This is a genomic window from Idiomarina aquatica, from assembly GCF_003987185.1.
Lineage (GTDB): Bacteria > Pseudomonadota > Gammaproteobacteria > Enterobacterales > Alteromonadaceae > Idiomarina > Idiomarina aquatica.
On sequence record NZ_PIPS01000001.1, the window covers coordinates 285,834 to 516,519 of the forward strand.

Below are 230,686 nucleotides of genomic sequence, written 5' to 3' on the forward strand. Positions count from 1 at the left end.
CGGCTTTGGTAAAACTGAGATGACGCGCAGCAACTTCGAAGGATTTAAGCGCATTCAGAGGGGGCAGTTTGCGCATGGTTAATCCTTATCGTCATTGTTCTTACCGCCAAAGGTACCGGCAAACTGTTCGATCGCGTGCTGGTATTTGTCGCGCGGTAACTGCTCGGATAACAATTGCAGAAAGGAGCGCAGATTATCCATCATTAATGACACTTTTACCCGCTTACCGTCTCGGAAAACCAATTCAAACGCCTGCCACCAGCCGACAAAGTTGACCGCTTCGACGTCTTGCCAGCGATAGCTGCGCGGTTTACCCCAGGCTTGGGTATACTCAATACGTTGTTTGTTCAGCCGAATGACTTTAAAAAAGATTTCCGCGCTCAGCCGGAAGGCAAGTGCAACAACCGCCACACAAATTAGGCTGTTAATCACCACAGAAACGGGTTCGGCGGGGGTCTCAATCAATGCCAGCGCAAGCACAGCAATGGCCAGCCAAATGGCACAGACAGGAACCATTTTAATGATGCCGCGATACCGCATTTGCATAAAAAAAGCGCCTCTGTTAGTCGGTGGTTAAGGACCACACTATAACAGAGACGCCCGCTGTTGGCATCGCTAACCGCAGTTACAGACGCACACCGCCGTCGATCTCGACCACACGGCCACTGAAGAAGTCGTTTTCAATGATATAACGCGCACTGTGGGCGATTTCATTCGGCTGTCCCCAACGCTTCAGCGGCACCATAGACAGCGCCCGCTCTACCGCTTCGGGTTTCATTTGTGCGGTCATCGGGGTTTCGATAAAGCCCGGAGCGATGGCACCACAACGGATACCATAACGACCCAGTTCACGCGCCCAGGTGACGGTCATGGCAACAACGCCCGCTTTGGTCGCGGCGTAGTTGGTCTGGCCGATATTACCGGCACGAGCGACACTGGAGATATTAATGATAACGCCTTTTTTACCGGCTTTTACCATCTGCGCTGCCGCTTCACGACCACACAAGAAAGTGCCGGTCAGGTTTACGTCCAGTACCGACTGGAATTGCTGCAACGGCATTTTTTGCTTCAGTTCACCGTCTTTGAATTTGATCAACAGGCCATCACGCAACAAACCGGCGTTGTTGACCAGCACATCAATGCCGTCAAACTCCTGCTGGATTTGTTCAAAGACGGTTTCTACGGATTCTTCGTCGGTAATATCGACTTCGTAGCCAACCACTTTCGCCGCACCTAAGGTTTCACACCGTTCTTGTGCGTCACCAAGCACGTCGCCGTTGATGTCAATTAAGGCCAGTTTCGCGCCCTGCTGAGCGAAATCTTCTGCCATTGCCAAGCCGAGGCCTTGCGCACCACCGGTAATGACAATCACACTGTCTTTTATCTGCATGTAATTCCCCTAATTCAATATGCGTTATTTATTTTTTCGCAGCGGGCTGCACGTAATTAAAGATGCTGGAAAAGTCCTGTCGCCCGTGTCCTTGCTGTGACCAACTGTGATACAAGTTGCGGGTTAACGATCCCATCGGCGTTGCCGCGCCCGCTTTTAAGGCGGTCTGCTGCGCCAGCCCCAGATCTTTAGCCATCAGATCGACCATAAAGCCGCCCTGGTAATCGTTGCTGGAAGGCACATTGTCCATTACCCCGGGGCACGGATTATAAACTTCCAGGGTCCAGTTACGGCCAGAGCTCTGCAGCATGATTTCTGACAATACTTTCGGGTCCAGACCGTTGGCTTTACCCAACTGCAACGCCTCTGACGTCCCCACCATTAATACCGACAACAGCATATTATTGCAGATTTTGGCGATTTGGCCGGCACCGACATCACCGGCGCGGAAGACGTTTTTGCCCATATCGTTAAGTACGCTACGGGCGCGATCAACATTGCTCTCGGTACCGCCGCAAATGAAGGTCAAAGTACCGGCTTTGGCACCGCCAACACCACCGGATACCGGCGCATCAATAAAGGCGATTCCGGCTTTTTCCAGTTCACCGCCAACGTAGATAGCGGCTTCTGATGAAATGGTGCTGCAATCGATGACCAGCTGCGATGACTGCAGGTGGTTGATTAACCCATCATCACCCAGGTAAACGCCTTCAACATGATGATCCGCCGGCAGCATCGATACCACAAATTCGACGTCCTGAATCACCTCTTTAGCGCTGTTACAGGGCGTTGCTCCTGCTTCCTGAACCGCTTTAAGTGCAGCGTCTGACAGGTCAAACGCTTTTACCGCATGGCCTGCTTTCGCTAAGTTGGCGGCCATCGGGCCACCCATATTACCTAAACCAATAAAACCTACCGTAGCCATAGTTGGCACTCCTTCTAACGTATTCTTAGTTTGCCTCTAACACGTGCTCGAGGTCGGCCAATGGGTGCGTACGTTCGCCCCATGGCGGCATAAAGAAAGCATCCACGTCTTCCGCCGCGACATCGGCGACTGACGCATGCTGCCATTTCGGTGTTTTATCTTTATCGATCAATAAGGCACGTATGCCTTCCGCAAAGTCACCGCGAACGGCGCAATTGCAGGACAGTGTCAGCTCCAACCGGAAGCAATCCGGTAACGACAGATCACGCCCCTGCTGCAACTGGTTCCAGACAATATGTGCGGTCATTGGACAACCGTTGGCGAGGTTTTTGCGCGCCCGGCTTAGCCATTTGTCTTCCGTCTCATCATTCAGGATCGCCTCAACCACATCGGTAACATCGTCGCCGGCGGTTAAGCGTTTAATGTGATCGTGCATCGGTTCAACCTGTGGTGCCGGCATCTCGGTCATATCGTCTGCCGCCATATCGGCCAGCAAATCGGTGACTTTTTGCTTATTCAACGCTCCGGTCTCGCCCCACGACAACTGTTGCAGTTTTTCTAGTAACGTCGCTTTATGGCTATGGCCAAGGTAATGATCGGCAAGGTTAAGGAATAACGCATCCTTAGCGTTCATGGTGGCGCCGGTCATGCCGAGAAACAGCCCACAACCCTGCGGCATACGGTTTAAAAAGTAGGTCGCACCGACGTCAGGGTATAACCCAATGGTCACTTCCGGCATCGCCAGCAATGAACGATCGGTCACGATGCGATGGCTGGCGCCGTTCATAAGCCCCATGCCGCCGCCCATAACAATACCGTCTGCCCAACAAATCAGTGGCTTCGGGAAGGTCTGGATAGCGTAGTCCAAGCGGTATTCCTGAGTGAAGAAGTTTTCCACTTCACTGACCAGTTTGCCCGGCTCGGCTTGCATCGCTTTGTACATGGCCACAATGTCACCGCCGGCACAGAACGCTTTTTCACCGGCGCCTTGCAACCATACGCACACCACGCGATCATCAGCGGCCCACTGTTGCAATTGCGGCAGTAACTTTTCTGCCATCGGCAGGCTCAATGCGTTCAATGATTTTTCTGAATTTAAAGTAGCAACGCCGATGACTTTGTCACCGGCGCTGATTTCTTCAATAAGTACCACGTCTTGCATGGAGTCTCCTTACAAAATTTCGCGGTCAATATCCGACAATAACCGACGCCCGATAATCAGACGCATGACTTCGTTGGTACCTTCCAGAATCTGGTGTACCCGCACGTCACGCACGTGGCGCTCTAATGGGTATTCCTTGATGTAACCGTAACCGCCATGCAACTGCAGCGCCTCATTACACACTTTAAAACCAACATCGGTAGCGAACTGCTTCGCCATCGCACAATAGGTGGTTTTGTCGGCGTCATTGTTATCCACTTTGGAGGCTGCCAAACGCACCATTTGACGCGCTGCCACCAGTTCCGTCGCCATATCCGCGAGCTTAAACTGCAACGCCTGAAAAGCGGCTAACGGTTTACCAAACTGGGTACGTTCTTGCATATAGGCTTTGGCCGTATTTAATGCGGCCTGCGCGGTACCGACTGAACACACGGCGATGTTAATACGACCGCCATCCAGCCCCATCATCGCAAACTTAAAACCTTCGCCTTCGCTACCCAGCAAATTCTTCGCCGGAATGCGCACATCTTCGAAGGTGACTAAACGAGTCGGCTGTGCGTTCCAGCCCATTTTGGCTTCTTTTTTGCCGTAGCTGATGCCCGCCGCATCGGCCGGTACGACGAACGCCGAGATGCCTTTCGGCCCCTCTTCGCCGGTACGAGCCATAACCACCAGCACGTCCGTTGCGCCGGCTCCGGAGATAAACATCTTGGAACCGTTGATGACGTATTCATCGCCCTCTTTTTTGGCGCTGGTGCGCAAGCTGGCGGCATCGGAGCCGGAACCCGGCTCGGTCAGGCAGTATGAGCCCAGTTTTTCACCGGTGACCAATTGTGGAACCCACTCATCGATCACCTCTTGCTGACCGAACGAGCCGATCATCCAACTGACCATGTTATGGATGGTCATCATCGCCGTTGTCGCCGTGCAACCACCGGCCAGTTGTTCAAAAATCAGTGCCGAATCAAGCCGGCTCATACCAAAGCCGCCCGCTTCTTCTGGCGTATACATGCCCATAAAGCCCATTTCGCCGGCTTTTTTGAACACTTCCAGCGGGAAGTACGATTCTTCGTCCCACTGCGCTGCGTTTGGCGCCAGTTCCTTGTCAGCAAAGGCCTTTGCCGTATCGACAAAGGCTTGTTGATCTTCGGTCAATTCAAAATTCATCGGGCAGCCCCTATTACTTCAGGTGGATCGACATGTTCGGACCGGTTGCTTCGATATCGCTCTCGAACCAACGTGCAGTAACGGTCTTGGTTTCGGTGTAAAAACGCACGGCCTGTTTACCGTAGGCATGCAGATCACCGAAGAACGAACGCTTCCAACCGGTGAATGAGAAGAACGGCAGTGGTACTGGGATTGGAATATTGATACCAACCTGACCCACTTCGACTTCGTGCTGATATTTACGCGCTGCCGCGCCGCTGGCGGTAAAGATCGAGGTGCCGTTACCGTATGGGTTGTTATTCACCATTTCCAGCGCATCATCCAGCGTTTCCACTTCGCTGATGCTCAGTACCGGACCAAAAATCTCGGTTTTATACAGGTTCATGTCCGGAGTGACGCCAGAGAATACGGTTGGCCCTACCCAGTTACCGTTTGGTAGCCCTTCGACGGTGTAATTACGACCGTCAACCAACAACTTGGCACCTTCCTGTTCGCCTTCGGTAATGACTTTTTCAATGCGCTCTTTGGCCTGCGGGCTGATCACCGGACCGTATGCGGCATTTTCATCGTTCCACGCGCCCGGACGGACTTTGGCAATCGCTTCTGCCACTTCCGGAATCCACTCTTTCGCGGCGCCAACGAATACCGCTACCGAGATCGCCATACAACGCTGACCGGCGGCACCGACCGAGGAGCCCACCAGGTTATTAATCACCTGCTGTTTATTGGCATCAGGCATGATCACACAGTGGTTCTTCGCTCCGGCAAAGGCTTGTACCCGTTTGCCGTTTTCGGTACCGCGACGGTAAATGTACTCAGCCACTGGCACCGAACCGACAAATGACAAGGCACGAATTTCCGGGTGATCCAGAATGAAGTCGACCTGATCTTTGCCACCGTGCAGGACCTGCAGTACGCCTTTGGGCGCACCGGCCTGTTCAAACAGTTCGACCAGGCGGGTCGGTGTTAACGGGTCTTGCTCCGACGGCTTCAGGATAAAGGTGTTACCCGCGGCAATCGCCACCGGGAACATCCATAATGGGATCATCGCCGGGAAGTTAAAGGGCGTGATGCCGGCACAAATTCCCAACGGTTGGGTATAACTGTAAGAATCGATTGAGCGGGCAACGTTTTCAACGGTCTCGCCCATCAACAATGAAGGAATATTGGCGGCGTGCTCAACCACTTCGATACCACGCCAAACATCGCCTTTTGCGTCTTCAAACGTTTTGCCGGTTTCCTGTGCAAGGATTTCCGCGATTTCATCGTGATGTTCTTTTAACAGCGCTTGGTAACGCATCATCACACGAGCGCGCTCAGACACTGGCACTTCTTTCCAGGTTTTGAAGGCTTCGCGGGCACTGGCAACGGCCGCTTCCATTTCACTTTGCGTCGCACAAGGCGCTTCGGCAATCACTTCCTGAGTTGCCGGGTTGGTGACCGGAATCCACTGTTCTGACTTCGAGGCGACAAATTCGCCATCTATATACAGAGGCACTTTCTTAGACATAATTCACCTTCTTGTTGTGTTATCTTATCGCCCATTGACGCGTCGTCGGACGATGTAAATTTAATCTCGAGAGCCTGATATGACTCTGTTAATTCTTATCACTATACTCTGGGCCGCCAGCTTTTCCTTGATTGGCGTCTATCTTGCCGGCCAAGTTGACGGCTATTTGGTTGTCTTTATCCGCATGGCGCTCGCGCTGCTGACCGTATTACCACTGTTTCGCTGGCAGAGCTTGCGCAGCGACCGTCGCCAGTTACTCAAGCTGGCTGGCATCGGCGCGGTGCAAATCGGTTTAATGTATCTGTTTCTATACCATGCGTTTATCTATTTGAGTGTCGCCGAGGTGTTGTTGTTCACTATCTTCACCCCACTTTACATCACACTCATCGACGAACTGATTTTAAATCGTCGTCATTTGCCACTGATCTGGTGGCTGGCGGCAGCCATTTCCGTAGCCGGCGCAGCCGTCATTCGTTATCAGCCGCTGTCGGCTGATTTTGTCACCGGCTTTTTCCTGATTCAGGCCGCCAATGCCTGTTTTGCCCTCGGTCAGGTCGCTTATAAGCGTCTGCCTACCGGAGCCAAGCTGGCGCAAAGCCAACAGTTTGCAGCGTTCTTCTTCGGTGCTACCGTGGTTGCCGCGATCGGCGTTGTAGCCTTCGCCGACTTCGCCAAATTGCCAACCACCACGCTTCAGTGGGGCATCCTAATTTGGCTTGGCGTCGTGGCCTCCGGGCTTGGTTACCTTGGTTGGAACCTTGCCACCAAGCAGGTTAACACCGGTCAGTTAGCCACCATGAATAACGCCCTTATTCCCGCCGGTATTCTGGTCAACGTGCTGTTTTGGCAACAGCAGACCGACTACAGCCGGCTTGCCATCGGCGCACTTATTATTGTTTTTGCCGTATGGCTTGCCGGTCGCGCACAACGCTTACGACCGGCGCGGCAGTAGCCGTTTAGATCATCTCCACAGCCAGTGCGACCGCTTCTCCGCCACCGATGCAGAGCGAGGTAATGCCGCGCTTCTGCTCGGTTTGCTTAAGGGCATGCAGCAGCGTCACCAACAGGCGAGCGCCGCTGGCACCGATGGGGTGACCCAACGCACAGGCACCACCGTGAACGTTGACTTTGGCTGCATCCAGTTTCATCTCCTGGATCGCCAGCATGGTCACCATCGCAAAGGCTTCATTAATTTCCCACAAATCGACGTCGTCTTTGCTCCAGCCCAGCTTATTCAGCAGACTGTTCATCGCACCGATTGGCGCAACGGTAAATTCGGCCGGCGCCTGTGAATGGGTAGCATGCCCCATAACACGAGCCAATGGGGTCAGACCTTTCGCTTTAGCTTCACTCTCACGCATCAGGATCAACGCCGCAGCACCGTCTGAAATAGAGCTGGAGTTCGCGGCCGTGATGGTGCCGTCCTTTTTAAACGCCGGACGCAATTGCGGAATCTTGTCCAACCGTGCTTTACCCGGTTGTTCATCGGTATCAACGGTGATATCGCCTTTGCGGGTACTGTAAGTGACCGGGGTGACTTCCGCGTCAAACAACCCTTCTTTAATGGCTTTTTGTGCTTTGGTCAGTGACTGGATGGCAAACTCATCCATCGCCTCCCGATCAAGACCATAGTCATCGGCCGTTGACTGTGCATAGCAACCCATGGCCTGATGCTCATAGGCGTCTTCCAGCCCGTCCAGCATCATGTGGTCAAGCACCTGGCCGTGGCCCATACGGTAACCGCTGCGGCCTTTCGCCAACATATACGGCGCATTTGACATGCTTTCCATACCACCGGCTACCACGACATCGGCCGACCCGGCTTTGATCAGATCGTGTGCCAGCATCGCGGCTTTTAAGCCCGAACCACAGACTTTATTAATGGTGGTGGCACCGGCTGCCCGCGGTAAGCCTGCGTATAACATGGCCTGACGTGCCGGCGCCTGGCCTAAGCCAGCCGGCAGCACATTACCCATAATCACTTCCGACACATCATCGGCTGACAGCCCGCTGTTAGCGAGTGCCGCTTTGATCGCAGCCGCCCCCAAATTGGGGGCACTGACTTCACTTAAACTGCCCTGAAAACCGCCCATAGGCGTACGGTTAGCGGCTACGATTACAATGGCATCGCTCGACATCTTTCCTCCAATTGCACTTTACGTTAACGTAAACTTCCTCTAAGCTTAGATCCTAGGACAACCAAAAAGCAAGTCTGATGAGCAACAAAATCACTTATACGATCGGCGAATTGGCAAAACAATTTGACATTACCACCCGCAGCATTCGTTTTTATGAAGACGAAGGCCTGCTGTCACCTAAGCGTCAGGGTCAACACCGCATCTACACCAATAAGGACCGTGTACGGTTGAAATTGGTGCTGCGCGGCAAACGACTGGGTTTCTCGCTCGCCGAAACCCGCCGCCTGTTCGAACTTTACGACGCGGACAACAGTTCAGCGGCGCAGTTAGAAAAAGTGTTGGAACTCATCGCAGAGAAAAAAATGTCTCTGCGACAACAGATGGAAGATATCAACGTATTACTGACGGAGCTCACCGGTCTCGAACAACGATGCCGCGATGAGTTAAATGCCATTAAACCGTCAGCTAAAGCAGTTCAATCTCAGGAGTCACTATGATCAGTCAGTACACCACGTTTAATTTTGGCCTTGGCGAAACCGCCGATATGTTGCGTGAGCAGGTCAATGCATTTGCTCGTGATGAAATTGCGCCGCGTGCCGCAGAAATTGATGAAAAGAATGAGTTTCCAAGCGACTTATGGCGCAAGTTTGGTGACATGGGGCTACTGGGCTTAACGGTTGAAGAACAGTACGGCGGCTCTGGTATGGGCTATCTCGAGCACGTCATCGCAATGGAAGAAATCAGCCGTGCGTCGGCGTCCGTGGGCTTAAGCTATGGTGCGCACTCAAACCTGTGTGTAAACCAGATTGCCCGTAACGGTAATGAACAACAAAAACAAAAATATTTACCAAAGCTGTGCACCGGCGAGCACGTTGGTGCATTGGCGATGAGCGAACCGAATGCCGGTTCGGACGTGGTCAGCATGAAACTGCGGGCCGAGAAAAAGGGTGACAAATTCATCCTTAACGGCAACAAAATGTGGATCACCAACGGTCCCGATGCCGACGTATTTGTCATCTACGCGAAAACCGATCCAGAGAAAAACTCTCGTGGCATCACGGCCTTTATTGTCGAGAAAAACACCCCGGGATTCTCACAGGCACAAAAGCTCGACAAACTCGGTATGCGCGGTTCAAACACCTGTGAACTGGTGTTTGAGGACGCTGAAGTCCCGGCCGAAAACATTCTGGGTGAATTCAATGGCGGCGTTGAAGTGTTAATGAGCGGCCTCGATTACGAACGTGCGGTTCTGGCGGCCGGCCCGCTGGGTATCATGCAGGCGTGCCTTGATACGGTCGTACCTTATATCCATGACCGTACCCAATTTGGTAAAGCAATTGGCGAATTCCAGTTGGTGCAGGGCAAAGTCGCAGATATGTACACCCGTACCAATGCGGCACGCGCTTATGTGTATGCGGTCGCCCAATCGTGCGACCGTGGTGAAACCACGCGTAAGGACGCTGCCGGCGCCATTCTTTACTCAGCCGAACTGGCAACACAACTGGCGCTGGACGCGATTCAGCTACTTGGTGGTAACGGTTACATTAATGAATACCCAACCGGGCGTTTACTGCGCGATGCCAAACTGTATGAAATCGGTGCCGGTACCTCAGAAATCCGTCGCATGCTGATTGGCCGTGAGCTATTCAGCGAATCCAAATAAGGAGTCACCGTGGCGATTTTAACCAGCAAAGTTAATACCCGCGACGAGCAGTTCAAAGCCAACGAAAAAGCCATGCAAAGCGTGGTCGACGATCTGCAGCAAAAGGTCGCGCAAATCAAACAAGGTGGTGGTCCCAAGTATCAGGAACGCCATTTATCACGGGGCAAGCTACTGCCCCGTGATCGCATCAACAAACTGCTTGATGCCGGCTCACCCTTTTTGGAAGTCGGCCAGTTTGCGGCCTGGGATTGCTACGACGATTACGTACCAGCGGCCGGCGTGGTAGCCGGTATAGGCACCGTTGAAGGCGTCGAGTGCATGATCATTGCCAATGATGCGACGGTAAAAGGCGGTACCTATTACCCGCTGACGGTTAAGAAGCACTTACGCGCGCAGGAAATCGCCGAACGTTGTCACCTGCCCTGCATTTACCTGGTCGATTCCGGTGGTGCGAACCTGCCGCGTCAGGACGAGGTTTTCCCTGACAAAGAGCACTTTGGCCGGATCTTTTTTAATCAGGCCAATATGTCCGCGAAAGGCATTCCGCAAATCGCCGTGGTGATGGGCTTATGTACCGCAGGTGGGGCTTATGTTCCGGCGATGGCCGACGAAAGCGTGATCGTAAAAGAACAAGGCACCATCTTTCTGGCCGGCCCACCGCTGGTAAAGGCGGCCACCGGTGAAGAAGTCAGCGCCGAGGAACTTGGCGGTGCCGACGTGCATACGCGGATATCCGGTGTTGCTGATCATTTTGCCCACAACGATGAGCATGCCTTGGCATTGGCCCGTCGTTCGGTCGCCCGTTTAAACCGACCGCGCCCAACCGAGCTTGATCGTCGCGAGGTAAAACCACCACGCTACGACAGCAAAGAGTTGTACGGTATCGTCGGCACGGATTTGCGCAAACCTTATGACGTTCATGAAGTCATCGCCCGCATCGTTGACGACTCGGACTTTGACGAGTTTAAAGCTAACTACGGTAATACCCTGGTGACCGGCTTTGCCCGCATCCACGGCTATCCGGTAGGTATTGTCGCCAACAACGGCATTTTGTTCTCAGAGTCAGCACAAAAAGGCGCCCACTTCATTGAGCTCTGCGCGCAACGCAAAATTCCACTGGTGTTTTTACAAAACATCACCGGCTTTATGGTCGGTAAAAAGTATGAAGCAGAAGGCATTGCCAAGCACGGCGCGAAAATGGTGATGGCCGTATCCTGTGCACAGGTGCCTAAGTTTACCGTACTGATTGGCGGCAGTTATGGCGCCGGTAACTATGGCATGTGCGGTCGTGCCTATGACCCAACCATGATGTTCATGTGGCCAAACGCGCGTATTTCGGTAATGGGTGGCGAACAGGCCGCCGGCGTTATGGCGCAGGTCACCAAGGATAATCTGGCTCGTAAAGGCGAATCGATGAGCGCTGAGCAGGAGCAACAACTGAAGCAGCCAATCATCGACCAGTATGAACAACAGGGTCACCCTTACTACGCGTCAGCCAGACTCTGGGATGACGGCATCATCGATCCGGCACAAACCCGTGATGTGCTGGGGCTGAGTATTGCCGCATCACTTAATGCTCCTATCAATGACAGCCGCTTCGGCGTCTTCCGCATGTAATCGGAGGTAACCATGACTCAATACACCGATTATCAGGTCGATGAGCGCGGCGTAGCGCGCTTAACCCTTAACCGGCCGGACGTGCATAACGCCTTTGACGACGTCATGATTGGCGAACTCATTGCGGCTTTGACACAAGCCGCGGATGACGACAACGTACGGGTGCTGGTTCTGCAGTCAGAAGGGAAAAACTTTTCCGCCGGTGCTGATCTCAACTGGATGCGTTCGATGGCTGATAAAGATTATCAGCAAAACATCGACGACGCCGGTGAGCTGAGCCTGCTGATGCAGCGTCTGGATGAGTTGCCAAAACCAACCATCGCGCTGGTGCAAGGTGCAGCCTTTGGCGGTGCCGTCGGCCTCGCCGCCTGCTGTGACATGGTGCTGGCCCAGCCGAAAACCAGTTTTTGCCTGAGTGAAGTGAAAATTGGTTTGATCCCAGCGGTCATCAGTCCTTATGTTGTGAAAGCCATTGGTGAGCGCCAGGCACGCCGTTATATGCTTACCGCAGAGCGCTTTTTTGCCGATGACGCTTTGCAACTTGGCTTAGTTCATCGCATTGTCGATGACTTTGAGGGAGCCCTTGATGAGTGGCTGGAAGCCCTGCTGAATAACAGTCCGCAAGCACTGGGGGCCTGTAAACAGCTGATTGCCAATGTCGGTTCGCGTCCGGTTGACGACCGCGTTCGTCGTCACACCATTGAGGCCATTGCTGAAATTCGCGTTTCGGCAGAAGGTCAGGAAGGTCTCAGTGCCTTTTTGCAAAAACGCCCCGCCGCCTGGCGCAACGACAGCTAATTAGGAAAGGGTATGATTACATCTCTATTGATTGCCAACCGTGGTGAGATTGCATGTCGTGTTATCGCCACGGCTCAGAAAATGGGCATCCGCACCATTGCTGTGTATTCCGATGCGGATGCTAACGCCCGCCATGTGCAACTGGCAGATGAAGCCGTACATATTGGCCCGGCAGCCAGCAGCGACAGTTATCTGCGTGGCGATAAAATTATCGAAGCGGCACGACAAACCGGTGCCGAAGCGATCCACCCCGGCTACGGCTTTCTTTCAGAAAACGAAGATTTTGCAGACCTTTGTCAGCAGCACAACATCATTTTTGTTGGCCCACCGGTCGCATCCATTGCCTCGATGGGCTCGAAAAGTGCCGCTAAAGCCATCATGCAAGAAGCCGGTGTACCACTGGTGCCTGGCTATCATGGCAGTGAACAGGACGCCGCTACTCTGAAGCAAAAAGCCGAAGAAGTCGGCTTCCCGCTGTTGCTAAAAGCCGCCTATGGTGGCGGTGGTAAAGGGATGCGCGTGGTGGAAAGCGCCGCTGAATTCGATGAAGCACTGGCCTCCGCCAAACGTGAAGCCAAGTCATCGTTTGGTAACGATAAAGTGCTGTTCGAGCGCTTTATTCGTAACCCGCGCCATGTCGAAATTCAGGTATTCTGCGATGAACACGGCAACGCCGTTTATTTAGCTGAACGCGATTGTTCGGTGCAGCGCCGCCATCAAAAAGTGCTTGAAGAAGCACCGGCCCCAGCGCTCACGGAACGCACCCGCAAAGCCATGGGCGAAGCCGCTGTTAAAGCCGCGCAAGCGATTGATTACGTCGGTGCCGGCACGGTCGAGTTTCTCTACGATCAGAGCGGTGAATTCTTCTTTATGGAAATGAACACCCGCCTGCAGGTGGAACACCCGGTGACCGAAATGATCACTGGCCAGGATTTGGTCGAATGGCAATTACTGGTCGCTTCCGGGCAACCGCTGCCACTGGCTCAGGATGACATCCAGATTAACGGTCACGCTTTCGAAGCAAGGATTTACGCGGAAGACCCCGACAACGACTTTTTGCCCTGTACCGGCACCATCCGCCATTTACGGACGCCGGAGGCTGAAGCCGGGGTGCGTATCGACACCGGTATTACCGAAGGTGATGAGATTTCGTCGTTTTATGACCCAATGATCGCAAAACTGATCGTCTGGGACGTTGATCGCGAACGCGCACTGCTAAAATTACAACGCGCCCTGCGCCAGTATCGTCTGACCGGGTTGACCACCAACATCGACTTCCTGCATCGGCTCGCCAGTCATCCACAATTCGTGCAAATGAACCTCACGACCGAGTTTATTCAACAGCACGAGCAAACCCTGTTACCGGCACAGGATATCGATTTGGCGCGGATAACCACGGAAGCTGCGCTGTATGACATTGTCTCCCGTCAGCGCCGCTTAGATGCAACAGCAACGCCCTGGCAACAGGCTAATGCCCTGCGTCTGAACGAAGCCGCACTGCACAACATCGAACTGCAGTATCAGGGTGAGCTGCATAACGTCCGCTTGCAACAGACAGCAACGGGCTTTGTCACGCACCATGATGACCGCACAACGCACTGGCAAGCCTGGGTTAATGATGACCAACTGACGGTGGTTTGTGACGGTAAACGTTATCAACGTTACGTCAGCGCCGACGATCAGGAACTGACCGTATTTACCGAACAGGGACCGGTTACCCTGCACCGCCACAAAGTGACCGATACCCTGGTAGATGAAGCCGCGCACGGTGGTTTGGTCGCTCCGATGAACGGTACTATTATGGAAGTACTGGTCAACAAAGGTGATGTGGTTGAAAAAGATCAGCCTTTGGTGGTGATGGAAGCGATGAAAATGGAATACACCATCCGTGCCGGTCATGCCGGTGAAATCACTGATATCTTTTATGCGGCCGGCGACCTGGTCAGCGACGGTGACGAGTTGCTGGCAATGAGTGAGGAAGAATAATATGGCAGACGCAGTGGCAACTCAGGTGAAAATTGTTGAAGTCGGCCCTCGCGACGGCCTGCAGAATGAAACCGCAGTGCCAACCCAGGCCAAAATTGACTTGATTAACCAACTGGCTGCCGCCGGTCTGCGCTATATTGAAAGTGCCAGTTTTGTCAGCCCCAAATGGGTGCCGCAAATGGCCGATAGCGCCGACGTGATGCGCGGCATTGACCGTGTTGCCGGCGTTACCTACGCCGGGTTAACGCCGAACCTAAAAGGCTTCGATAATGCGGTCGCTGTGGCGACCGATGAAGTGGCGGTATTCGGTGCCGCCTCGGAAGCGTTCAGCCAAAAAAACATCAACTGCAGTATCGATGAGTCACTGGCCCGTTTTCAGCCGGTTATTGACGCCGCCCGCGAACGTGGCATTAAGGTGCGCGGCTATGTTTCCTGTGTGTTAGGCTGCCCCTATCAGGGCGATGTCCCACTCAGCGATGTGGTGCGGGTTGCCAAAACTCTGTTCGACATGGGTTGCTACGAGATTTCACTTGGCGACACCATTGGCGTAGGCACGCCATGGCAGGCGCGTGATATGCTTGCGGCGGTCGCCGAACAGGTGCCCATGCAGCATCTGGCACTGCACTTCCATAATACCTATGGCCAGGCGCTGGCAAACATCGCCGCCTGTCTTCCCCTCGGCGTCGCGACCATTGATACCGCCGTTGCCGGCCTTGGCGGCTGCCCGTATGCACAAGGTGCCAGCGGTAATCTGGCCACTGAAGACGCGGTGTATATGCTGCACGGCATGGGCATTGAAACCGGCATTGATTTACAAAAACTGATTGCCGCCGGTGCCACGATTTGCCAACATTTAAATCATGGCCCACGCTCTCAGGTTGCGCTGGCAGAACTGGCGAAACAAGGGAAATAACAATGACAACAGAACAACTTTGGCAACCGTCAGCCGATACCATTGCTGACGCGAACATGACGCATTTTCTACAGCAGGTAAACAGCGATCACGATCAGGCATTGGCCAATTATCATGATCTTTATCAGTGGTCACTGGATAACACTGAAACCTTTTGGTCGATGATCTGGGATTACTTCCATGTCATCGGCGACAAAGGCGACACCCTTGTTAAGGACAAGGATAAGTTGCCCGGCGCCCAGTGGTTTCCTGAGGCACGGCTTAATTTTGCCGAGAACCTGTTGCGTCATCGTGATGACAAAGTTGCGCTGGTGTTTCGGGGTGAGAACGGCGCTCGCCGACAGCTCAGTTACAGCGATCTTTATCTGCAGGTCTCGCGTTTTGCCGAAGCATTGAAACAACGCGGTGTCAGCAAAGGCGACCGGGTCGCGGCAATGATGCCGAATACCATCGAAACCATCGTCGCGATGCTGGCCACCGCCAGCCTTGGTGCCATCTGGTCCTCCTGTTCACCGGATTTTGGTGTGCAAGGCGTACTGGATCGCTTCGGTCAGGTTGAGCCGAAGGTGCTGCTCACCGTTGATGGTTACTTCTACAACGGCAAAAACCTCAACATTAAAGACAAAACAGCAGACATCCTGGCGCAATTACCGAGTGTGGAACAACTGGTGCTGGTCAATTTCAGTGATCAGTCCGATCGGCTTGACGACCCCAAAGTCATTGCCTACGAACGATTTATCGATAACGACGCCGGTGACGTGGATTTCGTCGTTAGCGAGTTTAATCACCCGCTTTACATCATGTTTTCTTCCGGCACCACCGGCGTGCCTAAATGCATCGTTCACGGCGCCGGCGGTACCTTACTGCAACATCTTAAAGAACATTGCCTGCATACCGACTTAGCTGCCGAAGACACGCTGTTTTACTTCACCACCTGTGGCTGGATGATGTGGAACTGGCTGGTCAGTGGTTTGGCGCACGGCGCCACCCTGGTGCTGTTTGACGGCTCACCGTTTGCGCCCCAGCCTGAATTTCTCTGGGACGTCGCCGATGAAGAGAACATCAGTGTGTTCGGTACCAGCGCCAAATATTTAGCGGCATTGGAAAAAGCGGGCGTGAAGCCCCGCGAATCGCATCAACTGGAGTCATTGCGTAGCATTTTGACCACGGGTTCGGTGCTACCGCCGGAAAGTTTTGATTATGTCTACCGCGATATTAAGAAAGATGTCTGTCTGTCCTCGATTTCCGGGGGGACTGACATCATTTCCTGTTTCGCCTTAGGCTGCCCTATTCTGCCGGTTTATCGCGGTGAGCTACAGTGTCGGGGGCTGGGGCTGGCAGTTAATGTCTACAACGAAGACGGGCAGCCGGTCAGCGGTGAAAAAGGTGAACTGGTTTGTGAAAACTCGTTCCCTTGTATGCCGGTCGGCTTTTGGAATGACGACGACGGCAAACGCTACTTTAACGCTTATTTTGCTCGTTTTAATAACACCTGGGCGCACGGCGACTTTGCCGAGCTGACCGAGCACGACGGAGTGATCATTTACGGCCGTTCCGATGCGGTGTTAAACCCCGGTGGGGTTCGTATTGGTACCGCAGAAATCTATCGTCAGGTTGAAAAAGTCGACGCCGTGCTGGAAAGCATTGCCGTTGGCCAACAATACGAAGACGACGAGCGCGTAGTTCTGTTTGTAAAACTGCGCGACGGCATCACCCTTGACGACGAACTGCGCCAACAGATTAAAAAAACCATCCGCGCTAATGCGACACCACGCCATGTTCCCGCTATTATTTTGCAAGTGCGTGACATACCGCGCACTATCAGTGGTAAGATTGTCGAATTAGCGGTTCGCAATGTCATTCACGGCGAGCCGGTTAAGAATACCGATGCTCTGGCCAACCCGGAGGCACTCGATGAATTTCGTGACCGCCCCGAGTTGTCATGAAGCGCTGTAGTAACTAGCCCAGAAAGGCCGTTATGACATTATTTCCAGGCGCAAAACAAGTTCTGCTGACAGCCTGTGCAGGCGTGATTCTGTCACTCGCTGCATTTGGCTATTTACGCCACGAAGAAAACCTGACCGCAAGGGAGGCGTTACAAACCGAGGCCTTTAATATTCAGCGCGAGATTCGCCAGAATATGACCGCCCATTTGTTCGCCACCGAGTTACTGGCTCGCGAATGGGAGCAGAGCCCGCAATCGATAGCACAGAGCTGGCAGCGCGACGCGGAATTGATCTCATTGTATTATCAAAGCGTGCACGGGTTAGTCTGGCTTAGCCCCGATTTAACCATTCAACGTTTTTACCCGCCCAGTCGGCAGCCCCAGTTACTGGGCACCAAATTCCGCGAGTCGGATCTGCTGACGACGTTACAGTCCTCCTCCGGTAACCGTCATGCAATGGTCGGCGAAGCCGGCAATCTGGGCCGCCTGAGCAGCGATGTGGCGATGTTCGCACGGCTGGAAAGCGATAATAAGCGTGGCTTCCTGGGGTTGATCATCAGCATGCAGGATCTGCTCAATAATGTCATTCGCGGCAACATTTCGGAAGGCTTCCAACTGTCCCTCAGTCACGACGACCAAACCCTCTATCAGTTTGCCGGTGACATCAGTCTGCAGCAAAGCTGGAGCGAACAGCGCGATCTGCAGTTACTGGGTAACAGCTGGCAACTGACCATCTGGCTGACTGCGGAAAAACTGGCGAAATTACGGGGTGGCGTGTCGGTAGCGATTTTACTGGCCGGGTTGTTGATTACCGCGATGCTGACGTTTGTGATTTTTATCCTCGCACAAAGCCGCTACAAAGCCCAGCAACTGGCCGATGCCAACATCGAACTTTATACCGAGATTGACGAGCGCGAGCGCATCGAAAAACAGATGGCGTATCTGGCCGAGCACGACTCGCTGACCAATCTGATTAACCGTAACGCGCTGATGCGGATACTCTCGGAACACCTACAGGATAACGAAAAAAGCGCCAATACCGCGATCCTCTTTATCGATTTGGATCGCTTTAAAGAAGTCAATGACGCGCTCGGCCACACCGTTGGTGACGAGCTACTGCGACGGGTGGCACGGCGTATCAGTAAGCTGGCGCCGAACAACAGCCGCCTGGCGCGCTCCGGTGGGGATGAGTTCCTGCTGGCGCTGATGCAACCGGATAATCGTCAACAGGTACTGGATCTGACCGCGCAGTTGCTGAAAGCGCTCGATTCGCATTTCTTTGTCGATGACTACGAATTGTTCATCAGTGCATCCATCGGCATCGCCTTTGCCGAGGACGCCGATTTTAATGCGGAATATTTAATCCGTAATGCCGACACCGCCCTTTATCAGGCGAAAGATAACGGCCGCAATACCTATCACTTATACAATAAGGCCGTACACCGTGATTTGGCGAAGAAACTCGAGCTGGTAAAACAACTCCGCTACGCGGTAGAAAATGAAGAATTGGTGGTCTATTACCAGCCCAAAGTGGAGCTGCTCAGCCACCGTATCGTCGGTATGGAAGCGCTGGTTCGCTGGATCCAGGAAGATGGCACCGTTGTCGGACCGGACAAATTCATCCCCATTGCCGAAGACACCGGGCTGATCATTCCACTGTCAGAATTCGTGCTTAAAGAAGCCTGTAAACAGTTGCATCATTGGCACAAGCTCGGTTTTGATGACCTTACCATGGCGATTAATATCTCCGGCAAACAGTTGCACTTGCCGCACTTAGTCGACGACATCATGAATACGGTTCATGCCGCGCAGGTGCCGGCCGATCGCATCGAGCTGGAGCTGACAGAACAGGTCTTTATCGAAAACATCCAATCGCATACGCACTTTATGCACGCGATACGCGAAAACGGCATCAGTCTGGCGATCGACGATTTTGGTGTCGGTTATTCGTCATTGTCCTACCTGAAAAACTTTCCGGTCACGTCGCTGAAAATTGATCGTTCGTTTATCAACGATTTACCGGATAACGAAGACGATGCCGTTATCGTCCAGACCATCATTAATTTAGCGAAAAACTTAAACATCCAACTGGTCGCTGAAGGTATTGAAACAGCGGATCAGGTGGATTTCTTAATGAGCCGGGAATGCGGCATTGGCCAGGGCTACCTGTTTAGCCGCCCTCTGTCGGCAGAAAACATTACCGAATTACTGGAAAATTATCACGGGCTGATCCCTATACAGATTGCCTAGTGAACGGGAGGTTATTGTGGAACGCGAAAGCATGGACTTTGATGTCGTGATTGTGGGCGCCGGCCCATCAGGCCTGGCGACAGCTTGCCGTCTTGGCCAGTTAGCGCAGGACAACGACCAGGAACTGATGATCTGCGTGGTTGAGAAAGGCGCCGATATCGGCGCGCACATCCTGTCTGGCGCGGTGTTCGAACCCCGCGCCATGAACGAGCTGTTTCCGGACTGGAAAGAAAAAGGAGCGCCGCTCAATACGCCGGTCACAGGCGATGAGATTTTATTGCTGAAAGATGAGCAAACCGCCTCTCAAATCCCTGGTTTTGCGGTTCCTAAAACCTTTCATAACCAAGGCAATTATATCGTCAGTATGGGCAATATCTGCCGCTGGCTGGCCGAGCAGGCCGAGCAGTTAGGTGTTGAAATCTTCCCTGGCTTTGCCGCCAGCGAGATCCTTTACAACGACGATGGCAGTGTTGCCGGTATTCAAACCGGTGATATGGGTGTGGCCGCCGACGGTTCAGAGAAAGACGGTTACATGCCGGGCATGGAACTGCGGGCAAAATACACCATTTTTGCCGAAGGCTGCCGTGGTCACTTGGGCAAACAACTGATTCAAAAATTTGAGCTGGATAAAGACTCGACACCACAACATTACGGTATTGGTTTTAAAGAAATTTGGGACGTTCCTGCGGACGTTCATGAAGCCGGTAAAGTTGTGCATACCGCCGGTTGGCCATTGGCTGACAACGGCTCTGGCGGCGGCTACCTGTACCACGCGGAAGATGGCCAGGTCTACGTCGGTTTAATCATCGATTTAAATTATAAAAACCCCTATTTAAATCCGTTCCAGGAATTTCAGCGCTTTAAAACTCACCCAGCCATTAAAGCGGTATTGGAAAAGGGTAAGCGCGTGAGCTATGGCGCACGAGCTATTGCTAAAGGCGGTTATTATTCCTTGCCGAAAATGACCTTCCCGGGCGGATTAATGGTTGGCTGTAATGCCGGAACCCTGAATTTCGCCAAAATTAAAGGCAACCACACGGCCATGAAATCGGGCATGATTGCCGCTGAAACCATTTTTGACGCGCTGCAAAATGACCAACAGCACACCGATTTAACCAACTATGCCAGTGCTTTCGAACAATCCTGGGCGTTTGATGAGTTGTATCGCTCGCGCAACTTCGGTGGCGCCATTCATAAGTTCGGTACCACCTTAGGTGGCGCTTATAATGTCCTCGACCAAAATATTTTCGGTGGTAAATTACCCTTTAAATTTAAAGAATGGACGCCCGATTACAAATGCACCGGTAAAGCGGCGAACTATTCACCCATTGATTATCCTAAACCGGATAACAAATTAACGTTTGATCGTTTGTCATCGGTATTTTTATCAAATACTAACCATGCGGAAGATCAACCCTGTCATTTGCAGTTGAAAGACGCCGATATTCCTCTTACGGTTAATTTAGCCGAATACGCTGAACCCGCACAGCGCTACTGCCCTGCCGGCGTTTACGAGGTTGTCGAAGAGGACGGCAAAGAGGTATTTAAAATTAATGCCCAAAACTGTATTCACTGTAAAACCTGTGACATCAAAGATCCGTCGCAGAATATCACCTGGGTTACCCCTGAAGGAGGCGGTGGCCCGACTTACCCTAATATGTAAAGAGCCACAAATGAAAAAGGCGAGTCCATCAGGACTCGCCTTTTTTGATCATTCTATTCATATTTTTACTATCCATTTGTAATATATATCGTATTTTTAAAGTTTCTGTAGAATGTCGCTTAGTTTTTGTAATATAAAATATGACGCTATATTTTAGCTACAATATAGATTGAACCTTCATTAAAGGAAAAACCATGAGCGACTTTATTAACATTATTAATCACGAACGCCGTTTAAATGCCGCACTTAAAGAATTAAGCATCAGTGAGTTAAAGGATATTCAGACCAAACTGGATAATGTTGTTAAGAAACGCGAACAAGAAGAAGCGGAATTGGAACAAGAGCGGCAAAAGAAAAAAGAAAAAATTGCTGAGTTAAAACGCACTATGCAAGAAGCCGGTATTGATATCTCGGATATTCTGGAAGAGGAAATCGGCGGCGAAGTATTAAAAAAGACAAAGCAGAAACGTGCACCAAAGCCACCGAAGTATGAATTTACTGACGAAAATGGTGAGCGTAAGACTTGGACGGGTCAAGGCCGGATGCCGAAAGCGTTACAAAAAGCCGTTGACAATGGTCGTCCATTGCAAGACTTTCTGATACGCTAATACGACCTTCCCTGGACAGGACTGATAGCGCTAAGCGATGAATAAGCGAATAACAACAATAAGCCTGTGTGGATTGTTCACGTTGCTCACCAGCGGCTGCGCCGAATTAACCTGGCAAAGTCCCTTTGACGTCGGTGGTGCAGCCGTTACAGGTCAGCATCCACAAGCACGGGTTAGCAACCCTGACGACATCGAGTTGCTGCAACCGTCACAACGAAGTGGTATTAAAGTGCTCAGTGTGGTCACCGGTGACAGTTGCCAAACGCGCATGGATCAACCCGCGGCATCCAATCAGCAGGCGTTACAGTTTTTACGAGAAGACGCTGCCCGCTTCGGCGCTCAGGCGATTATTGACCATCAGTGCTATCAGTTACCAAAAACAGCGGACTCGCAGTGTTATACGCAAGTCAGCTGTTTTGGCAAAGCGGTATTATTAACCGATTGATGCGCGGCTTACTTTAAGCCGCGTACTCGGAAACTGGCTTCACCGACTCCAACATCAGCACTGACCCGATAGCGTCCCTGACCGCGCGCGTCAGATTCAGAGCTGACAATGGCGCGGGTGGTACTGCTCTCGCCGTTGGCAAACCCCTTAATCGAAGTTTCACCAATACCGGCATCGGCACTGATGCGGGCAATATCATCACCATACAGGGTTAAATCCAGTTCCCCGACACCGAGGTCAAAGCGACTGTCCGTGGTGTAAATTTCACCATGAATTTCACCGACGCCCATATCCACTTCCAGACTCGCCACCTGTGGCAAGGTAATGCGCCAGTTAACCTGAACATCTTCGTTCGGCTCAATAGACAGGTTCAAGTCATCGCCGGAACGATCACTCACCAGTTCAACCGAGTAAATATCGCCACCGCCGTAAAAGAAGCCATCGTCGGTTTCTCTAATGGTTAACTCAACCAGTAACTGATCACTGTCGCCACGGACAAACTCAATTTCACCAACCGCATTATCAATAGACAGCTCGGTTACTGAACTGACACTGAACTGGTGCTCATGAGTGACTTCATCTTTGGCACAAGCGGCTGAACTCAATGTCACTAAGCCAACCAAACCAATTGCGATAGGCCATACTTTTTGCTTAAACATAGTCTGTATTCCTTTTGTTTTTTTTAATTAGTCGCTGTTACTCACAAAAAGGTTTGAGCAAAGCCCGTGCCATTTTTATTTATTCAATATAATCAATGCCTTATGGAAACATCTTTTTATTCTGCCATTACAGGATTAGCCATTTAGGTTAAAATATGGCGAATTTACTCACTTACTGTGCAGGTGATCCCTTGCAACCGATTGCGCTCATTCGTACGCCGTTCCCTGATAAATTCAGTATTCCCCGACAACCGGGCTTGGCACCGTCGGTGACGGCCCGCATTGAATTTACCGGTGACTTTGATCACCTTGCCAGCATCCAGGGTATCGAGCAGCACTCTCACCTATGGCTGCTGTTTGAATTCAATCAACACCGTGATCACGGCTGGCGTGAGCGAGTACGGCCACCGCGGCTGGGCGGCAACAAAAGCATCGGCGTGTTTGCCACCCGCTCGCCGTTCCGTCCCAATAACATTGGTTTATCTGTGGTGAAGTTGGTTGAGGTGGTGCGCGAGCCAGAGGTCGCCTTAGTGGTGGCCGGAGCCGACCTACTGGACCAGACACCGATCATGGACATCAAACCTTACGTTCCTTATGTCGACTGTCTACCCGACGCCCGCAGTGAATTCGCCCAGGCAAAACCAGCGCCGCTGTCAGTGCATTTTACCGACCAGGCTCGTCTACAACTGAGCGAGCATCAACAGTTACGCCCGGAACTTGGCGCCGTGTTGGTTGAAGTGCTCAGTCAGGATCCGCGCCCTGCCTATCATGCCAGCAAAAACCCCGATAAGCGTTATGCCAGCCGTTTATACGATCTTGATGTCCACTGGCATGTCCGTGATCAACAACTGTGGGTAACCGCCATCACAGGCGACCACGATTGAGCAGCAGGACAAACGACTGTTTTTTAAAAGTACTTTTGACATTGGGCAGACACTGTTAAACTTCGCCCTGATTTTTCGGGTTAATTAACATGAGATTGTGACATCATGCGCAGCAGCCAATATTTACTGTCGACTTTAAAGGAAACCCCGTCTGACGCAGAAATCGTCAGCCACCAACTGATGCTACGTGCGGGTATGATCCGCAAGGTGGCAGCCGGTTTGTATACCTGGACGCCCAGTGGTTTACGCGTGCTGCGTAAAGTAGAGAAAGTTGTGCGTGAAGAAATGGAAGCCATCAACGCATTGGAAATTTTGATGCCGATGGTACAGCCAGCCGACTTATGGCAGGAATCCGGTCGCTGGGACGATTATGGCCCGGAACTGTTGCGCCTTAAGGACCGTAACCAGCGTGACTTTCTGCTGGGCCCTACTCACGAAGAAATTATCAGTGAGCTGGTGCGTAAGGAAATCAGCAGTTACAAACAACTGCCGTTGACCTTATTCCAAATTCAAACCAAGTTCCGCGACGAAATTCGCCCGCGTTTCGGGGTCATGCGGGCGCGTGAATTTTTAATGAAAGACGCCTATTCCTTCCATCTGTCACAAGAATCCTTACAACAAGCTTATGACCAGATGTATCAGGCCTATTGCCGCATCTTTGAACGCTTAGGTCTGGATTATCGCCCAGTGATCGCCGATACCGGCTCCATTGGTGGCCACTCGTCACACGAATTCCATGTACTGGCCAGCTCCGGCGAAGACGCCATCGCGTTCTCCGACGGTTCGGATTATGCCGCTAACGTTGAAATGGCGGAAGCGCTGCCACCAACCGGCGAGCGTGCCAAAGCCAGCATGGAGATGCAACGCCACGAGGTCAAAGGGGACGATTTAGCGGCACTGCTGCAACCTTTGTCGGTAGAAACCCAACAGGCCGTAAAGTGCTATATTGCCGAAGCCAGTGACGACATCGACGCCGAGTATGTGCTGTTGGTGGTGCGAGCCGATCATGAACTGAACACCATCAAGGCCGAGAAACACCCGGCGGTTGCCAGTCCGTTGGTGTTGGTTGACAGCCACAAAGCCCACGGCATTCATCCGGCATTTCTGGGGCCGGTTAACTTTGACGGCGCGGTATTGGTCGATCACAGCGCCGCTCATTTGGCCGATTTTGCCTGTGGTAGCAGCGAAAACGGTGTCTGGTTGACCGGTGTTAACTGGGATCGTGATGCCAGCATCACCGCAACCGTGGATATCCGTAACGTGGTAGAAGGTGACCCAAGCCCTTGCGGTAACGGTCAGTTAAAAATTGCCCGTGGTATCGAAGTTGGTCACATCTTCCAGTTGGGTAAAAAATACAGTGACGCAATGAAAGTTGGCGTGCTGTCCGAAACCGGCAAGCACGAAACCCTGACCATGGGTTGTTACGGCATTGGCGTATCACGGATTGTTGCCGCCGCTATCGAGCAGCATCACGACGAACGAGGCATCAAATGGCCGAACAACCTGGCACCGTTCCAGGTGGTGTTGATCCCGATGAACATGCACAAGTCTGCACGGGTACAGGAAACGGCTGAAAAACTCTATCAAAGCCTGCTTGATGCCGGTGTTGATGTGCTGTTTGATGATCGCAAAGAACGCCCCGGCGTGATGTTTACCGACATGGAGTTAATTGGCATACCGCATCAGGTGGTCATTGGCGAGCGTAACCTCGATGACGGCATGGTCGAGTACCAGGCGCGTAAAGACGGTAACAAGATCAAGCTAAGCATTGACGACGTGGTAAGCCACCTGCAGCAGCAGTTGGCTTAATCGCCGGGCGCTGCTGTCGAGCTAAAAAAACGGAGCCATAATAGGCTCCGTTTTTTGTTGTTTGAACGTTGATTATCTAAGCAAGGGTTACCTAAACACGGGTTACCCAAACACTGACGAAAGTGCAGATTAACTTTCTTGGCCGGCCAACGGCTCAACGTAGTGCAAATGCATATCCCACGGAAAGTGAATCCAGGTATCCTGCTCCAAATCAGCAACGTAATCGTCAACCAGTTCCATGCCTGCCGGCTTAGCATAAACCGTAATAAACTTGGCTTTCGGCAGACGTTGACGCAAAAACTTAAGGGTATTACCGGTATCGACCAGATCGTCAACCACCAGGAAACCTTCACCGTCTTCCGTAGCGGTTACGTCTTTCAGCAGGTTCAAATCATCTCGTTGTTCGTTATGGTCGTATGAACTGACCGACACACAATCGACCGTCCGTAAATTCAGTTCACGGGCAATAATGGCTGCAGGCACCAAACCACCGCGGCTGACGGCGATAACGCCTTGATACTGCTCGGCTGGTAACTGACGACGTGCCAGTTCTTTCGTTGCGCGGTGCAGTTCTTCCCAGGAAACAAAGAATTCTTTATTCGAGTGCCATCCCATAATGTTTCTATCCTAACCAAATGAATTTAGCGATAAACAGTAAGCCCAGAATCACCACGCTGGGATTTAAATCCTGGTAGCGACCGGCCAACAATTTTACCACGACGTAACTGATAAACCCTAACGCGATGCCGTCGGCAATGGAGTACGTCAACGGCGTCATTAATAACACCACGGCCACCGGTGCGGCCTCGGTAATGTCCTCCCAGGCGACGTCCTTAAGCGTGAACAGCATCAATACGGCGACATAAATGATGGCACCGGCCGTCGCATACGGAGGAATCATGCCGGCCAGCGGTGCAAAAAACATCGCCAGCAAAAACAGCACCGCCACCGTTACCGCCGCTAGCCCGGTTTTGCCACCGGAAGCAACACCCGCCGCCGACTCAATGTAGCTGGTCGTGGTTGACGTGCCCATGATCGAGCCTGCCACCGTCGCCGTGCTGTCCGCCATCAACGCTTTTTCTAAGCGCGGCATCTCGCCCCCCGGCTTGGCGATGCCGGCGCGTTGAGCAACGGCCAATAAGGTACCAGAGGTGTCAAATAAGTCGACGAATAGAAAGGCAAAAATCACCGACAACATACCCAGATCAAACGCCGCTGCGATATCCATCTGCATAAAGGTCGGTGCCAGCGACGGAGGCATGGAAACCAGACCGTTGTAATCCACCAGCCCCAGCGTGACCGCAATCACCGAAATCAGCAAAATACTGATCAGTGCGGCGCCCTGCACTTGGCGCGCTACCAAGCCAATGATGAGGAAAAACCCGGCTGCGGCTAACAACACCGAGGTATCCCCTAAATCCCCCAGTGCCACCATGGTCGCGTCACTGGCGACAATGATGTTGGCATTTTTCAGGCCAATCAGCGCCAGGAATGCGCCAATGCCTGCAGCAATGGCCAACCGCAATGTGGTCGGGATGGATTTGATGATCCATTCACGGATACGAAACGCCGACAGCATGAAAAAGATGATGCCGGAGAAAAAGACCGCGCCTAACGCCGTTTGCCAGGTATAACCCATGCCAAACACCACGGTGTACGTAAAAAATGCGTTTAATCCCATGCCCGGCGCCAGCGCCACCGGATAATTTGCCCACAGCCCCATCACCAGACAGCCAATGGCGGCCGCCAGACAGGTCGCGACAAAGACCGCACCATAATCCATCCCGGTCTCGCTTAAAATCGAGGGGTTGACGAAAATGATGTAGGCCATGGTTAGAAAGGTGGTGATACCACCAATGATTTCTGATTTGACCGAACTGCCCTGTGCGTTAATTTTAAATAGACGCTCAAGCAATCCCGTCGAAGAAGAGGAAGTTTGCGCTTGCTTCATGAACGATTCCCGGAAAATGGCGTTGTCATAAGAAGCGGCGTATTCTATCCTATTCGGCCCAAAGTTTGAACGAAAGAGAGAGCTATGCCGACTGTTTATTTTATCGATGCTGATGGCAATCAGTTTGAAGCAGAAGCCGAAGCCGGCACCAACGTCATGGAAGTCGCTGTCGACAATTTTATTGATGGTATCGTCGGCGAGTGCGGTGGCGTGCTGTCCTGCGCCACCTGCCACTGTTATGTCGATGAAAAATGGCTCGACAAACTTGAGCCGGCGTCTGAGCAGGAAGAAGATATGCTCGATATGGCAATAGAACCAAAAGACAACAGCCGTCTAAGCTGCCAGATCGAGCTTACCGAAGCGTTGGACGGGCTGGTCGTGCACTTGCCAAAGTCACAGTTCTAAGCGACGCCCTGCAACCGCACTAAGACTTCATCATGATAACCGGTGATGACCGCAATCAGTCCCGACCATTCCTGGTCGAGCGTTTCATCACCGCTATCCAATAACAGTGGCCGCCCCTGTAGCGATTCCAGCTTACTTTTGGTTGCTACCAACCAGACGTTTTCACGCCCAATATGTCGCAGGATCCGAGGGCTGAGCTGTTGGTTACCACGACCCAGAACATGCCCCTGGCCACCGATGACGGTGATCACCAGTTTCACCTTACCGGGTTCGATGTTAGCCACTTGCTGATACAACTGTTGCTCAGTTAAGTCACTGCCAAGCAGTTGCTGATCATGCACCAAATCAACGCCGAGTAACGTGTTCTCAAGCCCCATTTCTTCCATCACCGCGGCCACGGTTGAGCCTGAACCCATCACTAAGTACTCGTCATCGACGCGCTCGATCACTTCGGCGGCGATATCGGCGAGCACCAGCTCATCGCTTTCAATACCGCCCATTTTTACCGCCTGCACGTATTCCAGTTCGGCCGGTATCAGCATATCGCCATAGCGTCTGGCCTTTACCGTGCCCTGCCGAAACAGTGCTTCGTCAATGTCCATCACATCGGCGCGCTTAAGGCTTGAGAGCTCGCCGCGAACAATACGTTCAACCACTCGCCCGGCCGCTTTAGGGCTGACCGCATAAACGCCCGAATGAATTTTCACCCCCGCGGGAATGCCAAGCACCAACTGTTCGTCGTCGATCACTTCGTAGACATCCCGCGCGGTGCCATCGCCACCGGCAAACAACAGCAGGTCAACGCCCTCCGCCTGGATCGCAGCCACCGCTTGTTGGGTGTCTTGTGCGCTGGTTTCAGTATCCGCCGGAGTAAATACCGTACGATATGAAAAACCCAACTGGCGCAGTACATCGGCGCCCATAGCGCCACTGCAAGTGACAAATTCGAGCGCCTCCTGCTGTGGCTGCAATAGCGTCAACGCCTGCGTCACACGCTGCTGTGCCTTCGGCGTTGCGCCAAGTTTCAGTGCCTGTTCGCGGGTGGCTTTACCGTCGCTGCCCTTAAGAGCGACGGAGCCGCCAACACCCGCAAAGGGATTGATGATTAAACCGACAACTAAACGGCTTGTGCTCATTACTCGTTATTTTCCTCAGCTTCTTCCTGAATGGCTTCACCGGCGGCTTCAAGATCCTCGCCGGCCCCCTCAATGGTTGCACAGCCGGCTACACTCAGCGCTAACAACAACATCATGGTTCGACGTAACATCGCATCACTCCTTCAGTTTTGATTAACGGTCGGTAACCGCGTTAGCTCGGTTAACGACGGCCACGGGTTACCGTAGTAACGACACAAGGCCTGCGCAAATTGTTGAGCGCGTGTCGGTATATGACTACGGTAATAGGTGATTAATTGATCTTTTACCGCGGCCGTGAACGCGGCACGGTCAACCTCGATACCACTGAGGTTGTCGACACTCACCTGAAACGGGACTCCGGCACACAATGAGAATAGCCATTCCAGTGCCTGCGGCTTTCGCTCCACACGTTCAAACTGCCGCTGCTGTTGTTCGTTGCGGCCATCCGGTTCATACCAGTAACCGTAATCGAAAATATGCCGGCGTACTTTGCCGGCGATGCACCAATGGCTGATTTCATGCAATGCCGACGCATAAAAGCCATGCGCGAACACCACCCGATGATAGCGCTGCTGCTGACCGGCAGGACAATAATAAGGCTCGTCGTCACCGGCCACCAGTATGGTTTTCTCGGTGTCCTTAAAGCAGCGGTTAAAGACCTCAATCAACTGCTGATAATGATGCGGTTGCTGCATATCAGATAACAGGAGTATCCACGCTGACATCGGCATTCTGAGCGCGATGCCTTAACCAATGATCAACCAGAACCAAAGCCGTCATAGCCTCCACGATCGGTACCGCGCGGATACCCACACAGGGATCGTGCCGGCCTTTGGTGATGATCGCCTGCGGCTGGCCAAAACGATCGATGGTTTTACCGGACACACTGATGCTGGATGTCGGTTTAAAGGCGACGTCCGCGGTCAGTGTCTGTCCGGTACTGATACCACCAAGCACACCCCCGGCATGGTTGGAGCAAAAACCCTCAGGGGTCATCTCATCACGATGTTCACTGCCACGCTGAGCGACCACCGCAAAACCGTCACCGATGGCAACCGCTTTGGCCGCGTTGATGCTCATCAGCGCTTTGGCCAAATCCGCATCCAGCCGATCGAATACCGGTTCACCCCAGCCCGGTGGTAGTCCGGTCGCCTGCAGGTGTATTTTTGCGCCAATCGAGTCGCCTTCTTTGCGCAACCTGCGTATCAGTTGCTCAAAGTCACTGACAACCGTCGCATCGGGACAAAAGAAATCATTGTCGTTGACCGTCGTCCAGTCCAGCTGCTGTGCCTTTATATCGCCCATCTGCGTTAGCCCGGCACGGATTTCGATACCCTGCTGAGCCAACAATTTAGCGGCAATCGCACCGGCTGCCACACGCATTGCGGTCTCGCGCGCGGACGAACGACCGCCGCCACGATAGTCACGAAAACCGTATTTATGCTGGTAGGTATAGTCGGCGTGCCCTGGTCGAAAAGCGTCTTTTATCTGCGAGTAATCCTGGCTGCGCTGATCGGTATTGCGGATCAGCAGGCCAATCGGCGTTCCGGTGGTTTTACCCTCGAATACGCCAGAGAGAATTTCCACCTGATCCGGCTCACGCCGTGCCGTCGTGTAACGGTTATTGCCGGGCCGGCGCCGATCCAGCGCTTGCTGAATATCAGCCTCGCACAGCGCCAGCCCCGGTGGACAGCCATCAACCACGGCACCGAGCGCCGCTCCATGACTTTCACCAAAGGTGCTGACGCGAAATAATTCGCCAAAGCTGCTACCCGCCATAACGACTCCGATGCGCTTCCAGTTGTTGTTTTGACAGCACAAAGACGCCGTCGCCGCCGCGTTCAAACTCAACCCAGACAAACGGCGTTTCCGGATACTTTTCGTTTAACGCCGGCATCGAGTTTCCGACTTCACAAAAGAATAAGCCGTGCTCGGTCAGGTGATCGGCGGCCTGCAACAGCATTTTATCAACCAGCTCCAGACCATCATCGCCGGCCGCCAGACCCAGTTCTGGTTCGTGGTGGTACTCATCCGGCAGATCAGCCATATCATCGGCGTCCACGTACGGCGGATTGCTGACGATAAGGTCATAGCGCTCGCCCTGGATGCCATCAAACACATCCGATGCCAATGGGATGACTTGTTGTTCAAGGCCATGTTCTGCAATATTTTGCTCTGCCACCAACAGCGCATCGGTGGACACATCAGTGGCATCCACCTGTGCTTCCGGGAACGCATACGCACAGGCGATGGCAATGCAGCCACTGCCGGTACAGAGATCAAGAATCCGTTGCGGCTGGTGTTGCAACCAGGGTTGGAAGCCCTGTTCAATCAGCTCGGCCATCGGTGAACGCGGCACCAGCACCCGTTCATCGACATAAAACGGTAAGCCGGCAAACCATGCCTGATGAATGAGATAAGCGGCGGGTTTACGCAATTCGATGCGCTGCTTTAACAACTCCAGATAGGCAGACTTTTCGTCACGGGTTAAGCGACAATGGCGCGCATCGAGCAACTCGTCAGGCGTTAGCTGAGTAACATGACCAAGCAACACACGAGCTTCTTCTACTGCGTTGGCATTGCCATGGCCAAAATAAAGTTGTTGCGCGATCATTTGGCTGACGCTCCAGCGTAACAGATCGTCGATGCTGTGCAGGTCTTGCAGGGCATGGTCTAATATCGTTGGGTTCAACGGCGTCTCCGGTTAACAGATTATCTGAGTTTCTATGTTAGACTGATAGAGTAACCGAAAAAGGCATCAGAATCATCCATCATGAGTTCGTTTAAAAAAGCATTAACAGCATCTACGCCCAAGCTGGACGAGGACGACAGCGATTTGTTCAGGGCTGCGGTTAAAGGTACCCGGACACTGACCAATGACACCGTCGAGCCGTTACCGGCGCGACAAAAAGTGCGCCAGAAGCAACGTCGTCAGCAGCAATTTCCGGAAGCCGAAGTCAGTCGCGCCAGCAGCGATTTCTTTTCCGATCAGTTTCAGGGCTACGTGGCCGAAGGTACCGTGAAATACGTCGTCGAGGGCGAATCACATTATCTGCTGAAACAGTTGCGGCGCGGTGATTTTGCACCGGAAATGTTACTCGACTTGCATGGTTTAACGTTGGCAGCCGCAAAGCAGGAATTGGCGGCTATGTTTAAGGCCTGCGAAAAACAGCTGATTGAATGTTGCTCAATCATGCACGGCCATGGCAGCGGGAAATTGAAACAACAAATACCGCACTGGCTGATCCAGTATCCGGGGCTGCGTGCATTTCATCAGGCACCCAAAGAATGGGGTGGCGACGCCGCCATTCTGGTGTTAATCCAGCGGCGCGACTAACGTCCGTTTAGCCGGCGCAGCGCTCGGCCGCCATCAACTGTTCAAAGTGACCGCGTTGGGTGACCGGATCAAACTCCATCACGGCAATCGCGGCAGTGGGGAAGATCGGCGGTTGCTTGGCGCGATCAATTTCGTGAACCAGATAACTGACCAACGGCATATGTGAGACCACCAGCACCTGTTGGTAATCGTGCGTTTCAATTTCAGCAGCCAACGCGGCCAACGCCTGTTTTGGGTTAGTATCCGGTATCAGTTCATACAAGTCTTGTCGCTGACGACAGTTTACCCGCCCCATGGCCACCGTTGCCGTCTGCTGAGCGCGAATATAAGGACTGATTAAACAGGCATCCAGTTGCCCGGCCTGTTCGGCCAACCACTGTGCCGTGGTCGCAACTTCCCGCTCACCCTCAGGTGTTAAGCGACGTTCTTCATCGGCTTGTGCGGACAACGGCAATACCGCATGACCGTGACGCATGATGTACAAACGCATGGCTACTCCTTACTTCGTTGGCGACGCTGAGTATCAGGCCGACCACCGGTCACTTTATCGGCACGGCCTTCTTCTTTTGCACGCTCAGCCCGGCGTTTACGAACCGCTTTGGGGTCGGCGATCAAGGGCCGGTAAATCTCGATACGATCACCGTCTCTGGGGGTCGCATCGAGTTTCGCGGCTTTGTTCCAGATGCCGACTTTCTGCTGACTCAGATCGATTTCCGCAAAATGCTCAACAATCCCCGATTGCTCGATGCATTGTTGTACCGTGGTGCCTTCAGGCACCTGCACCGTCAGAATCAATTGTTTTTCCGGTGTTGCATAAGCCACTTCTATCGTCAGCATGTTCATGATTATCCGTACACCTGTTTGGCTCGCTCAGCAAAGGCATCGACCATACGCGCGGTTACTTCACCAAAAATTTTACCAAACGCCATTCCCAGCAAGCGGCTGGAGAATTCAAAATCCAGCTCAAACTGAATTTTACAAGCGTCTTCTGCTAACGGCACAAAACGCCAGCCACCACCGAGTTGCTTAAACGGCCCATCAACCAACTGCATTTCAATCCGCTCCGGCGGACGCAGTTGATTGCGCGTGGTAAAACTTTTGCGAATACCGGCTTTACTGATGTCCAGGCTGGCCACTTTATAATCGTCGCCCTGCTCAAGTACTCGTGCACCGACACAACCGGGCACAAATTGTGGGTACGCATCAATGTCATTAACTAAGTCAAACATCTGTTGTGCACTGTATGAAACCAGCGCACTTTTTTCGATTCTGGGCATGATCTTCCTACTGCCAAATTCGGTTTGCGCAATAATAACGCAATCTGCCAGCCTTTCTAGTCCTGAAAGCAATTTTCTTTTACTGAATCATGGGTATAATAGCGCTCATGAGCAAAAAGAAACCACAACAATCAAGCAGCACCATTGCGCTTAATAAAAAAGCGCGGCACGAGTATTTCCTTGAGGAAAAATTCGAGGCGGGTATCAGTTTGCAGGGATGGGAAGTTAAAAGCATTCGTGCAGGCAAGGCCAACATCAGGGACAGTTACGTCATTATTAAAGATGGCGAAGCGTACCTACTTGGCGCTGAAATTCAGCCACTGAATCAAGCCTCAAGTCACGTTTACTGTGAACCGGACCGCAGCCGCAAATTATTATTGAAGCGTAAAGAGCTGGATAAACTGATCGGAGCCGCCGAGCGTGAAGGCTACTCTATTGTAGCCACGGCGATGTATTGGCGTGGCCCTTGGGTCAAGGTCGAATGCTGGCTGGCTAAAGGTAAGAAGTCTCACGACAAACGAGACACCATTAAAGAGCGTGACTGGCAGCGGCAGAAGTCGCGCATCATGAAACACTCCGTTCGTTAAGCTAATCTGCCGTTACGATGGGCGCCTGCAATTCGCCATACCAGTGCCCGTCGACGACGGTTCCTGCCACCTTTGCCAGCAGCCGTTGCTGCCATTGAGGTTGCGCTAGCGGCAAACGGTAGACCACCCGCTCGGCACTGTACTCTGTTATCTCAAACGGCCAGATGATCGCGCTGCTGTGCTGTGTCGCGCTGAGTTCCGCCGCCGTTGGCATCCGCCCCAGTCGACGTTGTTCAGCAACAATCAGGTGATTTCGGTTGATGATGGCATTGGCAACCACGTCGACATACACGGCCTGAGTTCTGACACGGAGCAGCAGCGCGCTGGATACAGCACTGCTCAGCAATAATCCAAACAGTGCCAGACTCAGCATGATCATGCCGCGCACACGTCGACCGTCAGGGCAGCGCAACACGTTGCAGTTTTAGCAATTGATCCAACAATACCGCATCGCCAGCACTCAACTCACCCAGTTCGGCGCGCGCCTGCATCAATGTCGCCGTGGTTTGCCGCAAACGGACCAACGCCAGGTTATGCCAACTGAGGCGATCATTAGCATCATAGCGCAACGCCTGCTGATACGCCTGTTCGGCAGCCGCCAGCCGCTGTTGCCGAAACTGAATATTACCAAGCAAGCGCCAACTTTGTGGTGTATCCAACTGACGCAAATGCAAACGGTTCAATTGCTGCTCGGCGGTCAATAAATCACCTTGTAAATACCACTGCTTAGCCTGTTCATAAACCTGTTGCTGCTCCTGCGTCTCGGCCACGGTCGACTGGCAGCCCTGCGCCAGCAATAGCGATGGCAATAGCAAAATAATTCGGATCAGTAGCTTCAAATTGAGCATGTTCTGGCACTCCTTGCCGGTTAAAAATAAGTTGCTGACCAAGCCAGTGTTGCAGCGGCCAGGGACTGAACGAAGCCAGCTCAAGAACACTGTCACAGCCTTTAAAATAACGTACCTGCCCAGGGCAGACGTGACGCTCAACCTGACGAATACGCTGTTCCTGATCCAGTCCCAGCACGTCGATCGGCGCTTTCATGCCAAAGGTATGAATACTGCGGCAGCGCGGAAACCAAAAAGCCTGATACGCGGCCGGTTCGGGAACCTTAATCAACCCCCACAAACGTTCACCAAAGCCACTCATTTTGCGCCCCATTGGCCAAATAACCGGATAATCTGTCATTACAGTCCACCTTCGCTAAGCTGCAATACAATGGGACCCAAAATGACCAGAAAATTAACCGGGAAGAAGCAGGTCATCAGCGGAAAAAGTAACTTTACCGGCGCTTCCTGCGCCCGTTTCTCGGCCTCATTCAGCAATTGCTGGCGCATTTGTAACGAGTGAAAACGCAACGTCGTGACCAGACTACTGCCCTGCTGATGGCCCTGAATTAACAGTCCGGTCCATTCATTTAACAACGGTAGCCGGTAGCGTCCGGCGAGACGATGTAACGCCTCGGCAAACGGAACCCCCTGCCGCAGTTGTTGATTGACTCGAGCAATTTCAGCGGCCAGCCGCCCTCCTTCACAAGCACTGGCAACCCTCGCCATCGCCGGTATCAGCGGAATACCGGCAGCAATCATCATCGCCAACATATCGCAAAAATCCGGCAGCTCTTTAACCACCGCGCGTTGTTTTACTTTAAACCGGTTCTGGTTTTTACTGATTTGCAGTAACGGTAACAGGCTGACGGCCATCAACAGCAGAGGTTCGCCGTAATGGGCACTGAGCACCGCCATCAGCATTAGCAGCGCAGACCAGCCAATAATCACTCGATGGATGTACGGATTTTTCTGTTCACTGTCGAACCATTGCTGCAGCCGTCGACTTAATCGCGCCGGCAGGCGTTGCCAAAGATACTGACTGCACTGGTCCAGGCGTTCCGGTAGCCGCACCCAGCGCCACAGCCGCCACAATAAATAGAACATCAAAACCATACAGATAAAGGTCATGGGAAACAGCAATAACAGCATTAAAAGTCATCCGTATTGAGAATTTTCTTCATCATCCAACCACCAATGCACATTAATACCGCCGCAGCCACTAACATCAACTGCCCCACCACTGTATCGGTGAGCATAGCGATGTGGTCGGGTTTCATACTGCGCAGTAACAAAAACAACGCAACCGGCATCAGCACCAATATCCGCGCCTGCATTTTAGCCTGCGACGACAAGGTCGCCTGGCGTTCCCGAATGTGTTCCTGCTGTTGTAGGTTATCGGCCAGCCGCATCAATAAATCCGACTGCTGGCCGCCACTGCGAAACCCCAATATCAATGACTGCACGACCATTTTTACCGAGAATATGGGGACCCGTTGTTGCCAGCCCAGCAGCGCTTGTTCCAAGTCCTGGCCCAGCTTTACCTGACGCAGTACTTCATTGATTTCTTGTCCCAGTGGCGCCGCGATTTCACCTTTCAGGCCGTTAATGGCATTCGCCATACTGATACCGCTGCGTAATTGATTACTGAGCGTGACCAGCATCGGTGCCAGTTGTTTTTGCAAAGCCCGGTAGCGGCGCTTTAATAGCCATTTGTAGCCCATCGGCGGCGCCACCAAGACAACCCCGAAACACACCAACGCGCTGAACCAGTCGCCGACCAGCCAACCTAATAACGGTGACATCACACACAGCGAAAGATACAGGCGCACCAGTATTTTTACCGGCAGGAACAGGAAAAATTCCTGTAGTGAACGCTGTGCGTTGCTTTCCAACGCGCCTTCTAAGGTTTTTAAGCGCTGTCGGTTAAACTGAAGCAACAGTGAACACCAAAAGACCGTGCTCAATAACAGACAAAACGCCACCAATACTTGCATCAGCATGTCAGTTCACCAGACAGTCCATTAATTGCGCCTGAACCTGATCATCCTGCTGCTGCGCGAACTGACACAGGGTCTGACAACTTTCTAACTGCCCGGACTGGCGGGTTCGCTCAAACAAACTGGCCACCTGTAACGTATCACCGTCAAGTCCGGTCACTTCGTTAATGCTCATCACCACCCGTCGGCCATTCGACAAGCGGGCTATCTGTACAATAATATCCACCGCACTGGCTACCTGCTGCCGAATGGCGATAACGGGTAACTCTATGCCACCCATCAACACCATCACTTCCAGCCGCCGCAGGGCATCTCGCGCGGTATTGGCGTGGACGGTACTCAATGATCCGGCGTGCCCGGTATTCATCGCCTGCAACATATCCAATGCTTCCGCACCGCGACACTCACCCACCACCAACCGATCCGGGCGCATCCGCAGCGCGTTGATGACCAATTCACGAATGCCCACCGCTCCTTGTCCTTCCTGGTTTTTCGGACGCGCCTCCAGACTGATTAAATTTTCGTGACCCAATTGCAACTCGGCCGCATCTTCGATGGTGATTACCCGTTCGCCCGCCGGAATGTTACTGGATAACGTGTTGAGTAACGTCGTTTTACCGGTTCCGGTACCACCGGAAACAATGATGTTTTGCCGACATTGCACCGCCAGTATCAAAAATTTTGCCGCCGCTGCAGACAGTGATCCGGATGCAATCAGATCATCCAGCGTCAGCGGTTTGGCCGCAAATTTACGAATCGTAAGACAGCTTCCTTTCAGCGCCAACGGCGGTATCACGGCATTGACCCGGGAACCATCTTTGAGTCGCGCATCAACCATCGGCGAGGCATCATCAACATGTCGCCCCAGTGGCAGTACAATCCTGTCAATGGCGCGTCGCAGTGCCTGTTCAGAGCTGAATTGGATCGGTGCTTGTTGTAGCCTGCCGGACTGCTCAATAAAAATTTGATCAAACCGATTTACCATAATTTCTGACACCGATTCATCGCCTAACAGCGGTTCCAACGGCCCTAAGCCAATTGCCTCATCCACCACCTCTCTGATTAAATGATGATGCTGTTCACTCGCCGCTGCCTGGGCACTGAGGTAACGTGTCGCGTGGTCTCGCAAGTCCTCATCACTGAGTTCGTCCATCAATGCATCCCGTTGATCCAAATGCTGACGCAGTTGTTGCTGCAATTGTTGCTTCAGCTCATTCATCGTTCACCTCCTGTAAACCGACACACCCCGCCTGTTCAAGCCAGTGTTGTTGTTGCTGCTGTCGTTGCCATTGCTGTTGGTGGCGTTGTTCTGCCGCATCCAGCCGCTCGGTCGTCACCATGATCACGAGTTCGGTCTGTTGCTGCCGCTGTTCCTGCGCCTGAAAGAGTTTGCCCAGTAACGGCACGTCATTGAGCCCCGGTATTGCCGACTCATTCAAGCTGTGTTCATGGCTCAGTAATCCAGACAGCACTAACGTGGTTCCCTCCGCGGCCAGAAACACAGAGTCGGTACGGCGGGTCAGAATGCCGGGAACACCGTTAACGGAAACCGCCGGATCCAAATTACTGACTTCGGCACTCAACACGGTTTTAATTTTATCGGTCGCGGTCACTTCCGGCGCGATATTCAACTTGATGCCGTACTCACGAAATTCGACGTCCTGCATACCTTGCGCCACCACCTGCGGGATCGGAATTTCGCCGCCGGCCAGAAAGGCAGCACTTTCTCCGCTTTGTGCCGAAAGTGTGGGGCTGGCCAACAGCTTTGCGTGGCCCTGCTGCTGCAATAGATTCAGCGTCGATTCCATTTGCGCTGACCAGGCAAACATCCCCTTGATCGCTGTCGCCGCTGTTGGACCGCTGGTTGCACTTTGCCATTCAATACCTAACTGGCGTAATTGTTGGCGTTTTATTTCGAGAATTTTTACGCTCAATCGCAACATCGGCGGATCGGTCAGCGTCACCTCGGTCTGTACCAACAACTGTTGATACTGGCTCGCCAGTACACTGAGCTTTTCCTCACTCACGGCGGATACCATGCCATCGGCAATGACGAAATTACGGTGTCGGGTGATGCGCAAGTCCGGCTCAACCTGCTGCAACGCCGATAGTTCGAGCTCAAGCCTTTCATCCAGCGGCCGCTCAATGGTTACCCGCAGTCGTTGGGGCGTATCGTTGATCAACCAAACATCGGTGTAGCCCGGCGCGAGTCCTTTCATCAGCAGCTGCGTCGGAGTTACCAATCGCACCGCCAATTTGGACTCGTCGCCAACCATTACCTGAGTATTGTCCGGCAGGGTTACTGTTTCAGAACCATTCACCAGCAGCGTGATCGTCGATTTGTCGGCGGCCAACGCGGGGGTAGCCGACAGCACGAGCAGAATGAGAACAAACAACTTCAGTTGCAGACGCATATCAGTGCTCTCCCTGCCAGCTAAGAATGCGCGCCGATGGCGCCACCGGTTGCCAGATAGATAACGATGAGTTCATTTGCTTAGCCCGCACCGATAATGCGTAATTGTCATTCTGGTAGCGCGTAAATGCTGCGATTTCAGCGGCCGGCACTAACACCGTGATACCGGCAAACGCATGACCGTAGTCACCGTCCGTTGCGCCCAAATCAAAGATCGATAAGTTGCTGAAGGTGTGCTGTCGAACATCACCCTGCTGGCTGTCTTCGGCGAAGGTGATATCCACTCGGTCACCGACCGCCAGTAAGCCATTGTGGCGAGCAACGTCGGTTGCCGGTAACGTAACCGCAAAATGGTCAGCCGGGAGCTGCCGGCTTAAACCGGCAAAGTTGTTGCTGATGAGCATGGCTTCAGTCATCGGCTCACCCTGTTGAACATCGTACTTGAGCCGTTGCCCCAGCAGTCCGGCAACCTGTTGTTGTGACAACCATTGCGAGCTGATTAGGTGTTCAGGAAATTCACGTAGCGCCAACGCATCGGCAAATACCTGTTCATCGGCCTGCATCGCGCGTGCAAATACCACCACCGCAATCCCTTCGGGCTCGGCCTCGGCGAGCCGCCGCTGCGTTTCTTCGGACAGGTACTTTTGTAAAAATAACAAGGTCAGTGCCGTCATCACCAAACTGATGATCAATATCGCCGCCCATTTTAACTTTCCGGTCACAACCCACTCCCTGGCGCTAAACCAATGTAGTTAAAAATAAAATGATAATGCTCGATAACCCGCACGCCCCACTCACGCAACTGCTCGATGAGGTTGAGCTGGCGTTCGCTCAACCATAAAATCGTGCTCAGTGCCAGTCCTACCAGCAACCACTCAACCGTGGCCTGCCCTGTCTGATACCTCATCGCAATAGCGTCACAAAGGTCCAGTCACCGTGCTGACTAAACACCAGCCGACCATCGTTGTCTTTTAATAGCCATAGGTCATCCTCCTGCTCAAGGGTCTTAATCTCTGCAATCCGCTGCGCCAGCCGGAACCTTAATTGACGCTGCAAACGCGGCATCGGTTTGTTGGAAAAATACAGGTAAACTTCGCTGCCGTTACTCTCACTCACACTGAGTAAATCCAGCCCCAAGGGCAGCGGTGAGTCGCGCTCGACAACCGGGTTAACGACCGGCATTAACACCCACTGGCCGCTGCTGTATTCAAGAAAGGTCCAGCGCCTGCCAGCAATTTCGCAAAGCCAAAAGTTACTCAGTTTCTGTTCAGTGCATTGGGGATACCAGCGCTGCAGTAACGTCCAGTCCGGTTGCTGCGGCTCAATTAAGCGATACGCCGTGGTTGCCGCGAAAACCCGCACTTCAAGCGGTTGCCACTGCCACTGTTCAAAGCCCGCAGGAATGTCCATTCTCATACCTCATGTTATTCAGCCTAACGATACGGAATTTGTGTGAGTGCCCGTTCCGGCACCACATCAGCATCAACGTGCCCGAAGATTAACGAGTCAGAAGCAAGTTCCTTAGCGATTGGTAGCCAGCCCAAACCGTCTTGCACAACGGTAACCACCCGGTTCGATAACAGTGAATTCAACACAAACAAAGCCGGCCTTGATTGCAGTTGCTCAGCTCGAGTGGGTGACCAGGCATCGGTAATGCGAGCCATCGGGTAATCAGCCGCCTCGGTTTGCTCGTCAGCGGCGACAGACGTGCGCAGATTATTGGTGTCAAAGTCCAGCTCAACCAAATTACTGAGTGAACTGAGTACGCGTCCGCTGGCACGGGCAGAAGGATAGTCATCCGTCGTCTGTGTCACTTCCGGATCCGCCGTTCGAGCCCAAATGGCGTGCCGTTGCGCCGTTAACGCCGCTTCATTATTGTGCGCCGCTGGCATCAGTTGTTGCTGCAGCATCAACACGACCAGCAGCATCAGCGTTAGGCCGATAACGGCTTCGATCAGGACCTGTCCCTTAGCCATTGCGAGCCCACTCCTTGGCGGCAATCGCCGCTTTATCGACGTTGCTCAACGGCACCAGGTTCGGTTCCCACAGGGCGTTAAATAAATTGTCGCTTTCGAATTGTCGATCGCCCCGCGGAAACAAGGATAACGGGCGCGAAAAGCGGACTTCGGCCCGCGCGTGAGCAACCTGCCCCGTTGCCTTATCGCGGATACCGACCACTAACGCATTGGCACCATATTTTTTATGATTTCGCAAGGTTAAATAGTGAAACGATGGTATCGCCACTCGATAGCTTTTCATGGATGCCCAGGCCAGGTCGGTCACCTGCTTGTTGAGACTGAACGCATCACCATAGACGGTATGATGGCCGCGGCTCGCCCAATAACGGCGATAACTCGCCCTGGCACCCCAGCCAATTGGCGCAACAATGTAATCGCGATGAAAAACCTTTAAATGGACCGCAACCGAGTCAATGGCATTCCAATTCCAGATGCCATTTGCGAGGGTTTCCAGTTCATTGCCGCCGGCCTTGACGACTTTGGTATTCATTATTTCTAACCAGCGATAGCTGCGTGACGTGGTAAAAGGGTCACGACTGCGCAGAACCAGTTGCTTAAAAAAATTGGAGTCGCTGCGTTTACGAGTAGAACGGGTATTGGTCATACTGACCCACAGCGCCGGAAAAGGCACCATGCTTCCGCCCTGGAACGCATCCCAGTCCAGCTCGGGGTCATGCTTTTCGATCACCGCCCGAATCGACAGCCAGGTTTCCGCTATCATAGCCGCTTCCAGTGCCACTAAGGCCAGCGAAATTGCTTTAATAACCGCCGCATGAAACAGCAACAACTTTTCGATGATCGGATCAACGACGTCGTCAACCCGTGACATCGCCCGCATCAACGCCATCATGAACCCCTGAACTCCCGGAATCCACATCATTAACAGCGCGGTATTGAAGACCGCTTGTTTTGCCATCATTAACCAGCTCGCTAAACCAACCCATTGCGCAACCGCCACTTGATTGGCGATTAATGCCCGGTTCAGCACCGCCGATACATTGAACTGACGTGCCATCAGCGTTGCACCGCTGTATGCCGCGTTATCGGCAACGGTTTGTAAATACCACTGCCGGCGCGCATGCTCGCCCATCCGTGATGTCGCCATCAGCATCAACACCATTAAAAACACAGCGGCGGCCATCACCGTCAGTGTCTGACCGCGCTGCTGTTGTTGCCGGGCTCTAAAGCGGAACAACTACTGGTTTCCTTGTTCGGTTGCTTCGTCGTAATTGCCCAGATTAATGTCCTGGTTAGCATTAGTGGCAGCGGAACGCGACGACTGGCGCGCCCGATTTAACTGCTGACTGGAGGACTGACCGGTCATTTCCTGAGCCAGACCGGCAACCTGGTTACGGATTGATTTACCAAACAACGAGTAGACACCAATTGCAGCAACCGCAATCAATGCAACAATAATGATGTATTCGGTCATGCCCTGACCGGCAATACGACGAAGAGAGATAGGTTGAGTAAGCATAAGCGGCCTCCTGATAGGCTACGTTGAGAAAACGCAGAGTATAGGAGGCCGTTTTAGGGAGCGTGATCGATGTCGTCGATCACTTACTCGATATTCAGATATTTATGCATCTGCACGGACAGGCGCCAGTTACGCTCAATACAGGTTCGCATCGCAAGCTCGGTTGCCCGCGGCCGCTGACTGATGGGCTGAAGGCAGATTTGTACGTCATCACGCAGCGAATTTTGCGCCAATAGCCTATCCAACGCGTCAATATGTTTCTGCATCGCAATGGGGTGTTTGATTTCATTAGCCCGCGCCATACAATCGGGCCGAACCAAATAACCGCCGGGCATATCGAGCTTCGGCGATACCGTTACCCAGGTCGCTGCTGTGACCTGTAGGGTAAAGGTACCGCTGGTCTCGATCTGCAACCGCATGCCCTGCGCCTCTAACGTTTCGCCCAGCGGCTGTAGATCGAACATGGCCGGTTCACCGCCGGTAATCACAACATGACGGGCATGGTAACCCTGCTGTTGTATCAGCGCCAGAATGTCGTCCGGCGTCATCGCCGCCCATTGTGGCGAAGCCGAGGTTTTCGCCATCATGGTGGCAATACTAACCTCATCCTCCGCTCGCGTTTCCCAGGTATGTTGCGTATCACACCAGGGGCAACCGACCGGGCAACCCTGCAGACGGATGAAAATAGAAGGCACACCGGTAAAGGTTCCCTCGCCTTGTAACGTTTCAAAAATTTCGTTGATGCGGTATGTCATAGCTTTGGTTAGAATGAATGGCTGCGCAATTATAACTGAGAGGTAGGAAATGTCGCAAAAAGTCGTAGTTATTTATTCTGGGGGCATGGATTCTTACACCGTACTGAATAAGGCCATTGAACAGGGTCATGAGGTCTTAGCACTGTCCTTTAACTACGGACAGAGACACGTGAAAGAGCTTGATGTTGCTGCCAACGTCTGTAAAAACCTCGGCATAACGCACAAAGTTGTCGACATTACTGCCATCAATGGCCTGCTCGCGGGCAGCTCGCTAACCGACGATATCGACATTCCCGAGGGTCACTACGAGGAAGCGTCGATGAAGTCAACGGTAGTCCCCAACCGCAACATGATTCTGCTGTCACTGGCGATTGGTTACGCGGTATCCGTTGAGGCGACCGCGGTCTACTATGGCGCACATTCGGGCGACCACGCCATTTACCCCGACTGTCGGCCGGAGTTTGTGCGCCAGATGAATGTCGTCAGTAAACTGGCAAACTACGAACCGGTAGAGGTTGTCGCGCCTTACCTGGACCAGGATAAAAACGACATTCTGGCTGACGGCTTGCGCATGGGACTGGACTACAGCAACACCTGGACCTGTTATAACGGCCGCGATAAAGCCTGTGGTAAGTGTGGAGCTTGTATTGAACGACTGCAGGCATTCGCAGCGAATCAACAACGCGATCCGCTGCCTTACGAGGTATCAGTCAGCTAAATACTGTTGCGCACGCTGCCAGCGTGGCGTGCGTTGCAGTTCCTCCAAATTAGGCCGAGTACCACTCATCAACATCCGTTGAAAGCGCGTCGCACTGTGTGCCCCGGTCGCAGCCAGCGGTTCACTCAGCAATGCGCTCGCGGCGGCTCTGTCGTTACACACCAAAATCATGTCGCAACCGGCGTTGAGCGCGGCATCCGCCCGTGCTTTCATGGTGCCCGCTACCGTTGCCCCCTGCATGGACAGATCGTCACTGAAAATCATGCCGTCAAAGCCCAATTGGGTGCGCAATACCTGCTGTAACCAATAGCTGGAAAAACCCGCGGGCTTATCATCGAGTTCAGGGTAAATAACGTGTGCCGGCATGACGCCTTGCAGTTTTTTTGCCAGCACCCGAAACGGTGGAATGTCCGTTGCGAAAATGGTGGCTTTATCCCGTTCATCAACCGGGATAGCGATATGCGAGTCCGCCTGCACCGAGCCATGGCCGGGAAAATGCTTACCGGTTGCCGCCATGCCTGCTTCATGCATGCCGGCAATAAACTCAGCCGCCAGCCGTGTTACGTCCTGCGGATTATCGGCAAAAGCGCGATCACCAATCACATCACTGCAGGCGTTAATGTCCAGCACCGGCGCAAAACTGATGTCAATGCCCACCGCCTGAACTTCCATTGCCATTAGCCAACCTAGCTCGCGCCCCGCCTGTGCCTGCTCTGCCGGATCGGTAAACCGTTGCGCTATCGATGCCATCGGTGGAATCGCACTAAAGCCGTCGCGAAACCGTTGTACCCGCCCGCCTTCATGATCGACGGCGATCAACAGCGGCTTTTGCGCCACCTGTCGAGCCTCATGACAAAGACTCTGCAACTGTTCAGGTGACTGAAAGTTGCGGGTAAACAAAATTAACCCATTCACATCCGAATGAGCTAATAAGGCACGATCGTCGGCACTCAACTCAGTGCCCGCCACATCGATCATTACTTGCGCCATGATGAAGTCCTGTTGTTTTTGTTGATGCCGCTAGTGTGCCAGACAACGTAAATTTGGCCAGTACACTGTTGAATTTTTTTCAGTTGGTTTACTCTAACCCTTAATTGACAAAAAAATAACATTTGGGTGCCCTATGAACATAACACGCTCAACACTTGCCGTTGCGTTAGCAACCACGCTGGCCGCCTGCGGCGGTTCATCTGACGCCGGTACGACCGGTAGCAACAATAACGATGACGGCTTTGCAAGCTGTTCAATTCCGGATCAAAACCAACGTTTTTTCGAGTACATGAAAGACGATTATTTTTGGGCCGATCAGTTACCGCAGCAGTTGGATCCTGAAGCTTTCGATGACGTTTATGCGGTGTTGGAAGAGCTGCGTGTTCCTGAAGACACTTACAGCTACATATTGACCGAGGAAGAGTACGAGTCGCTGTTTGTTAATGCCGAATACGCCGGCTTTGGCTTCTCGCAGCAACAGGTCAGTGCCACAGAGATCAAATTGCGGTTGGTCTACCGTGATTCGCCGGCGTGGGAGGCCGGTATGCGGCGGGCCGACAGCATCATCGCGATTGATGGAGTACCGACCAGCGAGCTATTGGCCAATGGTACCTACAATGAGGCACTGGGCGAGCCGGAAGTCGGTGTCACCCGTGATATCAGCTGGCGCAATCCGGCGGGCGAGGAATTTACCGCAACCATCAGCAAAGATCAGGTGGCAACCAATACCGTCATGGGCGCTCAGGTATGGGACATAAACCAACAACCGGTCGGCTATTTTACCCTCGACAGCTTTATTAACCGCACCGGCGATGATTTAAATGAGGCTTTCAATGATTTCGCGACAGCGGGCGTGCGCGAACTGGTCATCGATGTTCGCTATAACGGCGGCGGCCTCATTCGCTATGCCAACCAGACGGCTACGCAAACCGCCGGTACCCATGTGCAAGGTAAAACCTTTGTTGAATACCGTTTTAACGAGCAAAACCGTAATCAAAATGAAGCCGTCCCCTTCAGTCTGGTCGATGGTATCGAACAGCTCGATCTGGACAGTGTCATTGTCTTAACCACCGGTGCCAGTTGCTCATCATCAGAGCTGATCATTAATTCGCTAAAACCTCATATCGATGTCACCGTCATTGGCAACCGCACCTGTGGTAAACCGGTTGGTCAGGTGCCCGAACAACTGTGTGACAAAGTCACCTTTGCGATTAACTTTGAAACCGTTAACTCTGAGGGCGATGGGCGCTACTTTGACGGCATTGCGCCGACCTGTCCGGTGCAGGATCGCATCGTTGCCGATTGGGGTAGCTTTGACGACCCACTGACGGCAGCGGCGCGGAATTATCTGGAAACCGGGAACTGTCCGGTCAGCTCGTCTGCTCAAGCCTTGCTGCAACCATCGGCGGATGATTTTGTGCCGCAACAGCCGGTGTTTTATAACCTCAAACAAAAACGCGCCTCGTTACAATAACGAAGCGCGTTGATACTGCCGTAGTTCGGCGTTCATTAATCGCGAACTGCGGCTTTTCTCAGTTCACCCTTGGTGGTGTAAAACTGGTTGTGCTCAAGAATGCCCGGCGCAAAGCTGTCGACACCGATAGCGGTTAACCGCAGTCGTTCCGTTTTCGCAAGCTCGGCGGCGGTATCTTTATCCACTAAACCTTTTTCCAGGGCTGTATCCGCCAGTTCCTGACCGTTCAGGTTTGCCGACAATTCACCGCGTTTTTGTGCTTTACGCAGGGTTTTATAGACATCCTTCATTTTCAACATGGCAAGGAACGCCATTTCCATGTGGCCGGTTGGATCACTTTCTTCTTCTTTCCAGAAACACAGGAAGGTATGACGGTCACGGGTAACGCCCGGCTTCATCATATCGGTACTGATGTTCTGTAGTAATTCATCCGACGGCTCGCCAAAATGATTACCCAGCGGGAATACCAACGCCCGCATCGCCACGGCAACCACGCGGTTAGGGAAGTTACGCAGGAAGCCATCAAAGGCATAGCCGATTTTATGCAGATGCTGCTGTACCGCATAATGCACGTACGGCAAATCAGCCGCCTGACGGCCTTCGTCTTCAAACCGTTTTAATACGGCCGAGGCCATATACAGGTGGCTGAGGATGTCTCCCAAACGCGCCGAGATCATTTCTTTGCGCTTCAAGTCGCCACCGAGCATTAACATCGACACATCCGAAACCATCGCCAGAGCTCGGCTCATGCGTGTCAGATGCTGATAGTAGCGAGCAGTTTCGCCACTCACCGGTGTCTCATTAAAGCGCGAACCGGTTAAGCCCATCCAGAGGCTGCCAAAAACGTTGCTGACGGCAAATTTAATGTGCTTCACCAACAACTTATCGAAATCACGCATACCCTGTTCTTCATCGGGGTTAGCCGCGGCTTTCATTTCTTCCAGCACATAGGGGTGACAACGGGTTGCGCCCTGGCCGAAGATCATCAGATTACGGGTAAGGATGTTGGCACCTTCTACCGTAATCGATACCGGCGTCGCCATGTAGCTGTGCCCAAGGTAGTTGTGTGGCCCCAGTTGAATGCCTTTACCGGCATGGATATCCATCGCATGTTCCATCACCTCACGACCCATCTCGGTCATATGGTACTTGGTCATTGCGGTGACCACCGACGGGCTTTTACCCTGACACAGGGCATTGATGGTAAGCCGGCGCATGGACTCAAGGGTGTAATTGGTACCGCCGATTTTACCCATCGACGCCTGTACCCCTTCAAACACCCCGATTGGCAAGCCAAACTGCTGACGCACATAAGCGTAGGCGCCGGTCATTCGCTGCGTCACGTGACCAGAAGCCGCTGCCAGAGCCGGTAATGAGATACCGCGGCCCGCTGACAAACATTCCACCAGCATGCGCCAGCCTTTGCCGGCGTAATCAACACCACCGATGATCCAGTCAAGTGGAATAAAAACATCTTTGCCATAGGTCGTGCCGTTCAAAAACGCTTGGTTCAGCGGGAAGTGACGATCACCAATTTCAACCCCATCGTGGTCGGTCGGGATCAGCGCACAGGTAATACCCAGCTCTTTTTTATCGCCCAGTAACGCTTCCGGGTCGTACAGTTTAAACGCCAGCCCAAGTACCGTCGCAGCGGGTGCCAGGGTGATATAACGCTTGGACCAGTTAAGCCGTATACCGACCACTTCTTCGCCATTATGCTGGCCCTTACAAATGATCCCTTCATCAGGAATAGCACCGGCATCAGAACCGGCTTCCGGTCCGGTCAGCGCGAAGCAAGGAATATCGGTGCCATCAGCAAGACGCGGCAACCAATACTGCTGTTGTTCTTTCGTACCATAATGGGTCAGTAGCTCACCCGGCCCCAACGAGTTGGGTACCATAACCGTGACCGCCGCGCTGATTGAGCGCGTCGCAATGCGCGAGACGATATACGAGTTGGCGGCCGGTGAAAACTCCAGACCACCGAACTCTTTGCCAATGATCATCGCAAAAAACCGTTCCTTGCGCAGGTAATCCCACACCGCTTTCGGCAAATCGCGGTCTTGCTGGACGATTTTAAAGTCGTCCAGCATATCCAGTAACGTCGCTAGCTGATTATCGACAAAATCCTGCTCAGCCTGAGTCAGCTTCGGTTCTGGCATATCCAGCAATTTCTGCCAATCCGGACGGCCACTGAATAAGTCACCGTCCCACCAGACATCACCGGCTTCCATCGCTTCGCGTTCGGTGTCCGAAAGTGGTGGTAAAATCCTTTTAAACAAACCAAATACTGGTTTGGTAATAAGGCTGCGTCGGATTTCTCCAACCGCCAGTACAATCACCAGCAATACAATCAATAAAATGATAATTTCCATGGTTTTCTCCAGCTAACCATCCATAAACAGAGTGTAGAACAGCAACCCCGGCTTTGCTTAGCCATCAAGTTGACTGTCCAGGCCTCCGGCAATAAAAACAATTAAGTGATCAATAACGGTCTGAATGTCGGCGTCCTCGTCGAACTCCGCTTGTGCAATTTCAATCAGTGCTTGTCCAGACACCTGAGCAAACACGGTTGCACCCAGCACAAAGTGAAGGCGCCAGAACATATCTTGTTCGGTCAGTTTGGGGTTGGCTCGATGCAACAGCGCCAGCAAGTGCTGCAGTACATCGCCGAAGGCCGATTGGGTGTAACGACGAAGGTGACCCTGAGTCTCAGAATACGCAAATCCGAGCAGGCGCAGAAAGTGCTCAGTACCACGCTTGTGCACCTGGGTTAAGCTTACCAGTGGCGCTTTAAAGCTCTCAAACACCGCCAGGCTGTCGATCGATGGCCGCTCATCCAACTGTTTCAGCTCCGCCTCCAGCGCCGGCATAAACACGTTCATGTAACGTGCCACCACCGCTTGAATCAAAGCCTTTTTTGAGCCAAAGTGATAGTTGACCGAGGCCAGGTTAACGTTCGCTTCCTGGGTAATCTGGCGTAATGAGGTTTGTTCGAAACCTTCCCGCGCGAACAACGTTTCCGCCGCATCAAGAATACGTTTCTGGGTAGAGGTTTTTGATTTTCGGGTTCGGGTGACCGTTTCAGACATAGGTATAAACGCATATTTTAAACATGCGTTTAATTTAATTCAGTTCGTTTCAGCGATCAAGTGTTCGCTGAAACTATTTATCCGCGTTTTGACTTAACCCAGCCATACATCAAGAAACAGCATCACCACCAACCCCAGCATTAACCCAAAGCTGGCACGGGAATGGTGACCCTCGCGGTGCGTTTCGGGAATGATTTCATGGCTGATGACAAAAATCATCGCACCGGCAGACACCAATAATCCCCACGGCAGAAACCATTCGGCAATGCCGACAAACCAGCCGCCGATGACACCGCCGAGGGGTTCTACGGCACCGGTTAATCCTGCCACCACAAACGCCTGCCAACGGCTGTAACCCAGTGCCAGTAACGCTAACGCGACCGCCAGACCCTCCGGCACGTTTTGTAGACCAATCCCCGAAGCAATCGCAACGGTGGCATCACGATCGCCGCCAGCGGCGGTAATCCCCACGGCCAACCCTTCCGGTATGTTATGAATGGTAATGGCAATAATGAACAGCCATAGCCGACTTAAACGCCGCGCCACCGGGCCTTCTGCACCTTTGACAAAATGTTCATGCGGGACACTGCGATCAATCGCGCCAATCAGTAACGCGCCGATAATAATACCGGCAACCGCAATGGACGGCGGTACCAGGCCACTGCCATATTGTTGTTCGGCAATATCCAGTGCCGGTACAATCAGCGAAAAGAATGAGGCCGCCAGCATCACGCCGGCCGCGAACCCTAACAGGGCGTTGGTGTTGCGTTCATCGGGACGCCAGCCGATCAGCACCGGTGCCGCGCCAACCGCCGTCATCGCGCCGCTCAACCCACTGACCAGTAATGCCGCCAGCCAACCGTCCATGAGCACTCCCGTTAATTAGTGACGCCAGTAATGGCGATGGAATAAAATCAATACTGTCATGATTTCCAGACGTCCGGCAAGCATCGCAAAAATCAGCAGAAATTTCGCGCCATCGGGTAACGGGAGAAAGTTGCCGCTGGGGCCGATGATGTCACCCAACGCCGGTCCCACGTTACTGACCGCTGATGCCGCGCCGGAAATGGCCGTCAGAAAGTCCAGGTCAAACAGTGACAAACCTAAAGCAATGGCTGCCACCAATAAAAAATAGGTGAAACAAAAAGCCACCATCGAACCCAACAACGAATCATTAACTCGCCGTTCCTGATACGTTTGTACCTGTACCAGGTTCGGATGGATCAATTGACTGAACTGACGCCGCAGCAGCAACTGTGATAACTGGAACCGAAAGATTTTCATGCCGCCGGCGGTCGAGCCGGTACAGCCACCGACAAACATCAGGTAAAAGAACAGCATCAGCGACCAACTGCCCCATTGACCGTAGTCTTCCGTTGCATAACCGGTGGTGGTGACCACCGATACCACATTAAACGCAGTATGCAGGAAAGCGTCCCCCGCCTCACGGCCTTTGGCAATTTGAATCAGAGCGATGGCGACAATCGCCAGCGTCAGGAAGATCAGAAACGCGCGCACCTGAGTGTCCTTGACCAGCGGCTCGTAGTCTTGCTTAAGTGCGCGGATATAAAGCACAAAAGGCAACGCCCCGGCCACCATAAACAGGGTACCGACCACAACCAGAAAGGCGTTATCGGCAAAATGCCCGAATGACGCATCGTAGTTAGAGAATCCAGCGGTACCAATGGTGGTCATGCCGTGCACGAACGCATCAAAAACGTTCATGCCACCGATTACGTAGAGCGCGATAACCAGCGCGGTCAGGAGCAGGTAAACCTTACCAATGGCCATCACCATCAGGCTTGAACGTGGCAGGAATTTACCCGACATATCCGAAGATTCCGCCTGGAACAGACGCATACCACCAACCTGCAGGAATGGTAGAATGGCCATTGCCATAACGATAATACCGATGCCACCAAGCCATTGCAGCATGCCCCGCCACAACAGCACCGACTTCGGCAGTGTATCCAGACCAACAATGACCGTGGCACCCGTGGTGGTGATGGCCGACATCGCTTCAAACCAAGCGTTGGTAAAATCCAGATAAGGCTGGGCGAAGATAAATGGCAGGGTGGCAAACAAACTGGCGCAAACCCAACACAGCGTGGTCAGCAAAAATACCTGCCGCGCGCGGAGCTTAGCATCACCGGTCTTCTGCGAATAGAGTACCAGCCCCAACACCAGGCCGATGATCGACAGCGTTAAATAGGTCCACTGATCTTTCTCGCCATGAAACACCGCCAGCACAAAAGGCGCCAGTAACGCCAATGACAATATGGCGATGAGCGCTCCAATGGCTTTTGCCAATAATTTAACCGCCTGCTGTGGGCGCAAGCGGTTGTCAGCAACGGTGGAGGCTTGTTGCATCATGGCCTGTTACGCTGAGGTATCAAGTTCGGTAAAGCTCTTGACCAGATCGTCAACCGCTTTCATTTGCTCCAGATACGGCTGTAAAGCATCCAGCGGCAACGCACAAGGTCCGTCACACTTCGCTTCGTTTGGGTTCGGATGCGCTTCAATAAACAACCCAGCGATACCAAGTGCCATCCCTGAACGCGCCAGTTGCGCGGCCTGAGCACGGCGACCATCGGCCGAATCACTGCGGCCGCCCGGACGCTGGAGTGCGTGGGTGGCGTCAAAAATGACCGGCGCCATCGACTTCATTTCATCCATGCCCAGCATATCAACCACCAAGTTGTTGTAGCCGAAGCAAGAACCGCGCTCGCACAACATCACTTGCTCGTTATTGGCTTCGCGGAACTTTTTCAAAATGTGCTTCATTTCGTGCGGCGCTAAAAACTGCGGCTTTTTCACGTTAATCATATTGCCGGTTTCTGCCATTGCCACCACAAGGTCCGTTTGCCGCGCCAAAAACGCCGGCAACTGCAGAATATCCACCACTTCAGCAACCGGCTTGGCCTGATGGGGTTCATGCACATCGGTGATCAACGGTACCCCAAATTCGCGTTTGATCTCTTCAAAAATACGCAACCCCTGCTCCAGGCCGGGGCCACGAAACGAATGAATGGAGGAACGGTTGGCTTTATCAAAGGATGCCTTAAACACGTAAGGAATGCCCAGTTTTTCAGTTACCTGAACGTAATGCTCCGCGATGCGCATCGCCAGATCACGAGATTCAAGCACGTTCATGCCACCAAACAAGACAAAAGGTTTGTCGTTTGCAATCTCGATGTTATTGAGCGTCAGTGATGTGATCATAGTTTTGGTCATTCCTTAATTTAGCTACCAACAACACGCAGTATTTGACCTGCAAGGTAGGCCATGTAAGTGCCTAAAGCATAGCCCATTACCGCCAGCAACACGCCGACCGGGGCCAGCGATGGATGAAACGCCGATGCCACAACCGGCGCAGAAGCTGCCCCTCCGACATTGGCCTGACTTCCCACCGCCATATAAAACACTGGTGCCTTCAGTAATTTTGCAACAAACAGCATCAGCCCGGCATGCACCAGCATCCAGATAGCACCTATCAGGAAGTACTTGGGCGCGTCGACGATGGCAGTGACGTCCATATGCAGACCAATACTGGCCACCAGGATATAGACAAACACCGAACCAATTTTTGACGCGCCGGCGGCTTCCAGGCTGCGCGCTCGGGTAAACGACAAGGCGATACCACCGGCCGTGGCCAGCACAATCACCCAGAAGAACAGACTATCGAGACTAAACCGGCGCAGGTACGGCAAATGCGTACCAATGGCCGGCGCGATCCAGTCAGCCAACAAATGCGCGGCTCCGGCCACGCCGAAGCCGACCGCCAGTATCAACATTAAGTCACGTAATGACGGGTTGCGGACGTGTTCCGCCTGATAGGCTTCAACTTTGGCCTTGATGGCGTCAATGGCTGAGGTATCGGCACCGGTGCGCGCATCAATTTGTTTGGCGTTAGCGGCCATATACAACAGCACTGCCATCCATAAGTTAGCCACGATAATGTCAACAGTGACCATCGCGGAAAAGATATCACCACCGACTTCATACACTTCTTTCATCGCCGCCTGGTTAGCTCCACCGCCAATCCAGCTACCGGCAATGGTCGTCATCCCGCGCCATACCGCGTCAGGACCAGCTTCCCCCAATAATTCAGGGAACAGTAACGACACCAATAACAGGGCAATGGGTCCACCAATAACGATACCGACGGTACCGGTCAGGAACAGGATCAACGCCTTCGATCCCAGTCCGAACACAGCCTTCAGGTCAAGGCTAAGCGTCAGTAACACCATACAGGCCGGCAACAGGTAGTCCATGGTGATGTCGGTAACGGCGGTGGCGTTGCCATCAACAATGTTGAAGGTATTTAACAGTGACGGCAGGAAGTAACACAGCAACAGCGCCGGCACAAATTTATAAAATTTCTCAAACGCCGGATGTTTACTCGAATGGGTATAAAACACCAGACCAAGAATCGCAAGCAATAAGCCCGTGATGACACCATCATTGGTAATTAACGCAGTCGTCTCAGCAGCGGCAGGTGCAGCAGCTAGCATAAACTCTCTCCTTTAGTGAAACACATCGTGAGGGCCTGAGTAACTCTCAAGTTGTAATTTTAATAGTTCGGCACTCGGATCATCGGGGCACTTATCAACAAAGTATTGGTAGTCATCTACGGCCACATGCTGGCAGCCGAGTTCTTCGTACAAATAACCACGGTCACGGATCTCATACGGATCGTCCGGTAGCAAGGTCAACAGCATTTGCACACAGCGCAGGGCTTTTTCAAACCGCGCTTCTGCCATTAGACAATGCTTTAATTCGGTCAGGTAAGCTTCGACCAACGCCTTTTGCGGGGTCGGTTCGGCCCATTCCCAACAAAACTCAGCATCGCCTTCCATCACGTCTTCGAAGCGTTCCATGACCTCCTGGTAGCACACCATCTGGCCATTCTGCGGATCGATAAAATGGGTCTTATTGTCGTCATCGTTGAGCTTTAACAGCGGGTACCCGGGAAAATCCACCACCTGCAGATCGAGCCCATACTGCAACGCACATTCCCGCAACAACACCGCCAATACCAGCGGGATTCCGGTACGGAACGCGGCGACCTGATCAATGGCAATACGGTTGGATTTAATCCAGGTTTCCGGCGCGTCACTGTAGCCTAACTGACGATAAAAATAGGCACTGATCTGACTGACTTTCTGAACCCCGTCAGCGTCTTCACTAAAACCGCTAAAGTCGTTCAGTTGCTGTCTAAAATCGGTTAAAGAACAGCCGTCATTGAAGTCAAGCTGACGGCTGATTTCCCAGAGTATTTCACTGGTTGGCAGAACTTCCTGTTCGCATTGCTGAAGAAACGAATACTGCATGTTTACCTTTTGTCTTAACTTAGGAGCAACGGCATTTTACTGACCGCGACATGAAACAATGCCGCCAGCCAGGCACAGGCACCAATAAAGCCAATCCAACTTACGGCTTTGCTTGAGCCTTTAAGTGCCAGCAGGCCAAACAGAATGTAACCAATAACCCCTAACACTTTCTCGGTCACCCACGGGTCGGCAAAGGGCGCACGGTGGGTCAACACCAGCATCACAATGGCACTGGCCAGTAGCAAGGTGTCGTTAATGTGCGGGACGATTTTGACCCAGCGTTTTTGTAATAGATCGGAGTCCAGTTGTTTCCAGATAAAACGCAATAAAAACAGCGTCACCGAAATGACCACGAACAAAACGTGCATATGTTTAAACGCAACGTACACAATGCTCTCCTTAAAATGAGTGTTTAATTAACTGCGCCAGTTCCGGCACCACGGCGTCGAGAAACTGCGGCGAGTAGTAGCGTCCTTTCTCGGCCTGCAAACGGGTTTTGATGTCGTTTTCGGACAGGCCCTGTTGTTGCCAGTCGAGCAATTGTTCCGTCAGCAGCAATACCTGCGTACTGGTGCCGATGGCGGTGCCCTGCTTACCGTCCGGCAGCCCCATACCATCCCAACGTTCGAGGCGTTCGATTAACGCCCGGTGCGCAACCTGTGTTGCTACATGCTGACCATGCGCCAAAGCCCGCAGTGAACGCGCTACCCGCTGTTGACAGGTGGTTTCGTTGGCGGCAACGGATTCCGGCGCGCATTGCAATAACGGCCCGGCCGGTTCATAAAGGAACCAGGCCAGCGCGGTATTTTTTGCCTCATTATCGGGGCTGACCAGTCCGGCGACCTGATAACTCAATGCCGCCGCCGGCGGTAATTCGTCGACCGCAAAACGGGCACTGCGCAACTCCATCAATTGATCACCCAAGCGCGCTAAGAACTGATCCGAATCTTCCAGGCAAACCACATTGTCCTGCGCCAACTGCACATTTTCCGAAAACAGTTGTAAAACATGATGGTCGTCTTCGGTCAATTGCCGTGAAATGCCTCCGATAAACAGCACCGAGCCATAAGGCCGACAGTGGCTGCGGCAATACAATAAGACGAAGTCATCGCCGTAATAACTGCCGTGATTCGCGACCACGTCATCCAATTCTGCCAGTGCTTCGGCCGGTAATACCGACCGCAAGGTCTGCCCTACGGCAACGTTAGCATCCTCGCCATAGGCGGCAACCACTTTATAGGTGCGCCCCTGCGCATCGGCGGTGGCGTACAGAGTTTGGCGGGCGCCGCCGATCACCCAGCTTAATTGCTGCACCAGGCCATCGACAAAACTATTCATCGGCTGCAGCGCATAAAGGTTCGACGACGCTGCGATGATTTTTTCCAGTCCGTGGCGGCTTTGGTCAATCGACATAATATCGCGATAAGAGCGCAGCGATGACATCACCGCTGTGAACAGTTTCTGCGCCGTTAATTCGGTCTTCGACTTATAGTCGTTAATATCGTAATTGACGATGACGGTGCGTTCCGGTGCCTGGCCGGGCTGACCGGTGCGCAGAATAATACGGGTGTAATGATTTTGTGCCTGCTCACGAATATAGCGGGCAACCTTAAGCCCGGCATCGTCCGTTTCCATCACCACGTCCAGCAGCAAAATGGCCGCGTCGGGATGTTGCTCGATAAGTTCGCAGGCTTCCTGCCCGGAAAATGCACTGTGAAATTCCAGCCCACGGCCAAGAAAGTTAAAGTCGCTTAAGGCAAGCTTAGTCACTGCGTGAACTTCCGGCTCGTCGTCGACAATAAGAATCTTCCAATTCTCCGTCGGAATATTGGGTGTCTGCTGCCCAGGTTCATCCGCAAACATAAACTGATTGCTCATAATATTCCCTCTCTAGCTTGCCTTCTGTCCGCCCGTGACTCGCTCTACGTTACCATAATCTGTCCAGCGGTTAATATGTTTATAACCCTTTTCCGTCAGTAGCTCAACGACAGCCGGCGCCTGTTGCCAGCCTTGTTCGAGCAGTAACCAGCCGTGCTCACGTAAATAGTAGCGTCCCTGCTCAATGATATGCGCAATATCCGCCAGCCCCTGCTGCTCAGCGATCAGCGCACTGTGTGGCTCAAATCGCACGTCGCCCTGCTGTAAGTGCGGATCGTGGGCATCGATATAAGGTGGATTAGAGACAATCAAATCAAACCCGGCTGTGTTCGGCAAGGCATCAAACCAATGGCTTTGCAGCACCTGAATCGGCAGCGCTAAGCGCGCTGCATTGTGTTGCGCCAGCGCCACCGCCGCCGGCTGTTTATCCAGCGCGGTAATTTGCCAGGCGGGCCGTTCCGATTTCAGCGCCAGCGCAATAGCGCCGGTGCCGGTACCCACATCAAGAACCCGCGCGTCGTCGGGTAACTCCAATGACAACGCAGCCTCTACTAAGGTTTCGGTATCCGGCCGCGGAATCAGGGTGCTGTCATTCACGGCCAGCGGCAGCGACCAAAATTCCCGTTCACCGGTAAGGTGAGCCACCGGATGACCCTGCTGACGCCTCGCCACCAACTGCTGCAGTTTCTGCCATTGTTGCTCGGTTAGCCGTCGCTCCGGCCAGGTCATCAGGTAAGTGCGATTTTTCTGTAACACAAAACACAGCAAAGCCCGGCTGTCTGCAGCTGGGCTTTCGCTGTCGGCTAGTTGTTGTTGGCACCACGCCTGCGCATCAGCAAGGCTTTTCATCGGTTAGTGCTGATCCTGTGCTAACGCCGCCAATTGATCCGCCTGGTGCTCCGTAATAATCGGATCGAGAATCAAATCGAGGCTACCGGCCAGTACTTCATCCAAGCGGTATAAGGTCAGATTGATGCGGTGATCGGTGACCCGGCTTTGTGGATAGTTGTAAGTTCGAATACGCTCCGAACGATCACCACTGCCGACCAGGTTACGACGAGTGCTGGCTTCTTCCTGTTGGCGCTTTTCGTCTTCCATTTTCTGCAGTCGCGACTGCAGTACCGACATCGCTTTGGCGCGGTTTTTGTGCTGCGAGCGCTCTTCCTGACATTCAACCACCACGCCGGACGGCAAGTGGGTTATACGAATGGCAGAATCGGTTCGGTTAACGTGCTGACCACCGGCGCCCGAAGCTCGGAAGGTGTCGACACGCAAATCCGCCGGGTTAATTTCAATGGCTTCCGCTTCGGGAATTTCCGGCAATACCGCTACCGTACAAGCCGAGGTGTGCACACGCCCCTGTGACTCGGTTTCCGGAACTCGTTGCACGCGGTGACCACCGGATTCAAACTTCATTTTGCCATAAACGCCATCACCGCTCATGTGGGCAATGACTTCTTTGTAGCCGCCGTGCTCGCCTTCGTTAGCGGACACAACACTGATTTTCCAGCCACTGGCTTCGGCGAAACGGCTGTACATACGGAACAGGTCGCCGGCAAAAATCGCCGCCTCATCACCACCGGCACCGGCACGGATCTCCAGGTAGCAAGCCCGATCGTCGTTAGGGTCCTTCGGCAACAACAGCACTTGTAGCTGTTGCTCCAATTGCTCAACCTGCGCTGCGCCAGTTTTGATTTCTTCCGCCGCCATTTCGCGCATCTCGGCGTCATCATCGTTGGCCATCTCATGCGCTGCAGCAAGGTCGGCCTGTGCCTGTTTGTATTGCTCGAAACTGTCAACCAGCTCCTCCAACTGCGAATACTCTTTCGACAACGCCCGGAACCGATTCTGATCGGCTATCACATCAGCTTCGCCCAGTAACGCCTGCACTTCTTGATAACGCTCGAGTAAGCCCTCAAGCTTACGTTCAATGGATGGATTCATTAACGGTTTTTAATCCTTGTTTTCACTGTGTTCTGTGGTATCCGGCACCAGCTGTTGCAATAACGCCAGTGCCTTCTGATCATTCTGTTCACCGGCTAATTTTAGCAACTGCGTCGGCTGGTGCGTCAATTGTTGCGTTAAGCGATGGGTCAGCAATTGTATCACCTGCTCCGGTGCTTTGCCCTGCGCCAGCAATTGCAGGGCGCGTTCGGTCTGTTGTTCGGCAATGGCCTGGGCATGTTGACGGTAGCCACGGATCAGTTCAACACTGTTCAGTGACTTCAGCCATTCACCAAATTCCCGGCTTTGCTGCTGAATGATCACCTGCGCCTGACGCGCCGCTTGCTCACGGTTCTTGATGTTCTCACTGATGATGTTCTGCAGGTCATCAACCGTGTATAAATAGGCGTCATCCAGTTCGTTGACCTGCTCTTCGATATCACGCGGTACGGCCAGATCAATCAATAACATCGGTTTGTGGCGACGCTTTTTCAACGCCTGTTCAATACTGCCTTTGCCGACAATTGGCAGCGTACTGGCGGTCGAACTGACGACAATATCGGCGCTCGGCAATAACTCGCCCAGTTCGGATAAGCTGTGCGCGCGACCGCCGACCTTTTCTGCCAACTCACTGGCGCGCTGTAACGTCCGGTTGGCCACGGTGATATCCACCACACCTTGCTGTTTCAGGTGCTGTGCCACCAGTTCGGAGGTATCACCGGCACCAATCAACAGCACACTGGACTTATCCAGCTTAGCAAAAATGTGTTTAGCCAGACTGACCGCGGCATAAGCCACCGATACCGCGTTCTGCCCCACCTCGGTTTCGTTACGCACGGTTTTGGCTACCCGAAAGGTGTGCTGAAACAGGCGTTCGAGAATTCCGCCCACCGCGGCCTGACGTTTGGCCAGTTGATACGACTGCTTGACCTGGCCAAGAATCTGCGGCTCGCCCAGCACCAGCGAATCCAGCCCACTGGCTACCGACATCAAATGGCTGATGGCCTGCTCGTCTTCATAGGCATAATGGTGCTGCGCCAGCGCATCCGGCGCCAGTCCATGAAAGCCGGACAGCCAACCGAGCAACAGATCGGCCGATACATCACCCTGACAGTAGAGTTCGGTGCGGTTACAGGTCGATACAATGACGGCCTCTTCCACGCCCTGCAATTGGCGGATGGCCTGCAACGCCGAATCGAGCTGCTCGGTCGTAAAAGCAACTCGCTCGCGCAGATCGACTGGCGCCGTTTTGTGATTGATACCCAGAGCTGAAATGGTCATCCGCTGCAGAAACTCGTTATCTCAACGTGGTCAGTTATAAGTGCGCCGATTGTACGTGAAAGCCTTTATCATTGAAAGTGGCGCCGCTTTCTGTTCCACTGAATAGGAGATTAACTGGTCAGGAATTAGCTCGAGTGTTAACCGCTTTCTACCGCCGTTCGCTTTACACCGTTACAAGCTTTTGGGCACTAATGCTGGCGGGCTGTTCGATGCCCACACCGGCGCCACAGACGATTCTTGAAAATACCGATTATGCCGCCGTGACAGAACACCAGCAGCGGTTGGATTCAATTTTTCGATGGCGCTTATCGGCGCGGCTTGCGATCGTGCAAAAAGCCAACGATGAACGCGACGGTTTGTATCTTAACTGGGATTGGCAGCGGCAACCCGACCAACACCAAAACCTGCGCTTTTCACACCCGTTAAAAGGTCAATTGGCCAGCCTGACCATCACACCGCAGGGCGCGCAACTTAACGCCGACGGCGAACAGTATCAGGATCGTTCAGCCGAGCGCCTGCTGCATCGGGTGCTCGGCCTTAAACTGCCGGTTAATGCCCTGAGCCAATGGGTATTGGGTAAAGTCACCCCATCGTTGCAACAGCGCGCCTTTATTGCCGGCGGCCGCATCGCCAAGGCCGACGTGCACACCGCCGCCGGACAAGTTTGGTCACTGCAATGGTTTTACGGCGAGCAATTACTGCCGCAACAAATTCATTTAGAATCCAACCAGTTACGCATTAAACTGCAGTTAAATGATTGGCAAATCAGCCCGGAATTAGCACCTAATGACGCCGTACAAGACTGACACCATGACGTTGCCGGCACCGGCAAAACTCAACTTGTTTTTACACATCGTCGGCCGTCGCCACGACGGTTACCATAACCTGCAAACGGTTTTTCAGTTTTTAGACTACGGTGATCAACTGCAGTTTTCCCGGCGCACGGATCAGCGCATCCAGTTGCAGGATAGCCACAGTGGCGTTGCCTACGCCGATAACCTCGTGGTTCGGGCCGCCAACGCCTTGCAACAGGCCGCCGCGGCGAAAGGCCTCGCCACTACTGGGGCTGACATCACGCTGAGTAAGCGCTTACCGCAGGGCGCCGGCCTCGGCGGTGGTTCGTCCGATGCTGCCACCACCCTGGTTGGCCTAAATCACTTATGGCAGCAGCCGCTGTCGCAGGCCGAGTTATTGCAGCTGGGGCTGACTCTGGGTGCTGATGTGCCCATTTTTATTCATGGCCACGCGGCTTTTGCTGAAGGGGTCGGCGAACGGTTCATTAACGTCGAACCGGCAACCCCCTGGTACCTGGTGGTAAAACCGAAGGTGTCGATTGCGACCGCCGCGCTGTTCCAGCATCCGCACCTACAGCGCGACTGTGTCCAACTGAGCGTCGACGACTGGTCACTGGACAACACCGCCAACGTGTTTGAACCGGTGGTCTGTGCTCTATACCCCGAAGTTGCCAAATTGCGCGAGCGGTTGCTACAATACGCACCGACTCGGCTCACTGGCAGCGGCGCGTGTTTATTTGCACGCTTTGACACGCAAGATGCTGCACTCAGCGCGCAACAGCAGTTTAGCGACCTGCAAAGTTTTGTTGCGCAAGGCCAGAACCGTTCATCGCTTATCCGGACATTAACCCAATATTAGTCGAGGTTTGTTGTGCCTGACATGAAACTCTTTGCTGGTAACGCCACACCAGAACTTGCCCAGAAGATCGCCGATCGCCTGTATATTAAGCTGGGCGAAGCCTCCGTCGGCCGCTTTAGCGACGGTGAAATCAGTGTCTCTATCAATGAAAACGTCCGTGGCTCGGACGTTTTTTTATTGCAGTCAACCTGTGCTCCCACTAACGATAACCTGATGGAGCTTATCGTTATGGTTGACGCTCTGCGCCGCGCGTCGGCCGGACGCATCACCGCGGTCATGCCGTACTTTGGTTATGCCCGTCAGGATCGTCGTGTGCGCTCAGCACGTGTTCCAATCACCGCGAAAGTCGTCGCTGACTTCCTGTCCAGCGTCGGTGTTGACCGCGTGCTTACCGTTGACCTACACGCCGAGCAGATTCAAGGCTTCTTTGACGTACCGGTTGATAATGTGTTTGGTACACCGGTACTGCTGGAACACATGCGCAAGCAACAGTTTGAGAATCCTGCCGTAGTATCACCGGACATCGGCGGTGTGGTGCGCGCCCGCGCATTCGCCAAACTGATGGACGACACCGATTTAGCCATCATTGATAAACGCCGCCCATCCGCTAACGTTTCTCAGGTCATGCACATTATCGGTGACGTTAAAGGTCGTGACTGCATCATCGTCGACGACATGATTGATACCGGCGGTACGCTGTGTAAAGCCGCGGAAGCGCTCAAGCAACACGGTGCCAAGCGCGTGTTTGCCTACGCCACTCACCCGGTATTTTCCGGCAATGCGGTTAAAAACATCATGGAATCGGACATCGATGAATTCATCGTTACCGACAGCATCCCGCTCAGTGAAGAAATGAAAGCAACCGGTAAAGTCACCCAGTTGACGCTATCCGGCATGCTGTCAGAAGCACTGCGTCGGGTCAGTAATGAAGAATCCATTTCGGCGATGTTTGATTACTGAGTGAAACCGCTCAGTAAGACCGCATAAGCCATTGCAATGGTACCGCTGCGGTGGTACTATTGCGCGCCTTCGGAAACCGGCTCAAGAGTCGGTTTTGAAGTATCTGGGTCGCCACTTGGTCGCGAGTGACGACAAATTAACACATTAACAATGAGAGCCCACTATCATGGCTAAATTAGACTTTACAATCAAAGCTACCGTTCGTGCGGACAAGGGGAAAGGTGCGAGCCGCCGCCTACGTCACGCGGACAAAGTGCCAGCTATCCTTTACGGTGGTAAAGGCGAACCTGTCGCACTGGAACTTGACCACAACAAAGTGAATAACATGGCCGACTACGAAGCCTTTTATTCACACATCCTGACGTTAGACATCGATGGCAAAAAAGAACAAGCCATCCTGAAAGACATGCAACGTCACCCGTACAAGCCTAAGTTGACTCACTTAGACTTCCAACGTGTTGAAAAAGGTCACAAGTTGCACACTAACCTGCCTCTGCACTTCTTGAACGAAACCACGGCGAAAGGCGTTAAAGAAGAAGGCGGTGTTGTTGTTCACCACGTTAACGATGTAGAAATCATGGTATTGCCAAAAGACTTACCAGAGTACCTGGAAGTTGACGTAGCAGACATGAGCATCGGCGACACACTGCACCTGTCTGACCTGAAACTGCCAACGGGCGTTGAACTGGTTGAGCTGACGAAAGGCGAAGACCACGACCAGGCGGTTGTTTCTATCACTGCGCCACGCGTAGAGAAAGAAACAAGCGAAGAAGACAGCGTAGCCGCTGACGCCGTCCCAGCCGAGAAAAGCAAAGACGACGCTGACAAAGAGTAAGCTGACGTCCTGCTATGGGAACGAGCATTAAGCTATTAGTGGGCCTGGGAAATCCAGGCCCCGAATACGAAAAAACCCGCCATAACGCGGGTTTTTGGTTAGTTGAAGCGTTTTGTCGTCGACACGGCATTAGCCTCTCTCCCGATAACAAATCCAAAGCCTGGGTTGGCCGTTATCAGCAAAGTGCGCACGATCTGCGTATCGTGCTACCACAAACGTTCATGAATCGCAGTGGCTTTTCAGTGGCACACATTGCCAACTTTTACAAAATTCCTGCCGATGCGATTTTAGTGGCTTATGACGAGCTCGACTTACCGCCTGGTGTTGCCAAATTCAAGAAAGGCGGCGGTGCAGGTGGTCATAACGGCATTAAAGACATCATAGCGCAGATCGGCAGTGCCGATTTTATGCGGCTACGCATTGGTATCGGGCATCCCGGTCATAAGTCGCAAGTTACCGGATTTGTGCTCGGCAAAGCGCCCGCGACAGAACAGCGACTGATCGACGATTGCATCGATGAGGCCAGTCGCAGTATCGATACATTAATGGAACAAGGCTGGACCGAGGCATTACAGCGCCTGCACAGCTACCGTCCACAACAGAAAGGTTAACAGATCATGGGATTTCGCTGTGGTATTGTTGGCTTACCTAACGTAGGTAAATCGACACTTTTTAACGCATTAACCAAAGCCGGTATCGAAGCCGCTAACTTTCCGTTTTGTACCATCGAACCCAACACCGGTGTGGTGCCTGTGCCTGATCCGCGGCTGGATAAATTGGCCGAAATCGTCAATCCGCAACGGCTTTTACCCACCACCATGGAGTTTGTTGACATCGCAGGTTTGGTTAAGGGTGCATCACAGGGCGAAGGTCTGGGTAACCAGTTTTTAGCCAATATTCGTGAAACCGATGCCATCGGTCACGTGGTACGCTGCTTCGAAGACGATAACATCGTGCACGTCAGCGGTGGCGTTAACCCGGCCGACGACATCGACACCATTAACACCGAATTGGCATTGGCCGACTTAGACTCGGTCGAAAAGTCGTTGCATCGTTTGGGTAAAAAAGCCAAGGGCGGTGACGCTCAAGCCAAAGCCGAAATCGCCGTACTGGAAAAATTAAAGCCAGCACTGGACGAAGGTGAAATGGCACGTTCGGTGAGCTTAACGAAAGATGAGTTAGCGACCATTCGTTCGTATAACCTGCTGACGCTCAAGCCCACCATGTACATTGCCAACGTCAATGAAGATGGCTTTGAGAACAACCCGCACCTGGATAAAGTGCGCGAAATCGCCAGCAAAGAAAACGCGGTCGTGGTGCCGGTTTGTGCCGCCATCGAATCAGAAATTGCGGAACTGGATGACGCCGACAAAGAAGAGTTTCTGTCTGAGATCGGGCAGGACGAACCAGGACTTAACCGTGTTATCCGTGCCGGTTACGAGTTGTTGAACCTGCAAACCTATTTCACCGCCGGTCCAAAAGAAGTTCGTGCCTGGACGGTCAAAGTGGGCGCGACCGCACCACAAGCGGCAGGCCGCATCCACACTGACTTCGAGAAAGGCTTTATCCGTGCCGAAGTGGTTGGCTATGAGGACTTTGTTGCGCATAATGGCGAACAAGGTGCGAAAGATGCCGGTAAATGGCGTCTCGAAGGTAAAGAATACATCGTTAAAGACGGCGATGTGATTCACTTCCGCTTTAACGTTTAAGTACCAAGGTTATCGAACAAGCCGCTCCATCATCGAGCGGCTTTTTTATGCTCATTCAACAATGTCGTCATACATCGGTGCCAGCTTTGCCAGCAATTGATTCTGGGCAGCCACCGGTACCTCGTGCTTTTCCATCGCCACGATCAGGTGTTCCACCAACGCATTGAAGTCGGCGTGGGTAACGCCCATACCTTCATGAGACACACGCATGCTTTCGCCGCTGTACTCACAGGGGCCGCCAACCACGTTGCAGACCTGCTCGGTGATCAGTTGATGCACCCGCATAATGTCTACCCCATCAAAGTGATGCACAATGCGTTCGTCACCGCCAACGCGGTACAGCATCTCTTCAACGATAGCCGAAATGCCTTGTTTTTGCCCCAGTTGGTCGTACAAACTCTGTGCCGATGCCAGTGGTGTCAGCAATAACGCGGCAGTTAACATCAGTGCTTTCATAGCGTCTCCTTAAAATGCGGCCTGCAGTGACAGATACCAACCGGTTTGATCATCGAGCCCGGCAATCGAGCCCAAATCGGTGTAGGCACCAACGATCGATACTCGCTTTGATGGAAAATAGGCGACAAACACATCACGCCAGTCCTGCTCGTCGGCAAAGGATAAGTTGTCCGGCTTCTGTCGGTATTCAACGCCGACGGCCCAGTAGCGGTTGATAAAAGCCGCTACCGAAGCCTCGGCCACCCACTCTGCTGAATCGTCAACATCGCCGCCAAAGCCAAGCAAGCCGATTTGGTTAGCACGCGTTCGCCGCGCCGTGACATTGGCTACCCAGGTTCGGTGAAAAGGCCCGTCCAGCCAGGCCTTGGCGGCGCTCAGGTAATAATCGGTATCGCTGTCTTCGGTGGCCCCCACCGCGGATGGCAGCGCAAAGCTCTGGTTGCTTTTGTGTTGTAACCCGACACTCACCTGCGGCAAGTTACCGTAGAGTAAATCGCCGAACAGCCGCGCTTTGACACCCAAAATATTCTGTTCTAATTCGCCGCCGATGGTCGACAGATCAAAGGTTTGTCTCGCATAGGACACTTCAACACGGTTGTTCCAGGATAAGCTCGCACCCTGTACGCTCAAGCGAAAGTCATCAACCGCCACTTCGCTGACATTAACCGTTGCCCCCCACTCGCCGACATCCGCGTAACTGCTTAACGTCGCCCAGGGCACAATGCCTCCACCGCCGGCACCTTCGATGGTGCTGGCACCGCCGGTGGCGAGTAACTTTGAACCGCTGTCAGCAAAGCTGACACCGGGCACCAGTGTAAACGCCACCAATACCATGCCCGCCCGCCATTTATGCATGAGCCTCTCCTTGTAAACGTTGCGCAAAATCAATTGCTGATATTGGTTTGCTGAAATAAAAACCTTGTAATTCATCGCAGCCCTGCTGTTGCAGCCAGCGCCAGCTTGGTTCATCCTCGACCCCTTCGGCCACCACGTACAAACCCAGTTCGTGAGCCAATTGAATGGTCGAGCGGACAATGGATTGATCCACCGCACTGTCGGCTAACGGTTGGACAAAGGCACGGTCAATTTTAAGTTCGGTCACCGGCAACTGACGCATCTGCGCCAGCGATGAATAGCCCGTGCCGTAGTCGTCTATGGATACGCCGTAGCCTTTATTGCGTAACCAGTTAAGACGGGCGATGGCGTTGTCTGGATCACTGACAATGGCACTCTCGGTCACTTCCAGTACCAGATTGCGATTCAGTTGCGGGCGCTGCACCTCAAGATCGGCAATCAGCGCCAGAATCTCATCGCTGAGCAGGTCAACCGCCGACAAGTTCACACTGAGACTAAAGTGTTCACTGTCTACCGGCAGTTGCTCCAGCAGCTCAACCGCCCGTTCACAGACCCAGCGCGTCAATCGTTTTATCAACCCTGACTGCTCAGCCAACGGAATGAACTCATCCGGCCCGACAAAACCCAATTGTTGGTTATGCCAGCGCAACAGCAGTTCAGCGCCTATCGTACGGCCACTGCGACAGTCAATTTTGGGCTGCAACAGCAGCGTCAGTTCATCGCGCGCCACTGCCTGCTGCAGTTGCTCAAGAATATGCAATTGACGCAAATGCTGTTCATCCAGGCCACTGCTGTAGCAATACAGAAAGGTTTGCTCGTGTTTAGCCTGCTGTGCGCTCACTTGAACCCGCCGCAGCAAGGTATCAAACTCGTCTCCCTGCTGCGGAAAGCGCACCACCCCACAGTGAAAACTGACCGGGTAGTCGCTTTCACCAACTTTTACCGGCGCTTGCAACTGCTCCAGCAAATCCTCGACAAAGGCATCCTGTGCCGACTCGATGGGCTGCTTCAACACCAATGCAAACTCGTCGCCGCCGACCCTCGCCAGCAAACTGACGCCGTTAACGGAGCCGAGCCGGTTGGCAATCTGCCGCAGCACCTGATCACCCACCTGCTGCCCCAGGGTGTCATTTAAGCGTCGAAATTGATGGATATTAAGCAACAACAGACTTCCGGATTCCCCGGCCTGCAATTTCGCCTGTAACTGCTTCGCAAAATAGCGTCGGTTCGGCAGCGCGGTCAGTTGATCATGAGTGGCCTGGAAGGAAATTCGTTGCTCACGCTGCGAAATCGCATCCCGCATTGAATCAAAGGTCGTCGCCAGTTCACCGAATTCATCGCCGCGTTGCTCCAACCGTAATTTACTGTAGTCGCCGCGCTGCAATTGCTTGGCCGCTCGGGTCAGTTTGTCCAGCGGCCGCGATACACTGCGCGCCATCACCAGCGCCACCAAGGTTGCCAGCAACAATGCCAGTAGCGCAATGACGACCATTTGTAACTGCAGCCGCTCGAATTCCGCCATCGCCTCCGCCAGCGAGGCCGACAACAGAACATGCACGGTTTCATTATCGGCAGTAACCAATAGCGCTTCCTGCCCCACCAGTGACTGCTGTTGTAACCAATGTTCCACCGCGGTTGAAGTGGCCAGATTCTGTTGCAATTGCTGTTGCTGCTCTTCATTCAGGCTGGAAGCCAGTATGCCCTGCGTCGATTCCAGCCACAGACTGATGTCGGCGTTTGCCAGGCTCTGTAATTGCTGCGCTAACGCAGAATCAACGGCAAACCCCAGAGTTGCCCGCGCAATCAGTTGCGGCGCGTTCACCGGAACAGTAATCAGCTGGAACAATTGGCCTTCGATCAAGGCGAGCTGCTGACGGCTGTCGTTTTGCGTGTTCTCAATCGTCGCCGCCGACAACGAATGGGTTGCGGCGATTTCACGCCCATCGGGCGCCCGTAACACCATTAACTCGGTATCGATGCGTTCACCATGATTAACCAGCGCCGACACAATGGTGTCGCGATCACCGGTAGCCACCGCCCGTTTGAAGCCAAAATCGTCCGTTAATACTTCGGCCGCCTGTTTTAACAACGCACTGCGGTTGTCCAACAATTCACGAAACACCCGGTCACTGACGCTCAGCTCCTGCTGAATAGAACGCTGCACTTGTTGCTTTACCGCAATGCCGATGGCCGTCAGTGACACCGTAATGGCACCGGCAACCAACAGCAGCAGAATAACGATCAGACGCGTACGAAAGCTGTTAATCATTGATTACCCGTGCGGTTAAAGCGTTGCTGTAAACGCGATTTTGGCGGCTCCGGCGGTGCCGGCGCCGTTACCTCAAGTTGTAATGTCTGCTGCTCAGTGGGATTAAGTTGCACCGACCGTGCGTGACTGAGATCAGCACCCTGCCACGGATGCCAGAGCGTCGCCGACACCGACGATGCCGCGGACTGAGCCAGACTCAGCCTGATCTTGCCGCGCGGATCACTGACAAAGGCGGTGCGGCGGTCACTGATAACAATGTGGGCAATCATTTGGTCGTGAATATTGCAGCCCAGAGTGACCAGCCCCGGTTGCTCAAACCGCAGCGACGGACGCTCACCGTCCGCGTACAGTTTTAATTCAAACGGCTTTGGCTGTGAAAAGGAGTACACATGGTGGCGAATATTATCGCTGTTCGGAAAGGTAATGGTACTGCCCGTCTTTACCGCCGTCATGAACGGCGTAAACTGACGATCAACCTGGTCAATGATGTGCGCCGATGCTTCACTGCGAGCCGCTTCTGTTAACAGCCCATCATCAATCATCAACACTGCATTGGCGAGCGGTTGGCCCGTTTTATCGACAATATTAACGGTCATTTCGTTGGCAGCCGTCGCTGCCGCAACGGCGATACCGGAACAGGCCGTCAACACAATGAAAAAGTGGCGTAAGGTCAAAAGCTCATCCTTATTTTTTATCTATCGTTCTAGATTACCCGTTGCGGCCGAATGTGCAAGCGCCGCAAGCGGTGATCTTCACTCCATGAGCGGCGTAGTGTGTTATACCTATAGCGAAACTTTTGCCGTTTACCTTAAAGGAGGTGCACGCCATGACGGAAGGATATCGTACTGAACGCGACAGCATGGGCGACGTACAGGTGCCGGAACATGCCCTGTATGCGGCTCAGACTCAACGGGCGGTGGACAATTTTAACATCAGTCGGCTTACCCTGCCGAGTGAAATGATAACCGCCATCGCCTACGTTAAGGCCGCCGCCGCTAAAGCCAACGTCGAGGTCGGCAGTTTAAGCCAGGCGCAGGCCGATGCCATCGTTGCCGCCGCCCAACAACTGATCGACGGACAGCACCGGGAACATTTTCCGATCGACGTTTTTCAGACCGGCTCCGGCACCAGTTCCAATATGAACGTCAACGAGGTGATTGCCAACCTCTGCAAACAGCAAGGTGTCGACGTACACCCGAATGACCATGTCAATCAGAGCCAGTCCAGCAATGATGTCATCCCGACCGCCATTCAGCTGGCCAGTGTGTTGAATACCGAGCAGCAGTTGCAACCGGCGCTCAAGCATCTTATTGAAAGCATCCGGGCTAAAGCGGTATCGCTGCGTGAGGTGGTCAAAACCGGCCGCACCCACTTAATGGATGCGATGCCGATGACACTGGCACAGGAGCTGGACAGTTGGGCCGGGCAATTGGATCATAGCGCGCAACAACTGCCACAACTGCTGCAACACAGCCGGGTATTACCGCAGGGCGGTACCGCCATCGGCACCGGTATCAATGCACCGCAGGGGTTTGCCCAAGCTTTTGCCCGACATCTGAGTGAGTTAACCGGCAGCGAGTTCAGGCACTCGCCAAATCCATTTACCGGTATTGCCGGTCAGGAACTGAATTTACAGTTGCATGGGCAGCTCAATACGCTGGCCACCACCTTGCTAAAAATCAGCAACGATTTGCGCTGGATGAACAGCGGTCCGTTGGCCGGGTTGGGCGAAATTCAGTTGACCGCTTTGCAACCGGGTAGCAGCATCATGCCGGGCAAAGTCAATCCGGTGATTCCGGAAGCCGTAGCGATGGTGGCAGCACAGGTGAACGGTAATCACACCACCATCACCACCGCCGCGCAGCAAGGCAACTTCCAACTGAATGTGATGTTACCGGTGATTGCCTACAACCTGCTGCAGTCGATTGACGTGCTCAGCAACAGTTGTCGGGCGTTGGCCGATAAAGCCATCGCGGACTTTAGCGTTAACCAGGACCGGCTAAATGAAGCACTGGCGAAAAACCCCATTTTAGTGACCGCACTGAACCCGGTTATCGGTTACAACAAGGCTGCCGAAATCGCCAAAAAGGCCTATCAAGAAGGCCGTGCCATCATTGACGTAGCCGAACAAATGACGGACATCGACCGCGCCAGACTCGAGCGTCTGTTAGATCCGAAAAAGCTCACTGAGGGCGGAGTTAATCAAGGAGAGTAGTATGAAACATGTGGTCATCACCGGCGCCAACCGCGGCATCGGTTTTCAATTTGCCAAACAGTATTGCGACGCCGGCTATAACGTAACGGCGGTATGCCGCAATAACTCAAAGCAATTGACCGAGCTGGATGTCACCATCATCGAAGGTATTGATGTCACCAAAGCTGCGGACTTGTTGCGCATGCAGGAAAGCATCGGCGACACCACCGTCGACATTCTTATCAATAACGCCGGTTTACTGAATAAAGACGAACTGGGTGAGATCGACGCAGGCAGCCTGCGCGCGCAGTACGAAGTGAATGCCATCGCGCCGCTGCGGGTGACCGAAGCGTTACTCGATAACCTGCACGACGGCAGTAAGGTCGCATTGATCACCAGCCGCATGGGGTCGATAGCCGATAACGGTTCTGGCAGTCGCTACGGCTACCGCATGTCAAAAGCCGCGCTCAATGCGGCCGGCAAATCACTGGCGCTGGACTTAAAAGACCAGGGCATTGCGGTCGTATTGCTTCACCCGGGTTATGTACAGACCGATATGGTCGGCCATCGCGGTGATATTTCCGCCAGTGAAGCTGCGCAACGGCTGATCCAGCGGATTGATGAACTGGATATGGAAAAAAGTGGTCGTTTTTTCCACAGTAACGGTGAAGAATTGCCTTGGTAAATGGCTCGGCGCTGCGGATTCGTTCGTTTATTCATCGTTTTTGCGTTTTTTTGAGCAGTCGCGCCGAAAACCCTCTTTTTTTCATAAAAAGAGGTTGACGGTAGGCAAAGCGATTTGCATAATACGCGCCGCACTCACAGAGAGATGCACAACAAAGTTTAGGCTACGTAGCTCAGCTGGTTAGAGCACAGCACTCATAATGCTGGGGTCGCAGGTTCGAATCCCGCCGTAGCCACCAAACTTTTGTCACTTGTTGTGCGGACGTGGTGGAATTGGTAGACACGCTGGATTTAGGTTCCAGTGCCTCACGGCGTGAGAGTTCAAGTCTCTCCGTCCGCACCAATCTCTCTTGAATAGCTGACAATTGGGGCATAGCCAAGCGGTAAGGCAGCGGGTTTTGATCCCGCGATTCCCAGGTTCGATCCCTGGTGCCCCAGCCATCAGCTGTTCGTTGTAGACCTACAATGTGAGTCGGTATTAAGTTGGATGGGGCATAGCCAAGCGGTAAGGCAGCGGGTTTTGATCCCGCGATTCCCAGGTTCGATCCCTGGTGCCCCAGCCAAGCTTAACTTAATCTGCGGTGGTGGCGGAATTGGTAGACGCGCTAGCTTCAGGTGCTAGTGTCCGAAAGGACGTGAGGGTTCAAGTCCCTCCCTCCGCACCATTAGGTTATGTTGATAAAACAAAACCCGTGGTGCTCACGCAGAACGACAAATAACCACCTTTTAGGTGGTTTTTTTGTGCCTGTCTTTTGCCCTTCCCGTTATTCCACCTTTTGCATCGCAAAATCAATCACTTGCTGTTTCAGCCAGGTGGACGATAAGCCACGAAAAGCCGCCTTTAGGCCAAGCTGACAGAGTGGGTTTTGCGAGCGAAAACCCCAGTGAATCAGGTCCATTGCGCGCATTGTGCGTTGCACATCACGGGCTCGCTCACGCTGGTAACGCCCAACATCGCCGTCACAGGCCAGGTAACAGCGAACGTCGGCAAAGCCCAGGTTAACGCCCTGCCCTGCCAGCGGATGAATGGTATGCGCCGCATCCCCCATCAACACCAGCGTTTCGCCGCGGTGATAACGCAACGCATGTTTACGTTGCAGCGCAAAACTGGCGTAGCGCAACAGTTCGAAGTCGCCAATATGCGCGGCAAAGGTTTCCTGCAATGCCCGTTGCAACGTATCGGCATTCTGGCTGAGCGCTTTGATGTCACTGTTACTGCGATAATCGATCAGGCAAGCTTCGCTATCACCTAAGGGCAACAGCGCATAAGGCCCCTGGGGGCGGAACACTTCCCAGGTGGTCGCGGCAATCGGGCGCTGCAGCTTAACGTTGGCGAGCAGACAGCGCTGACCATAGTCCCAACCGCGATAACCGATCGCCGCTGCGCGTGCAACCGCGGATTGGGCGCCATCGGCACCGATCAGCACGTCGTAATCGAGCGTTTCGCCACCACTCAGTTGCAGCCGTTGCTGTGTCAGGTGAAATTGCTCTATCCGGGTGGCCGCTGTTAAGCGAATCCGGCTGTCGGCCTCAGCGCACTGCCATAACGCCGCCTGCAGGCTGTTGTTCTCAACCATCACCCCCAGTTGCTCAAGATCAGCATCCGCCGCGCTAAAACTCAGTTCGTCGCCCGTTTGGGTAGTCACCGACAGTTGTTGATAAGGTTGCACCTTGTGCCAATCAATGGTTTCACCGACCCCCAGTTCAAGCAGCCATTGCCAGTGGTTCTGATTAACCGACGAGATGCGCAAGTCCCAGTGCTCGCCCGGTGCAGGCTGCGCCTGTGCGTCCACCACAGTAACCCGGTTGCCGGCACGACTCAGCGCCAATGCCGCTGCTGCACCGACCATGCCACCGCCGTTAATTACATAATGTTTCATCTGGCTCTCCCCGGTTACTCTGTTACTGCGCATGAACGCCCGTATAAATACCACAAATTGACTCGAATTTCCGTTATCATAGTGACTCATTTCTTAAATCAGGCCCGCTTGAACCTTGATGAACAGCGAAGCATCCAGTAAATCGGTACTCATCGGCTCACTGCTTTTGTTGTCAGCGGAGGCCAGTTTTGCCGGTGTCAGTGCGCTGGTAAAACACCTGTCGGCAACACAAAACTTCGAGCAATTAGTGTTCTTTCGTAATGTGCTGGCATTCTTGGTATTACTGCCCTGGTTGTGGCGTAAAGGCCCGGCGGCATTAACGACAAAACGCTGGAAGCTGCATGTGGTGCGTGGCATTGCCGGCATCACCGCGATGTACCTATTTTTCTACGCCATCGCCACCATTCCACTGGCACAGGCAACGCTGGTCCTGCTGCTGTCGCCGTTTTTAATTCCGGTGATCGGCTGGCTGTGGTTGCGCGATTATGTTTCGCGCCAGACCTGGCTGGCGATCGCATTAGGCTTTGTCGGGGTGTTTATTTTCCTCGACCCGATGGGCAGTGACATTTCGCCGGTGGTCGCCGTAGCGTTCATCGCCGCCGCCTTAGCGGCTTTTACCAAAACCGTGATTCGACGTATGTCAGATACCGAATCAACCAGCAAAATTGTGTTCTATTTTTCCGGCTTTGCCACCATCGCCTCGGCCATTCCCTTATTCTGGTTATGGCAACCTATCCCGCCACAAAACTGGCTCGGACTGGCGCTGATGGGCGGTTTGGCGGTTTACGGTCAATTGGCCATGACGAAGGCGTTTTCCATCGCGCCGGCGGCAAAAATCGGTGTGTTTACCTACAGTTCTGTGATATTTGCCGCTATGCTTGGCTACTGGTTCTTTGATGAGGCTGTCTACTGGCATATGTTGTGGGGAACCCTGATCATTATGACCGCAGGTTATTTTGCCATTCGCAGCCGGCGTAAAAGTTGACCGATATCGGTTGGCTTTCCACCCTTATACGCGGTAAAATATGCGCCCTTTTTAAGGCCACACGTCAGAGAAAGAATTGAGAGACCATGAGTAAAAAACTGTATGTAAAAACCTGGGGTTGTCAGATGAACGAGTACGATTCAGCCAAAATGGCGGATCTACTGAATGCAACCCATGGCTATGAACTCACGGATGAAGCGGAGCAAGCGGACTTAATCCTGTTGAATACCTGTTCTATCCGCGAAAAAGCTCAGGAAAAGGTCTTTCATCAACTGGGCCGTTGGAAAAACCTTAAACAAGACAATCCCGATTTGCTGATCGGTGTCGGCGGCTGTGTTGCCTCTCAGGAAGGCGACGCCATTCGCACCCGCGCGCCCTTCGTTGATCTGGTGTTTGGTCCGCAAACCTTGCATCGACTCCCGGAGATGATCAAACAAGTTGGCGAGCATCATCAGCCCATGGTGGACATCTCCTTCCCGGAAATTGAAAAGTTTGACCGCTTACCGGAGCCTAAAGCCGATGGCGCCAGTGCCTTTGTGTCGATCATGGAAGGTTGCTCTAAATACTGCTCGTTCTGTGTTGTTCCTTATACCCGTGGCGAAGAAGTCAGCCGACCGGTGGACGATGTTATTTACGAAATTGCGCAACTCGCCGAACAAGGCGTGCGTGAAGTCAACTTGTTGGGACAAAACGTCAACGCCTACCGTGGCGAAAACTTTGATGGGTCAGTATGCCGTTTCGCCGAATTACTGCATCTGGTTGCCGCCATTGACGGTATCGACCGCATTCGCTACACCACCTCGCACCCGGTGGAATTTACCGATGACATCGTCGAGGCTTACAAAACCATTCCGGAATTAGTAAGCCACCTGCACTTACCGGTGCAAAGCGGTTCCGATCGCATTTTGACGATGATGAAACGCGGCCATACAGCGCTGGAGTACAAATCGAAAATCCGCGCACTGAAAAAGGCGCGTCCGGATCTGGCCATGTCGTCTGACTTTATTATTGGTTTCCCGGGTGAAACCGACGCCGATTTTGAAGCCACCATGGATCTGATCCAGGCGGTTGATTTTGATATGAGCTTTAGCTTTATCTACAGTGCACGTCCGGGTACACCCGCCGCGGATTTGCCGGATGACGTCAGCGAAGAGACCAAAAAGCAACGCTTGCAGTTATTGCAACAACGTCTTAATCAGCAGTCGATGGCGCACGCACGCCGCATGCTGAACACAGAGCAGCGTATTTTGGTGACCGGCCCATCGAAAAAGAACCCAATGGAGCTTTCCGGACGTACTGAAAACAACCGGGTTGTAAACTTCGTTGGTCAGCCCCATATGATTGGGCAGTTCGTTGATGTAAAAATTACTGAAGTATTACCGAACTCACTGCGCGGCGAATTGCTGCGTGAAGAAGCTGACATGGGTCTGCGCGTCGATACGGCACCAGAAACCATCTTACAGCGCGGTCGGGCCAACGAACCGGATGAACTTGGCGTTGCCCGGGTAACCCCGAAAGCGTCATAGCTTATGCACACAATGAAACGAGGATAGATTGAGTCCACGAACTGAAACACTCGAGTTTGAATTAGAGCCGGCGGATTTGCGTCGGCTTTCCGATCTCTGCGGTCCCTTTGACGACAACCTCAAACACATTGAGCGTCGTCTTGGTGTCGAAATCACCCACCGGGGGCACCATTTTCGCCTCATCGGCTCCAGCCTGACGGTGTCTGCGGTGCAGAACATTCTGCGCGATCTTTACGTCGAAACAGCCACCGTTAAAGGCCAGGCCGGCAGCATCGAACCGCAACAGGTTCACCTCGCTATTCAGCAGGCCAAAGTGCTGGAGCAGGACAGCGGTGACCCGGCATCGGAAAAGATGACCCACATTAAAACCAAGCGCGGGCTGATCAAGCCGCGTAACCACAGCCAGGCCGATTACGTCCGTGCGATTTTGGCGCACGATGTCAACTTTGGTATTGGTCCCGCCGGGACCGGTAAAACCTATCTTGCCGTTGCCTGTGCTGTCGATGCGCTGGAACGCCAGGAGGTGCGGCGAATACTGCTGACACGCCCGGCAGTCGAAGCCGGCGAAAAACTGGGTTTTTTACCCGGTGACCTGGCACAAAAAGTCGACCCTTACCTGCGCCCACTGTACGATGCGCTGTTTGAGATGCTTGGCTTTGAGAAAGTCGAGAAGCTGATCGAACGCAACGTCATCGAAGTAGCCCCCCTTGCCTATATGCGCGGTCGCACCTTAAATGATGCGTTTATTATTCTTGACGAAAGTCAGAATACCACCATGGAACAAATGAAAATGTTCCTGACCCGTATTGGATTTAACTCGCGCGCGGTGATCACCGGCGACATTACCCAAATCGACTTGCCCCGCGGCCAACGCTCCGGCTTACGTCACGCCATCGAAGTGCTGAGTAAGGTGGAAGACATCAGCTTTACCTTCTTCCAGGCCGGTGACGTAGTGCGGCATCCGGTCGTGCAGCGTATTGTCCAGGCTTACGACGATTTTGACAGTCAGAGAACCCATGACGATAACGCTTGATTACCAGATAAACGTAACGACGACCACCGAACTGCCCAGTGCCGAGCAAATGCAGCACTGGGTCAGCGCCGCTGTCAGCGCCGCCTCTACTGAGCTCGACGCGGCCGAACTGACCATTCGTATTGTCGATAGAGACGAAGGTCTGCAACTCAATAAGGCCTATCGTGGCCGTGACTATGCCACCAACGTGTTATCGTTTCCCTTTGACGCACCGGTGCAATTACCTATCCCGTTACTGGGTGATTTGGTTATTTGCGCCGATGTAGTTGCTGAAGAAGCGCAGCAACAACACAAAGCACTGTTGGATCACTGGACGCATATGGTGATCCACGGTACGCTTCACCTACTGGGGTATGATCATATACAAGACGATGAAGCTGAGCAGATGGAACAATTGGAAAGAGACATTCTTGCTTCGCTGAACATCGCTGATCCATACCAAGTATCAACTAACACGGAGCAAAACGCTTGATGAGCGACGACAACCCCCACTCAGCCAACGGCTCTTCTCAAAAGTCTTGGGCGGCGCGGCTGCTACAGGTCTTCACCGGGGAGCCGAAAAGCAGAGAAGAACTTGTCGATTTAATTCAGGACGCAGAGGAACGCGACCTGATCGATAACGATACCAAGGAAATGATTGAGGGCGTCCTTGATGTCGCCGAACTGAAAGTTCGCGATATTATGATTCCACGCTCGCAAATGGTCACCATCGACATCAATCAAACCGTTGAAGACTTTCTCCCTATTGTGATCGAGTCACAGCACAGCCGCTACCCGGTTGTTACCGACAATAAAGATCACGTTGAAGGCATTTTACTGGCGAAAGATCTGCTCAGTTATGGCTTTAATTTTAATGAAGAGAGCTTTTCACTCCCCGAAGTTATGCGCCCTGCGGTGATTGTACCGGAGAGCAAACGGGTTGATGTGTTGCTCAAAGAGTTTCGCTCGAACCGCTACCATATGGCGATCGTCGTCGATGAATACGGCGGCGTCTCGGGGTTGGTCACCATTGAGGACATTCTCGAAGAAATTGTCGGTGAAATCGAAGATGAAACCGACCACAATGAAGACGAGAAAGCCAACATCAAACGCCTCAGCGCCAGCCGCTATTCGATTAAGGCGCTGACTCCTATCGAAGACTTTAATGACTACTTCGGCAGCGACTTCAGTGACGAAGAAAACGACACCGTCGGTGGCTTGGTCGCACACGGGTTTGGGCACTTGCCACAGCCGGGTGAAGAAATCACCTTAGCAGGCTTTGTGTTCCGGGTGACCAGTGCCGACAAACGACGTATCCAGCAACTGCAAGTTACCCTGCCGGAAACGCAAAAGCACGACGAGGATAAAGCTGAGTGATCCGCTCGTTGCCCGGTAAACTGCAGCAAACGGCGTGGCTGCGCCATTTGCTGCTACTGATACTGGGCGCATCCTTGTGCTTTGCCTATGCCCCGTTCAAGCTCGCGATATTACCGTTCTGGATACTGCCGCTAACGCTGGCATTACTCTGGAACCTATCCCCCAAGCAGGCGTTTGCCGGAGGCTTTGCGTTTGGCTTTGGTTGGTTTGCTGCCGGTCTCAGCTGGATCTACGTCAGTATTGACCAGTACGGTGGCATGCCTGACATTGCCAATGTCCTGGTACTGGCGTTGCTGGTTGCCTATCTGGCACTGTACCCGGCGCTGGCATTTTCGGTCTGGCGCAAACTCTGTCAGCGCTCTGAATTATGGCGTTTTAGCCTGCCGCTGATTTGGCTTCTCTGTGAAGCGCTGCGCGGCTGGTTATTTACCGGTTTCCCCTGGCTTGGACTTGGTTACACCCAAACCGATGCCTTACTGGGCGGGCTGGCTCCGTCAGTGGGTCAATATGGCATTACCGTGGCGCTGTGGTTTATCGCGCTGGCGATAGTCACCGGGCTGCGCTACCGACGTGCCCACAATGCCCTACTGGTGGTCGTGTTGATTGTGTTAGCCTGGCTGTCGCCGCTACTGCAACCGTTGCAGCGTGCGGCTGACAGCACCTCGGTGTTGTTGGTACAGGGTAATGTCCAGCAATCGTTAAAATGGCGAGCCGACCAACAATGGCCGAATATTTTACGCTACCTTGATTTAACCCGCCCGCAATATCAGCATGACATCATCGTCTGGCCGGAATCGGCCATCACCGCCCTCGAACCTTATGCCGATGATGTGCTGTACAATATTGATCAGGCAGCCAGTGTCAACGGCGCAGCGCTGGTCACCGGCATCATCGACTATCAACAATTGAACGATGATTTTTACAACAGTGTCATTGTACTCGGTCAGGAACACGCCGAGCAGGCGCTGGAACAGCCTTATCAATATGGTCACAGTAACCGCTATCAAAAGCATCAGTTGCTGCCGATTGGCGAGTATGTACCGTTTGAATCTCTACTGCGACCACTGGCGCCGTTGTTTAACCTGCCGATGTCGTCGTTCAGTCGCGGCGCTTACCAACAGCCGAATCTGATGGCTAACGGCCACCAGTTAAATACCGCCATTTGCTACGAAATTGCCTTTAGCGAACAGGTGCGCGATAACACGCATGCCGGTACCGACTACCTGTTAACCATCAGTAATGACACCTGGTTTGGTGATTCACACGGCCCCTGGCAGCACATGCAAATCGCGCAAATGCGGGCCAAGGAACTGGGTCGGCCACTGTTACGGGCGACCAATAACGGTGTTTCGGCGCTAACCGATGAATTCGGCCGCATTCTCGCTATGGCACCGCAGTTCTCCGCCACCACAGTATCGGCTGAAGTACCGCAAGTCAGTGGGCAAACGCTGTTTGCACGTTTAGGTCACAGCGGCAGTTTGCTGTTTGCCCTCATCGGACTTTTGCCTTTGCTCAATCGTGCGCGCAACAGGCGTGGTCAGCACGGGCAAAAATCAGTACAATAAACACGGTTTTTATTTTTACAGGAATGTACCTCATGGAAAACATCTTAGATGCGTTATTGTTTGCTGTATTAGTAGCTGCCGGCGGCTTAGGTTTAAGCAGTTGGCTTATGTTTTTCATCCCCGCGGATGTGAACGATCGTGAAGCCGTTCAACGTCAGCGTTTCGAAAACATTTTCTTCGGCCTGGCCGGCATCGTCATTATGCTGGTGATGTGGTACGCCATCAGTTAACGCCCTGCTCCACTTTTGCTAACCGGATGTAACAAACACTATGCAAGAACAATACAATCCCTCGGCGATTGAAAAAGCCATTCAGCAACGTTGGCAACAAGACCATGTCTTCGACGTCAAAGAACAACCTGGCAAAGAAAAGTTCTATTGCCTGTCAATGTTCCCTTATCCGAGCGGTAAGCTGCACATGGGTCATGTGCGCAATTACACCCTCGGCGACGTGATTTCACGTCATCAACGCATGCTGGGTAAAAATGTGCTGCAACCGATGGGTTGGGATGCGTTTGGACTGCCGGCCGAGAACGCCGCGATTCAGAATAAAACGGCACCGGCAAAGTGGACCTATCAAAACATTGATTACATGCGCGAGCAGCTTAAAAGCCTCGGCTTTGGTTACGACTGGACCCGCGAAATCGCAACCTGCTCGCCCGATTACTACCGCTGGGAACAGTGGTTTTTCACTAAGCTGTACGAAAAAGGCCTGGTCTATAAAAAGAACGCCACCGTTAACTGGGATCCAGTTGACCAAACGGTACTGGCGAACGAACAGGTTATTGACGGTCGCGGTTGGCGTAGTGGCGCCAAAGTGGAACAAAAAGAAATCCCGCAGTGGTTTATTAAAATCACCGACTACGCTGACGAGTTGCTGAGTGACCTTGACCAACTGGACGGTTGGCCAGAACAGGTTAAGGCCATGCAACGTAACTGGATTGGTCGCTCCGAAGGGTTACAGATTGAATTTGATGTTGCTAACCACAGCGACACATTGAGTGTTTACACGACCCGCCCGGATACTCTGTTTGGCGTGACCTACATGGGTCTGGCCGCGCAACACCCGCTGGCCCGTCAGGCCGCCGAGAACAACCCGCAGCTGGCCGAATTTATTGAACAGTGCAAAAACAGCAAAGTTGCTGAAGCCGACCTCGCGACCATGGAAAAACTGGGTATGGACACCGGCTTGCGTGCCATTCACCCGCTAACCGGCAAAGAGATCCCAATCTGGGTCGCTAACTTCGTACTGATGGACTATGGCTCAGGTGCGGTTATGGCGGTTCCGGCGCATGACCAGCGCGACTGGGAGTTTGCCACTAAGTATCAACTGCCCATCACGGCTGTGATCGAACCGTTCAGCGGTGAAGGCGATATCGCACAAGCTGCCATCACCGAAAAAGGTAAGGTCATTAATTCCGGTGAGTACGACGGTATGAGCTCGCAGGAAGCTTTTGATGCCATCGCCAAAGTGATTGAAGAACGTGGTATTGGTGAACGTACCGTCAACTACCGTCTGCGTGACTGGGGTGTTTCGCGCCAGCGTTACTGGGGCACGCCGATTCCGATGCTGAACCTGGAAAACGGTGAATCCGTTGCGGTACCGGAACACGAGTTACCGGTACGCTTGCCGGAAGACGTGGTTATGGACGGTGTGACGTCGCCGATCAAAGCCGATCCGGAATGGCGCAAGACCGAGTACAACGGCCAACCGGCAGAGCACGAAACCGATACCTTTGATACCTTTATGGAGTCGTCCTGGTACTACGCCCGCTATTGCAGCGCGCAAACCGACGACGCCATGCTGGATCCGGAAAAAGCCAACTACTGGCTGCCGGTCGACCAATACATTGGTGGCATCGAACACGCGATTTTGCACCTGTTGTACGCACGCTTCTTCCATAAGCTGCTGCGCGATACCGGCTTAGTTGAATCCGACGAGCCGTTCAAGCGCCTGTTATGCCAGGGCATGGTACTGGCCGACAGCTATTACCGTGAAGACGAGAAAGGCGGTAAGCAGTGGATTTCGCCGCTTGACGTTGAGCTAGAGCGTGACGACAAAGGCGCCGTCGTTGCCGCCCGTCACAAAGACGACGGGCAGCCGGTACAAATTGCCGGTATGAGCAAGATGTCGAAGTCGAAAAATAACGGCATCGATCCGCAGACCATGGTTGAACGCTACGGTGCCGACACGGTGCGCTTGTTTATGATGTTTGCGGCGCCGCCGGAAATGACGCTGGAATGGTCGGACTCGGGTGTAGAAGGCGCGCAACGTTTCCTGCGCCGGGTTTGGAAGCTGACTTACGACTTTATTCAGGCCGGTGGTTACGCACAGTCAGACGAGCTGACCAAAGCGCACAAAGATTTACGTCGTGAGTTGCATAAAACCATTGCCAAAGTTTCTGATGACATGGGCCGTCGTCAGCACTTCAATACCGCCATTGCGGCGATCATGGAGTTGCTGAATCACCTGCAGAAAGCGCCGCTGGAAAGCGAAGCCGATCGCGCCGTTATGGGCGAAGCGCTGGATGCCATGATTAAAATGCTGGCACCGATTACGCCGCATATCACCGAGCAATTATGGCGTGAATTAGGTCACCAGGACGATCTGAACTTTGCGCCGTGGCCAGATGTCGACAACAGCGCCTTAATTGAAGACGAAAAGCTGATCGTCGTGCAGGTAAACGGTAAGGTACGGGCGAAGCTAACCGTGCCGGCAGATGCCTCGGCCGAAGCGGTGGAAGAACAGGCACTGAATGATGAAGCGGTGAAGAAATACACCGACGGCAAAACCGTACGTAAGAAAATTTACGTACCGGGCAAAATCTTTAACATTGTTGTCGGTTAAGATGATGTCATTGCGAGGTATGAAAACCGCGTTGCTTAGCCTGACCGTCATGGTCGGGCTAAGCGCGTGCGGCTTTCAATTACGTGACCACTATCAGGTGCCACAGACACTGCAGCAAATGCATCTGCAGGCCGTCAGTTCGATGGGACTGGAGGAAAGCCTTAAGCAGCGTTTGCTGACAGCGGGTATTCAGTTGGTCGATCACAATCAAGCGGGGGTGGCGCAGTTGCGGATCGTCTCTGACCGTCTGGATCGCCGCACACTGAGCCTGTTTGAAAGCGGCCAGGTGGCGGAATATGAACTGCTTTACCGCGTAGACTATCAGGTCATTCGCGACGGCGAAGTGGTCATCGAGGACAATGTTGAAGTCGCCCGCGACTATCAGGATGACCCCAACTTCGCGTTGGCAAAGACCCGTGAACGGGAATTATTGGTCGCCGAAATGCGCGACGATGCAGCGCGTCGTCTGGTGCGTAAAATGATCACTGCTTTCGCTGATAACGAGCAATGAAAACCCTCTTTCCTGAACAGCTGCAACAACACCTCAACGGGCAGCCACTGCCTGCGATAATACTGCTGTTTGGAGAAGAACTGCTGTTACGGCAGGATGCCCTCAGTGAGCTACGCCAGTACCTAAAACAACGCTTTGGCGATGAACTGGAACGGCAGCGACTGATACAACAACATGACTTTGACTGGCAACAGTTGCAAGACAGCGGTCAGTCGTTAAGTCTGTTCAGCCAGTTTCGCGTATTGGAACTGGAACTGCATGATAACAAGCCCGGCCGGGAAGGATCAGACGCGCTGACCCAATACGCCCAGCAGCCCCCTGCCGAACAACTGCTGGTGGTTATCGGCGACCGGCTAAAAAAAGAACAGCAAAACAGCCGCTGGTTTAAAGCACTGAGTCAACATGCCTGGCTGGTGCGCACACCAACCCCGGATCGCGCCCGCCTACCACGCTTCATTCATCAGCGCGCGCAGCGCTACGGGCTGCAACTGAGCAGTGATGCACTGGATCTATTGGCGCACTGGTTTGAAGGCAGTTTAGCAAGCCTTGATCAGGAATTGCAGAAATGGTCCTTGCTGCATACCCAAGAAACGCTGGATGTTGCGGCGGTAAAACAGTTTATGCAGGACGTCAGTCATTTTGACGCGTTTTCGCTGCAGGACAGTTTACTGCAAAACGACTGGCAGCAGGCCGCACACCGACTGGCGCGATTGTTAGAAGAAGACGTCGACCGGCATCAGCTGTTGTGGGTCATGCAACGCGAAGTACAGGCACTGTCACAAGTAAAAACCGCGCAACAGAGCCAACTCGACAGCGCCACCATTTTTCGCCAGCAGATGATCTGGCCATCGCAACAACCGGCCTATCAACAACGCGCGCAGCGATTACCCTGGACGGCACTGCAACAGGCTCAACGGTTGATTCAGCGGCTTGAACTGGCACTGAAAAATGACACTGGCGAGCCGGTCGACACCCTGTTTATGCATTGCCTGGGACTCCTCTGTGAGGGGCCCCATCAACCACGTCTTATCGAACAACTGGCGGTCATGGCACAATGATCCGGGCACTGTTTGGCGGTACTTTCGATCCGATCCACTGCGGTCACATCAATACCGCTTTAGCCCTGCTCAGGGAGCTGAACATTGACCGTCTGCACTTGATGCCTAATGCGGTACCGCCGCACCGGCCGCAGCCGCAGGCAAGTTCAGCGCAGCGGCTGGCGATGGTTGAGCTGGCCTGCCAAGCGCATCCGCAGTTATGTGCCGAAGCCTTCGAATTAAATGCCGAGCCGCCATCCTATACGGTAAAAACATTGCAGGGCTTTAAACAGCGCTACCCGGATGACATCTTGTTATTTGTGATGGGGATGGACTCGCTGGTCTCACTGGATCAGTGGTATCAGTGGCAACAGCTCACTGAGCTGGCTCATCTGGTGGTTATGCCACGTCCCGGTTACCAACTGCAGCAAGCATCACCGTCGCTGTTAGCCTTTATTAATGAACGCCTGTGTCAGCAGCCGCAAGCTCTGCGAGATAAGCCACAGGGCGCCATTTACCTGGCCAATACTCCTCGCTACGACGTTTCTGCCACCGCCATTCGTGAGCACCCACAACGCGCCGCCGAACGCGGCGATTTGCCGGCTGCGGTTGCTGACTACATTGAACAACACCAACTGTATCGTTAACGCTTAGCAACGAAGACCAGCGGCCGCGCCAGTTACTTGGTACAACGGCGCGCTTTTCTGTTAAACTGAGCGTTACGTTAAACCTAAGGAGACAGCAAGATTGCAAGCCGAACAACTGCGCCAATTTGTGATCGATAAAGCGGAAGATATGAAAGCCCGCGATATCGAAGTATTAGATGTAAAAGGTAAAACCGATGTAGCGGACTTTATGGTGATCTGCTCGGGGAACTCGAAAACGCACGTGCGCAGTATTGCCGAGCACGTTGCAACCGAAGCCAAACATGCCGGATTACCGCCATTAGGCATCGAAGGTGGCGAACAGTCCGAGTGGGTACTGGTCGATCTCGGTGATGTGGTTTTACACGTAATGCAAGAATCGATTCGGGACTTTTACCAACTGGAAAAACTCTGGAGCCAGTAAGTGCAGATTCAATTGCTGGCGGTAGGTAACAAGATGCCGGCCTGGGTGACCGAAGGCTATAAAGAGTATGAGCGCCGTTTTCCCAACGAGTGCTCACTGAGCTTACAGGAAATCACCCCGCAGAAACGCGGCAAAAAGGCCGACACCAAGCGTTTGACCGATATCGAAGGCGAGGCACTGTTAAACGCGGTGCCGCGCGGCAACCGTATTGTTACGCTGGAAGTTAAGGGCAAAGCCTGGACCACCCAACATTTGGCTCAACAATTACAGGCTTGGCAAATGGATGGTCGCGATGTATCGTTGCTGATAGGTGGCCCGGAAGGGTTATCGGATGCTTGTTTGCAGGCCGCTGATCAACGTTGGTCATTATCGGCGTTGACATTACCTCATCCGCTGGTGAGAGTCATCGTCGCTGAAAGCTTGTACCGGGCCTGGAGCTTAAATACTAACCATCCCTACCATCGGGAATAATCGGAACAGCAAGCCCTAATGCGAACGCGCACACCGATTCGAGATACAGAAGGTGAATCTAATCTCTTTGCCCGCCGGGTGTTCGTGGCTATCGCGATCATTACGGCGGTGTTTATGTTGTTGATCGGTAACCTCTATCACCTGCAGGTAGAGGAACACACCGAACTGCAAACGCGCTCGAACGATAATCGCATTAAACTGCTGCCACTGGCGCCCAACCGGGGTCTAATTTATGACCGTAACGGCGTTCTGCTGGCGGAAAACATCCCCATTTTCAGTCTCGATGTTATCCCCGAAGAAATTGACGACCTTGACCAGACCATTGCCGAGTTACAACAGATATTGACCATCGATGATGATGACCTCGAGCAGTTTCGGCGCAATTTAAAAGGTCAGCGCCGGTTCAATAACGTCACCCTGCTGGACAATCTCAATGAGCAACAGGTTGCCACCTTCGCCACTCATCAGCACCGTTTTCCCGGTGTCAGCATCGAAGCGCGACTGGTACGACACTACCCTTACGATGATTTGTTGACGCACGTGGTTGGCTACGTCGCGAAGATTAACCGTCGTGACGTTGAACGCCTGAAGCAAGACGGTGAACTGGCCAATTATGCGGCCAGCCGCACCATTGGTAAGCTCGGTATCGAGAAGTATTATGAAAGCGAACTGCACGGCGAAGTTGGCTACCAACGCGTTGAAGTCAACAACCGTGGACGGGCGGTGCGCACACTCAGCACCGAGGCACCGACGCCCGGTCAGGATGTGGTGCTGGAACTGGATATTGAACTGCAAAAAAAGGCGACTGAAATTCTCGGAGATCGACGCGGTTCCATCATCCTGATGGATGCCAAAACCGGCGGCCTGTTAGCCATGGCCAGTACCCCAAGTTACAACGCCAACTGGTTTGTGAATGGCATCAGTGTAAAACGTTATCAGTCGCTGTTGCGCTCCAAAGACAGTCCGCTACTGAATCGTGCAACTCAGGGTGGTTATCCGCCAGCCTCGACGATTAAGCCACACATCGGTCTGCTGGGCCTCGAAGAAGGCACCATTACCCCGACCAGCCGTATCTGGGATCCGGGTTGGTTCGAGATTAAAGGCGTCGACCGCCGCTACCGAGACTGGCTGTCGTGGGGACACGGCTGGGTCAATATCAACAGCGCCATCGCCGAGAGTTGCGATACGTTTTATTATGATCTGGCGTTAAAACTTGGCGTCGACAAGATTTCCGGCTTTATGACCCAATTTGGCTTTGGTGAAAAAACCGGCATCGATATCCATGAAGAAATTCCGGCTCTGATGCCGTCCCGCGGTTGGAAAAGAGCTCGTTACAATCAACCCTGGTACGCCGGTGAAACACTGTCTGTCGGTATCGGCCAAAGTTACTGGACGGCAACACCGATGCAATTGATCGCGGCAACCGCCGCTATTGCCAACGAGGGTGAACAAGTGATACCCCGCCTATTACGCGGCTTTGGCAATATTACCGATTTGGACCCGGCTGAACCCGGCTATAAACGCCCGGTGGTGATTTCTGACAACAACCACTGGCAGGTCATTAAAGACGCGATGCAGGACGTTAATATGGGGGCCAAGGGCTCGGCACGACGAGCGTTTGAAGACGCTCCCTACAGTTCGGCCGGCAAAACCGGAACCGCGCAGGTCGTTAACCTGGGCGAAGACGAAGAATACGTGGCTGAAGAGATCGCCGAACAATACCGGGATAACGCCATGTACGTAGGCTATGCCCCGGCAGATGATCCGCAGGTGGTGATTGCCGTGGCGATGGAAAACGTGATTGGCGGTGGTGGCAGTGTTGCCGCACCGGCGGCACGGGAAATGCTGGATAGCTGGTACCAACGCTATCAGTTGGTAACCGATGAGGGGCTGGCCAATGCTGACGACTGAAGAACGCCAACGTAACCCGTTGCTGAAAAAGCTCCATATCGACGGTCCGCTGTTGCTGGGCCTATTGGCTCTGGCCGTCATCAGTTTGTTTGTGATTTACAGTGCCGGTGGCGAAAACGAGGATCTGGTGATGCGTCAGGTCATTCGTATTGGTGCCGCCTTTGTCGGTATGTTTATCCTGGCGCAATTACCGCCGCGGTTCTTCGAAAAATTCTCTCCCATTCTGTATGGCATTGGTCTGTTATTGCTGGTGGCCGTGTTATTGGTCGGCGAAGTCGGCAAAGGCGCACAGCGCTGGTTGGACATTGGTCCGGTTACCATTCAGCCGTCCGAGCTGATGAAACTGGCGGTGCCGATGATGCTGGCGTGGTTTATTAATCGCCGCGCTATTCCGCCACGGCTGGGGCGCCTGTTGCTGGCCGTAGGGCTGGTACTGGCACCGGTATTACTGATCGCCAAACAGCCGGATCTCGGCACCTCACTGCTGGTCGCTAGCGCTGGGATTTTTGTGATTTTCCTGGCCGGTTTGAGTTGGCGTCTGATTGCCGTGGCAGCGGCGTTAGTCGGCGCTTTCGCACCGGTATTATGGCTCTACCTGATGCATGACTATCAGCGTCAGCGAGTACTAACCTTTCTCAACCCGGAGCGCGACCCGCTCGGTGCCGGCTACCACATTATCCAGTCGAAAATAGCGATCGGCTCCGGAGGCATTGACGGTAAAGGCTGGCTCCAGGGCACGCAATCGCAACTGGAGTTTTTGCCCGAACGCCACACCGATTTTATTTTTTCCGTGTTCAGCGAAGAGTTCGGTCTGACCGGCGTGGTATTATTACTGGCGCTGTATGGCTTTGTTATCATGCGCGGCTTAATCATTTCTCTGCGTGCACAAGATATCTTCAGCAAGTTGCTGGGGGGCGCACTAACGCTGACCTTTTTCGTGTATGTTTTTGTAAATATTGGCATGGTCTCTGGATTACTGCCGGTGGTCGGGGTACCTTTACCGTTAATCAGTTATGGTGGTACATCGATGGTGACGATTTTAGCCGGATTTGGCATCCTGATGTCGATAGCCACTCATCACCGACTGATCATCAACCAATAATAACAACGGAAAAGATTATGTGCGCACTGCAATGGTTTAAGAACACCGCGCTGGCGACCGCCCTGCTGTCGGTCAGCAGTTTAAGCCTGGCTCAACAAACAGATGCTAACGTCGAAGCCTTTATTCAGGAACAGGTTGAACAACATCAGCTGGACGAACAGCAAGTTCGCCGCTGGCTGGCTCAGGCCGAGAAAAACGAACAAGTGCTGGAAGCCATTCAGCGTCCATGGGAAGCCAAACCCTGGTATCAGTATTATCCTATTTTCCTCACCGACAAGCGGCTTAACGCCGGACTGTCGTTTTGGCAACAGCACCAGCAAACACTGCAACGTGCTGAGCAGGAGTTTGGTGTACCGGCGCAGATTATTGTCGCCATTATTGGCATCGAAACCTTTTACGGCAGCTACCTGGGCAAGTATCCGGTGCTCGACTCACTTTACACCCTGGCCTTCCACTACCCGCCACGGGCAAAATTTTTTCGCTCTGAGCTGAGTGAGTACCTGCGGCTGGCGAAGGCCGAACAATGGCCGGTGAAAGAACAATTAGGCTCTTATGCAGGCGCTATGGGCCTTGGTCAATTTATTTCATCGAGCTACCGCCATTACGCGGTTGATTTTGACAACGACGGCAAGCGTAACATCATCAGCAACCCGGTCGATGCCATCGGTAGCGTCGCCAATTATTTTGCCCGACACCGCTGGCAGGCTGGCGAGCCTATTGCTCACAAACCCAATCAGCAGCAAGATTGGGCTGCCGTAGCCAGCAGCGGCATGAAACCTGATACGACAGTTGCGGAACTGCGTAAGGCCGGGTTAGAGATCGACGCCAGCTATGACGGCGAGCAGGCCGTTAAAGTGTTGCAGTTTGAAACCGAAGACGGTTACGAATATTGGCTTGGTTTTGATAATTTCTACGCCATTACCCGTTATAACCACAGCCCGCTCTACGCCATGGTCGCCTATCAGCTGAGCGAGCAGTTACGCCAACAGCACCGTAAGGACTGATGATGCGTACCCTTGCCCTGGTTAGTCTGTTATCGTGTTTGTTGCTGGCTGGCTGTAGCCAGACCCAAAGCCGTTACAGCCAACGCCATGACAGCGCGCCGACGCGCTTACCGACGCCGGCGGAACTGCAGGACGCAATTCCGGTTCCAGAACCACCGAGTCCACAGGGCAACGCCGATTATCAGGTGTTAGGGCAGCAGTATCAGGTATTGGACAGCGCGGCCGGCTTTACCGAAACCGGCATCGCGTCCTGGTACGGCAATAAGTTTCATGGCCATTTAACTTCAAATGGCGAATATTATGATATGTACAGCATGACCGCTGCCCACAAGCATCTGCCGCTGCCCAGCTACGTGCGCGTAACACACTTAGAAAACGGCAAATCCGTGGTGGTGCGGGTAAATGATCGCGGCCCTTTCCATCCGCAACGGGTCATCGATCTGTCTTTTGCTGCCGCCTATAAGCTCGATATGCTCGATACCGGCACGGCGCCGGTACGGGTCGAGGCCATCGAATTTAAGTCCCCTTTACAAGGGCACGAATACTATATCCAACTGGTTGCTTCCTCCAATCCCGATAAGCTGCAGAAAATCAGCGCTGAGTTACCGCAAGACTGGCAAAAGCTTGCAACTACTGAGCAAAAAAATGGTCTATACAAACTGTTGCTTGGGCCTTATCCACAGGCACAGGCAAACCGAACCTTACAACGCGTAAGATCGCAGGGGTTTCCACGGGCCTTTCGTGTTAAAAGCACGCAAATTAGCCCATAGCAAACTGACGCCAAGGCGCAGAAGTGGTATACTCCGCGGTCAAAATTATTTCGTGCTCTTAACCGATAAATAAAGATGATAAAGCCCATGCATAAATTAGTTTCTGCTTTTGTCTCCACCGTTGTTTTGGCGGTTTCCACGGTCACTTACGCGCAATCGTTTGTACCCGATCCTCCGGCGGTTAACGCAAAGGCCTACATCTTGATCGATCACACCACCGGCAAAGTACTGGCGCAGGGAAACGCGGACGAGTCGTTGCCGCCGGCCAGCCTGACCAAAATGATGACCAGCTACATCATCGGTAAAGAAATTCAGGAAGGCCGTATCAGCCCGGCGGATCAAGTGACCATCAGTGAAAACGCCTGGGCGAAAAATTTCCCGGAATCATCAAAAATGTTTATCGAAGTGGGTAAACAGGTTTCTGTTGCGGATCTGAATAAAGGCATCATCATCTCGTCCGGTAACGACGCCTGCGTGGCCATGGCAGAACACATCGCCGGCAGCGAAGATGCCTTTGCGTCATTGATGAATACCTACGCGCAGGAACTGGGTATGACCAACAGTCACTTTGCCAACAGCCACGGCTTGCCTGATCCAGAGCAATACGTGTCTGCCCGTGATATGGCAACATTGGCCAGCGCGCTGATTGAGGATACTCCGGAAGAGTATGCGCTCTACGCCGAAAAGTCTTTTACCTATAACAACATTAAACAATACAACCGTAACTCATTGTTGTGGGATCGTAGCCTTAACGTCGATGGCATCAAAACCGGCCATACCAATGAAGCCGGCTACAGCCTGGTGACTTCCGCCGTTGAAGGTGACACGCGCCTGATTTCTGTGGTTATGGGCACCAGCAGCGAACAGGCACGTAAGGTAGAAAGCAAAAAACTGCTCAACTACGGGTTCCGTTACTTTGAAACCATCACCGCCTATGAAGCCGGTGAAAGTTTTGTATCACACCGCATCTGGGGTGGCGATATCGATCAGGTCGAACTCGGAATCAGCGAAGACGTTGTCATTACCCTGCCTAAGGGTCAGCGTGATCAACTGGACGCCAACTTTGAGTTAAACCAAGAGTTACAGGCGCCGCTGGCACAGGGCGAAAACGTTGGTACGGTTTATCTACAACTGGGTGGCGAAGACGTTGCATCGTTCCCGTTAGTCACCCTGCAAGCGGTCGAGGAAGGCGGTTTGTTTAAGCAGGCAATGGACTATATTAAGCGTAAGTTTTCGGAAGAATGAGGTCGTTAACAGATGCAAAAGACACGCTTTGACGAATTGGTCGACTTCCCCTGCCACTTTACCTTTAAAGTGATGGGGGTGGCGACACCAAGCCTTCCCGATCAAGTCGTGGAAGTACTTCAGCAACATGCTCCGGGCGATTACAGCCCCTCGGTAAAACCGAGCAGTAAGGGTAATTATCACTCGGTCTCGGTCTCGGTAAAGGTTGAGAGTCAACAACATATCGAGATTCTCTACCGTTCCCTGGCCGACATCGAAGATGTCCGCTATGTCTTATAACGCTAGAGCCTAATAAGGCTCTAGCCGTGCCCCGTCCAACTGCGATATACTAACACCATGCCCGAACAATTAATCATTCGCCAACTCGGTCGTCAAGCTTACGAACCGGTCTGGCATGCCATGCAAGAATTTACCGATCAGCGTGATGCCGATACGGTCGATGAACTGTGGATTGTTGAACATGACCCGGTATTTACCCAGGGGCAGGCAGGCAAAGCGGAGCATGTCTTAGCTCCCGGCGATATTCCGGTGGTGCAGGTTGATCGTGGCGGTCAGGTGACCTATCACGGCCCCGGCCAGCTGGTCATATACTTCCTGCTCGACATCCGTCGCCTGAGTATGGGCGTTCGACAACTGGTCAACAGCATCGAAAATACCATCATTGACGGACTTGCGGATTATGACATCAACGCGAATGCCCGCCGTGATGCGCCGGGCGTATACGTCGACGGTGATAAAGTCTGTTCATTAGGCCTTCGCATTCGCCGTGGCTGTTCCTTCCACGGCCTGGCTCTGAACGTCAATATGGACATGGAGCCGTTTTCACGCATTAACCCCTGTGGTCTGACTGGAATAAAAATGGTTCAGACCCGCGACCTTGGCGGACCTAATAGCTTCGACGAGGCGGCAGAGGTGGTAGTCAATCATTTTATCAAACGGATTGGCTACCAAAATACTCAACACCAAACAGGACTCGCAAAAGATTATGTCAAAGCCAGTTAGAGTAGAACCCGGCGTCAAAATGCGCGATGCCGACAAAATGGCACTGATCCCAGTACAAATCGTACCAACTGAGCGCGATCAAATGTTGCGCAAGCCGTCCTGGCTGAAGGTGAAACTGCCTTCGAATACCCAACGCATTGATGAAATTAAGCAGGCGATGCGTAGCCACGGCTTGCATTCTGTCTGTGAGGAAGCCTCCTGCCCTAACCTGCCGGAATGTTTTAATCACGGCACAGCCAGCTTTATGATCCTCGGCGATATTTGTACGCGCCGTTGTCCATTCTGTGACGTGGCTCACGGCCGGCCATTAGCGCCGGATCCGGAAGAGCCGGTAAAACTGGGCAAAACCATTCGCGACATGAAGGTTAAGTACGTGGTGATCACGTCCGTTGACCGTGATGATTTGCGTGACGGCGGTGCTCAGCACTTCGCCGACTGTGTGCGCGAAATTCGCCGTCACAGTGACGGTATTCAGGTCGAAATTCTGGTGCCGGACTTCCGCGGCCGGATGCAAGTGGCGCTGGATATTCTGAGCAAAGAAGCGCCAGATGTGTTTAACCATAACCTGGAAACGGTGCCACGTCTGTATAAAGCGGCGCGCCCTGGTGCCAACTATCAATGGTCACTGGACCTGTTGAAAAATTACAAAGCCGCGCGTCCGGACGTTCGTACCAAATCCGGTTTAATGGTCGGTCTGGGTGAAACCAAAGAAGAAATTCTGGAAGTGATGCGCGATCTGCGTGAACACGACTGCGATATGCTCACCATTGGTCAGTATTTGCAGCCAAGCCGTCACCATATTCCGGTAGACCGCTATGTCCACCCGGATGAGTTCGAAGAGCTTCGTGTTGCCGGCGTTGAGATGGGCTTTAGCCACATCGCCAGCGGACCACTGGTACGTTCGTCTTATCACGCGGATTTGCAGGCCGCCGGCGAAACGGTACGTTAAACCATGAACGTGTTGCTCTGGTGCTTGTTGATAGCGGGGTTACTGCCCATTTTAGCGAAAGCCCCGGTGGTTTATTTTCAAAACCGCGACCGGGGTTACGACAATAAGCACCCGCGTGCTCAGCAACAACGTCTGACCGGTATCGGCGCCCGTGCCGTTGCCGGTCATTACAATGCCTATGAAGCCTTCCCCCTCTACGCGGCAGCGGTATTGGCTACCATCGCCACCGACCAGGTCAGTGAGCGCGCTATACAGCTCGCCGTTGCCTTCATTGTGTTACGGGTAGCCTACCACGTGCTGTATTTGCTCAACGCCGATAAACTGCGCTCATTGGTGTGGTTTTTCGCGTTACTGTGTCCGGTACTGATGCTGGCTCAATTAGCCATTAAAGCCTGAGTTGCAAGGCGCTGATACAGCGCCGGCCACTGTTGCAATTGATGCCGCTCCATCGGCGTTTGCTGAGCCAGCGGCTTCCACGCGTAAACGCCATCGACGGCATCGCAAGTGGCTGCCGGGTGTAAACCAATAACCTCTGAATCACTGCCCAGTTGCCAGCGTCCGTCCGCACCTCGCTGGGCCAATTGCCGCCAATCAGCGACCGCACTGCGCCAGGGCAATGTCTGCCAAAGCCGTTTCAGTTCAGCGGTGGTCAGGGTTCGCGCTGTGGTCGTTACCAGATTTAGCGGCCGAAAGTCATAGCGGCCCTGACAAAAATGCTCCGCCAGAGGTTTTGACATCGGGTATTCGTCGGCAAAACCAAGCCAGTGCGCCAGTTCGTGCGCCAGAACCGCACGATCACTGTGTTCACTCAGGGTAAGACGGTTGGCGTGTGCGGAAGATTTGCCCGCCGCCGCAAACACAATATAGCGTTGTTCCGCCACTTGCGGCGTCGAGGTCGCGCACTGCGCGCGCTGCGAAGCGTCGTCCACTGTGCACTGCAGCGAAGCATCCAGTTGCCATTCAAAACACCACTGCGCGGTGGGTAGTTCGATTGCCTGTACGTCGCGCAGCAATTGCACATAGCGTGCTTTTTGCCGGTTAGAGCCGGCCACCACCGTGACCTGCTGTTGACAGTCGGCGCTGCGGTTGCGCAGATGCTCATACTCCTGCAAAAACTCATAGCGCGGCTGTAACCAACGCGCCTGCCACTTGGACCAACTTATCCCCGGCTGACGCAATTGCCGCGCTGCCAGCGCTCTTACCGCGGCCGGCTCGCCCTGCTCTGCCGCCAACACCAGCCATTTGCGACGTTGCTGTGGAAAGTGCTTGGTTAAGGACTGCAAGGCACCCTGTGAGCCGCGCTGAGCCGCGCGCTGCCACCAATACAAGGCGTCACTCTTTTGCCCTTGCTGCCAAAACGTTAGCGCGGTTTGATGCTGCGCCGCAGGATCATTGGCAAAATTGGCAAACCACTGTTGTTGCTGCCGTGTTGGCTGGCTGTCAGCCGTTAACAACAACAGGCAGAAAACCATCAACAGTGGCCGCCAGCCCTTCTTCATGGCGTCTTCAGTTGCTCCCGGCTGCGCTCGAGTTCAATTCTGGCATAGCGATGTTCAACAAATTCATACACATTGGTGGTTAGCGCCAGTTTAAAATAGTTCATCGAACGCGCCCAGTTACCCTGCATCTGCTGATACTTACCCAGGTAAAAATAAGCTTCACACAGCCGCTCGGTCAATGTTTCATCGTCGCGGAGATTATCGGTCATGCGCGCAAGAAAGGCTTTTTCGTTGAGCTCGCCAAGGTACAGCCGCACCAAGTCCATGGCCCAATCATCGCTGTCGATAGCCGCGGCATTGCTGCTAAGATTCATCAACGCCTGCTCGGGATCGGCGCGATGCTCGGCCAGGAACAACCACAATACCCGATAGGGATCAGCGGGTTCCATCGCCAAATGCTGTTGTAAGTCATCAATTGCATACTTATTGCGGCGGTCATAGTATTCCGCGATGCCACGGTTTAAATACGCATAAGGATGCTCAGGTTCGAGTTCAATGGCCGAATCCAGTGCCTCATAGGCGTAATCAAATTCCTCCAACTCGGTATATTGAATGCCGAGAAAGTTGTACGCATCGGCTAAGCGCGGCTGGTAATCAATGGCACGGGTGAAATCCATACGCGCCAGGGTGCGCAATCCCAGAGCATCGTACAGTGCACCACGCCGGTAATAGGCAAAACCCAGTTGCTCTGCATCCAGTTCCTGTTGCAGCATCTGATTTAACTTCGCCAGTTCGATCTCATAACGAAACTCGGCGCGTTCAGGCTCCGCAATCACCAAATGCGTCATCGCATCGGAACTGCCGCCGGGAGACATCGCACACCCTGTCAGAAGTACACTGAATAAACCTGTAACCGCCAAACAACGCCGTAATTGCATATCGAATCCTTATCTCTGTGAATGGCTATTACAACACAAAAAAACCCCGCTGAGCTAGCACTCAGCGGGGTTTGTTTTTCCTTCAACAACAATTATTCGTCGTTGTTGTCGCCATTCGATGCGGTCGCTTCCGCTTCTGCAGGCGCTTCTTCTTTCTTCTCAACCGCTTCTTTCATGCTCAGACGAACACGTCCTTGACGGTCAATTTCCAATACTTTAACCGGCACGACATCACCGACTTTCAAGTATTCGTTAACGTCGTTAACACGCTCTTCGGCGATTTGCGAGATGTGAACCAAGCCATCTTTACCCGGTAATACCGTAACAAACGCACCGAAATCAACGATACGAGCCACTTTACCCTGGTAAATTTTGCCCACTTCAACGTTGGCAGTCAGTTGCTTAATGCGCTCAATCGCGGCATCGGCATCGGCCTGATCACTGGCGGCAATTTTAATGGTACCGTCGTCACCGATCTCGATGTTGGTGTTGGTGGATTCCGTCAATTCACGGATTACCGCGCCGCCTTTACCGATCACGTCTTTGATCTTGTCCTGATCAATCTTGATGGTGCTGAAACGCGGTGCGTAGCTGGACAGTTCTTCGCGATGGCTACCAATCGCTTCATCCATTACTTTAAGGATGTGCAAGCGAGCGGCTTTTGCCTGAGCCAAAGCGCTTTCCATGATTTCACGGGTGATGCCGTCAATCTTGATGTCCATCTGCAAGGCCGTAATACCATCGGTGTTACCGGCAACTTTAAAGTCCATGTCACCCAAGTGATCTTCATCACCTAAGATGTCAGACAGTACCACGTGCTTGTCGCCTTCTTTCACCAGACCCATGGCAATACCTGCAACCGAAGATTTAATCGGCACGCCGGCATCCATTAACGCCAGTGATGAACCACAGACAGACGCCATCGAGCTGGAACCATTCGATTCGGTGATTTCTGATACCACACGGATGGTGTATGGGAATTCTTCGTGGCTTGGCATAACGGCCTGAATACCACGTTTCGCCAAGCGGCCATGACCAATCTCACGACGCTTCGGCGCGCCGACCATGCCGGTCTCACCCACACAGTATGGAGGGAAGTTGTAATGCAACATAAAGCGGCTGGTATTGGTACCCGTCAGCTCATCGATCATCTGTGCGTCACGTTCTGTACCCAGAGTCGCGGTAACCAATGCCTGAGTTTCACCACGGGTAAACAAGGCCGAACCGTGGGTGCGAGGTAGCACGCCAGTGGCAACGCTGATGGCACGAACCATGTCCGGGTCACGGCCGTCGATACGTTTTTCGCCGGCAATAATACGGCTACGAACGATTTCACTCTCGAGGTCGTGGAAGATTTCACCGGCCGCTTCAAGATCAACGTTCTCGTCATCTGCCAGCAACTGCTCGGTCATCGCCTGCTTAACTTCGTCAAGCTTACCTTTACGCTCGGCTTTGTCGGTGATGCGATAAGCTTCGCCAATGCCCTGCTCGGCCAATTCACGGATTTTAGCCTGCAACGCTTCGTCTTTTGCAGGTGCCTGCCAATCCCATTTTTCTTTACCGGCTTCAGCGGCAAATTCGTTAATGGCAGAAACAACGGTTTGCATTTGTTCGTGACCGTAAACAACCGCACCCAACATTTGGTCTTCAGACAGCAACTGAGCTTCTGACTCAACCATCAGTACGGCTTGTTCGGTACCGGCAACCACGAGATCCAGCTTGGATTTTTCCAGCTCGTCCATGGTTGGGTTTAAGACGTATTCGTTATCAATAACGCCAACGCGAGCCGCACCGATAGGACCGTCAAACGGCACACCAGAAATAGCTAATGCCGCGGAGGTACCGATCAGCGCAACGATGTCCGGATTAATCTGTGGGTTCACAGAAACCACAGTAGCGACAACCTGTACTTCGTTCATGAAGCCTTCAGGGAACAGCGGACGGATTGGGCGGTCGATAAGACGTGATGTCAGGGTCTCGTTTTCACTTGGGCGCCCTTCACGTTTGAAAAAGCCACCCGGAATTTTACCGGCGGCGTAAGTTTTTTCCTGATAATTTACGGTGAGCGGGAAGAAGTTCTGGCCTTCTTTGGCTTCTTTCTTCGCCACTACGGTCACCAACACAGTGGTGTCATCCATGCTTGCCATTACGGCAGCAGTCGCTTGACGTGCAACCACGCCGGTTTCTAGAGTGACTGTGTGCTGACCGTATTGAAATTGTTTAGTTATCGGATTCACGATTTGCTTTCCTTTACCTTACTGAATGTGAGCACCCGGATTGGTACTCGTCTTCTCTCTTTTTTTACTCGAGCCATAGTATAAGGCATCAATGACAAAATTAAGACCCTTTGATTAAAAAAACGGTAAAAAAGCATGGTCTTGAGCGCTATTTCAGGCAATAAAAAAGGGCCTGACGGCCCTTTCTTAGAAATCTGCTTAACTTCTGTCTTAACGACGGATGCCGAGCTTTTCTACGATCGCAACATAACGCGACTGATCTTTCTTCTTCAGGTAGTCCAGCAATTTACGACGCTGGCTAACCATACGCAACAAGCCACGACGTGAGTGGTGGTCTTTTTTGTGCGCTTTGAAGTGATCTTGTAGCTCAGCCAGGTTCTTGGTCAGCAGTGCGATTTGCACTTCTGGAGAACCGGTGTCATTTTCGCTACGACCAAACTCTTTAAGGATTTCTGCTTTTTGTTCCACAGTTAGTGACATAATGTACTCCTGGTTTTAGAAATATCTTGCCTCCGATCACTAATTCAGCGGCAAGCCGAGCGCGTATTATATAGCGCTTAACGGTAAAATCAATAACAGCAGCGCGGATTTACTGCAAATCATCCAGCTGTAAATCGCAAAATGCCAACGCCAGTACCCGCTTTGGCCAAAACTGTCCGTCTTTCCGTAACGCCGCCACACCAATGAAGGCATCACCACCGTCAATCCGTTGCGCCACCATTCGGCATTCATCACCCACTTCAGCTAAGTCGGTGTGATTGGCAACCGGCTGGCCGTGCAGTAATGCCCGTGCTTGTTGCCGATCAATGCGTTGTTGCGGCAACGCCGACAACAGGCAATCCACCGGCTGCAACAAGGCATCGAGTTCAGCGTCGCTGTCTCGCTGTTCCAACTGTTCCAGCGTCAGCATCTGTTCTGCGTCAAGTTCGGCCACACCATTACGGTGCAACAGCGCGACATGAGCACCGCACCCCAATACCTGACCCAGATCGTCAATCAGGGTTCGAATATAGGTCCCTTTCGAACAACTCACCTGCAACTCCAGTTCATCGCCTTTGAGGGCGATAAAGTCAATCTGGTGGATGTGAATAGTGCGGGTTTTACGGGGGACGTCAATGCCACGGCGGGCATAATAATACAGCGGTCGCCCTTCGTACTTTAGCGCCGAATAAATCGACGGTGTTTGTTGTTGCTCACCGATAAACGTCGGTAACACGTCACGTACCTGCGCTTCGGTAACCGTCACCTCAGCTGTCGCTACTACGTCACCTTCAGCGTCACTGGTGGTGGTTCTGATGCCTAATTTGGCGACCACCCGATACGCTTTATCGGCGTCCAACAAATACTGCGAAAATTTGGTGGCCTCGCCCAAACAGACCGGCAATAAGCCGGTTGCCAGCGGGTCCAATGCGCCGGTGTGACCGGCTTTCTGTGCGTTGTACAGGCGCTTAACACGCTGAAGGGCATGATTTGAACTCATGCCCTTCGCTTTATTTAACAGCACCACACCGCTAACAGGACGCCCTTTACGGGGTCTTGCTTTGCCCATGTGCTAGTCCTCTGATGGCTCGTTACGATCGCGCTTGCGGGCTTCGGCAACTAACTTGCTCATGCGGATACCTTCGTTTAACGAGGTATCGTGATGAAACTTAAGCTCCGGCACCACCCGCGCCTTAATCCGTTTACCCAACAACGAGCGGATAAAACCCGCTGCTTCGTTCAGTATTTTAACGGCTTGTTTGACTTGATCGCTGTCATCATTAAAAAAGGTTACAAACACTTTGGCGTACGCAAGGTCGCGTGACACCTCTACATCCGACACCGTGACCATACTCACGCGAGGGTCTTTCACCTCGCGTTGCAGTATCATCGCAATCTCGCGTTGCAGTTGATGTCTTACTCGCTCTGTACGGCTAAAATCTTGCGGCATAACTATCCTATGGCGAATCGCCTAATTACAACGTACGTTCGATTTGAACGGTTTCGAAGACCTCAATCTGGTCACCTTCTTTAACGTCATTGTAGTTCTTAACACCGATACCACATTCCATACCGTTGCGAACTTCCTGAACGTCATCTTTAAAGCGACGCAGTGACTCCAGCTCACCTTCGTAAATCACCACGTTATCACGCAGGACACGAATCGGTGCTGAACGTTTCACCACACCCTCGGTTACCATACAACCCGCGATGGCACCCAGTTTCGGTGACTTGAACACATCACGGACTTCGGCCAGACCAATGATTTGCTGCTTGAATTCAGGCTGCAGCATACCGCTCATGGCCGCCTTAACTTCGTCAATCAGGTCATAAATGACGCTGTAATAACGTAAGTCGACGTTTTCCTGTTCGACCAGTTTCTTCGCAGCGGCTTCGGCACGGACGTTAAAACCAACAATGATCGCATTCGATGCGCTGGCCAGTGAAACGTCGGTTTCGGTGATACCACCGACACCGGAACCAATGATGTTGACCTTAACTTCATCGGTTGACAGCTTGGTTAAGGCATCAGAAATGGCTTCCAGCGAGCCCTGAACATCCGACTTAAGCACGATGTTCAATTCAGAAACGTCGCCTTCTTCCATGTTGGCAAACATGTTTTCCAGTTTCGCTTTCTGCTGTTTCGCCAGTTTCACATCACGGTATTTACCCTGACGATAGTTAGCAACTTCACGGGCTTTACGTTCGTCTTTAACCACAGTGGCTTCGTCGCCGGCCTGCGGCACACCGGAAAGACCCAGAATTTCAACCGGAATCGATGGACCGGCTTCTTTAATGTCCTTACCGTTTTCGTCACGCATCGCACGGATACGACCGTATTCCAGACCACAAAGCACCACGTCGCCCTGCTTAAGCAGTCCGCGCTGTACCAGAATGGTGGCTACCGGACCGCGGCCACGGTCAAGTCGTGATTCGACCACGATGCCCGATGCCATACCGGTGTTTTCGGCTTTAAGGTCAAGGACTTCGGATTGCAGCAGAACCGCTTCCAACAAGTCATCGATACCCATCCCTGAATGCGCTGATACCGGCACAAACATCACATCACCACCCCAGTCTTCCGGGATAACGTCAAGCTGCGCCAATTCGTTTTTAACACGATCCGGGTCGGCTTCTTCTTTGTCCATTTTGTTGATCGCAACAATAATGGGAACGCCGGCCGCTTTGGCGTGCTGTACCGCTTCTTTGGTTTGTGGCATGACGCCGTCATCAGCGGCTACCACCAGGATAACCACGTCAGTGGCACCGGCACCACGTGCCCGCATCGAGGTGAAGGCGGCGTGACCCGGGGTATCCAGGAAGGTGATCATGCCATGATCGGTTTCGACGTGGTAAGCACCAATGTGCTGAGTAATACCACCGGCTTCGCCGGACGCCACTTTGGCTTTACGAATATAGTCAAGCAGCGAGGTTTTACCGTGGTCAACGTGACCCATAACAGTAACCACCGGCGCACGCGGTGCTTCTTCACCACCTTCTGAACGGTCTGACAACACTTCTTCTTCAAGTGCGTTGTCTTTCACCAGAATCGCTTTATGGCCCAGCTCTTCAACCACCAACGATGCGGTTTCCTGATCAAGAATCTGGTTGATGGTTACCATCTCACCCATCTTCATCATGGTTTTGATCAGCTCGCTGGCTTTCACAGCCATGCGGTTCGCCAATTCACCGACACTGATGGTTTCACCGATACGGACTTCGCGTTCAACCGGCTGTGCAGGTTTGTTAAAGCCTTGCTGTAAGGTCGACGGACGACGGCCACCCTTGCGACGTTTTTCACGACGCGGTGAACGTTCTTCCGCTTCTTCCTCTTTACGACGGCTTTTCTTACTGCGACGACGGCTCTTACGCTCTTCATCAAAGTCCTGCGCGTCTTCCGCTTCCTGGGCTGTTGATGAGGTGGTAAAGTGCACGTCCTGCTGTTCCTGCTCTTTACGTTTTTTCTCTTCTTCTTCCCAGCGCTTAGCGTTTTCTTCAGCCAGCTTACGGGCTTCTTCAGCCTGACGCTCTGCTTCTTTTTCCGCTTTTTTACGAGCTTCTTCTTCCTGTTGACGTTTCAGCTTCTCCGCTTCGGCTTTCGCTTTATCGGCGGCTTCACGTTCTTCAGGGGTCATCGCGGCACGTTTTTCAGCTTCAGCTTTTTGACGCGCTTTCTCTTTTTCCTTGCGCGCTTTTTCTTTCTCAGCTTTTTCTTTTTCCGCTTTTTCACGTGCTGCTTTGGCTTTTTCTTCCGCTTCTTTACGCGCTTGCTCTTCACGAGCCTGCTCTTCTTCGCGGCGTTTTGCTTCAGCGGCTTCTTTCTCGGCTTGCAGGCGTTCTTCTTCCAGGCGTTGTTCTTCTTCCGCCGCAGAACGTTTTACGTAAGTCCGTTTTTTACGTACTTCGACCTGTACCGATTTGTTACCGCTGCCACCGACGTTCAAGGTGCTTTTGGTCTTGCGCTTCAATGTCATTTTGCTTGGCGCAGAACCGCCGCCACCATGTTGCTTGTTCAAATGTACCAGCAGTTTCTGTTTTTCGTCCTCGGTGACCGTGTCACCCGGCGTTTTTTTCATGCCCGCTTCAGCAAATTGCTGAATCAGACGATCAACTGTTGTACCGACATCTTTGGCCAGCTTATCGAGCGTTACTTCTTCCATAGTCTGTTGTACCTCCGCTGATCGTTACTGTTCTTCGCTGAACCAGCAAATATTGCGGGCTTTCATGATCAATTCGCCAGCTTGCTGTTCATCCAGTTCTTCTATATCGGCTAAATCGTCAATGCCCTGCTCAGCCAGGTCTTCCAGCGTTGCAACGCCTTTACTGGCGAGTACATAGGCCAGGTGACGATCCATACCCTCTAAATTCAATAGTGACTCATCCGGCTCTGCTGATTCGAGCGACTCTTCATCAGCCAGCGCTTTGGTTGTCAAATAGGCACGGGCACGGCCACGTAATTCTTCAACAATGTCTTCGTCCATGCCTTCGATCTCAAGGAACTCGGCAACAGGAACGTAAGCCACTTCTTCCATCGACGAGAAACCTTCATCAACCAGTACGCTGGCGAAGTCTTCATCGATACCCAGGTTATTCATGAATAGGTCGAGCAAACGCTGTGCTTCAGCTTCGTTCTTTTCATTGAACTCTGCTTCGGTCATGACGTTTAACGTCCAGCCGGTCAACTGACTGGCCAGGCGGACATTTTGACCACTTTTACCGATGGCCTGTGCCAGATTATCGGCCGCCACGGCGATGTCCATAGTATGAGCGTCTTCGTCAACCACGATGGATGCGACTTCAGCCGGAGCCATGGCGTTAATGACGTATTGCGCCGGATTATCATCCCACAATACGATATCAACACGTTCGCCACCCAGTTCACCGGAGACCGCCTGCACACGCGCGCCACGCATACCAACACAAGCGCCCACCGGGTCAATGCGGCGATCGTTACTCTTAACCGCAATTTTAGCACGTGATCCGGGATCACGAGCCGCACCTTTCAGTTCGATCATTTCTTCGCCGATTTCCGGCACTTCAATACGGAACAGTTCCATCAGGAAGTCCGGGTGGGTACGGCTGACAAACAACTGTGCGCCACGCGCTTCCGGGCGAACGTCATACAGTAGGCCACGGACACGGTCGCCTGGGCGAACCGACTCACGCGGTAGCATTTCATCACGGTAAATGATGGCTTCGGCGTTGTTGCCTAAATCCAGGATAACGTGTTCGCGGTTAGCGCGTTTAACGATACCACTGACCATTTCGCCGACCTGATCGCGATACTCGTCAACAACTTGAGCACGTTCAGCTTCGCGGACTTTTTGTACGATAACCTGTTTCGCCGTCTGCGTGGTAATACGGTCAAATTGAATCGATTCAATTTGCTCTTCCACATAATCGCCGACTTTCATTTCCGGGTTTTCGTATTGTGCTGCCGACAGGCTGATCTCACGATACGGATGTTCCAACCCTTCGTCGCTGTCTTCAACCACTAACCAACGGCGGAACGTATCAAACTCACCGGTCTGGCGGTTAATGTCGATACGAACGTCAATGTCACCTTCATATTTTTTCTTTGTTGCATGCGCAAGAGCCGACTCCAACGCTTCAAAAATTTTCTCGCGCGGTACTGCTTTTTCGTTCGATACCGCTTCTGCGACTAACAGTATTTCTTTACTCATGAGTGCTGCCTCGCCACCGCAATCCTTTAATCAAATGTTGGAACCAAGTGAGCTTTCTTTACATCGCGCATGCTCACCTGAAGCGTTTCGTTATCTACTAACAACGTCAGTTGGTCGCCTTCAACGGCTTCCAACTGCGCTTTGAATTTACGTTTGTTTTGTTGCGCCACGTTCAGTTCAACCGCAATGGTCTCGCCGACGTAAGGTTGCATTTGCTCGGCGCTGAAAAACGGTCGTTCCATCCCCGGAGAAGACACTTCCAGGTTGTATTCCGCATTAATCGGATCTTCGACATCCAGTAGCGCACTGACCTGATAACTGACATCAGCACAATCATCAACACCGATACCGTCAGGGCTGTCGATGTATACCCGTAATGTTGAAAACTTGCCCGCACGGACGAACTCTACACCCCACAATTCATAATCCAACGCTTCTACCGCGGGACGAATCATATCGGTTAACCGTTCTTGTAAACTTGCCAAACTGCCTCCTGAAACAAAAAAAGGGCGCAAGCGCCCAGTGTTCTGGCTATCCGGAGATAGCTAAGGCCACATAGCAAAAAGCCCCGAGCTGCTGCGGGGCTTTTTAAACACTGGACCCTTTGTCAGTTATTTTAACAAAAGCGGAGCCACCTTTCTAATCCTGGCTCTTATCGGCTGGGCACTTAACCGCAGCGATACGCACTTCTTTGTTAAAATTGGTTGCGGGGGCAGGATTTGAACCTACGACCTTCGGGTTATGAGCCCGACGAGCTACCAGACTGCTCCACCCCGCGTCCGAAACTTGCTACATATTATAGGGATTTTCTTATTTATTTCAAGTGCTAAAGCACTTAATTTGGTGCGGATGGCGGGACTTGAACCCGCACGCCCGAAAGCACTACCCCCTCAAGATAGCGTGTCTACCAATTCCACCACATCCGCGTAAACTGTTGCCGATTAATTGGTCGGCGGTACGTCTGAACCAGAGTCTTTTTCGGTTGGCGTTTGAGCCTGCTCTTCCATCGGTACTGACAAGTCAGAGAAGTCTTCACCCGCATCTGAACTGTCGGTCGATAAATTACCCAACACCAGACTCAGAATAAAAAAGACAACCGCCAGAGCTGCCGTCGTACGAGTTAAAAAGTTACCCGAACCGGACGAACCAAATACCGTATTGGAAGCGCCTGAACCAAACGATGCACCCATGTCAGCACCTTTGCCTTGCTGGATCATAATGAAACCAATCAGGACAATGGCAACCACCAAAAAGGCGACTAATAACACTTCATACATAATAACTTACCCTCGTGCTGCTTGAACGATGGCGACAAACTGGTCTTCTTTCAGACTCGCGCCTCCGATCAAACCACCATCGATATGTTGTTGCGCAAATAATTCGGCGGCATTATCCGCTTTTACAGACCCGCCGTAAAGTATTTCTATCTTTTCACCGACCGCGGCAAATCGCTCGGTCAGCCACGCACGAATCTGTGCATGAATTTGTTCTGCCTGCGCGGGAGTTGCCGTTTCACCGGTACCAATGGCCCAAATCGGCTCATAAGCCACCACCAGCTTGGTCGCCTGCTCAGCGCTCAGTTGCTCGCAGGCAGCCTGCAGTTGCTGTTCAACAACGTGCCAGGTCTTGTCATCGTCGCGTTGCTGTTTGTCTTCGCCAACACACAACACGGCTTGCAAACCCGCGGCGGTTGCCGCTGCTGTCTTCGCCGCGACAACGTCATTACTGTCGCCGTACATGGCACGACGTTCAGAATGACCGATAATCACATACTCCACACCCAGTTCTTTCAGCATCTCAATCGACACTTCGCCGGTGTGCGCGCCATTTTCGTTGGCGTTTACATTTTGCGCGCCAACCGCGATGTTATCGTAGTAGCAATGACGCGTCAGTTCGCCTAACAGCGTAAACGGAGGGCAAACAACCACTTTAACCGAATCAGTCGGCTGCTGCGCAGAGCGCAATGCATCGGTCATTGAGCGTGTCAATGCCGCGTTACCGTTCATCTTCCAGTTTCCAATCACTAAGGATGCGTTGGCCATTAAAACTCCCTTCGTTAGAGCGGCGGGAATAGTAGCCGAAGCCGCGTGAAGATACAAGCGGCATTTCGGCTGCAACCGCTCAAGTGTTTAATTTGTAGCCGCTTCCACTTCGTTCGCAATTTGCTGCGCAAACGTCCGCACGGTTTTCTCATCTTCTCCTTCGACCATGACCCGGATCAGAGGTTCAGTACCCGACTTACGCAACAACACCCGGCCTTTACCGGCCAGCGCGGTTTCGACTTCATTGACGACGGCCTGTACGGTGTCAGATTCCAGCGGCTGCTCACCAGCGTTAAAGCGCACATTAATCAGCACCTGCGGCAGCTTTTTAAAATCACGGCTCAGCTCATGTAACGATTTGCCTTCAAACTGCATCGCCGCCAGCACCTGTAAGCCGGCAATAATGCCATCACCGGTGGTGTGATATTGACGATTAATGACATGACCGGAATTTTCGCCACCCAAATACCAATCGCGTTTGACCAGTTCTTCAATCACATAACGGTCGCCCACTTTGGCACGAACAAACGGAATGTTCCGCCGCTCGCACTCTTTTTCCAACGCAAAGTTCGTCATCAGAGTGCCAACTACGCCGCCTTGCAGTTGCCCCTGCTGCTGCGCCGTCACCGCCAGAATATAAAGAATCTCATCACCGTCGATAACACGTCCTTTGTCCGTCACCATCATGATGCGATCACCGTCACCATCGAGTGCCAGACCGACATTCGCTTTGTTATCCAATACCGCCTGTTGAAGCGCGTCCAACGACGTCGCGCCACAGTCTTTATTGATGTTCATGCCATCGGGTTTGGTGCCAATCTCGGTAACCTGTGCGCCCAGTTCACGCAACACGTTTGGCGCAATGTGATAGGTCGCACCATGAGCACAATCCACCACAATGTGTAACCCTTGTAACGACAACTCAGACGGGAACACACTCTTACAGAATTCAATGTAACGACCCGCCGCATCGGCAATCCGGTTTGCACGACCTAAATGCTCCGAACTGACACATTCCATCGGCTGATCCAATAATCGTTCGATTTCCAGCTCAGTCGCATCCGGCAGTTTGTGCCCGTTATCGGCAAAGAATTTAATGCCATTGTCGTAATAAGGGTTGTGCGATGCACTGATAACAATACCGGCAGCAGCACGGAACGTACGGGTTAAATAGGCAATACCCGGCGTCGGCATCGGCCCGAGAAAGTCAACATTGACCCCGGCCGCCGCAAGTCCCGCCTCCAGCGCCGACTCAAGCATGTAACCACTGACACGGGTATCCTTACCAACCAATACCTTGCGTGTACCCTTTGCCGCCAACACTCGCCCGGCTGCCCAGCCGAGTTTTACCGCAAATTCCGGGGTAATTGGAAATTCTCCAACGCGTCCGCGCACACCGTCGGTGCCAAAATACTTCCGTTCGCTCACAAATAGTCTCCCTCGAGTGTGGCTGCCACGACTTTCATCGCATCAACCGTTTCCTTAACATCGTGAACACGGATTATACGTGCTCCTTTGAGGGCTGCAATAGTTGCCGCCGCGATACTCCCCGCTAAGCGCTCATCAACCGCCCGTCCGGTCACATGGCCAATCATCGACTTACGCGACATACCAATCAGTAGCGGCAGTTGCAGTTCGTGAAACGCCTGCAAACGTTGCAACATTTGATAGTTATGGCGCATCGATTTACCAAACCCAAAACCAGGGTCCAGCCACAGCCGCTGACGCTCAATGCCCGCTTCCTCACAGGCCGCAATCCGCCGTTGCAAAAACGCCTTCACGTCACAGACCACGTCATCGTAACGCGGCTCATGCTGCATCGTGCGCGGTTCGCCCTGCATGTGCATTAAGCACAGCTCAACCTCACTATCCGCAACCGCCTGCAAAGCCCCCGGCTGCTGCAACGCACAAACGTCATTGATCATGTCCGCACCCACCGCAATGCTCTCGCGCATCACCGCCGCTTTGGTGGTATCAACGGAAACAAAGGCATCAAAACGTTGCTTAATCGCCTCCACCACCGGAATCACCCGCGCCAGCTCTTCCTCCGTTGCCACTGCCTCAGCCCCCGGCCGCGTCGATTCACCGCCAACATCCAGAATGTCCGCGCCCTCATCCAGCAACCGCGCCGCATGATCGACCGCCTTAGCCACCGTATGATGACGCCCGCCATCACTGAATGAATCCGGCGTCACATTCAAAATTCCCATCACCCTCAAATGTTTAGTTTGTTTGCTCATCGAAGCTTCCTTATCGTTCTCAGGCTTGCGGTTGGTCGGGTAAGCAGCGGGCTGTTAGTGTTGGTCGCGGCGCCATTCAGGGGGACGCTGCAAGTACGTCCATGTACGCTTGTTTCCGGCCATCCATGGCCTCCAACACCCCCTGAATGGCGCCGCAACCAACACCGCGCCCGCTACTCACCCGACCAACCGTAGACTAACTATCCGTTACCGCCGTATTGACCCCGGGGGAGGAGCGGCAGGAATATGGCAATAAGGTAATTGACCCACCCCCTAAGACAAGGGTGTCTGGCGCCATGGATGGCGCCAGTCAAGCCCTACAGGGACGTACTTGTGGGCGTCCCTTGGCTTAGGGGTGGGTCAATTGCCTGCCATAATCCTGCCACTCCTTCCCCCGGGTCGTCAGCCAAAAGTCCTCAACCACAAAAAACCCGCCAGCGGCGGGTTTTTATTAACGATACCAGTTTATGACGTTGCGTCGCCTGGCTTTTCAACATTGATGGGGCGCTCCGGGCGCTCTTCGGTGTTGTCAGCCTTGGCGGAGCCGCCGCCGGTGTCGCCACCGTCATCGCGTGAGTCGTCCCAGCCTTTTGGTGGGCGAACGTCGCGACGGTTCATCAGGTCGTCGATCTGATCGGCGTCGATGGTTTCGTACTTCATTAAGGCGTCTTTCATGGCGTGTAAGATATCCATGTTTTCTTCCAGGATCTTCTTCGCCCGTTGATAGTTCGTATCAATAACAGCCTTAACTTCTTCATCAATCGCACGTGCAGTATCGTCTGACATGTGCTTGTGCTGAGTGACTGAACGGCCGAGGAACACTTCATTTTCGTCCTCTGCGTACAATAACGGCCCCATTTTCTCCGACAGACCCCATTGCGTCACCATCTTACGGGCGATTTCTGTCGCACGTTCGATGTCGTTGGAAGCGCCGGTGGTGACTTTATCAGCACCGTAAATCAATTGCTCCGCCAAACGGCCACCAAACAGACTGGAGATCATGCTTTCCAGATGTTGCTTGGTGTGGCTGACACGATCTTGTTCCGGCAGGTACATGGTAACACCCAGAGCCCGACCACGCGGAATGATCGACACCTTGTAGACCGGATCGTGTTCCGGCACCAGACGGCCAACAATGGCGTGACCGGCTTCGTGATAGGCTGTCATCGCCTTTTCATCATCGGTCATAACCATTGAGCGACGTTCTGCGCCCATCATGATCTTGTCTTTCGCTTTGTCGAATTCTTCCATGCTAACCACACGTTTGTTGCCACGAGCAGCAAACAGGGCAGCCTCATTCACCAGGTTGGCAAGGTCGGCACCGGAGAAGCCCGGGGTACCCCGTGCAATCAGTTCCGGCTTAACGTCGTCACCCAGCGGCACTTTACGCATGTGCACTTTCAGGATCTGCTCACGTCCACGCACGTCTGGTAAACCAACCACCACCTGGCGGTCAAAACGACCGGGACGCAGTAACGCAGGGTCGAGAACGTCAGGACGGTTCGTCGCGGCAATCACGATAATACCTTCGTTACCTTCAAAGCCGTCCATTTCGACCAGCATTTGGTTCAGGGTTTGTTCACGTTCATCGTGCCCACCCCCAAGACCGGCACCACGTTGGCGACCGACCGCGTCGATCTCATCGATGAAGATGATGCACGGCGCTGATTTTTTCGCCTGTTCGAACATGTCGCGCACACGAGATGCACCGACACCGACGAACATTTCGACGAAGTCCGAACCTGAGATGCTGAAGAAAGGCACCTTGGCTTCACCGGAAATGGCTTTCGCCAATAAGGTTTTACCCGTACCCGGAGGGCCTACCATCAGCACGCCTTTCGGAATCTTACCGCCTAAACGCTGGAACTTGGACGGATCTTTCAGATAGTCGACCAGTTCCACCACTTCTTCTTTTGCTTCGTCACAGCCAGCAACGTCTTTGAACGTCGTTTTCATTTGCTCTTCGTTCATCAACCGCGCTTTGCTCTTACCGAACGACATGGCACCACGGCCGCCACCGCCTTGCATTTGACGCATGAAGAAAATCCATACACCAATCAACAGCAGCATCGGGAACCACGAAATAAAGATAGAGGTCAGGATACTCGGCTCTTCCGGCGGAGTACCTTGCGTTTGCACGTTATTCGCCAGCAAATCGTCCAGAATTTTCGGATCGTATTGTGTTGGAACCACGGTTTTAAATGTCTGACCATTATTGGTCATACCCGTAATGGTGCGCCCATCTTCGCCAAAGTCTGCACGGCGGATATTTCCGTCATTCACTTGGCTGACAAATTCACTGTAAGCCATTTGTGAACCGGAGGTTTCACCCGGACTGAAGCTCTGAAAAACGCTCATCAACACAACGGCTATTACCAGCCACAAGATGAGATTTTTTGCCATATCGCTCAAAGCCTATTACCTCTAGTGTAAATTGAAATCTTTATACCTTTTGACAGGGTACTATAGTTTGTAATCCGTCGCTACCAGATACACCTCACGGGAGCGTGCACGGGATGACTCGGGCTTGCGTGTTTTTACTGTTTTAAAGGCGGCACGAACATCTTTTAAGAACTCCTCAAATCCTTGTCCCTGAAATACTTTGACCGCAAAAGAGCCGCCGGGTTTCAAAACCTGATGACACATATCCAACGCCAACTCCACTAAATACATGGCGCGTGGCTGATCGACATTGTCGTTACCACTCATATTAGGTGCCATATCCGACAATACTACATCTACGTTTTTACCGTCGATTCGGGTCAGTAGTGCCTGCAAAACCGCTTCATCGCGAAAGTCGCCCTGCAAGAAATCGACGCCGGCGATTGGGTCCATCGGTAAAATATCACAGGCGATAATTTGACCATCACCATTAAAATAATCGGCCACGTACTGTGACCAGCCGCCCGGTGCGGCGCCCAGGTCAACCACCGTCTGACCTTTCTTTATCAAGCGGTCGCGTTGTTGAATTTCTTCAAGTTTAAAGACGGCACGCGAACGCAGACCTTTCTTCTGCGCTTTTTGCACGAAGTGATCATTGAAGTGTTCGTCAAGCCAGCGGCGACTGCTGGAGCTGCGTTTTTTTGCCATACAACTGGATATCCTTTGTTTTTCTGGCCTGCTAACGGTAGATGGCGTTACAATAGGCAAAATTCAAGTCAAAAGAACGGTATTATCTAATGTCATTAAGCAATAAGCAAAAACAGTTCCTAAAAAGTAAAGCACATCCGTTAAAACCGGTGGTGTTACTCGGTGCTAACGGATTAACCGAAGGCGTACTGGCTGAAATCGATCAGGCATTGAACGATCATGAGTTAATTAAAGTGAAAGTGCCAGAAGAAGAGCGTGAATTGCGCCAGCAAATCATCGCAACGATTGTTGCTGAGTCCGGCGCAGAGCAAGTTCAGGTTATTGGTAAAACGCTGGTGTTGTACCGCGCGGCAGAAGAACCCAAAATCCATCTGCCGAAAGCATAACTCCGAGTTTAGCCAACTGACAATGGCAGCGGCGCGGGTACAGGCTCGATCGCCGTTGCTCTTGCAATAAACGACAACGAGCTGTCCAGGCTCATCCATCCTTCGTAGGAATGCAGATACGCGCTCAATAATTCCGTGCGGTTGTGTTCAATGTTCTTTAACCGATTGCGTTTAAGCAACGGTTCAATTTTCTGCATCGCTTTAGTATAACGGCGATACTCAATTTGCTGCTCAATCACCTGCGCTGGCCTGTCGCTTAAACTCAATAATGGCTTCGGGTAAAACAGCTTAACGCCGGGAGCGAACAACCAATCAACGGAATAACCCACCTGCAACAGTTTTGGCACGATCAGGCTGTACGGGATAATCCGTCGATGTTTCCAGTTTTTATAGTGCGAGTAATCTACGCCTAACCAGGCCACTACCTCTTTGATGGTCGATGCATTGATCACTTGCTTTAATCGGTGCATGCAGTCTGTCACCGTCAGATTTTCGGCAAGCGCGTTGTAAGGATAAAATGCCGTTTCCATAAATGGACTCCTTTCCATACCTCATTTAGGGCGAATAAAACGAAAAACGGGATTAGTTATACAAAAAACATTTTTAGGAAACAATGCGCAAAAATCTGATTTTGCTGTAAACATAAAAAAACCAGCGCAGAAGCGCTGGTTTTTAACTAAATTATTGATAAATATCATTAAATGTATTTAACTTCGACCACTTCGTATTCAACTTCGCCGTTTGGCGTGGTCACCGTCGCAACATCATCAATCTCTTTACCAATCAGTGCGCGTGCAATCGGTGAATTAACGCTGATCAAGTTAGACTTGATGTCTGCTTCATCGTCACCAACGATTTTATAGGTCACTTCTTCGTCGGTTTTGGTGTTATAAACCGTGACCGTCGCACCAAAAATCACTTTACCGTTATTCGGTACTTTGGTGACATCGATGATCTGAGCATTGGACAGCTTCGATTCAATTTCCTGAATCCGCCCTTCACAAAACCCTTGCTGTTCACGTGCTGCGTGGTACTCAGCGTTTTCTTTCAAGTCGCCGTGCTCGCGTGCGTCAGCAATCGCCTCAACAATGCGCGGCCGGTCGACCGTTTTCAAGCGCTTGAGTTCATCACGCAATAACTGCGCACCGCGTTCCGTCATTGGAATCTGGTTCATACTAGCTCTACCCTTTTATGGAGTTCCTGCACCGAGCTCACCCGCGCCCGGTCATCTGCTGTGTTCGCTTTAACGGTAGCAAACGCAGCATTTAACGTGGTGGTATAAATCACTTTATTCAACAGCGCCTCGCGACGAATGTAGACAGAGTCTTCAATCGCCTGACGTCCTTCAACCGTGTTGATGATGTAACTGTACTCACCATTTTTGATGGCATCAACAATATTAGGCCGGCCTTCCTGCAACTTGTTCACTATCGAACAGTCAATGCCCTCTTCCGCTAACATTTTAGCGGTGCCGCGCGTTGCTTCCAGTTTAAAGCCCAGCGCCAGTAAACCGCGGGCCAAATCCATCAGCCGTCGCTTGTCGCTGTCTTTAACCGAAATCAGTGCTTTACCCTTTTTAGCCAGTGCTTCACCGGCGGCCAGATTCGCTTTCGCGTAGGCCTCCTCAAAGCTCTCACCAACACCCATCACTTCGCCGGTTGAACGCATTTCCGGGCCGCGGATAGGATCCACACCCTGGAATTTTGCAAATGGGATCACCACTTCTTTGACCGAGTAATACGGCGGGATGATTTCCTTTACATAGCCCTGCTGCTTCAGGCTTTGACCGACCATCACACGAGCGGCAACTTTTGCCAGCGGCACACCTGTGGCTTTCGACACAAACGGCACTGTACGGGCTGCACGCGGGTTAACTTCGATCAGATAAATTTCATCGTCTTTAACCGCAAACTGGGCATTCATCAGGCCTTTTACATTAAGCTCGAACGCCAGTTTACGAATCTGCTCACGCAGTTGCGCCTGAATAATATCGCTGAGTGAATACGGCGGCAATGAACAGGCCGAGTCACCGGAGTGAACGCCGGCTTCTTCAATGTGCTGCATGATGCCACCAATAAGCACGTCTTCGCCATCACAAATGGCGTCAACATCCACTTCAATCGCGTTGTCGAGGAAGCGGTCCAGCAATACCGGCGCTTCATTGGATACCTTAACCGCTTCGGTCAGATAACGGTTTAGATCCTGCTCGTCGTAAACGATTTCCATTGCCCGGCCACCGAGCACGTACGACGGTCGAACCACCAGCGGATAACCAATGCGTTTCGCTTCCGTCAGCGCCTGAGTGATACCGGTCACGGTTGCGTTTTCCGGCTGTTTCAGATTCAGTCGACGAACCGCCGCCTGGAAGCGTTCGCGGTCTTCTGAACGGTCAATAGCATCCGGTGAGGTACCGATGATCGGCACCCCATTCGCTTCCAGTTCACGCGCCAGTTTCAGTGGCGTCTGACCACCGTACTGAACAATCACACCCTTCGGCTTCTCAATACGGACGATTTCCAGCACGTCTTCCAGCGTAATCGGTTCAAAATACAGTCGATCTGAGGTGTCGTAGTCGGTTGAAACGGTTTCCGGGTTACAGTTCACCATAATGGTTTCGTAACCGTCTTCGCGCATCGCCAGGGCCGCATGGACACAGCAGTAATCGAACTCGATACCCTGGCCGATGCGGTTAGGACCACCGCCGATGACCATGATTTTTTCACGATCCGACACGTGCGCTTCGCACTCTTCATCATAACTTGAGTACATATAGGCGGTACCGGAGGCAAATTCTGCGGCGCAGGTATCAACCCGTTTGTAAACCGGATGAATGGCAAACTCATAACGTTTTTTACGCACTTCCGATTCACTCACATGCAGTACATCGGCAATGCGCTTATCTGAAAAACCGCGGCGTTTGAGTGCGGTCATTACGTCCGGGGTTAATCCGGCCAGACCTAATTCGTCCATTTCACGTTCCAGCAGGATCAATTCTTCCAGCTGGATCAGGAACCACTCATCAATGCGGGTCAGCTCAAACACTTCACGCACGCTCATGCCCATACGGAAAGCATCGGCAATGTACCAAATGCGCTCGGCACCCGGTTCTTTTAACTCGCGTATCACTTTGCCGCGGGCATCGTCGGCGGTGATATCAATGATCGGATCGAGGCCGTTAGCCCCCAATTCCAACCCGCGCAGGGCTTTCTGCATGGATTCCTGGAAGTTACGGCCTATCGCCATCACTTCACCGACCGATTTCATTTGTGTGGTCAGACGATCGTTACAGTTGGCGAATTTCTCAAAGTTAAAGCGTGGGATCTTAGTCACCACGTAGTCGAGTGCCGGTTCAAAGGACGCTGGTGTAATGCCGCCGGTAATTTCGTTGTCGAGCTCATCGAGGGTATAGCCCACCGCCAACTTGGCCGCCACTTTAGCGATCGGGAAGCCGGTCGCTTTCGAGGCCAGCGCAGACGAGCGTGATACCCGAGGGTTCATCTCGATAATCACCATACGGCCGGTATCCGGGTTAACGCCAAACTGTACGTTCGAACCACCGGTTTCCACGCCAATTTCGCGTAACACCGCCATCGCCGCATCACGCATCACCTGAAATTCTTTGTCGGTCAGCGTTTGTGCCGGTGCCACGGTTATCGAGTCGCCGGTATGGATACCCATAGGGTCAAAGTTTTCAATGGTACAGACGATGATGCAGTTGTCGTTCTTATCACGAACCACTTCCATCTCGTATTCTTTCCAACCCAGCAGCGACTCATCAATCAACAATTCGTTGGTCGGTGACAAATCCAGCCCGCGGCGGCAGATTTCTTCAAACTCTTCGCGGTTATAGGCGATACCGCCGCCACTTCCGCCCATGGTAAAAGATGGCCGAATAATGCACGGGAAACCGAGTCGGTCGAGCACATCAAAAGCTTCTTCCATGCTGTGCGCCATTTCCGCATTGGGCGTTTCCAGACCAATCGCCTTCATTGCTTTATCAAAGCGATCGCGGTTTTCTGCTTTATCAATGGCGTCTGCGTTGGCACCAATCATTTCCACGTTGTACTTTTGCAGTACCCCGTGGCGGTCCAAATCCAGGGCGCAGTTCAGTGCCGTTTGTCCACCCATGGTCGGCAAAATGGCATCCGGTTTTTCCCGCTCGATGATTTTTTCCACCACTTCCCAGTGGATCGGCTCAATGTAGGTGGCATCGGCCATTTCCGGGTCGGTCATAATGGTGGCCGGGTTGGAGTTAACCAGAATGACCCGATAGCCTTCTTCGCGTAATGCTTTACAAGCCTGAGCGCCGGAGTAATCAAACTCACACGCCTGACCGATAACGATCGGACCGGCACCAAGAATCAGGATACTGTTAATGTCTGTACGTTTTGGCATAAATTCGCTCTATCCTTTTCCTGTACTCAATCAGGCTGTCGCCTGCACTCGCTGTTGCATGAGCTCGATGAATTGATCGAACAGTTCGGCCGCATCGTGCGGTCCCGGGCTGGCTTCCGGGTGTCCCTGAAAACTGAACGCCGGTTTATCTTTGCGCTTAATGCCCTGTAAGGTGCCGTCAAACAACGACACATGGGTCACTTCCAGGGTATCCGGCAGGGTGTCGATATCGATCGCGAAACCGTGGTTCTGACTGGTGATCATCACCCGCTTAGTACCGCTGTCCTGCACCGGGTGGTTAGCACCGTGGTGACCGAGTTTCATCTTCACCGACTTGGCACCGCTGGCCAGGCCTAACAATTGGTGGCCTAAACAGATACCGAAGATAGGGATGTTGTTGTCCAATAACTCCTGGATGGCTTTAATCGCATAGTCACAAGGCTCCGGGTCGCCCGGACCGTTGGACAGGAATACACCATCCGGATTCATCGCCAACACCTCACTGGCCGGCGTCTGTGCGGGTACCAGCGTGATTTTGCAGTTGCGGTCAGCAAGCAGGCGCAGGATATTGTGCTTTACGCCGTAATCGTATGCCACCACATGGTATTTTGACTGCTCCGGTTGGGTGTGCCCTTCGCCGAGTTTCCAACTGCCACCAACCCAGGGTTGAACCTCTTTACAACAGACTTCTTTGGCCAAATCCATGCCTTTTAGCCCCGGGAACTGCTGGGCTAATTCGAGCGCTTTGGCGTCATCCAGTTCGCCAGCCATGATACAACCGTTTTGAGCGCCTTTTTCGCGCAAAATACGGGTTAACTTACGAGTATCGATATCGGCTATTCCAACCACATTGTGGCGGCGAAGGTATTCGTTGAGTGTTTCTTGTTTACGGAAATTACTGGCTTTTAATGCGTTATCACGAATGATTAAGCCTTTTGCCCAGACGGCATCTGACTCTTCGTCTTCGTCGTTGGTACCGGTATTTCCAATGTGGGGATAAGTCAGGGTAACGAGTTGTTCAGTATAAGATGGGTCGGTGAGAATTTCCTGGTAGCCGGTCATGGCCGTGTTGAAAACAACTTCGCCGACCGCGGAGCCTTCGGCTCCAATGGCGGTACCGCGAAAAATGGTACCATCAGCTAGAACCAGTATTGCTCGGTTAGCGGATTGACTCGCTAAAATACTCAAGGGCAACCTCCGTACATAAAAAAACGGGTGAATCAATACAATGTTGACTTCCCCGTTTAAGGTCTTGAACCGCGCAGTCTCTGCCTAGAAACTTCCGCTAGGCAAATTGCACTTATTGTACGAATTTTTTCACTTTTCGTCCAGCGCTTTATTCGCCGGACTCACTGTCAAGCAACCGCTGCAAGGTTTCCTGTAAGTTCAGGATATCCTGCATTTTATACAGCCCCGGAGCCTGTCCGACCAGCCAGGCGCCCGCCCGTAGCGCCCCCTGGGCAAATATGCTGCGATCGCTAACGCGGTGATTCAGCTCGATTCGCTCGCCGGTTTGCGCCAGCATCACTTGATGTTCACCGACAATATCGGCGGCCCGCAGCACCGAAAAGCCAATACTGCCATCTCGGCGTTCACCGTTACCGCGAACGCCGGCATTGATGTCGTCAAAATGCTGGCGGCGTCCACGAGCTGCGGCTTCGCCCAGCGCCAGTGCAGTGCCTGACGGACCGTCCTTTTTGTGCTTGTGATGTGCCTCGAAGACTTCAATGTCCGCATCCGGCAGCGCTGCTGCACTTAGCGCCACCAATTGCTCTAGCAAGGCAACGCCAACACTGGTGTTGCGCGCATACAAGATCGGAATCTGTTGCGCCGCCGCCGCAAGTTGCTGTTGTTGCGACGCATCCAGTCCGGTGGTGCAGACCACCAGCGGTAACTGGTGCTGTAGCGCATAGTCAAGGTTATCGGTAAGTGCCTGCGGCAGGCTAAAATCGATCAACACATCCGGCTGCTGTTGCACTTCTGCCAGCGTTTGATAATGCGTTGTCGCTACCGCTTGGCCACGCCGGGCGCTATTGTCGCTGACAATGGCTGCGCTCAGGGAATGCTGTGATGACGTCTGCAGCGCGGCAATCACCGCTTGTCCCATGCGTCCCGATGCACCAATAACCCCTACCTTCATGCTTTCTCCTCGGTTAATAAGTTTTCACTGCGTGCCACCACCCGGGCGACCATCATATCGCCGGTAACATTGGTCAGCGTTCTGACCATATCAATAATCCGGTCAATCGCAGCGATAAAGGCGATCCCTTCCAGCGGCAGGCCAACCACATTCAGTGTTACCGTTAACATCACCAGTGCCGTGCCCGGAACACCGGCGGTACCAACGGAGGCCAGCGTGGCGGTCATCATAATCAGTGCGTAATCAAACCACTCTAACGGAATGCCGTAAAGGTTGGCAATAAAAATGGCCGCTACGGCCGGGTAAATCCCGCCGCAGCCGTCCATGTTAATGGTGGCGCCCAGTGGCAACACAAATGAGGCGTAATCTTTCGACACCCGTAAACGTTCGGTCACCGCTCGATGCGCGGCCGGTAACGAGCCAAATGAACTGCAGGTGGTGAAAGCCACAACCTGAGCATCAAACACCGACTTAAAGAATTCGCGCGGACTTAACTTGCCAAACCAGCGTACCAGACTACCGTACACAACAATGATATGAACCGCCGCGGCAAGATAAATCACGCCAACAAATTTCGCCAACGGCAACAGGCTGGCAAAGCCGTATTCACCAATCACCCAGGCCATCAGACCGAACACGCCGATCGGCGTTAACTGCAGCACCATACGGGTAATTTCATACATCACTTCCGCGCCCGATTTGATGGTCTGACGCAGAGGTTCCGCTTTACCGCTGAGTTTCTGAATGGCGATACCTACCACCGCAGCAAACACCACAATTTGCAGTACATTGCCCTCGGTCAGAGCCGCAAACGGATTCGTCGGCACAAAGTTGAGAAAGACCTGTGCCACCGATGGTATCTGTCGTTCCGTGGTTTCGGTAGCGGTCAGCGTGGTTGCCGGGCTCATATCAATCAGCGATGCCAGCGTCAGGCCAATGGCACTGGCGATCACCGCTGTCAGCATAAACAAGCCAATGGTCTTGACCCCTAGTCGGCCGAGTTTCTGGCCATCGTTCAGATCGGTAATGGCACTGACAATGGCACAGAAAATTAATGGCGCAACCAACATCTTGATGGCTCGAATAAAGAGATCACCGAGCGGCTTTAGCGCAACCCCTACTTCGGGCGCCAGCGCACCGATTAACATGCCCAGGGCAAAGGCGCCCAAAACCCGCTGCCAAAAAGGAATCGCGAACCACGCTTTAAGCATACAACCCCGCAAAATCAATAAAAGGGCATAGTTTACGCCGCTTTATGGAACGCGAAAGATGATTTGGCTATATGATATGCCCCGAATTACCGACGGCAATTCGGGCTTTTATTCGCGACAGTTAACTGTGGAATGTAGTTGTTGATCGCTTCAATGCGAGACGATGGTGCCGGGTGCGTTGACAGCAACTCGGGTGGATTAGCACCGCCCTCAGCGGCCATGTTACGCCAGAGCTGAGCGGCTTCTTCCAGGCGGAAACCAGCCGCAGCCATATAGTCCAGTCCCAGTCGGTCTGACTCAGACTCATGGGTGCGCGAATAAGGCAACAGGATGCCCACTTGCGCACCAATACCCAGTGCCGCCATAACCAGCGCTGCGTTTTCTGAGTCCAGTTGCGTGTCCGCGATAATGGCGCCGACCTGAAGTCCCAGACCGACCATCATGTTACTGGACACCCGCTCATTGCTGTGTTCAGCAATGACATGGCCAATTTCGTGGCCAATAACCGCGGCCAGTTGATGCTGATTGGTTGCAACCTTTAACAGACCGTCGTAGACGCCAATATTGTAGCCCGGTAAGGCAAACGCATTGGCTGCGTCGTCCGCAAACACCGTGACTTCCCAATCGGCATTGCGATAAGGCTGCGGCAGGGTTTCGATCAGCGCATCCGCCACGCAACGCACATAGGCATTGGTCGCGGCATCGGTGTTAATCGCTAACTCTTGCTTCATCTGCTGATAGGACTGGTCGCCCATCTGCTCCAGTTGTTGCGTCGGCATCAGAGTCAGCTGTGAGCGACCCGTCGGTGATTTCGAGCAACTGACCAAAGCCAGTGTCGCAAGCAGCGAAGCTGCAACGGTGCGTAAGCGCATACGTGATCTCCTGATTGTGACCTACTCTACAGTAAAGCCAATTTATCCGCGTAAGTCATCAAAAAATTGCTTTACGCCGTCGAAAAAGCCTTTTTCTTTCGGGCGAAACTTGGCTGCTTCATCACCTTCGCCCATCGACTTTTCCAGTTCTTCCAGCATTTCGCGCTGCTTACTGGATAAATTAACCGGGGTTTCGATAACCACTTTGCAAATCAGGTCTCCCACCGCACCGGTGCGCACCGATTTCACGCCTTTACCGCGTAACCGGAAATGTTTACCGGTTTGAGTTTCCTTAGGTACTTTCAGTTTGACTTTACCATCCAGCGTCGGCACTTCGATGTCGCCACCCAGCGCCGCTTTGGTAAAGCTGACCGGTACTTCACAGTAGAGGTTATTACCGTCACGAGCAAAGATTGGGTGCTCGCGAACATGTACTTGCACGTACAGGTCACCGGCTGGTGCGCCGTGTTCGCCCGCCTCACCTTCACTGGCCAAACGGATACGGTCACCAGTATCAACGCCGGCCGGGATCTTAACATTAAGGGTTTTGGTCTTCTCAACCCGACCCTGACCATGACAGCTGCGGCACGGATCTTTAATCACCGTCCCCTTGCCACGACAGTGCGGACAGGCCTGCTGCACTGCAAAGAAGCCCTGTCGCATCTGAATTTGTCCGGCACCGTGACAATGACTACAGGTTTCTGGTTTGGTGCCTTTTTTGGCACCGCTGCCGTCACAGTCCTCACATTCGACTAGGGTCGGTATCTTCAGTTCTACGTTCTTACCGCGTACCGCTTCTTCCAGCGACAGTTCCAGGTTATAGCGCAGGTCGGCACCGCGTTGCGCCCGAGCCTGACCACGGCGGCCGCCACCGCCACCGAAAATGTCACCAAACACATCGCCAAAGATATCAGCAAAATCGGCACCGCCACCGAATCCACCGGCGCCCGGGCCACCACCGCCCTGACGAGCCTGCTCAAACGCGTCGTGCCCATATTGATCATACATCTGGCGCTTCTGCGGGTCGGTCAGAACCTCATAGGCTTGTTTGATCTCTTTAAATTTTAACTCGAGGTCTTTGTCGCCTTTGGTGCGATCCGGATGGTATTTCATCGCCATGCGTTTATACGCTTTTTTGATGTCCCGTTCGCTGGCGTCTTTTGAGACCCCAAGAATTTGGTAAAAATCTTGTGTCGCCATAGTGTTACGTCTTCTGTCCTACTCTGATACGAATACACGGGCATTACCTTGCGGCAACACCCGTGTTGATTAGTGAAGTTGCCTTAGTGCTTACTTCTTGTCGTCGTCTTTGACTTCTTCAAATTCAGCGTCGACAACGTCATCATCCGCTTTTGACGAAGACTTCTCGCCACCGGCAGCGCCTTCAGCTCCTTGCTGAGCTTGCTGTTGCTGAGCCGCTTCCATCAGCTTCTGAGACACTTCCATCAGCGCCTGAGTTTTGCTTTCGATGGCTTCTTTGTCGCCGTCTTTAGCCGCTTGTTCAAGCTCTTCACAGGCTTTCTCAATCGCGTCTTTGTCGTCCTGAGCTAAGGCATCACCGACTTCTTTAAGCTGGTTACGGGTCGCGTGCACCAAACCATCCGCTTGGTTACGTGCCTGTACCATTTCCTCGAACTTCTTATCTTCTTCGGCGTGTGCCTCAGCGTCCTTAACCATTTTTTCGACTTCAGACTCGTCCAGACCAGAAGACGCCTTGATGGTGATCTTCTGTTCTTTACCGGTATCTTTGTCCTTCGCCGATACGTGCAGGATACCATCCGCATCGATGTCAAAGGTGACTTCGATTTGCGGGACACCGCGCGCCGCCGGACGGATACCTTCGAGGTTAAACTGACCCAGCGATTTGTTGTCGGCAGAACGTTTACGCTCACCCTGCAGCACGTGAATGGTTACCGCAGACTGGTTGTCTTCTGCTGTCGAGAACGTTTGCGATTCTTTGGTCGGAATCGTGGTGTTTTTCTCAATCAGCTTAGTCATGACGCCGCCCATGGTTTCGATACCCAGCGACAGCGGGCACACGTCCAGCAACAGTACGTCTTTAACGTCACCTGATAACACGCCGCCCTGTACCGCAGCACCCATAGCAACCGCTTCATCCGGGTTAACGTCACGACGTGGCTCTTTGCCAAAGAAATCGGTTACCGCCGCCTGAACTTTAGGCATACGTGTCTGACCACCGACCATGATGATGTCGTTGATGTCGCTTACCGACAGATCAGCGTCTGCTAATGCTTGTTTAACCGGCTCCAGTGACTTCTTGATCAGGTCTTCAACCAGTGATTCTAACTTCGCACGGGTTACTTTAATCGCTAAGTGCTTAGGACCGGTGTTGTCTGCCGTAATGTAAGGCAGGTTAACTTCGGTTTGCTGAGCTGAAGACAGCTCAATCTTAGCTTTTTCAGCCGCTTCTTTCAGACGTTGCATCGCCAGCGGATCTTTGCGCAGGTCGATACCTTGATCTTTCTGGAACTGCTCAACCAGGTAGTTGATCAGGCGGTTATCGAAATCTTCACCACCTAAGTGCGTGTCACCGTTGGTCGCCAATACTTCGAACGTGTGCTCGCCTTCAACTTCATCAATCTCGATGATAGAAATATCGAAGGTACCACCACCTAAGTCGTAAACGGCGATGACGTTATCACCGGACTTCTTGTCCATGCCGTAAGCCAGAGCCGCAGCGGTAGGCTCGTTGATGATACGCTTAACGTCTAAGCCCGCGATCTTACCGGCGTCTTTGGTTGCCTGGCGCTGAGCATCGTTAAAGTAGGCAGGTACTGTGATAACCGCGTCGGTGACTTTTTCACCCAAGAACTCTTCGGCGGTTTTCTTCATTTTCTTCAATACTTCTGCAGAAATTTGTGGCGGCGCTTTCTTCTCACCATCAATTTCTACCCACGCATCACCGTTATCGGCCTTGACAATTTTGTAAGGCATGATGCCGATGTCGCGCTGAACTTCCTCGTCCTGGAAGCGACGACCGATCAAACGTTTGATCGCAAATAAGGTTTTGTTCGGGTTCGTTACCGCCTGGCGTTTTGCCGGTGAACCGACCAAAATTTCGCCGTCGTCGGTAAATGCTACTACCGAGGGTGTGGTGCGGTCGCCTTCGCCGTTTTCAATCACGCGTGCTTTACCGCCATCCAGTACAGCCACACAAGAGTTGGTTGTACCTAAGTCAATACCAATAGTCTTGCCCATAATTCATCTCCACTAAAAATTTCTGATGTTTATCGGATACCTGAGAGTTGGGGGCAGCGATTAAGCTTTTCAACTCTGAACAAAAATTTTTCTGTTGCCGATAGTTTGCGTTGCTACCGTAGATGGGGATAAATTTTGCGAACACAAGGCCGAAGCATAAGAAATTATACCCAGCCTGGTGGTCGATGAGCGGTTGCGTAGTTTGCCATACCCACTTTTTGCTGCAGCCAGTAGGCGTGCGGAGGCAACATCTGCCGTGCCATCTGCAATCGTTGAATAATGGCTTTGGGTACCCGCGGCGGTTGATCGCCCTTACTGAACGAGCCGTCATAATGCATACCGTATAAAATGCACTGATAGCTTTCGTGATTCCAAAGACCCGCCGTATCGATCGGCGCGCGATCATCACCGCTGAGCGTGGTGGCGGCTGCGGTAGGGCTACCGAAACACTGATCCTGAAAATCGTGGAATGTCGGCGGTTTGTGCTGCCATAACGCCAGCTTTTGCTGCAGACGGGGATTGATGCGTTGTGGTTTACGCACTTCACGCCAAAATTCGGTATCGTCCCTCTGAGTCAGGCAGTAATGCATATTAATAAAATCCAGGATTTCATAATAACGATTCTGCAATACCCGGTTGTAACGCTCACTCATCGCTTGCATCGACGACGCTTGCCAAGGGAAATATTCCGCCAGCGCTACTACGCCCAGTTCGCTCAAGTACAAGCCGGTCGACTCCAACGGCTCAATAAAGCCGCCGGATAAACCGACCGCTACCACATTATTGACCCAATTCTGGCGCCGTCGGCCGACTTTGAAATCAATAAAACGCACGTCTTGGCTGCTGCTGTCGCCCCCTTGGTAGGCTCTTAACTCGGCTTCTGCGTCTTGCTTAGAAATATAGGCACTGCTGTGTACATACCCGACTGACCGACGTGACTGCATGGGAATGTCCCACACCCAGCCGTTGGATAATGCCGTAGCCGTGGTATAAGGTCTTACTTCACCGGGGTAAAAGCGATCATAGGGCAGATGCATGGTAACCGCTCGGTCACACAACAGCCATTGCGAGCAGTCATCCCATCCGACCTGTAACTGTTCTTCAATGAGTTTGGCCCGGAAACCGGTGCAGTCAATAAACAGATCACCCTCAATTTCGCCGGCGCAATCAGTATTTACCGAGCTCACCGAGCCCTCTGCGGTCAATGACACGTCGGTCATATTGGCCGCAATATGGCGTACTCCACGAGCTTTAGAAAAGTCCCGTAAATAGTCGGCAAATTTTTGCGCATCCATATGGTAGGCATAGGTCAGCGGCGGCCCCATCCGCCATTCACCCATCATCTTAGGCGCCAACCCCCACTCGCAAATGATTGGCTGCGCTGAGCACGTTTCCATAAACGGAATACTGCGATCACTGGCAAGCCAGCGCTGCGCCGCAAAATCAAGCGGCTGTACGCGCATACTGGAAAAGGGGTGATGATAGAAGGTGTTATCCTTCTTGACCCAGTTGCAATACTTAATCGACTGCTTGAAGGTGGCGTCGGTTTGCTGCAAAAATTCAGCTTCGTTCAGACCGATAACCGACAGCACATGCTGAATCGCGGGGATGGTTGCTTCACCGACCGAAATACGAGGAATATCGGGCGACTCGATAACGGTGATATCAACCCGTGGTTTTTCACCGCGCTGATTCAGGGCGCCGTTGAGGTAGGCGGCGGCGATCCAACCCGAGGAACCACCACCAACAATAACCACACGTTGCGTTTTTTTATTATTATTATTCTGCATAGTACGTTTTACTCTATGTAGGCGTTCAGGTGTTACTCGTAGCCGAGCAGACGTCGTAGTCCTGGTACGGCAAAATCCACCATGGCTTTTTGTCGTTGCGGCAGCTCATCCGGAATCTCCAGTGCGACGTTTTGCAGGTTTTCCCGTGCCGTGCCACTTTGTTTCCGATCCGCGCCTAACTGTACGCGTTCACGCCAGTCTGCGGGTAGCGATTTCCAGCCGGTTACCGTTAATAAGTCGGTAAAATACGCTTCAGCTTCGTCCGTATCCAGTTGCTTTAAGTGCTTAACCAACTCTTCGTAACGCACCAGTTTTATGTCTTCAGCCAGCCACGACACCGCATTATGGGTATAAATCTCGCTGAGCGTCGGTACTTTTTGGTGAATCCCAAAAATCATCATATTGAGTAGCTGGTCTGTTGTGATGTCACCGGTTTTTAAATGTTCCAGGTTGGCATCAAAATTATCGGACAAGAAAAACCGTGCCCGCGCCAGCACCCAATCGTAGGGATCCCGCACGATGATCAGTTTCACAGCATCGGCGGTGGCAATGGCGGAATTGTCCGAAAACAGTAAGTGGCCCCAGCTCAAGCGCGGCGTAATTGCCTGAAAGGCTTTTAAATGCTGGCCAAGGTTAGGGTATTGAATAAAGGTGTCGTGATATTGCTGTTCAACCATCACGAACATACGAAAAATATTGCGAATTAAGTGGGTACCGCACTTGGGTACCGAATTTAAAAACACGGGGTGTGTCAGCGGCTTTTGCTCAAAGCGTTTGTTGATTTCATTCAGAGTGTCGGGTTTGGCTTTTACCGTTGGCATGATGTTTCTCTCACTGTCAAAAATACGAGAAAAAATGCCGACAAAGTGTCGGCATTTTATTCTCTATTGACGCGGTCTATCGATTAAAAGTCGTAACTTAAATTCAAGAACACACGACGTCCAAGCCAATCATACTGGCTGTAGAAAGCTGAGTTACCACGACGAGTGGTGATACCAGAGATACCAGTAATTAATGGTGGCTCTCTATCAAAGGCGTTAGCCACACCGACGGTTGTGCTAAAGCCGTTGTCGAAGTCGTAGTTAGCTGAGAACGCATGGTAGAACACCGATGGTACATCTAGCTTAACAATCGACTCTTCACCTCGATAGCTTGCCGTGTTGTCGAACTCACCATTACCAAAACGCTCATAGTTGTCACCGTCACCGATGTAACGAGCGGTCCAGTTAAAGGTCCAGTCGCTGTAACGCAACTCAGTGGTTAACACGCCCACGTGCTTAGGATTACCAATTTCACCCGTGTAATCAACCGGGTCACTGGTTGGTAACAATTTACGTGAAGCTTCGATCTGTACCGTGTGCTCGTAACGGAACGACAGGTCACCAATTGGCGTTGCCGTGCGATAGTTGACGTTAAAGTCGATACCACGGTTGATCTGTTCAGAAATGTTCAGATAACCACCGAAGATTTCGTCAATACGGTTATCGGTATCATCGCGAGTGAACTGCTCACACAGCGGCTCAGAGGCAAAGTTTTCTGAGTTGTAACAACCGTAAACGATATTCGCAGGACTCAGACTGGTTACTTCGTCATCGATTTCGATGTTGAAATAGTCAGCTGAGAAGGCAAAATCGACGCTTTCGGGAATCCAGACAAAACCGATAACTTCAGATACTGACGTTTCCGCTTTGATGCCATTCTCAGCACCGCCACTTTCAAAGAACGTCGCACTGATTGAACCGGCAACGTGATCGCCCGGCAGGCCATCAGCCTCACAGTTTGCGGCCAGCGTCGGGCTGATATTACCCTGCTCAAGCTGGTTAGCCCAATCAACACAAGGGTCGATCGAACGCTGTGACGGGAATGACGTCCGTGAGTTTAGGAACAACTCGTACAATGCCGGTGAACGGAACGAAGAACCACGAGTTGCACGAATACGGAAACCTTCACCAATTAACCAGTTCAGGCCCATTTTGTAAGTCGTATCGCTACCGTAGGTTGAAACGTCAGTCCAACGCGCAGAACCCGTGAAGTCCAATCGCTCGGCAAACGGTAAGTCCGCCAACACAGGGACTTGAATTTCACCAAATACCGCACGCGAGTTTGATTTACCCTGAGTAATACCGGCGCTTGATGAACCCCAGGCGTTACCGATACGGGTAACTTCTGCCGGTGTATCGACAATTTCGTCGGTCTGATACTGTGCACCGATGGCTGCGCCAACAATACCCGCAGGCAGTTCCATCAAGTCACCAGAGAAGTAACCTTCAGCGGTACGCTGCTTATAAACGGTATTACCGGTTTCACGACCGAACATGAAATCTCTCACGTTCTGTGGGATGTCGCCGGCCAGGAAGTCCGGATCCAGCCATGGTACGTCCACACAGTCGACGCCGCGTACCGGAGTGACCGTGCCTTCACATGAGCCTGAAGCAAAGTTATACGGGCTGATTGCGTCATCATAAATGACGTCGCTGGTGTAATCACCGTCGCTGTGACTATCCTGAATCGAGAAGTCCCAGAACCATTCACCCAGATAGCCATTAGCGCCCACCACAAAGCGGCGATAATCAACCACGATTTCATCGTCGGCATGGTCAGTGATTGGCGTTGGGCTCAGCCATTGTGCGCCCGTCCAACCTTCGCTGAGCGGATCACCGGCATAGAAGTTCTCGTTGTATTTGTATGACCAGAATTGACGGTAGCCGTTAATTTCGGTCGTACGACGGTTTAACAACGCCTCTGCGTACAGGGTAACGTCGTCAGTCAACAGGTAGTCACCCTGACCGTACAAGGTAATTTTTTCCTGACGCGGAATCAGTGATTCGCGATCCTGGAACGGGTGATCCTGGTTATCGACCGCATCTGAAGCATTGTCATAACCAACCTGATACCAGCCTTCAGGCCAGCCTGGTTCTGTCGCCATGTAATCAGGGCTGTTTGGATCCTGGTTAAAGCGCGGAATGTAGTTACCAAGGTCGCCGTCGTAGTCATACTGCGCACGGGTCGTTACCAAACCGCCGGTTGAGTAATCGTAAATCCAGACGTGACCCCAAGGCAGGTCAGAACAGTGATAGTCACCGGTGCGTGGGTCAACGTTATCAGTACGCTCGCCGGTTTCCGGATCAAACGCATAACGCTGGCCGCACTGGAAGAAGTCACGGTCACCGTTGGCCAATTCTTTTTGTAGGTTGTAGTCCGCAACCACACGGAACGAACCTTTATCGTAGGTACGACCTAACGTTGCACTGAGACGCATGGTCTCACCGCCGTCGTCCATTGGCTGGCTCATGTTGATGTCAACAGAACTTGCATCACCTTTTTTGGTGATGATGTTAACCACACCGGCAACCGCATCAGAACCGTACAGTGACGACGCACCGTCTTTAAGAATTTCGATTCGTTCGATAGCCGCCAACGGCATAACGTTCAAGTCAAATGCAGAAACCGCACCTTGCGTACCTGCAGGACCGGCACGACGGCCGTTCAGCAAGACCAGTGTACGGTTTGCGCCCAGACCACGCAGTGATAAGGTGTTAACACCTGAACCACCGTCGGCCACGAACGCCGAAGAAATCGCTGATGTTACCTGACCCGAGCCCGCTGCGATGGTGCTCGACTGCAGTAAATCACCCAGGTTAGTAAAACCTTGAGTGATGGCATCCTCAGCCTGAATAACTTGTACTGGCGTCGCCTCATCCATACCGTCGGTACGGATACGCGAACCAGTAACCTGAATGCGTTCAACTTCTTGCTGTTGCTCAGCTTGTTGCTCGGTTTGTTGTTGCTCTTCTTGTTGAGCCAACACCGGCGCTGATGCAAACACACACGCAATCGCTATAGCCAATTGGCTTTTCGCCATTTTTGGCATCCGATTCTTTGTCATGGTTCTCTCCCCAGAGTTATTATTTTTGTTATCGCCGACAACGCGATAACTCATTAAGTTAGCACAAAACTCTGGAGAGATACCTTATTTTTTTAGCCCATGACCTATTTTTTTATGCTTTGGTATCGACGTTACCCTGCTGGTTACGAGCTACCATGACCATCGCTGGTCGCAACAAGCGCCCATTAAGCTCGTAACCTTTCTGCATCACCGCGATAATGGTGTTATTGTCATGTTGCTTCGATTCCTGCATTGACATTGCCTGGTGCAGATCCGGGTTAAAGCTTTCGCCCTCTTCACCGACGGCTTTTACCCCAAATTTATCCAGCGTCGTGGTCAGACTTTTATAGGTCAGTTCGATGCCTTCCAGAAAGTTTTTATCCAAATCTTCTTTGCCATCCGCCGCTTGCAGTGCACGTTCGAGATTATCAACGGTGGTCAGAAGTTCATTGGCAAATTTTTCCAGCGCGAATTTGTGCGCCTTTTCGACGTCTTGACTGGCGCGGCGACGAACGTTTTCCATTTCCGCCTGCGTGCGTAATACCGACTCTTTTTGCTCATTGACTTTAGCTTCGGCTTTACTCAACGCCAGTTCCAGTTCAGCGATGCGGTCCATTTCGGCATCAGCCGTTGCTGCAGTCTGATCCTGAGTTTCCGCCTGCCCCTCATCGGCCAGGGTCTGCTCAGCCTGCTCCTGCGCTTGCTCTTCAGCAGCTTGCTGTTTTGCTGCCTGTTCCGCTTGTTGCTGATACTGCTCGGCGTTTGCCTGTGCTTTTTTATCCGTCATAGTGCCACTCTCTATAAGCTAAACATGTATTCATCAATGCACAGAGAGATGGGGACGCTGAATTCAACATTCAAGTCATGTTTTGCTCTTGATTAAAAAATTAAAGCAACGTAGCGTTAGCAGCAGTAACAGTTGGGCTTTGGTAGACATTACAGCATGACAAAACAGCCATTTAAAAAGATTGGATTACTGGGCAAAATCGATGACCGGGGTGCCCGTCAAACTCTGGAGACCCTGTTAAGCGCACTGACGCACCGTGACTATGATGTCGCCGTCGAAAACCGTTGCGCCGAGCAGATCGGCAGTGGTCATAAAGTACAAACCATGACCATCAGCGAGATGGGCGAATGGGCCGATCTTGCCGTTGTGGTCGGCGGCGATGGTAATATGCTGGGCGCCGCGCGGGTGCTGTGCGAATACGATGTGGGTGTGATCGGCGTTAACCGCGGTAATCTGGGCTTTCTTACCGACCTCGACCCCGATGAGGTAATGACCCCCTTGTTGGCAGTACTCGCCGGCGACTACTCCATCGAAGAGCGCTTTTTACTCAATACCGAGGTGCTCAGTAACGGTCATGTTGCCGGCCAGGGCTCAGCCATTAATGAGGCGGTTCTGCACTCGGACAAAGTCGCCCACATGATTGAATTTGAAGTGTATGTCGATGACCACTTCGTCTTCAGCCAGCGCTCTGATGGTTTGATCATCGCGACGCCGACCGGTTCGACCGCCTATTCACTGTCCGGCGGCGGCCCCATCTTACACCCCAACCTTGATGCCATTACGCTGGTGCCGATGTTCCCGCACACCCTCAGTAGCCGTCCGATTGTCATAGACGCCAATTCCGAAGTGCGTTTACGCGCCGCCTACGACAATGACTTACTGCAGATAAGCTGTGACGGCCATGTGCGCATGGCGGTACACCCCGGCGACGACATCGTCATCAGTAAACATAAGAAAACCCTGACGCTGATTCACCCCGTCGAACACAACTACTACCATGTGTTGCGTAACAAACTGGGCTGGGGTAGCCGTTTATTTTAACAAGTCGCACAAAAAATCAGCGCAGGGTCATTGCATTTCCTGAGAACTACTGTATAACTACTGTATAAACTGTATAAATCATCAGTGGTTCTGGAGGTTTGCAATGCTAACCGAGCTACACATCCGCCATTTTGCGATCGTAAAATCACTCGATATCGAGTTTCGCCGCGGCATGACCGCCATTACCGGGGAAACCGGTGCCGGTAAATCCATTGCCTTGGACGCCTTGAGTCTGTGCCTCGGCAGTCGCGCAGAGGCCAGTTTAGTGCGTCCGGGCTGCGACAAAGCCGAAATCAGTGCCTGTTTTGTGGTGGCCGACGACAGCCCCGCGGCCGAATGGTTAAAGGACAACGAACTGGATGCCGACGGCGAATGTTTGTTACGCCGCGTGATCAACAAAGACGGCCGCTCAAAAGCCTGGATAAATGGCTCTCCGGTGCCGCTGTCGATGCAAAAAGCCTTGGCGCCGTTGTTGGTGAATATTCATGGCCAGCACGAGCATCAGTTACTCAGCAAGGATGAGCATCAACTACAGGTTTTGGATCAGTATGCCCGTCATCAGTCACTGCTTCTGCAAACCCGTGACCTTTATAAACAATGGGCGCAGGTCGAAAAAAACTACCGCCAGCAACAGCAGGCCAAAGCGGATCAACAGGCACAGCGCCAGTTGCTTGAGTATCAGGTACAGGAGCTGAACGAGTTTGCCCTGGCGGAGGGTGAATTTGAACAACTGGAAGCCGACCATAAGCGTTTGTCTAACCACCGCACGTTAAAAGAAGCCAGTCTGTTCGCCCTTAACGCACTCTACGAAGGTGAGCACAATAACGCCAACGGTCTGGTACAAAGTGCTGCATCACGACTGCAGGAAGCGGCCGACATGGATGCTCAGCTCGGTGATATTGATAAGTTACTGCAGCAAGCCATGGTGCATATCGAAGAAGCCGCGCTGGAGCTGCGTCATTACCAAGATCAAATGACCCTCGACGGTGGTGAACTGGAACAACTTGAAGCGCGCATGACACAGGCACTCAAGTTGGCCAAGAAGCATCAGTGTGCACCGGCTGAGCTGTATCAGCTACACCAGCGCTTAGCGCAAGAACTGGCGCAGTTAAAAGCCAATGATGAAGCTGGCGAGCAACTGGCGGAACAACGTCAGCAACTGCGCCAGCAATATCGTCAGCAGGCAAAACAATTATCCGACAGCCGCGTACGTGCAGCGCGTCAGTTAAGCGAAAAAATCACGCAGGCGATGCAGCAGTTGAACATGCCTCATGGCCGCTTCGAGATTATGTTGGAACACCAGGAGAGTGCACCGGCCACCGCGCAAGGAACCGATAAGGTGCAGTTCCAGGTCACCGCAAACCCCGGCCAGCCACTGCAGCCGTTGAGCAAAGTGGCTTCCGGTGGTGAACTTTCCCGTATCAGCCTTGCCATACAGGTGATGAGCGCTACCCAGCAAACCGTTCCGACCATGATGTTTGACGAAGTTGACGTCGGTGTCAGCGGGCCAACCGCGGCGGTTGTGGGGTCGATGCTGCGAGAACTGGGGCTGCAGTGCCAGATCATTTGTGTCACTCACTTACCGCAAGTTGCAGCAAAAGCGCATCAACAGTTGCAGGTGGCGAAACAAACCAATGGTCAGGAAACCGAAACTCAGGTTACGGCATTGGACAGCGACCAGCGCGTTATCGAATTAGCACGTTTATTAGGCGGTGATAAAGTGACCGATTTAGCCAAAGCCAACGCAAAAGAAATGCTTGCCTGTTGAGGTGGCGCGTCGGATACGCTGGTAACTGAGGTTATGATTGTTTATCATCGACGCGTAAGCATTCACATAAACACATTTATACAAAACCACGTGGGTCGTTAATGAAAAGCACGTTATCAAAATTATCTGTCGCTACAGCACTTGTCATTGGCTTAAGTAGCTGCTCAACACTCAATGAGATGGTTTACCGCATTGACATTCCACAGGGTAACTACCTGGAACAACGGGATGTTGACAAGTTACGTGTCGGTATGACCCAAGAGCAGGTTGCCTATGTATTAGGCCGCCCTGTTGCACAAAATGCCTTCGATAGTGATCGTTGGGTCTATCTGTACGAAATGAATCCAAACAGTGGCAAAATCTTTCGAAAGGAATTGATTCTTGACTTTAATGCAGGTTTACTGGTGCAGATGTCAGGGGATTTTGAAGAACCTGAAGAATTTGATACTCCGTTAGACGAATAAGGAACCCCCGTCGATGGCGAGCTCTTCTATCGATGACGAGGTCGTCCACATTGTCCGCAGTCCCAGGGACAAAAGGGACTACCGCGCCGTCCGCTTAGAGAATAATTTACAGGCGTTGCTGGTGCATTGCCCCGGCAGTCATAAAGCTGCCGCGGCCTTGGCGGTAAATGCCGGTCACTTTGACGACCCTGAACACACTCAGGGTCTCGCTCACTTCCTTGAGCATATGCTGTTTCTCGGCAACTCAAGCTTTCCTTCGCCGTCGGCCTTCAGCGACTTCTTAAATGCTTATGGTGGGCAACAAAACGCCTGGACAGGAACCGAATACTCCAACTTTTATTTCGACTGCCAGGCCAGTGCGCTGGAACGCGCGCTGGAGTACTTTGCCGCCATGTTTCAACAGCCCCTGCTGGCACAGGAATGGATAGATAAAGAACGCCAGTCCATTGAATCCGAGTTTCGCCTTAAGCAACAAGACGAATTGCGACGACTTTATCAGGTGCACAAGTCAACCTGTAACCCAAAACACCCTTTCAGTCAGTTTTCGGTGGGCAACTTAAATACCCTCAAAGACGATAAGCACGGTACACTGCAGGACAAACTTCGGCGTTTTTTCACGCAGCATTATGTCAGTGACAATCTGCGCCTTGTCATTGCCGGGCCACAATCGCTCGAGCGGTTAGCGGAACTGGCTGAAACCCATTTCTCGGCACTGCCGTCGAGCGCTCAGATGACAACCGCAAAAAAAGGGTTAGCGCCGTTGTACCGACCTGATCAGCTCGGTGTAAAACTGGAGGTTAAACCGGTTAAGCCCGCTCGTCGTCTGATCATCACCCTGCCGCTACCGGCTATCGACGATGATTATGCCCATAAAACCACCAGTTTTATCGCACACATTCTCGGCTACGAGGGGCCGCAAAGTTTGTTTTCCTGCCTACGTAATCGCGGCTGGATCAACAGTCTGTCAGCCGGCGGCGGTATCAGTGGCAGTAATTTTAAAGATTTTAATATCAACATACAGCTGACCGAACGTGGTGAGAAGCATGCCCTTAGCGTCGCCCAGTGGGTGTTTAATTACATCCGGCTGATACAGGACCAAGGTATTGAAGACTGGCGCTACGAAGAACGCCGCCTGAGTACCGAGCTGAGCTTTAAATTTCAGGAACCGATACCGGTCGGCGAACTGGTCTCGCAACTTGCAGTGAACGCGCACCACTACCCTGAGCGGGACATCATTTACGGCGATTACCGCATGGACTGCCTCAATAATATGCGCGCCAATGAACTGCTCAACCTGATGGTACCGGAACGCGCCCGGATCACTCTGATCAGTGCCCAGGCTAACACCAATAAGCTGACGTTGTTATACGATACGCCCTACAGCATGCGTCCGTTGCAAGCCGACGAGGTGGCTCAATTGAAGGCGCCCGCCGACGGCTTCTGCGCCCAACTGCCGCGGCAGAACCGTTTCCTTAACGAGCACTTTCAGCCTTACCCGCTGGAAGCCGAGCAGACACGCCCGAGCGCCCTTATTGATAATGACCAGCTCACTCTGTGGCACCTTCAGGATCAAGAATTCAGGGTTCCAAAAGGCCACATTTACCTTAATTTAGAGGCACCTCAGGTCACCGCTTCAGCGCTCAATTTTGCCTGTTCAAGAATATGGGCGGAACTGATGATTGATGCCCTCAATGAAGACTTGTACGACGCCGAAGTTGCCGGCCTGCATTTTAATATTTATCCGACCCAGACCGGTATCACCATTCATACCACCGGGCTGTCGGCAGGCCAGTTGCCGTTGCTGAGTTATTTAATGCGTCAGGCGCAAACCGTAAAGTTCGATCGCAGCCGCTGGCAAGCGGTAACCCAGCAATTGGTCAACAACTGGCATTCGGCCCATCAGAATCAGCCGCTAAACCTGTTGTTCTCAGAACTGAACCTACTGTTGCAGCAAGGCCTGTACCGGCTCAGCGACATGGCGGCTGCCTGCGAAAGTTTAAGTTATACGCATTTTTCACACATCGTTGCCAACTTGTTTAAACCCATGCGAGTCACCGGTTTTATGCACGGCGACTGGCAACAACAGCACGCCGGGCAACTGGCTCAGTTGATTCAGGCCAACACCGGCAGCAACGGCCTTAATAAAGCCCCAATTCAGCAACGCATAAAACGACTGCAGGACATCGAGCGGGCAGCCAACCCGATTGCAGTGCCAATGCAACACAACGACAAAGCGGCTTTGCAATATGTTCAGGGCGCGTCCGACTCGCCGCGCGAGCAGGTCGCCTTGATGTTGTTGCAACAACTTATCCATCAGTTTGTGTTTGATGAGCTGCGCACCCGACGTCAACTGGGCTACATGGCCGGCAGCCAGTATTTTGCGCTGCAGCGTTTGCCCGGCATCATTATTTTCGTGCAATCACCCAACGTCAGTGAAGACGATTTGCAACACCAGATCAGCGAAGCTCTTGAGCTGTGTTTCGAACACCTGAACGAAATGAGCTTAAAAGCCTGGGCACACAGTAAATCGGTGTTAAGACAGCAGTTATCAGTGACCGATCGCAGTCTGAGGGTTCGCAGTCAACGGCTATGGGGTGCCATTCAATTAGGCGATACGCAGTTCGATCGTGCCGATCAACTTATCCGCGCACTTGACGACTGGCAGCTCGACGACTGGCTCGCGTATAGCCAGCGGTTATTGTTTGAGCAACCGGTTCGGCTTTATATTCAAACCAAGGCCGATAGCGGCTAGAATCGCTTTACATTATTTTTGCTTTTGGTTAGCTTAACCTTAAATTAACAAATTATAAGAGCCGCAAGCCAGCGGCCTCCCATCAGGACATTATCTTTACCGTGAAAGTTACCTATTGGTTCGCTCTCTTAGCCGGCCTCACTATGATATTGAACAGTGCCAGTGCTGCGCCGCCCGGGGCGCTGGCGCAATCACGGCATTGGGCCATCAGCCAGGGCATGACCAGCCATACCGTAACCGACCTGTTGCAGGACACTCGCGGCTTTTTGTGGATAGCCACTCGCAATGGCCTGCAACGCTTTGACGGTGTCTCGTTCGAACATTTTATGACCGGCCGGCAACCGCACCAACTGCCGAGCAACAACATTCTCGATCTGTGGTTTAACGACAAGCAATTATGGGTTTCTACGGCACGGGGTGTGGCTTATTTTGACTATCAGCAGAACCGCTTCTACCGCCACCCTAAATTTGACAACGTTAACGGCCCACAACCACCGATCGTTAGCAAAATCATCGCTGACTTTAATGACAACTTGCTGTTTTTATCGGAAAGTCGTTTATGGCGGGTGGATACCAAAACAGCCACGCCCGTCACACTGTCCTACAACGGAGATACGCTGACCAATATCACCAATATCCACATGGGCAAACGCTGGATCTGGTTGAGTGAGCAGGATGGCAGCCTGTATGTCTGGGACGGCAACAGCTTTGATGTGTTCAAAGTCAGTCAGCAAAACCCGATCACTGACCCGTTGCCGGCCACGGGCTTCAATCACATCTTACAGCGTGCTGATCGGATTTATTTCGCTCATGATCGGGGACTGTTCATTCTTGACGACGATTTTCGACTGTTGCAACAACTGGACAATGCCACCGATCTTGATAACAGCACGCCCATCAGCAGTTTAGCCTATGTCGATAACGGCCATCTGTTACTGGGTACCAGTCAGGGCATAAAAATACTGGAAACGTTCTCGCGCCAGCCGGCCTATCTCAGCCGTCAGCATTCGTTATCTCTGCCCCCTTTACTACAGGTTAATGCTTTTACGGTTGATCACCTGCAACGGCTCTGGGTCGGTGCCGGCAACGGGGGCTTGTACCAATTTTCGAAACCGCGGTCGGCACTCAACTTCGAAAAGCTACTGGATATTCGTTTGAGCAATGAGCTGAATACCCTGTCGTTGCCGTCGACACTGAACGACTATACCAGCGCGACCAAGGACTATGAGGGATTCTGGTGGTTTACCAATGAACTGGGATTGCTGAAGTACGAGCCTGAACAACAGCAGATTAAAGAAGTACATCCCCTTCCTCTGACACAGCCACCCAATGTGATGCAAACGGAACTGTTCGCCGAACATCTGTTTGTGGTCGACCAGAAGCATGGTTTGCTGATCTTTGATATCGCTGAAAAGCGCTGGCGGCGGATGCCCGATAATCAAGCTTTCTTCGAACAGGAAAACCTACGTATCTCCGTACACGACAGTAAAATTTGGATAGCCGATAAGCATAATGCCGTTGCGGTGGATGAGTTCTTCCGCGTCGTTGAGCAGGTGCCACTGTCCCGGGGCGTCAGCAATAACGAACTCAAACCGCTGTTTGTTACCACCGAGTTTGAGCAACAAACATTGTACCTGGACTTTGTCAGTCCATTGGCTCCGGAACCGGAGCGTATGCAGTACCGGTTTCGCTTATTCGACTTAATGGATGAGTGGCAACACACATCGCGCCCGTTACAGCCAATTTCATTTAACCATTTACCGGCCGGTTCATACACGCTTCAGATTCAGGCATCCGTTGACGGTAAAGATTGGGCCATTCGCCACCAACAAGATATCAGTGTCAGCGGCCCCTGGTGGCAAAGCAGTTGGGCTTACGGCGTTTATGCATTATTGGTGGCCGGATTACTGCTGTTAAGCGGACGCTGGTTTGTGCATTTATGCCGGCAACGTGACCAACTGTCAGCCAGCCACCAACACCTGGCACAAGCGGTAGAAAGCTCCGGTGCGCAACTGTGGGAATGGCATCTTAGCGAGGGCGAGTTAATCCGTCACAACATTTGGCGCCACTGCCCAGCCTTCCCTATCGATGGCATTCGCTGTGGTTATGCGGGTTCCGCTGCCAATATCCATCCGCAGGATCTCAAGCGCGTCAAAGAAGAATTCAGTGCCATCGTCGACGGCAGTAAAGACATGTTTGAGTGCAGCTACCGGCTGGACAACCAGGGTCAGTGGCTGTGGATTATGGATCGCGGCAAAGTTACCGAGCGCGATGAACAGGGTAAACCTCGCCGGGTTCAAGGCGCCATCACTGACATCAGCGGCATGATAAGCAGTGAAGAACGCCTGAATATGCTGGCTTTGTCACTCACGAACATTTCCGACGGCATTTGTATTTTTGACCGCTTTTTCCGCAAACGTGAGATCAATAAAGCCTTTGAAACCATCACCGGCTACAGTCGCGAACAGATACTAGAGCAACCTTTTACGCTGCAGGCTTATGAGCAAAACTTTATCGATCAAATTAAACGTGACGTGTTTAAAGAAGGCAGTTGGCGTGGCGAAGTGACCGATATTCGTGCCGACGGCAGCGAGTTTCAGATGGAACTGACGTTGGATACCGTCAACAACGACAATGGCGATATCGAACTTATCGTCGCCAGTTTCTCGGACGTTACCGAACGCCGCAACACCGAAAACGAATTGCGCCGGCTGTCCAATACCGACAGTCTCACGGGGCTGCCCAACCGTTCCTACTTTCAGGTCAGTCACTCAAACCTGGTGCGCAAGAAAGTACCGCATGCGCTACTCATTTTTGACCTCGACGACTTTAAAAAGATTAATGACTCGCTCGGCCATGAAGTCGGTGATGAGCTGTTGTGCCGGGTGGCCGAACGATTAACCGACATTGGCCGGCGTCAGGACACCCTCTACCGGCTTGGCGGCGATGAGTTTGGCTTGCTGGTTGAAGACACCACAGAAATCAACGCCATCAGTGTGCTGGCCTCGAAAATTAATACCGAAATCGCAGTACCCTTTAACATCCAGCAGCACGAAGTGGTGATCGGCAGTTCCATCGGTATTGTGCTCTACCCTCACGACGGTCACACCTCTCAGGAACTGTTACAAAAGGCTGATACCGCGATGTATCATGCCAAACAACGCGGCGGCAACTGCTACCAGTTTTTCAGCCAATCCATGAACGAAAATGCGATTCGTCGCCTGCAAATCGAAAACGAGTTGCGCAGCGCCATACGTGAGCAGCGCGTGGAAGTGTTCTATCAGCCGAAAATCGAACTGGCCAGTCAGCATATTGCCGGCATTGAGGCGCTGGCACGAATACGCCGTGAAGATGGCACCGTAATCAGCCCGGCCGACTTTATTCCGCTGGCTGAGGAAACCGGTTTGATCGTGCCGTTGAGCGAGCAGGTGTTGCGGCAGTCCTGCCGCGACATGAAAACCTTTCTGAAGCTGGCCGGCGCACCGCGTCACGTAGCGATCAACCTGTCGGCACGCCAGTTCTCTACCTCCAGCCTGGCGTTTCAGGTCGAGTCGATACTTGCAGAAGAAAATATGCACCCACGCCATATCGAGTTCGAAATCACTGAAGGGATGGTTATGGCTGATCCGGAACGAGCCATTACCATGCTGGAAAACCTTGCGGATATGGGCGTGCAACTGGCGCTGGACGATTTTGGTACCGGTTATTCATCGCTGGCTTATTTAAAGCGCTTCCCGCTGCACACCCTGAAAATTGATAAAGCCTTTGTCGATGACATCACCACCGATGACAAGGATCGCAACATGGTTGCATCGATTGTCGGAATGGCACATAACCTGGGCTTAAAAGTGGTTGCTGAAGGGGTTGAGTCGCGCACCCAACTGGAGATCTTAAAAACTCTGAGGTGTGAGTATATTCAGGGCTTTTACTATGCCGAACCGATGCAAGCGGATGCGTTCATCCGCTACATCGGGCAACATCAGGAGCAACCGTCGCTTTAGTAAAAGCGACGTTGCTGTTCGGCCATTTCCACCAGCAGTGGTGCCGGTTGATAACGATCACCGCGCTGTTCTGCCAGGGTCTTCAGTTTGGTAACCAGCGCACCAATGCCAATCTCATCCATATAACGGAATGGGCCGCCACGGAACGGCGGGAAGCCGATACCAAACACTGAGCCGATATCGCCGTCGCGGGCACTGCGAATAATGCCTTCCTGCAAACAGTAGGCCGCCTCATTCAACATCGGCAACACACAGAGTTCCGCCACGGCTTCGCGGTCAAGGTTTTGTTTCGGCTCAATGCCTAACAACGAATACACCGAACTGTCGACCGGCTTACCTTTTACCCCTTTACCGTATTGATAAAAACCTTTCTGGTTCTTTTTGCCTTTGCGCTCATCGTCAATCAGCTTGTCAAAAGCCGCCGGAGGTTCAAAACGCTCACCCAGCTCTTTGCGCAAAATTGCCGCCACTTTCGCACCGACATCAATACCCACTTCATCCAGCAGCGTAATCGGCCCGACCGGGAAGCCAAACTTCACCAGCGCTTTGTCGACGTGCTCGATAGGCTCACCGGCAAGCACCAGTCGTGCAGCTTCGTTCATGTAAGGAGCCAGAATCCGGTTAACAAAGAAACCGGCGCCGTCCTTAACCACAATCGGCGTTTTGCCTTGTTTCTTGGCAAGCGCGACGGTCGTCGCGATGGTTTCCGGTGAGGTCCCCTCATGGGTAATAATTTCTGCCAACGGCATTTTATCCACCGGTGAGAAGTAATGCAGACCAATCACATTTTGTGGACGCTGCGCTTTCGCCGCAATCTGGGTAATCGGCAACGAACTGGTATTGGTCGCAAAAATGGTTTCCGGCTTGGCGTGCTGCTCAATGTCAGCCACCATTTTTTGCTTCAATTCCAGATCCTCAAACACCGCTTCAATCACCACATCCACCCGTTCGAAACCGGAATAATCCAGGGTGCCGCTTAATGACAACATGGTTTTTTCCAGTTCCGCACGGCGCATGTGTTTGCGTTTTACTTTTTTGTTCAAACGCTCATAACTGTAGTGCAGTGCATGAGTGATGCCTTCGTGGGAGATGTCTTTAATGCGTGCCGGCAAACCCGCTTTAGCCGCCGTCACGTAAGCAATACCGCCGCCCATCAGACCGCCGCCAAGCACACCGACGCGATGAATGTCCGCCGGCTTAACACCGTCAGCACCGGTTTCTTTTTTCATCTCGGTGGTGGCAAAAAAGATTTGTCGCAACTGGTACGACTGCGGTGTCATCGCCAGTTCACCAAAGCTGCGTGCTTCTTTGTCCAGTCCAGCTTCACGGCCTTTTTCAACACCAATACGCACGGTATCGATGATCTTATCGATTGCCGGATAATTCCCCTGCGCTTTCTTCTGTGCCTGTTCAGCCGCTTTCTTGTAAATAATATTACGCCCATAAGCGGTAGCTTCCAGCACTTTACTGATGCCTTTCAGGGGCGCTTTTTTCTTTTTCGGCTTAGCCGACAACGCGTGTTTCATCGCCGCGTCGAGCAAAATCGACTGAGGCACGACTTCATCCACCAACCCGGCTTTCAGCGCCTGTTTCGCCCGTAATTGCTTACCGGTCAGCATCATGGTGATGCCCTGCTGAACACCGACTAATTGCGGCAACCGTTGCGTTCCGCCGGAACCGGGCAGTAAACCCAGTTGCACTTCCGGTAAACCCAGTTGTGTTTTCGGATTATCCGAACAAACCCGGACATGACAGGCCATCGCCAGTTCCAGACCGCCACCCAGGCAGGCACCATTGATGGCCGCGACGACCGGTACTTCCAGCTGCTCGATGCGATCAAACATGGCCTGCCCCTTGCGGGCCAGACTTTCGGCATCGGCAGCGGTTTCACAATCGTTGATCATGTTGATGTCAGCGCCGGCAATAAAGGAACCCGGCTTACCACTGATAAACACCACGCCCTTGATGTCCGAATCGCCCTCCAGCCGGTTCATGAGTCGCCCGACTTCATCCGCGAAGGTATCCTTGAGGGTGTTCATTGACTCGCCCGGCACATCAATGGTGATCACCGCAACGCCGTTGTCCTTTATGTCCAGTGAGAAGGCTTTCTGTTCGCTCATTATTCACTCTCCAAAATCATCGCTGCGCCCAGTCCACCGGCGGCACAGGCTGTCGTCAGTGCGGTGCCGCCGCCACGGCGACGTAATTCGTAAATCATTTGCGTGATCATCCGCGCGCCGGTAGCAGCAAAGGGGTGACCATAGGCAATCGAGCCGCCTAACACATTAAACTTGGCCGGGTCGATTTCGCCAATGGCCTCGCTGCGGTTCAGTTTGTCCTGCGCAAACTGCTTGCTGGCAAACATTTTCATGTTGGTCAGTGTTTGTGCGGCAAAGGCTTCGTGCATATCAATCAGGTCCAGGTCGCTGAGTTTCATGCCGGCACGATCTAACGCGATGGGGGTCGCATAAGAAGGCCCCATCAGCATGTCCTGCTCAACCCCAATGGCGCTGAAGGCGTAGCTGCGAATATAGCCCAAGGGCTCGTAGCCCAGCTCTTTGGCGCGGCTTTCCGTCATCAGCATGACAGCCGATGCCCCGTCAGTCAGCGGTGTACTGTTGGCGGCGGTTACGGTACCGTGTTTGCGATCAAAGACCGGCTTCAATTTCGCCAACTTGTCGATTTGGCTGTCACCACGAATATTGTTATCGCGGCTGATGTGTTTCTTATAAGGTTCCGGATAGGCGGTCATCACTTCTTGATCAAGCCAGCCAGCTTCCCACGCTTGGTGCGCCTTTTGATGCGACTCCACCGTCAGTTGATCCTGCGCTTCGCGGGAAATACCATGCGACTTCGCCATTTGTTCAGCGGTCTGCCCCATGCTCAAACCGGTGCTGTATTCCGCCACCGCAGGGGGCACCGGTAACAGGTCCTTAAGACCCAGACGGCGCAAAATACTGAAGCGTTGTCCAAGGCTCTTGGCCTTATTCAGATCGACCAGCGCTCGGGCTAAACGTTTACTCACACCAATCGGCAGCACCGAAGAGGAATCCGCGCCGCCGGCGATGCCGACACTGATGTTGCCGGCCATCATGGTTTCCAGCACATTAACGGTGGTCTGGAAGCTGGTTGCACAAGCGCGGCTGACGCTGTACGCATCAACTTCGACCGGCAACTGTGTGCCAAGGACGATTTCGCGGGCAATATTAGGTGCTTCCGGCATTTGCACCACCTGGCCAAACACCAGTTGCTCTACCAGTCCGGGTTCGATTCCGGTGCGATTAATCAGCTCCTGCACTACCATTTTACCCAGATCGAGTGCCGGTATGCCGTGATAGTCAGTGGCTTGACGGGCAAAAGGTGTACGCAACCCTGCCACAATGGCAATTCGGTCACCGCTGGGGGTGCGCAACGATTGTGTTGCTGCCATATGCTTTCTCCATTATATGAATGACGGCCAATACTGGTCTGACCACAATAGATTTTGTTACAAATTCTAGCCGTTTATCGTGCAGATTAAAACCATCGTTTTGTTTAAAGTGTTACTATCTATGACTTTAAAACTCAAAAGACTACCCTCAAAATAGCACAGGTAGGCATTGATAACAGGTACAACAGGAGTCCCATGGCTGCGTCACAATTTAAAGCATTGCATGAGTTTCTCGATCGGCAGGTGCTCGGTCAGCCCGAATTTACCCGCAATTTGCTGCTGGCGGTATTGGCCGATGGCCATCTGCTGGTAGAGGGACCTCCCGGTTTGGCCAAGACCCGTGCCGTACAGGCTTTGGCAAAAGGCATTGAAGGTGACTTCCATCGCGTACAGTTTACACCGGATTTGTTGCCGGCCGACCTGACCGGTACGGACATTTACCGTCCGGAAAATGGCACCTTTGAGTTTCAACAGGGCCCGTTGTTCCATAACCTGATTCTGGCTGACGAAATTAACCGCGCCCCGGCCAAAGTGCAGTCGGCATTGCTTGAGGCCATGGCGGAGCGACAAATCACCGTTGGCCAACGCAGCTACCCGTTGCCACCGCTGTTTATGGTACTGGCGACGCAAAACCCATTGGAACAGGAAGGTACTTACCCGTTGCCCGAAGCGCAGTTGGATCGGTTTTTAATGCATCTGCGGTTGGACTACCCGGATGCCGAAACCGAGCAGCAAATTTTGCGCCTCAACCGCGGCGAAGTCATTGAGGGCGAAGAGGCCATGCCGACGCCGCTCACTCAGCAGCAGTTGTTCGACGCACGCCAACAGGTGATGCAGATATACCTCGACGAGGCGGTGGAACACTATTTGGTGCAACTGATTATTGCCACCCGTCAGCCGGCCAATTACGACGCTGAGCTGGCCAGTTGGATAGCCTACGGCGCCAGCCCGCGAGCCACCATATCACTGGAGCGCTGCGCACGCGCCAGCGCCTGGCTTGACGGTCGCGACTTTGTCACGCCGGACGACATCAACAGCGTGTTGCACAACTGTCTGCGCCACCGCATCATCATCAGCTACCAGGCCGAAGCCGACGGCATCACTCAGGATCAGGTCATCGATAAAATCGTCTCACTGGTACCGGCTCCTTAGTATGTTGTCGCAAGAGCAGTCACGTTATTGGTTAGAGAAACTGCGCAGTGACGGCCTGCAGCCGACCATGCAGGAGCTGCTGTATTACCGTACCCGGCTGCCGGCCATCGCCCGTCACAAACGTAACCTGCCGGCGATTAGCCAAAGCGGACCCTTATTAAGCAAAACCCGGGGCCGTGGGATGGAATTTGATGAAGTGCGCCATTATCAGGCGGGCGATGACATTCGCGCCATCGATTGGCGGGTAACTGCCCGTACCGGAAAACCGCACACCAAGTTGTACCGCGAAGAAAAAGAGCGACCGGTGTTTTTGGTGACCGATTTGGCTCTGACGCAGTTATTCGGCAGTCAATTGCTGTTTAAATCGGTGCAGGCCTGCCATTTGACCGCAGCGCTGGCGTGGCAGGCACAGCAGCGTGGTGACCGGGTCGGCGGTATCATCAGTAACGGCTGGTTGCATCGCGAACATAAGCCGGCGGCACGTCAGGCGGGAGTATTGCACTTTTTGCACAGTCTGCTGGACGTGCACCAGGACAGTTTTAACCGCTGGCAACAGCATCAGCGCCCGCACCCTGCACCACTGGCCGACACCATTAACCGTTTACAGAAACTCGTTAAACCGGGCAGCCTGATTAACATCATCAGTGATTTCCAGCATTTCGACGATGAACTTCTGGAGCCACTGGCTCGTCTAAATCAGCGTAACTCCGTGCGTTGCTTCTGCAGCTATGACCCCATGGAGTGCGAACTGCCACAAGGTTATTCAGCACAGGCACTGGCCGTTTTTGACGGCGAACAACAGGCGCAAATTAACCTCGCGGACAAACGTCAGCGCGAACGCTATCAAAACACCGCCGAGCAGCGCCGGCATCATCAGCAACAACAATTTGAACAGCATGGCTTACGGATCAGTTATGTCAGCAGTGCCCAGGCGCTGGAACAGCGATGGGCCGACCTCCGTTAGCAACACAGGAATAAGGTGAACGTTTTTGATGCAGCAAGCGTCTTTAGAACAACTAAACGATATTGTTGAACCCGGTGCCGCCAGCTTCTGGCCACCGGCGTGGCCGGTTATTGTCATCAGCATAATACTGTTGGCACTGGTGCTAGGACTGCTCTGGTGGCTGCATGCGCGTTATCGTATCCGCCGCCCGCAACGTCTGGCGCTGGCGAAATTACGACAACTGCAACAGCCATCGGCCAGTGATGTCACTTTACTCTGTAAACGGGTGGCACTGGCCTATTACCCTCGTCAGCAGATTGCCGCTCTCAGCGGTGAGGATTGGCTGCGCTTTATGGGTGCCAACGCGCAACAACATAATGACCTGCTACAACAGTGTGACGCCTTATTTTATAAACCGGCGCAGGGCGAATTAATCAGCCGCTACCAGCAGTTCGCCGAACAATGGATTCGTCATGCCCACCGCCACGCCCGCCAAGCGCGTAAAGGTGGCCGTCATGTTTGAATTTGCCTGGCCCTGGATGTTTTTGCTGCTGCCGTTACCCTGGCTGGTTCGCTATTTACTGCCGGCCGGCTCACCAACGTTGTCGGCGATCCGCATTCCGTCGCTGAATGGCTTATCCAATACTCAACAAAGCATGCGCGCAAAGCCCTGGATGTGGGCGCTGTTGACGCTCTGCTGGTGTTTGCTCATCGCTGCCAGTGCACGCCCGCAATGGCTCGGTGAGCCGTTGCCGGTGCGCTCTGAGGGGCGCGAGATTATGCTGGCGGTGGATCTCTCCGGCAGTATGGAAATTGCGGACATGCAGCTTAATGACCGCAGTGTCGACCGGTTGACCATGGTCAAGGCAGTATTGGGTGACTTTATCACCCGTCGCGAAGGCGATCGGCTGGGACTGATTTTTTTCGCCGATACCGCCTTTTTACAAACCCCAATGACCTATGACCGTGAAACCGTCCGGCAAATGCTGGAAGAATCGGTGCTGGGACTGGTTGGCGAGCGCACCGCGATTGGTGATGCCATCGCCCTGGCGGTTAAACGCTTTCGCAGTAAAGACGAAACCAACCGGGTATTGGTGCTGTTAACCGATGGTCAGAATACCGCCGGCAACCTAACACCGGATCAGGCACTGGAGTTAGCCGATGCGTTTGATGTTCGCATTTACCCCATCGCGGTGGGCGCCGAAGAAGTCGTTGTCGACAGTTTCTTCGGTCAGCGCCGGGTTAACCCCAGCCGCGATCTGGACGTACCGCTGATGCAACGCATTGCTGAAACCACCGGTGGCCGTTACTTCCGCGCACGCAGCACCGAAGAACTGGAACAAATTTACCAACTGCTCGATGAGCTCGAGCCCATCGCCGGTTCCCCGCAGCAATTACGGCCTCGTCAGGCGCTGTATTTTTGGCCGTTATCCGGGGCGCTGCTGCTGATGGTAGTGATTGCGCTCTTCCACTATCGCCCGTGGAGGTTTCGTCATGGCTGATTTCCATTTCCTTCGTCCCTGGTGGTTACTGGCACTGCTGCCGCTGGCACTGTTTTACTGGCGCCTGTTGGTGATGCAGAAAACGCAGTCTGGCTGGCATCAATGGCTGCCCCAACATCTTGCCCACGTGCTGGTTAATTCCGGTGGCAAACAGTCATCGTGGTCGGCTCATCGACTCGGCCTGTTCTGGTTGATCAGCAGTACCGCCCTTGCCGGCCCGACCTGGGAACGTTTACCACAACCGGTTTATCAACTGGAAACCGGTCAGGTCGTGATCATGGACATGTCGCCATCGCTACTGGCGGAGGACATCGAGCCAAATCGTTTAACCCAACTGCGCTTTAAAGCCATGGACTTGGTGAAATCCGGTCTTGATGGCGACACCGGTCTTATCGCCTACGCCGACGACGCTTTTACCATCAGTCCGTTGACCGCTGATAATAATAACTTATTGAATTTGATCCCGTCGTTGTCGCCACAAATCATGCCTAATGCCGGCAGTGAGCCGCTGCGGGCACTCAAGCTTGCGGACGAACTGCTGACCAACGCCGGTTACGCCGAGGGTGACATCTACTGGCTGACGGACGGCATTGCCACCAGCGAACTGAATGCGCTGAGCAGTTATTTGCGCAAGCAACCCCATCGGGTGTCGATTCTTGGTATTGGTACTACCGACGGTGCGCCGGTACGGTCCGCCGATGGCAGTTTGCTAAAAGACCGCTTTAATCAGCCGGTCATCGCTAAGCTTACACCATCACGGTTGCAGGATCTCGCCAGCCTTACCGGCGGTATTTATCAAACCGTGCGCCGTGATAACGACGATGTTGCGGCGCTCGTCAACCAGCCGCCATTAACCCGTGAAGGCAAAGACGCCGACCAACAACAGCAAGGCGACCAATGGCGCGATAATGGTCCGTTACTGGCGTTACTGCTGATCCCACTGGTGTTGTTCAGTTGGCGACGCGGCGGCAGCCTCGGCAGTTGGTTGTTGCTGGCTGGTTGGCTACCACTGAGCCTGTCGAGCGGCAGTGCTTACGCTGCCACCCAGCAAGCGGACGCGGCGCCGGGCTGGTGGCTGAATCAGGAGCAACAGGCGCAACAATTACTTGAGCAGGAGCAGTATCAGGCAGCCGCTGAGTTAAGTGAGCAGCCCTTCCGCCAGGGCGTGGCCTATTATCGTGCCGGGGATTATCAGGCCGCTGTCGATCGCTTTGCCCAGCTTGATAGCGCCCAAAGTTGGTACAATCGTGGTAATGCATTGGCTCAGTTGCAACAGTTTGAAGCCGCCCGGGATTCCTATGAACAGGCATTGAAGCGCCGCAGTGACTGGCCCGAAGCTGAAGAAAATAAAGCGCTGATGGAGCAACTGCTAGAACAGCAAAAGCAACAGGACGGCGAACAAAAAGGCCAACAAGGTGACGACGGTGAACAGGATGACAGCCGTGATCAACAAGGCCAAAATCAGGGCGAAAACCAAAACAACGGCCAGCAGGACGCCGAACAACAGGATAATTCAGCCGATCAGCAGCAGGATCCTCAGGGTCAGCAGCAAGGCGATGGCGACCAACAGCAACAACGCCAGCAACAACAAAACGAATCCGAGCAGCAGCAACAGCAACAGGCACAGCAAGGCGAGCAACCACAGAACACCGAGGCCGAGCGGCAGCGTAATCAGCAAACGCAATTCCGCGACGATATTGACCCGGAAAAAGCCCAGCAGTTGGAACAGTGGATGAAACGTATCCCTGATGATCCCAGTATCTTGCTGCGCAATAAAATGCTATTGGAAAGTCAGCGTCGCAACCAGCGCCGCGCATCACAACCTGAGGGAGTTGAGCGAAAATGGTAAGGTGGATACAAGGTGTTTGTATGGTTGTACTGGTGCTCTTCAGTGCAGCAAGTTACGCCGATGTCACTGAAATTGAGGCAACCGTTGACAAAAATCCGGTCATTGCCAACGAATCCTTCGTGTTAACGGTGACCTTTAATGACGACGTCGGTAATAGTGCCTTCCAGCCGCAGCAACTGCTCAGCGACTTTATGGTCGGACGCACCTCAGTGAGCCGGCAAACCTCGATTATGAACGGCGAATTGAATAAGCTGACCCGCTTCACCACGGTGTTAATTGCGGAACAACCCGGTACCTATACCATCCCGGCCATTATGATGGATGGCGCCAAGTCGAAACCCATTACGGTTGAAGTGTTGGCGGCCGGCAGCGATACCAGCGCGCGCTCTGATAAGATTGCCTTTATTGAAAGCACCGTCGACAGCGATTCGGTGTTTTTGCAACAGCCGCTGACCTACATTGTGCGCCTGTATCTGGCCGCTGATCTGAATAAAGGCAATTTGGTACCGCCGCAGATGGAAAATGCCGATATTCGTCAAATTGGTTCAGACGAAGAATCGTCGGAGATGATCAACGGCCGCCGCTATAAGATTTACCAGCGTACTTTCCAGATAACCCCCAACAAATCCGGTACGTTTAAGATTAAAGGCGCGCGCTTTGATGGCGAAGTCTACGCGGAAGGTCAGCGCTCTATCTTTTCGTCGTTCTCCAACACCCAGCCGGTGAGCACCCTCGGCGAGACCATCGAACTGACGGTTAAGCCGATACCGGCCAATTGGCAGGGTGCCTGGCTACCGAGTGAACTGGTTACGCTGTCACAGACGCTTAGCCCGGAAACCGACACCATCGAGGTGGGTGAACCCTTAACCATTCGCTATCAATTAACCGCCGTCGGTGTAAAGCCGGAACAGTTACCGGAGATTTCACCGGCGTTTCCGGATTCCGTGCGGGTCTATCCCGATAACGACGAAACCGACCAGTACGTTCGCAATGGCGTGACCATTGCTCAGAAAACGGTCAGCTTCGCGGTCGTCCCCAATCAGCCCGGCTCGTTGCAATTGCCGTCGGTCAGCGTACCTTGGTTCAACACCAAGCGCGATCAGGCCGATGTCGCGCGTACCGACCCCGTCACACTGACGGTGGAAGGGGTTGCCAACCAACTGGCGCAACAACCCAAAGCAGAGCCTCAGGCGCCGCCTAAGCCCGAGCCGGAAGCCTCGCCGCAAAGTACCGAACAGCCGCAAGCTCAGCCCGACGTCAGTGCCCTCGCGGATCAGCGTCTGGTAACCGTGTTAGCGCTGCTGTTGTTTCTGTCGTTGCTGGGTAACCTGGCCTTTTTCTGGCGCCGCAGAAAACAGCGGCCGTTAAAGGTGCAAGCCAAGGCAAACACCGAACAACCGCTGACCAGCAGTCAGCAGTGGCGGAACTTCCAAAAAGCTTGCGCCGACAACCATGCCCGCAAGGCCGATGAGTTTTTGCGCAAATGGGCACAGCAACGTTTTGACAAACGCCTGGTCGCGCTGGGTGATTTGGCAAGATGGCTCGCTCATGGCAATCAGGTCGACCAAGAGCTGCAACAACAGCTTAATGATTTGCAACAGTCCCTGTTCAGTGCCAGCAAGCCCAAATGGACCGGCGGTAAAGCGCTTTATCAAAGCCTGCGCAAAGCCCTGGACAATCAGCCCAAGCCGAAACAACGCAACGATCTGCCGGAGCTTTATTAACGGGCTTCGCGGGATAGGCGCTTCGCGCGGGGTGGGCTTCGCGGTTTAGGCGCTCTGCGCGGGGTGGGCTTCGCGGGATAGGCGATCTGCGCGGGATGGGCTTCGCGGTTTAACAGGCGTAGCCCCTAGACCGCGAAAGCGAAGCCGAGCCCAAACCGGGCGCAGCCCCTAGACCGCGAAGGCGAGGCCGAGCCCAAACCGGGCGCAGCCTCTAGACCATCAAACTTAGATATCTTTACGAGTGATATCCGCATCTTCTTTCAGGGTATCGATAAAGGCTTGCAGTATTACCTGCGCCTGACGATTGCTTAACTGTTGACGAATCTGATCGGCCTGCTCGTCCAGTTCCGCGTTGCCAGGGGTAACCTGAGTCAGTGCAATCACCACAGCATCACCGTTACTCAGCTCGACCGCTTTCATTGCCGGTTCATCGCCCGCGTTAGGCGCCATTTGAAACACGTTGCGAACGACACCACGTGGATGCTCCTGGGTGTTCATGGTAATGCTGTCAAACCAGACTACCTGGTCATCCAACTCACTGCCGCCTTCAGCCCACTGCTGTTGCCACTGCTGTGCCTGTTCCAGAGCCATTTGCTGAGCCTTTTCAGTACGCAGCTGTTGCTCGATTTGGTCACGCACTTCAGCCAGCTCACGGGTGTGCTGTGGCTCATGTTCGAGAACCCGCACAACCAGCGAGCGGTCGTCTGAGGTTTCAATGATGTCACTGTTTAAACGCTCATCAATCAGATTCTCAGAGAAGATATTGTTCAGAATAACATCATCACTGAGCGGTGTCGGCGCACGGTTACGGGCAAATAAGTCGGTAGTGCGAACTTGTTCACCAATCGCCTCTGCCGCCGGTGCCAATGTATCAGGCTGTTCAAAGCTGACCTCAGCCAGTTGCTGCTGCAATTGGAAGTAGCGGTCTTCAAGCTGTTGCTCGACCAACTGCTGGCGAACCTCGTCTGCAACTTCCTCGAACGGAGTCACTGAGCCCGGACGCAAATCCGTAAGCTTGATGATGTGGTAACCGAAACTGGTTTCGACTACGTCAGAAACATCACCGACATTTTCCAGTTCAAACGCCGCCTGGTCAAAGTCTTCATCCATCATGCCCCGCTCAACCCATTCAAGGTCGCCGCCGACTTCGGCTGAGAAGGTATCGTCAGAATAAGTCTGAGCGACGTCCGCAAAGTCAGCGCCGTCACGCAACTCGGCTAACGCTTGTTGCGCTTTTTGCTCCGCGTTTTCGGTGCCATGCTCCACCAGAATATGAGATAAGCGACGCTCTTCTTCGGTGCGGTACTGGTCGATACGATTATCGTAGAATGCCCGCACTTCTTCGTCAGCAATCTCGATATCACTCATTAGGTCGGCTTTGGACAGCTCGACGTACTCAACCTTAATGCGCTCCGGCGCCTGAAACGCCTGGCTGTTGCTCTCATAGTACTGAGTGATTTCTTCTTCACTTAGCTCCACCTGATCAATGAAATCGGCGTTGCGAGCCACCAGGTAGCCACCTGAGCGGGTCTGTTCCTGCAAGCGCAGGATAGCCAGAATTTCTGAATCGAGGGCAAACTCGCTGCCTGCCAGTGCCTGGAGCAACTGATTACGCAGCAAATCGTTCTGCATTAGGTTGGCAAAACTTTCCGGCGTATAACCGGCATTGCGCAACGCCATCAAATAAACGTCGTTATCAAACTGACCGGCTGTACGGAATGCAGGAATATCACGAATTTCCTGCTTAACCTGAGCGGCCGAAATGCGCATGCCATGATCCTGTGCGTATTGAATCAGCAAGCGTTGCTCAATTAACTGATTCATCACATTGGCACGTACGGTTTTCATGTAACCCGGGTCCGAGCTGATGGCATCGAACATATCACCGAATTGCTCTTGCAAACGGCTACGCTCATTTTCATAAGCTCGGTCATATTCCGTCTGGGTAATCTCGGCGCCATTAACTTCAGCAACCGTAGTGTCCGCGCCTCCCGTTACGTAGCTACCTACACCGGCTAGCGCAAAGGTCAAAATTATCAGCACCAGAACGGCTTTCGCAGCAAAACTCTGCGATCCTTCTCGTATCCGCTCTAACATAATCAGAACTTCCTTCGTGGTTTAATTATCGACGGCACATTATAGCGAAACCGCACTAAAACTCACCCTTTCGACAAAAAAATAACCCGGAGTTCACAGACTCCGGGTTATTATTGATTCAAAATCTTTTATAAAAAAGCGCGTTAGCGCCTTAATTAATTTACTGCGTCTTTCAGAGCTTTACCGGCTTTGAAAGAAGGTACTTTTGCAGCAGCGATTTGAATGGTTTCACCCGTTTGTGGGTTACGACCCGTGCGCGCAGAACGCTCACGTACGCTGAATGTACCAAAACCAACCAGGGCTACCTGGTCGTCTTTTTTCAGAGCTTCGGTTACTGCATCAATCATTGAGTCCAGTGCACGACCAGCAGCAGCTTTAGAGATATCTGCACCTGCCGCGATTTTGTCAATTAGCTGAGACTTGTTCACAGTATCATCCCCTTCGATTGTTATTATCAAATTTCCGTGGTTCCATTCGGATTTTTTAAATGGGCCGAAATTGTTATATCAAGCTTAATTTAAATGTTCAACACCATACTATCCGAACTTTTTCTGTCCAGCCGCCCGGCAACTACTCAGGCCGGTGTTAGCTTTCACAGTTAGGCTACCACAGTGGTTACGTTTGAAAACCCTTTTTTCGATATTTTTAACGAAAAAATGCGGCCTACAGGCGTATTTCTATGCCATAGACCGCATTCTGCCGTTTTCCAGCTCAAACGCTATACGACGTTTGTATTAGTTGCTCGACATTGGGTTCTTTTCCAACGCCACAGCCAGCACTTCATCAATCCATTGCACCGGCTGAATGGTCAGATCTTTCTTAACGTTATCAGCAATTTCCTTCAGATCACGCTCATTGTCTTTCGGAATTAACACGTGTTTAATGCCACCACGATGCGCCGCCAACAGTTTTTCTTTCAAACCACCGATCGGCAGTACTTCACCGCGTAACGTGATCTCACCGGTCATCGCCACTTCCGATTTAACCGGAATCTTGGTCAACGACGACACCAAGGCCGTCACCATCGCCACACCGGCGCTGGGGCCGTCTTTGGGCGTTGCCCCTTCTGGCACGTGCACGTGAATATCACGTTTTTCGTGGAAGTCATCGGCAATACCGAGCTTATCGGCACGGCTGCGAACCACCGTCAGCGCGGTCTGAATCGACTCCTGCATGACGTCACCCAAGGAACCGGTAGAGGTGATTTTGCCTTTGCCCGGCACATTGGTCGCTTCGATGGTCAGCAGATCACCACCGACTTCGGTCCACGCCAGACCGGTGACCTGACCGATTTGATTGGCTTCTTCCGCTTTACCAAAGTCAAAGCGTTGCACACCAAGGAAGTCGCTCAGGTTATCCTGCGAAATCTCTACGTGCTTAATCGACTTATCCAGCAAAATCGTTTTTACCGCCTTACGGCACAAACGTGACAGTTCACGCTCGAGATTACGCACACCGGCTTCGCGGGTGTAGTAACGAATAATGCCGACAATTGCATCATCCTTAACGGTAATCTCTTTTTGCTTCAAGCCGTTGCGTTCGATTTGTTTCGGTAACAGGTGACGTTTGGCAATGTTCAGCTTCTCGTCTTCGGTATAACCGGACAAGCGAATCACTTCCATACGATCCAGCAACGGCGCCGGAATATTCATGCTGTTCGAGGTCGCCACAAACATCACATCCGATAAGTCGTAATCGACTTCCAGATAATGGTCGTTGAAGTTAACGTTTTGCTCAGGATCCAATACTTCCAGCAACGCTGAAGCCGGATCGCCGCGCATGTCAGCGGACATCTTATCGATCTCATCCAACAGGAACAGCGGGTTACGCACACCCACTTTGGCCATTTTCTGGATCAGTTTGCCCGGCATAGAACCGATGTAAGTACGTCGGTGACCGCGAATTTCAGCTTCGTCGCGAACGCCGCCCAACGCCATGCGCACGTATTTACGGCCGGTCGCTTTGGCAATCGACTGTCCCAGCGAGGTTTTACCCACCCCCGGCGGTCCTACCAAACATAAAATAGCGCCTTTCACCTTGCTGGTACGCTGTTGTACCGCAAGGTACTCGATAATGCGCTCTTTCACTTTTTCCAGACCGTAGTGGTCGGCATCAAGAATTTTCTCGGCATTCGCCAAATCTTTCTTAATGCGCGATTTTTTCTTCCACGGAATCGACACCATCCAGTCAATGTAGCCACGCACCACGGTTGCTTCCGCCGACATCGGTGACATCATTTTCAGCTTCGACAGCTCCGCTTCAACCTTTTTACGGGCTTCCGCCGGCATTTGTGCGGCATCGATTTTCTTCTGTAACTGCTCAAATTCGTCAACGCCGTCTTCGCCTTCACCGAGCTCTTTCTGAATGGCTTTCATTTGCTCATTCAGATAATACTCGCGCTGGCTTTTCTCCATCTGCTTTTTAACCCGGCTGCGAATGCGCTTCTCAACCTGCAGAATATCGATTTCACCTTCCATCAGCGCCATCAGGTATTCCACCCGCTCACGCACATCGGTAATTTCCAGTACGTGTTGCTTGTCCGCTAACTTCAACGGCATATGAGCGGCCATGGTATCGGCCAAGCGGTCACAGTCGTCAATCCCCGACAACGAGGTCAGCACTTCCGGCGGAATCTTTTTGTTCAGCTTTACATAGCCTTCAAACTGATTCATCGCCGAACGGGTCATCACTTCCTGTTCTTTTTCCGGCAACTCTTCTGAGGCCAGATAATGGATGCTGGCTTTAAAGAAATCGTCATCATCCTGTAAGTCATCCAACTGCGCACGCTGCTGTCCTTCTACCAGTACCTTAACGGTACCGTCAGGCAGCTTCAGCAGTTGCAACAGCGTTGCTACCGTGCCGACACGATAAATATCGTCCTCGGCAGGTTCATCGACCGAAGCGTCTTTCTGCGCTACCAGAAACACTTTCTTGTCCGCATCCATCGCCGCTTCCAAACACCGAATCGACTTCTCGCGGCCAACAAACAGTGGTATCACCATATGGGGGTACACCACTACGTCTCGTAACGGCAGAACAGGCATGGTCATTTGTTCTGTACGTTCTTCGCTCATTAATTTCTCCCGACCTTGGTTATAACTGTTATATGCGGTCTCAACGGCAAAGTTCAATGTTTGACAGAAAAAAAGGGCCATACGGCCCTTTTTTGCACACATTTTGCGCTAAAACAGCGGCTTACTCACCCGAGGCCTGTTTATCCTTACCTTGATTAGCATAGATCAAGATTGGATCAGACTCACCGGCAATTACCGATTCGTCCACCACCACTTTAGCAACCCCTTCGATGGAAGGCAGTTCATACATGGTACCGAGCAGAACATCTTCGACGATAGAACGCAAGCCTCGTGCGCCGGTGCGGCGTGACATCGCTTTTTTAGCGATCGCCCGCAAGGCGTCATCACGGAACTCCAGCTCAACACCTTCCATATCAAATAATGCCGCGTATTGCTTGGTCAGTGCGTTCTTCGGCTCTTTCAGAATCTGCACCAGAGCTTCTTCATCCAGTTCATCAAGTGTCGCAACCACCGGCAGACGACCGATAAACTCAGGGATCAAACCGTATTTAACCAGGTCTTCCGGTTCAACCTGAGCAATCACCTTGCCTTCTTCGGCTTGCTTCTTACTTTTCACTTCGGCCCCAAACCCAATGCCGGTGCCGGTCGCCAGACGCTGTTCAATGACTTTGCTAAGGCCCGCAAATGCACCACCACAGATGAACAGAATTTTCGAGGTGTCGACCTGCAAGAATTCCTGTTGGGGGTGTTTACGACCACCCTGTGGCGGCACCGACGCTACCGTCCCTTCAATCAGTTTTAACAGCGCCTGTTGCACACCTTCGCCACTGACGTCGCGAGTAATCGACGGGTTATCTGACTTGCGCGAGATTTTGTCGATTTCGTCAATGTAGACGATGCCGCGCTCGGCCTTTTCCACATCATAGTCGCATTTCTGCAACAATTTCTGAATGATGTTTTCGACGTCTTCACCCACATAACCGGCTTCGGTCAGGGTGGTCGCATCCGCCATGGTAAACGGCACATCAAGGTAACGCGCCATGGTTTCGGCGAGGAAGGTTTTACCCGAGCCCGTCGGACCGATCAGCAAAATATTACTTTTACCCAGTTCAATTGGCTCTTTGCCTTTACCACTGTTACGCAAGCGCTTGTAGTGGTTATATACGGCCACCGACAGCACCCGTTTGGCACGATCCTGGCCAATCACATAGTCGTCCAGGTTGGCACGAATTTCTTTCGGTACCGGCAGTTTGTCTTCTGCGGCCGCCGGCGCGATGTCCTGGATCTCTTCTTTCAAAATATCGTTACAAAGATCCACACATTCGTCGCAAATAAACACTGACGGCCCGGCTATCAGCTTTTTAACTTCGTGCTGACTTTTACCGCAAAAGGTGCAATACAGCGGCTTATCGCCTTCACCTTCGGTTTTATCAGTCATGCTTCTCTCCTACTGCTCTTCGCCACGCTGGCTCAAAATACCATCAACCAGACCGTAATCTACGGCTTCCTGTGCCGCCATGAAGTAATCGCGATCGGTGTCGCGCGCCACTTTCTCGTAATCCTGTCCGGTATTATCCGCTAACATACGGTTCAAGCGCTCTTTCAGATCGAGGATCTGTTTGGCGTGAATTTCGAAATCCGAAGCCTGGCCCTGGAAACCGCCTAACGGCTGGTGAATCATTACCCGTGAATTCGGCAGACAATAGCGTTTGCCCTTAGCACCGCCGGCCAACAGGAAAGCGCCCATACTGGCAGCCTGCCCCATGCACACGGTACTGACGTCGGGTTTGATAAACCGCATGGTATCGTATATCGCCATACCGGCCGTTACCACGCCACCCGGCGAGTTAATGTAGAGATAAATGTCTTTATCCGGATTGTCCGACTCCAGGAACAACAGCTGTGCCACAATCAAATTGGCCATATGGTCTTCGACCTGACCACAACAAAAAATCACCCGCTCTTTCAACAAACGAGAATAAATATCGTAAGAACGCTCACCCTTAGAAGTCTGTTCGACCACCATTGGAACAAGCTGTGCCATTGGGTCCTGAATATCACTCGACATTAATTTAATGCTCCTGAAATAAAAATGGCTCGTATGAGGTCATACGAGCCATTAAACCAAGCAGATACGGAGTCCGTCAAGGATTCCGTCTTGATCTTACTGCTTTGGGTTCATAATATCGTCAAAGCTCGCTTCTTTCTCAGAAACGTTTGCTTGCGACATCACGTAGTCAATTGCCTGCTCTTCCAAGGCCAGGTTACGAACCTGTTGCATCATGTCATTGTTCGACTTGTAGTACGCAACCACTTCTTCAGGGTCTTCGTACGCAGAAGCCGCGTTCGCAATGATGGCGTCAACTTTTTCGTCGTCTGGCTTCATTTCGTTTTGGCGAATCACTTCACCCAGTAACAAGCCAACTTTAACGCGTTCTTTTGCCTGTTCTTCGAACAGTTCTGCCGGCAATTCAGGCATTTGCTCTGGGTTGCCGCCGAAACGTTGTGCAGCCTGCTTACGCAGCGCGTCGATTTCCTGGTCGATCATCGCTTTTGGCAACTCAACGTCGTTATGCTCAACAATACCCTTCAGCACCTGATCTTTCAGCTTACCTTTAACGGCATTGTTCAGTTCGCGTTCCATGTTTTTACGCACTTCAGCTTTCAGCGCATCAACACCGCCTTCTTTCACGCCAAACAACGCCACAAACTCGTCGTTCAGTTCTGGCAGTTCACGTTCTTCAACAGTTTTCGCGGTAACCACGAATTGCGCGTCTTTCCCTTTCAGGTTTTCCGCGTGGTAGTCTTCCGGGAACGTCACTTCGATGGTCTTTTCTTCGCCCGCTTTGATGCCTTTGATTTGGTCTTCAAAGCCAGGAATCATGCGGCCTTCGCCCAGTTCCAGCTGGAAGTCTTCGGCTTTACCGCCTTCGAATTCTTCGCCGTCAATTGAACCGACAAAATCCATCGTTACACGGTCGCCTTTCTTCGACTTACGCTTAACTTCTTTCCAGCCAGCGTGTTGCTTGCGCAACGTTTCCAGCATGTTGTCGACGTCTTCGTCAGTAACTTCAACCGCAGGCTTTTCAATAGCGATTTTATCCAGGTTTTTCACTTCAACTTCTGGATACACTTCGAACGTCGCAGTGAACTCAAGGTCTTTACCCGGTTCATTCACTTTAGGTTCGATAGCAGGCGCGCCGGCAGGGTTTAGTTTTTCCTGCATGACCGCTTCGTAGAATTTGCTTTGCATCACACCCGATGCCGCGCGCGAACGAGCTTCGCGACCAAACAGCTTCTGCAGCACGTGTGGAGGAATTTTTCCCTTACGGAAACCGTTCACACGACGGTGACGGTATTCTTCTTTCAGTAAACGTTTGACTTCGTTGTCAATAGTATCCGCCGGTACCGAAATGGTGACGCGACGTTCTAAACCTTGAGTTGTCTCTACAGAAACCTGCATTGCTTCATTACCTCGGTTTCAATCAATGAATGTCGTGCGCCCCTTTTGTTATCAAATGCTAATCAAAAGATGTGGGCACCACAACGGCGTTGACCTTTAAAAATGACGCAGCATTATAGCGAGGTAACCGACGCGAGTCGAGAGGCTAAGAGGAAAAAAGCTGGCGGGCGTGCGTTAAAAACGCACGCTACTGTTCCAATTTTAAGATGAGGTTATTGATTTCACCCAGTCGATCCGGTTTATCGCCGCGCATATTTTCCTGATCGGCAACTTCCGTTTCGTATTCATCGTAACGCCACTGTTTGAGGATTTCGAGCTTCTGTTCTTTGCTCAGATCGTCACGCTTCAGAACATTTTCAGGCTCACCGAACGTACCCGCGGGATTGCGCAAACAGGTTTCATAATCAGCCATTGCGACCTCCAATAATGTACACTAGCGAAGAAAGATTCTGACGTTAAGTCTAGTTGTAATGAGGGGATACGCAAATAAATCGGCAGACGATCAGATAACCGCAGTAACAATAATGGTCGGCGAGACTGGATTCGAACCAGCGACCCCTTGGACCCAAACCAAGTGCGCTACCAAGCTGCGCTACTCGCCGAAAACCTAGATTGTTCACTGGAGGAAAAAAGAAGTGGGGTGGATGATGGGACTTGAACCCACGACAACCGGAATCACAATCCGGGGCTCTACCAACTGAGCTACACCCACCACTGATAGACTTTTGTTTGGCGCGTTCTGGCGCACCCGGCAGGATTCGAACCTGCGACCGACGGCTTAGAAGGCCGTTGCTCTATCCAGCTGAGCTACGGGCGCATATCGAACTTTTCCTGCAACCGCCTGCTTTTATAAATGGTCGGCGAGACTGGATTCGAACCAGCGACCCCTTGGACCCAAACCAAGTGCGCTACCAAGCTGCGCTACTCGCCGAACTTTCATAAAAGCGTGTTATCAGCTTGCTGGCTGACAACGGGGGCGAATATTACCTGCTGCGATTGTCAGCGTCAAACATTTTTTGCGAAACAATGACTGAGTGGCTACTTTTGCAACAAGCTGTCTATTTTTAGCACATTATCACTCAAAAAGCCGTCATTTTTGCCGTACTATCGTACAGTGACAAGGCATCGCAAAACTCGTACACTATAACGCCAGACCAAACACTCATCATCTAGCTTGGGGAATAACCGACACATGCCCGCACAAATTATCGATGGTAAAGCAATCGCTGCCGCCGTTCGAGAACAAGTAAAGTCGCAAATCAGTGAACGTATCAACAGTGGCCTGCGCGCGCCGGGGCTCGCCGTAGTTCTGGTCGGCAAAGATCCCGCCTCCGAAGTGTATGTCGGCAATAAACGCCGCGCCTGTGAGGAAGTCGGCATCAAATCCTTTGATTATGATTTACCGGATTCCTCCTCACAACAAGAGCTTGAGGCGCTGATTGACCAATTGAATGACGATCCGCAAATCGATGGAATCCTGTTGCAGTTGCCGTTACCGGCCGGACTTGATGCAACGCCAATTCTTGAACGGATCCGTCCGGACAAAGACGTCGATGGTTTTCACCCTTATAACATCGGTCGATTGGCACAACGCATCCCGGCGCTGCGCCCCTGCACACCCAAGGGCGTTATTACCCTGCTGGAAAGCACCCAGATCGATTTGCACGGGTTAAATGCGGTCGTGGTCGGCGCTTCCAATATCGTTGGCCGTCCAATGAGCCTTGAGCTATTGTTGGCCGGTGCCACCACCACAGTCTGTCACCGTTTTACTAACGACCTTGAGCAACACGTGCGCCGCGCCGACATTTTAGTGGTTGCGGTGGGCAAACCTGAGTTTGTTCCCGGTGATTGGGTGAAACCCGGTGCCATCGTCATTGATGTCGGTATGAATCGTCTTCCTGATGGCCGTCTCACCGGCGACGTGGAATATGCCGCCGCAGCAGAACGAGCCGGTTGGATAACGCCGGTACCGGGGGGCGTCGGACCAATGACCGTTGCCTCGCTGATTGAGAACACTTTACAGGCCTGCGTCGATTATCACGACTAACGGCGATAGCCGCTGAGCATCTCGTGTTGTGCCGAACTGCTCAGCGGCCACTGCGGTCGGCCCTGACCGTTGCCAAGCACGCAGTTACCCCGCCACAACGCAAGCTGCCCCAGAAATTCGGCCACCAACGGAATCGTTAAATCTTCACACCATTGTGTTTCGATACGCAGTACCCGTGCCTTGGCCCATGCTTCGGAGTCCTCCTGAGCCTGACGGGCCTCATAGTGATCAACGGCAATTTCCCTGATGTAACGACGCTGTTCATTATCCCAGCGCCGCTCGGCAAACCGCTGAAAATCTTGCTTGGTCGGTTGCAATACCTTTAACCGTCCGTATAGGGCATAATGAATCCCTTGCTCCACCACCGCTTCGGTCGCTGCGGCGACGGCTTCACTGTGTTGCAGTTGTGGTTTGACACCGGCCATCCCCAAAATCAACATATTACGCATTTTGCTCTGGTTGCCGTGATTGATGGCCCCCACCCTGACGGCATACTGGGTTGCCGTATGCAATGTCTGCTGAGCCCACCACAGCCACAGCAATTGAGTAATAAAACAAATAGCCAATAAAATGATTGGCCATGCCACCACAAACTCGGTCACCGCCTGAGCTCGTTGTCGGTGCAATGACGACAATCTATGGCGCAACATAACCAATGACCTTGACGCTCAATAGCGGCGGTTGCCAGTGATAATCGTTAAAGTCTTTCATCAGCAAGGTCACCGACGGTCGATGGATTTCAGCCCGCATGATCAGACGATGTTGATCGGCTTCAAACTGCCAACCACCGGTATCCGGGAACACCAATGGCTGCGGCAACAAAGCGGCGCTGACCAATTCACTCTGGCTGCCGGCAAAACGTCCGTGCAGGCGGTAAAAGTTGCGTTGCGCCTGTTGCAGTTGCAGCATCGATAGCCGCCACACCTGTACCTGCTGTAACGCCTGTTGCTGTTGCCAGAGGGAAAACCAGCTCAATGACAGCGTCGCGGCCACTGCCAATGCCGCGACAGCCGATAGTAAGGTCATGCCTTGGTTGGGCATGTTAGCCCTGGAAAGTTATTGTGAGTGTACCGCTAGAGTAACTGGCTACTGTAGCTATCTCAGAATATTCTTTAACTAACCTTTCTCCTTCGGAGTCAGTGTTAACCCCATTGAACGAAACAATATATTTAGTCAGATCCATTGTATCAGGGCCAATCATTACATCCCCACCCCAGGGGTTTTTCTCTACACCATCCCCCCAGGTCGCCGGAACCGCACCGATAGCGCTCAGTTCGGTAATACTGATACCGGTATAGACGCCCGTATTCGGTCGCCACATTTGCGCGCCCGATTGCAGCGTCGTGATCATGCTTTTCGCTTCTGAAATGCGCGAATTGGACACTGCCCAATCACGCAGCACCAACGTTCCCAGGGTGGCGATAGCGATAATACTCAAAACCGCTAACACCTCGATAAAGGTAAACCCACGTTGTATCACTCGTTTCATCATTACTCTCCTTGTTGATAAATCCGTCCCTGTCATTGCAGTAAGGCCATCATCGTTTGCCCACCCGCCTGCAACAGTAGCAATAACAGCGCAACAATAACTCCATACAGCAACGCCAACGTCAGCCATTGTCGTCGCAACAATTGTCGCCGAATACTGGTATCGCAACGCAATGCGGTACGCCAAAGGCCGTCAACGGCGGCGCCGTTGTGACCGCTGTTGTGTAACCGAAATAATAACTCCGGTGTCAGCAGCCCGGTGCTCATCACCTGCGACAGATGCTGTTCTCCGCGAGCCAGCCGGTTTGCCATACATTGCAGATGATACCCGGCATATGGGTTTGACAGCGGCTGCAAACGTCGCAGGCTGTCTTGCAGACTCAGCCGGTGCCGTAACAGTAACGCCACCATCTGCGTCACCCAGACCGCGCTCATGGCGCGTTGGTAGCCGAACAAACCCAATCGTTCCAGTCGCCAGCGCCAGGGCGCTATCCAATGGCGCCCCAGCCAACGATAAAACAGCCACAGCCCGACCGCCGTGCATAGCGACACGACACCCCACTGCATCAATAATTCGGCCAGCGACAGCACCACGTTAATGCTCCAGTGCTCCACCGGCACCGTTGCGTGCGCCAGCAGCCGGGGCAAGTACGATTGCCCTGCCGCCAGCGTTGCCGTCAGTACCAGCGCCAGCACAAACATCGGGTACAGACGCTGCCGCCAGAGGCTGAGCTGTAACTGATAACGACGTCGCTGAAAGTCGCGGTAACCATGCAGCAAATCGGTCAAACAGTCACTCTGCTGTCCCAGCGCGAAAACCTGTAATAATTCAGGGTTCAGGCAGTCTTTTAAGCCACTGATCATGGGGCGACCACTGCGCAGACACTGATAAAGTCGTTCGGCCATCCGCGCTTCCGCCGCCAAACCGTACTGTTGCGCACTCAAACACATTGCCTGCGCAGCCTGGAGCGGACTGCAGCCATCCTCCAACCACAGGCAATAATCCTCCACCCATTGCCACTGCCGAGTTGTCGACCAACGCAGTAACAACGACGATTTAGCAGGCACGAGGGCCCTCGGGCTGGTACTGATACACTTGCGCCGGTTCCGACAAGCTGCCGCGAGCGCCGGTTTGTGCACGCCAGCGTGCCGCCATCGACTGCCAGCCCTGCTGACACAAGTAGTCTCGCCAGCCACTGTAATCCTCGCGACGGAGAAAACGTCGCGCCGGATGATCCATCAACACATATTCGGCAACCAGCAGCGACTCCGCTCCGCGGTGCACCAAATGCTGTGCGATAATGCCCTGCAACACACCGGTTGCAATCAGTTCATTAATGCGCAGACCAAGGTTTGTCAGGCGCTGAATCGCGCCAATACAGTCATGAGCGTGTAACGTTGCGGTCACCAGATGCCCGGTCAAGGCAGCCATCAAAGCGGCTTGGGCAGTCTGCGCATCGCGAATTTCACTGATCGAAATCACATCAGGATCTTCCCGTAGGGCAATTTTGATGTGCTCTGAAAAATGCTCGGATTGTCCGTCGACCCAACGTTGTTCCACCCCCGGCTGAACAATTTCAATCGGATCTTCCAGTGAAATGATTTTCCGATCCGCCCCAAACAGTTGATTTACCGCCGCCAGCGTCGTGGTTTTGCCATGACCGGTGGCGCCAACGATTAAAATTAACCCATGCCGGTGACGGATCAATTCGTGGATCCCGGCCTGGACATCGGCGGCCATATTCAATTGGCTCAAACTGAGCGCCTGCTGCTGTTCCGGCAATAACCGCAGGGTCACCGCAAAGCCATGATTAATCGGTGACTTCTGTAACCGCAAACGAACCCGCTGCGCTTCGTGCTCGGCGGTCGCCGGCAACAGCAGTTCGATACTGGCACTGTCGCAACTGTCTTCATTAAACACCTCCCGATAATCGTTACTGTAGGTATTCAGCGCCGCCGCAATGGATTCCACCATGGCTTCCCGACTGCGGTGCCGAGCCCCGATCAGGCGTCCTTTGACACGAAAATTAACCACCGCCCGTACCGGCGTAAACCGCAAATGAATGTCTGACGCCTGCATCGCCAGTGCTTCGCTCACCAGATCCGTCAAGGTCTGTTGCGCGCGGGTGGTATTCATTTGCCCGTTCGGCTGACTCAGTAAACCGTCCCCACCATGTTCGCGCTCGGCTTCGTCCAACAACGAGCGAATATTCGCGGCGCTGGCAAATGCGGTAACCACCGGCCTTTGCAACCGTTCCTGCAGCATTTGCTTGACGTTATTCATCTCCAGTTGCGCCTGCCGCGGCACCGCCGGAGAACACACCAGCATGCCGGCTTCGGTTGCGAGAATGGCCAGCTCCGGCTGAGCATTACTGCGCCAGCGTTCCGACAATTCAAGACAATAACTGAGAATCGAGGGCGGAATGACACACCCCTGTAGCTCACTGCTCTCAACTAGCGCTTCGGCCATGATGGTTCTCCAACGGCGGGTAAGGTTTTGCGATGCCAGTGCGGCTGTTGATTGACCTGATAACGCGTCAAGCTCAGGCCCGTAAAACGGACCGTACTGACCAGTTGATGGGGTCGCGCCGGCGCAATCGCTTGCCGCGGCGATTGAGTGCGCCCATTAAGTTCAGCCAATTGCTGTAATAGTTCGGCGTGTTGTAACTGCAACTGTGCTAATTCATTGTCCAGCTGCTGTTGCTGGATTTGTAACTGCACCTGCTGATAACGTTGATTCAGTGCCTGCACATCGACCGTCGATTGCGGCGATGACGGCAGCGCTGACGCTGCCACACTGTACATGCTCAGCAGCGCCAATGGCATTGAGCGGTTGTTGTTCTTCATTGCACCACCTTCCCTGTCGTGGTTAACACCCATTCTCCATTCCAGCCTTTGCCGACCGCCTGCAGCGACGCCGAATCGCTGTGCAGGGCTAACGGCAACAACCGCTGTATCAATTCATTAAGCTGTGCCAGTGACCAGTTTTGCCAACGCAGGATCAGTTGCTGTCCTTGTTGCGACAACGATAGCCCAGGCCGCTGCTCCGCCAACAGCAACAATGCTTCACCGTGTAACTCAGAAACGGTTGGTGCCTCAGCCTGCGTGCGCCGTTGCAGCGTTAATGACAGTTGTTGCCGGCGCGTCAACGGCATCCGTTGCGATGCGGTCTGCCAGCCCACCGCATCGGTGCGCTGTAAAGAATGCAGAGCGAGCGGAGCATGACCACGGTATTCAAACGATAACGAGGCACCGCTAAGCGTTATTCCGGTAAGTTCCCAGGGGCCCTGCCAACGGGACGCCGCAACGGGTAACAGCGCGGTCATCACCTGCCCGGCAGGCAGCCATGACAGTACCGCCACAGCCGTGGCGTCGGCATCATGATCCATCGCCGGTTTAGTCGGCCAGCCGTACCAAAGTCCAACGGCCGCACCGCCAACCGCCAGCAACAAAGCTGCCGTCAGGCGCAACCGGCGGCGACGCCGGTAGTTCGGCAGGTAATGTAACTGCTCCAGTGCCAGCAATCGCTGGTGACGAAATTTCACCGGCACTTGCCCGGCGTCCGTCCATGGCGCCGGTAACTCCTCATTCCAGCCATGTTGCAGACACTGTGCCGCTGCCCGGTCACGACACTGCTGTTGAAACTCCTCGACACACGCGGCCAACGGCTGCTGACACACTCGAACCAGTTGCCCCTGATGCCAATGGATCAGCAATGGCCCCTGGCCATGCTTGACCAAAATCCAGCAATCACTGTGTTGATCGAGTTCGGCGGAGACACTCATTACCAGGTCACAACATTCGCTGGTTGCCAGCGACAGCCACCAGTTGCCGCCGACAAAATACAGTCGTGCATAGTGATAACCGAGCTGCTCAGCTCTCTGCCTGACTGCCTTCAGCGGCGGCTGGCGAATGCCCCAGCATTCACGGAATAAACCTATCGCCAGATGCATCAGTGTTCGGCTCCGACAATATAAGGCGTTAGCAGCAACAGCGTTTCGCTGTTGCCGAGTGCAAGCTGAACGTCGCCGCCTGCCAGCCAACTGAATAAGCCGCGCTGTTCACCGTGCTCACTGCGCGATTGTTGTAACCCCGACAGCAGCAGTGTTTGCCGATGGCCGACCATGGCTTTGAGAAAAAACGTTTTCCGCGATGTGCGCGGTGTTTGTATCTGCTGCTCACCGGAAGACACCGTATCCAGCCCTTTCAATGCGCTGAGGCTTGAGGACAATTGCAGGATCACCTGTTGCTGTTGAATTTTCGGCAGCAAAAACAATTCAAAGCCGGTCGTCACCCGCCCGGGAAGCAACAGCTGTTCGGTACCGACGTTAGGGGTGCTGGTTGAACCGGCTGAGGCTAAATAACTGGTTTCGTCCTCGACCAAAATACGCGCCACCTGATTGTTTAACGTCAGCACCCGCGGCTGATGGCTGATGCGCACCTGGCCCTGCTGCTGCAGCGCATCGATCAATACCTGCGAGCCACGAAAAGCACCGCTGTCACGTTGCAGTCCCAACGATAACACTGACTGTACCGCAGCGGCGGAGGTGTTGGCGGCCGCCGTTAACGGACCGATGCCATCGATATGCCGCAGCAGCTGCCAGTCAATGGCGTATTGCTCACGGTCGTTAAAGGTCACTTCGATCACCTGCACGTCAATCGCGACCTGCTGCGTTAACTGTCGGTTCAGATCGGCAATATAGTCAGCCACCGACGCCATCACGGCAGGCGTGTCCTTAACCACTACCGAGGTTGAGCTCTGATTGATCGATAGTTCGCCCCGCTCCGACAGCATCAACGTCAGCGTCCGCTCAAGGTCCTGCCACAGCGATAACTGCTCGGAGGCAAAATTTAAATATTGTTGTGATTGTGGCGCCAGTCCGGCAACGGTTTCAGCACGCTGATGCGGCCTGTTGCGCTGGCCCTGATCACCCAGCATAAAGCGGGTGTCACCGGATAAAAACGACACATCAAAGCGACGCACCTCCAACTGCCGTACTTCGGCGCGGGCCGCAAACGGTTCAATGATTAATTGATGCGCATTGGCAATCCAGGCTAACAACTCCCCCACCGTACCCTGGTGATCGGCAAACACCAACGCATCGGTATCCACTTCGTCGGCCACCACGACCCGCACGCCAAGCGGGGACAGGAGTTGTTGCAAGGCTTCGAGCAACGTTATACCGCGCATATCCGCCTGCACCTGTTGGCTAAACCAGGCCGGCTTGTCAACGCTGGCTTGATCCAGCGCCGGCACATAAAACTCGTCACTGACCACAACGGTTTGCTGCGGCGTCGGTAAACGCTGGTAGGGATAGCGATCAACCAACTGTTGATGGGTTGTTTGCTGTAACGCATCCGCTCGTTGCAGCAATTGTTGCGGACTTTGCACACAAGCGCTAAGCAGCAACCCACTCAGCATCGGCAAAGCGCAGCGCAGGCGTGCCGACACCGTCATAGTGCAGCAGCGTCTCGATAGCGCACCACGGCGCTGTGGTTGGGGTGCATGACGAGCTGTAAATGATATGGCTGCAGCACACGCCGTAATACTTCCGCCCAACTGCCGGCGCGAACCGTATGTTCGGTTGGCCATTGGTGATGCGGGGACGCCTGCCAATCGAGCACTTTGATGGCCAGGTGTTCACGCAGTAACTGCCGAATTTGTGGTTCTAGTTGTCCGCGTTGCAACTGCATCGCAACGTCTGCGGGTGTGGTTACGGCCGTGGTCTGATGTGGCGTAGCTGAGGCATCTAATTGCAGTGGCTGGCAAGGCGCTAATTCGGTCGCCGCTGCCGGCGCAGCGACGACCGGAAATGCCAACATAATGCAACAACTGCAAAGTTGAGAGAGGGATACACGTTGCGACATTATTGGACCTCCTTGTCCCGTTGACAGTGTCTTCCTGACACCCGTCAACTGTAGAAAGAAGATCCGTTACTGCCTAGTGGAAAACACCGACACAGGCTGTAGGAAATTGACTACTTTTTATCGATTTCCCAACGACCGTTGTTATAAAACGCCTTCCAGCCGGTCTGCTTTTTATTGATTTCGGTAACCACGTACTGCTCTTTGGTTTTGCGCGAAAAACGCACAATCGCATCGTTACCGTCATCGTCTTCCTGCGGTGCTTCGGCCAGATACTTAAACTTCTCCGGCAAACGGTCTTTAAAGCGTGCCAGTTCTTTCACCGTCACCGCGCGGGTCTCACGCGATTTGGGGAAGGTATTGGCGGATAAAAAGATACCCGAAGCGCCGTCACGCAGAACAAAATACGCATCGGAATCTTCGCACGGCAGTTCCGGTAACGGCACCGGGTCTTCCTTCGGTGGCGCCGGCTCACCGTTGCGTAACAACTTACGGGTATTCTTACAGTCGCTGTTGGTGCAACCAAAGTACTTACCGAAACGCCCTGATTTAAGCTGCATTTCAGCACCACATTTATCACACTCGATGGTTGGACCATCATAGCCTTTGATGCGGAACGAGCCTTGCTCAACCAGATGACCGTCACAGGTCGGATTATTACCGCAAACGTGCAATTTACGCTTCTCGTCAATCAGGTAACTGTCCATGGCGGTGCCGCATTTCGGACAGCGTTTTTTCGCCCGTAACGCTTCGGTTTCGGCCTCATCGTCATCGGAAACTTTAACCGCTTCCTCCCCCGGCACCAGATTGAGTGTCTGTGTACAGCGCTCTTTCGGCGGCAGGTTATAGCCGGAACAGCCCAGGAATACCCCGGTCGACGCGGTACGAATACCCATCTTGCGGCCGCACTTCGGACAATCGATGTCGGTCAGCACCGGCGGATTGCCGCGCATCCCCCCTTCAGTCGGTTCCAGTTCGGCTTTTTCCAAACGCTCTTTAAAGTCCTGATAGAACGAATCCAGCGTTTGTTTCCAGTCTCGTTCGCCGGCGGCGATATCATCCAGCGCCTGTTCCATCTCGGCGGTAAAGTTGTAATTCATCAACTCGGTGAAGTTTTCGATCAGTCGATCGTTAACGATCTCACCCATTTTTTCCGCGTAAAAACGGCGGTTCTCAACTTTTACGTAACCGCGATCCTGAATCGTCGAAATGATCGACGCGTAGGTTGACGGACGGCCAATACCGCGTTTTTCCAGCTCTTTAACCAGCGAGGCTTCGCTGTATCGAGCCGGTGGCTTGGTAAAGTGTTGCTGCGGATCCAGTTTCTGCAGGTCCAGGGTGTCGCCTTTGTCGACGTCCGGCAAAATCTGATCACCGTCTTTTTTGCTACCGGACGGCGGCATCACTTTGGTCCAACCGGCAAATTTCATCACCCGACCGCGGGCTTTAAGTTCGAAATCACCGGCCTGTGCCGTCAGAGTGGTGCTGGTGTATTTCGCCGGTACCATCTGGCACGCCACAAATTGCCGCCAAATCAGCTCATACAGACGCTGTGCGTCACGTTCCATCTGCTTTAACTGTTCGGCTTTCACCGCCACATCCGATGGACGAATCGCTTCGTGAGCTTCCTGAGCGCCCTCTTTTGAACCATAGCGGTTGGGCTTCTCCGGCAGATAATTTTTCCCAAACTGTTCTTCAATTAACGCCCGGCAGGAGGCAACAGCATCGGCACTGAGGTTCGTTGAATCGGTACGCATGTAGGTAATGTGACCGGCTTCGTATAAACGTTGTGCCAGGGTCATGGTTTTCTTAACACCAAAACCCAGTCGCGTACTCGCTGCCTGCTGCAGCGTTGACGTAATAAATGGCGCTGACGGACGACTGCTGGTTGGTTTATCTTCCCGTGCAATAACCTGGTAACTGGCGTCTTTTAACGCCTCCAGCGCGCGTTGTGTTTGCGCTTCGTTATTCGGACGGAAGGTTTTGCCCTGTTCTTTGGCCACCTGCATGCGCAGTTCGTCACTCGACGGCGTCATTAAATCGGCAAACACATCCCAGTACTCTTCCGGGACGAAGGCTTTGATTTCGCGTTCACGCTCTACAACCAGCCGCACGGCGACGGATTGCACCCGTCCGGCCGACAGTCCGCGGGCAATTTTTTTCCACAGCAACGGCGACACCATAAAGCCGACCACCCGGTCGAGGAAACGCCGGGTCTGCTGCGCGTTAACCCGCGCCGTATTTAACTCCGCCGGGTGCTTAAAGGCTTCTTGAATCGCCGATTTGGTGATCTCGTTAAACACCACTCGCTGATAACGATTATCGTCACCCCCGATCAGTTCTTTTAAGTGCCAGGCAATAGCTTCCCCCTCGCGGTCCAAATCCGTTGCGAGAATGATGGCATCGGATTTTTTCGCCAGTTGCTGCAGTTCCTTGACCACTTTTTCTTTGCCCGGCAGCACTTCGTAATGGGCTTCCCAATCGTGCTCGGGATCAATACCCATACGCGCAATCAGGCGTTTGTAATCGCGCTGCTTCTGATAGCGTTCTTTTTCTTCCGGTGCCATCTTACGAATTTCTGCAGCCGGTTTGCTCGGTACTTTTTCCACCGCTTTGGTGGGCAGATCACGGACATGACCGACACTGGACTTAACGACAAAGTCCTTACCCAGATACTTGTTAATCGTTTTAGCTTTTGCCGGGGACTCGACAATAACGAGCGATTTCGCCATAGATTTTATGCTTCTCTTGATAATGTATGACCGACGATATAAGTATTCGACGACGTGATTACAACTGTCACTTGGTCAGTATTTCCTTTTTTTAGGTATATCGGTAATTGCTGGCAGAAACAACCATTGTCCGACAATTTGATAAAAATTCGCACAACTGACATAAACAGTCAGCTTGGCTGCGTTAAGCCAAAGCCCGCAAAAATAAAGGCTTACAAGCTAGCTTTAACAACGTATAATAGCGTCAATCCGATCAATTCGACGCACTATTACAGGAGCGCCTGAACGTGACCATGCAACATTTTGAAGTAAACTATGACGGCCTCGTCGGCCCGACACACAACTACGCAGGCCTGTCATTTGGCAACGTTGCCTCGTTGGCCAATGCCAAATCATCGTCGAGCCCGAAGGATGCTGCCTTGCAGGGACTGCAGAAAATGAAAGCGCTGCACGACATGGGTATGAAGCAGGGTGTGCTGGCGCCGCAGGAACGTCCTGACGTTTATGCATTGCGCCGGGTCGGCTTTACCGGCACCGACGCCGAAGTGTTGTACAAAGCGGCCACACAAGCGCCGGCCATCTTTCAGGCGGTTTGTTCCGCGTCCAGTATGTGGACCGCCAATGCGGCAACGGTATCGCCAAGCGCAGACACGGCCAACGGTAAAGTGCACTTTACGCCGGCCAACCTGACCAATAAATTCCATCGTTCGCTGGAGCCGCAAACCAGCGGTCGTATCCTGCAGGCGATGTTCAGCAACGAACGTTACTTCCATCATCATAAGCACTTACCGGATAACGAGCATTTTGGTGACGAAGGCGCCGCCAACCACACCCGTCTGTGTCGTGAATACGGCCACGCCGGTGTCGAGTTGTTTGTCTATGGCCGACATGCCTTTGATTCATCAAAGCCGGCACCAAAGCGTTACCCGGCTCGGCAAACACTGGAAGCCAGTGAAGCCATCGCCCGCCTGCACGGTCTGTCAGAGGACAACACGGTGTTTATCCAACAGAACCCGGATGTGATTGACCAGGGCGTGTTCCATAACGACGTGATTGCCGTCGGCAATCAGAACGTGCTGTTCTATCACGAGCAGGCATTTGCCGACACCGAAGCCAAACTGGCGGAGATTCAGCAGAAATTTGGTGACAGTGAATTACACTTTATCAAAGTCAATACGGCCGACGTCAGCGTCGAAGACGCGGTCAGCACCTATTTGTTTAACACTCAGTTGATCACGCCACCAGACGGCAAGATGACCATCATCGCGCCGACCGAGTGTGAAGAGAACCCGCGCGTTAAGGCGTACCTCGACTCGTTAGTCAGCCGTGGTGGTCCGATCCAGCGGGTAGAATTCTTTGACGTTAAGCAGAGTATGCGCAATGGCGGTGGTCCGGCGTGTCTGCGTCTGCGTGTGGCGTTAAATGACGAAGAGCTGGGTGCGGCCAACCAGAACTGTTTGATGTCTGACGAGCTGTTTGCGCGCCTTAATAAGTGGGTTAATAAGCACTACCGCGACGAGTTGGCGGTGGATGATCTTCGTGATCCGGCTCTGCTGGAGGAGTCACGCGCCGCCTTGGACGAACTGACGCAAATCCTGAAACTGGGTTCAGTCTACGCGTTCCAACGCTAGACACGGGTTTGCGCCCGCTTGCCAGGCCAGGCACGCCGAAGTGCGTGCCGCCCGGCAAGCCGCCTTAGGCGGCGTCTGCCGCGCAGCGTTTAATCGTTGTCGTTGTGCAGTTCCAGGTTGGCGTCTTCACTGCCGTCACGCTGTGCTTTAGCCGTGTCGTTGCGCGCCGCATCCAACTGATCCAGGTAATCCTGACTGATATCACCCGTCACATACTCACCGTTAAACACCGACGTTTCGAAGCGCTGAATGCTTGGGTTTTCCTGACCAACAGCCGCTACCAGGTCTTCCAGATCCTGATAAATCAATCCGTCCGCTTTGATCATGTCACAAATCTCGATCGATTCACGGCCATGACCAATCAGCTCGTTGGCGCTTGGCATGTCAATGCCATAAACGTTCGGGAAACGAATTTCCGGCGCTGCTGAGGCGAAATAGACCTTCTTTGCCCCAGCATCACGAGCCATCTCAATGATTTGCTCCGACGTCGTTCCGCGCACGATAGAGTCGTCCACCAACAACACGTTCTTGCCTTTAAACTCGGCACTGATGGCGTTCAACTTACGACGCACCGATTTACGTCGTTGAGTTTGCCCCGGCATGATAAAGGTACGGCCGATGTAGCGGTTTTTAACAAAACCCTGGCGGTACGGTAAATCCAGCGCACTGGCAATTTCAAGCGCGATATCGTTGCTGGTTTCCGGTATTGGAATAACCACATCGATGTCCAGATCGGCGTAATCCCGCTTAATTTTCTCACCCAGTTTACGACCCATATTAACCCGTGACGCATACACCGAAATACCGTCGATAAAGGAATCCGGACGAGCAAAATAAACATACTCAAAAATGCACGGGCAATGCTTCGGCTTATCCGCGCACTGACGCGAATACAATTTACCGTCGTTAGTGATGTAGATCGCCTCGCCTGGCTCAACATCACGCACGTATTTAAAGCCGGTACCGTCAATAGCAACACTTTCTGAAGCGACAATGTATTCATCACCGTCTTCGGTCTCACGTTTACCTAACGCCAGCGGGCGAATGCCCCAGGGATCACGGAACGCGACCAGGCCATGTCCGAGAATCATGGCTACCACGGCATAGGCACCACGGATTTTGCGGTGCACGGCAGTAATGGTACGAAAGATATCATCATCGTTCAGACGCAGGCTGTCGTTTTTATCCAGTTCATTGGCAAAAACGTTGAGCAGGATTTCGGAATCCGACGTCGTGTTGATGTGGCGACGCGCGGTTTTAAATAAATGATTATGCACGTCCGCGGCATTGGTCAAATTGCCATTATGAGCCATGGCAATGCCAAAAGGCGAGTTGACGTAAAACGGTTGAGCCTCCGCCGAGCTTGAGCTGCCTGCGGTTGGGTAACGCACATGGCCAATACCGACTTTGCCGGCCAGACGGTGCATATGGCGTGTATGAAAAACGTCACGAACCAGTCCATTGGCTTTGCGCAGACGCAAGGTGTTGTATTCATCCACCGTCATGATGCCGGCGGCATCCTGACCACGGTGCTGGAGCATGGTTAAACCATCATACAACGCTTGGTTAACGGGCTGCTTGCCAACGATACCAACAATACCACACATAAAACGATGACCTCTTAAACGGGTTTCGGGACTAAAAAGCTAGAGCTTGTTTCGAGATATTCAAAGAACCACTGAATGAACACGCCAAAATGCGGGATCAGGACCGAATCTTGCCACCATTGACTGTCGGACAAGCCCGTAAACGAATCCATGAAAAACAACAGCGCGGCCACAATTAAAACGCCGCGTAAGGCGCCAAACACCAGTCCCAACACGCGATCCGTGCCGGATAGTCCGGTATGTTCAACCAATTTGGATAAAATGTAATTGACGATGGCGCCGAGGATTAGGGTAACAACGAAAAGGATGGCAATAGCGGCTCCGTTACGGAGCATGGGGTCCTGCAGTTGGGTAATGTATACGGCCAGATCCTGATAAAACTGACTGGCGATAAAAAAGGCCGCAACCCAAATGACCAGTGATACCGCTTCTTTAATAAAGCCGCGAACCAAGCTGACCAGCGTTGATATCGCGATGATGCCAATTATGGAAAAATCTATCCAGAGCATAAGCACTCGTTAGCCCGTCAAAAAGTGTGCGAATTTTAACAGAAACCAGGCAAAAATGTGCCTTTTTTTCGTTAAGGTTTGTAGCTGAGCACTTTACCGTTAAGTCCGGTCAGTTTGGCCAGTGCCGGCAACTGTTTTTCCAGCTCCGCTTTCGAGGTGTCTGGCCCCACCATCAGCTTGGTCAAACGGCCGGAACGTTCACTGTAGGCCGCATAGCCTTTATCCCGTAATTGCACCACTAATTTATTGACGCTGTCGGCGTTACTGAAGGCTCCAAGCTGAATAACGTAAGCTTCGCCGTCCGCGGCAAACTCTTTGGGCTCTCGCGGCGGTGCCTGAAGCGTTGCGGCGCTGTCGTCATTATTAATGGGCTGTGCCGTGTCAGCGGTCTTTTCCAGCTCGCTCTCATCGTTCTCGGCATCGTTCTGCTGCAACCGCGCACGAGTTTCCTCAGGCACAGGCTGCGGCTCCTGCAGCGCTACTTCCTGTTCCGGTTGCAAAGGAATGGTTTCGAATTCTTCGACCGTTTCGGCTTTTTCGCCGTCGAGCACATCGGGCAAAATAATGACGGCAAGTGCGACTAAGATGATGGTTCCAACCAATCGATTTTGTAGTGGGCTGGCCAAACTTAGCTCCTTATTCGCTGATTAATTCTGCCAACAGTGTAAAACGAGCCAAATACGAACACCAGCGGCTTTTCGTTTGCACTTGCTGCAGCATCAACGATGGCCTGTTCAAACGCCTGCTCAACCTGGTCAAAACACTGCACCTCGGCCTGGCTTTCCTGCAGGCTCGGCGCCTGCGCCAGAACCTGCGCCTGGTTGCCCCGCGGTTCGCTCAAAGTGCCCAGATACCAACGTTGAATGCGACCTTGCAGCTGTGCAAAAACGGCATTGTGGTCTTTGTCTTTTAACATTCCCACCACCGCGACGATCGGCCGCTGCTTGTAACGCTTATTCAATACTTGCAGCAAATACTCCGCCGCGTGCGCGTTGTGCGCCACGTCCAGCAGCACATCGCAACCACCATAGCTCAATTGTTGCATACGGCCCATCAACTGCGCGCGCTGCAGCCCCGAGCGTATCGCATCGGCACTGACCGCCAGCGGTAACGACTCCAGCGCCGCTATCGCAGTCGCCGCATTCATCAGCGGTAGTTGCGGCAACGGTAATTGCAACAGGTTCGACTCGATACCTCGATAATGCCAGCAACCGTCCGCTTCACTGTAGCCGAAATGAGTACCACTCTGTCGCAGTTTTGCGCCGACTTCTTCAGCAACGGTTTTAATACTTTTCGGTGGGCGCTTATCACCGCAAATTAACGCCTTACCTGCGCGTGCGATGCCGGCTTTTTCGCGCCCGATCTGTTCGCGGTTATCACCGAGGAACTGAATATGATCAATGCCAATACTGGTCACTACCGCAACGTCAGGGTCAACCACGTTAACGGCATCAAGACGCCCCCCTAGCCCAACTTCAAGAATGGCAACATCCAGCGCTTGCTGTTGCATCAACCAAAATGCCGCCAACGTGCCGAATTCAAAATACGTTAACGAGGTATCACCACGCGCCGCTTCGATGGCGGTAAAGGCCTGTACATGCTGTTGCTCGCTCAGCATGTCACCATCAATGGTAACGCGTTCCCGGTAGTCAACCAGGTGCGGCGACGTGTACACCCCAACCCGATAACCGGCATCGCGCAGGATGTGCTCAAGATAACTGACGGTAGAGCCTTTACCGTTGGTACCGGCCACGGTAATGACATAACGAGCCGGCTTAGCCGCCGATGAGGAAGGAGACAAACGCTGGTAAACCTGCGCGACCCGAGTCAGGCCAAGGTCTATTTCCGTGCTGTGGAGGTGCTCAAGATAATTGAGCCAGTCGCTTAGCGCCGAGTCCTTACCCGGCGCTGTGATGGTCTTCCCTGGGGACATACTTACGCCCTTTTGCTTAGGCCTTGACTAACGGCGCAGTGTCGTCGTCCTCTGCACCCACCGGCGATGGCAACTTCATCATTTTCGCCAGCAAGCGAGCAACGGTCGCACGCATTTCGCGGCGATCGACAATCATATCAATGGCGCCATGCTCGAGCAAAAATTCTGCGCGCTGGAACCCTTCCGGCAACGTCTGACGCACGGTCTGCTCGATAACCCGCGGACCGGCGAAACCAATCAGCGCTTTTGGTTCGGCAATATGGATATCGCCCAACATCGCCAAACTGGCTGAAACCCCACCCATGGTTGGGTCAGTCAGTACCGAAATATAGGGCAGTCCTTCCTCACTCATGCGGGCCAGTGCGGCTGACGTTTTCGCCATTTGCATCAATGACATTAAGGCTTCCTGCATACGCGCACCGCCGGAGGCCGAAAAGCACACCAACGGCAGTCGATGTGCCAGACACTCTTCGACCGCTTTAACGAATTTAGCGCCAACCACGGACGCCATTGAACCGCCCATAAAATTGAAGTCAAACGCCACGGCCACCACAGGAACGCCCTGTACGGTGCCACGCTGAGCGATCAGAGCGTCCTTCTCGCCACTGCTTTTTTGTGCAGCTGCGATGCGATCTTTGTATTTCTTCGAGTCTTTAAACTTAAGAATATCCTTAGGCTCAAGCTCGGCGGCAATTTCTGTTACCCCTTGCTCGTCTAAAAACAATTTCAGCCGCTCACGGCCGGTCAGCCGCATGTGATGATCACATTTCGGGCAAACGCTTAAGTTACGGTCAAGGTCGTTGCGATAAATGATCGCATCACAAGCCGAACATTTACTCCAAACGCCCTCAGGGACGTTTTTACGTTTATTCGATTTCGGCTTGGCAAGAATTCGTTCAATCCAGCTCATAGATGTTTGCTTTTGCACTCAGTGTCGTATTTGTTGAATAGCTTACATGGTAGCACAACTCGGTCAAGCAAAGAGGTCATAACAGTTTAGGGTGCAAACCATAATGGCCCCGGCTCCGGCGTGGGTAACTGCAGTTCATTCGGATAATCGACCTGCACCAGATACAAGCCGCCGGGCTTGGCGGTAGCCGCAGCCTGGGTACGGTCACGGCAGGCAAGCAGCTCACCCAACCATTCCGGTGGCTGCTGATGCCGACCAATAACAATCAGGCTACCGACAATATTGCGTACCATATGATGTAAAAAGGCGTTCGCCTTGATATCGACGATAATAAAATCACCACGCCGCGTCACACTCAGGTGAGTAACTTCACGATGCGCCGAGTGCGACTGGCATTGGGCTGCTCGAAAACTGGTAAAATCGTGCTCACCCAGCAACGCCGGCGCCGCCGCCTGCATAGCCTGTTCATCCAGAGGATGATGATAGTGGCTAACGCCGTGGCTGTGAATCCCCGGACGCAGACGCGTATTGGCAATAATGTAGCGGTAACGACGTGCGGTTGCACTAAAACGGGCACTGAAATCATCAGCTACCGGTTGCGCCCAGCGTACCGCGATATCAGCCGGCAGGTTACTGTTAACGCCAAGCGTCCAGGCCGCCGCCCGACGTTCCTGCGACACATCAAAATGCACCACCTGATTGGTGGCGTGGACACCGGCGTCAGTACGACCGGCACAGACCGTTTCGATCGGCTCATTAGCGACCTTGCTCAGTGCTTTTTCCAGCCGCTCCTGAACCGTATCGACTTCCTGCTGGCGTTGCCAGCCAAAATACCGGCTTCCGTCATATTCCAGACCCAGCGCAATTCGCATACCGCACCCTTACGAATAAAGTTATGAGTCTATCCGCGACAACAACGCTTTGGCATCTTTTGCCAGCCGTTCGTCGTCGTTATCAATCAATTGCTGCAAAATCTCACGGGCTTCGCCTTCTTCACCCATATCGATATAGGCACGGGCTAAATCCAGTTGTGCCGAGGCTTCTTCATCAAAGTCCGGCTCTTCATCACCATTAAAATCCTGCAACTCTTCGTCGTTCAGCAACTCTTCGACCTTGGCCGCATCGTACTTGTCTTCATCACTGTCGTCGCCATCACCATCGTCGGCGTCCTGCATCAGTGAATCAATATCAAGATAACCGCCGTCGTCGTCTGTTTGTTCTTCACCCGTCGCTTCCGGCTGGGACTGTGGCTTTGGTTCTGGTTCTGATTCTGATTGTGGCGCTGGTTCTGACGCTGGCTCGGCGGCTGTGCTGTCGTCACCAAACAGCGCGTCCAAATCCTCGTCGGCCTGTTGCTCGGCTTGCTCAAGGGCTTCATCGTCCTCCGGCAGCTCTTCCTCGATATCATCGAGGTCGCCCAGTTCTGACTCGAGCTCTTCTGACGCCTGCAGCAAACTGTCCAGGTCCTCGCCGTCCGCGTCGTCCGGATCCTCTTCATCACCCTCTTCGATGCCTAACTGAGCAAGGGTTTCGTCAGCGGCATCCGGATCTTCATACTCTTCCGTCGGCGTGTCTGTATCGCTTTCATCGTCTGCTGGCTCATCGGTATCCGATTCAGGTTCAGCGCTCGCTTCAGCGGCGGGCTCTGACTCTGACTCTGGTTCTGGCTCAGGCTCAGGTTGCTGTTCAGGTTCTTGCTCACCCTCAGCGGCTGCATCTGGCTCGTCATCGGCTTCTGGTTCAGGCTCGGATTCGGTTTCCGGCTCCGGTTGTTGTTCAGATTCTGGCTCAGATTCTGACTCTGGCTCCGACTCGGGTGCTTGTTCTGGTTCAGACTCGGGCTCTGCTTCTGATTCCGGCTCTGTCTCTGGTTCTGGTTCCGATTCCAGCTCAGCCTCTTGCTCAGCTTCCGCGTCAGCCTGCGCTTCCTCTTCATCATCGGACTCTGTCGCCGCGTCATCGTCATCATCATCCAATGACAAATCGAGCGCCGGTTCATCGTCGTCATCCGACTCCGAGAACAACCGATCCAACTCTTCCTGAGACAACTCGCTCGAGCCCTCATCGTCATCCGTATCAGCCTGACCCACATCGTCGTCATCCGTCGGCAACAGGTCAGCATCTTCATCCGCTAACTCATCATCAGCGCTTTGAGCGCTGTCTTTGTCCTGGTTTTGCGCTGACTCGTCTTCATCGTCTTCGTCATCAAGACGAATGCTAAAGTCGTCATCGTCATCGCCCAACTGACCGGTTTGTGTCAGTTCCGCTTCCAGCGCACTCAAATCATCGCCGAGCTCATCGTCATCATCGGCTGATGCATCACCATCGAGATTAAACAGTCCGTCATCAGCATTGTCCTGTCCGCCGGCCATCAGTTCGCGATCCAGTGCCTTCGACGCTTCTTCATCGTTCAGCTCTTCGACCTTCTTCGACGCCGGCACGTCCTCTTGTTCAACTTCCGGCTTGCGGCGGAAGACAAAGAAGTACAGCGCGAAAATCACCAGCAGTGCCGGCAGTATCGCCAATAACGCCAGATTCAGAGGGTTCTTCAACCACTCCATGAATCCGGAGCTGCTTTCGGTCACCTGTTCCTGCTGCTGCATTGCCAGCATTTGTTGCTGCTGTTGCAGTAGCTGATTAAATTGTTCTTCCAGTTCACCGGTCTGCTGCAAACCGGCCGACAACTCGTCAATACGCTCAGCAAGGTTATCCAGCCGCTGCTGAATCGCCTCGTTTTCGTCATAAACCCGTTGCACCGCCTGCAACGATTGATTCACTTCGGCGCGCAACTCCGCAAAGCTCTGTTGTTGCTGTTGTTCAACCTCTTCAATCACCTGCTCCGCTCGCTCACGGGCTTCGTTCAGCACCTGCTGCTGTTCAGCGCGCGTTTGCCGGGTTTCCGTTTCGGCCTCGCTCAGACGTTGCTGTTGTGATTGTAGTTGTTGATCCGCCAGCACCCGACGCCGCGCCGTTTCCGGGTTGATCATGCGGATTTCCTGCAGACTCGGGATACGCAAGTAAAAACCGTCAAGCATACGGTTGATGTTGCCATCGACAAAGGCGCGCGGATTGGCCTGGGCAATCGCTACCATAGTTTGGTACTGGGTAACGCTGGAGTGCGGGCGATACTCGCGGGCGATCGCCCACAAGGTGTCAGCAGAAGTGATTGGGCCGTAGCGTTCCTGCCCCTCACGGACATCGGTAGCTTCCGAGCCTTTTTCGCCTTTGATGATAACGCCGTCCTGTTGCAACGGCGTTACAGGGGTTGCAGCAAGCGCAAGGGGGACGCTGATAAGGCCTATCAGTAAGCCGCTGATTAACCGGCGTCTTATCGTTGCTCGATGTGTGCGTCCAATGTTGGTTATCTTCATCCTTTAATCTCTGCCCGCGCTTTGCTGTTATTATTAACGGCGTCCATCATAAAAACTTTATGACATAAGCGTCGCCTTTTTACCACACTCTTTTCAACAACCCGTTACCAATATTCGCGAATCAAGTGCTCAGCAATTTGAATCGAGTTAGTCGCGGCGCCTTTGCGAATGTTGTCGGCTACCACCCACAAGTTCAAACCCTGCGGATGACTGATGTCTTCACGAATACGGCCAACAAAGACCTCATCGTGACCGGCGGCATTGCCAACCTGAGTCGGGAACTCTTCCCGGGTTTCCAGCAGAGTGATTCCCGGCGCGTCCTGCAACAACTGCTTCGCGTGCTCAGCAGTAATCGGCTGACGGGTTTCGATATGAATCGCTTCGGCGTGACCGAAGAATACCGGTACCCGCACCGCGGTCGGATTCACGCGAATGGTCGGATCATTGAGTATCTTCTGGGTTTCCCACACCATTTTCATTTCTTCTTTGGTGTAGTCGTTGTCCATAAACACATCAATTTGCGGAATGCAGTTAAAGGCAATCTGACGGCTGAAGTTTGCCACCGTCGGCTCTTTGCCGTTTAACAGTTCGGCGGTTTGCTTGGCGAGCTCTTCCATCGCTTCCTTACCGGCACCGGACACCGACTGGTAGGTGGCAACGTTAATGCGCTCAATACCAACCGCATCATGCAATGGCTTTAGCGCCACCAGCATCTGAATGGTTGAACAGTTCGGGTTGGCGATGATGTTGCGATTACGGAAGTCCGCCAACGCATAACCGTTCACTTCCGGCACCACCAGCGGGATGTCCGCTTCGTAACGAAATTCTGAGGTGTTATCAATCACCACACAGCCGGCTTCAGCGGCCTTAGGTGCAAATTCGCGGGAAATACTGCCACCGGCTGAGAAAAACCCAATATCAGCCTCACTCCAGTCGAATTCTTCGGCGTTGAGTACTTCGATGTCTTCGCCACCGAATTTTACCGTAGCACCAGCCGAACGCGCACTGGCGAGCGGAAACAATTGGCTCACAGGAAATTTTCGCTGCTGCAGGATCTCAATCATCTGTTGACCCACCAACCCGGTGGCACCTAAAACGGCAACGCGAAAACCTTCAGACATAGTAACTCCTGTATTATGCTAGGACTGCGCCCTGACGGCGTTAAAGCCCAACTGTAAAAATTGTTCAAACTGCTGACTATTATGACACGCAATACGTTGATTGTTGAACTGTCGGCGTGGATTATCTTTACGATACTGTTTTCGTAATTGATCAAAGCCGGCCGCGGTGCCGCCGTCTCTGCGCATCAGGGCATCGTCGCGCCAGATATCGTAACGGTGCAGTGCCAGCGCCGCCAAATCCTCCAGCGACGCAATCTGCGTTGCGTCAAAGGTCGGCCATGGGCAGGCCGGCAACACGCTGTCAGCGTCGGCGGTAAACGGCCGCTGCAAAAACGCATACAAGGCTTCGGCCACTTTCAATGCACCACCGACTTTGCCTTCGGCACTGTGGCCGGCAATGTGCGGCGTGGCAATCGAAACGTGCTCCAGCAACGCCACCGCAATGGCTGGCTCGCCTTCCCACACGTCCAGGATCAGGCCCGGACAATCACCCTGTTCACAACAAGTCAGTAATGCCTGATTATCAATCACCGCTCCGCGGCTGGCATTAATCAACAAGTGTCCGCTGTGCAGCGACTGCAGGGCTTCAATATCCAATAAATGATGGGTGGGATGAGGGCCTGCCGTCACCAGCGGCACATGACAACTGATGATGTCCGAGTTCAGTACCCGCTGCCAGTGATCGTGCACTTCCAGCCCGGGTGGCACGGCCCCCTTCTGCAACAACGGCGGATCATAATAGTGAACCGTCAGACCCAGCGCGGCCAGACGCCGGCCCGCAGCGCGCCCGGTATTGCCGGCGCCGATGATCGCCACTTCCTTATCCGCCAATGTCGCTAGCTGCTGCCGGCGCTGATAGTGCGCCAGCACCGCGGTCAGTACATACTCACCCACCGAATCCGCATTCGCACCCGGCGCACTGGCCACCGCGATGCCACGCTCCGCCAGCGCCGCCAAATCAAGGTGTTCGGTACCAATGGTTGCGGTGGCCACAAACTTAAGTCGTGGTGCCTGCGCCAGCAAGGCCTCATCAACACGGGTCACCGAGCGCACCAGCAACACCTCCGCCTCGGCTAGCAAATGTGCCGGCGGCTGTCGCTCCGCGTACAAAGACAAAGAACCCGCATCCGTCAGTAATGACGACAATGCGGGTATGTTTTGGTCTGCGACAATCTGCACGTTAACGAATTCGCGTTAAACGTGAATTATTCGCTGTATTCACGCAACACCAGCGTCGCGTTGGTACCACCGAAACCGAAACTGTTCGACATCACGGTCTTCAGTTTTGCTTCGGTTGGCTCACGCACGATGTTCATGCCTTCCGCCGCTTCATCGAGATTTTCGATGTTGATGCTTGGCGTCACGAAGCCGTTTTTCATCATCAACAATGAGTAAATGGCTTCATGTACACCGGCAGCACCCAATGCGTGACCGGTCATGGCTTTGGTCGCGCTGATCATCGGCGTCTGCTCAGGGAACACTTCACGGATGGCTTCCAGTTCCTTCACATCACCTACCGGTGTGCTGGTGCCGTGGGTATTCAGGTAATCGATCGGGGTATCGACCGTCGACATCGCCATCTTCATGCAACGCACTGCGCCTTCACCTGACGGCGCCACCATGTCATAACCGTCCGAGGTTGCACCATAGCCGACGATTTCGGCGTAGATTTTCGCGCCACGGGCTTTTGCCGCTTCCAGTTCTTCGATAACCAGAATACCGCCGCCACCGGCCGGAATGAAACCATCACGGTCACGGTCGTAAGTCCGTGATGCTTTTTCCGGTGTATCGTTGTACTTAGTGCTGAGCGCGCCCATCGCATCAAATTCCATACCCAGCGTCCAGTGCAACTCTTCACCGCCACCGGCAAACACACGATCTTGTTTACCGAACTGGATCAGTTCCAACGCGTGGCCGATACAGTGCGCTGAAGTCGCACAGGCTGAGCTGATGGAATAATTCACGCCTTTAATTTTGTACGGCGTCGCTAAGCACGCTGAGGTGGTTGACGCCATGCAACGCGGAACCATGTAAGGACCCACACGTTTGACGCCTTTCTCACGTAAGGTGTCGGCTGCAGCAACCTGATGTTCGCCGGAAGCACCGCCCGAACCCACCACCAAGCCGGTGCGCGGGTTTGACACTTCCTCGTCGCTCAGGCCGGCATCGGCAATTGCCTGTTTCATGGCGATGTAGGCATAAGCGGCCGAGTCGCCCATAAACCGTAACGCCTTACGATCGATATGATCTTTTACGTCGAGGCGAACAGGGCCCCAGACCTGACAGCGTAGTCCCATTTCAGCAAAAGATTCAGAGCGTTCAAGCCCCGATTTGCCGGTGCGTAATGATGCCAACACTTCTTCCTGGTTGGTGCCGATGCTCGAGACAATCCCGAGTCCAGTGATCACTGCTCTTTTCATTCTGTGTTCCTGTGCGGCGCTGCTGCGCCTTTGGTTTAACTTGAAGTAATTAAAATGCTTAAACTGTTCGCTAGTATGACGCCTATGGTAACGAAGCTAATCCCATCAGGTGGTCTGCTTTGTCTACCGATTTGTACCCATTGGCTGTTATTATAGCGTCCATTATGACAGATTCCATGAGCTAGCTAAATGAATTCAACGGCGGATATCCACTTTAACAGCGACGGCGTGCCCGTATCGAACCAATTTGACGACATTTACTTTTCCGTCGACAGCGGCATTGATGAGTCACGCTACGTGTTTTTACAACACAATGGATTACCCGAGGCATTTGCCAAGCTACCGCAACATTATGAATATGTGGTGACAGAGACCGGGTTTGGCACCGGCTTAAACTTTTTGCTGTGTTGGCAGGCCTTCGTGCAGCACGCACCGGCCAGTTGCCGGCTGGTGTTTGTCAGCTTTGAAAAGTTTCCGCTCAGCCGCGCGCAGTTACAACAAGCGTATCAGGCACTGCCGCAACTGCAACCCTTGTGTGAGCAATTACTTGCGGTCTATCCGTCGCCAGAACAAGGCTGTCACCGGTTGTGTCTAGCCGACGGGCGGGTCACACTGGACCTCTGGTGTGGTGATATTGAGGATCAACTGCCGCAATTTATCGAGCAGGCACGGGGACAGGTTGACCGTTGGTTTCTGGACGGCTTCGCGCCGGCAAAGAACCCGCAAATGTGGCAGCCGTTTTTGTTCGAGGCGATGGCCGCCAGCGCTCACCAACACACCCGTTATGCAACCTTCACAGCCGCCGGCGTGGTCAAGCGAGGGCTACAGGCCGCCGGCTTTAGCGTTGAAAAGGTCAAAGGATTCGGTCGTAAGCGCGAGATGCTGTGTGGACAGGCGCAGCAATCGCAACTGCCGTGCAAGCAAGTGCTGCGCACCGACGCCGTTACCGTTGTCGGCGGTGGCATTGCGGCCGCAACTCTGACGCTGGCACTAACGCGCCGGGGCGTGCCGGTTAAGGTGGTCAGCAACGGCATTGCCGACGGCGCCTCGGGCAACCCTCAGGGCGCGGTGTATCCCTTGTTGCACGCCGAAACCACGCCGCTGAGTCAATTTTATCTGCAGGCCTTCAGCACCGCAGTCAGTTACTATTTGCCCTGGCGTCATCAACACTGGTTTGACAGTGGCGTGATGCAACCGGGTTTTAACCCTCAGCGCCGTCAACGTGCGGAAAAAATTGCCAGCGGCCTTTACAGTGAGCAGACCGTCTCTCTGCAAACACCCGCACAGGCCGATGCCGCCGCTAACCTGGCCATTGGTCAACCCAGCCTGTTGTACCCGGCAGCCGGTTGGCTCCGTCCGGCACCACTGGTTAAGGCGTTGTTTGACAGCGCTGCTGCCGAGCTCAAACAGACCCAGTTTGAGCCTGCTGATGTCCAACCGCATACCCCAACCGTTATCGCCTGTGGTCATCACAGCGCTGCGCTGGTGGAGGCCATCACCGGCGAACGGCCGTCACTGAACCCGGTACGCGGGCAAATCAGTCTGGTTCGCGCCACTCCGGCAACCACCGCGTTGCGCACCGTATTGTGCTACAAAGGCTATATGGTGCCGGCCGATAACGGCCTGCATTGTATTGGCGCGACCTTCAACCGCGGCGATGATCGCACCGATGTGCGTAGCGAAGATGACCAGCAAAATCAGGCCAGTCTTGCCGACTGCGCCGAACAACCATGGGCCGCGGGGCTTGAACACGTCGCCTCGCGCGTCAGTGTAAGAGCCACTACCCCCGATCACCAGCCGATGGCCGGGCTCGTCGCCAATAAGGTGTATGTTTGCAGTGGGTTGGGGTCGCGCGGCCTGACCGCCGCGCCAGTATTGGCCGAGGTGCTTGCCGCGCAAATTACCGGCGGCCTGCAGCCATTATCCAGCGATGCGTTAGCGCGGCTAACACCACGCTAATCGCGGCCACGGCTCAGACGCCTTCCAGCTTCGCCATGAGGTTTTGCACGTGCGCCTGATCCGCAGGCGCCAGTTCATGCTTTGCCTGCTCAACCGCAGCACGCAGGTGCGGCATGATCAACGCCGGATCGGTTTCTCCGTTCATTTCCATTTTCGCAATCACCAAATCAAAGTGTCCGCGCAAATAACCACTGGCAAACAGCTCATCATCGGTGCCGTCGACATAGGCTTGATCAAATACGGCTTCCAGTTGTTCCACCACGACGTTAAGCGACATAAGGTATCCTTTTCATGATAAGTTGGCGGCCATTTTAACCAGCTTTTTGTTACAATGCATCCGCACCTACACGAACATTATCGTCGATCCGACAGGAGACGTCTTAGCCTATGTCACTAAAAATCGGTTTATTTTATGGTTCAACCACCTGCTATACCGAAATCGCAGCGGAGAAAATTCAGCAGGCGATTGGCGCCGACATCGTGTCGCTTTACAACATCAAAGACACCCCTCTGGCCGAAGCCGAGCAGTTTGACATTCTGATTTTCGGGATATCCACCTGGGACTTCGGTGAGCTGCAGGAAGACTGGGAAAGCCACTGGGACGACATCACCCCGCTTAACCTGGACGGCAAGCTGGTTGCGCTATACGGTATGGGCGACCAGGAAGGCTACACCGACTGGTTTCAGGACGCCCTTGGCATGTTGCATGACGCCATTGCCGACAAAAATTGTAAACGCATTGGCTTTTGGCCCAACCAGGGCTACGACTTCGCTGCGTCAAAAGCATTGACCGAGGATCAGCAATATTTTGTTGGACTGTCGCTGGATGAAGATTCACAGTATGAATTGTCCGATGAGCGCATCGAACAGTGGACCACTCAATTGCTGGAAGAAATCGCAGAACAACTGGAATAATAATAAGGAACCCGTTATGCGGCACGTTATTAGTTTAACCCTACTCATCCTAAGCCTCGCCTGGGTGCCGGCCGTTGACGCAGACGCTGACGTCCCGACGGTGGCAAGTTTTACCGAGTCGCTGCAACAACACCAGGGCTTTTATACCTTTTACCACGATCAGCACAACGGCAAAATTTACCTGCAGGTGCCGGTCGATGGTGACGCCTTTATTTTTCAAACCTCGTTGCCCTGGGGGCTTGGCTCCAATGACATCGGTTTGGATCGCGGTCAACTTGGCCAGACGCAGTTAGCGTCGTTTCATGTCGAGGGCGATAAAGCCTTACTGTTAGCGCATAACACCGGGTTTCGCGCCAGCAGCCGTAACCAGGCCGAACGCGACAGCGTCAACGAAGCCTTTGCCGACAGCGCACTGTATGGCTTTAACGTGGTCGCGCGCGCCGACGACGGCAATTCGGTACTGATCGATTACACCCCGTATTTGCTGTCCGATGTCCACGGCGTCAGTCAGCGGCTGAAATCCACCAACCAGGGTAGCTTTAGCGTCGACAGCAGCCGTTCGGTGATTTATCCGGCGCGCAGTAAAGCCTTTGTCGATAACACCGAGCTCGAAGCCAAAGTCACGTTTACCGGTGAAGGCAACGGCCGTTATCTGCGTCAGGTGGCAGCCGACAGCAATGCGCTGACGCTGCACCTGCATCACTCCTTCATCCGCCTGCCGGACGACAACTACACGCCGCGAGCTTTCCATCCCAACAGCGGCTTTTGGGCCGAAACCTTTGTCGACTATTCCGCGCCGCTGGGCAGTGATCTGGAAACCAAAGTAATCCCCCGTCACCGGCTCAACAAAAAAGACCCTATCGCCTCCCGCAGTGAAGCGCGTGAGCCTATTGTCTACTACCTGGATCCGGGCGCACCGGAGCCGGTGAAAAGCGCATTGCTTGAAGGGGCACAATGGTGGGCACAGGCGTTTGACGCCATCGGTTACGAAAACGCGTTTCAAGTCAAAGTATTACCGGACGGCGCTGACCCGATGGACGTACGCTACAACGTCATCCAGTGGGTGCATCGTGCCACCCGTGGCTGGTCCTATGGTTCGTCGGTGATCGACCCGCGTACCGGCGAAATCATCAAAGGTCACGTGACACTCGGTTCATTGCGCGTTCGTCAGGACATGAAAATCGCCGAAGGCCTGCTCGGTCCATTTCATCGCGATAACCGCGCCGAGTTGAAGGAAACCATCGAGGCCATGGCTCTGGCGCGTATCCGCCAGCTCAGCGCCCACGAAATTGGCCACACCCTGGGTATCGCCCATAACTTTGCCGCATCACCGCAGGACCGGGCTTCCGTGATGGATTACCCGCACCCGCTGGTCACCCTCACCACTGACGGCACGCTGAGCCTGCAAGAGGCTTACGACGTCGGTTTGGGTGATTGGGACAAACAAGTCATTGCGTACGGCTACAGTGACTTTGGCGGTATGCCGTCGGAGTCAGAACAGTTGCAACGTATTCTGGCCGAAAACCAGCAACTGGGGCTCGAATTTATTTCCGACCGCGACGCCCGCCCCGTTAGCGGCGCGCACCCCACCGCTCACCTGTGGGACAATGGTGCCGACCCGGTGACCGAACTGCAGCGGATTCTGACCGTGCGCGAACAAGTTTTGCAAAACTTTGGTCAGAGCCAACTGCCTGCTGACGCGCCGCTCAGCGACTTGCAGGAAGTGCTGGTACCCATGTATTTGCTGCACCGCTACCAGACCGAAGCCGCGGTTAAGGTGCTCGGCGGTGTTCACTACCGCTATTACATGAACGACAGCGCGCCGAAAAACTACCAGCCGGTTGGCGCCGCTAACCAGCAACGCGCGTTACAGCAACTGCTGAGAACCATTCGTGCCGATCAACTGCAATTGCCGCAGCAGGTTGCACGATTGATGGTCCCTCTGGCGTATGGTTCCGCTGATAACCGCGAGCGCTTTAAAGGCCGCACCGGTTTGATCCCGGATCCGGTCAGTTGGGCAGCCAGCGCCGCGCACTTTAGCTTAACGCGAATGTTTGACAGTGCCCGCCTTAACCGCTTGCATCAACAGCACGCCCGCGACAGCGACGTCCCTTCGGCAGCCGCGCTCTTCAATCAGGTCGCCGCAGTGGTACTGGAAGACTGGCAGCAACAACCAGATGATGTGTTGCGGCAACGGCTGCTGAGCACCGCCTTTAATGCGATGGTGAAAGCGCTGGAGGATGAACAGTTAGCACCAGAAGTGGCGTTGACACTGCGCCGTGCCTTGCAAACTCAGCAACAAAAGCTGAGCAACAGCGATAACGGCCTGGCTAACACCTTAGCGCAGCAGTTGCAGACTTACTTAGATGAAGGAACGTGGCCAGCCAATTACCAGCCACATCCATTACCTCCGGGTTCGCCGATTTAAGGCGAACCCCGACGCGTTAAACGTCGATTTTAGCTTCGTCCAGTTCGGCTTTGGTTTTACCGTGCGGAGTCGGCTGGCGAGTTTCAGGATCAATGTGAACGAAGACAATGTCGTCCGCCACACAGATGTTTTGTTTGGTGTGTTTATTACGCACCACACAAGTAATCGTCAGTGAGCTGCGGCCGGCTTTTTTCACCTGCAGGCCAAATTCCACCACGTCCCCCTGGAACGCAGAGGTTTCAAACGTGATGGCACCGATGTGCTTGGTGACCAGGCTTTTGGCTTCCAACTGACAACTGGCGAAGATGTAGGCTTCTTCGTCAATCCATTCCAGAATACGGCCACCGAATAAAGAGCCGGCAAAGTTAAGGTCATTGGGCATAACCAAGCGGCGGGAAAGAAAACGCATAGCGACTCCTTAACAAATTAAGTGAAAGAGTCGCTAAGTATAACGCATTATTTTTTAAGCGTTTGTTGAAAAAAGTCGTGGATCAGCTGATGCCGGTGAATTTTCGTCGCGGTGCCATTCAGCGAGTGCTTTTTGCCCGGATAATTCATCATCTGAAATTGCTGGCGATTATCCTGCAACTGCTTGTACAACTTGGTGCTGTGGGTAAACAGCACGTTGTCATCGGCCATACCGTGATAAATGAGCAAGTCGCCCTGTAGCTTTTCCGCATACGGAAACACCGACGAATTCTGGTAAGCGTCGCCGTTTTGTGGCATGCCCATATAACGTTCGGTGTAGTGCGTGTCATACAACGCCCAGTCGGTAACCGGAGCACCCGATACGCCCGCCGCAAAATAATCCGGCGCTTTAAACATCGACATTAACGTCATGTAACCACCGTAACTGTGACCATAGATGCCGATCCGATCCGGGTCGACAAAGTCCAACGTGCGCAAGTAGTCGACACCACGCATCTGATCGCGCACTTCCGGCTCTCCCATAGCGCGGTAAATTGGCGCTTCAAAGGCTTTGCCGCGATTGGCTGAGCCGCGGTTATCAAGGCTGAAGACCACGTACCCCTGTTGTGCCATGTACTGCACAAACAGGTTACCCCAGCCTTTATCGACGACCTGCACGCCCGGTCCGCCATAAACGTATACCATCACCGGATATTGCTTCTGACTGTCAAAATTGGCCGGTTTGGTCAGCTGATAATATAACGTCTGGCCGTCATCAGCTTCCAGCGTGCCGTAGTCTGGATACAACCAGTCCCGGTAATACGGCTTCAGCGGATGGTTTTTGTTAATTTCATTCTGATTCAACCACGCCAGTCGTTCCCCGGTCGGTCCGTGCAAGCTAACCTGCGGCGGTTGCTCAGGCGATTCAAAGGTATCCAGGTAAGATTGTGCATCACTGGCAAATACAATACTGTGAATGCCTTCGCGCTCGGTAATGCGGCTTGGCGAGCCCGGCGAACCGGTGTTTAGCTGATTACGGTACAGGTGACGTTCCAGCGGTGACGACTGACGACCACTAAAATAAATCACACCGGTTTGCTCATCAATGGCTTCCAATTCGTCCACCGCCCAATTACCGGCGGTTAACTGACGAATTAAACTGCCGTCCACGCGATACAGGTACAAATGCTTATAGCCACTGCGCTCAGACGCCCAGACAAAGTGTTTGTTGTCGTTCAAAAAGTACAGATCATCATGGATGTTCACCCAGCTGTCGCTGGTTTCGGTGATCAGCACTTGCTGCTTCAGTGCCTCGGTTTCCACCAACCGCAGTTCCAGGGTTTGCTGATCGCGACTTTGCCACTGGTAAGTAAACCGTTTGCCGTCGTTCATCCAGTTAACCCGCGCCAGATAGCCATCCCCTAACTCGGACAAACCCAGCCACTGAATGGTCGACTCCAGGCTCTGTTCACGCTCAGACAGCTTCACCCAACCCAGGTCAATATCGACATTGTCGGTACCGGCAAACGGATAACGCTGCTCGATCATATCGATACGGTCGGCATAGATTTCGCTGCGGGTGGCAATGTCAACCGGTGTTTCGTCAACCTTGGTTAACACCAATGACGACTCATCCGGCGCCCACCAATAACCGGTCATGCGATCCATCTCTTCCTGTGCGACAAATTCCGCCATGCCAAATTTGATAACACCACCACCAGAGTGTGTGATCGCCTGCTCTTTGCCGCTGTCCAGATGCACGGTGTACAGGTTTTGCTCACGAATAAAGGACACATAATTGCCCTGCGGCGATAGCCGCGCATCGGTTTCAAACGCCTCAGTATCGGTAATCTGACGCGCTTTGCCTTGCGCTAAATCGTAGTAATAGACGTCGCCGTTAAGCGGGAACAATAACGCGTCGGACTGCGCCGACCATTGATAGGAAACAATCCCCGAGCCGCTCAAGCGTAGCCGTTCACGCCGCGCTTTTTCTTCGTCGGAGAGGTTCTCCGGGCCCGAATAAAGGCTGTCGGAATTCACCAGCAGACGGTGTTCACCGGAGTCAATTTGATACTGCCAAAGGTCATAACGACTGGCGTCGTCATCACGCCCTTTCAGATAGGTCAGTGACTGACCGTCCGGCGCAAAACGTAAGGCACGAATGGATTCGCCGGACAGTGCCGGCGCCGAGAAAATTCGTTCGATGGTCAGCTGCTCAGCGGCAGCCGGGGTTGAACATAAACTTGCTGATACCGCGGTAACCGCCGCAGCCAGCATAGAAAAACGCAGCATATCGGGTGTCCTTGCTTGCTATCAAAGCGTTGCTCATATTGATAACGTGCAAGCATACCAAATAATGCTGCGTTATACTGTTACGCTGCGATTAACGGTGCGCTTCAGAAGTTTATTGACACCCCTAATTGCAGGTTACGTCCGGCCATCGGCACGTCGTCTTTCAAAAACGAGCTGTGTACCAGACCCAACTGGTTAGTCAGGTTCTCACCCTTCAGATAAACCGTGGCACCATACTGCGCCAGCCACTGCGGGTAATAATTCAACCGCGCATCCAACAACCCAAACGCTGGTGTGACGGTTTCGTTGGTGGCGATACGATCCTGTTCCAGGTAGCGGGTATAGCCCAGCGCCGCATCCCACTGTTGAGCCTGATAACGGGCTTCGATACCGACCCGCTGCGCCGGAATACGCGGCAAGTCATCACCACCGCGCTGCTTCGCACGAGTGTAATCACTGAAGCCGTGCAACGACCATTGGTCGTCGATGCGGTAGCTCAGATCCAGTTCATAGCCATAAAGTTCGGCATCGGTCTGCGCAAACTGTACCACTTGCAGACCCTCTTCAGCGCCGTGATCATGCTCGTCATGCGGCTCTTCGTGGCCTTCCTCATGGCCTTCCTCATGAGCTTCTTCATGGCCTTCGTCGGTGTGCAGCAAGTTACTGCTGATGCCGGTAAAGCGTTCATAGATAAAGTCGTCAACGCGGTTATAGAACACGTTTAACTCGGCGTGCAGTTGTTCGTTTTCGTAGTGAAACCCAACGTCGATGTTGTTCGATGTTTCGGTATTCAGCGCGTGCCCGGCTTCTTCAATGTGATATTCGCCGTTGTCTTCCGCATGCAACTCGTAGAAAGTACCTAATTCGTAGGTGCGGGTGGCGAAATGCTCGCCGTTAGCAAACACTTCAGTAGCACTCGGCGCACGCTCAGCATGGCTCAAATTAACCGATACCGAACTGAATTTATCAAAGTGGTAGAGGTAGCCGGCCGACGCTGATACCGAGTTGAAGGTATCCAGGCGTACGTCGTCGCTGGCCAATGTGGTGCGCTCGTAGCGTGCGCCCAAATCCACGTGATGGTCACCAAATTCCTGTTCCACCAACCAAAATACGCCTTGCGAACGGCGTGAGGTATCCGGCGTAAAGGCTTCTGCACCAAAGGCTTGCTTGTCACTGATGTCCCACTGATAACCCAGAGCGCCACTCCAGCCGCCTAACGGCTCATGCTTGGCGATCACGCGCAATTCTTTTTGCTGATTCTTAAACTGGGTGCCGAGGATGTCACCTTCAACTTCGCTGTGCTGATAATCGGTTAGGCCGGCACGAAACTCCAGCGCTTCGAAACCCTGCAGCGGCGCATTAAACTGGCCGGCGAACTGCCAGCGTTGTTGCTCCAGATCGGCAAACGGCAGCGCTTCGCCCTCATGCTCATCATGTTCGTCATGCTCCTCCAGCGCTCCGTGCTCGTCCTCGTGCTCTTCCTCTTCTTCATGACCGTGATCTTCATGGGCATGACCGGGAATACCGTATTGCATGTTCAGCGCTTCGTAGCTCACACCAAAGTAGCCCCAGTCACCGTGGTATGAAGTGCCCAGGCTGGCACCGTCAGAATCGGCAAAGCTGTTTTCGACAACATCAACCACTTCGCCTTCGTCGTTAAGGAACGTCGGTGTTTCAAAATCATCCGCACGGCGATAATGCGCATCCGCGTAAAACGTCCAACTGCCGTTACCCGCGGTAATGTTATAAGATGCCTCTTTTTGGTCATTAACCGTAGCACCACGAAGGTTCGCGTTACCGCTTAAACCGTACACCGGTTCCGCCGGAATGCGTCCGTCGACCACATTAATCACACCGCCAATGGCGCCACTGCCGTACAACAAGGTAGCCGGACCGCGTAACACTTCAATTTGTTCAGCGCTGCTGGTTTCCGTGGTCACCGCATGATCCGGGCTGCCGCGCGAAACGTCACCGCTGTCCAGACCATTTTGCGTCACCTTAACCCGCGGGCCGTCAAGGCCACGAATGATTGGGCTACCGGCACCGGCGGTATAGTGGGTGTTGTTAATACCCGGTTCCAGCGCCAACGTTTCACCCAACGTCTGCGAATGCTTTTGTTTAAGCTCATCACCGCTTATGATGTTAACCGGCTGAGTTGACTCCAGCGCGGTTTTATTCAACGGATTCGCACGGATAACGATGGTTTCATCCACCGGCTGCTGTGTGGTTTCCGCGGCCTGTTGGGCGCTCGCAGCGCAGGCCGTCATACTTAAAACACTCAAGGTAATGGCATTCAACTTCACGATACTGTCCTTCTCATTGCTTAACCGACTCAATGTAATAATATAACATTACACTTGCTGTTTACGATTTGCAACACTCTTAGGTTCACCTGCGGCTAGTGCTGAACGGATAGCTGAGGTACACTGGCAAAGCTAAATCAACATCTTTTAATAACAATACGTTGTGAGAACACCATGAAGAAGTTAACTCGTCTGCTGTTACCCGCCGCCGTTGCGGCAACGCTCGCCGCTTGTGGCGCGCAGGACGCTCCTGCGAAAAATGTCAGCGTCAGTGCGCAACAGGAAAACATCCGCGCGCATTTAGAATTTCTTGCCAGTGATGACTTAAAAGGTCGTCAAACCGGCAGCGAAGGACACGAAATCGCCTCGAAATACATCGTCAGCGAATTCAAACAACTGGGTCTTGAACCAGCAGGCGAAGATGGCACCTACTATCAACGCATCCCGTTCCGCACCAGCATGCTGGTCGCCGATAGCGCCGAAATGGTGTATTCCCGCGACGGCGAAGAGATGAGCTTTGAGTTTGGTAAAGAATTTATTACAGGTCCAAGCCATTACAGCGAACGCACTGAAGTGACCGCACCACTGGTGTTTGTCGGCTACGGTATGGAAGCCCCGGAATTTGGTCTCAACGACTACGAAGGCCTTGATATTGAAGGTAAAATCGTAGTGATGTTGACCGGCCGTCCGGAAAACCTGCCCAGCGAAGAAGGCGCTCACCTGGCCAACATTAAAAACGACATCGCCCGTGAAAAAGGCGCCGTCGGTATCATTACCTTGCATACCCCGGTACGTGAAGAAGTGCGTAAGTTCGAAACCAGCGTTTACTACACCAAAACGCCTCGCATGACCTGGATCGGTCCAAACGGTCTGCCGCAGGGTCAGGAACAACAGCTGATGGGTTCTGCGTATCTCGACGATGAGCCGGCACAAAAACTGTTTGCCAATGCGCCCACAGCGCTGGACACCATTTTTGAACAAATTCAGGAAGATCCTAACTTCTCACCAAAAGGTTTCGCACTGGACGGCTCGGTGAAACTGGTGAAAGAATCGACCCACGAAGAAACCAGCAGCCCGAACGTGGCAGCGGTATTACCGGGCACCGATCCGAACCTGAAAGACGAGTACGTCGTTTACACCGCGCACTCAGACCACATCGGTGTGGTGAAAGACATGAGCAGTGATGACACCATCAACAACGGTGCCATGGACAACGCCTCCGGTGTTTCTGTAATGCTGGAAACCGCGCGTATGTTTGTTGAGTCAGGTATCGACAACAAACGGTCAATCATGTTCTTGTCGGTAACCGCGGAAGAAAAAGGCCTGCTTGGCGCCGATTACTTCGCCAATAACCCAACCGTACCGTTAAACAGCATCGTCGCTAACGTAAACCTGGATATGCCGGTGCTACTGTACGATTTTGCCGACGTCATCGCCTTTGGTGCTTCGCACTCAACACTGGGTGACACGGTAACCAAAGCCGCGGAAAAATACGATACCGAGCAAAGCCCGGATCCAATGCCTGAACAGGCGATCTTTACCCGTTCAGACCATTACACCCTGGTGAAAAAAGGTATTCCGGCGGTGTTCCTGATGACTGGCTTTACCTCTCGCACCGAAGGCGAAGACGGTGGCGAAGTCTGGGGTAAATTCTTTGCGGAACATTACCACCGCCCAAGCGATGACTTGAAGGTACACGATGTGAACTACGAAGCGGGCGCACGCTTCACCAACATCAACTTCGAAATCGGCAAAGAAATCGCTAACGCGGACCAGCGCCCACAATGGTTGGAAGACTCTTACTTCGGTAAGCAGTTCCAGGAGTAACAGCTGTTTGCAGCTGCGCTGCGGCTGTTTGCAACTGCGTTGCGGCTTTTTGTCGCTTCGCGACGGCTGTTTGCAACATCGCTTCGCTCGTTGCGGCTGTTTGTGCTACGCACGGCTTTTACCGCCGTCAGGCAAACAGCCTCAGCGGCCGGAGGCTCGCTAAAAACAGCCGGCCCGAAGGGCCAAATAGCCGTCGCGTAGGATGTGCGACCTACAAGTAGCGTTTGCGTTTTTTGGCCTTCAGCTTAGTCACATCAACCAGCACTAAACCATCAATTGAATTGGAAAAATCCGGGTCCACCCCAAACGCCAAAAACTGCACACCGCCCTTCTCGCATAAATCCGCATATTGCTTATACAGCGTCGGCACCGCGGTGCCCATCGACGCCAGATAACTTTTTAGATCGCAGAAGTCTTCTTCATAGCAGCCGCTTAAACGAAAATGCCGCGCGTCCGGCTGATACGGGTGATTGGCCACAGCCAAGGGTTGCTGCGCCGGAAAATAATGCCGGTAGAAGGTCACCAACGCCTCTTTCGCTGGGTCCGGCAAGGCATTACTGATACTGACCGAGCCAAACAGATAACGGTACTGCGGTCGCGCGCGCAGCAACGCACCAATGCCCATCCACAGATAATCCAAACTGCGTTTGCCCCAATAGCGCGGCTGAACAAAGGAACGACCCAGTTCGAGACCCTCAGCGTGAATATCCGACATCGCTTTATCAAACTGATAAAACGCCTGCGTATACAATCCATCTGAGCCGACCTTCTGCAGGATCTGTGCACAGTCACCCAGCCGGTATGCACCGGCAATCTCAAGATCCGCCGGGTCCCAGAGGATCAGGTGCATGTAATACCGATCGTGATCATCCAGATCACGGCGCTGCCAGGTGCCCTCACCGACGGCGCGAAACGCCACTTCCCGCAAACGACCGATTTCGCGCAGAATCGGCGAGCTGCCGGAAAATTCATACAACACAATCTGTTTACCGCAGGGCGTGGTACCCAGTTGCTGACAGGCTTCGATGGCCTGCTTCAGGGTTTGGCGCGGCTCCGGCCGGGCAATCGCGGTCTGCGTCGGAAAAATCAGCTCTTTTTTGGTGCCCAGTCGGTACAAATGTTTTTTCAGTAACTTGAGCTGCTGCTTTACCGGCAATAACCGTGTAGCGTCCAACGCTTTGAATGGGATCAGTTCACCAATCCGGCAACTGACGTGCTTGCGCTGCTGACGGAACATTTCTTTGACCAGCAACAACGTTGCCAACGGTTTGTAGACCATCGAGGCGGTATAGAACAGTGCTGAATTATGCGCGTGCAGGCGGATCGGTAATAACGGCGCTTCACAGCGTTTCGCCAGCTTTAAGAAGCCCTGTTGCCAGCGCGTGTCGCGTACCCCTTGCGGCCGCAGTCGTGAAACCTCGCCCGCCGGGAACACAATCACCGCACCCTCGGCCTCAAGATGCCGGTGAATATTGCGAATGTCGTCACGCGAACTCTGGCCGTTGAACACGCGTACCGGCAGTAACATCGACTGCAACGGTTCCAGTTTCATCAGCAAATCGTTGGCAACGATCTTAACGTCAGCCCGCACTTCGCTGACCAGTTTCAACAGCGCCAGCCCGTCCAATGAACCGATCGGGTGGTTGGCAAAAATCACTACCCGCCCGTGGGTGGGAATGTTGTCCAGCTCGCTGCTGCGGTAGGCGTAGGAAAAGTTAAAGTAGTCCAACACCTGCTCAACAAAATCAATGCCGTTAAGTTCAGGATAGCGTTGGCTAAAATCGCGGATATCGCTCTCGTGCAGGAGGTTGCGTAAAAACCAGGTGGTGGGTTTGGCCAGCCAGGGTTTGTTATGGATCCGCGGCAGGCTCTCTTTTACAACGTCTTCTACATTCAACATGGGGCTGTCCTCATCGTTGCGATGAGAACAGCTTAAGCCGATTTTATGACATTAAGATGAATGGCCTTCGGCCGGCTTTTTGCAGCTGCGCTGCGGCTACTTGTCGCTTCGCGACGGCTGTTTTTAGCGTGCCTTCGGCCGCTAAGGCTGTTTGCCTGACGGCGGTAAAAGCCGTGCGTAGCACAAACAGCCGCAACGAGCGCAGCGATGTTGCTAACAGCCGCGCCGTAAGGGGCAAATAGCCATTATTTCCGCAGGTATTGCGCGGCCAGCATCGTGACCGGTGCCGCCGTCGGCTTACCGTGTTGCCAGTCACCGCCCTCAACACCACTGCCAGCAATATCCACATGGACATAATTCAGCGGTTTATCACTGGCAATACCATGCTCATCAAGACCCGCAACACCGCTTAAAAACGCCATCGGGAACTGATGTCCACGGGCGGTTGTTGCTGACGGTCCGTTGTTTGATGACAGCAGATCATCACACAGCGTGCGGCCTTTAACGAAGTCAAAATCCTCGCGCCGCGACCAGGAAATTTCTGCCGGGTCACCAAACACTTCGCCGACCTCAAACAACTGCTGAGCCAGCTGTGCTTTACGTGCCGGTCCGTTTGGCACCAGCGCTGTGTACGGACCTTTTGCCAAGGCCGCATGGCCGGTTAGGGTTGCCACAGTAAACAGATCACAAGGTAACTCACTGGCGGCGGCCTGCTCACGCAGATGCGACAGCAAATCAGCCATTGCCAGGCGCCCTTCCGCGTCGGTGTTACCGATGCGTACCCGTTTGCCGCTGTGGCCGGTAATGATTTCATCAGCCACAAAAGCGTCGGCGCCGATGCTGTTGCGCACCGCGGCAATTTCCGCGATCACGTGCAGATGTTCGGGCTGTACTTCGGCAACCGTTTTAACAAAACCCGCCACCGCAGCCGCACCGCCTTTATCACGGCTCATGCCGGCCATGTGACCGCCGGTTTTCAGATCCGCACCACCGGTATCGTAAACAATCCCTTTACCGGCAAACATCACCGTGCGCTCGGGCTTGCTGCCTTTGTACTCCAGTCGAATGACGCAGGGACGGTGACGTTCTACGTCCATCGACGCACGCCCGACGGCGGCCGCCAGTGGGTACTCATGCTGCAGTTGTTGATAATCGTCGATCACCGTGACTTTAACCGCCGTGTGCGCAAACGCTTGTCGGCAGTACTCGGCAAACCGCAGCGGAGCCATGCGCTCTGGCTCGGTTCCGGCAAGATCACGGGCCACCCGTTTACCGGCTTCCAACGCCATTGCCCAGTCACGGTTCAGCGCACCGACCAGGGTCACGTCTTTGGTCGGCTCAATATCATCTTCGCCCAGCGCTTCGCGCGCTTCCAGCGGCTGATACAGCGCCTGACAAACACCCAAATAGGCTGCCAGGTGCGCGTTCTGATAGCGTTCGTCCTGAGTATTAACCGCATTCAGCATCAGCACCGGATGGCGGGCGCCGGCGTCCTGTGCCATTTTAGCGGCTTTAGCGGCGGCATCGAAAATTTGACGAACGTCATCATAGTCACGGTTCAGTGGCCCGGTCGGCGCAAGCACCAGACGCTTGCCCGGCACGCCGTCCTGCAACAACAGCAAGGTTTCCTTGCCAATGCGCTGGTCAGCCTGTTGAGCCCCACGAATGGCTTCACTGAGCTCGGTATCTTCGATGCGGTCAAACGGGCCGATCACGATCAGCGCATCGACGTTTTGGTTTTCTTTGGCCTGCGCCAGTGATTCCACGCAGTGTAATTGTGCAAATGCCATAATTCTTTTACCTCCGGTTAAGGGCGTGTTAGCTGCGGCGCCACTGGGTGCCGTCAGCGCCGTCTTCCAGCACGATACCCATCGCGGTCAGTTCATCACGCGCTGCATCGGCTGCCGCCCAGTCTTTTTCTGCTCTGGCGTTATTACGTTTGGCGATCAGCGACTCGATCAATGCCACATCGTCGCTGTCGCCCTGAAGAAATTGCTCCGGCGCCTGTTGCAACAAGCCCAGCACCTCAGCCAGCTCTTTCAGCACACTGGCCAATTGTGCCGCCTGCTGCGGCTGGCTGTCACGGACACGGTTCAGCTCGCGAGCTAGATCGAACAGCACACTCATGGCTTCCGGCGCATTAAAATCGTCGTTCATCGCGGCGCTGAAACGCTGCCAGTAAGGATCACGCAATTCCGCACTGGCCGCTGCCGGCTCAATGCCGCGCAACGCCGTGTACAAACGTTCCAACGCGGCATGCGCTTGCTCTAAATTGTCCTGGGTGTAGTTCAACTGCGAGCGGTAATGGCTCGACAGCAAGAAATAACGCACGGTCTCGGCGTCGTAAGCGTTCAGCACGTCACGAATGGTAAAGAAGTTACCCAGCGACTTTGACATCTTAACGTCGTCAACCTGCACCATGCCGCTGTGCATCCAGTAGTTAACGTAGTCTGACTGGTTAGCGCAGCAGCTTTGCGCAATCTCATTTTCATGGTGCGGGAAGGTCAAATCCGAGCCTCCGCCGTGGATATCAAAGGTTTCACCCAGGTGTTCTTTATTCATCGCCGAACATTCAATGTGCCAGCCCGGACGGCCCGGTCCCCAGGGTGAGTCCCAGCTCGGTTCTCCGGCTTTCGCTTTCTTCCACAACACAAAATCCAGTGGATCGGTTTTCGCGTTGTCCACTTCGACCCGGGCGCCCGCCTGCAGTTGCTCTAAGTCCTGACGACTGAGGCGGCCATAATCAGCGAAGGTGGACACATCAAACAACACGTCACCGTTACTGGCAACATAGGCGTGGCCGTTGCTCAGCAAGCGCTCGATCATAGCAATGATTTGGTCCATGTGTTCGGTGACCCGCGGCTCAACGTCCGGGCGCAGCAGGTTCAGGGCATCGAAATCCTGATGCATTTCCGCAATAAAACGCTCGGTCACGGCGTGGAAATCTTCACCGTTTTCCATCGCCCGGCGGATAATTTTGTCGTCCAGATCGGTGATGTTGCGAACGTACTTGACGCTGTAACCCAATTTGCGCAGATAGCGCACCACCACATCAAAGGCCACATAGGTACGCGCATGGCCAATGTGACAGAAGTCGTAAGTGGTAACACCGCACACGTAGATACCCACTTTGCCGGGGTTAAGCGGCGTAAACGTCTGCTTTTCACGAGTCAGGGTATTAAACAGTGTCAGTGCCATGGTTGCTGCGCTTCCTTTTTTCGATGGTTGATAAGATTCGGTTAAAGCACTAATGATACCACTGAACGCAACGCTCTGGTACACTAGCGCCCGGTTTAGTCATTGTTACAGGATACCAATATGCAGGTTGTATTACACACAAACCACGGTGACATCACGCTGGAAATGCATCACGACACCGCGCCGAATACCGTTGAAAACTTTTTGAAATATGCTCGTGACGGGTTTTACAATAACACCCTGTTTCACCGGGTCATCGATGGGTTCATGGTTCAGGGCGGTGGCTTTGAGCCAGGCATGAAGCAAAAAGAAACCCGTGACAATATCGAGAACGAAGCCAAAACCGCGAAGCCGAACACCGTCGGTACGGTTGCGATGGCGCGTACGCCGGATCCTCATTCCGCATCGTCGCAGTTCTTCATTAACGTCAATGACAACAGCTTCCTGAACTTCCAGAACGAAACACCGAATGGCTATGGCTATTGCGTGTTTGCCGAAGTGGTGGGCGGAATGGATGTGGTTAACACCATTAAAGGCGTTAAAACCGGTTCTGCTGGATTCCATCAGGACGTACCGGTTGAAGATGTGGTCATCAAGAAAGTCACCATCAACGACTAAGCGTTGTCATGACGACTGCGTTTATCGCTGATCTTCACTTATCGCCGGCGCGGCCAGACATAACGGCCGCGTTCAGCGACTTCTGTCAGCAACACCAACACCTCGATGCGCTATATATTCTCGGAGATTTATTCGACGCCTGGTTAGGCGATGACGATCCCAGTGATTTTGCCGCGCACATCAAAGCCCAGTTGCGGCAGTTAAGTGCGGCGGGCGTGGATGTGTTCTTCATGCCCGGAAACCGGGACTTTATGCTGGGTCAGCGCTTTGCCGATGAGGTCGGTTTAACCATACTGCCTGATGAAACCGTGATTGAGCTGGATGGCGAACCTGTGCTGTTAATGCATGGCGACACCCTCTGTACCGACGATGTCGATTACCTGCGTTACCGCGCCATCATCCAACACCCGATCAGTAAATTTGTGCTGCGCCACCTGCCGTTGTCACTGCGTATGCGCATCGCCCGCAAACTCCGCGCCGGTTCCGCCTCAAAACGTCCCAACCTGAGCCAACAGCGGTTGCGGCAGATGGATGCCCAACACCAAGCCGTGCTCGACGTCATGGCAAAACATCAGGTACAACGACTGATCCACGGTCACACCCACCGCGCTGCCATCCACGCCTTTTACGCCAACGGCCAAAAAGCCCAACGCATCGTACTGGGCGACTGGTACGACGCCCAAAAAATAGTCAACCCCAAACGATATTCAGGCATCTACAAAAAGTAACTTGCGCCCGAGGCGCACCCACGAGAGATTGTCAGAAGATATCGGAAGAGGTAACTTGCGCCCGAGGCGCAAGCTACGAGAGATTGTCAGGAGATATCGGAAGAGGTAACTTGCGCCCGAGGCGCAAGCTACGAAAGTTCAGATCGTAAGTAGCCATCGGCTTAGCGCGATGCAATCGCGCGTGCCGATCGGGAACAAACGTCAATTCACCGTTCGGGAACAAACGTCAATCCACCGATCGGGAACAAACGTCGATTCACCGATCGGGAACAAACGTCAATCCACCGATCGGGCCAAAACGTCAATTCACCGATCGCCCCGATCGGCGACATGAACATCAAGACATAAACGTCGGACCAAACCCGTTGGTCCACAGAATTGCCGTGGTTACCATCAGGATCACCATCAGGATAAGACCGGCAGTGACCACCGAACTGGCGTACAAGAAACCACGCTCTTCCGGAATGTGCATCAGCACCGGAATACCCGCGTACAGCAGATATACCGAATACGCCACACCCGCTAAGAAAATCAACGCCACGAACCAGAGTTCAGGGTACAGCGCTGCAATACCGGACATGATCACCGGTGTCGCGGTGTAAGCCGCCAACTCCAGCGATTGCGTGTAGCTCGGATCAGCGCCAAAAGTCTTCGCCATCCAGTACACTAAGTAAGCCAAAGCAAAGGTCGCAGCAATAATGCCAAGGTACATTGCAACCCCAAGCATCACCGCACTGCCCTGCGTCAGAAAAATAGACTCGCGGGCGCCCACGCTCCAACCGATGTGTGCCGACGCATAGTAAGCGGCAACACAGGGTAAAATTGCGACAAACAAAATATGCGTTAACGAATTAACGATACTTTCCCGTTTTGCGTCAATGGTTTTCCACTCTTCCATTGGATGAGCGTATAGACCCCAGATGTGATTCAGTATCATAATTGACTTCCCCATTTAACGCGGCTCTGCCGCCCTTGTTGTTCCCATAATGCTGATCACAGTAATAACTGTCATCATCGCTGTCCGTTATAACGGCTTCTTGTTGTTATTACGTGCTTCTCACTGTTTGAGCGCACAAGTGAGTAAAAATTCACCTTAGCCTCTACTATTGAGAACATTTTTTAACCTGTCAAGATCTTTTATTTAACAAAACAAACACTTTGTTAACAATACGTAATAAGCACGGAAACCGATGCCGCTGAGATTCAATTTTTCACGCTATTGGCGTAAAATAGCGGCTCATTCATCAACACCAACTGAACTTTCGTATGAGCCATCGCTTGTCCCACGACGACATCGAATCGTTACTGACCCCGATAAACTCCTTCTTACAGTGCCGTACGCCCGAAGCTTGGCTGGAACGGGCAAAACAACCCGAAAGCCTGCCGGTGCTGTTACGCGATCATATGGTGTGCGAATTAAAAGCGGCGCAGAGTGCGATGCTGCTGATCCGCCGCTACGCGGTCGACGAAGAAAGCGGTAATGCGCTGCTGGCGTGGCTCAAACCCTATGAAGATTTTACCTACCGCATGGTGGGCGACTGGCGCGACCTGGCTCAGCATAACCGTCTCAATAAGCGCATGGTGCCGAAATCCGATCGGCCCTACAGCCAGGAGTTGATTGATAAAATGGTGCTGCTGATAAAAGAAGAGTTGCATCACTTTTATCAGGTGCTGGAAATTGCCCAACAGCTCGGCATTGACTACGACAAGCTCACATCCAGCCGTTATGCCCGGGGACTACTGACCCACGTGCGCACTTACGAGCCGGCGGCGTTAATCGACAAATTGATTTGCGGAGCCTACATCGAGGCGCGTTCCTGCGAACGTTTTGCCGCCATCGCGCCCTATGTCGATGAACGTCTGGGGCAGTTTTATGTGTCGTTACTGCGTTCGGAAGCCCGCCATTACCAGGACTATCTGACCCTGGCTCAACAGTTCTCCGATGAAGACATCAGTGACCGGGTTAATTTCTTCGGTGCCATTGAACGCGGATTGATCGAATCCCCCGACGCTGATTTTAAATTCCATTCCGGTTCGCCGGTTTAATATAGGAATGGCGGCGGCGTCCTACGCCGCCTTGCCCGCATCCGGGTGCGATCGCACCCGGCCCTTGAGCACATTTTCACCGACCTGCGACAGCAGTGGGTTATTTGGATCGGTCGAAACGCCTTTTGATTTCGCCTTCATCGCGGCTGGTAAATCCAGTACCGGCACTGTGGCATCCAGTTGTGCCGCCATAAAGTAAGCGACCGAAAAGCGCTCGGTACCCGGTTTGGGCGCGCGCACGCGGTGGTTGGTGGCCTGCAGAAAACCGTCAGACGCCAGCTCCAGTAGCTCACCAATGTTCACCACAAAAGAACCGGACAATGGCTCGACGTCCAGCCATTCACCCTGATGTTCCACTTCCAGACCGCTTTGTTGATCCTGCAGCACAAACGTCAGATAGCCCGGATCTTTATGCGCACCAACGCCCTGGCTGGAGGCTTCCGTGCCCGGGTAGCGGATAATTTTCGAGTGGGTGTAAGGACCGTCGCGGAAACTGTCATCCAACGCATTCCATGCGACACCCAGCGCCTGACACAACGCCCGCAGTAAGGTAACGGCTATCTCTGTCTGCCGCAGAGTTAAGCTCAGTAACTGTTCCCGCAACGGCGGCAACGCCGCCGGCCACAAGTTCGGCCCGATCACCCGCTGCCAGTCATACTGTAGCTGCTGCGGCGCCGGCTCTTCGTTCATCCAGTCAAACTGTTCGCGCATATCAACGGCACCGGCCGTGACTTCCTGACCAACCGCGTTGTAGCCACGAAAATGCGGCGAATAGGCCATACTGACTTGCTCTTTGGCCGCTTGTGATAATGCAAAGAAGCGCCGACTGACGCGTAACACGGCGTCCAAATCAGCCTCCGAAAGGCCGTGCTCGACCAGATAGAAAAAGCCAACCTCACTGGCGGCCCAGAGCAACCGTTCGCGCTCGGCTTGCGTGTCTAACTGTTTGTACGAAATGATGGGTAACTGCTGTATCGCCATCGTCGCCACCTCTTAAACCATGATGGCGTCGATAATAAATCCGATACATAAGGAAGCGAACGAACGATTTAATCTATAATAGGCAGGAATGGAATATGACTAAATTAGCTGGCTCGGTGGTCCGCTTTGCACCGCTAAACCGGCGGCCGCATAACTCCGATGCGTACCGCCGGAAGCGTGTCGCGCCGGGGCGCGACCTACAGATCTTCGAGTTTTTTACCCGCTTCGCGATCGTAGTAAACGTCCTCGTCAAAGTCACCTTCCGACTTCGCCACAACGCAACTTACCATCGCATCACCGGTCACATTAACCGCGGTACGGGTCATATCCAACAAGCGGTCAACACCGATGATGAGGCCAATACCCTCAACCGGTAACCCGACCTGCTGCAATACCATTGCCAGCATGATCAGACCAACGCCGGGCACACCTGCGGTACCTACCGACGCCAGTGTCGCGGTCAGGATAACCATCAGATAGTCGCCCACGGACAAATCCAGACCATAAACCTGCGCGATAAACACCGTCGCCACACCCTGCATGATTGAGGTGCCGTCCATATTGATGGTGGCACCCAGCGGTACGGTAAAGGAACCGACGCTGTTCTTAACGCCCAGACGTTTGGTAACGGTTTCTAGCGTAATCGGCATGGTGGCGTTACTGGATGCGGTACTGAAACCAAACAGCTGCGCGTCACGCATCTTCTTCAGGAAGATGCCCGGCTTAACACGCGCTAAGGCGCTCAGCAGGAATGGATGCACCACCAATCCGTGAATGATCAGCACCACCAGTACCAGGAAGAAGTATTTTGCCAACCCGGCAATCATGCCCAGCCCGGTTTCGGTGAACAACTTCGCCATCAGCGCAAACACACCGTAGGGGGCGAGGTTCATCAGAATCACCACCAGCTTCATGATGACGTCATTAAAGTCGTCAAAAAAGCCTTTCAGGCGCTCACCGGGTTTTCCAACCAGCGCCATCGCAATACCGAACAACAACGCAAACACAATGATTTGCAGCATGTTGCCTTCGGCCATCGCATTGATCGGGTTATCCGGGAACAAATCGATGATAACCTGCGACAGTGACGGCGCTTCCGAGGGCTCAAAGGTGGCATTAGAGTCGCGCTCGACACCCGAACCCGGCTGAATATGGCCGAGAAAATCGCAATCGAAATGGCAATAGCCGTGGTGATCAAATACAAACCGACGGCTTTACCGCCCAGTCGGCCGAGTTTGCTCGGGTCGCTCAGTGAGCAGGTACCCACCACCAGCGACACAAACACCAAGGGCACCACCAGCATTTTTAATGAGGTAATAAATATCTGACCAATGATATTAAACAGACCATTCGTCAGATAACTATCAACCCAGGCACTTTCACCTACCAGGTAACGCAGCGCCAGCCCCAGGATAATACCGGCGAACATACCAATGGCAATGCGCGCGGTCAGGCTAAGTTTTTTCTTATCACTCATACGAGTCCTTTATAGTTAGCGTCTTATCAGTCAAGCCCAAAATAATCGCCATAGCCTAGCAAAAAGGCGCTAGCCGCGCTAGCGCCAAACCGTTGTGTGGGCTAATGATACGATGAATTACACATCCGAGCGGGCAAACGAGGTCTTCAATGTGTGGATTAATGTCGCCGCACCTTTGGCAAAACGTTCGCTGATGGGTTTCTTCACGCTGTATTCCAGCTTCAGGATTTCGCGTTCACTCAGCTGTTTCAGCAACCAGGCGTCACTGGTGATGATCTCATCCACCAACCCCAGTTCTTTCGCCTGTTGTCCTGACCACACCTCACCGGTTGCCACTTTGTCGATATCCAGTTGCGGACGGTTGGTTTGGACGAAGTCCTTAAACTGGTGATGGATGGCTTCCAGATCCTTTTTAAACTTACGGCGCCCTTCTTCGGTGTTTTCACCAAAGATGGTCAGCGTCCGTTTAAATTCACCGGCGGTAATCTGTTCAAAGTCAATGTCATGATTCTTCAACCAGCGATGCACGTTAGGAATTTGTGCGACCACACCAATGGAGCCAATAAAAGCAAACGGCGCCGCGTAAATCTTGTGACCCACACAGGCCATCATGTAGCCGCCACTGGCCGCAACTTTATCCACCGCCACGTGTACGGTCATGCCATGCTCACGTAAACGCTGCAACTGCGCCGCCGCTAACCCATAACCATTCACCACGCCACCGCCGCTTTCCAGCCGCACCAGCACGTCGTCTTTGTCGGTAGCCATACTCAGGATAGCGTTCACTTCACGCCGCAGACTGTCGACTTCCTTGGCATCCAAAGATCCTTTAAAGTCGATCACAAACAAACGTTTATCGTGTTTTTCTTCACTTTTACGGGCTTTTTTAAGCAGTTTCTCCGCTTTTTTGCGCGCCTTTTTGTCCAACAGCTCCATCTGTAAGGCATCCTGCATTTCCTGCAGCTCGCGCGACAAATGGGTAACCTCCAATTCGCCTTTTTGTTTCTTCTGCTTTTGCGCAGCCTGAGCAATAACACCGGTGATCACCACAAAAGCGAACACAATAATGGCTGCTTTTAACAAAAATCCGCCGACATCGGCTAAAAATTCCATATCCACTCCTACATTCCACAGTTCGCTTTAGTCTAGCACTTTTCCACACCGCTGTAGCCCCAAACCACCGGACAAGTGGCAAAGCGAGTGGCGAAGCCACAAGCACACCTAAAAAAGCAAGGCGAGTGGCGAAGCCACAAGCCGCCAAGCAAGCCCGCAGGGCGCCAAGCAAGCGGGCACCGCCCGCGCCAAACAAAAAAAGGCCAGCGAAGCTGACCTTTTTGCCAAGCGGGTAAGGCGGAACACCGCCTTACCTGCTACTGAACAACATCTTCGTTAGTGACAGGCAGCATCAGCATATCCGAACCAAACCAGCTGAAAATCTGCGTTTGCATCTCGGTTGTCGCCGCCGCAGACGCTTCCGGCGATACCAACGACGCATGGTCACCAGCACTAAAGCGCACCGCACCCGATACCGGATTACCGTCTTCGGACTGCACCGTAGCCGATACCGAAGGCAGACCCATCAGACCAATCAATGGCTCAGTACCTGCCAGTGGTTTACCCGCAACCGCATTTGGAATGGTTGCGTCACCCACTGCTTCGATTAAATGAACCGGCGTTTCGGTCGCCACAACGCCCGCCGAATAGTTAACCGGGTCCGCCGAGTCAATCACCGCTTGCGCAGCAAAGGCAAACTGCTCAAAGGTTGCATTAATCTGCGCACGTTCAGCGTCCGATGCACCATCGATAAACTGCGTGTACACCTGTGCCAGCAATTCGCTGAAGCCTTCACCACCCGGCGTCACACCGGCCGCTTCCGCCTGTGCGTTAACCACTTCGGCAAACTCTGCACTGGCTGAGTAAAGCAACTGGCTCTTAACCGGCACTTCGAAAGAACCTGACGCCAGCAAGAAGTTGGCAATGCTGCCGCCCGGCATACCGAACGACGATGCCTGCACTTCAAACATTGGGCTTAACGGCTCAAGTTGTGGGTTAGACAATGGCGTATTCGCCAACGCGGTAAAGCCAACACCGGCAATCGCGCCCAGCGAGTGACCGACAAAGTGCACGTCCTGACCGTTCAGCTGTGCGCCGTCCGCTGCCATGAAGTTATTCAGGCTCATACGCAAGCCGACAAGATCAGCAATCGACTGGCGAATGTTGTCGCGAGCGCCCAGCAGGTTAGCCAGGTTCATGTACGCCGTCACACCAGCCGGACTGGATGCGTCAATCGCACCAAAGGCACGGTCACCGTGTAATGGATGGTCAATGGCCACGGTGGCAAAGCCAGCGGCTGCTAATGAGCCGGCAATACCTGCGGCATTGGTCTTCTCACCGGTGATACCATGCTGGAAAATCACTACCGGCCAGCCGCCTTGTGGGACCGCTTCCAGTTCCGCCATGCCGCGCTCAGCACGAATCGCGTTAACGGTCGCCAGATCCGGAATGGTAATAAACGCCGGTACCGTTTGTGTGCCCTGAATGGCCGGAACCGGGTTGTACTTGGTTAAGTGACGTTCGTTATCCACACCCGGGAAGTCGAAACAATTATTCGGTGGCAACAGCAAGCTTGGATCCTCCAGCGCTTCAGCCGGAATACCCGCACCTGCAGGATCAATAACACCCTGTTCAATCGCACCTAAAATCGATGCCGGGCTGTCACAGGCTGCCTGCCAGCGACCGTCAATCGGCGCGGTTGGGTTTTCAGCGGTTGGCAACGGTGAATAGTAAGGCAGGTTAACCTGACCACCGTACACGCGCGCTGCCGAAGCCGCAGCCAGCGCCGCCGGATCGGTGACACCGTTCTGCTGCAGCACCACGTCCAACGTATAACCTTGTGGAGCAGCCTGCATAACCGGCACTTCCGGCGACCAAGGTGTATCCACACCCGCCGCACTTAAGGCCAGCATCTGTTTAGTTGCGCCCAGCACATCACCGACCGACTGGGTGGTAAAGTTGGACGCATAAATCACGTCTTCGGCATCCACACCAAACTGCGCCAGAGCGCCTTCATAGCTGTTGATTAAGCGCTGCAGCGACACCGCCGACGGATCTGACGATACCGGATCGCTGTCGGCCGGACGTTTCATTAATGTGTAAGTTTGTGAGGGATGAACATCACGACCCAATTCGTCCTGAATGTTCGAGGTTAATGCCACGATGTAACCAGTTTTCGGTTTTAACGGCCGTAGCGGTACCACCGCAACGGTGTCTTCATCAACCGCCGATACGGTAAAGTCAACACCGTGTGTCAGCTCAGCTGTTACCGCACAAGCCGCCGCCGGGCTCGCTGCAGCACACTCGGCGCTTACGTCCGAGCCGCCCTGAATGGTTTCAAACACACGAATCGCACCCTGCGCTTCGACACTGCTTGCTGCCACGGCTATCAGGTCGCCATTTTCATCACGCGGCAATGAGAAGTTAAAGGTCATGGTCGGGTGTGTCCCCCAACCGTCTAGGCCATTTAAAGCCACTTGTGGATCACTGCTGTCGCTTGGATCTGCAACCGGGATATTCAGCGTGCCATCAACGGTACCGCTCAACAACACGTTGGTTGGCGCCGGAATAATGCTGTTAGAAGGATCAAACTGAACACGCGTTGCAGCAATATTAATTTCTTCTTCTGTCAACGGTGCTTCATCACCGCTACCACAGCCGACCAGACTTAGTGCTGATCCAATCGCCAATGGGAGTAATAATTTTTTCATGTGGATTCCCCAGTCCTTTTTTACATTTTTATTATGAAGCCTTCGCTTAACGATTTTTATACACCTGTATGAATTAAGATAAAAGGCTTTTTCCGGAATTTCTATTCGTTTGCTGAGAAGTTATCCGAATATCAGTACAATAGCTTACACTGACGCTAACAGTCCAATGGAAAACGATAAATATGCAAATCAAAACTGTACACGATTACCAAGCGCGTCCTGACCTGCTGAAGGACAAAGTCATTCTTATTACCGGCGCCGGTGACGGCATCGGCCGTCAGGCGGCGCTGTCGTTTGCGGAACATGGCGCTACCGTCATTCTGCTCGGTCGCACCGTGGCCAAGCTGGAAGCGGTCTATGATGAAATTGAACAAGCCGGTGGCGCGACCCCCGCGATTATTCCGCTCGACTTAAAAGGCGCGAGCAAACAAAATTACCAGGACATGGCCGCCACCATTAAAGAACAGTTCGGGCGCCTGGACGGATTGCTGCACAACGCCGGCATCCTCAGTATTCTGTCGCCGTTTACCCACATCGAGGAAGACGACTTCCGCGATTCGTTGCAGGTCAATGTTACCGGCCCGATGCTGATGACCCAGGCGTTGTTACCGGTTATGCAACTGGCACCGCAGGCGTCGCTGGTCTTTACTTCATCAGGCGTCGGTCGTAACGGGCGCGCTTACTGGGGCAGCTACTCGGTGTCGAAGTTTGCGACAGAAGGTATGGCACAGGTGATTGCTGACGAGTACGACACCACCACGGTTCGCACCAACGTCATCAATCCTGGGGCAACCCGCACCAGTATGCGCTCAAAAGCCTATCCGGCAGAAGATCCAAAACAGCTCAAAACACCGTTAGATCTGATGCCGACTTATTTGTATCTGATGGGCGATGATAGTACAAAAGACAATAACATTTGTTTCGACGCGCAATAGCGCGCGTCGCCACCACCAAGGTTGGTCTATGCACATAAAACGCCATTTCGTTACATTGTTATTGGCATCGTCCGCACTCAGCGCTCCGGCGCTGGCGGTAGAGCCACCACAACTTGAAGTGTTCGACAATGTTGAGAAACAACTCTGGATAGGCGTTGCCCCCGTTAGCCGGTCAACGATCTGGTTATCCGGCGAAAATGGGCAGGTGGCGCACAGCGAAGACGGCGGCACGAACTGGCGTTACAGTCAGCCAGGCCAGGACGATTTGCAATTTCGGGATATCGAAGCCATCGACAATCGTCAGGCGTATGTACTGAGTATCGGCGATGACGGTCAGTCGAAAGTTTACTTTACCGACAACAGCGGCGCCAATTGGCGTATGCGCTACCGCGCCGAAGCCGATACCTTCTTAAACTGCATGGGCATTTCGCCCAATGGTGAAGCCTGGGTATTCGGTGACAGCGTCGGCGATGAGTGGCGCATTGTGCGCAGTCCGAGCGGCCGCAACTGGATTAAAGCCAACAGTGCAATCAGCGAAAAGCCGCAGTCCAACGAGGGCGGTTTCGCCTCCAGCGGCAGCTGTGTGCGCTTTAATAACGATACCTGGTTAATCGGTACCGGCAACGCGGATACCGCGCGAGTTTTGCGCAAAGGCGGATTCGGTATCCGTTTTGACGTCATCGACAGCCCGATGCAGGCCGGGCCTAACGCCGGTATCTTTGCAGTCTGGCCGCTTGATGATGAGCAGTTTTATATCGCCGGTGGTCACATTGATCCCGCCGAGGACGAAGGCAAGCGGTTGTGGTTTTACGACGGCAATGAATTCAACGCGCTGCCGGAACCTCCCCTGCAAGGGGCGCTGTACAGTCTCAGTGTGGTCGAACACAATGGCCGCTGGCTGCTCACCTCAAACCCTTCCGGCGCAGCCGCTTATCACGTGCCCAGCAGCCAATGGTTCACCCTCACCGATGCCAATGTCTGGAACGTCCAGTGCCATGGCAACATCAGTTGTTGGCTGGTTGGCAAAGAAGGCTTTGTGGCTAAGCTTGTTTGGAAGCCAGAGCCAGACCGCCCAGAAGATGTCGGGTTTTAGTAAACCCATGACGACGCAGCGCGTTGGCAACAACGCCGCTGCGGTTACCCGAACGGCACACACAGATCAGTTCACGCTGCTGTAACTCACTGTTATCGTGAATGAACTGCACCACCTGCGTAAGCGGGACGTTAATCACCTGGGCGCAACACGGCAAATCATCCACCATATGCTCCTGCCGTTCACGCACGTCAATGATAATGACGTCCTCACGGCGCCAGAAATCTTCGTCACCAATCGCGATATCGATACCGGTCTGCGGCACGGCTAAGGCGCGGTCGTCCAATCGGGTGACCAACTGAGAGTCCGGATCATAGCCGGCACAGATGAGCGTACGTTCACCCAGACAGCGACACAAAGACTCCCGCGCAATGTCCTTGCCGATAAAGGCAAAATCAACATGCAGTGCCTGCCGCTCCGCCACCGGTTCACTCAGCAGATACACCGGTAACCGGCTGCCGAAGCGGAACAAACGCCGGGCGCCGATATTAAGACAGCCATCAACACCGCTCTGACATTCTTGTGGGATGGCATCGCACTGGGCAATCGCGGCGGTTGGCCAGCCAAACAAATCGCTGTCGCCACTGGTTAGCGGTAACATATCGCGCAACAGCGCCGCCGCATCGGCACACTCACCTTCTGCGGCGGTGCTCAACACCGCCGGTACCTGATAATGCTGACAACGGGCGATGTTCTCGATACGCCCGGCCAAAGCCGGGTGCGGATCGATCACCACCATTTCTTTGGCGGCCCGATCAATCAGCAGATAACTGCAACTGTCGTCGTAGCGCAGTTGCACCACGCCGTCCAGCAAACTGTCGTTGTCGTCGTTGGTATCCGCCACAATCAGGCACGACTGCTGTAGCGCGTCTGCGGCCTGTTGCAGGCGTTTGCAGGCTTCATCAATCTCGGCCTGGGTGGTGGCCGGGCCAAACGACATCCGGATCGCCGACTCGCTACGCCAGGACGGCAACCCCATGGCATCCAGCACAAAACTGCGGGTCACTTTCGAGCTACAAGCCGAACCTGAACTAACGCGGATATGACAGGCATCCAGCACGTCCATGATGTCACGTGAAGAGACCCCCTGAACGGAAAAATTCAAGGTGGTAGGCACCGATACGGCAAAGTCGTTATTAAACACCACGCCGGGGAACGCCTTTTTCAGTGCCGCCGCCAGTTGCTCCCGATAGGCCGTCAGCGTCGCGTGCGAGGCAAAGCTCTTGTGTTCACCGTTCATGACCTCAAACAGCGCATTGAGCGCGGCAATGCCGGGCAAATTTTCGGTGCCCGAGCGGTAACCGCTCTCCTGTCCGCCACCGATGATCAGCGGGGTAAAGGGCGCGCTGTCACGGATCGCCATAAAACCAATGCCTTTAGGGCCATACAGCTTATGACCACTGAATGGCGCGTAATCAATGCTGGTGTTGTCCAACTGAAGGTTTTGTTTGCCCAGCGCCTGCACACAGTCGACCATCCACGGAATCGTTGGCGCATGCTGACGGATCACCTGCTCTAAACGGCTTAAGTCCTGCACTACGCCGGTTTCGTTATTCACCGCCATGGTACAAATCATTGCTGCCTGCGCCACGTGCGCGGCAACAAAATCTAAATCCAGCCGCCCTTTTTCATCGACCGGAATGGCCAGCAACTCGGCGTTTAAGCCCAGTAATTCGTTCCAGTGGGCGAGCGCCTGCGGCACCGCCTTGTGTTCGGTTGCACCATACAGCAAGTATTGCCGTGGCCGGTCGGGGTTCTGCACGGCAGCACGAATCGCCGACACCACCGCGGTCTGAATACCTTCGGTCGCGCCGCTGGTAAAAATCAGTTTGCTGTTAAAGGAGCCAATCGCCTCTCGCGCCTGCTGGCGAGTCGTGTCCAAAATGTAACGCGCTTTCAGGCCGGTAATATGGCTGCTGGAGGGGTTGCCAAAAATGGCTTCCATGGTGTGTGACACCGAGCGGGCAATATCGGGAAGAACCGGTGTGGTGGCGTTGCAGTCTAAGTAGATTTCCTGACTGTCCGGCTGTAACTCAAGTGGATTCATGACTACCCCCAATACGGCATTTACGGCGATGATTGAGGGTAGTTATATCGTTATAACGTTTTGTGGTCAATGGATTTGGTTTTCTTTCCACTGCTGCTCTTTTTTCATCCGCGCTTTTTTCTTGTCGCACGGATCATCGCAGTCACAGGCTTTTTCCATACCCAATGAACTGATACCACCGCAACTTCCGGAAATGGTCTTGCGCTGTACAATGTAACCGACCGCCATAATCACTACGACGATCAAAAACAACGCCAGTACCAAAAGAAAGGTTTGCATGAGAACTCCTAATCACTGCTCCGATAACAACGGCTCAAACGCCGGGCTAACCCACTCACCAAAGCCATCATCGGTTTTGTAAACCAATAACGCCGCGAGCTGATGTTTTTCCACAAACGCTTTTGCCTGTTCGGTTCCCATCACGAGCAACGCGGTTGCATAAGCGTCCGCCGACATGCAGTCGTCGGTGTAGACACTTACGGACACCAAATTGTGCTGAATGGGTTCGGCTGTTAACGGATTAATAATGTGTGAATAACGACGTCCGTTCTCTTCATAAAAATTACGGTAATCGCCTGAAGTGGCCAGTGCCCCTTCATTAAATGAGACAATTTCCTGAATCGATCGTTCCGTAGAAACCGGCTTCTCAACCGCTAGCCGCCAGGGCTGACCGTCCGGCTTGCCACCGCGGGTGCGGATCTCACCACCAATCTCAATCAGATACTGGGTAATCTCCAAATCGTCCAGCAGGTAAGCGACACGATCCACACCATAGCCTTTAGCGATGGTTGATAAATCGACGTATACCTTAGGATGCGCTTTGGTCAACTGATGATTTTCGATGCGCAATTTGCGGTAACCCACATAATCCCGTACCGCTTCCAGTTCTTCTGCCGTTGGCACCTGTTCCGGTTTTGCCTGTGGACCAAAGCCCCACAGATTCACCAGCGGGCCGACGGTAACGTCCAGCAAACCATCAGTCTGTTCAGAGATCGCTAACGCCCGCCCGATAACCCGTTCCAGCGCACGGCTGATCACCACCGGTTGGGTCGATTCGTGACGGTTGAAACGCGACAGTTCCGAGTCCGGATCATAGGTCGACATCTGCGCGTTAACTTGCGCCAACACGGTTTCGACTTTTTTCTGAATCTCTGCCTGGGTATGGCGCGGATCTTTACTGTAAAGCGCGATACTGTAGGTGGTCCCCATGGTATCGCCACTAAAACGAATTTGCTTTGGCGCGTCCGAACATGACACTAAAAAGGCTAGTCCCAGAAGGACTAGCCACCATTTAGCGACCACGGATGGTTTAAAAGCCATCATGCATTAACCACCGAAGTCGTCCAGCATGATGTTTTCATCTTCAACACCAAGCTCGTGCAACATGTTGATGACCGCCGCGTTCATGACCGGTGGACCACACATGTAGTATTCACAATCTTCTGGTGCTTCATGATCTTTCAGATAACGCTCATACAACACGTTGTGGATAAAGCCGGTATCACCATCCCAGTTATCTTCGGGTTGAGGATCCGACAACGCCACGTGCCACTCGAAGTTGTCGTTTTCTTCTTGCAGCATGTTGAAGTCATCTTCATAGAACATTTCGCGCAGTGAACGTGCACCGTACCAGAAGCTGATCTTACGCTTAGTGTTAAGACGACGCAGTTGGTCGAAAATGTGCGAACGCATCGGTGCCATACCAGCACCACCACCGATAAAGACCATTTCGGCGTCAGTATCCTTCGCGAAGAATTCACCAAACGGACCAGAAATCGTTACTTTATCACCTGGCTTCAGGCTGAAGATGTACGATGACATTTTACCCGCCGGCAAGCTCAGATCGTTCGGTGGCGGAGTCGCACAACGAACGTTCAACATGATGATGCCTTTTTCTTCCGGGTAGTTCGCCATTGAGTACGCACGAATTACTTCTTCGTCAACTTTAGACTCGACGTCTAAGAAGCCGAAGCGTTCCCAGTCACCACGATACTCTGGCGCAATATCAAAATCTTTGTACTTAACGTGATGCGGTGGAGCTTCGATCTGAATGTAACCACCGGCACGGAAAGGCACTTCTTCACCTTCCGGCAGCTGTACCACGAACTCTTTGATGAAGGTTGCAACGTTGTCGTTAGACTTAACGGTACAATCCCATTTTTTGATACCAAAGACTTCTTCCGGAAGCTCGATTTTCATGTCTTGCTTGACGTTAACCTGACAAGAAAGACGCACACCTTCACGCGCTTCGCGCTTGGTCACATGGTCAAGCTCGGTTGGCAGAATGTCACCGCCACCTTCTTTCACCGTAACCCGGCACTGACCACAAGAGCCACCGCCACCACATGCAGACGATACGAAGATACCCGCGTTCGCCAGTGCACCCAACAGTTTGGTGCCCGGTTGGGTAACAATCTTCTTCTCTTCGTCCTCATTAATCAGGATTTCTACATCGCCCTGCGGTACCAACTTTGATTTAGCGACCATGATGATCGCCACCAAAATCAGTACGATGATGGTAAACATCCCTACACCGAGCGCTATCAGAGTAATATCCATCGATTCGTACCTTTAACGTTTACTGATTCAACACACTGGTTAAAGAGATACGCCGGAGAACGACATAAAGCCCAAACCAATAAGACCTACTGACATGAACGTCGCGCCCAAACCACGCAGACCATCCGGTACATCAGCGTATTTCAGTTTCTCGCGCACCGCTGCCAAGGCAACAATCGCCAAACACCAGCCCACGCCACTGCCGATACCGTAAACCACAGACTCGCCAAAGTTGTAGTCACGCTCAACCATGAACGACACGCCACCGAAGATGGCACAGTTAACGGTAATCAGCGGCAGGAAGATACCTAACGCGTTGTACAGCGCCGGTACGTATTTATCCAGTGCCATCTCAAGGATTTGCACCAGAGCCGCGATAACGCCGATAAAGGTCAGGAAGCGCAGGAAGCTCAGGTCCGCATCAGGGAAGCCCGCCCAATCCAACGCGCCCGGCGCCAGTATGTTGTGATAAACCAAGTTGTTAACCGGTACTGAAATACCCAGTACCACGATAACCGCTACACCCAAACCAAAGGCTGTTTTTACCTTTTTGGACACTGCCAAAAAGGTACACATTCCCAGGAAGAACGACAGCGCTAAGTTTTCGATGAAAATCGCACGAATGAACAGGTTAATATATTGTTCCATGGCCGTTACTCCTTAGGTTCGACTTGTTCTGGGCGGAAGGTACGCAGTACCCAGATAAAACCGCCGATGATGAAGAACGCACTTGGCGGCATCAGCAACAAGCCAACCGGCTCGTACCAACCACCTTCTGACACCAGTGGCATAATTTGTACGTCGAACAAGCTACCTGAACCAAACAGCTCACGGATAAAGCCAACCACCAACAATACGATAGAGTAACCCAGACCATTACCGATACCATCCAGTAGCGACATAAACGGCGTACTCTTCATCGCATAAGCCTCGGCACGGCCCATAACGATACAGTTGGTGATGATCAGACCAACGAATACCGACAACTCACGGGAAATCTCGTAAGCGTAGGCTCGCAACACCTGGTCAACAACAATAACCAGACTCGCAATGATGGTCATTTGCACGATAATCCGCACACTCGAAGGAATGTGGTTACGGATGATCGAGATGAAAAAGTTTGATGCCGCAACAACCGCGGTTAGTGCGATACACATAACCAGCGTGTTGGTCATCTTAGACGTTACCGCCAGTGCTGAGCAGACACCGAGGATCTGCAGCGCAATGGGGTTATTCGCGAAGATCGGTCCGAATAAAACGGACTTCATTTCTTTTGCACTAGCCATTGGTCAGCTCTCCTTTGCGAAGTTTAGCGAGTAACGGACCGTAAGCTTTGTCGCTCATCCAAAAGTCGATAAGCGCGTCAACGCCGTTACTGGTTAGGGTTGCACCTGAAAGGGCATCAACTTGATGCTCATTGCTTGCGCCACCTTTAACCAAGTCAAACTTCACATTGCCGTCGTCACCGAAAAGCTCTTTACCTTCCCAGGTTTTCACCCAGCTAGGGTTAGTGATTTCACCACCGAGCCCCGGTGTTTCAGAATGTTCATAGAAGTTAACGCCACGTACGGTGTTCAGATCGTCTTCCAACGAGATCAGTCCGTACATGGTGCCCCACAGGCCCTGGCCACGAATATGCAGTACCGCACCGTCGCGGTTGCCGTTTTCGTCCATCACCAGGTATACCTCGGTCATGGTTTCCATGGTACCGATGCCTGCGATATCTTCACTTTTTTGCAAGCGCGTGCTGGTGTCCGGGTCGCCTGCTGCCTTACGGTTATCAAAGTCCGCAGGATTAACGTCCTGCTGTACTTGATAATCTTTCAGGCTAACAACCAGAGCATTAATACGCTCGTTGTAAACCGCAGGGATATCCATACCCGGTTCTAAAATACCGGCCGCATCCAGAATGTTACGTTGCATAGCCAACGCCGCGTTCTTTTCCTGCAGTGGCTTCAGCGCAACCGCTGAGCCAGCAACCAGAATCGAACACACCAAACAAAGAGCCAGCACCACACCGATGGTTTTGCCTAGACTTTCATTCTTCTTAGACATTGCGTGCTAACCTCCGTTTGATGTTTGCCTGTGCTACAAAGTAGTCAAACAACGGTGCAAAGACGTTCGCGAACAAGATAGCCAGCATAATACCTTCCGGGAATGCCGGGTTGATGACACGAATCATCACCGTCATGAAACCAATTAACAGGCCGTATGCAAATTTACCTTTGTTGGTGAATGACGCAGAAACCGGGTCGGTCGCCATGAACATCATCGCGAACGCAAAACCACCCAGCACTAAGTGCCAGTACCACGGCATCGCAAACATTGGGTTGCTGTCGCTACCAATCAGGTTCAGCAGACCGGAGAACAGCACCATACCTACGAACACACCAGCAACGATGCGCCATGAGGCGATGCGGAAGTAAATCAGTGCCAGACCACCGATTAGGATCATCAGCGTTGAAACTTCACCGACTGAACCCTGGATGTTACCCAGGAACGCATCCCACCACAGTTCCGTGTTAGCGTAATCGAGATTACCCAGCGCCGCTTTACCCAGGTTAGTCGCGCCAGAGAACCCATCGACCGCCGTCCAGATAGAGTCACCAGACATACTTGCCGGGTAAGCAAAGTACAGGAACGCACGACCGGTCAGTGCCGGGTTAAGGAAGTTACGGCCAGTACCACCGAAGATTTCCTTACCGATAACAACACCGAAGGTGATACCCAGAGCAACCTGCCACAGTGGCGTGGTCGCCGGCAGAATCAATGAGAACAGTACCGAGGTCACGAAGAAGCCTTCGTTAACTTCGTGCTTACGAATTGACGCAAACAGCACTTCCCAGAAACCACCGACAATAAAGGTTACCGCGTAGATCGGCAGGTACCAGCAGGCACCGTACCACATCTTAGTTCCCCAGCCGGCGTCAGCGCCAAGATCGCCACCCAATAAGTGGAACAAGCCCACCTGCCAGGCGTCAGATAACTGATAACCGTCTGCCAGCGCCAGCGCCGCTTGGTTACCAACGTTGTACATGCCCCAGAACATAGCCGGGAAGGTCATCATCCAAACCAGGATCATGATGCGCTTCAGGTCGATGCGGTCACGAACGTGCGTGCGTGACTGGGTCACCGTACCTGGCGTGTAAAAGATAGTGGCTACTGCTTCATACAGCGCGTACCACTTTTCGTATTTGCCGCCCTTTTCAAACTGCGGCTCAATACGCTCGAGTGTATCTTTCAAGCTCATGGTTAGCCTTCTTTCTCAATCTTAGTGAGACAATCGCGCAGCACCGGGCCGTACTCGTACTTCCCAGGGCAAACATAGGTGCACAATGCCAAATCTTCCTCGTCCAGCTCCAGACAACCCAGTTGTTGAGCTTCGTCGGTATCACCTGACAACAAGTCACGCAGTAACAGCGTTGGTACGATATCCAACGGCATCACGCGCTCATAGTTACCAATTGGCACCATCGAACGAGACGAACCGTTCAGTGAGGTGGTCATGCTGAACAGCTTCTTCGGATTGAAGTGGCCGGCATAAGCTCGGGTAACCGAGTGCAGGTCCGAACCTGGACGCAACCAGCCGAAGAATTCTTTGTGGTTACCCTCAGGGATAACACTGACTTGGGTATGGAAACGACCCAGCCATTGGTGCGCGTCGTCCACCTTGTGACCATTTAACACTGAACCACTGATAATACGGTAGTTATCGCCTTGCAGCTCACCGTCAGTCAGTTCACGCAAGTTGGCACCCATACGAGTACGCAACACACGAGGTTCTTTTACGCATTCACCGGCAACCGCCACCATCCGATCGGTGAAGATTTCACCAGTGGTGAACAATTTACCGTAGGCAACTACGTCCTGATAGCCGATGTGCCACGCCGGACGCTTCAGGCTAACCGGATGCAAGAAATGCATATGAGTACCGACCAAACCAGCCGGATGCACGCCGCCGAAGGATTCCAGCTGTACTTTCGCATCGCCGGTATCAACTTCTGCATCACCCGCCTTAACCACGAAAACTTTTCCGTCGGTCAGGTTTGACAACACTTTCAAGCCATCGATGAAGGCTTGTTTGTGTTCGTTGATGAACAACGTTGGGTCCATGCACAGCGGGTTGGTGTCCATCGCATTAACGAAGATAGCCGTAGCTTCTGCGTCAAGTGCCGGAGCCTTGCTGTAGGGGCGAGTTCTGAGCGCTGGCCACTGACCAGACTCTACGAGAATTTCCTGAACTTTGTCGCGACCGATAGAGTCGAGCTTGTCGCTGTCGAATTTATCAAAGGTGATCTGCTCTTCGCCATCACATTCGATAACTACTGCTTGCAATACGCGACGTTCGCCACGCGGGATGTCTTTAACAACACCCGCTGCAGGAGCAGTATATTTAACGCCCGGATTTTTTTTGTCTTCAAAAATCACTTGACCTTTTTTCACACGCTCGTCAACTTTAACGTGCATGGTCGGGCGCATACCGACATACTCTTCTCCAAGGGTAGCGACCGTCGTCACGGCCTTACCGTCGGATACTTGCTGCTGGGGGGCTCCCTTAATCGGGATATCCAGCCCTTTCTTGATAGTAATCATATGCGTTTGCACTACTCGTTAGGGAAGATTCATCACAACCAGCCGGTAAGGGCTGGAAACCTGAAAAATCAATAAGTTACCGAGCATGGCAACGCCTACGCGACCACCAGACTCCGTAACTTAAAAACGTATTCCACACTTATCGGGCGGATTTTAACACTTTTTCAGGTGCGCTTACCAGTTAACTTTTGGATTTACGTCAGCATCATAATCAATGTTATCAAAGCCAAACCCAAATAAATTCAAGAAGTCCTGATGGTAGCCTTTGTAGTCAGCCAGCTCATGAAAGTTCTCTTGTGTGACCTGATCCCACAGCGCTTCGATCTTCGCCTGCGTGGCATCGTTGGTTTCGTAACCATCCATGTGCAAACGGCCGGCATCATCAAGTTCCGGGTTCTGCGCGTACAAGCCTTCGGTGAACAAACGATAGATCTGCTCAATGCAACCCTCGTGCGTGCCCTCTTCCTTCATTACTTTATAAATCAGCGAGATGTATAACGGCATCACCGGAATCGCCGAACTGGCTTGTGTAACCAGCGCTTTAAGCGACGATACATAAGCTTTCAGGTTAATGTCCTGATAGTTTTTATCCAACTCACTGGAGGCACGGTCGAGGTCTTCCTTCGCACGACCAATGGTGGCGTGACCATAAATTGGCCAGGTCAGCTTTTTGCCGATGTAGGTATAAGCAGTAGTCTGACAGTCCTGCGCCAATACGCCGGCATCATGCAGTTGCTTGATCCAACGCTCCCAGTCTTCACCACCCATCACCTTGACGGTGTTGGCAATATCATCATCCGTAGCCGGGTCGAGCGTCACTTCGTGCACTTCATCGCGGTCAGTATTGTAGGTTTTGGTGGTGTACTGCTTGCCCACCGGCTTCAATACCGAACTGTAAACCTCGCCACTCTCCGGGTCCTTACGCTTCGGCGACGCCAGGCTGTACACCACCAAATCAATTTTGCCCATATTGGCTTTGATGTAATCGATGCTTTGCTGCTTGATTTCATCAGAAAACGCATCGCCATTAATGGAATGGAAGTTCAAACCCTCAGCCGCAGCCTGCTCATGGAACGCCGCAGTGTTGTACCAACCGGCCGTACCCGTACGTTTTTCAGTCGGTTCTTTTTCGAAGCAAACACCCAAAGTATGAGCGCCACTACCGAACGCCGCAGTAATCCGCGACGCCAGCCCATAACCCGTCGACGAGCCAATCACCAGCACATTCTTCGGCCCATTCTCAACCCGCGGCTGTTGCTTCACCCACTCAATCTGACGACGAACATTTTCCGCACAACCAGCCGGATGCGCGTTAGTACAAATAAACCCACGAATTTTTGGTTTAATCACCATGTTAGAGGTTCCCTATTTTGAATTTGCTCTTATTGTAGCGGTTTCTTAGCATTTAACAGATCATACCATTTTTTTGCCTATGGCGATCCATGCGGCGCCCGGAGGCGGGAATGCCCTCCGCCGCGGGAATTTTTCGATATCGGGGATGAATGCGGCCGGCGATCCATGCGGCGCCCGGAGGCGGGAATGCCCTCCGCCGCGGATTATTTCGATATCGAGGGCGCATGCGGCCGGCGATCATGCGGCGCCCGGAGGCGGGAATGCCCTCCGCCGCGGGATTTTTTCGATATCGAGGGCGCATGCGGCTGGCGATCGATGCGGCGCTCGGAGGCGGGAATTTTTTTGGCCCCGATCGGCACGCGAGGCTCCGCCTCGCTAAGCCGATGGGTACCCACGATCTGGGGGCGATGGGAACGCGGAATTTTTCAATATCGGTGCGGATTTGGGCGCGGATTATTTCGATATCGGGGGCGCATGCGGCTGGCGATCGATGCGGCGCTCGGAGGCGGGAATTTTTTTGGCCCCGATCGGCACGCGAGGCTGCGCCTCGCTAAGCCGATGGGTACCCACGATCTGGGGGCGATTTTCGGGAAGCGATAGGACCACGGATTTTTTCAATATCGGCGCGGATTTGGCCGCGGGATTTTTTCGATATCGGGGGCGCATGCGGCCGGCGATCGATGCGGCTCCGGGAGGCGGGAATGCCCTCCGCCCCGATCGGCACGCGAGGCTGCGCCTCGCTAAGCCGATGGGTACCCACGATTTGCACGAGATTTGGGGATATTTTCAATGCCATGTTTTGAATTCGTGCGAAGGTCGTTTTCAATGCGGGATGCCGGCAATGCCACAAAACCCATTCATATCGTAAGTAGCCATCGGCTTAGCGGCGCAGCCGCGTGCCGATCGGGACCAAAAGAATCCCCACCGCCAAACGCCGCATCATCCGCCCGCCGCATGCGACCGCGATCCATAAAAAATCCCACCGAATTCGTGCAAGGGCGTTTTCAATGCGGGATGCCGGCAATGCCACAAAACCCATTCATATCGTAAGTAGCCATCGGCTTAGCGGCGCAGCCGCGTGCCGATCGGGGCCAAAAGCATTCCCGCCGCCAAAAGCCGCATCATCCGCCCGCCGCATGCGACCGCGATCCGGAAATATCCCACCCCCGAATTCATGCACGCGGGGATTCAATGCGAACCAACGGATTTTTCGATATCGGGGGCGCATGCGGCCGGCGATCCATGCAGCGCCCGGAGGCGGGAATGCCCTCCGCCGCGGGAATTTTTCGATATCGAGGGCGAATGCGGCCGGCGATCATGCGGCGCCCGGAGGCGGGAATGCCCTCCGCCGCGGGATTTTTTCGATATCGGGGGCGCATGCGGCCGGCGATCCATGCGGCCCCCGGAGGCGGGAATGCCCTCCGCCCCGATCGGCACGCGAGGCTGCGCCTCGCTAAGCCGATGGGTACCCACGATCTGGGGGCGATTTTGGGGGGCGATGGGAACGCGGATTTTTTCAATATCGGCGCGGATTATTTCGATATCGAGAGCGCATGCGGCGCCCGGAGGCGGGAATGCCCCATCCCAGGCAATTACCTCCCTCCGCCCATGCAATTCGGGGAGTCGGGGGCTTGGCCTTGCCATTCGTCGGGGGTGTAGGTGTGCAGTGCCAGGGCGTGGATTTGTTGCAGTTCGTCGGCCAGCAGTTGGTTGATTGCGCGGTGGCGCTGCAGTAGGCGTTTGCCGGCAAACTGGTCGGTGACCAAGGTCACTTTAAAATGTGACTGGGCGTGCGGGCCGCTGGCGTGCATGTAACTTTCATCGTCGACCTGCACGTGCACCGGCGCAAATGCCTGCCGTAATTTTTGTTCAATCTGTTCTGCCATCTTCATACTGCTCACCCCGTTTTATTGTTCAACCACTGCTGTGTGACATATCACCCGCTGCGCTGCCAGCGTTGCAACGGCCGGGAACACCTGTTCGGCGACATCGCCGCGCGACAGCTCAGCCGGCATTACAATCCGGTAGCGTTGCGCGCTGACCGATCCGTCGGTTTGCCACAACATAAAGGATTCATTCGCCAAAATCTCCTGCAACGCCGCCAAGCCGTCTTTACGATACGGTGGAAACGCCGTCACATCACCGGTTAAACGCCAGTTATTCAACTCCATTTCCGATGCCAGCAAGGCTTCGTTTACCGGGTTGCGACAAAAACTCAGTTCAATCACTGCCGCACTAAGCTGCCATTCGTCGTTCGGCAATAATTGCCGATCCAACTGCTGCATGGTGGTTTCCAGTTGTTGTTCCGCGGCCGGCTCGGACGCCGGTTCACAAGCGCTCAGCAACGACGCCAAGGCAACAGACAACAGCACAAAATACGATTTCTTCACGCCGCGCTCTCTTAGTGTTTTAAAAATAGTCTTCAACATGTGCCCGTAGTTTAGCAGAGCAACACCGGTAAATTATAGGCTTGTAGACGCCCACCTCAGTTGGGAATGGCGCTTTTAATATCGCTCAGCGTCTTACTCCAGGCGCGGTTAAGAGCGCTTACCAGGGCGTCGTAACCGTCCTGCTGTAAGGCCTGGCGCTGATGAAATGAACCACTTAACTGCTGTTCGCCCTGCTGATAATGCCAGTGGCCGCTGACCACCGCATGGCCCTGATTATCACCGTAAAAATCCATCACCGTAATCACCAGTTGGCCGTCACAATGCGGCTGATTCAACACCCGCTGTGCACTTTGCTGCAACTGTTGCTCAAGCGAACCACTCCAGCGATGATTGCGGGCCGCATGAATGCGGGTTTCGCTGCGCTGCAATAAAATACCGTCGCTGAGCATCAGGTCGCTGACCACCACCTGGCGGGCCGACGCCGGACAAAAACGCTCCGTTGCCTGATTCAGTATCGGCAGCCGGTAATCGCTGCGCTGCGTTTGCGGCACACTGCCGCAGGCACTCAGTGTTAGTGCCAGCAGCACACCGGCGGTTGCTTTTAAGGTCATGTTAATCATTCGCTTTTGGCTCCGGATCAGCGGTTTCTTCAGGGGCAAAAATCAGTGAGTTCGGCTGTTCACGCAATTGCTCAATAAAGGGTTTTAAATCCCGCGTTAACTGCTCGATATTACTCAGCGAGCGGTGTAACTGACGCCGCGTCGCCGAACCATCGTCAACGCTGTCCAACAGTTGCTGCAACTGCACCAGGTTTTGCTGCAACAACTGTGGTAGCTCCTGCATCCCCGGTTGCGCCACAATTTCGGCCACCGACTGTGCCAGTGCCTCAATTTCCTCGGCGCTGGTCTGGGTCGCCGTCATCGCCTCACTGAACTCATTCAGGCTGGCTTCCAACTGCAGCCCATTAAATTTATCCAGTAACTGATTCAGTTTTTCTTCCAGCCGGCTGAAATCACTCACCATCGACGGTAGCACCGGATAGCCGGCAAACTCCTGTTCGGCGACGGCTTCAGCTTCCGGATAAAAACGCAGGTCCACGTACAGGGTATTGGTGAGCAGATTCGAGGCGCGAATATTCGCCCGCAGACCCTGTTCAAACAGTTCCGGCAGTCGTTCGCGCCAATACTCAATGCGCGTATCCGGCACCAGTCCATCCATCCGCTCGGGTTCGTAACGAACCAGCACCGGGATCTGTTTCAGCGGTGCCTGGTCGTCATCGGTTGGGTTCCAGCGCAGCGGCACTTTTAATACCGTACCCACTCGTACCCCTTTGAACTGCACCGGCGCGCCCTCTTCCAGCCCGGCCACCGACTCATCCAGTAAAATCACGTAATCAATACCATTCACAAAACCCTGCTGACGAGCGGCTTCTTCACTGGCAAACAGCTCAAAGGTGCGGCTCTCGGCAATCTTTTCACCACTCGGCTGCCCTTCCGGCACACCAAAATTGATCCCCGCCCCCAACAACGACTCAAACGACCCCAGCGATACATCCAGACCGCTGGCATTCCAGCGCAGTGACAGGCCACTTTGCAACCAGAAGCGAGTGTTCTCGGTCAGCAGCTCGTCATAAGGTTGCTCGACGAACACCTGATATTCCATGGTGCGGTTATCCACGTTAAAGGCCACTTTTTCGACCTGTCCCACCGATACACCGCGATATTGCACCGAATCCCCCACCACCACGGCGGCGTTTACCGAACTGGTCAGGGTAATACGACGGCCGGGCGTCTGCTGTGGCGTCACCGGCGGCTCCTCCAGCGCCTTAAAACGGGTCGTCGTCTGCTCGGCACTGCCGGGTTGTAAACGCAGGTAGGCTCCTGATAACAACGTCGACAGGCCACTTACCCCCTGCCGTCCAATCCGCGGCTTAACCACCCAGAATTCACTGTCGACCGCCAGCATGCGCTGGGTATTTTCATTCATATCAATGGTCAGTACTGCCGCACTCATGTCGTCATTAAGGCTGATTTCGCTGACCAGACCGACGTCGACGTTGCGTACCCGCACCGGTGTCTTCCCGGCTTCCAGCCCCTCGGCATCACTGATCAGAACCTGCACCTGCGGGCCGGCACCGGCGCTTTCCTGCCACACCATCCATAACGCCACCGCCAACGCCAGTAACGGGATTAACCAAATCGGCGAGATCAGATTCTTGATTGCACTTCGGCTCATTCGATTGCTGTTTCCTGTTGTTCTTGATTTCGATCGATGGTGCGAAAAAACTGACGGGTATCAAAGGTCATCGCCGCCAGCATCGTCAGTATCACCGTCAGCGCGAACGCCAGCGCGGCGTTACCCGGGTACACCGACATTAACTGACCGCTGCGTACCAGCGCCACCAATACCGCCACCACAAAAATATCGATCATCGACCAACGACCAATCCAGTCCGTCACTTTGTACAGCCACAGTCGTTGTTTGGTTCGTGTTTCACTGCGTCGCTCGGCCAGCCACAGCAACACCAGCAAGGTTAAAATTTTCACCACCGGTATCACTAAACTAGCAACAAACACAATAATCGCAATAGGCGCGTCACCGCTTTGCCAAAGCTCAATAACCCCACCAATAATGGTATTGGGCTGGGTGCGCCCCAGTGTCGTGGTCTCCATCACCGGCAGTAGGTGGGCGGGGATCAGCAATAACGCGGCGGCAATCAACAGCGCCGTGGTTAAGCGCCAGCCACGCCAGCGCGCCAATCGCATGCTCTCGCCACAGCGCCAGCACCGCGACGCGGTCAGGGTATTGGGGGCCTGACAACAGACACAACCCACCCGTTGCTGAGCCGTTGCATCACGTCCCACCTGCGACGGCGGTGC

The 230,686-nt window shown here is 53.1% G+C and carries 206 protein-coding genes, 11 tRNA genes and 1 pseudogene (2 of these 218 only partly in view); 77 read left to right on the top strand and 141 right to left on the bottom strand.

From position 1 onward, the window contains the following. From CWE23_RS01460 to CWE23_RS01490, 7 genes are all read right to left on the bottom strand, one after another. Positions 1–76: the 5' end (the start) of a transcriptional regulator GcvA gene (locus CWE23_RS01460; RefSeq protein ID WP_105306122.1), read on the bottom strand. It extends 824 nt beyond the left edge of the window; only the first 76 of its 900 coding nucleotides appear in the window; its start codon is at positions 74–76; its stop codon lies beyond the left edge, outside the window. 2 nt (positions 77–78) lie between these two features. Further along, positions 79–546: a hypothetical protein gene (locus CWE23_RS01465; protein WP_105306121.1), complete on the bottom strand. Its 468-nt coding sequence runs from the start codon at positions 544–546 to the stop codon at positions 79–81. Between the two features lie 79 nt (positions 547–625). Then, positions 626–1,390, bottom strand: a complete 765-nt coding sequence (locus tag CWE23_RS01470) for an SDR family oxidoreductase (RefSeq protein WP_105306120.1) — start codon at positions 1,388–1,390, stop codon at positions 626–628. Between the two features lie 28 nt (positions 1,391–1,418). Further along, positions 1,419–2,315, bottom strand: coding sequence for a 3-hydroxyisobutyrate dehydrogenase (gene mmsB / locus CWE23_RS01475; RefSeq protein WP_105306119.1), 897 nt, complete (start codon positions 2,313–2,315; stop codon positions 1,419–1,421). A 25-nt stretch (positions 2,316–2,340) separates the two neighbouring features. Then, the gene (locus CWE23_RS01480) at positions 2,341–3,477 is read right to left on the bottom strand and encodes an enoyl-CoA hydratase/isomerase family protein (protein WP_105306118.1); all 1,137 of its coding nucleotides are present in this window, start codon (positions 3,475–3,477) and stop codon (positions 2,341–2,343) included. 9 nt (positions 3,478–3,486) lie between these two features. Next, positions 3,487–4,644: an acyl-CoA dehydrogenase family protein gene (locus CWE23_RS01485; protein WP_105306117.1), complete on the bottom strand. Its 1,158-nt coding sequence runs from the start codon at positions 4,642–4,644 to the stop codon at positions 3,487–3,489. Positions 4,645–4,657: 13 nt separating this feature from the next. After that, positions 4,658–6,154 (bottom strand): CoA-acylating methylmalonate-semialdehyde dehydrogenase, encoded by a 1,497-nt coding sequence (locus CWE23_RS01490; protein ID WP_126819195.1) that lies wholly within the window; start codon positions 6,152–6,154, stop codon positions 4,658–4,660. Positions 6,155–6,233: 79 nt separating this feature from the next. Between CWE23_RS01490 and CWE23_RS01495 the strand changes: the two genes are divergently transcribed. After that, entirely contained in the window at positions 6,234–7,106 is an 873-nt protein-coding gene (locus CWE23_RS01495; protein ID WP_105306115.1) for an EamA family transporter, read from the top strand. A gap of 4 nt (positions 7,107–7,110) precedes the next feature. Here CWE23_RS01495 and CWE23_RS01500 read toward each other — a convergent pair whose 3' ends face one another. Further along, positions 7,111–8,292, bottom strand: a complete 1,182-nt coding sequence (locus CWE23_RS01500; RefSeq protein WP_105306114.1) for an acetyl-CoA C-acyltransferase — start codon at positions 8,290–8,292, stop codon at positions 7,111–7,113. Positions 8,293–8,369: 77 nt separating this feature from the next. Here CWE23_RS01500 and CWE23_RS01505 point away from each other — a divergent pair, with 77 nt between their 5' ends. From CWE23_RS01505 to rcsF, 11 genes are all read left to right on the top strand, one after another. Further along, positions 8,370–8,789, top strand: a complete 420-nt coding sequence (locus CWE23_RS01505) for a MerR family transcriptional regulator (protein ID WP_105306113.1) — start codon at positions 8,370–8,372, stop codon at positions 8,787–8,789. Further along, complete coding sequence (locus CWE23_RS01510) at positions 8,786–9,955, top strand: isovaleryl-CoA dehydrogenase (RefSeq protein WP_105306112.1); 1,170 nt, start codon at positions 8,786–8,788, stop codon at positions 9,953–9,955. The genes CWE23_RS01505 and CWE23_RS01510 overlap by 4 nt, the downstream gene beginning before the upstream one ends. A gap of 9 nt (positions 9,956–9,964) precedes the next feature. After that, positions 9,965–11,572, top strand: coding sequence for a carboxyl transferase domain-containing protein (locus tag CWE23_RS01515; RefSeq protein ID WP_105306111.1), 1,608 nt, complete (start codon positions 9,965–9,967; stop codon positions 11,570–11,572). 12 nt (positions 11,573–11,584) lie between these two features. After that, entirely contained in the window at positions 11,585–12,370 is a 786-nt protein-coding gene (locus CWE23_RS01520) for an enoyl-CoA hydratase-related protein (RefSeq protein WP_105306110.1), read from the top strand. A gap of 12 nt (positions 12,371–12,382) precedes the next feature. Further along, on the top strand, positions 12,383–14,356 hold the full coding sequence (locus CWE23_RS01525) for an acetyl/propionyl/methylcrotonyl-CoA carboxylase subunit alpha (protein WP_126819196.1): 1,974 nt from the start codon (positions 12,383–12,385) through the stop codon (positions 14,354–14,356). A 1-nt stretch (position 14,357) separates the two neighbouring features. Beyond that, positions 14,358–15,269 carry a hydroxymethylglutaryl-CoA lyase gene (locus CWE23_RS01530; RefSeq protein WP_126819197.1) on the top strand — a complete coding sequence of 304 codons (912 nt, stop codon included), beginning with the start codon at positions 14,358–14,360 and terminating at the stop codon, positions 15,267–15,269. A 2-nt stretch (positions 15,270–15,271) separates the two neighbouring features. Next, a complete protein-coding gene (locus CWE23_RS01535) occupies positions 15,272–17,215 on the top strand; it encodes an acetoacetate--CoA ligase (protein WP_126819198.1) in 1,944 nt (647 codons plus the stop codon). Positions 17,216–17,247: 32 nt separating this feature from the next. Beyond that, positions 17,248–19,464, top strand: coding sequence for a putative bifunctional diguanylate cyclase/phosphodiesterase (locus CWE23_RS01540; protein ID WP_126819199.1), 2,217 nt, complete (start codon positions 17,248–17,250; stop codon positions 19,462–19,464). Positions 19,465–19,480: 16 nt separating this feature from the next. Further along, positions 19,481–21,127: an electron transfer flavoprotein-ubiquinone oxidoreductase gene (locus CWE23_RS01545; RefSeq protein WP_126819200.1), complete on the top strand. Its 1,647-nt coding sequence runs from the start codon at positions 19,481–19,483 to the stop codon at positions 21,125–21,127. A gap of 194 nt (positions 21,128–21,321) precedes the next feature. After that, on the top strand, positions 21,322–21,735 hold the full coding sequence (locus CWE23_RS01550; RefSeq protein ID WP_126819201.1) for an H-NS histone family protein: 414 nt from the start codon (positions 21,322–21,324) through the stop codon (positions 21,733–21,735). A 37-nt stretch (positions 21,736–21,772) separates the two neighbouring features. Further along, on the top strand, positions 21,773–22,180 hold the full coding sequence (gene rcsF, locus CWE23_RS01555) for an Rcs stress response system protein RcsF (RefSeq protein ID WP_126819202.1): 408 nt from the start codon (positions 21,773–21,775) through the stop codon (positions 22,178–22,180). A gap of 8 nt (positions 22,181–22,188) precedes the next feature. Here the strand turns inward: rcsF and CWE23_RS01560 are convergent, their stop codons facing one another. Next, positions 22,189–22,839, bottom strand: a complete 651-nt coding sequence (locus CWE23_RS01560; RefSeq protein WP_105306102.1) for a hypothetical protein — start codon at positions 22,837–22,839, stop codon at positions 22,189–22,191. A gap of 155 nt (positions 22,840–22,994) precedes the next feature. Between CWE23_RS01560 and tsaA the strand changes: the two genes are divergently transcribed. Continuing rightward, on the top strand, positions 22,995–23,723 hold the full coding sequence (gene tsaA / locus CWE23_RS01565; RefSeq protein ID WP_126819203.1) for a tRNA (N6-threonylcarbamoyladenosine(37)-N6)-methyltransferase TrmO: 729 nt from the start codon (positions 22,995–22,997) through the stop codon (positions 23,721–23,723). A 105-nt stretch (positions 23,724–23,828) separates the two neighbouring features. Continuing rightward, a complete protein-coding gene (locus tag CWE23_RS01570; protein ID WP_126819204.1) occupies positions 23,829–25,532 on the top strand; it encodes a proline--tRNA ligase in 1,704 nt (567 codons plus the stop codon). Between the two features lie 129 nt (positions 25,533–25,661). Here CWE23_RS01570 and gpt read toward each other — a convergent pair whose 3' ends face one another. Continuing rightward, the gene (gpt, locus tag CWE23_RS01575; RefSeq protein ID WP_105306099.1) at positions 25,662–26,147 is read right to left on the bottom strand and encodes a xanthine phosphoribosyltransferase; all 486 of its coding nucleotides are present in this window, start codon (positions 26,145–26,147) and stop codon (positions 25,662–25,664) included. A 7-nt stretch (positions 26,148–26,154) separates the two neighbouring features. After that, complete coding sequence (locus CWE23_RS01580; protein WP_275046264.1) at positions 26,155–27,447, bottom strand: NCS2 family permease; 1,293 nt, start codon at positions 27,445–27,447, stop codon at positions 26,155–26,157. A gap of 120 nt (positions 27,448–27,567) precedes the next feature. Here CWE23_RS01580 and CWE23_RS01585 point away from each other — a divergent pair, with 120 nt between their 5' ends. Next, a complete protein-coding gene (locus CWE23_RS01585; protein WP_105306097.1) occupies positions 27,568–27,888 on the top strand; it encodes a 2Fe-2S iron-sulfur cluster-binding protein in 321 nt (106 codons plus the stop codon). On the opposite strand, the gene CWE23_RS01590 is transcribed toward CWE23_RS01585, so the two are convergent. From CWE23_RS01590 to prmB, 5 genes are read right to left on the bottom strand one after another with little or no spacing between them, the layout of a single operon-like run. Then, complete coding sequence (locus CWE23_RS01590; protein ID WP_105306096.1) at positions 27,885–29,024, bottom strand: ATP-NAD kinase family protein; 1,140 nt, start codon at positions 29,022–29,024, stop codon at positions 27,885–27,887. The genes CWE23_RS01585 and CWE23_RS01590 overlap by 4 nt on opposite strands. After that, positions 29,024–29,155 carry an entericidin A/B family lipoprotein gene (locus CWE23_RS01595; protein ID WP_105306095.1) on the bottom strand — a complete coding sequence of 44 codons (132 nt, stop codon included), beginning with the start codon at positions 29,153–29,155 and terminating at the stop codon, positions 29,024–29,026. The genes CWE23_RS01590 and CWE23_RS01595 overlap by 1 nt, the downstream gene beginning before the upstream one ends. 12 nt (positions 29,156–29,167) lie before the next feature. Continuing rightward, complete coding sequence (locus CWE23_RS01600; RefSeq protein ID WP_275046262.1) at positions 29,168–29,749, bottom strand: elongation factor P hydroxylase; 582 nt, start codon at positions 29,747–29,749, stop codon at positions 29,168–29,170. Next, positions 29,721–30,803: a chorismate synthase gene (gene aroC, locus CWE23_RS01605; protein ID WP_105306093.1), complete on the bottom strand. Its 1,083-nt coding sequence runs from the start codon at positions 30,801–30,803 to the stop codon at positions 29,721–29,723. Before aroC ends, CWE23_RS01600 begins: the two co-directional genes overlap by 29 nt. Next, positions 30,793–31,716: a 50S ribosomal protein L3 N(5)-glutamine methyltransferase gene (gene prmB / locus CWE23_RS01610; RefSeq protein ID WP_105306092.1), complete on the bottom strand. Its 924-nt coding sequence runs from the start codon at positions 31,714–31,716 to the stop codon at positions 30,793–30,795. The genes aroC and prmB overlap by 11 nt, the downstream gene beginning before the upstream one ends. Before the next feature lie 81 nt (positions 31,717–31,797). Here prmB and smrB point away from each other — a divergent pair, with 81 nt between their 5' ends. Further along, complete coding sequence (smrB, locus tag CWE23_RS01615) at positions 31,798–32,361, top strand: endonuclease SmrB (protein ID WP_126819206.1); 564 nt, start codon at positions 31,798–31,800, stop codon at positions 32,359–32,361. Positions 32,362–32,368: 7 nt separating this feature from the next. On the opposite strand, the gene sixA is transcribed toward smrB, so the two are convergent. The 3 genes from sixA to CWE23_RS01630 are packed head-to-tail and all read right to left on the bottom strand — an operon-like array spanning position 32,369 to position 33,638. Continuing rightward, positions 32,369–32,851 (bottom strand): phosphohistidine phosphatase SixA, encoded by a 483-nt coding sequence (sixA, locus tag CWE23_RS01620; RefSeq protein ID WP_126819207.1) that lies wholly within the window; start codon positions 32,849–32,851, stop codon positions 32,369–32,371. Between the two features lie 2 nt (positions 32,852–32,853). Beyond that, entirely contained in the window at positions 32,854–33,204 is a 351-nt protein-coding gene (locus CWE23_RS01625) for an RnfH family protein (protein WP_187346280.1), read from the bottom strand. A 2-nt stretch (positions 33,205–33,206) separates the two neighbouring features. Then, positions 33,207–33,638 (bottom strand): type II toxin-antitoxin system RatA family toxin, encoded by a 432-nt coding sequence (locus CWE23_RS01630; RefSeq protein WP_105306088.1) that lies wholly within the window; start codon positions 33,636–33,638, stop codon positions 33,207–33,209. Between the two features lie 107 nt (positions 33,639–33,745). Between CWE23_RS01630 and smpB the strand changes: the two genes are divergently transcribed. Continuing rightward, positions 33,746–34,225 carry an SsrA-binding protein SmpB gene (smpB, locus tag CWE23_RS01635; protein ID WP_105306087.1) on the top strand — a complete coding sequence of 160 codons (480 nt, stop codon included), beginning with the start codon at positions 33,746–33,748 and terminating at the stop codon, positions 34,223–34,225. A 1-nt stretch (position 34,226) separates the two neighbouring features. Here smpB and CWE23_RS01640 read toward each other — a convergent pair whose 3' ends face one another. The 14 genes from CWE23_RS01640 to queE all read right to left on the bottom strand — a co-directional run bounded on the left by CWE23_RS01640 (position 34,227) and on the right by queE (position 43,715). Then, positions 34,227–34,604 (bottom strand): hypothetical protein, encoded by a 378-nt coding sequence (locus CWE23_RS01640; RefSeq protein WP_126819208.1) that lies wholly within the window; start codon positions 34,602–34,604, stop codon positions 34,227–34,229. 19 nt (positions 34,605–34,623) lie between these two features. Then, on the bottom strand, positions 34,624–34,995 hold the full coding sequence (locus CWE23_RS01645) for a hypothetical protein (RefSeq protein ID WP_105306085.1): 372 nt from the start codon (positions 34,993–34,995) through the stop codon (positions 34,624–34,626). After that, on the bottom strand, positions 34,961–35,413 hold the full coding sequence (locus tag CWE23_RS01650; protein ID WP_105306084.1) for a DUF192 domain-containing protein: 453 nt from the start codon (positions 35,411–35,413) through the stop codon (positions 34,961–34,963). Before CWE23_RS01650 ends, CWE23_RS01645 begins: the two co-directional genes overlap by 35 nt. After that, positions 35,413–36,204, bottom strand: coding sequence for a type II secretion system F family protein (locus CWE23_RS01655; protein ID WP_126819210.1), 792 nt, complete (start codon positions 36,202–36,204; stop codon positions 35,413–35,415). Before CWE23_RS01655 ends, CWE23_RS01650 begins: the two co-directional genes overlap by 1 nt. Further along, entirely contained in the window at positions 36,204–37,055 is an 852-nt protein-coding gene (locus tag CWE23_RS01660; RefSeq protein ID WP_126819211.1) for a type II secretion system F family protein, read from the bottom strand. Before CWE23_RS01660 ends, CWE23_RS01655 begins: the two co-directional genes overlap by 1 nt. 1 nt (position 37,056) lies before the next feature. Beyond that, on the bottom strand, positions 37,057–38,271 hold the full coding sequence (locus tag CWE23_RS01665; protein ID WP_105306081.1) for a TadA family conjugal transfer-associated ATPase: 1,215 nt from the start codon (positions 38,269–38,271) through the stop codon (positions 37,057–37,059). Next, the gene (locus tag CWE23_RS01670; RefSeq protein ID WP_105306080.1) at positions 38,264–39,466 is read right to left on the bottom strand and encodes a type II and III secretion system protein family protein; all 1,203 of its coding nucleotides are present in this window, start codon (positions 39,464–39,466) and stop codon (positions 38,264–38,266) included. The genes CWE23_RS01665 and CWE23_RS01670 overlap by 8 nt, the downstream gene beginning before the upstream one ends. Position 39,467: 1 nt before the next feature. Next, a complete protein-coding gene (cpaB, locus tag CWE23_RS01675) occupies positions 39,468–40,187 on the bottom strand; it encodes a Flp pilus assembly protein CpaB (protein ID WP_105306079.1) in 720 nt (239 codons plus the stop codon). Next, positions 40,184–40,372: a hypothetical protein gene (locus tag CWE23_RS01680; RefSeq protein WP_126819212.1), complete on the bottom strand. Its 189-nt coding sequence runs from the start codon at positions 40,370–40,372 to the stop codon at positions 40,184–40,186. Before CWE23_RS01680 ends, cpaB begins: the two co-directional genes overlap by 4 nt. Further along, the gene (locus CWE23_RS01685; protein ID WP_126819213.1) at positions 40,369–40,875 is read right to left on the bottom strand and encodes a hypothetical protein; all 507 of its coding nucleotides are present in this window, start codon (positions 40,873–40,875) and stop codon (positions 40,369–40,371) included. The genes CWE23_RS01680 and CWE23_RS01685 overlap by 4 nt, the downstream gene beginning before the upstream one ends. A gap of 23 nt (positions 40,876–40,898) precedes the next feature. After that, the gene (locus tag CWE23_RS01690; protein ID WP_126819214.1) at positions 40,899–41,441 is read right to left on the bottom strand and encodes a hypothetical protein; all 543 of its coding nucleotides are present in this window, start codon (positions 41,439–41,441) and stop codon (positions 40,899–40,901) included. Further along, on the bottom strand, positions 41,434–42,678 hold the full coding sequence (locus CWE23_RS01695; RefSeq protein ID WP_126819215.1) for a pilus assembly protein TadG-related protein: 1,245 nt from the start codon (positions 42,676–42,678) through the stop codon (positions 41,434–41,436). The genes CWE23_RS01690 and CWE23_RS01695 overlap by 8 nt, the downstream gene beginning before the upstream one ends. Then, positions 42,679–42,960, bottom strand: coding sequence for a Flp family type IVb pilin (locus CWE23_RS01700; RefSeq protein WP_105306074.1), 282 nt, complete (start codon positions 42,958–42,960; stop codon positions 42,679–42,681). Between the two features lie 83 nt (positions 42,961–43,043). After that, positions 43,044–43,715 (bottom strand): 7-carboxy-7-deazaguanine synthase QueE, encoded by a 672-nt coding sequence (queE, locus tag CWE23_RS01705; RefSeq protein ID WP_126819216.1) that lies wholly within the window; start codon positions 43,713–43,715, stop codon positions 43,044–43,046. A gap of 49 nt (positions 43,716–43,764) precedes the next feature. Between queE and queC the strand changes: the two genes are divergently transcribed. Continuing rightward, positions 43,765–44,433 (top strand): 7-cyano-7-deazaguanine synthase QueC, encoded by a 669-nt coding sequence (gene queC, locus CWE23_RS01710; RefSeq protein WP_105306072.1) that lies wholly within the window; start codon positions 43,765–43,767, stop codon positions 44,431–44,433. Here queC and nagZ read toward each other — a convergent pair. After that, positions 44,422–45,423: a beta-N-acetylhexosaminidase gene (nagZ, locus tag CWE23_RS01715; RefSeq protein ID WP_126819217.1), complete on the bottom strand. Its 1,002-nt coding sequence runs from the start codon at positions 45,421–45,423 to the stop codon at positions 44,422–44,424. The genes queC and nagZ overlap by 12 nt on opposite strands. A 133-nt stretch (positions 45,424–45,556) precedes the next feature. Between nagZ and CWE23_RS01720 the strand changes: the two genes are divergently transcribed. Further along, a complete protein-coding gene (locus tag CWE23_RS01720; RefSeq protein ID WP_126819218.1) occupies positions 45,557–46,897 on the top strand; it encodes a S41 family peptidase in 1,341 nt (446 codons plus the stop codon). Between the two features lie 35 nt (positions 46,898–46,932). Here CWE23_RS01720 and CWE23_RS01725 read toward each other — a convergent pair whose 3' ends face one another. The 12 genes from CWE23_RS01725 to hemA form a co-directional block, all read right to left on the bottom strand. Beyond that, entirely contained in the window at positions 46,933–49,272 is a 2,340-nt protein-coding gene (locus tag CWE23_RS01725) for an acyl-CoA dehydrogenase (protein ID WP_105306069.1), read from the bottom strand. A gap of 57 nt (positions 49,273–49,329) precedes the next feature. Further along, complete coding sequence (locus tag CWE23_RS01730; protein WP_105306068.1) at positions 49,330–49,989, bottom strand: TetR/AcrR family transcriptional regulator; 660 nt, start codon at positions 49,987–49,989, stop codon at positions 49,330–49,332. A 93-nt stretch (positions 49,990–50,082) separates the two neighbouring features. Next, positions 50,083–50,856 carry a ZIP family metal transporter gene (locus CWE23_RS01735; protein WP_105306067.1) on the bottom strand — a complete coding sequence of 258 codons (774 nt, stop codon included), beginning with the start codon at positions 50,854–50,856 and terminating at the stop codon, positions 50,083–50,085. A 15-nt stretch (positions 50,857–50,871) separates the two neighbouring features. Further along, a complete protein-coding gene (locus CWE23_RS01740; protein WP_241970506.1) occupies positions 50,872–52,362 on the bottom strand; it encodes a TrkH family potassium uptake protein in 1,491 nt (496 codons plus the stop codon). Positions 52,363–52,368: 6 nt separating this feature from the next. Beyond that, entirely contained in the window at positions 52,369–53,211 is an 843-nt protein-coding gene (kdsA, locus tag CWE23_RS01745) for a 3-deoxy-8-phosphooctulonate synthase (RefSeq protein ID WP_105306065.1), read from the bottom strand. A 20-nt stretch (positions 53,212–53,231) separates the two neighbouring features. Next, positions 53,232–54,503, bottom strand: a complete 1,272-nt coding sequence (locus tag CWE23_RS01750) for a DUF819 family protein (RefSeq protein ID WP_126819219.1) — start codon at positions 54,501–54,503, stop codon at positions 53,232–53,234. A gap of 12 nt (positions 54,504–54,515) precedes the next feature. Beyond that, positions 54,516–55,322, bottom strand: coding sequence for a SirB1 family protein (locus CWE23_RS01755; RefSeq protein ID WP_105306063.1), 807 nt, complete (start codon positions 55,320–55,322; stop codon positions 54,516–54,518). Between the two features lie 14 nt (positions 55,323–55,336). Then, positions 55,337–55,711, bottom strand: a complete 375-nt coding sequence (locus CWE23_RS01760) for a SirB2 family protein (protein ID WP_105306062.1) — start codon at positions 55,709–55,711, stop codon at positions 55,337–55,339. A gap of 10 nt (positions 55,712–55,721) precedes the next feature. After that, positions 55,722–57,200, bottom strand: coding sequence for a DUF3369 domain-containing protein (locus CWE23_RS01765; RefSeq protein WP_105306061.1), 1,479 nt, complete (start codon positions 57,198–57,200; stop codon positions 55,722–55,724). Positions 57,201–57,212: 12 nt separating this feature from the next. Beyond that, complete coding sequence (gene prmC / locus CWE23_RS01770) at positions 57,213–58,049, bottom strand: peptide chain release factor N(5)-glutamine methyltransferase (protein ID WP_126819220.1); 837 nt, start codon at positions 58,047–58,049, stop codon at positions 57,213–57,215. A 3-nt stretch (positions 58,050–58,052) separates the two neighbouring features. Further along, complete coding sequence (prfA, locus tag CWE23_RS01775) at positions 58,053–59,144, bottom strand: peptide chain release factor 1 (RefSeq protein WP_105306059.1); 1,092 nt, start codon at positions 59,142–59,144, stop codon at positions 58,053–58,055. A 9-nt stretch (positions 59,145–59,153) separates the two neighbouring features. Next, positions 59,154–60,425: a glutamyl-tRNA reductase gene (gene hemA, locus CWE23_RS01780; protein ID WP_105306058.1), complete on the bottom strand. Its 1,272-nt coding sequence runs from the start codon at positions 60,423–60,425 to the stop codon at positions 59,154–59,156. Positions 60,426–60,616: 191 nt separating this feature from the next. Here hemA and lolB point away from each other — a divergent pair, with 191 nt between their 5' ends. From lolB to ychF, 6 genes are all read left to right on the top strand, one after another. After that, on the top strand, positions 60,617–61,231 hold the full coding sequence (lolB, locus tag CWE23_RS01785) for a lipoprotein insertase outer membrane protein LolB (RefSeq protein ID WP_275046265.1): 615 nt from the start codon (positions 60,617–60,619) through the stop codon (positions 61,229–61,231). Then, a complete protein-coding gene (ispE, locus tag CWE23_RS01790) occupies positions 61,212–62,078 on the top strand; it encodes a 4-(cytidine 5'-diphospho)-2-C-methyl-D-erythritol kinase (protein WP_105306056.1) in 867 nt (288 codons plus the stop codon). The genes lolB and ispE overlap by 20 nt, the downstream gene beginning before the upstream one ends. 12 nt (positions 62,079–62,090) lie before the next feature. Continuing rightward, positions 62,091–63,038 carry a ribose-phosphate pyrophosphokinase gene (locus tag CWE23_RS01795; RefSeq protein ID WP_105306055.1) on the top strand — a complete coding sequence of 316 codons (948 nt, stop codon included), beginning with the start codon at positions 62,091–62,093 and terminating at the stop codon, positions 63,036–63,038. Between the two features lie 166 nt (positions 63,039–63,204). Next, positions 63,205–63,873, top strand: coding sequence for a 50S ribosomal protein L25/general stress protein Ctc (locus CWE23_RS01800; protein WP_105306054.1), 669 nt, complete (start codon positions 63,205–63,207; stop codon positions 63,871–63,873). A 14-nt stretch (positions 63,874–63,887) separates the two neighbouring features. Next, the gene (pth, locus tag CWE23_RS01805; protein ID WP_126819222.1) at positions 63,888–64,484 is read left to right on the top strand and encodes an aminoacyl-tRNA hydrolase; all 597 of its coding nucleotides are present in this window, start codon (positions 63,888–63,890) and stop codon (positions 64,482–64,484) included. Between the two features lie 6 nt (positions 64,485–64,490). Continuing rightward, complete coding sequence (gene ychF, locus CWE23_RS01810; protein WP_105306052.1) at positions 64,491–65,582, top strand: redox-regulated ATPase YchF; 1,092 nt, start codon at positions 64,491–64,493, stop codon at positions 65,580–65,582. A gap of 51 nt (positions 65,583–65,633) precedes the next feature. On the opposite strand, the gene CWE23_RS01815 is transcribed toward ychF, so the two are convergent. The 4 genes from CWE23_RS01815 to CWE23_RS01830 are packed head-to-tail and all read right to left on the bottom strand — an operon-like array spanning position 65,634 to position 69,836. Beyond that, positions 65,634–66,038: a group I truncated hemoglobin gene (locus CWE23_RS01815; protein ID WP_126819223.1), complete on the bottom strand. Its 405-nt coding sequence runs from the start codon at positions 66,036–66,038 to the stop codon at positions 65,634–65,636. 9 nt (positions 66,039–66,047) lie between these two features. After that, a complete protein-coding gene (locus CWE23_RS01820) occupies positions 66,048–66,872 on the bottom strand; it encodes a DUF3034 family protein (protein ID WP_241970562.1) in 825 nt (274 codons plus the stop codon). A 13-nt stretch (positions 66,873–66,885) separates the two neighbouring features. Further along, positions 66,886–69,162 carry a putative bifunctional diguanylate cyclase/phosphodiesterase gene (locus tag CWE23_RS01825; protein WP_126819225.1) on the bottom strand — a complete coding sequence of 759 codons (2,277 nt, stop codon included), beginning with the start codon at positions 69,160–69,162 and terminating at the stop codon, positions 66,886–66,888. Further along, positions 69,159–69,836: a methylamine utilization protein gene (locus CWE23_RS01830; RefSeq protein WP_126819226.1), complete on the bottom strand. Its 678-nt coding sequence runs from the start codon at positions 69,834–69,836 to the stop codon at positions 69,159–69,161. Before CWE23_RS01830 ends, CWE23_RS01825 begins: the two co-directional genes overlap by 4 nt. Positions 69,837–69,988: 152 nt before the next feature. Here CWE23_RS01830 and CWE23_RS01835 point away from each other — a divergent pair, with 152 nt between their 5' ends. From CWE23_RS01835 to CWE23_RS01865, 7 genes are all read left to right on the top strand, one after another. After that, on the top strand, positions 69,989–71,377 hold the full coding sequence (locus tag CWE23_RS01835) for a class II fumarate hydratase (RefSeq protein WP_126819227.1): 1,389 nt from the start codon (positions 69,989–69,991) through the stop codon (positions 71,375–71,377). A gap of 1 nt (position 71,378) precedes the next feature. Next, a complete protein-coding gene (locus tag CWE23_RS01840) occupies positions 71,379–72,041 on the top strand; it encodes an SDR family oxidoreductase (RefSeq protein ID WP_126819228.1) in 663 nt (220 codons plus the stop codon). Between the two features lie 161 nt (positions 72,042–72,202). Then, positions 72,203–72,279, top strand: a tRNA-Met gene (locus CWE23_RS01845). A gap of 19 nt (positions 72,280–72,298) precedes the next feature. Beyond that, positions 72,299–72,383: transfer RNA gene (locus CWE23_RS01850), tRNA-Leu, on the top strand. A 23-nt stretch (positions 72,384–72,406) separates the two neighbouring features. After that, positions 72,407–72,481 (top strand) — tRNA-Gln (locus CWE23_RS01855). Between the two features lie 47 nt (positions 72,482–72,528). Continuing rightward, positions 72,529–72,603: transfer RNA gene (locus tag CWE23_RS01860), tRNA-Gln, on the top strand. A gap of 15 nt (positions 72,604–72,618) precedes the next feature. Further along, a tRNA-Leu gene (locus tag CWE23_RS01865) sits at positions 72,619–72,705 on the top strand. Positions 72,706–72,804: 99 nt separating this feature from the next. On the opposite strand, the gene CWE23_RS01870 is transcribed toward CWE23_RS01865, so the two are convergent. Continuing rightward, the gene (locus CWE23_RS01870) at positions 72,805–73,920 is read right to left on the bottom strand and encodes an FAD-dependent oxidoreductase (RefSeq protein WP_105306045.1); all 1,116 of its coding nucleotides are present in this window, start codon (positions 73,918–73,920) and stop codon (positions 72,805–72,807) included. A 118-nt stretch (positions 73,921–74,038) separates the two neighbouring features. On the opposite strand from CWE23_RS01870, the gene CWE23_RS01875 reads away from it, so the two are divergent. The 22 genes from CWE23_RS01875 to CWE23_RS01980 all read left to right on the top strand — a co-directional run bounded on the left by CWE23_RS01875 (position 74,039) and on the right by CWE23_RS01980 (position 94,698). After that, positions 74,039–74,905 (top strand): DMT family transporter, encoded by an 867-nt coding sequence (locus tag CWE23_RS01875; protein WP_187346279.1) that lies wholly within the window; start codon positions 74,039–74,041, stop codon positions 74,903–74,905. A gap of 86 nt (positions 74,906–74,991) precedes the next feature. Continuing rightward, complete coding sequence (gene miaB, locus CWE23_RS01880; RefSeq protein ID WP_105306043.1) at positions 74,992–76,431, top strand: tRNA (N6-isopentenyl adenosine(37)-C2)-methylthiotransferase MiaB; 1,440 nt, start codon at positions 74,992–74,994, stop codon at positions 76,429–76,431. A 28-nt stretch (positions 76,432–76,459) separates the two neighbouring features. Then, a complete protein-coding gene (locus CWE23_RS01885; RefSeq protein ID WP_105306042.1) occupies positions 76,460–77,464 on the top strand; it encodes a PhoH family protein in 1,005 nt (334 codons plus the stop codon). Then, the gene (ybeY, locus tag CWE23_RS01890) at positions 77,454–77,936 is read left to right on the top strand and encodes an rRNA maturation RNase YbeY (protein ID WP_241970563.1); all 483 of its coding nucleotides are present in this window, start codon (positions 77,454–77,456) and stop codon (positions 77,934–77,936) included. Before CWE23_RS01885 ends, ybeY begins: the two co-directional genes overlap by 11 nt. Then, positions 77,936–78,820, top strand: coding sequence for a CNNM family magnesium/cobalt transport protein CorC (gene corC, locus CWE23_RS01895; RefSeq protein ID WP_105306040.1), 885 nt, complete (start codon positions 77,936–77,938; stop codon positions 78,818–78,820). The genes ybeY and corC overlap by 1 nt, the downstream gene beginning before the upstream one ends. Beyond that, on the top strand, positions 78,817–80,385 hold the full coding sequence (gene lnt, locus CWE23_RS01900) for an apolipoprotein N-acyltransferase (RefSeq protein ID WP_187346278.1): 1,569 nt from the start codon (positions 78,817–78,819) through the stop codon (positions 80,383–80,385). Before corC ends, lnt begins: the two co-directional genes overlap by 4 nt. A gap of 32 nt (positions 80,386–80,417) precedes the next feature. Further along, complete coding sequence (locus tag CWE23_RS01905; protein ID WP_105306039.1) at positions 80,418–80,615, top strand: hypothetical protein; 198 nt, start codon at positions 80,418–80,420, stop codon at positions 80,613–80,615. 40 nt (positions 80,616–80,655) lie between these two features. Next, a complete protein-coding gene (leuS, locus tag CWE23_RS01910) occupies positions 80,656–83,232 on the top strand; it encodes a leucine--tRNA ligase (RefSeq protein ID WP_105306038.1) in 2,577 nt (858 codons plus the stop codon). Positions 83,233–83,251: 19 nt separating this feature from the next. Beyond that, positions 83,252–83,743, top strand: coding sequence for an LPS-assembly lipoprotein LptE (locus tag CWE23_RS01915; RefSeq protein ID WP_241970507.1), 492 nt, complete (start codon positions 83,252–83,254; stop codon positions 83,741–83,743). After that, positions 83,740–84,801 carry a DNA polymerase III subunit delta gene (gene holA / locus CWE23_RS01920; protein WP_105306036.1) on the top strand — a complete coding sequence of 354 codons (1,062 nt, stop codon included), beginning with the start codon at positions 83,740–83,742 and terminating at the stop codon, positions 84,799–84,801. Before CWE23_RS01915 ends, holA begins: the two co-directional genes overlap by 4 nt. Continuing rightward, the gene (gene nadD / locus CWE23_RS01925; protein ID WP_105306035.1) at positions 84,798–85,427 is read left to right on the top strand and encodes a nicotinate-nucleotide adenylyltransferase; all 630 of its coding nucleotides are present in this window, start codon (positions 84,798–84,800) and stop codon (positions 85,425–85,427) included. Before holA ends, nadD begins: the two co-directional genes overlap by 4 nt. A 100-nt stretch (positions 85,428–85,527) precedes the next feature. Further along, positions 85,528–85,848 carry a ribosome silencing factor gene (gene rsfS, locus CWE23_RS01930; protein WP_105306034.1) on the top strand — a complete coding sequence of 107 codons (321 nt, stop codon included), beginning with the start codon at positions 85,528–85,530 and terminating at the stop codon, positions 85,846–85,848. Continuing rightward, a complete protein-coding gene (gene rlmH, locus CWE23_RS01935; protein ID WP_126819230.1) occupies positions 85,849–86,319 on the top strand; it encodes a 23S rRNA (pseudouridine(1915)-N(3))-methyltransferase RlmH in 471 nt (156 codons plus the stop codon). It abuts the gene before it with no gap. A gap of 18 nt (positions 86,320–86,337) precedes the next feature. Next, positions 86,338–88,230 (top strand): penicillin-binding protein 2, encoded by a 1,893-nt coding sequence (gene mrdA / locus CWE23_RS01940; RefSeq protein ID WP_126819231.1) that lies wholly within the window; start codon positions 86,338–86,340, stop codon positions 88,228–88,230. Next, positions 88,217–89,332: a rod shape-determining protein RodA gene (gene rodA, locus CWE23_RS01945; protein WP_105306031.1), complete on the top strand. Its 1,116-nt coding sequence runs from the start codon at positions 88,217–88,219 to the stop codon at positions 89,330–89,332. The genes mrdA and rodA overlap by 14 nt, the downstream gene beginning before the upstream one ends. A gap of 17 nt (positions 89,333–89,349) precedes the next feature. After that, the gene (mltB, locus tag CWE23_RS01950; protein ID WP_105306030.1) at positions 89,350–90,336 is read left to right on the top strand and encodes a lytic murein transglycosylase B; all 987 of its coding nucleotides are present in this window, start codon (positions 89,350–89,352) and stop codon (positions 90,334–90,336) included. Further along, positions 90,336–91,106, top strand: coding sequence for a septal ring lytic transglycosylase RlpA family protein (locus tag CWE23_RS01955; protein WP_316042294.1), 771 nt, complete (start codon positions 90,336–90,338; stop codon positions 91,104–91,106). Before mltB ends, CWE23_RS01955 begins: the two co-directional genes overlap by 1 nt. A 69-nt stretch (positions 91,107–91,175) precedes the next feature. Next, entirely contained in the window at positions 91,176–92,351 is a 1,176-nt protein-coding gene (locus tag CWE23_RS01960) for a serine hydrolase (RefSeq protein ID WP_410054414.1), read from the top strand. 12 nt (positions 92,352–92,363) lie between these two features. Further along, positions 92,364–92,630: a DUF493 family protein YbeD gene (gene ybeD, locus CWE23_RS01965; RefSeq protein WP_105306027.1), complete on the top strand. Its 267-nt coding sequence runs from the start codon at positions 92,364–92,366 to the stop codon at positions 92,628–92,630. A 57-nt stretch (positions 92,631–92,687) separates the two neighbouring features. Next, the gene (lipB, locus tag CWE23_RS01970; protein ID WP_126819232.1) at positions 92,688–93,353 is read left to right on the top strand and encodes a lipoyl(octanoyl) transferase LipB; all 666 of its coding nucleotides are present in this window, start codon (positions 92,688–92,690) and stop codon (positions 93,351–93,353) included. Then, positions 93,337–94,302, top strand: a complete 966-nt coding sequence (gene lipA, locus CWE23_RS01975) for a lipoyl synthase (protein WP_105306025.1) — start codon at positions 93,337–93,339, stop codon at positions 94,300–94,302. Before lipB ends, lipA begins: the two co-directional genes overlap by 17 nt. 3 nt (positions 94,303–94,305) lie before the next feature. After that, on the top strand, positions 94,306–94,698 hold the full coding sequence (locus CWE23_RS01980; protein WP_105306024.1) for an MAPEG family protein: 393 nt from the start codon (positions 94,306–94,308) through the stop codon (positions 94,696–94,698). Here the strand turns inward: CWE23_RS01980 and CWE23_RS01985 are convergent. From CWE23_RS01985 to rlmE, 17 genes are all read right to left on the bottom strand, one after another. Next, complete coding sequence (locus CWE23_RS01985) at positions 94,677–95,801, bottom strand: hypothetical protein (RefSeq protein WP_126819233.1); 1,125 nt, start codon at positions 95,799–95,801, stop codon at positions 94,677–94,679. The two genes, CWE23_RS01980 and CWE23_RS01985, sit on opposite strands and share 22 nt — an antisense overlap. After that, on the bottom strand, positions 95,798–96,679 hold the full coding sequence (nlpI, locus tag CWE23_RS01990; RefSeq protein WP_105306022.1) for a lipoprotein NlpI: 882 nt from the start codon (positions 96,677–96,679) through the stop codon (positions 95,798–95,800). Before nlpI ends, CWE23_RS01985 begins: the two co-directional genes overlap by 4 nt. 92 nt (positions 96,680–96,771) lie before the next feature. Further along, on the bottom strand, positions 96,772–98,916 hold the full coding sequence (pnp, locus tag CWE23_RS01995) for a polyribonucleotide nucleotidyltransferase (protein WP_105306021.1): 2,145 nt from the start codon (positions 98,914–98,916) through the stop codon (positions 96,772–96,774). Between the two features lie 210 nt (positions 98,917–99,126). Next, the gene (rpsO, locus tag CWE23_RS02000) at positions 99,127–99,396 is read right to left on the bottom strand and encodes a 30S ribosomal protein S15 (RefSeq protein ID WP_105306020.1); all 270 of its coding nucleotides are present in this window, start codon (positions 99,394–99,396) and stop codon (positions 99,127–99,129) included. A gap of 109 nt (positions 99,397–99,505) precedes the next feature. After that, the gene (gene truB / locus CWE23_RS02005) at positions 99,506–100,465 is read right to left on the bottom strand and encodes a tRNA pseudouridine(55) synthase TruB (RefSeq protein WP_126819234.1); all 960 of its coding nucleotides are present in this window, start codon (positions 100,463–100,465) and stop codon (positions 99,506–99,508) included. A 3-nt stretch (positions 100,466–100,468) separates the two neighbouring features. Then, positions 100,469–100,846 (bottom strand): 30S ribosome-binding factor RbfA, encoded by a 378-nt coding sequence (gene rbfA / locus CWE23_RS02010; protein WP_105306018.1) that lies wholly within the window; start codon positions 100,844–100,846, stop codon positions 100,469–100,471. A gap of 25 nt (positions 100,847–100,871) precedes the next feature. Continuing rightward, the gene (gene infB / locus CWE23_RS02015; protein ID WP_105306017.1) at positions 100,872–103,556 is read right to left on the bottom strand and encodes a translation initiation factor IF-2; all 2,685 of its coding nucleotides are present in this window, start codon (positions 103,554–103,556) and stop codon (positions 100,872–100,874) included. A gap of 24 nt (positions 103,557–103,580) precedes the next feature. Next, positions 103,581–105,080 carry a transcription termination factor NusA gene (gene nusA / locus CWE23_RS02020; protein WP_105306016.1) on the bottom strand — a complete coding sequence of 500 codons (1,500 nt, stop codon included), beginning with the start codon at positions 105,078–105,080 and terminating at the stop codon, positions 103,581–103,583. Between the two features lie 26 nt (positions 105,081–105,106). Continuing rightward, positions 105,107–105,565, bottom strand: a complete 459-nt coding sequence (rimP, locus tag CWE23_RS02025) for a ribosome maturation factor RimP (RefSeq protein ID WP_105306015.1) — start codon at positions 105,563–105,565, stop codon at positions 105,107–105,109. Between the two features lie 216 nt (positions 105,566–105,781). Beyond that, positions 105,782–105,858 (bottom strand) — tRNA-Met (locus tag CWE23_RS02030). Positions 105,859–105,921: 63 nt separating this feature from the next. Continuing rightward, a tRNA-Leu gene (locus CWE23_RS02035) sits at positions 105,922–106,006 on the bottom strand. 15 nt (positions 106,007–106,021) lie between these two features. Then, positions 106,022–106,357: a preprotein translocase subunit SecG gene (secG, locus tag CWE23_RS02040; RefSeq protein ID WP_105306014.1), complete on the bottom strand. Its 336-nt coding sequence runs from the start codon at positions 106,355–106,357 to the stop codon at positions 106,022–106,024. A gap of 6 nt (positions 106,358–106,363) precedes the next feature. Beyond that, entirely contained in the window at positions 106,364–107,122 is a 759-nt protein-coding gene (gene tpiA, locus CWE23_RS02045) for a triose-phosphate isomerase (RefSeq protein WP_126819235.1), read from the bottom strand. Positions 107,123–107,209: 87 nt separating this feature from the next. Next, on the bottom strand, positions 107,210–108,550 hold the full coding sequence (gene glmM, locus CWE23_RS02050) for a phosphoglucosamine mutase (RefSeq protein WP_126819236.1): 1,341 nt from the start codon (positions 108,548–108,550) through the stop codon (positions 107,210–107,212). Beyond that, positions 108,547–109,362, bottom strand: coding sequence for a dihydropteroate synthase (folP, locus tag CWE23_RS02055; RefSeq protein ID WP_126819237.1), 816 nt, complete (start codon positions 109,360–109,362; stop codon positions 108,547–108,549). The genes glmM and folP overlap by 4 nt, the downstream gene beginning before the upstream one ends. A 465-nt stretch (positions 109,363–109,827) precedes the next feature. Continuing rightward, positions 109,828–111,774, bottom strand: a complete 1,947-nt coding sequence (ftsH, locus tag CWE23_RS02060) for an ATP-dependent zinc metalloprotease FtsH (RefSeq protein ID WP_105306010.1) — start codon at positions 111,772–111,774, stop codon at positions 109,828–109,830. Positions 111,775–111,825: 51 nt separating this feature from the next. After that, complete coding sequence (rlmE, locus tag CWE23_RS02065) at positions 111,826–112,452, bottom strand: 23S rRNA (uridine(2552)-2'-O)-methyltransferase RlmE (protein ID WP_105306009.1); 627 nt, start codon at positions 112,450–112,452, stop codon at positions 111,826–111,828. A gap of 89 nt (positions 112,453–112,541) precedes the next feature. Here rlmE and yhbY point away from each other — a divergent pair, with 89 nt between their 5' ends. Next, positions 112,542–112,838: a ribosome assembly RNA-binding protein YhbY gene (gene yhbY, locus CWE23_RS02070; RefSeq protein ID WP_105306008.1), complete on the top strand. Its 297-nt coding sequence runs from the start codon at positions 112,542–112,544 to the stop codon at positions 112,836–112,838. A gap of 8 nt (positions 112,839–112,846) precedes the next feature. On the opposite strand, the gene CWE23_RS02075 is transcribed toward yhbY, so the two are convergent. From CWE23_RS02075 to grpE, 13 genes are all read right to left on the bottom strand, one after another. Further along, positions 112,847–113,368 (bottom strand): helix-turn-helix domain-containing protein, encoded by a 522-nt coding sequence (locus CWE23_RS02075; RefSeq protein WP_105306007.1) that lies wholly within the window; start codon positions 113,366–113,368, stop codon positions 112,847–112,849. A 167-nt stretch (positions 113,369–113,535) separates the two neighbouring features. Continuing rightward, positions 113,536–114,012, bottom strand: a complete 477-nt coding sequence (greA, locus tag CWE23_RS02080; RefSeq protein WP_105306006.1) for a transcription elongation factor GreA — start codon at positions 114,010–114,012, stop codon at positions 113,536–113,538. Further along, positions 114,009–117,233, bottom strand: coding sequence for a carbamoyl-phosphate synthase large subunit (gene carB / locus CWE23_RS02085; protein WP_126819238.1), 3,225 nt, complete (start codon positions 117,231–117,233; stop codon positions 114,009–114,011). The genes greA and carB overlap by 4 nt, the downstream gene beginning before the upstream one ends. 30 nt (positions 117,234–117,263) lie before the next feature. Beyond that, positions 117,264–118,421 (bottom strand): glutamine-hydrolyzing carbamoyl-phosphate synthase small subunit, encoded by a 1,158-nt coding sequence (carA, locus tag CWE23_RS02090; RefSeq protein WP_126819239.1) that lies wholly within the window; start codon positions 118,419–118,421, stop codon positions 117,264–117,266. A gap of 148 nt (positions 118,422–118,569) precedes the next feature. After that, positions 118,570–119,373: a 4-hydroxy-tetrahydrodipicolinate reductase gene (gene dapB / locus CWE23_RS02095; protein WP_126819240.1), complete on the bottom strand. Its 804-nt coding sequence runs from the start codon at positions 119,371–119,373 to the stop codon at positions 118,570–118,572. Then, a complete protein-coding gene (locus CWE23_RS02100) occupies positions 119,370–120,584 on the bottom strand; it encodes a dicarboxylate/amino acid:cation symporter (RefSeq protein WP_105306002.1) in 1,215 nt (404 codons plus the stop codon). Before CWE23_RS02100 ends, dapB begins: the two co-directional genes overlap by 4 nt. 86 nt (positions 120,585–120,670) lie before the next feature. After that, entirely contained in the window at positions 120,671–121,456 is a 786-nt protein-coding gene (locus CWE23_RS02105; RefSeq protein ID WP_105306001.1) for a M48 family metallopeptidase, read from the bottom strand. A 42-nt stretch (positions 121,457–121,498) separates the two neighbouring features. Continuing rightward, positions 121,499–122,656: a molecular chaperone DnaJ gene (dnaJ, locus tag CWE23_RS02110; RefSeq protein WP_105306000.1), complete on the bottom strand. Its 1,158-nt coding sequence runs from the start codon at positions 122,654–122,656 to the stop codon at positions 121,499–121,501. Between the two features lie 90 nt (positions 122,657–122,746). Continuing rightward, entirely contained in the window at positions 122,747–124,675 is a 1,929-nt protein-coding gene (gene dnaK / locus CWE23_RS02115) for a molecular chaperone DnaK (protein ID WP_126819241.1), read from the bottom strand. 164 nt (positions 124,676–124,839) lie between these two features. After that, positions 124,840–126,465, bottom strand: a complete 1,626-nt coding sequence (locus CWE23_RS02120; protein ID WP_126819242.1) for a tryptophan halogenase family protein — start codon at positions 126,463–126,465, stop codon at positions 124,840–124,842. 32 nt (positions 126,466–126,497) lie between these two features. After that, entirely contained in the window at positions 126,498–127,286 is a 789-nt protein-coding gene (locus CWE23_RS02125; protein ID WP_105305997.1) for a hypothetical protein, read from the bottom strand. Between the two features lie 83 nt (positions 127,287–127,369). After that, complete coding sequence (locus CWE23_RS02130; protein ID WP_241970508.1) at positions 127,370–130,351, bottom strand: TonB-dependent receptor domain-containing protein; 2,982 nt, start codon at positions 130,349–130,351, stop codon at positions 127,370–127,372. Positions 130,352–130,463: 112 nt separating this feature from the next. After that, a complete protein-coding gene (gene grpE, locus CWE23_RS02135) occupies positions 130,464–131,138 on the bottom strand; it encodes a nucleotide exchange factor GrpE (protein ID WP_126819243.1) in 675 nt (224 codons plus the stop codon). 156 nt (positions 131,139–131,294) lie between these two features. On the opposite strand from grpE, the gene nadK reads away from it, so the two are divergent. The 5 genes from nadK (at position 131,295) to CWE23_RS02160 (ending at position 141,164) form a co-directional block, all read left to right on the top strand. Continuing rightward, entirely contained in the window at positions 131,295–132,179 is an 885-nt protein-coding gene (nadK, locus tag CWE23_RS02140) for an NAD(+) kinase (RefSeq protein WP_105305994.1), read from the top strand. Positions 132,180–132,282: 103 nt separating this feature from the next. Then, the gene (gene recN / locus CWE23_RS02145; protein ID WP_105305993.1) at positions 132,283–133,947 is read left to right on the top strand and encodes a DNA repair protein RecN; all 1,665 of its coding nucleotides are present in this window, start codon (positions 132,283–132,285) and stop codon (positions 133,945–133,947) included. A 101-nt stretch (positions 133,948–134,048) separates the two neighbouring features. Then, entirely contained in the window at positions 134,049–134,411 is a 363-nt protein-coding gene (locus CWE23_RS02150) for an outer membrane protein assembly factor BamE (RefSeq protein ID WP_105305992.1), read from the top strand. Between the two features lie 13 nt (positions 134,412–134,424). Next, positions 134,425–137,163, top strand: coding sequence for an insulinase family protein (locus CWE23_RS02155; RefSeq protein ID WP_126819244.1), 2,739 nt, complete (start codon positions 134,425–134,427; stop codon positions 137,161–137,163). 143 nt (positions 137,164–137,306) lie between these two features. Continuing rightward, positions 137,307–141,164, top strand: coding sequence for an EAL domain-containing protein (locus CWE23_RS02160; protein WP_241970509.1), 3,858 nt, complete (start codon positions 137,307–137,309; stop codon positions 141,162–141,164). On the opposite strand, the gene fadJ is transcribed toward CWE23_RS02160, so the two are convergent. Together fadJ and fadI are read right to left on the bottom strand one after the other, a co-directional pair. Next, positions 141,161–143,284, bottom strand: a complete 2,124-nt coding sequence (gene fadJ / locus CWE23_RS02165) for a fatty acid oxidation complex subunit alpha FadJ (protein WP_126819245.1) — start codon at positions 143,282–143,284, stop codon at positions 141,161–141,163. The two genes, CWE23_RS02160 and fadJ, sit on opposite strands and share 4 nt — an antisense overlap. Beyond that, positions 143,284–144,594 carry an acetyl-CoA C-acyltransferase FadI gene (fadI, locus tag CWE23_RS02170; RefSeq protein WP_105305989.1) on the bottom strand — a complete coding sequence of 437 codons (1,311 nt, stop codon included), beginning with the start codon at positions 144,592–144,594 and terminating at the stop codon, positions 143,284–143,286. The genes fadJ and fadI overlap by 1 nt, the downstream gene beginning before the upstream one ends. A 195-nt stretch (positions 144,595–144,789) precedes the next feature. Here fadI and CWE23_RS02175 point away from each other — a divergent pair, with 195 nt between their 5' ends. Genes CWE23_RS02175 through CWE23_RS02200 form a run of 6 tightly spaced genes read left to right on the top strand, consistent with a single transcriptional unit; the run spans position 144,790 to position 151,764 of the window. Then, the gene (locus CWE23_RS02175) at positions 144,790–145,746 is read left to right on the top strand and encodes an AAA family ATPase (protein WP_105305988.1); all 957 of its coding nucleotides are present in this window, start codon (positions 144,790–144,792) and stop codon (positions 145,744–145,746) included. Position 145,747: 1 nt separating this feature from the next. Next, positions 145,748–146,710 (top strand): DUF58 domain-containing protein, encoded by a 963-nt coding sequence (locus CWE23_RS02180; protein WP_126819246.1) that lies wholly within the window; start codon positions 145,748–145,750, stop codon positions 146,708–146,710. A 28-nt stretch (positions 146,711–146,738) separates the two neighbouring features. Continuing rightward, positions 146,739–147,212 carry a DUF4381 domain-containing protein gene (locus CWE23_RS02185; RefSeq protein WP_126819247.1) on the top strand — a complete coding sequence of 158 codons (474 nt, stop codon included), beginning with the start codon at positions 146,739–146,741 and terminating at the stop codon, positions 147,210–147,212. Continuing rightward, entirely contained in the window at positions 147,205–148,191 is a 987-nt protein-coding gene (locus CWE23_RS02190; RefSeq protein ID WP_105305985.1) for a vWA domain-containing protein, read from the top strand. Before CWE23_RS02185 ends, CWE23_RS02190 begins: the two co-directional genes overlap by 8 nt. After that, positions 148,184–150,040, top strand: a complete 1,857-nt coding sequence (locus CWE23_RS02195; RefSeq protein ID WP_126819248.1) for a vWA domain-containing protein — start codon at positions 148,184–148,186, stop codon at positions 150,038–150,040. The genes CWE23_RS02190 and CWE23_RS02195 overlap by 8 nt, the downstream gene beginning before the upstream one ends. A 20-nt stretch (positions 150,041–150,060) precedes the next feature. After that, positions 150,061–151,764 (top strand): BatD family protein, encoded by a 1,704-nt coding sequence (locus CWE23_RS02200; protein WP_198678792.1) that lies wholly within the window; start codon positions 150,061–150,063, stop codon positions 151,762–151,764. 225 nt (positions 151,765–151,989) lie between these two features. Here the strand turns inward: CWE23_RS02200 and CWE23_RS02205 are convergent, their stop codons facing one another. The 11 genes from CWE23_RS02205 to CWE23_RS02255 all read right to left on the bottom strand — a co-directional run bounded on the left by CWE23_RS02205 (position 151,990) and on the right by CWE23_RS02255 (position 161,290). Next, complete coding sequence (locus tag CWE23_RS02205) at positions 151,990–153,861, bottom strand: SurA N-terminal domain-containing protein (protein WP_126819250.1); 1,872 nt, start codon at positions 153,859–153,861, stop codon at positions 151,990–151,992. Between the two features lie 155 nt (positions 153,862–154,016). Next, on the bottom strand, positions 154,017–154,313 hold the full coding sequence (gene hupB / locus CWE23_RS02210; protein ID WP_222843009.1) for a nucleoid-associated protein HU-beta: 297 nt from the start codon (positions 154,311–154,313) through the stop codon (positions 154,017–154,019). 282 nt (positions 154,314–154,595) lie between these two features. Continuing rightward, the gene (gene lon, locus CWE23_RS02215; protein WP_105307699.1) at positions 154,596–156,935 is read right to left on the bottom strand and encodes an endopeptidase La; all 2,340 of its coding nucleotides are present in this window, start codon (positions 156,933–156,935) and stop codon (positions 154,596–154,598) included. A gap of 121 nt (positions 156,936–157,056) precedes the next feature. Then, positions 157,057–158,334, bottom strand: a complete 1,278-nt coding sequence (clpX, locus tag CWE23_RS02220; RefSeq protein ID WP_105305981.1) for an ATP-dependent protease ATP-binding subunit ClpX — start codon at positions 158,332–158,334, stop codon at positions 157,057–157,059. Positions 158,335–158,343: 9 nt separating this feature from the next. Then, positions 158,344–158,964, bottom strand: a complete 621-nt coding sequence (gene clpP, locus CWE23_RS02225) for an ATP-dependent Clp endopeptidase proteolytic subunit ClpP (RefSeq protein WP_105305980.1) — start codon at positions 158,962–158,964, stop codon at positions 158,344–158,346. Between the two features lie 96 nt (positions 158,965–159,060). After that, positions 159,061–160,359 (bottom strand): trigger factor, encoded by a 1,299-nt coding sequence (tig, locus tag CWE23_RS02230; RefSeq protein WP_105305979.1) that lies wholly within the window; start codon positions 160,357–160,359, stop codon positions 159,061–159,063. Between the two features lie 187 nt (positions 160,360–160,546). Further along, positions 160,547–160,771 carry a hypothetical protein gene (locus CWE23_RS02235; protein ID WP_105305978.1) on the bottom strand — a complete coding sequence of 75 codons (225 nt, stop codon included), beginning with the start codon at positions 160,769–160,771 and terminating at the stop codon, positions 160,547–160,549. A gap of 113 nt (positions 160,772–160,884) precedes the next feature. Then, a tRNA-Pro gene (locus tag CWE23_RS02240) sits at positions 160,885–160,961 on the bottom strand. 34 nt (positions 160,962–160,995) lie between these two features. Then, positions 160,996–161,071, bottom strand: a tRNA-His gene (locus tag CWE23_RS02245). Between the two features lie 28 nt (positions 161,072–161,099). After that, positions 161,100–161,176: transfer RNA gene (locus CWE23_RS02250), tRNA-Arg, on the bottom strand. Positions 161,177–161,213: 37 nt separating this feature from the next. Beyond that, positions 161,214–161,290, bottom strand: a tRNA-Pro gene (locus CWE23_RS02255). A 261-nt stretch (positions 161,291–161,551) separates the two neighbouring features. On the opposite strand from CWE23_RS02255, the gene folD reads away from it, so the two are divergent. Continuing rightward, complete coding sequence (gene folD, locus CWE23_RS02260; RefSeq protein WP_105305977.1) at positions 161,552–162,406, top strand: bifunctional methylenetetrahydrofolate dehydrogenase/methenyltetrahydrofolate cyclohydrolase FolD; 855 nt, start codon at positions 161,552–161,554, stop codon at positions 162,404–162,406. On the opposite strand, the gene CWE23_RS02265 is transcribed toward folD, so the two are convergent. From CWE23_RS02265 to topA, 10 genes are all read right to left on the bottom strand, one after another. Further along, the gene (locus CWE23_RS02265; protein ID WP_126819251.1) at positions 162,403–163,056 is read right to left on the bottom strand and encodes a TadE/TadG family type IV pilus assembly protein; all 654 of its coding nucleotides are present in this window, start codon (positions 163,054–163,056) and stop codon (positions 162,403–162,405) included. The two genes, folD and CWE23_RS02265, sit on opposite strands and share 4 nt — an antisense overlap. Further along, entirely contained in the window at positions 163,043–163,447 is a 405-nt protein-coding gene (locus tag CWE23_RS02270; RefSeq protein ID WP_126819252.1) for a hypothetical protein, read from the bottom strand. Before CWE23_RS02270 ends, CWE23_RS02265 begins: the two co-directional genes overlap by 14 nt. A gap of 1 nt (position 163,448) precedes the next feature. Continuing rightward, positions 163,449–163,898 carry a prepilin-type N-terminal cleavage/methylation domain-containing protein gene (locus CWE23_RS02275; RefSeq protein WP_241970510.1) on the bottom strand — a complete coding sequence of 150 codons (450 nt, stop codon included), beginning with the start codon at positions 163,896–163,898 and terminating at the stop codon, positions 163,449–163,451. Positions 163,899–163,927: 29 nt separating this feature from the next. After that, entirely contained in the window at positions 163,928–164,962 is a 1,035-nt protein-coding gene (locus CWE23_RS02280) for a type II secretion system F family protein (protein ID WP_126819253.1), read from the bottom strand. Next, positions 164,952–166,364 (bottom strand): ATPase, T2SS/T4P/T4SS family, encoded by a 1,413-nt coding sequence (locus tag CWE23_RS02285; protein WP_126819254.1) that lies wholly within the window; start codon positions 166,362–166,364, stop codon positions 164,952–164,954. Before CWE23_RS02285 ends, CWE23_RS02280 begins: the two co-directional genes overlap by 11 nt. After that, on the bottom strand, positions 166,349–166,741 hold the full coding sequence (locus tag CWE23_RS02290; protein ID WP_126819255.1) for a hypothetical protein: 393 nt from the start codon (positions 166,739–166,741) through the stop codon (positions 166,349–166,351). The genes CWE23_RS02285 and CWE23_RS02290 overlap by 16 nt, the downstream gene beginning before the upstream one ends. After that, a complete protein-coding gene (locus CWE23_RS02295; RefSeq protein ID WP_126819256.1) occupies positions 166,738–167,847 on the bottom strand; it encodes a hypothetical protein in 1,110 nt (369 codons plus the stop codon). Before CWE23_RS02295 ends, CWE23_RS02290 begins: the two co-directional genes overlap by 4 nt. Further along, positions 167,847–169,352, bottom strand: a complete 1,506-nt coding sequence (locus CWE23_RS02300; RefSeq protein WP_157982896.1) for a hypothetical protein — start codon at positions 169,350–169,352, stop codon at positions 167,847–167,849. The genes CWE23_RS02295 and CWE23_RS02300 overlap by 1 nt, the downstream gene beginning before the upstream one ends. Then, complete coding sequence (locus CWE23_RS13800; protein WP_157982897.1) at positions 169,349–169,762, bottom strand: hypothetical protein; 414 nt, start codon at positions 169,760–169,762, stop codon at positions 169,349–169,351. Before CWE23_RS13800 ends, CWE23_RS02300 begins: the two co-directional genes overlap by 4 nt. 110 nt (positions 169,763–169,872) lie before the next feature. Beyond that, on the bottom strand, positions 169,873–172,491 hold the full coding sequence (gene topA / locus CWE23_RS02305) for a type I DNA topoisomerase (protein ID WP_105305969.1): 2,619 nt from the start codon (positions 172,489–172,491) through the stop codon (positions 169,873–169,875). A gap of 293 nt (positions 172,492–172,784) precedes the next feature. Between topA and astB the strand changes: the two genes are divergently transcribed. Beyond that, complete coding sequence (astB, locus tag CWE23_RS02310; protein ID WP_105305968.1) at positions 172,785–174,122, top strand: N-succinylarginine dihydrolase; 1,338 nt, start codon at positions 172,785–172,787, stop codon at positions 174,120–174,122. 89 nt (positions 174,123–174,211) lie between these two features. Here the strand turns inward: astB and purF are convergent, their stop codons facing one another. The 10 genes from purF to fabB form a co-directional block, all read right to left on the bottom strand. Then, the gene (gene purF, locus CWE23_RS02315; protein ID WP_105305967.1) at positions 174,212–175,729 is read right to left on the bottom strand and encodes an amidophosphoribosyltransferase; all 1,518 of its coding nucleotides are present in this window, start codon (positions 175,727–175,729) and stop codon (positions 174,212–174,214) included. A gap of 14 nt (positions 175,730–175,743) precedes the next feature. Then, on the bottom strand, positions 175,744–176,238 hold the full coding sequence (locus tag CWE23_RS02320; RefSeq protein WP_105305966.1) for a CvpA family protein: 495 nt from the start codon (positions 176,236–176,238) through the stop codon (positions 175,744–175,746). 71 nt (positions 176,239–176,309) lie between these two features. Further along, a complete protein-coding gene (locus tag CWE23_RS02325; RefSeq protein ID WP_126819258.1) occupies positions 176,310–176,864 on the bottom strand; it encodes an SPOR domain-containing protein in 555 nt (184 codons plus the stop codon). 2 nt (positions 176,865–176,866) lie between these two features. Beyond that, the gene (gene folC / locus CWE23_RS02330) at positions 176,867–178,171 is read right to left on the bottom strand and encodes a bifunctional tetrahydrofolate synthase/dihydrofolate synthase (RefSeq protein WP_126819260.1); all 1,305 of its coding nucleotides are present in this window, start codon (positions 178,169–178,171) and stop codon (positions 176,867–176,869) included. Between the two features lie 16 nt (positions 178,172–178,187). Then, positions 178,188–179,081, bottom strand: a complete 894-nt coding sequence (accD, locus tag CWE23_RS02335) for an acetyl-CoA carboxylase, carboxyltransferase subunit beta (protein WP_126819261.1) — start codon at positions 179,079–179,081, stop codon at positions 178,188–178,190. Positions 179,082–179,167: 86 nt separating this feature from the next. Next, positions 179,168–179,953, bottom strand: coding sequence for a tRNA pseudouridine(38-40) synthase TruA (gene truA, locus CWE23_RS02340; protein WP_105305962.1), 786 nt, complete (start codon positions 179,951–179,953; stop codon positions 179,168–179,170). A gap of 21 nt (positions 179,954–179,974) precedes the next feature. Beyond that, positions 179,975–182,452, bottom strand: a complete 2,478-nt coding sequence (locus tag CWE23_RS02345; RefSeq protein ID WP_126819263.1) for a FimV/HubP family polar landmark protein — start codon at positions 182,450–182,452, stop codon at positions 179,975–179,977. Between the two features lie 104 nt (positions 182,453–182,556). Next, on the bottom strand, positions 182,557–183,573 hold the full coding sequence (locus tag CWE23_RS02350) for an aspartate-semialdehyde dehydrogenase (protein WP_105305960.1): 1,017 nt from the start codon (positions 183,571–183,573) through the stop codon (positions 182,557–182,559). Positions 183,574–183,591: 18 nt separating this feature from the next. Further along, positions 183,592–184,752, bottom strand: coding sequence for a 4-phosphoerythronate dehydrogenase (locus CWE23_RS02355; protein WP_126819265.1), 1,161 nt, complete (start codon positions 184,750–184,752; stop codon positions 183,592–183,594). 26 nt (positions 184,753–184,778) lie between these two features. Further along, on the bottom strand, positions 184,779–185,993 hold the full coding sequence (fabB, locus tag CWE23_RS02360) for a beta-ketoacyl-ACP synthase I (protein ID WP_105305958.1): 1,215 nt from the start codon (positions 185,991–185,993) through the stop codon (positions 184,779–184,781). 189 nt (positions 185,994–186,182) lie between these two features. Between fabB and mnmC the strand changes: the two genes are divergently transcribed. After that, a complete protein-coding gene (gene mnmC, locus CWE23_RS02365; protein WP_126819266.1) occupies positions 186,183–187,952 on the top strand; it encodes a bifunctional tRNA (5-methylaminomethyl-2-thiouridine)(34)-methyltransferase MnmC2/FAD-dependent 5-carboxymethylaminomethyl-2-thiouridine(34) oxidoreductase MnmC1 in 1,770 nt (589 codons plus the stop codon). Positions 187,953–187,965: 13 nt separating this feature from the next. Here mnmC and CWE23_RS02370 read toward each other — a convergent pair whose 3' ends face one another. Beyond that, positions 187,966–188,229: a YfcL family protein gene (locus CWE23_RS02370; RefSeq protein WP_105305956.1), complete on the bottom strand. Its 264-nt coding sequence runs from the start codon at positions 188,227–188,229 to the stop codon at positions 187,966–187,968. A 110-nt stretch (positions 188,230–188,339) separates the two neighbouring features. Here CWE23_RS02370 and fldB point away from each other — a divergent pair, with 110 nt between their 5' ends. Both fldB and CWE23_RS02380 read left to right on the top strand, forming a co-directional pair. Continuing rightward, the gene (fldB, locus tag CWE23_RS02375) at positions 188,340–188,867 is read left to right on the top strand and encodes a flavodoxin FldB (RefSeq protein WP_105305955.1); all 528 of its coding nucleotides are present in this window, start codon (positions 188,340–188,342) and stop codon (positions 188,865–188,867) included. A 16-nt stretch (positions 188,868–188,883) separates the two neighbouring features. Then, positions 188,884–191,295, top strand: coding sequence for a zinc-dependent metalloprotease (locus CWE23_RS02380; protein WP_126819268.1), 2,412 nt, complete (start codon positions 188,884–188,886; stop codon positions 191,293–191,295). 16 nt (positions 191,296–191,311) lie between these two features. On the opposite strand, the gene CWE23_RS02385 is transcribed toward CWE23_RS02380, so the two are convergent. The 3 genes from CWE23_RS02385 to CWE23_RS02395 form a co-directional block, all read right to left on the bottom strand. Further along, positions 191,312–191,704, bottom strand: coding sequence for an acyl-CoA thioesterase (locus CWE23_RS02385; RefSeq protein WP_105305953.1), 393 nt, complete (start codon positions 191,702–191,704; stop codon positions 191,312–191,314). A 47-nt stretch (positions 191,705–191,751) separates the two neighbouring features. Continuing rightward, a complete protein-coding gene (locus CWE23_RS02390) occupies positions 191,752–193,995 on the bottom strand; it encodes a S9 family peptidase (RefSeq protein WP_126819270.1) in 2,244 nt (747 codons plus the stop codon). Positions 193,996–194,099: 104 nt separating this feature from the next. Next, on the bottom strand, positions 194,100–196,298 hold the full coding sequence (locus CWE23_RS02395; protein ID WP_126819272.1) for a TonB-dependent receptor: 2,199 nt from the start codon (positions 196,296–196,298) through the stop codon (positions 194,100–194,102). Between the two features lie 174 nt (positions 196,299–196,472). On the opposite strand from CWE23_RS02395, the gene CWE23_RS02400 reads away from it, so the two are divergent. Then, complete coding sequence (locus CWE23_RS02400) at positions 196,473–198,125, top strand: M28 family metallopeptidase (protein WP_126819273.1); 1,653 nt, start codon at positions 196,473–196,475, stop codon at positions 198,123–198,125. A 211-nt stretch (positions 198,126–198,336) separates the two neighbouring features. On the opposite strand, the gene olsF is transcribed toward CWE23_RS02400, so the two are convergent. From olsF to cysS, 3 genes are all read right to left on the bottom strand, one after another. Next, complete coding sequence (olsF, locus tag CWE23_RS02405) at positions 198,337–200,025, bottom strand: bifunctional ornithine lipid synthase OlsF (RefSeq protein WP_105305949.1); 1,689 nt, start codon at positions 200,023–200,025, stop codon at positions 198,337–198,339. Between the two features lie 245 nt (positions 200,026–200,270). Beyond that, positions 200,271–201,815, bottom strand: a complete 1,545-nt coding sequence (locus tag CWE23_RS02410; protein ID WP_126819275.1) for a M17 family metallopeptidase — start codon at positions 201,813–201,815, stop codon at positions 200,271–200,273. 28 nt (positions 201,816–201,843) lie between these two features. Beyond that, entirely contained in the window at positions 201,844–203,223 is a 1,380-nt protein-coding gene (gene cysS, locus CWE23_RS02415; RefSeq protein ID WP_126819276.1) for a cysteine--tRNA ligase, read from the bottom strand. Positions 203,224–203,343: 120 nt separating this feature from the next. On the opposite strand from cysS, the gene CWE23_RS02420 reads away from it, so the two are divergent. Together CWE23_RS02420 and CWE23_RS02425 are read left to right on the top strand one after the other, a co-directional pair. Continuing rightward, positions 203,344–203,841: a peptidylprolyl isomerase gene (locus tag CWE23_RS02420; protein ID WP_126819278.1), complete on the top strand. Its 498-nt coding sequence runs from the start codon at positions 203,344–203,346 to the stop codon at positions 203,839–203,841. An 8-nt stretch (positions 203,842–203,849) separates the two neighbouring features. Next, the gene (locus tag CWE23_RS02425; RefSeq protein ID WP_105305946.1) at positions 203,850–204,569 is read left to right on the top strand and encodes a UDP-2,3-diacylglucosamine diphosphatase; all 720 of its coding nucleotides are present in this window, start codon (positions 203,850–203,852) and stop codon (positions 204,567–204,569) included. 337 nt (positions 204,570–204,906) lie between these two features. Here the strand turns inward: CWE23_RS02425 and CWE23_RS02430 are convergent, their stop codons facing one another. After that, positions 204,907–205,506 carry a Yip1 family protein gene (locus CWE23_RS02430; protein WP_105305945.1) on the bottom strand — a complete coding sequence of 200 codons (600 nt, stop codon included), beginning with the start codon at positions 205,504–205,506 and terminating at the stop codon, positions 204,907–204,909. 329 nt (positions 205,507–205,835) lie between these two features. Here CWE23_RS02430 and miaE point away from each other — a divergent pair, with 329 nt between their 5' ends. Then, a complete protein-coding gene (gene miaE / locus CWE23_RS02435) occupies positions 205,836–206,615 on the top strand; it encodes a tRNA isopentenyl-2-thiomethyl-A-37 hydroxylase MiaE (protein ID WP_126819279.1) in 780 nt (259 codons plus the stop codon). 21 nt (positions 206,616–206,636) lie between these two features. On the opposite strand, the gene CWE23_RS02440 is transcribed toward miaE, so the two are convergent. The 4 genes and pseudogenes from CWE23_RS02440 to CWE23_RS02455 form a co-directional block, all read right to left on the bottom strand. Then, a complete protein-coding gene (locus CWE23_RS02440; protein WP_126819281.1) occupies positions 206,637–207,596 on the bottom strand; it encodes an isopenicillin N synthase family dioxygenase in 960 nt (319 codons plus the stop codon). Positions 207,597–207,793: 197 nt separating this feature from the next. Continuing rightward, positions 207,794–209,073 (bottom strand): annotated as a pseudogene (locus CWE23_RS02445) (dicarboxylate/amino acid:cation symporter). A 117-nt stretch (positions 209,074–209,190) separates the two neighbouring features. Beyond that, on the bottom strand, positions 209,191–210,186 hold the full coding sequence (sohB, locus tag CWE23_RS02450; protein WP_126819283.1) for a protease SohB: 996 nt from the start codon (positions 210,184–210,186) through the stop codon (positions 209,191–209,193). 257 nt (positions 210,187–210,443) lie between these two features. Beyond that, positions 210,444–212,837, bottom strand: coding sequence for a VolA/Pla-1 family phospholipase (locus CWE23_RS02455; RefSeq protein ID WP_126819284.1), 2,394 nt, complete (start codon positions 212,835–212,837; stop codon positions 210,444–210,446). 182 nt (positions 212,838–213,019) lie between these two features. On the opposite strand from CWE23_RS02455, the gene CWE23_RS02460 reads away from it, so the two are divergent. After that, positions 213,020–213,772, top strand: a complete 753-nt coding sequence (locus CWE23_RS02460; RefSeq protein WP_105305938.1) for a YciK family oxidoreductase — start codon at positions 213,020–213,022, stop codon at positions 213,770–213,772. 28 nt (positions 213,773–213,800) lie between these two features. Next, the gene (locus CWE23_RS02465) at positions 213,801–214,865 is read left to right on the top strand and encodes a WD40/YVTN/BNR-like repeat-containing protein (protein WP_126819286.1); all 1,065 of its coding nucleotides are present in this window, start codon (positions 213,801–213,803) and stop codon (positions 214,863–214,865) included. Here CWE23_RS02465 and CWE23_RS02470 read toward each other — a convergent pair. From CWE23_RS02470 to CWE23_RS02540, 15 genes are all read right to left on the bottom strand, one after another. Beyond that, positions 214,813–216,912 (bottom strand): aminotransferase class V-fold PLP-dependent enzyme, encoded by a 2,100-nt coding sequence (locus tag CWE23_RS02470; protein WP_126819288.1) that lies wholly within the window; start codon positions 216,910–216,912, stop codon positions 214,813–214,815. The two genes, CWE23_RS02465 and CWE23_RS02470, sit on opposite strands and share 53 nt — an antisense overlap. Before the next feature lie 66 nt (positions 216,913–216,978). Beyond that, positions 216,979–217,191 carry a (Na+)-NQR maturation NqrM gene (gene nqrM, locus CWE23_RS02475; RefSeq protein ID WP_105305935.1) on the bottom strand — a complete coding sequence of 71 codons (213 nt, stop codon included), beginning with the start codon at positions 217,189–217,191 and terminating at the stop codon, positions 216,979–216,981. A gap of 12 nt (positions 217,192–217,203) precedes the next feature. Then, positions 217,204–218,235, bottom strand: coding sequence for an FAD:protein FMN transferase (locus CWE23_RS02480; protein WP_105305934.1), 1,032 nt, complete (start codon positions 218,233–218,235; stop codon positions 217,204–217,206). Between the two features lie 3 nt (positions 218,236–218,238). After that, complete coding sequence (gene nqrF, locus CWE23_RS02485) at positions 218,239–219,465, bottom strand: NADH:ubiquinone reductase (Na(+)-transporting) subunit F (protein ID WP_126819832.1); 1,227 nt, start codon at positions 219,463–219,465, stop codon at positions 218,239–218,241. A gap of 45 nt (positions 219,466–219,510) precedes the next feature. Continuing rightward, positions 219,511–220,119, bottom strand: coding sequence for an NADH:ubiquinone reductase (Na(+)-transporting) subunit E (gene nqrE, locus CWE23_RS02490; RefSeq protein WP_105305933.1), 609 nt, complete (start codon positions 220,117–220,119; stop codon positions 219,511–219,513). A 5-nt stretch (positions 220,120–220,124) separates the two neighbouring features. Further along, positions 220,125–220,757: an NADH:ubiquinone reductase (Na(+)-transporting) subunit D gene (locus CWE23_RS02495; protein ID WP_126819289.1), complete on the bottom strand. Its 633-nt coding sequence runs from the start codon at positions 220,755–220,757 to the stop codon at positions 220,125–220,127. Further along, complete coding sequence (locus CWE23_RS02500; RefSeq protein ID WP_126819291.1) at positions 220,750–221,526, bottom strand: Na(+)-translocating NADH-quinone reductase subunit C; 777 nt, start codon at positions 221,524–221,526, stop codon at positions 220,750–220,752. Before CWE23_RS02500 ends, CWE23_RS02495 begins: the two co-directional genes overlap by 8 nt. Further along, complete coding sequence (locus CWE23_RS02505; protein WP_105305930.1) at positions 221,519–222,721, bottom strand: NADH:ubiquinone reductase (Na(+)-transporting) subunit B; 1,203 nt, start codon at positions 222,719–222,721, stop codon at positions 221,519–221,521. Before CWE23_RS02505 ends, CWE23_RS02500 begins: the two co-directional genes overlap by 8 nt. A 2-nt stretch (positions 222,722–222,723) precedes the next feature. Continuing rightward, positions 222,724–224,064 (bottom strand): Na(+)-translocating NADH-quinone reductase subunit A, encoded by a 1,341-nt coding sequence (locus CWE23_RS02510; RefSeq protein WP_105305929.1) that lies wholly within the window; start codon positions 224,062–224,064, stop codon positions 222,724–222,726. Between the two features lie 174 nt (positions 224,065–224,238). Further along, the gene (gene fabV, locus CWE23_RS02515; RefSeq protein WP_105305928.1) at positions 224,239–225,417 is read right to left on the bottom strand and encodes an enoyl-ACP reductase FabV; all 1,179 of its coding nucleotides are present in this window, start codon (positions 225,415–225,417) and stop codon (positions 224,239–224,241) included. A gap of 1,592 nt (positions 225,418–227,009) precedes the next feature. Then, the gene (locus CWE23_RS02520) at positions 227,010–227,309 is read right to left on the bottom strand and encodes a BolA family protein (protein WP_126819292.1); all 300 of its coding nucleotides are present in this window, start codon (positions 227,307–227,309) and stop codon (positions 227,010–227,012) included. A 15-nt stretch (positions 227,310–227,324) separates the two neighbouring features. Further along, a complete protein-coding gene (locus tag CWE23_RS02525) occupies positions 227,325–227,807 on the bottom strand; it encodes a hypothetical protein (RefSeq protein ID WP_126819294.1) in 483 nt (160 codons plus the stop codon). 95 nt (positions 227,808–227,902) lie between these two features. Then, positions 227,903–228,427 (bottom strand): PqiC family protein, encoded by a 525-nt coding sequence (locus CWE23_RS02530; protein WP_105305923.1) that lies wholly within the window; start codon positions 228,425–228,427, stop codon positions 227,903–227,905. Continuing rightward, positions 228,420–230,042 (bottom strand): intermembrane transport protein PqiB, encoded by a 1,623-nt coding sequence (gene pqiB, locus CWE23_RS02535; RefSeq protein WP_105305922.1) that lies wholly within the window; start codon positions 230,040–230,042, stop codon positions 228,420–228,422. The genes CWE23_RS02530 and pqiB overlap by 8 nt, the downstream gene beginning before the upstream one ends. Further along, positions 230,039–230,686, bottom strand: partial view of a PqiA/YebS family transporter subunit gene (locus tag CWE23_RS02540; RefSeq protein WP_126819296.1) — the 3' portion only. It continues 621 nt past the right edge of the window; the window shows 648 of its 1,269 coding nt (coding positions 622–1,269); its start codon lies beyond the right edge, outside the window; the stop codon is at positions 230,039–230,041. The genes pqiB and CWE23_RS02540 overlap by 4 nt, the downstream gene beginning before the upstream one ends.

Coding starts and splice junctions, on each gene's coding strand:
- lon (WP_105307699.1), bottom strand. CDS start 156,935: ATGAGCGAAGAACGTACAGAACAAATGACCATGCCTGTTCTGCCGTTA.
- tig (WP_105305979.1), bottom strand. CDS start 160,359: ATGCAGGTTTCTGTAGAGACAACTCAAGGTTTAGAACGTCGCGTCACC.
- CWE23_RS02510 (WP_105305929.1), bottom strand. CDS start 224,064: ATGATTACTATCAAGAAAGGGCTGGATATCCCGATTAAGGGAGCCCCC.
- nqrM (WP_105305935.1), bottom strand. CDS start 217,191: ATGCAAACCTTTCTTTTGGTACTGGCGTTGTTTTTGATCGTCGTAGTG.
- CWE23_RS02480 (WP_105305934.1), bottom strand. CDS start 218,235: ATGATGGCTTTTAAACCATCCGTGGTCGCTAAATGGTGGCTAGTCCTT.
- truA (WP_105305962.1), bottom strand. CDS start 179,953: ATGCGAATTGCGCTGGGTCTGGAATATGACGGAAGCCGGTATTTTGGC.
- CWE23_RS01560 (WP_105306102.1), bottom strand. CDS start 22,839: ATGTTTAAGCAAAAAGTATGGCCTATCGCAATTGGTTTGGTTGGCTTA.
- CWE23_RS01520 (WP_105306110.1), top strand. CDS start 11,585: ATGACTCAATACACCGATTATCAGGTCGATGAGCGCGGCGTAGCGCGC.
- smrB (WP_126819206.1), top strand. CDS start 31,798: ATGAGTTCGTTTAAAAAAGCATTAACAGCATCTACGCCCAAGCTGGAC.
- CWE23_RS01685 (WP_126819213.1), bottom strand. CDS start 40,875: ATGGACATTCCTGCGGGCTTTGAACAGTGGCAGTGGCAACCGCTTGAA.
- prfA (WP_105306059.1), bottom strand. CDS start 59,144: ATGAATCCATCCATTGAACGTAAGCTTGAGGGCTTACTCGAGCGTTAT.
- CWE23_RS01550 (WP_126819201.1), top strand. CDS start 21,322: ATGAGCGACTTTATTAACATTATTAATCACGAACGCCGTTTAAATGCC.
- CWE23_RS02130 (WP_241970508.1), bottom strand. CDS start 130,351: ATGACAAAGAATCGGATGCCAAAAATGGCGAAAAGCCAATTGGCTATA.
- CWE23_RS01510 (WP_105306112.1), top strand. CDS start 8,786: ATGATCAGTCAGTACACCACGTTTAATTTTGGCCTTGGCGAAACCGCC.
- cysS (WP_126819276.1), bottom strand. CDS start 203,223: ATGGCACTGACACTGTTTAATACCCTGACTCGTGAAAAGCAGACGTTT.
- CWE23_RS01800 (WP_105306054.1), top strand. CDS start 63,205: ATGGCTAAATTAGACTTTACAATCAAAGCTACCGTTCGTGCGGACAAG.
- CWE23_RS01500 (WP_105306114.1), bottom strand. CDS start 8,292: ATGTCGAGCGATGCCATTGTAATCGTAGCCGCTAACCGTACGCCTATG.
- pth (WP_126819222.1), top strand. CDS start 63,888: ATGGGAACGAGCATTAAGCTATTAGTGGGCCTGGGAAATCCAGGCCCC.
- CWE23_RS01725 (WP_105306069.1), bottom strand. CDS start 49,272: ATGGAAATTATCATTTTATTGATTGTATTGCTGGTGATTGTACTGGCG.
- lolB (WP_275046265.1), top strand. CDS start 60,617: ATGCTGGCGGGCTGTTCGATGCCCACACCGGCGCCACAGACGATTCTT.
- CWE23_RS02410 (WP_126819275.1), bottom strand. CDS start 201,815: ATGGCATTTGCACAATTACACTGCGTGGAATCACTGGCGCAGGCCAAA.
- CWE23_RS01670 (WP_105306080.1), bottom strand. CDS start 39,466: ATGCGTCTGCAACTGAAGTTGTTTGTTCTCATTCTGCTCGTGCTGTCG.
- CWE23_RS01765 (WP_105306061.1), bottom strand. CDS start 57,200: ATGAGCAATCAGTTTATGTTTGCGGATGAACCTGGGCAGCAGACACCC.
- CWE23_RS02125 (WP_105305997.1), bottom strand. CDS start 127,286: ATGCCAACGGTAAAAGCCAAACCCGACACTCTGAATGAAATCAACAAA.
- CWE23_RS01480 (WP_105306118.1), bottom strand. CDS start 3,477: ATGCAAGACGTGGTACTTATTGAAGAAATCAGCGCCGGTGACAAAGTC.
- aroC (WP_105306093.1), bottom strand. CDS start 30,803: ATGGCGGGTAGCAGCTTTGGCGAATTATTTCGCGTCAGCACCTTTGGT.
- sixA (WP_126819207.1), bottom strand. CDS start 32,851: ATGCGTTTGTACATCATGCGTCACGGTCATGCGGTATTGCCGTTGTCC.
- topA (WP_105305969.1), bottom strand. CDS start 172,491: ATGGCGAAATCGCTCGTTATTGTCGAGTCCCCGGCAAAAGCTAAAACG.
- miaB (WP_105306043.1), top strand. CDS start 74,992: ATGAGTAAAAAACTGTATGTAAAAACCTGGGGTTGTCAGATGAACGAG.
- accD (WP_126819261.1), bottom strand. CDS start 179,081: ATGAGCTGGATTGAACGAATTCTTGCCAAGCCGAAATCGAATAAACGT.
- truB (WP_126819234.1), bottom strand. CDS start 100,465: ATGGGCAAAGCAAGACCCCGTAAAGGGCGTCCTGTTAGCGGTGTGGTG.
- sohB (WP_126819283.1), bottom strand. CDS start 210,186: ATGGAATTTTTAGCCGATGTCGGCGGATTTTTGTTAAAAGCAGCCATT.
- CWE23_RS02390 (WP_126819270.1), bottom strand. CDS start 193,995: ATGCTGCGTTTTTCTATGCTGGCTGCGGCGGTTACCGCGGTATCAGCA.
- CWE23_RS02205 (WP_126819250.1), bottom strand. CDS start 153,861: ATGTTAGAGCGGATACGAGAAGGATCGCAGAGTTTTGCTGCGAAAGCC.
- rpsO (WP_105306020.1), bottom strand. CDS start 99,396: ATGTCACTAACTGTGGAACAAAAAGCAGAAATCCTTAAAGAGTTTGGT.
- rbfA (WP_105306018.1), bottom strand. CDS start 100,846: ATGCCGCAAGATTTTAGCCGTACAGAGCGAGTAAGACATCAACTGCAA.
- CWE23_RS01660 (WP_126819211.1), bottom strand. CDS start 37,055: ATGCTGATGCAAGTATTGGTGGCGTTTTGTCTGTTATTGAGCACGGTC.
- CWE23_RS01835 (WP_126819227.1), top strand. CDS start 69,989: ATGACGGAAGGATATCGTACTGAACGCGACAGCATGGGCGACGTACAG.
- CWE23_RS02465 (WP_126819286.1), top strand. CDS start 213,801: ATGCACATAAAACGCCATTTCGTTACATTGTTATTGGCATCGTCCGCA.
- fabB (WP_105305958.1), bottom strand. CDS start 185,993: ATGAAAAGAGCAGTGATCACTGGACTCGGGATTGTCTCGAGCATCGGC.
- folD (WP_105305977.1), top strand. CDS start 161,552: ATGCCCGCACAAATTATCGATGGTAAAGCAATCGCTGCCGCCGTTCGA.
- CWE23_RS01640 (WP_126819208.1), bottom strand. CDS start 34,604: ATGATCATGCTGAGTCTGGCACTGTTTGGATTATTGCTGAGCAGTGCT.
- CWE23_RS02075 (WP_105306007.1), bottom strand. CDS start 113,368: ATGGAAACGGCATTTTATCCTTACAACGCGCTTGCCGAAAATCTGACG.
- CWE23_RS01595 (WP_105306095.1), bottom strand. CDS start 29,155: ATGTTACGTCGAACCATGATGTTGTTGTTAGCGCTGAGTGTAGCCGGC.
- CWE23_RS02120 (WP_126819242.1), bottom strand. CDS start 126,465: ATGCAGAATAATAATAATAAAAAAACGCAACGTGTGGTTATTGTTGGT.
- purF (WP_105305967.1), bottom strand. CDS start 175,729: ATGTGTGGTATTGTTGGTATCGTTGGCAAGCAGCCCGTTAACCAAGCG.
- CWE23_RS01590 (WP_105306096.1), bottom strand. CDS start 29,024: ATGAGCACAAGCCGTTTAGTTGTCGGTTTAATCATCAATCCCTTTGCG.
- holA (WP_105306036.1), top strand. CDS start 83,740: ATGAAAACCCTCTTTCCTGAACAGCTGCAACAACACCTCAACGGGCAG.
- CWE23_RS01535 (WP_126819198.1), top strand. CDS start 15,272: ATGACAACAGAACAACTTTGGCAACCGTCAGCCGATACCATTGCTGAC.
- CWE23_RS02150 (WP_105305992.1), top strand. CDS start 134,049: ATGAAAAGCACGTTATCAAAATTATCTGTCGCTACAGCACTTGTCATT.
- folP (WP_126819237.1), bottom strand. CDS start 109,362: ATGAGCAAACAAACTAAACATTTGAGGGTGATGGGAATTTTGAATGTG.
- CWE23_RS01915 (WP_241970507.1), top strand. CDS start 83,252: ATGAAAACCGCGTTGCTTAGCCTGACCGTCATGGTCGGGCTAAGCGCG.
- CWE23_RS02270 (WP_126819252.1), bottom strand. CDS start 163,447: ATGCCCAACCAAGGCATGACCTTACTATCGGCTGTCGCGGCATTGGCA.
- CWE23_RS02300 (WP_157982896.1), bottom strand. CDS start 169,352: ATGACGGTGTCGGCACGCCTGCGCTGCGCTTTGCCGATGCTGAGTGGG.
- CWE23_RS02180 (WP_126819246.1), top strand. CDS start 145,748: ATGTTGTCGCAAGAGCAGTCACGTTATTGGTTAGAGAAACTGCGCAGT.
- CWE23_RS01955 (WP_316042294.1), top strand. CDS start 90,336: ATGATGCGTACCCTTGCCCTGGTTAGTCTGTTATCGTGTTTGTTGCTG.
- CWE23_RS01700 (WP_105306074.1), bottom strand. CDS start 42,960: ATGCTTACTCAACCTATCTCTCTTCGTCGTATTGCCGGTCAGGGCATG.
- queE (WP_126819216.1), bottom strand. CDS start 43,715: ATGACATACCGCATCAACGAAATTTTTGAAACGTTACAAGGCGAGGGA.
- tsaA (WP_126819203.1), top strand. CDS start 22,995: ATGGCGAATTTACTCACTTACTGTGCAGGTGATCCCTTGCAACCGATT.
- CWE23_RS02520 (WP_126819292.1), bottom strand. CDS start 227,309: ATGAAGATGGCAGAACAGATTGAACAAAAATTACGGCAGGCATTTGCG.
- CWE23_RS01755 (WP_105306063.1), bottom strand. CDS start 55,322: ATGCAGTATTCGTTTCTTCAGCAATGCGAACAGGAAGTTCTGCCAACC.
- CWE23_RS01530 (WP_126819197.1), top strand. CDS start 14,358: ATGGCAGACGCAGTGGCAACTCAGGTGAAAATTGTTGAAGTCGGCCCT.
- CWE23_RS02350 (WP_105305960.1), bottom strand. CDS start 183,573: ATGTCTGAAGGTTTTCGCGTTGCCGTTTTAGGTGCCACCGGGTTGGTG.
- CWE23_RS02440 (WP_126819281.1), bottom strand. CDS start 207,596: ATGGCGATACAGCAGTTACCCATCATTTCGTACAAACAGTTAGACACG.
- CWE23_RS01540 (WP_126819199.1), top strand. CDS start 17,248: ATGACATTATTTCCAGGCGCAAAACAAGTTCTGCTGACAGCCTGTGCA.
- folC (WP_126819260.1), bottom strand. CDS start 178,171: ATGTCCCCAGGGAAGACCATCACAGCGCCGGGTAAGGACTCGGCGCTA.
- olsF (WP_105305949.1), bottom strand. CDS start 200,025: ATGTTGAATGTAGAAGACGTTGTAAAAGAGAGCCTGCCGCGGATCCAT.
- CWE23_RS02345 (WP_126819263.1), bottom strand. CDS start 182,452: ATGAAGATAACCAACATTGGACGCACACATCGAGCAACGATAAGACGC.
- CWE23_RS02320 (WP_105305966.1), bottom strand. CDS start 176,238: ATGCTCTGGATAGATTTTTCCATAATTGGCATCATCGCGATATCAACG.
- clpP (WP_105305980.1), bottom strand. CDS start 158,964: ATGTCGAGTGATATTCAGGACCCAATGGCACAGCTTGTTCCAATGGTG.
- ispE (WP_105306056.1), top strand. CDS start 61,212: ATGACGCCGTACAAGACTGACACCATGACGTTGCCGGCACCGGCAAAA.
- nadD (WP_105306035.1), top strand. CDS start 84,798: ATGATCCGGGCACTGTTTGGCGGTACTTTCGATCCGATCCACTGCGGT.
- leuS (WP_105306038.1), top strand. CDS start 80,656: ATGCAAGAACAATACAATCCCTCGGCGATTGAAAAAGCCATTCAGCAA.
- CWE23_RS02195 (WP_126819248.1), top strand. CDS start 148,184: ATGGCTGATTTCCATTTCCTTCGTCCCTGGTGGTTACTGGCACTGCTG.
- secG (WP_105306014.1), bottom strand. CDS start 106,357: ATGTATGAAGTGTTATTAGTCGCCTTTTTGGTGGTTGCCATTGTCCTG.
- CWE23_RS02420 (WP_126819278.1), top strand. CDS start 203,344: ATGCAGGTTGTATTACACACAAACCACGGTGACATCACGCTGGAAATG.
- CWE23_RS01980 (WP_105306024.1), top strand. CDS start 94,306: ATGAACGTGTTGCTCTGGTGCTTGTTGATAGCGGGGTTACTGCCCATT.
- yhbY (WP_105306008.1), top strand. CDS start 112,542: ATGTCATTAAGCAATAAGCAAAAACAGTTCCTAAAAAGTAAAGCACAT.
- recN (WP_105305993.1), top strand. CDS start 132,283: ATGCTAACCGAGCTACACATCCGCCATTTTGCGATCGTAAAATCACTC.
- gpt (WP_105306099.1), bottom strand. CDS start 26,147: ATGGGATGGCACTCGAATAAAGAATTCTTTGTTTCCTGGGAAGAACTG.
- nlpI (WP_105306022.1), bottom strand. CDS start 96,679: ATGCAATTACGGCGTTGTTTGGCGGTTACAGGTTTATTCAGTGTACTT.
- ychF (WP_105306052.1), top strand. CDS start 64,491: ATGGGATTTCGCTGTGGTATTGTTGGCTTACCTAACGTAGGTAAATCG.
- CWE23_RS01650 (WP_105306084.1), bottom strand. CDS start 35,413: ATGACAGATTATCCGGTTATTTGGCCAATGGGGCGCAAAATGAGTGGC.
- CWE23_RS02430 (WP_105305945.1), bottom strand. CDS start 205,506: ATGATACTGAATCACATCTGGGGTCTATACGCTCATCCAATGGAAGAG.
- pqiB (WP_105305922.1), bottom strand. CDS start 230,042: ATGAGCCGAAGTGCAATCAAGAATCTGATCTCGCCGATTTGGTTAATC.
- fldB (WP_105305955.1), top strand. CDS start 188,340: ATGTCACTAAAAATCGGTTTATTTTATGGTTCAACCACCTGCTATACC.
- CWE23_RS02380 (WP_126819268.1), top strand. CDS start 188,884: ATGCGGCACGTTATTAGTTTAACCCTACTCATCCTAAGCCTCGCCTGG.
- fadI (WP_105305989.1), bottom strand. CDS start 144,594: ATGGCAGCAACACAATCGTTGCGCACCCCCAGCGGTGACCGAATTGCC.
- CWE23_RS02285 (WP_126819254.1), bottom strand. CDS start 166,364: ATGGCCGAAGCGCTAGTTGAGAGCAGTGAGCTACAGGGGTGTGTCATT.
- CWE23_RS02155 (WP_126819244.1), top strand. CDS start 134,425: ATGGCGAGCTCTTCTATCGATGACGAGGTCGTCCACATTGTCCGCAGT.
- CWE23_RS01470 (WP_105306120.1), bottom strand. CDS start 1,390: ATGCAGATAAAAGACAGTGTGATTGTCATTACCGGTGGTGCGCAAGGC.
- CWE23_RS01625 (WP_187346280.1), bottom strand. CDS start 33,204: ATGAACATGCTGACGATAGAAGTGGCTTATGCAACACCGGAAAAACAA.
- miaE (WP_126819279.1), top strand. CDS start 205,836: ATGAGCCATCGCTTGTCCCACGACGACATCGAATCGTTACTGACCCCG.
- nagZ (WP_126819217.1), bottom strand. CDS start 45,423: ATGGCGCAAGTAATGATCGATGTGGCGGGCACTGAGTTGAGTGCCGAC.
- CWE23_RS02495 (WP_126819289.1), bottom strand. CDS start 220,757: ATGGCTAGTGCAAAAGAAATGAAGTCCGTTTTATTCGGACCGATCTTC.
- CWE23_RS01875 (WP_187346279.1), top strand. CDS start 74,039: ATGAACAGCGAAGCATCCAGTAAATCGGTACTCATCGGCTCACTGCTT.
- CWE23_RS01735 (WP_105306067.1), bottom strand. CDS start 50,856: ATGGACGGTTGGCTGGCGGCATTACTGGTCAGTGGGTTGAGCGGCGCG.
- CWE23_RS01655 (WP_126819210.1), bottom strand. CDS start 36,204: ATGCTGTTATTGCTGTTTCCCATGACCTTTATCTGTATGGTTTTGATG.
- lipB (WP_126819232.1), top strand. CDS start 92,688: ATGCCCGAACAATTAATCATTCGCCAACTCGGTCGTCAAGCTTACGAA.
- CWE23_RS02265 (WP_126819251.1), bottom strand. CDS start 163,056: ATGTTGCGCCATAGATTGTCGTCATTGCACCGACAACGAGCTCAGGCG.
- CWE23_RS01820 (WP_241970562.1), bottom strand. CDS start 66,872: ATGGTATTGGTGGCGTTTACACTGGTGCCCGGTGTCAGCTTTGCTGAC.
- dnaK (WP_126819241.1), bottom strand. CDS start 124,675: ATGGGCAAGACTATTGGTATTGACTTAGGTACAACCAACTCTTGTGTG.
- CWE23_RS01485 (WP_105306117.1), bottom strand. CDS start 4,644: ATGAATTTTGAATTGACCGAAGATCAACAAGCCTTTGTCGATACGGCA.
- CWE23_RS01630 (WP_105306088.1), bottom strand. CDS start 33,638: ATGCCCAGAATCGAAAAAAGTGCGCTGGTTTCATACAGTGCACAACAG.
- dapB (WP_126819240.1), bottom strand. CDS start 119,373: ATGAAGGTAGGGGTTATTGGTGCATCGGGACGCATGGGACAAGCGGTG.
- CWE23_RS01720 (WP_126819218.1), top strand. CDS start 45,557: ATGAACATAACACGCTCAACACTTGCCGTTGCGTTAGCAACCACGCTG.
- prmC (WP_126819220.1), bottom strand. CDS start 58,049: ATGAAAAGCCTTGCTGATGCGCAGGCGTGGTGCCAACAACAACTAGCC.
- mrdA (WP_126819231.1), top strand. CDS start 86,338: ATGCGAACGCGCACACCGATTCGAGATACAGAAGGTGAATCTAATCTC.
- CWE23_RS02460 (WP_105305938.1), top strand. CDS start 213,020: ATGCAAATCAAAACTGTACACGATTACCAAGCGCGTCCTGACCTGCTG.
- CWE23_RS02530 (WP_105305923.1), bottom strand. CDS start 228,427: ATGATTAACATGACCTTAAAAGCAACCGCCGGTGTGCTGCTGGCACTA.
- lipA (WP_105306025.1), top strand. CDS start 93,337: ATGTCAAAGCCAGTTAGAGTAGAACCCGGCGTCAAAATGCGCGATGCC.
- grpE (WP_126819243.1), bottom strand. CDS start 131,138: ATGACGGATAAAAAAGCACAGGCAAACGCCGAGCAGTATCAGCAACAA.
- CWE23_RS01495 (WP_105306115.1), top strand. CDS start 6,234: ATGACTCTGTTAATTCTTATCACTATACTCTGGGCCGCCAGCTTTTCC.
- CWE23_RS01505 (WP_105306113.1), top strand. CDS start 8,370: ATGAGCAACAAAATCACTTATACGATCGGCGAATTGGCAAAACAATTT.
- CWE23_RS01525 (WP_126819196.1), top strand. CDS start 12,383: ATGATTACATCTCTATTGATTGCCAACCGTGGTGAGATTGCATGTCGT.
- CWE23_RS02295 (WP_126819256.1), bottom strand. CDS start 167,847: ATGCATCTGGCGATAGGTTTATTCCGTGAATGCTGGGGCATTCGCCAG.
- CWE23_RS02185 (WP_126819247.1), top strand. CDS start 146,739: ATGCAGCAAGCGTCTTTAGAACAACTAAACGATATTGTTGAACCCGGT.
- CWE23_RS02290 (WP_126819255.1), bottom strand. CDS start 166,741: ATGAAGAACAACAACCGCTCAATGCCATTGGCGCTGCTGAGCATGTAC.
- greA (WP_105306006.1), bottom strand. CDS start 114,012: ATGAACCAGATTCCAATGACGGAACGCGGTGCGCAGTTATTGCGTGAT.
- CWE23_RS13800 (WP_157982897.1), bottom strand. CDS start 169,762: ATGTCGCAACGTGTATCCCTCTCTCAACTTTGCAGTTGTTGCATTATG.
- CWE23_RS01690 (WP_126819214.1), bottom strand. CDS start 41,441: ATGGCTAAGGGACAGGTCCTGATCGAAGCCGTTATCGGCCTAACGCTG.
- nusA (WP_105306016.1), bottom strand. CDS start 105,080: ATGAGTAAAGAAATACTGTTAGTCGCAGAAGCGGTATCGAACGAAAAA.
- CWE23_RS02370 (WP_105305956.1), bottom strand. CDS start 188,229: ATGTCGCTTAACGTCGTGGTGGAACAACTGGAAGCCGTATTTGATCAA.
- CWE23_RS02385 (WP_105305953.1), bottom strand. CDS start 191,704: ATGCGTTTTCTTTCCCGCCGCTTGGTTATGCCCAATGACCTTAACTTT.
- CWE23_RS01570 (WP_126819204.1), top strand. CDS start 23,829: ATGCGCAGCAGCCAATATTTACTGTCGACTTTAAAGGAAACCCCGTCT.
- carB (WP_126819238.1), bottom strand. CDS start 117,233: ATGCCAAAACGTACAGACATTAACAGTATCCTGATTCTTGGTGCCGGT.
- rlmE (WP_105306009.1), bottom strand. CDS start 112,452: ATGGCAAAAAAACGCAGCTCCAGCAGTCGCCGCTGGCTTGACGAACAC.
- CWE23_RS02500 (WP_126819291.1), bottom strand. CDS start 221,526: ATGTCTAAGAAGAATGAAAGTCTAGGCAAAACCATCGGTGTGGTGCTG.
- CWE23_RS01985 (WP_126819233.1), bottom strand. CDS start 95,801: ATGAAGAAGGGCTGGCGGCCACTGTTGATGGTTTTCTGCCTGTTGTTG.
- smpB (WP_105306087.1), top strand. CDS start 33,746: ATGAGCAAAAAGAAACCACAACAATCAAGCAGCACCATTGCGCTTAAT.
- CWE23_RS01740 (WP_241970506.1), bottom strand. CDS start 52,362: ATGATGCAACAAGCCTCCACCGTTGCTGACAACCGCTTGCGCCCACAG.
- nqrE (WP_105305933.1), bottom strand. CDS start 220,119: ATGGAACAATATATTAACCTGTTCATTCGTGCGATTTTCATCGAAAAC.
- CWE23_RS01825 (WP_126819225.1), bottom strand. CDS start 69,162: ATGATTAACAGCTTTCGTACGCGTCTGATCGTTATTCTGCTGCTGTTG.
- CWE23_RS01465 (WP_105306121.1), bottom strand. CDS start 546: ATGCAAATGCGGTATCGCGGCATCATTAAAATGGTTCCTGTCTGTGCC.
- CWE23_RS01750 (WP_126819219.1), bottom strand. CDS start 54,503: ATGCTAGCTGCTGCACCTGCCGCTGCTGAGACGACTGCGTTAATTACC.
- queC (WP_105306072.1), top strand. CDS start 43,765: ATGTCGCAAAAAGTCGTAGTTATTTATTCTGGGGGCATGGATTCTTAC.
- CWE23_RS02275 (WP_241970510.1), bottom strand. CDS start 163,898: ATGATGAAACGAGTGATACAACGTGGGTTTACCTTTATCGAGGTGTTA.
- CWE23_RS01905 (WP_105306039.1), top strand. CDS start 80,418: ATGGAAAACATCTTAGATGCGTTATTGTTTGCTGTATTAGTAGCTGCC.
- nadK (WP_105305994.1), top strand. CDS start 131,295: ATGACAAAACAGCCATTTAAAAAGATTGGATTACTGGGCAAAATCGAT.
- mnmC (WP_126819266.1), top strand. CDS start 186,183: ATGAATTCAACGGCGGATATCCACTTTAACAGCGACGGCGTGCCCGTA.
- CWE23_RS01665 (WP_105306081.1), bottom strand. CDS start 38,271: ATGAATGAGCTGAAGCAACAATTGCAGCAACAACTGCGTCAGCATTTG.
- CWE23_RS02505 (WP_105305930.1), bottom strand. CDS start 222,721: ATGAGCTTGAAAGATACACTCGAGCGTATTGAGCCGCAGTTTGAAAAG.
- rcsF (WP_126819202.1), top strand. CDS start 21,773: ATGAATAAGCGAATAACAACAATAAGCCTGTGTGGATTGTTCACGTTG.
- CWE23_RS02425 (WP_105305946.1), top strand. CDS start 203,850: ATGACGACTGCGTTTATCGCTGATCTTCACTTATCGCCGGCGCGGCCA.
- dnaJ (WP_105306000.1), bottom strand. CDS start 122,656: ATGGCGACACAAGATTTTTACCAAATTCTTGGGGTCTCAAAAGACGCC.
- astB (WP_105305968.1), top strand. CDS start 172,785: ATGCAACATTTTGAAGTAAACTATGACGGCCTCGTCGGCCCGACACAC.
- corC (WP_105306040.1), top strand. CDS start 77,936: ATGAGCGACGACAACCCCCACTCAGCCAACGGCTCTTCTCAAAAGTCT.
- clpX (WP_105305981.1), bottom strand. CDS start 158,334: ATGACTGATAAAACCGAAGGTGAAGGCGATAAGCCGCTGTATTGCACC.
- CWE23_RS02455 (WP_126819284.1), bottom strand. CDS start 212,837: ATGAAAAAATTATTACTCCCATTGGCGATTGGATCAGCACTAAGTCTG.
- CWE23_RS01600 (WP_275046262.1), bottom strand. CDS start 29,749: ATGTCAGCGTGGATACTCCTGTTATCTGATATGCAGCAACCGCATCAT.
- kdsA (WP_105306065.1), bottom strand. CDS start 53,211: ATGATCACATCACTGACGCTCAATAACATCGAGATTGCAAACGACAAA.
- CWE23_RS02100 (WP_105306002.1), bottom strand. CDS start 120,584: ATGCTTAAAGCGTGGTTCGCGATTCCTTTTTGGCAGCGGGTTTTGGGC.
- CWE23_RS02190 (WP_105305985.1), top strand. CDS start 147,205: ATGTTTGAATTTGCCTGGCCCTGGATGTTTTTGCTGCTGCCGTTACCC.
- mltB (WP_105306030.1), top strand. CDS start 89,350: ATGTGCGCACTGCAATGGTTTAAGAACACCGCGCTGGCGACCGCCCTG.
- tpiA (WP_126819235.1), bottom strand. CDS start 107,122: ATGGCCAACGCATCCTTAGTGATTGGAAACTGGAAGATGAACGGTAAC.
- infB (WP_105306017.1), bottom strand. CDS start 103,556: ATGGAAGAAGTAACGCTCGATAAGCTGGCCAAAGATGTCGGTACAACA.
- CWE23_RS02200 (WP_198678792.1), top strand. CDS start 150,061: ATGGTTGTACTGGTGCTCTTCAGTGCAGCAAGTTACGCCGATGTCACT.
- CWE23_RS02160 (WP_241970509.1), top strand. CDS start 137,307: ATGATATTGAACAGTGCCAGTGCTGCGCCGCCCGGGGCGCTGGCGCAA.
- fabV (WP_105305928.1), bottom strand. CDS start 225,417: ATGGTGATTAAACCAAAAATTCGTGGGTTTATTTGTACTAACGCGCAT.
- CWE23_RS02175 (WP_105305988.1), top strand. CDS start 144,790: ATGGCTGCGTCACAATTTAAAGCATTGCATGAGTTTCTCGATCGGCAG.
- ybeD (WP_105306027.1), top strand. CDS start 92,364: ATGCAAAAGACACGCTTTGACGAATTGGTCGACTTCCCCTGCCACTTT.
- CWE23_RS01680 (WP_126819212.1), bottom strand. CDS start 40,372: ATGAGGTATCAGACAGGGCAGGCCACGGTTGAGTGGTTGCTGGTAGGA.
- rodA (WP_105306031.1), top strand. CDS start 88,217: ATGCTGACGACTGAAGAACGCCAACGTAACCCGTTGCTGAAAAAGCTC.
- hemA (WP_105306058.1), bottom strand. CDS start 60,425: ATGACCATTTCAGCTCTGGGTATCAATCACAAAACGGCGCCAGTCGAT.
- mmsB (WP_105306119.1), bottom strand. CDS start 2,315: ATGGCTACGGTAGGTTTTATTGGTTTAGGTAATATGGGTGGCCCGATG.
- CWE23_RS01840 (WP_126819228.1), top strand. CDS start 71,379: ATGAAACATGTGGTCATCACCGGCGCCAACCGCGGCATCGGTTTTCAA.
- CWE23_RS01490 (WP_126819195.1), bottom strand. CDS start 6,154: ATGTCTAAGAAAGTGCCTCTGTATATAGATGGCGAATTTGTCGCCTCG.
- CWE23_RS01585 (WP_105306097.1), top strand. CDS start 27,568: ATGCCGACTGTTTATTTTATCGATGCTGATGGCAATCAGTTTGAAGCA.
- CWE23_RS02470 (WP_126819288.1), bottom strand. CDS start 216,912: ATGAATCCACTTGAGTTACAGCCGGACAGTCAGGAAATCTACTTAGAC.
- fadJ (WP_126819245.1), bottom strand. CDS start 143,284: ATGAGCGAACAGAAAGCCTTCTCACTGGACATAAAGGACAACGGCGTT.
- CWE23_RS02400 (WP_126819273.1), top strand. CDS start 196,473: ATGAAGAAGTTAACTCGTCTGCTGTTACCCGCCGCCGTTGCGGCAACG.
- CWE23_RS02105 (WP_105306001.1), bottom strand. CDS start 121,456: ATGCGCTTACGCACCGTTGCAGCTTCGCTGCTTGCGACACTGGCTTTG.
- CWE23_RS01815 (WP_126819223.1), bottom strand. CDS start 66,038: ATGAAAGCACTGATGTTAACTGCCGCGTTATTGCTGACACCACTGGCA.
- CWE23_RS01730 (WP_105306068.1), bottom strand. CDS start 49,989: ATGTCTGAAACGGTCACCCGAACCCGAAAATCAAAAACCTCTACCCAG.
- CWE23_RS02235 (WP_105305978.1), bottom strand. CDS start 160,771: ATGGCTGATTATGAAACCTGTTTGCGCAATCCCGCGGGTACGTTCGGT.
- CWE23_RS01870 (WP_105306045.1), bottom strand. CDS start 73,920: ATGAAACATTATGTAATTAACGGCGGTGGCATGGTCGGTGCAGCAGCG.